A 228285-nucleotide genomic window follows, 5' to 3' on the forward strand; every position below is an offset into this window, starting at 1 on the left:
ACCTTCGGCGATGAGCCCGACTACTACGAGGGCATCGTCGGTGCCCCGGCGTGCCGCCGGAACCCGGGGCGATGCGACCTGACGGCGGGAATCGTCACCGACGACGCGGCGGGCACGGTCATCTTCCACCTCGACCGGGCCGACCCCGACTTCCCCTACAAGCTTGCCCTGCTCTGGGCGTCCCCGGCCCCGCTCGGCGCCGCCGGCCAGCTCATGGACCGAGCACCGTTCCTGCCCGGCACCGGTCCGTACATGATTTCGCAGTATCAGCCGGAAAAATCGCTGACCCTGGTACGCAACCCGAACTTCCGCCAGTGGTCGTACGCGGCACAGCCGGCCGGCTACCCCGACTTGATCCGGACGGAACAGATCGCCGACCCGCGCGCGCAGCAATCGGCGGTGGCGGCCGGGCGGGCGGACGTCGCCGACGTCACCGACGAGCGGTACGGTCCCCTCGCCCTCCGGTACCCGGCCCAGGTCCACTCCAGCCTCAAACTGGCCACCACCTTCCTGTTCCTCAACACCCGCCGGCCTCCGTTCAACAGCCTCCAGGCACGGCAGGCCGTCAACTACGCGATCGACCGCGGCCGGCTCATCCGGCTTCTCCACCTCAGTTCCCCCGACCAGGCCACCCCGACATGCCAGATCCTGCCCGCCGGGTTCCCGGGCCATCGGCCCTACTGTCCGTACACGGCCGACGCCGGCGATGGCCTATGGCACCGGCCCGACCTGGCCAAGGCCGTGCGGCTTGCACACCAGTCCGGAACCACGCACACACCGGTGACCATCTGGACCGTCAAAGGCGGATTCGTGAACGACGAGGTGAACTCCTACCTCGTCGGGCTTCTCGAGCAGCTCGGCTACCGGGCGACCCTGCGCACGCTCCCCGACGACCAGCTCCTGCCCACGGCCGGCGACTCCTCCCGCAAGATCCAGATTGGCCTCGCCGGCTGGGCGGCGGCCATCCCCGCGCCGTCGGACTTCTTCTTTCCGGCGCTGAGCTGCGCCTCCTTCGACCAACATCCAGCACACACCGTCAACTTCGCCGAATTCTGCGACCCCCGTGCCGACCGGCTGGCCGGCGACGCCCGGGCGGCGAAGCAGACCGACCCGGCAACCGCCCGCAAACTGTGGGAGCAGGTCGACCGCCTTGTCACCGACCAAGCCCCGTTGGTTCCGATCTTCAACCTGGGCGGGAGCGTGTTCGTCTCGGCCCGGGTGGGGAACTATCAGGACTTCCCGTATTACGGCGGTCCGCTGCTCGACCAGATGTGGGTCCAATAAAGCGGCGTGTGTGGCTCACAGATCGGCGGGGCATTCCGTCGTACGGGTATGGACGAGCGACGTCAGCTGATCAGCCTCGCGTATCGGATGCTCGGGTCGCTGGCCGAGGCCGAGGACGCGGTGCAGGAGGCGTATGCCCGCTGGTACGCCCTGGCGCCGGAGCAACGTGACGAGATCGAGAACCCGGCGGCCTGGCTCACCACCGTCACCAGCCGGATCTGTCTCAACGTGCTCGGTTCGGCCCGGTCCCGGCGGGAACACTACGTCGGGCCGTGGGTGCCCGAGCCGGTGCCGGGCGAGTGGCCGGGCGCCGATCCGGCCGACCGGGTCACGCTGGACGAGTCGATCAGCATGGCGTTCCTGGTCGTGCTGGAGAAGATGACGCCGGCCGAGCGGGTCGCGTTCATCCTGCACGACGTGTTCGGCTATCCGTTCCCGGAGGTCGCGGAGATCGTCGGGCGCACGCCGGCGGCCTGCCGGCAGCTGGCCACGTCGGCGCGCCGCCGGGTGCGGGAGTCGCATCGGGCGGCCGCCGCGACCCCGACGGCGCGGCAGGCCGGCATCGTCCGGGAGTTCCGGCGCGCATGGGAGGCTCAGGACGTCGAGGCGCTCGTCGCGCTGCTCGATCCGGACGCCACCTCGATCGGCGACGGCGGTGGCCGCGCCCGGGCCCACCGGCACCCGCTCGAGGGCGCCGACCGGATCGCGCGGGCGTACGCCGGTATCGCCGCGCACGCGTCGCCGGCCATCACGCTGCTGGAGCGCACGGTCAACGGCCGGCCGGGCCTGATCGTGCAGCAGGGCGGGGTCACCGTGACGGTCTACGCGTTCGACATCGCGGGCGACCGCATTCAGCGCATCTGGGCCGTCCGTAACCCCGACAAGCTGCGCTCATGGGAGCAAGAGACCTAGGTCACCATCACACTCGGGCGCGCTGGATTGTCGAGGAGGCAACGACAAGGAGATCAGCATGGAACCGCGTTTCGACCTTCGTGAGAGCCCGGCCGGCACCAAGGCCATCAAGTACCTGCTGGCGGCGAGCAAGGCCGTCGCGGACTCGGCGCTGCCGGAGTCGACCCGGCACCTCGTGGAGATCAGGGCCAGCCAGATCAACGGCTGTGCGTACTGCGTCGACATGCACACGAAGGACGCCGAGCACGCCGGGGAGACCTCGGTACGCCTTCACCTGATCGCGACCTGGCGGGAGGCGACCGTCTTCACCGACGCCGAGCGCGCCGCCCTCGAGCTCACCGAGCAGGGCACCCGGATCGCCGACGCGGCCGGGGGCGTCTCCGGCGACGCCTGGGCCGACGCCGCCAAGCACTTCGACGAGGACCAGATCGCGGCTCTGGTGGCGCAGATCGCCGTGATCAACGCCTGGAACCGCATGAACGTCATCGTCCAGCGCCCCGGCGGCGACTACCAGCCGGGCCAGTGGGGCTGAGAAAGGGTGGGTCAGCGCTGCTTGCCCACCGCCGGTCGGTCGATCCAGGAGCGCAGCATCGCCATCTCGGCCGAGCGGGCGTCCAGCGACCGCGTCCGGTGGTGGCCCTCGAGCTGCACCCACATCCCGAGGAAATGCTGGATCAGTTGGCCGCGCGGGTCCGAGATGACCAGCTCGCACATGGTCCGGGGCTCGCGTTCGTTCTCGTCGGTCTCGCACAGTTCCTGCAACTGCAGAATCAGCACCTTGCGATCGATGATGAGGAATTTGTAGGGAAAGCTCGTCGGCGTCACCCGCAGCGACACGTCACGGCCGGCCGAATTCATCTCACCCATCCGCACGCAGTGCCGGGCAAACGTGTTCTCCGAATGCGATTGCCCGGCCGCGAACGGGAACGGCGACGCGGTGTCCGGCACCTGGCAATAGCGGCGGTAGCGAATGCCGGCCTTCTCGACGCGGTCGAGTATGGCGTCCAGATGCCAGGCCATCACATTGGACTGCATGCCGGTGTCCGGCCGCACGCCGCTGTCGGTCACCCGGTCGAGCACGAGGATCTCGCGCTGCGCCTCCTGGAAGGCGCGCACCACCATGTCGTCGCTCGGCGAACGGTATCGGTTGGCGTCTTTGACCATCTGACAGCGCACGGTGATGTCCAGAACCTTGAACAGATCGTCGACCGACCGCTGCGTGCTGCGCGACATCGCCACCACCGCCGCCGCCAGGCCGATCACGGTGAGGCAGAGCAGCAGCACCACCATGTCCAGCAGACGCCGCGGGCCGGTGATCTCGTTCTGCACCACGGCACCGAGAATGGCGCCGGCGAACGCGCTCGACAGCGTCAGCACGACCAGCGCGGATTGTCCCGTCTTCTTCCCCGGCAACGCCCCTCCCCCCGATCATCGCCAGCGTAAGCGCTGGGTCACCCCAAGCGGGAAAGTCACGTTCCCTTTTGAGTACGGGTTGAGCAAGAGCGCCCGGATACGTGGGGCGGCCTGGCTGCCGTCCCCAGCCTTTGCCGCCGCTTCCGGGCTGAGCTGCAACTCAGGCCGGAACCCGGTACCGCTCGACCAGTCCGGCCAGGATGTCCCGCGTACGGTGAAGGCTGTCGATCTGGGTCTCGACCCGCTCCAGCTCGCTCCGCAGCCGGCCGGCCAGCCACGGCGTGCGCAGCGACTCGTCGCTGATGCAGGGCAGCACGTCGAGGATGGTCGCGCTGTTCAGCCCGGCCGCCAGCAGCGACTGGATGAGCCGGACCCGCTCGACCGCGTTCTCCGGATACACGCGCTGCCCGCCGGCCGTCCGGGTGCTGGCCAGCAGCCCCTGCTCCTCGTAGTAGCGCAGCGAACGCGCGCTCGCGCCGGTCGCCGCGGCAAGGTCCCCGATCTTCATCGATGTCTCCCGCGCCACAGAAGCTTGAACCTGACATCCGTGTGAGGTTCTAGCTTAGCCACATGACCGCCCTTGTCGAGCCCACCACTCTCGCCGGACTACGGCTGAACAGCCACTTCGTCATGGCGCCGATGACACGCAATCACTCGCCGGGCGGCGTCCCGACCGCCGAGGTGGCCGCCTACTACCGCCGCCGCGCCGAGGGCGGCGTCGGCCTGATCGTCACCGAGGGCACGTTGATCGGCCACCCGAGCGCGAGCCACGAGACCGACGTCCCGCGCCTGACCCCGGGCGCCGCCGAGGCGGGCTGGCGCGTGGTCACCGGGAGCGTGCACGAGGCCGGCGGACGGATCGCCGCCCAGCTCTGGCACCTCGGCAGCTTGCGCGAACCCGTGGACGGCTACCCCGCGTGGACCCCGGACACGATGGCGGGCCGCGATTTCGGGGAGCTCCTCGAGGCGTACGCGGAAAGTGCCCGCACCGCGGTGAGCGCGAATTTCGACGCCGTCGAGATCCACGCGGCGCACGGCTACCTCCTCGACGAGTTCCTCTGGCCGCACACCAACCACCGGACCGACCGGTACGGCGGCGGCCCGCGCGGCCGGGCCACCTTCCCGGCCGAGGTGATCCGGGCCGTGAAGGCCGAGCTGCCGCCCACGATGCCGCTGATCATGCGGTTCTCCCAGTTCAAGGAGCGCGACTACGCGGCCCGGATCGCCGAGACCCCGGCCGAGCTGGGCACGATTCTGACGACGTTCGCCGAGGCGGGCGCGGACGTGCTGCACGCCTCCCAGCGGCGCTTCTGGGAGCCGGTCTTCGCCGGTCACCGGGAGAACCTCGCCGGCTGGGCCAAGCGCCTCACCGGCCTCCCCACGATCACCGTCGGCTCGGTCGGCCTGACCGGCCGGCCGCTGGACGAGCTGGGCGAACGGCACGCGAGGGGCGAGTTCGACCTGGTCGCGCTCGGCCGCATCCTGCTCGGCAACCCGTGCTGGGTGCACCTCGCGGCGGCCGGGCGGACCGCGGAGATCCGCGACTACCGCAAGGCCGACGAGGACATCTATTACTGACGAGTCTTTCTCGCGAAAAGCCAGCGGATAGACCCCGTCATTGATGAAATCGGGATATGACGCCCGAAAACCCCACCGAGCCGGCGCACGCCGCCCTGCGCGCCTGGCGGGACGGCCTGGTCAACCTGGACGCCGGCAACCGGCTGATCAACTACCGGCGGTCGGAGACGGGCACGGTCGAGATCGCCGGGCCGCCGCCGCAGGTGATCGTGGGGGCGCTGCGGGCGGGCGGCGAGCACGGCTTCGCGGGCGAGGGCGAATTCTTCCGTACGGCGATGGCGGCGCAGCCCCTCGGAAGCGTGCTGCGACGGCTGATGCGCAAGTCCCGCCAGGATTTTCTCGACCGGGGCGTGGACGCGCTGCACCTGGCGATCGGCATGCTGCACTGGCGCGACGAGGACGACGCCGGGTACGCGAGCCCGCTGCTGCTGCTCCCGGTCGAGCTGACCGCGGCCGGCCCGGCCGACCTGCCCAAGCTGCGCGGGCGCGACGACGACCCGGCGGTCAACCCGGCGCTGACCCTGCGGCTGCGGCTGCTCGGCGTGGAGCTGCCGGCCGTGGACTCGCTGGCCGGGCTGGACCTGCCGGAGTTCCTCACCCGGGTACGCGCGGCGACGGCCGGCCGCGACGGCTGGCGGGTCGAGGAGACCGTGCTGCTGTCCACGTTCAGCTTCCACAAGGAGGCGATGTACCGGGACCTGCACGACAACGAGGAGCGCATCCTCGCCCATCCCATCGTCCGGGCCCTGGCCGCCCGCGACGGCGAGCCGGCCTTCGAGCCGATCGCCGCGAACGACGTCGACGTCCAGGCGCCGCCCGAGGACGTGCCGCTCGTGCTGGACGCGGACGCGTCGCAGCGCGCCTGCGTGGCCGCCGCGACCGCCGGCCGGAGCTTCGTGCTCGACGGCCCGCCGGGAACCGGCAAGTCGCAGACGATCGCCAACATGATCGGCTGCCTGCTGCACGCCGGGAAGCGCGTCCTGTTCGTGTCGGAGAAGGCGGCCGCGCTCGAGGTCGTGCGCAACCGGCTCGCCGCGGCCGGTCTCGACGGATACCTGCTCGAGCTGCACAGCCACAAGGCGACCCGCAAGGAGGTGGCGCGCGGTCTCGCGGCGGCCCTGGACGAGCCGCCGCCCACCCCCGCGTCCGAGAAATCCCACGGCGACGCGCGCGACTCCCGTCTGCGCCTTTCCGCGTACGCCGAGGCGATGAACGAGGTGCGCGAGCCGCTCGGCGCCAGCCTGCACGACATCCTCGGCCGGTGCGCGAGGCTCGCCGACGTGCCGGCCGCGCCCGCGCCCGCCCCGGTCACGCTCACCCCGGACGCGCTGCGCGAGGTGCGCGACGCCGCCGACCGGCTCGCCCGCTCGTGGCGGCCCGCCGCGCTCGGAGACGACTTTCCGTGGCGGGAGGTGACCGATCGGGACCCGCTCGACGGCCGGCTCGAGCGGGCCGAGCACGCGCTGCGCGAGCTGTCCGGCGCGACCGGCCGGCACGGCCCGCTCGCCGCCGCGTTCGGCCTGGCCCGGCCCTCGGGCGCGGCCGCCCTGGCCGCGCTGGCCGAGCACGCCGCGCACCGCCCGGACGGGGTCGCCGACGAGTGGCTGACCGCGCCGAGCCTGCGCCCGGTGCGGCACTCCGCCGCCGAGCGCGGCCGCCGGCTGGCCGGGGTGCGGCAGGCCCGCGACGCCGTGCGCGCCGCCGGCGCCGAGTGGGACGACCTGCCCGGCGACGAACTGCCCGAGGTGGCCGTGCCCGCGCTGCGCCCGGCGGCCGTCGACCTCGGGCCGCTCACCGCCGAGGCCGCCGCCGGGCTGGCCCGCCGCTTCGACGACGACGCGACGCTGCTCGAGGACCGGATGCGTGACCTCGCCCGGGTCACCACGTCGCTCACGCTGCCGGCCGCCACCACCTTCGCCGACGTCGCCCGGGTGGCCGCGATCGCCGAGCTGGGCGGGCGGCCGAACCGGCCCGAGCCGTTCTGGTTCGGCGCGGGCGCGCTCGCCAAGGCCACCGAGGCGGCGGCCACGCTCCGCCGGGGCGTCGAGGCGCTGACCGCCGCCGAGGGGCAGGCCCGCCGCTACTTCCACGAGGCGATCCTCGACCAGCCGGTCGAGCAGCTCGCCGACCGGCTCACCCGGGTGCACCGCGGCCTGCGCAAGCTGTTCGGGGCGTACCGCCGGGACTACGAGGCCGTCGCCTCGTTCGCGCTGCCGTCGATCTCGTCCGCCGAGGCCGTCGCCCACCTGAGCCTGGCCATCGCGTGGCGGGCAGCCCGGCAGGAGCTGGCCGGCCTGGAGCGCCGGCACGGGCCCGCCCTCGGCCGCTACTGGCGCGGCAAGACATCCGACTTCGCGGCGCTCGGCGACGCCCTGCAGGCCGCGAACGACCTGCTGCGCTGGACCCCGCCGCAGGCCGTCCCCGCGGTGATCGATCACGTCTGCGCGCCCTGCCCCGACGACGGTCTGCTGCGCGCCGCGGCCGGGGTGCAGGCGGCCGTCACCCGGTGGCAGGCGGCGCTGCGGCCCGCGCCCGAGCCGGCCGCGCGGCCCGAGCTGGCCCAGGGCGCGGTGCGCGACGCGATCGGCTGGCTGCGCGCGAACGTGACGCCGCTGCGCGCCGCCGCCCGGGTGGTGACGGCCTTCGACGAGGCGACCGGGCGGACGCTCGACCTGACCGGGACGCGGCGGCTGGCCGAGCTGCGGCAGGCCGTCGTCGCGGCCCGCCGCGACCTGCCGGACGGCGCCGACGAGGTGGACGAGCACGCCGAGGCGGTGGCGATCGACTGGGCCGAGCGGGCGCGCGAGCTGGCCGGCAAGGCGCTGACCCCCGCCCAGGCGACGGCGCTGGCCCGCGGGGCATCGGCCGCCGCCTCCGCCGACAAGACCGCGGCGAAGGCGGCGGCGTGGGCCCAGGCCCGGGACGCGGTCGCCTCGGCCTTCGCCGCCGCGCGCCGGGCCGGGCTCTGCGAGGCGCTCGACGACTACGAGCGCGGGCCGGTGCTGCTCCGCGAGCTGCGCGAGGACTCCAGCGGGCAGGAGGAGTGGTTCAGCCACGTCGCCGCGCGCGAGGTGCTTTCCGGGTACGGCCTCGACGCCGCCATCGCTTTCTGCGCCGACACCCGCGTACTGCCGTCGCAGCTGCGCGACGTCCTGGAGCGGGCCGTGCTGCGGGCCTGGGCCGACGACGTGCTGCATCGCGACGAGCGCCTGCACCCGCTGCGGGCCGAGGAGCGCAGCCACCTGGTCGGCGAGTTCCGGGCCCGGGACGAGGAGCTGGTCGCCACCGCGCCCGCACGCATCGCCGAGGCGCTCAACGCCCGGCGGCAGACCGGCGTGCCGCCCGAGGAGGCCGCGTTACTACGTCGCGAGGGCATGAAAGAAACAAGGCATCTGGCCGTACGGGAACTGATCGATCGCGGCCGGAACGCGGTGCTGGCGATGAAGCCCTGTTTCCTGATGTCGCCCCTGGCCGTGAGCCAGTTCCTGCCGCCCGACATCGGCTTCGACGTGGTGATCTTCGACGAGGCGTCGCAGGTGACGCCGGCCGACGCGATCAACTGCATCTACCGGGGTACGGCGCTGGTCGCGGCCGGGGACGACAAGCAGCTGCCGCCCACCTCGTTCTTCGAGACCGTGACCGACGGTGGCACCGACGTCAGCGACTTCCAGTCCATCCTGGAGCTCGCGAAGGCCTGCGGCGCGTTCCCCAGCCTCGGGCTCACCTGGCACTACCGCAGCCGGCACGAGGCGCTGATCGCCTTCGCCAACCGGGAGTTCTACCAGAACCGGCTGATCACCTTCCCGGCCGCGGACGAGGACCGGCCGGACACCGGCGTGCACCTGATCCCGGCCAAGGGTGTCTACCGGCGGGGCAGCACGCGGGACAACCCGGCCGAGGCGGCGATCGTCGCCGAGCGGGTCGTCGCCAGCCTCACCACCCGGCCCGACCTGTCGCTCGGCGTCGTCACGTTCTCGGTCGCGCAGGCCGAGGCGATCGAGTACGCGCTCTCCGAGGCCGTCGCCCACCATCCCGGGCTCGACCGGCTGCTCGACGGGGACCGGCTGCACGGCTTCTTCGTGAAGAGCCTGGAGACCGTGCAGGGTGACGAGCGCGACATCATGATCTTCTCGATCGGCTACGGGCACGACGAGCACGGCCGGATCAGCGCGAACTTCGGGGCCCTGAGCCGGCCCAACGGCTGGCGGCGGCTCAACGTGGCGATCACCCGCGCCCGGCAGCGGGTGGAGATCGTCTCGTCGATCCGCGCGCACGACATCCCCGAGAGCGCCGGCGAGAGCGTCCGGCACCTGGCCGCGTACCTGGAATTCTGTGAACGTGGCGGGACCCGGCGCAGCGAGGGTGACCAGACGCTCGGCCCGCTGGAGGAATCGGTGCGCGCGACCGTCGCGTCCTGGGGCTACGAGGTGCGCACCCGGATCGGCTCGGCCGGCTACCGCATCGACCTCGGCGTGCTGCGGCCCGGATCCACGTCGTTCCTGCTCGGCATCGAGTGCGACGGCGCGATGTACCACGGCTGCCCGGTCGCGCGCGATCGTGACCGGCTGCGGGCGCAGGTCCTCGGCGGGCTCGGCTGGAACCTGTACCGCGTCTGGGGCGCCGCCTGGTACCGCGACCGCGCCGAGGAGGAGGCCCGCCTGCGCGCGGCGCTGGAACGTGCCGATCTGCCCGCGCGACGCCCGGATTCGCCGGCGGCGCTTTACACCGGGGACGTTTCTGTCAAAGTGGCGTATTGACTCACGTTCCGTGGATGACCAGCATGGTTCCGGTGACGGTCGGATCGGGTGGACCGGCGCACACCGCGCCCATCAGCTGTGTCGCCTTCCGTGCCGACGGAGGGCGCTTGGCCAGCGGTTCACACGATCGCAGCGTGATCGTCTGGGACACGGCCGAGCCGACCCGGGCGGTCATGGTGACCGAGTTCGGTCATCACGATGCGGTGCTCTCGGTGGCCTTCAACCCGGCCGCCGCCGACCTGCTCGCCACCGGCTGCGCCGACGGCACGGCCGCGGTCTGGCGGGTCGTCGACGACCGCCCGCCGTCGCTCATGAAGGTCCTGGCCGGCCACCCCGGCCCGGTCACCTCGGTCGCCTGGATGCCCGACGGCCAGCACCTGCTCTGCCAGATCTCCTCGTCGCGCGCGGCGGTGTGGAACGCCTTCGCGGAGACGTACCTCGGTGAGATCGACGATTGCGTACGCCTGACCGTGAGCGCGTACGGCCTGGTGGCGACCGTCGGCGCGGACGGCCTGATCGCGGTCCGCGACCTGTGGCGCGACCCCGGCCGCATCACCTACCTGCCCGGCGCGGCGATCGAGGACTGCGCGTGGTCCCCGGACGGCTCGACGCTGGCCCTGGCCGGCGACGACGGCGCGCTCGAGCTGCTCAACCCGGGCCTGCTGCCGATCCGCTCGGTGCGCCTGGGCGACGCCCCGCTGCGCGGCATCACCTGGTCGGCCGACGGCGGCTCGCTGATCGCCGGCACCTACGACCCGGCGCTGGTCGCGCTGGACACGGCCGGGCGCCCGCAGTGGCGCAGCGCCGACGCGCGGCTGTGGCCCCGGTCCCTGGCCGTGGCCGGTTCGCTGGTGGCGGCCGCGACCTTCGCCGGCCGGCCGCACCTGGTCGACCTGGCCACCGGCGCGGGCATCACCGCGAGCGCCCCGCCCGCCGAGCCGTCGGCCGAGTTCCGGGGCGGCCTGCTCTCGGCCACCGGCCGCATCGTGACGGCCGGCCCGCCCGGCAATCGTCATCCGCTCTGGGAACACGACACGCGGGTCACGGCGGTGGCGGCGCTGGCCGACCGCGTCGTGGTCTCGGCCGCACACCGCTCGGTCCGGGTGATGCTGGTGACCGACGGCCCCGAGCTGGCCGTCGAGCGGGGCATCACCTTGCACTCGCCCGAGCCGGTCAAGGCGGTCGAGGTCCTCGGCTCGCCCGACGCCCCGGTCGTGGTGGCGGCGTCGTACGACTTCCGCCTCTACTCGTGGACCCTCGACTGGTCCGGGATCCCGGTGGGGCCGCGGCTGATCGGCGAGTTCGGGTACGGGATAGCCGCCCTCACCCGCCTGGACGACCATCGATTGACCGCGACCGACCATCACGGCGAGCTGGTGATCCTGGCGCTCGGCGCGGACGGCGCCCTCTCGGCCTAGCTACTTCCGCCGGCTCGCCGCGACGATCCCGGCCGAGATCGCGAGGACGACGACCACGAGAACCAGACAAACGAGCAGGTGCCACGGCTTGATCGCGCCCATGGCCGCACACCGTACCCGGTCATCGGTCGGTGAGCACCCTCGGCAGGGCGTGCAGTGTCAGGCCGATGCGGGCCAGGCTGGCGGGGATCGCCGGCAGCATCGGCCACACCGGCGCGGGGGCGAGCAGCAGCACGGCGGCCAGCGCGGCGGCGTCGAGCACGACCAGGCCGGCGCCACCGAGCGCGGCGAGCCGGGTGCGGCGGTAACTGCGCCGGCTGGTGGCCGCGACGGCCAGGGCCGCGACGACGATGAGCAGCGCCAGCCCGAAACCCGCCGCGACGGGGACCGGTGCGGGCCAGGTCCAGGCGCGCGAGACTCCGAGACCGGCACCCCAGCAGACGCCGACGAGCGGACCGGTCATCAGCAGCAGGCGTGCGGCCCGGCGGCCGGGGGACTGCCGCACGAACGCGGCGGTGATCTGGGCCGGGCTGCCGAACTCGGCGATCGCCGCCCGCGCCGCCTCGGCCGGAGGCAGCCCCGCGCTCCGGTGGCATTGCCAGGTTTCGAGCAGGCCGTCGGCGAGTTCGTCGACCGCGTCGGGTGGCAGACGGCGGGCGAGGTCGGCGAGGTGATCGTCGATCAGCTGGTGGCCGGCCATGGCCCGGGTTCCAGCAATGCGGTGACCGCGGCGGCGAACTCGTGCCAGGTGCCCCGCTCGGCGTGCAGGCGTCGCTCACCGGCGGCGGTGAGTGTGTAGGTGCGCCGCCGGCGGCCGTCGACCACCGACCACGACCCGGCGATCAGGCCGGCGCCCTCCAGGCGGTGCAGCGCGGGGTAGACCGTGCCCGTGGGCAGGTCGAACCGGCCGCCGCTGCCCTCCCGCAGGGCCTCCTTGACCGCATAGCCATGCCGTGGCCCGCCCTCCAGCGCGGCCAGCAGCAGCACATCGAGGTGACCTTTCAGGGCCTGTGCCTCCGCCTTCACGTACTCGACCCTACAGCCGGCATAGGTAGGTATGCTACTGTCGCGCCATAGGTAGTAAACCTAGCTATGGGCGGGTGGTCGAGGTGACCGAGCAGCCGGCGATCGAGACGCTTGGCCTGGTCAAGAGGTTCGGCGCGACAACCGCACTGTCCGGTGTCGACCTGCGAGTGCCGGCCGGCGCCGTGCTCGGCCTGCTCGGCCCGAACGGGGCGGGCAAGACCACGGCGGTGCGGATCCTGACCACGCTGATCCGGCCGGACGGTGGCCACGCCCGGGTCACGGGGCTGGACGTGGTGCGGCAGGCCGGGGCGGTGCGCCGGGCGATCGGGCTGTCCGGGCAGTTCGCCGCCGTCGACGGCTACCTGACCGGGCGGGAGAATCTCGTCATGATCGGCCGGCTCTCCGGCCTGCGCCGGGTGGCGGCCAAGCGGCGAGCCGCCGACCTGCTGGAGCTGTTCGACCTGACCGACCGGGCCGGCCGCACGGTTCGCACCTACTCCGGCGGGATGCGCCGCCGCCTCGACGTCGCGGCCGCCCTGGTCGCCGCGCCGGCCGTGCTGGTGCTGGACGAACCCACCACCGGGCTGGACCCGAGGGCCCGCCTCGGCCTGTGGCGGCTGCTCGGCGAACTGACCGCGCGGGGCACCACGGTGCTGCTGACCACCCAATATCTGGAGGAGGCCGACCGGCTCGCCGACCAGATCGTGGTCCTCGACCGCGGGCAGGTGATCGCGACCGGCACCGCCGAGCAACTCAAGAACCGGGTCGGCGGCGGCCGCCTCGAGCTGCGCACCCGGCCCGGCGACGACCCGGCACTCCTGGCCGCGGCGATGACCGGGCTCGGCTCGGCCACCCCGACCGTCGACGCCGACGCCGGCCTGGTGGTGGTGCCGGTCGCCGACGGGCCGGGCGTCCTGCCCGACGTCGCCGCCCGCCTGGCCGCGGCCGGGCTACGGGTGTCCGACCTGGCACTGCGCCGCCCCAGCCTCGACGACGTGTTCCTCGCCCTCACCGGCCGGCCCACGACCACGCCCTTCGTGGGGTCGAGCCGATGACAACCGGCGGTGCGGATCTCGTCCGGATGCCCGGGGCCGGCCGGCTGCCGGCCGACACCGCCACCGTCACCGGACGCAACCTGCGCCGCCTGGTCCGGGTACCGACGCTGATCGCGTTCGCCACGGCCCAGCCGGTCATGTTCGTGCTGCTGTTCACGTACGCCTGGGGCGGCGCGATCCACCCGCCCGGCGTGACCACGTACATCGACTACGCGTTGCCCGGCATCTGGGTCCTGGCGATCGCGTTCGGCGCCTCCCAGACGGGCGTCGCCATCGCCGACGACCTGACCACCGGCATGATCGACCGGTTCCGGGCGCTGCCAATGGCCCGCGCGGCGGTCCTCGCCGGCCGGGTCACCGCCGACGCCGTACGCAATCTGTTCGTCCTGGTCCTGATGACCGGCGTCGCGTACGCGATCGGATTCCGGTTCCACGCCGGACCCGCCGCCGCGCTGACCGCGATCGGGCTCGCCCTCGCGGTCGGGGTCGCCTTCTCGTGGATCTTCGCGCTGCTCGGGCTGCTGGTGCGCGACCCCGAGTCGGCCGGGATCGGCGGCCTGCTCGCCGTCATCCCGCTGATCTTCACGAGCTCCACCTTCGTCCCGGTCGCCACGTTTCCCGGCTGGCTGCAAGCCTTCGCGAAGGTCAACCCGATCACCGTCACCGTCGACGCGTTGCGGGCGCTGTGCCTGGGCGGCCCCACCTCCGCGTACGTGTGGCACGCCCTGGCTTGGATCGGCGTCCTGCTCGCCGTCGCCATCCCCGCCGCGGTCATCCGCTATCGCCCGGCGGTGGGCAGGCAGCGGCCGGCCTGACCGGGTCGTACCGGCACGTCCGCCAGGTTCGTGCCGGGCGCGGCCATCGGTGTGTGCGGCGTAGGGTCACGCTGTGCTGCGCGGGAGGGACGTCGAGCGGGCGCGTCTCGCCGGCGTCCTGCACGACGCCGGGGCGGGCCGGGCCGGGACGCTGCTCGTGCACGGCGAGCCCGGAGCCGGCAAGTCCGCGCTGCTCGACGACCTCGTCGCGACCGCCGGCGGCGACGTGCGCATCCTGCGGACCCAGGGCGTCGAGTCCGAGGCTCCCTTGGCGTTCGCCGCGCTGCACCGGCTGCTGCGCCCGATCCTGGACCTCCTCGACCGGATCCCGGCGCCACAGGCACGCTGCCTGCGCACAGCGTTCGGCCTGGAGTCCGAGCCTCAGGCGAGCGACGGGGAAACCGCCGTCCCACAGCCCTTCCTCGTCGCGCTCGGCACGCTGTCGATGCTGACGGAGGCGGCCGAGGCCGGCGTCGTCCTGTGCCTGGTCGACGACGCGCAATGGCTGGACCGGGCCACCGCCAACGCGCTGCTCGTCGCCGCGCGCCGGCTCGCCGCCGACCGGGTCGCCGTCGTGTTCGCCGCCCGGGACGGCGAGGGCGCTTTCCATCCCGACGGCGTCCCCCGCCTGGCGCTCGCGCCGCTGACCGGCGACGCCGCACGAGCCATCCTGACCGAGGCGGCCGGTGACGCGGTGCCCGGCGGGCCGGCCGACGACGTCGTCGACCAGCTCGTAGCTCAGGCGGCCGGGAATGCGCTGGCCCTGGTGGAGCTGCCCACCACCCTCAGTTCCGAGCAGCTCGGCGGCGCCGCACCGCTGCCCGCCCGGCCCCATCTGACCGCCGGAATGGAACGGGTCTTCCTCGACCGGTGCCGCCGGCTCCCCGCGTCCGTGCAGACACTCCTGCTCGTCGCGGCGGCCGACGACTCCGGGCGGGTCGCGACGGTTCGTCGCGCCGCGGCCCTCCTCGACGTCGACGAGCATGCCTTCGACCTCGCCGAACGCTCCGGCCTCGTCGTGGTCGAGAGCGACCAGGTACGGGTCAGGCATCCTCTTGTCCGGTCCGCTGTCTACCAGGCGGCCACGAGCGGCGAACGACGTCAGGCGCACCGGGCCATCGCCGACGTCCTCGACCCGGAGATGGACGCCGACCGGCACGCCTGGCACCGGGCGGCATCGGTCGACGGCCCGGACGCCGCCGTCGCGGCCGCGCTCGACGCGGCCGCGGCCCGCGCCGAGCAACGCGGCGGATACGCCGCAGCCGCCGCGGCCCATGCGCGGGCCGCCGACCTCACCGACGGCGAGCCGGCACGCGCCGCTCGTCTGTTCGCCGCCGGCCGCAACGCCTGGGCCGCCGGGCAGGCTTCCCTCGCCCGTACCTTGGCCGGCGCCGCGCGGGAGCACGCCCGCGACACGGTGCTACGGGCGGACATCGAGCGCCTCCGCGGCCGCATCGAGGTCAACGTCGGCTCCGCCGTCGACGCCCACCGCACCTTCACCGTGACCGCCCGCGGCGTGGCCGGCGTCGATCCGGCCCGTGCCCTCGAGCTGGCGGTCGCCGCGTCCCTGCTGCGCACCTACGGCGCCGACAGCGGCGCCGCCTACGACGTCCACGCCCTCGCTGCCTCCGCCGCGCGCGGCGACACCGCGCACGGCCGATGCCTGGGACACCTCCTGCTCAGCCTGACCCAGGCCGCCGGAGACGACTGGCCGGCGGCCCGGGCATCGCTGCAGAACGCCCTGCGCGAAGGCGCCGGCCTCGAGGACCCGGACGTGCTGGCGCATCTCGGCAACGCCGCCCTGCACCTCGGCGACGACCAGGCGCACCAGCGTTGCTTCACCCGGATGCTCACCGGCGCCCGCGACGCGGGAGCCGTCATGATCGTCCTGTACGCGCTGCCCCGGCTCGGGTTCACGCAGCTCAGCACGGGCCGCTGGGCCGACCTGCGCCGAGACGCCGAAGCGGCGCTCTCGCTCAGCGTGAGCACCGGGCAGCGGCCGCTCGGAGCCGTCCCGCTCGGCCTGCTCACCGTGCTCGCCGCCGTCCAAGGCCGCCCCGCCACCGAGCTCGACGGCCTCCTGTCCGACCTCGACGCGGCGGCCGGCCGGCCGCTGGGCGTCCTTGCCGAGCCCGTCCATGACCTCGGGCGCTGGGCACGCGGCACCCGCGCCGCGCACGACGGCGACGCGAGGACAGCGCTGCACCACTTCGCGGGCATCCGGGTGAGCTCACTTCGCCGGCTCGCGGCACTCGACCGGATCGAGGCCGCCGTCCACGCCGGTGACCGCCGGCAAGCCGCCGCCTGGATCGACGACCTCGCCGTTTTCGCGGACGGAACCGGCCGGCCGTGGGCGAGAGCCGTCGCCGACCACGGCCGGGCGCTGCTCGGCGCGCCCGCCGGCCCCGCGGAACTCTTCGAAAGCGCCCTCGCCCACCACGCCGGCGAAGCCCACCCGTACGAACACGCCCGCACCCACCTCGCGTACGGGGAATGGCTGCGCCGGACACAGCGACGCATCGACGCCCGCAGCCATCTGCGGGCCGCACTCGAGACGTTCGAGGACCTCCGCGCCGGCCCGTTGGCCGCCCGTGCCGCCCAGGAACTGCGCGCCTCCGGCGAGACCGCCCGCAAGCGGGACGTGTCCACCGTTCTCCAGCTCACCCCCATGGAACGGCAGGTCGCCGATCTCGCCCGCCAGGGCCTGTCGAACAAGGACATCGCCGCCCAGTGCTGGGTGTCGCACCGGACCGTCGCGTTCCACCTGCGCAACATCTTCACCAAGGCCGGTGTCGCCTCCCGCGGCGAGCTCGCCCGGCTCGATCTGTCGTAGGTCACCGGCGCGGACCCTGGCCACTTGACCGGGGCGACGGCACGCGGCGGCCGGGAGCGTGGAGCGCGTAACGCACCACTGCCCCCGGGCCCAAAGGAGATGGCCGTCATGACCAGCCCTGCCTTCACCCCTACGCCGTCGGCGATCCCGGCATCACGCGATCGCCTCGGCCGGATCGTCGCCGCCTCCCTCGCCACCGGACTCGTCGCCGCGCTGCTCCTGGTCGCTGCCCCCTTCGTCCCGGCGCGGGAGGACGTTCTCACGGGCGCCGTCCTGATCGGCTTCGCGGCCGGCTGGGCGATGCTGGTCCTGCTCTCGGCCCGGTTCACCGCGGCGCCGCAGCGCTGGGCGGCCGCACCCGCGGTGTTCATGGGCCTCGGCGGACTCCTGCTGGCGGCGTTCGGCCCGTCGGCGCGTACCGTGCTCGACTGGGTCTGGCCGCCCGCCCTGCTGCTGCTCACGGTGTGGGTGACCGCCCGGGTACGCCGGATGCCGAGCCGGGGCGGCCGCCGACTGCTCTACCCCGTCCTCGCCGTCCTGGCCCTCGCCTCGATCGGCGCCGGCTACGAGACCGCGGCCGAGGCAGTCGATGCCCACGCCCACCCCATGCCGGGACAGCTGGTGGACGTCGGCGGACACCGACTGCACCTCAGCTGCACCGGCTCGGGAGGTCCCACCGTCGTGCTCGAACCGGGAGGCGGCGAGATGGGCGCCAACCTGGGGTGGATCACACCCGCCGTCGCCGGCAGCACCCATGTCTGCGTGTACGACCGGGCCGGGCGTGGCTGGAGCGAGCCGGCCGACGCGCCCCAGGACGGCGCCCGGATCGCCGCCGACCTGCACACCCTGTTGCACCGGGCCGGCGTCCCCGGGCCCTACGTGCTGGCCGGACACTCCTTCGGCGGCCTCTACGTGCTCGCGTTCGCCAACCGCTATCCCGGCGAGGTCGCCGGCATGGTGCTGGTCGACTCCACAGCGCCGGCGGCATCGGCGACCGCGGACGGCCCCGGCGCCCTGCGGCGGATCTCCGCGCTCACCTCGGTCGCCGCGCGGTTCGGCCTGGGCCGCCTCTACGCCCAGACGTCCTACGGTGACCTTCCGGCACAGTCCCGCGACGAGGTCCGGGCCGGCATCGCCACCGCCAGCACCCTTCGTAGCACCATCGACGAGTACGTCCAGGCGTCCGCCTCGGTGCGGGAAGCCGCCGCGCTGCACGACCTGGGCAACAAGCCACTCGTCGTCCTGACCGCCGGTGCCGGAAGCGACGCCGCCTGGTCGGCCGCGCAGGATCGCCTGGCCAAGCTGTCGGGCAACGCCGTCCACCGGGTCGTCGACGGCGCCACCCATGAAGCACTCATGGCCGACCGCGGATACGCCGCCGTCACCTCCCAGGCGATCGTGGACGTGGTCATGTCGGTCCGGACCGCGCAGCCCCTGGCTCGTTGACGCCATGCGGCCAAATTCGCTGCGGATATGCGGGGGACCGATGACTTTCGGCGGGCGCGGCGGTCTACCCGTACATGAATCTGCCTGAGATTGTGTCGCGCGACGAGTGGGAGACCGCGCGCCGAGAGCTGCTGGCCAGTGAGAAAGAGGCGCTGCGGGCCAAGGACGCGCTGAACGCCAAGCGCCGGATGCTGCCGATGGTGCGGGTCGAGAAGGACTACCGGTTCGACGGGCCGGACGGCGAGGTCACGCTGACGGACCTGTTCGACGGCCGTCGGCAGCTGATCGTGCAGCACTTCATGTTCCATCCGGACTGGGAGGACGGCTGTCCCAGTTGCACCGCCGGCGTCGACGAGATCTCCGACGGCCTGCTGCGGCATCTCGGGGCCCGGGAGACCGTGTACGCGATCGTCGCGCGGGCGCCGCTCGCGAAGCTGGAGAAGTACCGGGCGAAACGCGGCTGGCGGATGCCGATGTACTCCTCGTACGGCTCCGACTTCAACTACGACTTCCACGTGACGATGGACGAGTCGGTGACGCCGGTCCAGTTCAACTACCGCGGACCGGACGAGCTGCGCGCGGCCGGCTTCGACTGGATCCTCAAGACCGAGGACCAGCCGATGGAGCAGCCGGGGATGAGCTGTTTCCTCCGGCAGGACGACGAGATCTTCCACACCTACTCGACGTTCGCCCGCGGCACCGAGCAGATGGGCGGCTCGTACGGCCTGCTCGACATGACCGCGCTCGGCCGCCAGGAGGAGTGGGAACTGCCCAAGGGCCGCGGCGCCAACGCGGCGATCCCCAGCTTCAGCTAGCGGCGGCCCGCGAAGTCAGCGGAGGAGCCGGACGAACACCTCGGCCAGGGCGGCGGCGGTCCCGGCCGAGGTGTCCCGCGGCAGCATGATGTGGCTGACGGTCAGCCGGATCACCGAGTCGACCGCGAGCGCCACCGTGGCCGGCGCCGGCGACGGCAGGTGGACCCGGGCCCACTCGGTGAGCACCGCGCCCGCCTCGGACAGCACGATCTCCGACCGGGTCGTCAGATAGGGCAGCAGTTCGTCGGCCCCGCCCCGCCCGCTGGTCACGATCGCCCTGACCAGCGGGTTACGGGCGGCTTCCTCCAGCGTCAGCAGGATCGCCGCGTAGGCGGCAGCCCGCACGTCGCCGCCGGTGCCGAACAGCGAGGCGCGGATCCGCTGGGCGAACCGGCGCACCTCGCTCACGGCGAGCGCCTCGGCCAGTCCCTCCCGGCCCCCGAACTCGTTGTAGACGGTCTGCCGGCTCACTCCGGCCCGGGCCCCCACGTCGGCCATCCGCACGCCGTCCCAGCCGCGCTCGACCGTGAGCTCGAGCGCGGCGCGGATCAGCGCCTCGCGCACCCGCGTGCGATGGGACTCCATGGGCCTGACAGGCTACACATCCCGCAGTCGAAGGGTGAGCGCCCCGATCCCGAGCGCGGCGACCGCCCAGGCGGCCGCCACCCCGAGCCCGGCCCACGGTCCGATCGGCAGGCCGGCGAGGTCCACCGTGGATTCGATGGTCTGGCCGGCCGTGGACGGCGACACCTTGTAGAGCCAGCGCTGCCAGTCCGGGTTGAGGAACATGGTCAGCACGGCCGGGGCCAGCAGCAGGCCGAGGACGACGCCGGTGCCGGCCACCGCGCTGCGGACCGTGGCCGCCGCGCCCAGCCCGATGAGCGCGATGAGGCACAGGTAGATCACGGCGCCACCGGCCGCGCGCAGCACCGTCCCGCTCGCGAGCGACGGATAGTCCGTGGCGAACCGGTGCCCGGCCACGACCGAGGCGACGATCGCCGGCACGCTCGCCGCGAGCACCCCGGCCAGCAGCAGCACGGCCTTGGCCGCCAGCACCTCCAGGCGGCGGGGGAGCGCGGTGAACGTCGTGCGGATCAGGCCGGTGCCGTACTCGCCGGCCAGGATCTGCACCGCCCAGACCGCGACCGCGGCCTGGCCCAGCTCGACGCCGAGCAGGCTCGAATGCACCACGTCGGCACTTTCCGCCGTGCTCGCGGCGACCGAGACGCCGGCGGTGAGCACGGCGATCAGCGGCACGGCCAGGTAGGCGTCGGGGACCGTGCGCAGCTTCGTCCACTCGGCGCGCAGCGCGGCCCTCACGCGTCGCTCCGCCGAGCACGCAGCACGGCCAGGCCGAGCATCGCGGCGCCCCAGGCGGCCAGCACCGCCAGCCCGGCCCACGGCGCGAGCGGGTAGTAGCCGTCGGCCGGCGTGTAGGGCTTCGCCACCTGGTGGTACGCGGGCAGGACCTGCTGGAACGCGAACCCGGCCGCGGGCGTCAACCGCAGCAGCCACTGGCCGGCCGCCGTCGGCAGCAGCGAGGTGGTGGCCAGCAGGTAGGGCAGGACGAGCAGGACGACGGCAAGGGCGATCGCGAGCACGCCCCGGCGAAGAGCGGCTCCCACCGCGTACGCGAAAATCGCCGCGAGCGAAAGCAGCAAGGCCGCCCCGACGATGACCCTGATCTGTGTGCCGGCGCTCGTCGGCAGCAGGTTGACGTGGTTCGACCGCACCACGTGTGCCCCGAGCGGCACGATGATCGCGGCGCCGATCAGCCCGCAGACGAACGTGATCGCGCCGATCACGGCCGCCTTGGCGGTCAGCACCCGGCCACGCCCCGGCATCGCGGCGAACGTGGTCCGGATCAGGCCGCGGCGGTACTCGCCGGTGATGAACAGGACGGCCACGATGATCACGGCCATGAGCGCCACGATCATCCCGGTGAGCGTGAAGGCGATGGTCGGGCCGCCCTCCTGGGCAGCGGGCGCGATGTCGCCGCTGCCCGAGACGGTGATCCGGCCCTGGTCCTGGGTGAAGCCGGCCGGCTGGTCGTTCTTCTCCCAGTCGGTCTGCATGCCGTTGTCGCCGACCTCGGTGAAGGCCCACTTACCGGTGCGGTCGACGCTGTCGAAGACGGCCGTGGCCTGGGTGAACCGCGCCTGTACAAGGCTGCCGCCGCGCGGGCTGGCGACCGACGTGACGTTCTGCGGCGAGGCCACGAACAGCCCGATGTCCACCGGCTTGGGAAGATCCTTCAGGGTCGCCGTGCCGACCGTCGACCAGGCGGCGCCGTCGGCGGAGGCGTACGCCGTGATCGTGTCACCGGCGCGGGCGAGGCGCAGCCAGGAGGCGTTGGCCGGGCCGGCCTTGTCCTCGGTGAAGTCGTGCTGGAGGCGTACCCCGTGCTCGCCGGTGAGCATGACCGCGGCGTAGGTGGCGCCCTCCTTCGTCCCGTCCTTCACCATGATCCCGGCCTTGGCCCACGGGACCAGCCCGTTCACGATCGTGTCGTGGTTGGGCGGGGGATAGGTGATGATCCCGGTGAAGGCGGCGACGTGCGCGGTCAGCTCGCCGTCGCCGTCGAGCGTCTGGTGCACGTACGAGAAATGGTCGTCCACGGCCTCCCCGCCCGGCCCGGTCGGCGTCGGCGGGCACGGCCGACCCATGCAGTCCTGCTGAATGCCGGACGCGCCGAGCAGGCCGAGCCCGACGATCGCCAGGAACGCCACCGCGATCCCCGCCACCCAGGCCCGTACGCTGCGGAACTTGGTGAGCTCGGCGCGGATCATCGCAGCACCCCCGTGCCCCGGGTGAGCTCGAGATACGCCGCCTCGAGCGACCCGTACCGCCCGGTGAGATCGGCCGTCGACGACGACTCGACCACCGTCCCGGCCCCGACCAGCACCACGTGCCCGGCGACGTCCTGCAGCTCGCTCATCAGGTGGCTGGAGACCAGCACGGCCCGGCCCTCGGCGGCGAGCGACCGCAGCAGCCCCCGCATCCAGACGATGCCCTCCGGGTCGAGCCCGTTGAACGGCTCGTCCAGCATCAGCACCGGCGGATCGCCGAGCAGCGCCGCCGCGATCCCCAGCCGCTGCCGCATGCCCAGCGAGTACCCGCCGGCCCGGCGCCGCGCCACCGGCCGCATCGCGGTCAGGTCGAGCACCTCGTCGACCCGCTTCGCACCCAGCCCCTGCGACTGGGCCAGCCACAGCAGGTGGTTGCGCCCCGAGCGGCCCGGCTGCAGCGCGCCCGGGTCGATCAGCGCGCCCAGGTGGGTGAGCGGGTTCCTCAGGCTCGCGTACGGCCGGCCGCCGACCAGGGCGGTCCCCGAGTCGGGCCGGTCCAGGCCGAGGATGACCCGCATGGTGGTGGACTTGCCGGCGCCGTTGGGCCCGACGAAGCCGGTGACCAGTCCCGGCCCGGCCGTGAACGTCATGCCGTCGAGCGCGACCGCGGCGCCGAACCGCTTGTGCAATTCGCTGACTTCGATGATGGCTTCCATGGCCGAAGTTCTACGGATCCGGGCCTAACGGGGGCGCGACAGTCAACGTCATGTGTTTGTTAGGCCGGGCACGGCATGCTTGGCCGATGGGTGTCCGGACGCGTTACACGATCCTGTACGGGGCGATGATCCTGGTGACCGGTCTCGGCCTCATCGCGATCATCGGGGCGTTCGGCAGCCGCAGGACCTCGCAGGCCCACGTCGGCAACACCCCGGCCCCGGCCGCCGAGCAGATCGAGCGCCTGCAGCAGCAGCTGGCCTCGGCCGACGAGGCGCACAGCCGGCAACTGCTGCTCGGCGTGGTCACCGGGCTGGTCGTCACGCTGCTGCTGTCGCTGCTGCTGGGCCGCTTGCTGGCCGGCCGGGTGCTGAAGCCGCTGCGGGTGCTCACGGCCGCGACCCGGCGCATCTCCGCCGACAACCTGCACGAGCGGCTCGCGGTGGGCGGCCCGGCCGACGAGGTGAAGGCCCTCGCCGACACGATCGACGAGCTGCTGGCCCGGCTGGAGGAGTCGTTCGCGGCGCAGCGCCGGTTCGTCGCCGACGCCTCGCACGAGCTGCGCACCCCGCTCGCCACGATGCGGGCGTCGCTGGACGTGGCGATGGCCAAGCCGGGCCCGGTGCCGGCCGAGACCACGGTGCTGTCCGACCGGATCCGGGCCGAGCTCGACCGGGTCGACCGGCTCCTCGAGGGCTTCCTGCTGCTGGCGCGGGCTCAGCACGGCGCGCTCGACGACCGCTCCGCGGTCTCTCTCGGCGCCCTGGCGGGTGATGCTCTGCGTGCTTCCGGTTCCGCCCTCCCCGTGTACGCCGATCTGGACGCCGACGTGGTGACCAGGGGAAATCCGGTCCTGCTCGCCCGGCTCGTCGAGAACGTCATCGACAACGCCGTGCGGCACAACGTCCCGGGCGGCTGGGTGCGGGTCTCGGTCGCCGCGGCCGATCCGTCGGAGGCGCGGCTCGTGGTCGAGTCGAGCGGGCCGGTGCTGGATCCCGCCCGGGTCGCCGAGCTGGGCCGGCCGTTCCAGCGGCTGGGGACGGAACGGACCGGCAGCGGCACCGGGCTCGGGCTGTCGATCGTCGCGGCCGTGGCGTCGGCGCACGGGGGCACGGTGTCCCTGTTCGCGCTCCCGGCCGGCGGGCTGCGGGTGACCGTGACGCTGCCGCTGGCCGTGGCGGTGCCGGCATGAGGGTGCTCGTCGTCGAGGACGCGCGGGCGCTGGCCGAGGTGGTCGCCGAGGGCCTGCGCGACCAGGGGATGGCGGTCGACATCGCGTACGACGGCCTCACCGCCGCCGAGAAGATCGACCTCAACGCGTACGACGTCGTGGTCCTCGACCGCGACCTGCCCGGCCTGCACGGCGACACGCTCTGCCAGATGATCACTTCACGGGACGAACGCTCGATGGTGCTCATGCTGACCGCGGCCGGCACGGCCGACGACCGGGTCCGCGGCCTGACCCTGGGTGCCGACGACTACCTGGCCAAGCCCTTCCACTTCCCCGAGCTGGTGCTGCGCGTGCGCGCCCTGGCCCGCCGCCAGCCGGCCGCCCGCCCCCGCACCCTGCGCGCCGGTGGCCTCGAGCTGGACCCGATCACCCGCACCGCCACCCGCAACGGCGTCCAGCTGCACCTCTCGGTCAAGGAGTTCGCCGTCCTGGAGGCCCTGATGCGCGCGGCGCCCGCCTTCCTGAGCAGCGAGGCCCTGCTCGAGGAGGTCTGGGACGAGAACGCCGACCCCTTCACCAACACGGTCACCGTCACCGTCGGCCGCCTGCGGCGCAAACTGGGCGACCCCCCGGTCATCACAACCACCCCAGGCGTCGGCTACCGCATCGCGGTCTAGGCGAGCGTGCTCCTCCGGCCATGCGCCCACCATTGGCCGGCCGGGACAAAAGAACACCGTTGTCAGCAACTGTCAACACCGACGCAGAACCAGACTCGATCGTTGGAGGAGAGGACGTACCGGTTGCCGCCCACGCGATACTGGACCCGTACCGATTTGAACTTGTACATGCCCGCCTTCGCGCCGCGCACCCCGAACAGCACCTCGTAGCCGGTGCCCGGCCGGCCGTTCCACGGCCCGACCGTGCTGCCTTTCGCCGGGACCGACTGCGCCGGCGAATCGAAGCCCTTGGCGCTGCCGATGATCGTCACTCCGCCGCCCTCAGGAATGGCGTACAGCCGGACGTCGACAACTTCCAGGCCCGTGGTGTCACCATCCGGGACCAGTCCGATGCTGTCGATCTTTGCCGGCCGCGCGCAACATCTCCGCCCGAGGCCTCGGGTCCGGACGGCGTCCAGATCTAGAATCCGCCGGCGCCCGGCGGGATCTTGGAGTCGGTGTTGACCTTGTCGCAGCGGGTGCACTGCTGGAACTGGCCGCCGTCCTCGGTGGAGCGAGTCCGCCACTTGTGCCAGCCCAGGCGACAGCTCATCGGCCTGCCCATGTCCCGCAGGCTACGCCGTTCCGGTGATCCCTCGCGTCGTCCGTCCGGTGTAGCGTCCGGCCATACCCAGGGGAGGTCGCGTGGCGGGCCGGGAACGCATCGAGCACATCGTCGTCCTCATGATGGAGAACCGGTCGTTCGACCATCTCATCGGATTCCTCGACCACGACAGTCCCGACTACCCGCGCCTCGACCGGATCGACGTCTCCTGCCCGGAGGACCCGAAGCGGCCCGGCAGTCCGCGGGTGCGCCCGACGCCGACCGCGTCACCGGTGCTCGGCACCGACCCCGACCACTCGCACCAGGCTGTCATGGACCAGATCGCCGGCGACCCGCCGATGTCCGGCTTCATCGCGTCCTATCTGCACAAGATCAAGCACGGCACGTCGCGGCCGATGTCCTGGTGGCAACGGGCCCTGAACGCGGTTCTCGGCTTCCTCAAGACGGCCTGGTCCCGGCTGACCCGCCGCCGCGGCCCGATCCCGGCCCAGGCCCGCGACATCATGCGCTGTTTCCCGCCGGCCGAGATCCCGGTGCTCGGCTTCCTCGCCAAGCAGTACGCCGTGCTGACCGGCTGGCACGCGTCCGTGCCCGGCGAGACCTGGCCCAACCGGCAGTACGCGCACGCCGCCACCTCCCACGGCACGGCCAACATCAAGGTGGACTTCTACACCGACACGACCGTCTTCGAGCGTCTCTCCGAGGCCGGTCGCACGTGGTCGATCTATGTGGACGGCGTGGCGCAGGTCTGGGCGTACCCGAAGCTCTGGATGAACGGCACCGACCATTTCCACGACATGGACCGTCTGCTGGACGACATCCGCCGCGGGACGCTGCCCGACTACGCCTTCATCGAGCCCAACCACGGTTTCGGCCCGGGCGAGGGCAACAGCCAGCACCCCGGCAACAACCTCGTCTCGGGCGACAGCTTCACGGCCGGCGAGGCGCTCATGGCCCGCGTCTACAACGCGCTGGTCGCCAGCCCGGAACTGTTCGCCTCGACGTTGCTGCTCATCACCTACGACGAGCACGGCGGCTTCTTCGACCACGTGGCGCCGCAGACCGTGACCCCACCCGACAAGCACCAGGACCACGGCTTCGACTTCTCTTTGAGCGGCGTACGGGTGCCGGCCGTCGCTGTCTCGCCGCTGATCCCGGCCGGGACCGTCAAGGGAATCTTCTACGAACACGCGTCGATCCCGGCCATGGTCCTGCACCAGTTCGCCCCCGGCACTCCCTCGCTGACCGAGCGCGACGCCCACTCCGCCGACCCGCTCGACGAGCTGCGCCTGCTGCCGGCCCCGCGCACCGACATCCGCCCGGTCCCGGAGCCGGCCCGTCGCCCGGCCGTCGCGCCACCGGCCCGCGTCCACCTCATGAACGACTTCCAGGGCAGCCTCGTCGACCTGGCCGGCGGCGTGCACAACGCCCTCGAGGAGAGGCGCACCCTCACCGCGGCCCGGACCGATGAGCCACCCCAGTTCCGGCACAAGACCAGCACGAAGACGGCGGCCGAGACCGGTGTCCTCATCCCGGGCTCGGAGGCGAGCGAGGTGGTCGACGAGGTCGTCAGCGCGTTCGTCGACTAGCGCCTGCGCCGGCGCAGGCGCTAGGGCGTCGTCGCGATCAGCACGTCGGCGACCGGCCGCCAGCCGAGCCTGCGGTAGAGGTGCTGGCCCTCCTCGCTGGCGATGAGCAGGCCGTGCTCGGCGCCGGCCTCCAGGGCGGCTCCGGCCAGCGCGCCCATCACCACCCCGCCCAGTCCGCGGCGGCGATGGGCCGGCATGGTCTCGATCCGGTCGGCGATCGCGTCGGCGCCGGTCAGCCCGATCGTGCCGCGCGCCGCCACCTCGCCCGGCCGCCCGTCGCCCCGGACCGTGGCGGTGATCGCGGCGCCGCCCTCGACCTCCAGGCGATACGGCTCGGCCGGTTTGCTCTCCGGGTGGTCGCGCAGCTCGATGACCATCAGCTGTTCCGCGCGCTTGAGCAGCACCAGCCCGGCCTCGGCGAGGGCGGCGGCGGCACGCTCCGGCGCGCTCGTCGGGACGGTCAGCCAGGTGATCTCGCGCTCCGCGTGCACCCGCTCGGCCAGCCGCCGTACCGACCCCAGATCGTCGCCGTCGAACGCCACGTACTCGACGTCCCGGCCGGGCTGCAGGCCCCGCACCCGCAGCCCGTCGCCGAGGTCGTCCGCGGCCGGCAGCCCCCGGGCGACGGTCCACCCCCGCTGCCACCGCATCACCAGCTCACGCATGGCGCGAGCGTACGTGGGCCCGGCGCCTCAGTTCCCGACGCCCAGGCTGGACATGAACGCGGCCGGGTAGCGATCGCCCCGGGCCGAGCCCACCGGGACGGCCTTCTCGATCTCGGCCAGGTCGTCGGCGGTGAGTGTCACGTCGAGGGCGGGCAGCGCCTCGGCCAGCCGCACGCGGGTGCGGGCGCCGGCCAGCGGCACGATGTCGTCGCCCTGTGCGGCCACCCAGGCGATGGCCAGCTGGGCGACCGTGCAGCCCTTCGCCTCCGCGATCCGGCGGAGGGCGTCGACGAGGGTGAGGTTGTGCTCGACGTTGCCGGCCGAGAAGCGGGGGCTCATGCCGCGCATGTCGCCGGGGCCGGCCGCCCGGTCGGCGTTCCAGTGCCCCGAGATCAAACCACGACCCAGCACGCCGTACGCCGTCAGTCCGATGCCCAGCTCGCGCAGTGCCGGCAGCACCGACGGCTCCACCGCGCGCGACAGCAGCGAGTACTCGATCTGCAGGTCGGCGATCGGGTGGACGGCGTGGGCGCGGCGAATCGTGTCGGCACCGACCTCGGAGAGGCCCACGTACCGGACGTACCCCTCATCGATCATGTCCTTGATCGCCCCGACCGTGTCCTCGATCGGGACCGCCGGGTCGAGCCGGGCGGGCCGGTAGATGTCGATGTGGTCAACACCCAGGCGATTCAGCGAGTACGCGAGGAAGTTCTTCACCGCGGCGGGCCGGCCGTCCTGACCGCCGTGCGCCCGGCCCGGCCCCCGCAGCTGGCCGAACTTCACGCTCAGCAGGTAGCTGTCCCGATCGCGGCCGCGCAGCGCCTCGCCGAGCAGCATCTCGTTGTGGCCCATGCCGTAGAAGTCGCCGGTGTCGATCAGCGTGACGCCCGCGTCCAGGGCGGCGTGCACGGTGGCGATCGCCTCGTCGCGGTCCGGTTCGCCGTACGCGCCGGCCGACATGCCCATCGCGCCCAGGCCCAGCGCGGAGACGGTGGGGCCGGTCCGGCCCAGAGTTCGTGTCTGCATGTCCCCACCGTGCGCCGGATTCCGGTCCGGCGGGAGCGGAGCGCTCATCGTGGGAGCGCCGCTCCCTGTCTCCCGCGCCGGGTAGGAGGGGACGATGGGGTCATGCAGCGTGACCAGCTCGCCGACTTCCTGCGCCGCCGCCGCGAGGCGATCCGCCCGGCCGAGGTCGGCATCGCCGCCGGCCCGCGCCGCCGCACCGCCGGCCTGCGCCGCGAGGAGGTGGCGATGCTGGCCGGCATGTCGGTCGACTACGTCGTGCGGCTCGAGCAGGGCCGCAGCAGCCAGCCGTCGACCCAGCTGCTCGGCGCGCTGGCCCGCGCGCTTCGGCTCTCCGACGACGAGCGCGACCACCTGTTCCACCTGGCCGGGCACCAGCCGCCGCCCGCCGACGGGGTGGCCCGGCTGGCCCGCGCGGGGTTGCTGCGCCTGCTCGACCTGCTCGGCGACACCCCGGCCATGGTCGTCTCCGACCTCGGCGAGGTTCTCGCGCAGAACCGGGCGGCGCGGCTGCTGATGAGCGACCTCACCGGCTACACCGGTTATCGGCGGTACCTCGCGTACCGCTGGTTCACCGAGAATTCCGTACGCGATGTGAACCCGCCCGAGGAGCGGGAGCGGCACGCTCGCAGCATGGTCGCCGACCTGCGCGCGGCGGCCGGCCGGCGCTCGGGCGACCCGGTGGTCACCGCGCTGATCGAGCGGCTGTGCGCCGACAGCGAGGACTTCCGGCGGCTGTGGGCCGAGCACGAGGTGGCGGTGCGACGGGCCGACCGCAAGACGTTCGTGCACCCGCGGGTCGGCCCGGTCGAGATGGACTGCGAGACCCTGCTGACCCCCGACCTGGGCCAGGAGCTGCTCGTGCTCACCCCGGCCGGCGACGAGTCCCGCGAGCGCCTCGACCTGCTGCTGGTGCTGGGCGTCGAGGAGTTCCCCGGTTCAGTGGTAGGAGGGCTGAGCCGTCCCGGGTTTGAGCGTTGACCCCAGCAGGGACAGGGCGTCGGCGCTCGGTGAGCCCGGCACGGCGTGGTAGACGACCAGCAGCTGCCCGTCGGCGCCGGTGACCGCGAACTTCTCGTACCGCAGCTCGAGATCGCCGACGACCGGGTGGCGCATCCGGTGCACGCCGCCGCCGGGGTGCGGTGCGGCGTCGTGGCGCGACCAGAGGCGGCGGAACAGGTCGCTCTTCACCGACAGCTCGCCGACCAGGTCGGTCAGCCGCGGATCGTCGACGTCGGGGCCGGTCATCAGGCGCAGCGCGGCGACCAGGCTGCCTATCCGCTGCTGCCAGCCGGGGAGGAACTCCTGCACGGCCGGGTCGAGCAGCACGGCCCGCAGGATGTTGCCGCCCGGCGTGAAGATCGGCGACAGCGCCACCGCCAGGTCGTTGGCCGCCAGCACGTCCTGGAACGGTCCCTGGACGTACGCGGGAGTGGTCTGCCAGGCATCGAGCAGAAGTTGTACGCCGGGCCGGACCCGCTCGGGTCTGCGGCGCCGCGGCGCCGACGGGGTGCCCAGCGCGTGCAGGTGCGCGGTGGCGTCCTCGTCGAGCCCCAGCGCCCGGGCGATCGCGTCGAGCACCTGCGGCGACGGACGGCGATCGCGGCCCTGCTCGAGGCGTGTGTAGTACTCGGTGCTGATCCCGGCGAGCATGGCCAGCTCGTCCCGCCGGAGCCCGGGCACCCGCCGATGCCCGTTGTCGCGCAGCCCGGCGTCCTCGGGGCGGATCAGCTCGCGCCGGGCACGCAGGTACTCCCCGATCAGGTTCACGCTCACGACGATAGGCCGCGCCGGGCCGGGAAGGGTGGCCCTGCCGGCACCCCCCTCAGCGGAGGAATGGCTGGTCACGCGGCAGCGGGCGACGCTACGAGGCATGACTGAACGAACGTGGCTCGTCACCGGCGCGAACAGCGGTTTCGGCCGGCACCTCAGCGAGCAGCTGCTGTCCCGCGGCGATCGTGTCCTCGGCACCTTCCGGGCGAAGGGCAGCGTCGACGACCTGGCCGAGCGCTGGCCGGCCACCTTCCACGCCGCCCACCTCGACATGACCGACCCGGACGAGATCACCGCGGTGGTCGATCAGGCGTGGGCCACGCTCGGGCGTGTCGACGTCGTGGTCAGCAACGCCGGGTACGGGCTCATGGGCGCGGCCGAGGAGCTCACCGACGAGCAGGTCGTGCACCAGATCGCGACCAACCTGACCGGCTCGATCCGGCTGATCCGGGCCGCGCTGCCGCACCTGCGCCGGCAGCGCGCCGGCCGGATCCTGCAGCTGTCGTCGGTCGGCGGGCAGGTGGCGTGGCCGGGCGGATCGCTCTACCACGCCACCAAGTGGGGCGTGGAGGGCTTCGCGGACGCGGTGGCCGGCGAGGTCGCCCCGTTCGGCATCGGCGTCACGATCGTCGAGCCGGGCAGCGCGCGCACGAACTTCCGCTACGGCAGCTCGGTGCTCGCCGACCGGATCGAGGCGTACGACGACACGCCGGCGAGCCGGATCCGCGGCATCCTCACCGAGCGCACCGCCCAGGGCATCGGCGACGCGGCCCGGATGGCGAGCGCGATGATCGCGAGCGTCGACGTGGAGCCGGCGCCGCGCCGCCTGGTGCTGGGCAGCGACGCGTACGAGGCCATGGAAAGCGCCCTGGCGGACCGGCTCGCCGACGTCCGCGGGCAGCGCGAATCGGCGGCGGCGACGGACGACCCGCGGACCTGACCGGCCCGGACCCGCTACGACAGGCTGGCCGCCAGCTGCTTCAGCGCCGCGCCCGCGCCCGCCGTCAGCGGGGTCCCGTGTCCACAGAGGATCGCCTTCACGTCGAGCTCGGCGAGCTTGCGCACGGAAGCGTTCGCCTGCGCCTCGTCCGCGGTGAACTCGGGGTTGGAGCCGGTCAGCCCCGCCTCCGTGCGCAGCGCGTCGCCGGCCACGAGGATTCCGGTGGCCGGCTCGAAGAGGGAGATGTGCCCGAGCGTGTGCCCCGGCGTGTTGACGATCCGCATCCCGAACAGCTCGTCGCCGTCCTTGAGCGGCTTCAGCTCCTTCTCCGCGATGATCGACGCGAGGTCGCCCTCCCCGGCGTAGATCGCGGCGTTCACCTTCGGACCGATCTCGGGGAGCCCGCCCACGTGGTCCTGGTGCTGGTGGGTGAGCACGATGTGCTTCACCGAGCGCCAATCCGCGCCGGCGGACTTGAGCCCTTCCTCGATCGCGTTGGCGGAGCCGGGGAGGCCGAGGTCGACGATCGCCACCTCGGCGCCGCGAACGAGGATGTACGCCGACACGGCCGCCATCGCGACCCGCCGCCAGTCACCCGCGACCGCCCCGCTGGCCGCCGGGACCGGCGAGGGCGGGGGAGTGGCGGGTGTGTCCGGATTGTCGGAGGTGCAGCCGGCCAGGACGGTGATGCCGAGAACGCCGGGCGCGGTCGTGAACAGCAACCGCCGGCGGGTCAGTCGAAGATCCCCCATGACCGTCGATTATGGCCTGTCAGGCGACGCTGTGGCGGGACAGCTCGTCGAGAACCTTGTTCAATGTCTCCCGGGACGACTCGGCCGCCTCGGCGTCCGGCCGGCCGGCGCGCAGCCGGAGCAGCCGTTCCCGCCGTGCCTCCAGCAGATCGGGCACGGCCTCGGCCACGTACTGCCGGGCCGCGCCCACTCGCCGGCGCAGCTCGCCGTCGAACGCCGACTTGGCCTCGGCGACCGCCGCCTCCACCCAGGTGGAAAGCCGGGTGCGCCGCTGCGCGCCGACCTCGCCGCGCAGCCGCCACCACCCGGCGCTGGCGGCCAGCGCGATGTCCGCGCCGACGACACCCGCGCCGGCCAGCAGCGACAGCACCATCGCCGAGCCCGTGACCAGGCCGGTGAGTGTGGGCAGCAGGTCACGGGCGCGGGCGGCCTCCTCGCTCTCCCCGGCCGTGCGGCGCGGGCCGAGCGGTTCGGGCGTGCGCAGCCGCGGGCCGAGCTCGGCGGCCGGCGGCAGCAGCACCTCGTCGCGGAGGCTGTCGCGCACCGCCTCGAGGATGCTGTCCTGCGTCTCGTCCAGCGCGGACACCCCGGCCACGGCCAGGCCGATCGCGAGCCGCGGCGCCAGCGTGTCCAGCTCGCCGGCGGGCCCCGAGTCGGCGGTGTCGCGATACCGGTTGCCGAGTCCGTCCGCGTACGCGGCGAACCGCTGGGTGGCCGTGTTCCGGGCCTCCTCGAAGCGCGCGCCGAGCAGCCCGCCGCCGTCGAGCAGGGTGGTTACGGTGGCGATCTCGGCGTCGATCAGCTCGTCCGGCCCGGCCAGCCGGTCGAGATGGGCGAGCAGCTCCCGGGTCACGGCCGTGGTGCGGTGGGCCTGCGCGGCGGACCGGCGCCGGCGCATCGCCGCCGTGGCCGAGTAGGTGAGCAGGTCGACCAGCTGCCGGGTGCCGGCCAGCTCGGTGAGACGGACCGAGACATGCTGCGGGGTGCCGGGCCGGCCCGCCTGCTCGGCGAGCCGGGCCGAGGTCGCGAAGACCGGGATCCGGGCCAGGTCGGGGTGGGAGGCCAGCCGGCGGCGGGTCTCGGCGAGCGCGCGGTCGTGCCCGATCACGTCGCTCTTGTTGACCGCCACCACGATCGTCTCGATGTGCTGGGTGGCGACGCTCAGGAAGCTGAGCTCGTTGTCGCCGATCGGCCCGGCGGCGTCGCTGACGAACAGCAGCGCGTCCGCGTGCCAGGCCGCGTGCGGGCCGCCCACCCCCGGGGTGTCGACCAGGACGAGGTCGCGCAGGATCGGCGCGTCGAGCCGAGCGTCGACGCCCAGCACCGATTCGGTGATTTCATTCAGCGACACGTACGCGTGCAGGTCGCCGAGCGCGATCGGCCGGCGGCGCGGCGAGCCGGGGTCGCGCGCGTCGGTGATCAGCGCGGTGAGGCCGTCCTCGGGACCGTACCGGAACTCGATCCAGCCGGCGGTCGTCGGCCGGCTCCCGACCGGGCTCAGGCCGGGCCGCCCGAGCAGGCTGTTGATCAGCCGGGACTTGCCGCGTCCCGGGGCACCGGAGACCACCACCCGCGGCGGGCGCGGCGTCTCGCGGCCGCCGGGCGCGGCGGGCAGCAGCGCGGCGAGGTCGTCCCGCCCGAGCCTGAGCGCCTCGGCACGCACGAGGGCGATCAGGTCGGCGAGTCCGGTGTGCGGGTCGGTCACGCGGCGCCTCCGGGGGATCGGCGGGGGAGTTCGGTCCGGGCTCCCCGGGCACGACGCCGGCCATGAACAGCGGTCAAGTATTACGTACCCATTGCAAGAAGCCTTTCCATGGTGGACCAGCGCCGCAAGAGCCACACGGTCGATGATCCGCTCCCGTCCGTCGGGTTTCCCCGATCGCCACGTCACCAAACGCCCATCACCCTTCCGGGCGGGGCGTTTCGGTCGCGCTTCATCCCTTCGCGTGGGCTGCGGTTCAGTCCTTCGCGCGGTCTGCGGTTCAGTCCTTCGCGCGGACTGTGGTTCAGTCCTTCGCGCGGGCCGGCCGTTAGCCCTTCGCGTCGGCGGGGGTTCAGTCCATCGCGCGGGTCGCGGTTCAGTCCTTTGCGCCGGCCGCGGTTCAGTCCTTCGCGCGTACGGGAAGGGAGATCTCGGACGGACGCAGACCCGGCGCCGACGCGGTCAGCGTGACCACTCCCGGGGTCTTCGCGGGCCGCAGGATCGCGAGCGCGCGGCCGTGCCAGGTGTGGCGCCGGGGCCGCCGGAAGCTGTCGGCGTTGTGCGGGTTGCCGTTACCCACCGCGGCCAGCGTGCCGGCGCCGCGCACGGCGAACTCGACCCGATGGACCGCGTCCGGGACCAGCCGCCCGTGCGCGTCGACGATGGTGACCAGGACGTGGGCGAGGTCGTCCCGGCTCGTGGTGAGCTTGCGCGTGTCGGGGACGAGCCGGATCGCGGCGGCCGGGCCGGTGGTGCGCAGCGTGCGGCGGCCGATCTCCCGGCCCTGCCGGCTCGCGATCGCGGTGAGCTCGCCCGGCCGGTAGCCGGCGGTCAGCGCGACGGCGCAGCGCTCGGGCACGCCCTCGGCGACCGGCTCGCCGTCGAGCAGCAGCCGCACGTGGTCGCCCGGGGTGTAGACGCGCGCCACCATCGGGTGCCCGTCCGGAACGTTCCAGGTCCAGCTCTCGAGCTCGTCGTAATAGCCCCACCAGACCGCGACCTGTTCGGTGCCGGGCTCGACCGGGCGCTCGACCAGCAGCTCGACCGGGCTCACGCCGGTGACGGCCGCCCGCCAGTGGTTCTGCGGCTTGCGCTGTCCGATCAGGTCGAGATCGCCGCAATTGCCTTGGAAGTAGGGATACGGGTAGCCGAAGCCGCCCCAGCCGTGGTGCAGCAGCCGCGCGATCGACCAGCCCGGCATCACGCTCTGGTCGCCGATCGAAGCGGCCGTGCCCGCGGGCGCCATGAGGGTCTTACCTATGCCCGACTCGCCGAGATAGTCCATTGCCGCCCAGATCCAGGTGCCGACCGCCCACGGGTTCGCGTCGACGAAGACCGCGTCCTGGTGGATCGTCGCCGGGAACCCCTCGCTGTGCGTCATCGGCTTGTCCGGATGCGCGGCGTGCATCTGCGCGTAGCCCTTGCCGTTCGCGTTGTAGTGCACGTCACCGATGTCGACGTAGGACCAGGACGGGTCGTCGGCGGTGAAGGTCGAACCGCCACCGAGTGTGATCGGCCGGGTCGCGTCGAGCGTCCGCAGTAGCTGCGCCATCTGCGCGCCGCGTACCCCGCCGGTGTTGTCGGTGATCTCGTTGCCGAGCGACCAGATCACGACGCTCGGGTGGTTGCGGTCGCGCCGGATCATGCTGGTCAGGTCGCGCTCCCACCACTGCGCGAAATGCACCGAGTAGTCCTGCGGCGTCTTGCCGGTGTCCCACATGTCCACGAACTCGTCCATGACCAGCATGCCGAGCCGGTCACAGGCGTCGAGCAGGGCGGTCGAGGGCGGGTCGTGCGCGGTGCGCAGCGCGGTGAAGCCGGCCGCCTGCAGCAGTTCGACCCGGCGCTCCTCGGACCGGCCGAGCGCGACCGCGCCCATCGGGCCGTTGTCGTGGTGGATGCAGCCGCCGACGACCTGGACCGGCCGGCCGTTGAGCCGCAGTTGCCCGTCCCAGGTCAGCTCGCGGATGCCGAAGGTGGTCTCGGTGGCGTCGCCGGGCCGGCCGTGGTGCAGCAGCTCGGCGTGCGCCGTGTAGAGGTGCGGGTGCCCGGTGTCCCACAGTGCCGGCCGGTCCACGCTGAAGTCGATCGGCGTGCCGGGTGCCGCCTCACGGCGAGCAACCGGATGATTCCAGGGGTCGCGCAGGGTGACCCGGACCAGGTCCGGGGGTGGTCCATCCAGGTCGATCTCCACACGTACGGTGGCACGCCGCTCCGTCACGACCGGCGTTGTCACGGTGAGGCCGGACAGCGGAATGCGCGTGGCGCCGGTGACGGTCAGCCACGTGTGGCGGTAGATGCCCGACCCCGAATACCACCGGCTCGTCTGGCCGCTGTTGTCGACCCGGACCGCGACAACGTTCGTCCCGCTTACCAGGTGCGGGGTGACGTCGAAGGCGAACGGCGTGTACCCGAACGGGTGGAAGCCGAGGTGGACGCCGTTGAGCCAGACGTCCGCGTTCTGATAGACGCCGTCGAACCGCAGCTCCACCCGGCTCCCCGGGTTGTCGAAGTGCTTGCGGTACCAGCCGATGCCCCCGACCGTGTACCCGGTCGAGCCGCCCCCGGTGCTGGCGGCCGGGTCGAACGGCCCGATCACCGCCGGGGGAGCGGGTTGCGCCGGCGGGATCTGGGTGGTGAGCACCGAGGCGTCCGCCGTGACTGCCCCGTCGTCGGAGATCGCGTACGGGAGATCCTCGATGCCCCAGTCGTGCGGCAGGTCGAGCCGGCGCCAGCCGTCGTCGTCCAGCCCCGGCAACTCGCCGCCCGCCACCTCGCCCCGGGCGAACAGCCACCCCTCGTCGAAGCTAGTCTCCCGCCGCGGCACCACCGGCCCGGCCGCGGGCAGCTTGGCGGCCACGGTCGCGCCCGCCGCCAGTTGCAGGGCCCGTCGCCGGCTGATCCCAGGCATGCCGCCTCCCCCTATCGCATTCAAGCGTATGAATATCCTCCGGCCCACTGAACCGGTCAACCTCCGCTGTTCCGATCCGTCCGCGGTGTACGGTCGGTGCCATGCGCGTTCCCACGGCGGCGATCACCGCCGGCTCCCTGATCGGCGGCTGGCAGCTGGCCCGCCGTACCGGCATCCGCCCGCTGGGCGGCGTAGTCCTGGCCGCCGGCGGCGTGCTGGCCGGCCGCGAGTGGGCCCGCCGCACCAACCCGGCCGTGACCGGCGCCCTGGTGGCGACCTACGTAGTGGCCTTCGGCCTGTCCCACCCCCTGGCCAAGCGCATCGGCTCCTGGCCATCGGTCCTGGCCGTCTCGGCCGTGACCGCCGCCGCCTCCTACGCGGCCGCCGACCGCCGCGCGGCACCCTGACGCCGCCCTTTGCTTGATCAACCATTTTTGTCGTACGCATGTTCGATACTTGACGCATGCTCGACGAGGTCACGCGCTGGGGTGAGGAAGCGGCCAAGGCCGCCGGCCGCCCGCTGTGGCCCCTGCCCGACGCCGAGCTGCTGGATCTGCTGCGAGCCGTCCATCGGTTGCAGCAGGCGAGCGCCACCCTGCAGATCCGCGTCATCCGCGAGACCACGGCCCGCAACCTGCCCGCTCAGTACGGCCACCGTACCGTCCCCAGCTGGCTGCGCGACCTTCTGCGCCTCGATCCGCAGCCGGCCCGTGAGTTGGCCGAAGCCGCGGCGGCCCTAAGTTCCCGACCGGCCGCCGAGCAGGCGCTGCTCGACGGCGTGATCGACCTGCGCCAGGCCACCGTGATCGCCAACGCGGTAAACGCTCTCCCCGCCACCCTCGCCGACCTACAGGCCGATGCGCACCCGGACACCGACCCAGACGCGAACCCGGACACCGGCGAGGACACCACCCCGATCGATGGCCACGCTTGTGGCCCGCACGATGCGCCCGATGCCCTCGCCGAGCAGGCGGAGGCCACGCTGATCGGCATGGCCACCCAGTTCCCCGCCCACCAGCTACGCAAGCTAGGCGACCGCATCCTGGCCCACCTCGCCCCGCAGATCGCCGACCAGGCCGACGAGTCAGCCCTGCGCCGAGCGGAGGCCCGCGCCCACCGTCAACGCTGCTTCACCCTGTCGATGCCCGTCGACGGCATGGTCCGCCTCTCCGGCGCGCTAGGCATTGAGGACGCCGCCATCGTCACCGCCGCCCTGCAGCCCTTGTCCGGCCCGGCTCCCGGCGACGACCGTTCCTTCCCCCAACGCCGCGCCGACGCCCTGGTAGATGTGTGCCGGCTGGCGCTACGCACCGCCGAACTCCCCCACGACGGCGGCGAACCACCCCAGCTAGCGCTGACCATCCGGTTCAACCCACTCGCCGCCGCGGTATGCGCGGTTCCGTCGGGCGCGGTTCCGTCGGTCGCGGTTCAGTCGGGTGCGGGTCGGCCGGGCACAGGTCGGTCGGGCGCGGGTCGGTCGGGCGCGGGTCCGGTGGGCTCGGGTCGGTCGGGCGCGGGTTCGCCGGGCGCGCAGGGTGTCGGTGCGCTGGGCCCGGGCATACTGCCCAACGGTGAGCGGATTTCCGCAGCGACCGTGCGACGGCTGGCGTGCGACGCTCGCATCCTGCCGCTGGTTCTCGGCGGCACCTCCCAAGTGCTCGACGCCGGGCGCGGTCGGCGCCTGGCCCACGGCGCGCTCCGCCGCGCCCTGACTGTCCGCGACGGCGGTTGCGCTTTCCCAGGCTGCGACCGCCCCGCCCGCTGGTGCGACGCCCATCATCTGCGCTCCTGGTCAGATGGCGGCCCCACCGACCTGGACAACCTCGTGCTGCTCTGCCGGCACCATCACCGCCTGCTGCACGCCCCCGACGGCGGCTGGCGCGCCGAACTCGGCACCGACCGGCTCCCGACCTTCGTGCCACCACCCTGGATCGACCTGCAACAACGACCGCGCCGCAATCTCTACCACCCGCGGACGTAAGCGCACCCCACACGCGACGAGACACGGCGCTCCCCGGCGCCGCCCATCAGCGCGGAACCCCGCCGCAGAACTCGACGGCCACCGTGTGGAGCTCAAGCGGCCACCGTGTGGAGCTCAAGCGGCCACCGTGTGGAGCTCAAGCGGCCACCGCGTGGAGCTCAAGCGGCCACCGCGTGGAGCTCAGGAAGCGGTGCGACTGGGACGGGATGCTTCCGCGGTCACCACGCGGGTGGGCGGATGCATCGACCAGTGGAGGCCGGAGACGCGGACGTCCGAGGCGCCGGCCGCCCGGAGCGCGTCCGCGTAGCCGGCTGTGGCCTCGAAGTCGAGGATCACGATGTGGCCGCCGGGGCGCACGACCCGGGCCAGCTCGGTGACCGCGCCGGCCCGGTCGGCGGGCGGCAGGTTGTGGATGGCGAGGCTGGCGAGGGCCAGGTCGAAGTCGTTGTCCGGGAACGGCAGTTGCCGCATGTCGCCGTCGTGCGCGTCGACTCGGTCGGCGACGCCGGCGGCGCGGGCGTTGGCCAGCAGCGCCTCGCGCCCGTTGCCGGACTGGTCCTGTGGTCGCCAGATGTCGACCCCGGCGAGCCGGCCGGACGGGATCCGGCGGGCGGCGGTCACCAGCACCGCCCCGCGCCCCGGGCCGACCTCGATGACCCGCTCGTCGCCGCGCAGGGGGAGGTCGGCGAGGGCACGCTCCCACACGCGCCGTTTGCCGACGAGGCTGCTGTAGACCATCCACAGCGACTGGGTCAGGAGGGTGAGAGCGGTGAGCAGCAGCACCGTGGCGATCACGTACGCCCACCAAGCATTCGCGAGCGCGTAGACGAAGCCGCTGACCACGGTCAGCACGACGCCCAGCGCGGCGAAGGTTCGCACGACCCCGGGCGCGTCGATTCCGTACTTCTCTCGCATCTTTACACCGTAAAGCGCGCTCCTTTACGGTGTAAAGATGCTGAGCCGTGCCGCAATCGTCGAGGCGGCGATCGCCATGGTCGACGGGGAGGGACTGGAAGCTCTGTCGATGCGCAAGCTGGGCCGCGCGCTGGGTGTCGAGGGCATGGCGCTCTATCACCACTTCGCGAGCAAGACCGAGCTGCTCGACGAGGTCCTGGCCACGATCGCGCCCGAGCCCCCGGCGCCGACCGGCGACTGGCGGGCCGACCTGACCGTCCTCAGCCACCAGTACCGCGACATGGTCAACGCCCACCCGCGCCTGCTGCCCGTGTTGCTGTCCCGCCCGAGCCGCCACGAGCGGGCCGCGGCGACCCTCGAGGCGCAGTACGGCGCGCTCAAACGGGCCGGCCTCAGCGGCTCCGCGCTGCTCGACGCCCACCGCACGTGGGGCGGCTACGTGATCGGCTACCTGGTCGTCGAGCAGCAGGGCCGCGCCGCCGGCGCCGAGTGGCGCCCACCGCTCGGCCCGCGCGCCCCGATCACCGCCGAGCTCGACCCCTACCAGGCCGCCCGCGACTGGGACGAGCAGTTCGCCATCGGCCTGAGCCTCCAGCTCGACGCGATAGCCGCCCTGGCCGGCATCGCGTAACGGAGCCGGCATCGCGTGACGGAACCGGCATCGCGTAACGGAGCCCGAAGTCAGTCGGCGAACCGACATGTCCGGCGTCCGCTCTTGATATTGCACGCGACCGCAGCCGAGAGACCCTATAGGTACGCCGGCGGGCCGGCGCAGAACGCATCCGAGAGGCGGACCGCCGTGAGCACAAAGCACCTGGTCGTGCACCGATGATGCCTTCGTTGACGTCCTGGTACCGATTGCGGAAGCGGGGCCGGTGGCGTCGCCGGGGACGGCGCGAGAAGACGGCGTTGCGCCGACTCGATCTTGCGCTACGGAACCCCTCAAAAGCCGCACCGCCGCTCACCACGGTGCCGTCGATCGAGCAGATCGCGTACGACCTCCGCCGCCTTGACCAGCAGCGCCGATCGCCAACCGTCGCGCAGTCCGACCGTTGGCTGGCCGCGGTCAAGCATGCCTACGACCAACGACTGACGCTGGCCTGCGCGGCGCTCGGCATCACCGAGCATCTTCATGCGCTGGAGGGCATGGATCGGGACCTCGAGCGGCTGCGTGTCGAATCCGAGCTGCGGGACAGTGGAATCCGCGTGTCGAACGACTGAGCTAGCCGGCCCAGTCGATCTGGGGTGAGTGGTAGAAGTTGACGTCCTGCGCGACCCAGCGCGAGCCGTACGCTCCGAGTCGCGCCCGGAACGAGTCCCAGTCGTGCGAGTGGGACCAGCCGAGCTCGGCGATCGCCGCGAGCCGGGGGAACGCCATGAACTGGATGTCGTCGAGCGAGCGCAGCGTCTCCGACCACAATGGCGCCTCGACGCCCAGCACCGCGCTCGCCGGCACGTCGCTGAGCAGGGTGCCGGGGTCCCAGTCGTACGCGGTCCGCACCTCGATGTAGCCCGCCCAGTCCAGGCCGAGCACGGTCGACGGGTCGTACTTCTGGTCGAGGTAGGCCTTGTTGGCCGGCGACATGACCACCTTCGTGCCCTTGGCCACGGCGGCCGCGAGCGTCGGGTTCGAGGTGTCCAGACCCCAGTACTGCGCGACGGCGGACGAGGCCGCCGGCGCCGCCGCGATCTCGTTCCAGCCGTACGCGGTCTTGCCGTACTTCGCGACCAGCGGCAGCACCCGCTGTTCGAAGGTCAAGTAGTCGGCGGGAGTGGTCGCCTGCGCCTCGTCCCCGCCGATGTGCAGGTACGGCCCGGGCGTCATCGCGGCCAGCTCGCGGATCACGTCCTCGACGAACTTGTACGTGACCTCCTTGCCGATGCAGAGCGAGCTGTAGCCGACGTCGGTGTCGGTACGCGGCGGCGGCGCGACCCCGTCGCAGGTCAGCTCGGGATACGCCACCTGGGCCGCGTTCACGTGCCCCGGCATGTCGATCTCCGGCACGATCGTCACGTACCGCGCGGCCGCGTAGCGCACCAGGTCCCGGTACTGGGCCTTGGTCAAGTATCCGCCGCCGACCCCGTCCACCCCGGTGCCGGGCGCGCCGCCGACCGTGGTCAGCCGCGGCCAGGAGTCGATCTGGATCCGCCAGCCCTGGTCGTCGGCGAGGTGCAGGTGCAGGTAGTTGACCTTGAATCGGCTGAGCTCGTCGATGTACGCCTTGATCTCGTCCGGCGTGTGGAAGTGCCGGGCCTCGTCGAGCATCGCCCCGCGATAGCCGAACCGGGGATAGTCCACGATGTCCCCGCCCGGCACCGTCCACCGGGCCCGCTGCGGTGTCGCGGCGTCGATCGCGGCCGGCAGCAGCTGCCGCAGGGTCTGCACGCCCGCGTAGAGCCCGGCGTTCTCGTTGGCCCGGAGCGTGACCCCCGACCGGCGCACACTCAGCCGGTAGCCCTCGGCGCCCAGCTGCCCGCCCGCGTGCCCAGGAACCAGCGCGATCGCCGGCACGCCCGCCGGGGCTTGAGCCATGATCGGCAGTCGATACCCGGTGGCCGGCCGCAGCGCCGAAGCGAGCCGATCGGCGACGTTCCGGGCCGACGACGGCGACTCGATGACCGTCCGGGCCGTCAGCGAGAACGTCGAGCCGTCGGCGTGCACCGAGACCGGCGCCGGAATCACGCTGCCGAGGGTCACCCGGGGAGGTGCGGCCGAGGCGGCGGCCGGAGCGGCGGTCAACGGCAGGGCGCAAGCGAGCAGAGCGGCGAGAGTGACGCGCATGACCCGACGCTACATAAAGCCGCGTCGATCTGTGAAGACACTTGCCGATAAGGATCAGAGGATGGGGATCAGAGCTTGACGACGCGCCCCACGCTCGGCGGCACCCGTCCCGCCCGCACGTCCGACCAGGCGTCGACGAGCCCGGCCGGCCCCGACCCGACCGAGACGTGCAGCCATCCGCTCACCTCGCCGGCGAACCCCCGCCAGGCGGCGGCGAAGCGCCGGTCCAGCTCGTCCCGCCCCCACTCCCGGCGGCGCTTGCTCATCTGCACCGGCGCGAAGAACAGCTCGTCGGCCGTGTCGATGTTGGAAGTTTGTCCGGTCAGGCCCACCGCGATGTCGCGCACGAGCGAGGCCCCGAGGCGATCACGCAGCGCCCGCCGTAAATCCGGCGAGCCCGACAGATCCAGATAGACCACGGGCGAAGGCGGCAAGGACTCGAGATCGGAATACGGCAGCACCGTGTCGTAGCAGCCCAGCGAGCGCGTGAAGCCGGCATTCCCCGCCGAGGTGAGCCCGATCAACTGCGGCCCGCGCCCGTACAGGGAGAGAGCGGCCCCGTACGCCGTCTTGCTCGAGGCCGACGACACGACCAGCGACGACGCCCCGAAGAACGCGTTGTCGATCAGGTAGTCCGCGAGCATGAACGACGTGAAGAACAACGGCCGCAGCAGGATCAGCAGGTCCTCCTGGTCGTGCCGGTAGGCGGGGTCCCCGGTGGTGATGCGGTACGAGTTGTACGGCGAGGGCAGGTCCGCCCGGTGCGGCGAGACGTCGTGGAACCCCGTGTCGTCGACCCGCCCGCCCCGCACGATCAGATGGGACGACGGCGGGAGGTACCCGTAGAAGCGCTGCCCCTCGAGCACGCCCGGCGCCCGCGAGGCCACCACGTCGGCGAACCCCCAGAGCGGCGGCAGCCCCCACTCCGCCCCGATCGGGGACGGGAAGAACTGCCAATACCGCATCGCCTCGCCGAGCACCGCGTACGTCACGTTGTTGGCGGTCATCCCCACCCGGTCGACCCGCAGCAGCGCCTCGCCGGGCCCGGGGGAGGGCGTGTCGTCGTCGGAGACCAGGGTCGTCTTGCCGAGATCGTCCCGTGCCACGGCAAAGGTCCACACAGCGAGCCCCCTCAGAAACTCAGAACAGCGACAGTTGACCGGGCGTCGGATCGCGGCGCGCCGACAGGCCGTTCCGGAAGACCCACGGCCGCAGCTCCGGCGTCTCGTCGACCGCCTGTGCGGACGGCGGCGGGGGCGCGCCACCCACCAGCGCCCACAGCGACGGCCCGAGATTGATCCCCCGTGCCCGCAGCGCCTGCCGCATGACCAGGTAGTCGAGCGGGAGCCGCGCCGACGCCAGCCCGGGCAGCTCGAGATCGCCGCGCATGCTCATGAGCCGCCGGTTCCGCGATACGATCTCCCGGGAGGCGGGCTCGGCGAAGAAGGCCGCTGCCTGCGCCCCGACGGCGGCCTCGAGTGAGGACGCCGGCGCTTCCCAGGCGGCCTCCACCGAACCGAATGCCGCCAGCAGCTTTTTCGCGGTTGTGGCGCCGAACTGGCGTACACCATGAAGGTTGTCCGAAGGATCTCCGCGCAGCGCCGCGAAATCCCGGTACTGCGCGGGCGTGACGCCGTAGAGCGCGGGCAGCGCCGCCTCGTCGATGAGCACGGCCTCGTCGAAGCCGCCGTTGCGCACCCGCAGCACCGAGGTGGTCTCGTCGATCAGCGCGAACGCGTCCCGGTCGCTGGTCATCAGCACCGACTGCCAGCCGGCCGCCCGCGCCGCCGCGGCCGCGCTGGCCAGCACATCGTCGGCCTCGTAGGCCGGCGGCACCACCGTGCACACCCCACAGTCGGCCAGCAGCAGCGGCGCCACCGCGAGCTGGGCCACGAGTGCGTCCGCTTTGTCCGGTCGATGAGCCTTGTACGCCGGATACCAGGATTTGCGCTCCGACGACACCGGGCAGTCGAACCCGACGATCACCGCGTCGGGGGAGAGGTGGGCGGCGGCACGCGCCAGGTATCCCACCAGGCCGTGCAGCGCCCAGACCGGCGAACCGTCCGGCGCCAGCAGCTCCCCGAAGGCCGCCGCATGGTAGGCACGATGCAGCAGGCTGTTCCCATCGAGGACCAGAAGCAGCGGCGGCGGCACCGGAACAGCTTACGCGCGACCCGGCCACATGGGACCCGCCGAGACCATCACTCCCCTGATGGCCCCGGCGGGGGATCCGCACGCATCGTTGTTCACGTTCACAAACAGGAAGTTTGCTGAACGGTTACGACGCTGTTTCAAGAAATGTTAACGATCACAGCAGCCGTGTCAAGACGCCGTCGTAGCCGCGTCTCAACGGACAATTCCGCGCGTACTGCCATCGACAAACATCAATCTAATATCGTACGCGCCGACGACTCCGTGCCGAAGTTCCACCCTGCCGGCGACAGCGGCGGGGCTCAGGCCGGCCCGGCCACCGAATCGCGCTCGATCAGCTCCGGCGCGATGGTGCGGCGCGCTCCGACGCCGGCCGGCCCGGACTCCACCTGGGCCATCAGCAGGTCCAGGGTCGCCATGGCCACCGCCGCGAAATCGGGTCGTACGGTCGTCAGCGGCGGCGTGAAGTAGGCCGCCTCCGGCACATCGTCGAAGCCGATGATGCTCACGTCGCCGGGCACCCGCCGGCCGTGCTCGTTGAGCGCCCGCAGCAGTCCCAGCGCGATGTGGTCGTTGGCCGTGAAGACCGCGGTCACGTCGGGCAGGCGCGCCAGCAGCTGGCCGTTGCGGTAGCCCGATGCCGCGCTCCAGTCCCCGGTCAGCAGCGGCGGGATCTCCACGCCGGCCTCGGTCAGCGTGTCCTCCCAGCCGCGTACCCGCCCGGCCGCGTCGAACCAGTCGGACGGCCCGGAGATGTGCCACACCGTGCGATGCCCCGCGTCGAGCAGCCGCTGGGTCGCGGCGCGCGCGCCGGCCACCTGGTCGACGGTCACCAGCGTGCTGGACCGCTCCGGATCGCCGTCGATCGTGACCAGCGGCACGTCGGCCGGCAGGTGCTCGAGGGCGGGCCCGGCGCTGGCCACCGGCGCGATCACGACGAGCCCGGCGACCCGCTGGTCGAGGTGGCGCTCGACGGCCTCGGTGATGGACCGCTCGTCGAGGCTGCGCACGCTGCCCACGTTGACCGCGAAGCCGGTCGCCTGGGCGGCCTCCTCGAACGCGGTCAGCATCGACGCCGGCCCGTACAGCGACGAGTTCTGCGCGACCACGCCGATCACCTTGGACGTGCCCGTGACCAGCGCACGAGCCGCTCGATCGGGCCGGTAGCCCAGCTCGGCTATGGCCGCCCGCACCTTCAGCCGGGTCTGCTCGCTCACGTTCTTGTGCTCGTTGAGCACACGCGAGACGGTCTGGTGCGACACCCCCGCCAGCCGGGCGACGTCCATCATGCCCGGCGGCCGTCCGCGTTTCACGTTCACCGACACCCCGCATCCGCCTGTTGCGGGCAGGATATATGGTCACCGCAGCCCGCCCGCCAGCAGCTGATACGCGGCGTTCCAGCGGAGTTCGCGGCGGATCGACGAGGGAGTGCTCGCCTCATCGATCATCACCAATTCCGTACGGGTGAGTTCGGCGAACTGGTCGACGACGGCGACACCGAGCGCGGTGCTCAGCACGGTGTGGTGCGGACCGCCCGCCATCAGCCAGCACTCGGCCGAGGTGGGCAGGTCGGGGGCCGGTTCCCAGACCGCGGAGGCGACCGGCAGCGCGGTCAGCTCGGCGTCCGGCGGCACCAGGGTCACGACGTTGCCGACGAGCCGGAAGCGGTCGCCCATGTCACACATCCCGACGACCACGCCCGGGCCCGGCGCGGCCGAGAACTTCAGGCGTACGGGATCCTCACGGCCACCGATCGACAGCGGGTGGATCTCCAGAGAGGGAGTGCCGGCGGTGATCGACGGGCAGACCTCGAGCATGTGCGCGCCGAGGATCCGCTGCGGCCCCGGCCCGAGGTGGTACGTGTAGTCCTCCATGAACGAGGTGCCGCCGGGCAGGCCGTACGCGGCGGCCTTGAAGGTGGCGAGCAGCATCGACGTCTTCCAGTCGCCCTCGCCGCCGAATCCGTACCCGTCGGCCATCAGCCGTTGCACCGCGAGCCCGGGCAGCTGCCGCAGCCCGCCGAGATCCTCGAAGTTCGTCGTGAACGCCCCGAAACCGCCGGCGGAAAGGAACTGGCGGAGCCCGGCCTCGATGCGTGCCCCGTAGCGCAGCGACTCGTGCCGGTCGCCGTCCTTGCGCAACGACGGCGCCAGCTCGTAGAGGTCCGAGTACTCCGCGACGAGCTCGTCGACGGCCGTGTCCGGCACCGCATCGACCACGGCGACCAGGTCGTTCACCCCGTACGTGTTGACCGAGACCCCGAAATGCCGCTCGGCCTCCACCTTGTCGCCCTCGGTGACCGCGACGTCGCGCATGTTGTCGCCGAAGCGGGCCAGCCGCAGCGACCGCATGGTCGCGACCGCGACGGACGCGCGCACCCATTCGCCGACGCGGGACGCCGTCCGCGGCTCGGACGCGTGCCCGGCCACCGTCGTGCGCGCCACCCCGAGCCGGGTCTGCACGTAGCCGAACTCCCGGTCGCCGTGCGCGGCCTGGTTGAGGTTCATGAAGTCCATGTCGATGGTCGACCAGGGCAGCTCCCGGTGCGCCTGGGTGTGCAGGTGCAGCAGCGGCTTGCGCAGCGCCTCCAGCCCGCTGATCCACATCTTGGCGGGCGAGAACGTGTGCATCCAGGCGATCACCCCGACGCAGCGGTCGTCGGCGTTCGCGGCGATCATCACGGCCTTGATGCCGGCCGAGTCGGTGAGCACGGGCCGCCACACGATCGGCGCCGGGATGTCGGCGGAACCGTCGAGCTGCGCGACCACCTGCTGCGACTGCGCCGCCACCTGGGCGAGCGTGTCCTCGCCGTAGAGGCCCTGGCTTCCGGTGAGGAACCAGATCTCGCGGCCGTCGAAAGGATTCATGCTCATCCTCGTTCCGAGAGGTTTCCGTAGTACGCGTCCGGGCCGTGCTTGCGGGTGTGGTGCCGGCGGATCAGGTGGGCCGGGGGAGCGGCGGACGGGTCGAGGCTGAGCGTGCGGAGGGCGATCTCGGCGACCGCCTCGCACACGATCGCCGTCTCCAGCGACGCCATGGCGGTGGCGCCCCAGGTGAACGGGCCGTGGCTGGCGGCGAGCACGGCCGGCACCGCGTCGCACTCGCCGTCCAGGGTGTCGAGGATGGCCACGCCGGTGTTGCGCTCGTAGTCGCGCTCGCACTCGGCCGGGGTGAGGTCGCGGGTGCAGCGGATCGGCCCGTCGAAGGTGTCGGCGTGCGTGGTGCCGAGCACCGGGATGTCCCGCCGGGCCTGGGCGAACGCGACCGCGGAGGTGGAGTGCGTGTGGGTGATCCCGCCGATCGACGGGAACGCCTGGTAGAGCACCCGGTGGGTCTCGCTGTCGACGGACGGCCGGAGCGAGCCGCCGACCACCCGCCCGGTCTCGATCTCCACGGTGACCAGGCTCTCCACGTCGAGCTCGTGGTACGGCACGCCCGACGGCTTGATCACGTACACCCCGGCTCCGCGGTCGACACCGGATACGTTTCCCCAGGTCAGCGTGGCCAGGCCGGCGGCGGGGATGCGGCGGTTGGCCTCCAGCACCTCGCGGAGCAGATCCCTCATGCCTTCTCCTGGTTGCCCGGCGGCGCCACCGTGGCCCGGGGGATGAGCACCGGCTCGACCAGCGCCGACTCCGCCGAGCTCGTCCCGGTGGCGAGCTGGTCGAGCAGCAGCCGCACCGCCTGCCGGCCCACCTCGGCGAACTCCTGCCGCACGGTGGACAGCCCCGGATGGAAGTACCCGGCCTCGGGCACGTCGTCGAAGCCGACCAGGCTGACGTCCTCGGGGATGCGGCGGCCCTGCTCGGCCATGGCCCGCATGATGCCCAGCGCCACGTGGTCGTTGGCCGCGAAGATCGCGGTGCAGTCCGGGATCCGGGCGAGCATCCGCCCGCACTGGTAGCCGGACGCGGCCGACCAGCCGGCCCGCGGCATGGGCGGCGCCACCGCGCCCACCTCGGCCAGCGCGGCCCGCCAGCCCTCCTCGCGGGCGCGGCTGCCGTGCCACGGCTCGGGACCGGCCACGTGCCACACCGTGCGGTGGCCGGCCTCGAGCAGGTGGCGGGTGGCGAGCAGCCCGCCGGTGTACTGGTCGACCGAGACGTTCGCGGACTGCCACTCGGGCAGCCCGTCCACGGTCACGATCGGCACCCCGCCCGGCACCAGGCGCATCGCCTCGGCGGCCGCGTCGACGGGGGCGATGAAGACCAGGCCGGCCGCGCCCTGCTGGACGAGCCGCTCGACGATCCGGCGGGACGCGGCGGTGGCGTCGTACCCCGCCACGTGCCCGACGGTCAGCGACAGGTCGGCGCCGAGCGCCGCCTCGCCGATGGCCTGCACCATGCTGGACGGTCCGTACAGCGTGGTGTTCTGGGCCACCACGCCGATCACGTTGGACCGGCCGGTCGCCAGCACCCGGGCCGACAGGTTGCGCCGGTAGCCGAGCTCGGCGATCGCGGCCAGCACACGGGTGCGGGTGGTGGCCGACACGTGCGGGTGCCCGTTGAGCACCCTCGAGACGGTCTGGTGCGAGACGCCGGCGCGGGCCGCGACATCGGACATCACCGGCCCGCGCTGGGGCGGGGGGCCAGGGATCATGTGTCGGCCGTGCCCGCTCGGCGGCTCAGTACCGCCTGGAGGATGACGACCACCAGCAGGAATCCGCCGGAGACGACCTGCTGCACGTACGAGTTGAGGTTGGCGCCCTGCACGATCAGGTTCTGGATCACGAACAGCAGCAGCACGCCGGCGAGGGTGCCGACCATCGAGCCGACGCCGCCGGAGAGCAGGGTCCCGCCGATCACCACGGCCGCGATGGCGGACAGTTCGTAAGCGTCACCGATCCGCGCCTCCTGGCCGCCGCCGGAGAGCGCCGTGGTGAGAATGCCGGAGAGGCCGGCACACAGGCCGCTCACGACATACACGATGGTCTGCGTGCGCTTGACGGGCAAGCCCATCAGCTCCGCGGCGCCCTGGTTGCCACCCACTGCCTGAACGGACTGTCCGAATGGGGTGCGATTGAGCACCCACCAGCCGATCGCGAACACCACCAGCATGATCCACACCGGGGTGCCGATGGTCGCCAGCGAGCCGGTGCCGAGCGTCTCGAAGGCCCGGAAGCCCTCGATCTGCGGGTGGTCGTTGCCCTCGTTGGTGATGTAGTAGACCAGGCCGCGGACGCCGGTGAGGCCGGCCAGCGTCACGATGAACGCGGGCAGCCGCAGCCGCGCGATGATCAGCCCCTGGATCAGGCCGACGAGCCCGGCCGCGAGCAGCGCGTACCCGACCGCTATGAACGAGCCGCGCGGGGCGTACATGGCGCTGATGATCGTCGCGAGGGCGTACGTCGAGCCGACCGACAGGTCGATGCCGCCGCAGATGATCACGAAGGTCATGCCGGCCGCGATGATCCCGATGAACGAGGCGGCGAGGGCCACGTTGCGCAGGTTGTCGGGCTTGCCGAAGCTCGGCACCAGCAGCGCGCCGAGCAGCACCACCAGCACGAGCACGGCCACCGCGCCGTTGCGCGAGATCAGCGAGGTCAGCGCCCGGGCCCGGGCGCGCGCGGCCTCCCGGCCACCGTGGTCGGCGGCGACCGCCACCGGTGGTTGCTTGGTCGCGGGGGCGGGGGCGGTCACCGTGAACTCCTTGCCGGTCGCTGAATGTAGACGGCCGCGATGATGATCAGTGCTTCGACCATGCGGGCCACCGAGTCGGGCGCGTTGTGCGAGACGAGCGTGGTCTCCAGCAGCTGGATGAGGATCGCGCCGGTGACCGTGCCGAGGATCCGCACCCGACCGCCGGTCAGCGACGTACCGCCGACGACCACCGCGGTGATCGCGGTCAGCTCCATCAGCAGGCCGATGTAGGAGGGGTCGCTGGCTCGCAGCCGGGCGGTCGCGATCACGCCGGCCACCGCGGCCAGCGTGCCCGAGATCGCGTAGACCACGACCAGCGTGCGGCGCACCGGCAGGCCGGCCAGCACGCTGGCCCGCCGGTTGCCGCCGACGGCGAGCAGCCGGTATCCGAAGGCGGTGCGGCGCACCAGGAACGACACCGCCACCGCGAGCAGGGCCGCCACGATCATCACGTACGGGATGCCGAGGAACTTGCCGAGCCGGATGTCCTTGAAGACCGGGACGAACAGCTCGACCAGGGCGCCACCGGTGATGACCAGGGCGATGCCCCGGCCGGCCACCAGCACGCCCAGCGTGGCGACGATCGGCTGCACCCGGGCGATCGCCACGACCAGGCCGTTGAAGACGCCGACCAGCAGGCCGGCGGCCACGGCCGCGAGCATCGCGACGCCGATCGGCGAGCCGCCGGTCACGAACTTCGCCAGCACCGCGCTGGCGATCGCCATGATCGAGCCGACCGACAGGTCGACGCCGCCGGTGCCGATGACCAGGGCCATTCCCAGCGACACGATGATCACCGGTGGCACCTGCGAGAACAGCAGCTGCACGGTGTCCACCGTGAGGAAGTTGGGGGTGGCGATCGCGTTGAACACGACCAGCACCAGCAGGGCCAGGTACACGCCGTGCTCGCGCGTCCAGGCGGCGATCGCCGTACGGTCGCGGAGGTTGGCGGCCAGGGTCGTCATTTCTCGGCCTCTATCTGCTCCGACGCCTCTATCTGCTCGGACGCGGCGTCCGCGATCAGGTCCATGATCTTGTCCTCGGTGATGTCGTCGCCGACGAGACGGCCGAGCTGGGCGCCGTCGCGCAGCACCACGACCGAGTCCGAGCCCTCCACCACCTCCTCGAGCTCGCTGGAGATGAGCACCACGGCCATCCCCTTCTCGGCCAGCTCCGCGACCAGGGCCTGCACCTCGGCCTTGGCCCCGACGTCGATGCCCCGGGTCGGCTCGTCCAGCAGCAGCACCCGCGGGTTCAGGCAGAGCAGGCGGGCCAGCAGCACCTTCTGCTGGTTGCCGCCGGACAGCTCGCTCACGCGCTGCAGCGGGCTCGCCGCCTTGATCCGCAGCCGGGTCATGAACGTCTTGACGATGTCGTCGACCCGCTTGCGGGAGACCAGGCCCGACCGGGTGAGCTGGGGAAGCGCGGCCAGGCCGATGTTGTCCCGGATGGACATGTCCGGGATGAGCCCCTCGGCCTTGCGGTCCTCGGGGAGCATCGCCACGCCCTGCCGGATCCGGGAGGCGGGCGTCTGGTGCGTGAGCGGCTTGCCGTCCACGCTGATGTCGCCCGAGTCCAGCGGCAGCGCGCCGAAGATCGCCTTCGCGGTCTCGCTGCGGCCCGAGCCGAGCAGGCCGGCCAGGCCGACCACCTCGCCCGGCCGCACGACCACCGACACGTCCTCGAGGATCAGCCGCCGGTTGAGGTGCTCGGCCCGCAGCACGGGCTCGCCGTCCTCCAGCTCGCGCCGGCCCAGGCGCGTACGGCCGCTCTCGTCGAGCTCGGCCGCGTCCCGGCCGAGCATCCGGGAGATCAGCTGCCGGCGGGTCAGCTCGCTGGTCGGTCCCGTCGAGACCAGCTTGCCGTCGCGCAGCACGGTGATCGTGTCGCAGGCCCGGAAGACCTCGTCCAGCTTGTGCGAGACGTACACGATCGCGACGTCCTTGGCCTTGAGCTGGGCGACCAGGTCGAGCAGCAGGTCGACCTCGCGCGGCTCCAGCGACGACGTCGGCTCGTCCATGATCACGACGCTGGCGTCGGTCTCGACCGCGCGGGCGATCGCGACCATCTGCTGGATGCCGAGGCCGAGCTCGCCGAGGGGGCGCTTGACGTCCGCGACGATCCCGTACCGCCGCAGCGCCTCCGCCGAGTTCCGGTTCATCCGCTTGAGGTCCAGCGAGCCGAACCGGGTCGGCTCGCGGCCGAGGAAGAAGTTCCGGGCCACGCTCAGCTGCGGCGCGAGATGCACCTCCTGGTAGATGGTGGCGATCCCGGCCCGTTGTGCGCTGCGGGGCGAGTCGAAGGCCACCTCCTCGCCCCGCAGCCGAACAGATCCGCTGTCCAGCTGATACACGCCGGTGATCAGCTTGATCAGCGTCGACTTACCGGCCCCGTTCTCGCCGACCAGCGCGTGCACCGAGCCCGCGTGCAACTCGATGGAGACATCCTCAAGCGCGCGTACTCCGGCGAACCGTTTACTGGCCGACGTGACAGCCAACACCGGCGTGGTCATCAGTAGGCCTTGCCCGAGCTCAGAGCCTCGGCGGCGTTGGAGCTGTCGTACTGGTTGTCGGTCGTGATGGTCACCGCCGGGGCGCCGTCGCCGTTCACGTACGCCTCGAGCGCGGCCTGCGAGGCCGGGCCGAACGCCGGGTTGGACTCGATCACGGCGTCGAAGTTGCCGTCGACGATGGCCTGCACGGCGCCCTTGGTGCCGTCGATCGAGACGATGTGGACGTTCTTGGTGCCGGACTTGCCGGCGTCGTCGAGCGCGGCCAGCGCGCCCAGGCCCATCTCGTCGTTCTCGGCGTAGATGGCGTTGACGTCCGGGTGGGCCCGCAGCATCGTCTCGGTGACGCTCTTGCCCTTCTCCCGGGTGAAGTCGCCGGTCTGCTGGAAGACGACCTCGATGCCGCTGGCGTTCTTGGCCTTGAGCTGGTCGAGGAAGCCCGCGGTGCGGTCGTCGGTGACGTTCACGCCGGTGGCGCCGAGCAGGATCGCCAGCTTGGCCTTGCCGCCGGTTGCCTTGATCATCGCGTCCGCGGCGCGGCGGCCCTGCTCCACGAAGTCCGAGCCGAGCTGCGGGCCGACGTCCTTGCAGCCCTGGACGCCGGTGATGTTCCGGTCGACCGGGATCATGGCAACCTTCTTCGACTTGGCGTACGCGATCGCGTCGCCGAGGCCGGTCGAGTTGATCGGCGAGAAGATGATCGCCTTGGCGCCCTTGTCGATCATGCCCTTGATGTCGGTGTTCTCCTGCTGCACGTTCGACTGGGCGTTCGTGGTGAGCAGCTTCCACCCCTTCGCCTTCGCCGCCTCGATCTGCGACTTCGTCGACGCGATGCGGAAGGGGTTCGCCTCCTTCTCGGACTGCGCCCAGCCGATCGTGTCCTTGGTGAAGTCGATCTTGGCGATGCCCAGGTCGGAGCCCTTGCACATCGGCCCGTACTGGGCCGAGACGCCGTCCGGCTTGGCCGTGGTGAGCAGCTCCGTGCCGCCGGCCGCGGTGATCGCCGCCGGGACGCCGCCGGCGTTGGCGGAGCCCAGGGCGGTGGCGACCGGCGCCGCCGAGCTGTCGTCACTGGTGGAGCCCGAGTTGGAGCCGGTGCTGCAGGCGGTGAGAGCAACCGCCGCCGCGGCGGCCGTGGCCGCAACGGTGATCCTGCGACGTGCCTTCATGCGAAATCGTCCTTTGCGCTGGGTGAGGGGAACCCGGGGGAGCGGGCGGCTGAACCGCCGCATACTGCGCTTGGCGAGCCGAAATTGTGAACGCAAACATGCGTGCGCCGCGCACGCGCTGTCAAGGCCCAGCTACACCGGCGTTACGGGTTCGTGACATTGATCCCCGGTCGCCCTGACGTGGAAAAACCGCACCTTGACAGCGTTTCCGGAGGTGGTGGATGGTGTCCAGGGTGTATCTGCCAGGTTTCGGCGGTCCGCCCGCCGATCAACCATCGAGCGGGAGCGTTGTTAACGGTCTCAGACGCGACAACCCATAGCCGGCCGTCACTGGGTCGCCCGCCGGCCGCCGCGACCATCGGCGGCCCTTCACCATGCGCGCGTCGCGCCGGTCCGAGGATGGCGCCGGCGACTGCGAAAATCGGAGTAAACATGGAGAAAGGGCGCCGGCGACAGCGGAGAGGAGCGCGGCCGCTGCTGATCGTCGATATTGTTCGTGGATGACGTTCCAGGTTGCGCCGGGAGTCCGACCGCCGATCGTCTTCGTCTCCGCCCTCGGCACCCGCAGCGAGAACTGGGACGGGGTGCGCGATCGGTTGAAGGATCTGGAGACGATCGCGTACGACCGGCCGGGCATCGGCGGTGTGCCGGCGCGGCCCGCCCCGAATCCGCCGCTGTCGTACCGCGGCTTCGCGGACGAGCTGGTGCGGCTGCTGGACGACAACGGGGTGACCGGCCCGGTGGTGCTGGTGGGCCACTCGTTCGGCGCGCTCATCGTGCGTGCGCTCGCGGGAGCCCATCCGCGGCGGGTGGCGGGGCTGGTCATTGTGGACGGTGCGCTTCCGCAGTTCCACCTGGAGCCGAGCGATGAGCCCATGCTGGACGGGGACGAGCCCGGCGCCACCGAGCTGGACATCGTCACGGGGAACGTGGAGGTGCTGTCGGCGTCCGTTCCGGCCGTGCCCGCCGCCGTGCTGGTGCGGACCCACGGCAAGAGGAACAGCGGCCCGCCGCCTCACCCCGCCGCGGAGGATCTGTGGCGGGTGAGCCAGCGCCGGCTCGCCGGGGAGATGGGCACGCCCCTGATCGTCGCCGACGACTCCGCGCACTTCCTGCAGCGCGAGGCCCCCGACCTGGTCGCCTACGCGGTCCGCCTGGTGCACGCCGCGGTCCGGGACAGTGGTGAGGTTCGCGTGCGGGCCGACGATCTTGCACCGCTGAAGGGGCACCTCGATCGATGACGAGTCGCCGCCACGCCCGGGGGGTGGACGCGGCGGCGACGGCCGGATGAGACGTCAGGAGGAGGTTCCGCACTCCTGGGTCGTCTCGACCTTGTCCAACTTACGGATCACGATCGTCGTCATCTCTGTTCACCTCCTCCGGGGGTGAGATCCGCGCCCGGCCGGCGAGTCGGCGCCGGGCGTACGAGCGGACGCGGCCTCCGTGACGCGCCCACCAGGATCGGCCCCAGACGATCCAGAAACCGCCGATCAGCGTGATCGTGATGGCGGCGTCCAGCCGGGCCGCCGCGGTGGCCGGGTGGGCCAGGCTCGTGACGGCATCGGCGATGAGGGTGACGGCGACCGGAACGGTGACCGTGAAGGCGACACCCAGGCTGATGGCGCTGCCCACCACGAGCAGCACGGTGTACCAGCGGACCGCCCGGCGTTCCCGCGCCGGAAGAGCGGGGCTCGGGTCCGGCCCGCGACGGAGACGGGCCCACCACAGCGCGTACGCCGACCCGTCCGCGAACAGGTTGCGGCAGCCGCTGAGGTCCTGCAGCACGAAATAGAGGTCGGTCCGCATGAAAACGAAGAACTGCGACACCAGCAGCACCAGCGCGGTCATGGTGGTCACCGCGGCCAGGCGGTCCGGCAGCGTCCCCGGCGCGGCCCACACCCGCACGAGCACGCCGGCCGCGGCCACCGCCAGGTTGACCGCGATTCCGGACAGGTAGACCACGATCCGGGTCCAGCGGGGCGCGGCCCAGATGCCGCTCACGTCGGTCTGCGCGGCCAGGAAGAGCAGCCGCGTGCTCAGCGACATCCGGCCGGGCACTCCCACCGCGCGGGCGGTCGCGAGGTGCCCCAGCTCGTGCAGCCCGATGATGAGCCAGGCGGTGATCGCCGAGGCGGCCAGCACGAAGCTGCCCCGCGAGGTCCAGAGCAGGTCGCCGTAGCGCGGCGCGAGCGAGGGCCGCCACGCGACGGCGACCACGGCCGCGAGCACGAGCACGGCCACGGCCACCGCCGTCGGCCACGTCAGCAGCCAGCGAACGTGGGCCGGCCGCAGCCACGGCAGGGTCGACCGCGGGGGCTCCGCGCCGTCGAGCCGTTCGTCGTCGACCTCCGCCACGAAGCCGAGCTCCATCAGCGAGCCCGCGAATCCCGCGACGTCCACGTCCTCACCGGTGGCCGCGCGCACCCGATCCCGTACGGAATCGATGGTCAGACCCTCGCCCAGCAGGCGCAGGATCTCGCAGGCCAGCGCCGGCACGGCGATGAAGTCGCCGGTCTCGACCCGCCCGACGATCCACTCGTCGCCGTCGGCCCGCATGCTCAGGTCGTGCAGGCGCACCCGGGTCCCACCCGCGATCAGCCCGGCCGTCACGACGGCTCACCGCAGGCGAAGCAGTGCGGGTCGCGGGCGCAGTGGGTGGTGCCGTCGTCGGCGTCCGTGAGCAGGCCCACCGCCTGCCGCTGGCCCGATTCGATCGCGGGGACGCCGGTGATGATGCCGAGTGCCAGGTGGGCCGCGAGGTGGCCGGAGAGCCCGGCGGTCGGCGCGATCACCGCGTTGAAGGCACCCCGCTCGAGGGTCTCGGCGGCCGCGGGCACGATCTCGCGCAGCGTCGCCCGGAGGCTGCTCTGGCGGCACTCGTAGCAGGCGCCCAGCCCTGGCCGGTAGGCCGTCGCCTTCGGCACCGGCCCGTGGTAGCCGGCGTCCACCCAGGGGGTCCCGGCGTCGAGGCAGGCCCGGTTCGCCCACGAGCGGATCTCCGGTGGCTGGTCGGCGCAGAGCACCAGCACGTCGTGCACCCGGGCGAGCCGTCGCAGGTCGCCCACGCCGCCGATCCGCGTGGTCTCGCCGGTGATCTCGATGTCCCGGTTGCGCTCGCGGAGCTGGCCGACCGCGGCTTCGGCCTTGGGGCGCCCGATGTCGGCCTCGCGGAAGACCAACTGGCGGTTGAGATTGGACAGCTCGACCGTGTCGCCGTCCACGAGGTGGAGCCGCCCGACTCCGCTGCCGGCGAGTGCCAGGGCCGCGCTGCCACCGGTGCCGCCGACGCCGACGACCACGACCCGGGCCCGCTTGAGCCGCAGTTGCGGGCCCCAGCCGTCGCCGCCAGGGCGCAGGTCGATCCAGCGGTAGAACATCCGCGCGCTGCCGTGGCGTTCGACGTCCCGCTCGGTCAGCTCCGGTGGCGGGGGTGCCGCCGCGTCATCGAGGTAGCCGGCGTCGGCGAACTGATCCAAGGCCGCGCGCACCGCGATCGCTTGCTCATCCGGGTGCGCCGCCAGCACGACGTCGGAGATCTCTTCGGGTGTACGGCTACCGTCCGCCGCGCGGAGCATGGTCCAGATCGCGCCCGTGGTGTCGGCGACCTCGGCCGCTATGCCGTGGACACTGCCGCCGAGCCGGATGCGGCCGTCGGCGGTGCGGAACGTCGCGTGCTCGGGCTTGACCCGCGGTCGGCGCATGCTCTAGTCCTCCAAGCACCGCCCCGCGGATCACCATAAGCGTCCACATTGGAGACGTCAATCCCGCAAGACCCGGGCCAGTTCCGTACGGGATCGCACGCCGAGCCGGGCGAAGACGTTGCGCAGGTGGTGGTCGACGGTGCGGGGACTCAGATGCAGTTGCTGGGCGACCTCGCGGTTGGTGGCGCCGTCGGCGACCAGCCCGGCGATGCGCTCCTGCTGCGCGGTCAGCGCCGGGATCGCCGGTGCGCCCGGTGACGGCTCGCGGCCCTCCGCCAGGCGGCCCGGCCCGCGGCCCTCCGCCAGGCGGCCTCGCTCGCGGCCTTCCGCCAGGCGGCCCGGCTGGCGGCCCGACGCCAGGCTGCCCGGCTGGCTGCCCGGCTGGCTGCCCCACGGCGGGCTGCCCCACGGCGGGCTGCCCCACGGCGGGCTGCCCCACGGCGGGCTGCCCCACGGCGCGCTGGTCAGGGCCGCGACGCGCTCCCCGGCGGCCCGCAGCTCGCGGACGGCCTGCGCGGCCCACGGCCCGGCGCCCAGGAGCTGGAATGTTCCAGCCGCCTGCCGCAGGTGGTCCCGGGCCTCCAGGTGACGGCGGCCCCGGCGCAGGTGGCGGCCGTAGAGGAGCTCGGTGTGCGCCCGCGCGAAGCCGGCGTCGTGCTGCCGCAGCGCCTCCCGGAAGTGGTCGTCGGCGGCCACCGCGTCGCCGGTCCGCAGCGCGCGGCACCGGGACCGCATGGCGAGCCAGGGCGCTTCCCCGGTGCGCGACGCCCACCGGTCGAACAGCAGGGCCGGCGCGTCGAGCGAGGACTCCGCGCCGGCGGGCTCGACGAGGCGCGGGACAGACGACGGCCCGCCGGCGGCCTCGACGAGGTGCGGGATGACGGCCACCCGCAAGACGGCCGACCCCCGGCCGGGCGGGGCAGCGACGATCGCGGCGAGGCGCGACGCGGCCCGGGCGGGCTGTCCCTCGACCAGATCGAGCAGGGCGTACGCCCAGTCCGTGAGGTCGCGGGCCTCCTGGTGGCGGGCCGTGGCCTCGCGGCAGCGCAGCTCCCCGGTCGGCCGGTCGCCGACCAGCCCTGCCAGCACCGCGAGCAGCGCCAGCAGGCTGTCGGCGAGGTCGAGGCGGCCGTACCGGCGGGCGGCGGCAGCGCCGTCGAGGGCGGCCGTGGTGGCGGCGTCGTACCGCCCGGCCGCGAGCTCGGCATACGCGGTCGCTTCCAGTGCCGCCGGCACCAGGGCGAACGCCCCACCGGCGGCGGCCAGGGCGGCGGCCCGGCCGGCCAGCGACGCTCCCCGGCGATCCTGGCCCACCATGATCCCGGCCATCGCGGCCGCCACCAGCAGCGCCGGGTCGTCGACCCGGGCCGCCAGCGCGAGGACGGCCCGGAACTGCGCGAACGCGGCCTCGTCGTCGCCCCGCAACAGCGCCGCGACGCCCACCACCTGCCGGTAGGCGAGGGCGGCGGCGGGCGAGGGCCCGGGCGCCTCGAGACGGCGCACGAGCGCGATGTACCGGCCGGGATCGCCCGCCCGGCAGCACGCCTCACCGGCCAGCAGCAGCGCCGACAGCGCGCCCGGGACGTCGACCGGCAACAGTTCGGCGGCCACGTCGAGCAGGGCGTCACGGGCCGGCAGCGGGTCACCACGCAGCCCGATCTCGGCGAGCAGCCCGCGAGCCCGCGCCCGCACCGCAGCCTGGGGCAGTGAGGGCGACTCGTCGGGCCATTGGCCGGGCGGGCCGTCGGCCGCGGCGTGGGTGGCGGCGCGGTGCAGTAGGGGGACGGCCTCGTCGGGGCGGCCGGCTAGCCAGAACGAGCGGGCGGCCGCGAGCAGTGGACCGGCCGGATCGTCGGCGAGCTCCGCGGCGTACCGGAAGGAAAGTGCGGCAAGCGGAGGCGCGGCAGTGGCGGCGGCCAGGACGAGCTCGCGGGAAAGCGCGGGATCTCGGGTGGGAAGAGCGGCGGCGGCGCGGTGCGTGAGGGAGGAGAGGCCGGTGGTGTGCCGGGCCAGGGTGAGGTGGGCCAGGCGGCGCTCCTCGAGCGTCGAGTCCGCGCAGATCACCGAGCGCAGGACGGGCGGGACGAATCGGACGCTTCCGCAGGGGGAGATCGAGACGAGACCGGCGGCCTCTGCGGGCGACAAATCCGATAAATCGGAAAAGTTGGTGGAGAGCGCCAGGGTGAGCAGCGCGGCGCGAGTGGGCGTGGGGAGGGCGGACAAACTCGCCCGGAGGCGCTGGCCGAGCAGGCTCGACGGCGGCAGGCCGACCGGCATGGGGGCGAATCCCCGCCGCTCGGGCAAGGTGAGTGCCGCGGCCAAATCGGTGAGCGCGGCCGGATTGCCGGCCGCCACGGCCATGATCCCGGCGGCCACCGCGTCGGAGAGATCGGGCGCCACGCGCAGCAGGAGCCGGTGCGCCGCGTGATCGTCGAGCGGCCGGAGCGGCAGGACCGGCAGCCCGCCCGGCGCCGGGAAGGACGCGGCGGCCAGGACGGCCACCTCGTTGCCGCCGATCCGCCGGGCGAACTGCCGGATCGCGTCCCAGGACGGCCGGTCGAGCAGGTGTGCGTCGTCCACCAGGCAGAGCACCGGCCGCTCGCGCGCCGCGGCCCGAACGGCCTCCCACGACGAGCCGCCCAGCAGGCGCCGCAAGCCCGCGAACGGGATCCCGGCCTCGTCGGCGTAGCCCGGCGCGGCCAGGACCGTCCATCCGCCGGCCAGCCGGGCCGCCGAGCGCAGGAGCTCCGACCGCCCCGACCCCGGCTCGCCGGTCACGACCAGCGCGCCGCCGTGCCCGCCGGCAGCCGAACGCAGTAGCTCGTCGACGACGGCCAGCTCCCGGGAGTGCCCCCAAGGTTCTTGCACTGCTTGTGCATCAACCATGGGCACGAGTCTCGCGTTCACGGGACCCGGGACGGAAGGGACTTTTCGCAACGTGCGATTTCGTCCGTGTTACAAGGCCGGTGATTTCGCCGATGCGCGGCCCGCGCGGCGCCGCTGACACTGACGGCCATCGATCCCCAACCCCCGGGAGGATCCCAGGTGACAACGAAGACCCGAAGGTTCCTGGCCGCTGCCGCCGCGGCCGCCGTGCTGACCGTGGCACCGGCCACGTCGGCCCATGCCGCCGACAACCCGTACCAGCGTGGCCCCGACCCGACTCTCGCCGCCCTCGACGCGAGCCGTGGCCCTTACGCGGTGGCGACGAGCAGCGTCTCCTCGTCGGTCAGCGGGTTCGGTGGCGGCACCATCTACTACCCGACGACCACCAGCGAGGGCACGTTCGGCGCGGTCGCCATCGTGCCCGGGTTCACCGCCCGGTGGTCGAGCATCTCGTGGCTCGGCCCGCGGATCGCGTCGCACGGCTTCGTCGTGATCGGCATCGAGACCGACAGCGTGTACGACCAGCCCGCCCAGCGCGGGGACGAGTTGCTGGCCGCGCTCAGCTACCTGACCACGCAGAGCTCGGTCCGCACCCGCGTCGACGCGAGCCGGCTCGCCGTGGCCGGCCACTCGATGGGCGGCGGCGGCTCGCTCGAGGCGGCGCGGGATCGTCCGTCGCTGCAGGCCGCCGTGCCGCTGGCGCCGTGGGACTCCACGAAATCGTGGTCCGACCTGCGGGTTCCGACCCTCATCGTGGGCGGCGAGTCGGACACGATCGCGCCCGTCGCCTCGCACTCGATCCCGTTCTACACGAGCATCCCGGCGTCCTCGGAGAAGGCGTTCCTGGAGCTCAACAACGCGAGCCACTTCTTCCCGCAGTCGGTCAACACGCTGACCGGCCGGATGGCGGTGGCCTGGCTGAAGCGCTTCGTCGACAACGACACCCGCTACGACCAGTTCATCTGCCCCGGACCTTCCGGGACGGATGTCGAGGATTACCGCAATACGTGCCCCTTGTCCTGACCGCAGTGGTCGCGCCCGGCGTATCCGTTACGCCGGGCGCGTCCGTGTCTCTCGTGATCGGCATCACCGGATACCTAGCCGGGCGACAGGCTAAATTGGCGCGGGTGCCGGCCGATGAGTACGCCGTCTACCGACACTTCGGCAGGTACGAGGACGAGAGAAGGTCAGACCATGGCGGAACCCGTCGCGCCGGACAGTCCGGTGCAGGAACGGGCGGGACTGGGCTTCAGTCACCGCGAGATCCTGGTGACGATGAGCGGCCTGGTGATCGCCATGCTGCTGGCCCAGCTCGACAACATGATCGTTGCCCCGGCGCTGCCGACGATCGTCGGTGACCTCGGCGGCCTCGAGCACCTGTCCTGGGTGACCACCGGCTACATCCTGGCCACCACGATCGCGACGCCGATCTGGGGCAAGCTCGGCGACCTCTACGGCCGCCGGATCAGCTTCGTCGCGGCGATCGCGCTGTTCCTGATCGGCTCCGCGCTCTGCGGCATGGCCCACAACATGGGCGAGCTGGTCGGCTTCCGCGCGCTGCAGGGCCTGGGCGCCGGCGGCCTGATCGTCGGCGTGCTCTCGATCATCGGCGACATGATCCCGCCCCGCGACCGCAGCAAGTACCAGGGCGTCATGATGGCCGTCATGCCGGTCGCGCTGATCGGCGGCCCGCTGATCGGCGGCTTCATCACCGACCACCTGTCGTGGCGCTGGGCCTTCTACGTGAACCTGCCGCTCGGCATCGTCGCGCTGGTCGTCGCCTGGATCACCCTGGCCAAGCTGCCCGGGGGCACCGGCAGGGCGCGCATCGACTGGCTCGGCACCGCGCTGCTCACCGTCTGGATCACCTCGCTCGTGCTGGTCACCAGCTGGGGCGGCACGCAGTACGACTGGGGCTCGCCGCAGATCCTCGGCCTGATCGCGCTGACGATCGTCGGCCTGGCCGCGTTCATCCTGGTGGAGCGCAACCGCCCCGAGCCGATCATGCCGCTGCGCGTCTTCCGGAACCGCAACTTCGCCCTGGCCGGCGGCATCGCGTTCATCTCCGGCTTCGCCCTGTTCGGCGCGATCGGCTACCTGCCGCAGTACCAGCAGTTCGTGCAGGGCTCGTCGGCCACCAACAGCGGCCTGCTGCTGATGCCCATGATGATCGCGGTGATGGTGGTCAGCATCCTGGTCGGCAACGTGATCAGCCGCACCGGGCGCTATCGCATCTTCCCGATCGCCGGCATGGTCCTGGTCGTCGGCGGCATGCTGCTGTTCAGCACGGTCGGCCTCGGCACCTCGAAGACTACGACCGCGATCTTCATGGTCGTGCTCGGCGCCGGCATGGGCGGCATCATGCAGACCAGCACGCTGATCGCCCAGAACAGCCTGGACCGCCGGGACATGGGCGCCGGCACCGGCGCGTCGACGTTCCTGCGCAACATGGGCAGCTCGCTCGGCGTCTCGATCCTCGGCGCGATCTACGCCCACCAGCTGACCGCGACCTTCACGCACGGCGGCGCGGCGACCGGCGGCGGCTCCTCGGTCTCCTCGATCACGCCGGCGGCGCTGCGTGCCATGCCCGAGGCGGCCCGGCACCTGTTCCAGCAGGCCGTCACGGACGGCATCTCGTCGCTGTTCCTCTGGGGCGGCGTGGTCTCGGTGATCGGCATCGTGGTGGCGCTGTTCGTGAAGCACGTCCCGCTGCGCACCGGCCAGGCGCCCGCCCCGCCGGCCCAGCCCGCCCAGCCGGCCTCGCCGGGCGAGAAGGCGGCCGCCGAGGTCGCCGAGGTCGCCGCGGTCTGATCCGCTCGACGCCCGCCGCGACCGGCATCTGCTGGTCGCGGCGGGCTTCTTCGCCCGCGTCGCTGCAGGCCCGCCCGCGTCGCTGCGGGTCTGCCCGCGTCGCTGCAGGCCCGCCCGCGTCGCTGCGGGCCCGCCCGCGTCACTGCAGGCCCGACCGCGTCGCTGCGGGCTCTTCGCCCGCGTCGCGGCGGGCCTTCGACTGCGGAGCGAGCCAGGTCAGCCGGCGAGGATCTCCAGGGCGATTGCGAGCGCCGCCTCCTGCAACGCGTCCCCGTCCCCGTCGTTGTCCCGTGCGGCCGTGACCGCCGCGATCTGGAACGCCGACAGCGCCGTGCGCACCCGCAACCGCTCCGCGGGCCCCGAGCCGGCCGGCGCCAGGGCGGCCACCAGCGACGCCATGACCTCCCGGACCTCCTCGCCGATCGGCAGGCTCTGGATCTCGGTGTAGTTCTGCCGCACCAGCAGGATCAGGTCGATTCCCCAGTGGGCCTGATGCTCGGCGAACCGGCGCACCAGTTCCTCCCGCATCGCGGCCGTCAGCGGCTGCCGGGCCGTGGCGTCCACCGCCAGCGCCGCGATGCCGTCGAGATACCCCCGCAGGATCGCGGTGAGGATCTCCTCCTTGGTGCGGAAATGGAAGTAGAGCGCCGCCTTGGTCACCCCGAGGTGTTCGGCGATCTCCCGCAACGACGTGACCGTGTACCCGTGCGTGGCGAACAGCTCGAGCGCCACGGCGAGCGCCCGCTCCCGCGTGTCGGTCCGCCGGTTGTCGACGCCCTCCCGTGCCGCCACTGTGCCCTCCCGAGCGACAAATACAGCGACAAACTAGCCATCCGACAGGCTAGCCGACGGGACCGGCCGGCCAGGGCCAGGCGCCACCGAGCCCGCCGGCCGCCCCGAAGGCGTCACCGATCCGCTCTCGCGAGACCTGGTGAATCAAGGTCAACTGCAACAACAAGCGGGCCTTGTACGCGTCGAGCGCACCGGCCGGTATCAGCCCGCGACCGACCAGATCCCGCTCCGAACCCGGAAACCCGTACGTCGAGGTCGCCACGAACCCGGCGCCGATCCGCGAGGCGAGTACCACGGGGATGCGCGCCGCGATCGCGTCCAGCACCGGCGGCCAGGGGTCCGGGACGTGCCCCACCCCGAACGCCGCCACCACCAGCCCGTCGAGCCCCGCCGCCAGGCCTTCCAGCAGCGCCCCGTCATCGCCGAGCGTCGCCGTGTACAGCCCGACCCGCGGCGCCACGAAGTCGTCGGGGAGGGGCGGCATCGTCCATCGCCCGACCGGCCGCTGCCCGATGTGCACCCGGCCCTCGGCGACGTATCCGAGCGCCCCGCCGGCCGGGGAGGCGAACGCGGCCACGCTGCTCGTGTGGGTCTTGCGCACCCGGGCCGCCGCGTGGATCTCGTCGGCCAGCACGACGACGCACCCGAGCCCTTGGGCCTCCGGCGCGGCCGCCACCCGTACGGCCGCCAGCAGGTTGGCCGGCCCGTCCGCGCCGGCCAGCGACGGGTTCCGCATCGCACCCGTGACGACGATCGGCTGCGGGCCCCGGTGCAACAGCTCCAGCGCGTACGCGGTCTCCTCTATGGTGTCGGTCCCCTGGGTGACCACCGCGCCATGCCTGCCCTCCACCTCGATGAGGCGAAGCAGCTCGCCGAGGTCGGCGAGCGTGAGCGAGGCGCCCGGCCGGTTCCGCAGCGTGCGCACCGTCAGCGGCGTGCCGTCGAGCCCCGGCACCGCGTCGACGAGCTGCCGCGCCGACAGCTGAGGCACGACCCCGCCGGACCCGGCCATGGCGATCGTCCCGCCCATCCCCACGACCAGCACCGGCCCCGGAAAACGCATTGCCTCAGTCTCGCACCTCGCGCTTAGGCTGCCCGACATGATCCATATCCGGGAGTTCGACTGGCCCGACTACGACGCCGTGGCCCGGGTGTGGGCGGTCGCCGGCCGCGAGGTCGTCCCGCGCGCCGAGCTCGAGGCGAAGCTCACCCGCGACCCCGAGCTGTTCCTCGTGGCCGAGTCGCAGAGCCGGCCGGAGTCGCAGAGCTTGCCGGAGTCGCGGAGCGTGGCCGGGTCGCCGGGCGAGGTGGTCGGCGTCGTGATGGGCACCTACGACGGCCGCCGCGGCTGGATCCTGCGCCTGGCCGTGGATCCCGCTCATCGGCGCGGCGGCATCGCCACCAGGCTGGTCGCCGAGCTCGAGTCCCGCCTCCGCGGCCTCGGCTGCCCCCGCGTCAATCTGCTGGTGCTGCCGGACAACGCCGGCGGCCTGAGCTTCTGGCAGGCGCTCGGCTACCTCCCGATGCCCGACGTCCTGTGCACCAAGCCGCTCTGAGCGGGTCGCGGCGCTGATCGGAAGCGGACACGGCACGTCGCCCCGGCCTTTACCGGCCGGGGCGACTGTGCTGGATCGGGCCGTTTGTCGCCCGCACGGCCCGATGGGGTAAATCGGGCAATCTTGCCGTCCTAAGGGGCAGAGTTCGGGCTTCCCGGCGGACGGTGCCGGGAAGCCCGGGTCCTAGATCTTCTCGACCTCGACCGGGGTGAGCAGCACCCGGTCGCGGCCGGTGGCGCGGATGGCGCCGGTGAGCACGACCTTGCCGCGGCACGGCAGGTCGTCGGCGGCGGAGCCGACCATGATCTCGAGCTCGCCGGGCTCGACGATGCGGCGGTAGTCGCGCCCGGTGAACGCCGTGCGGTCGGTGTGCACCCGGAAGCGCACGTCCTTGGCCTCGCCCGGCTCCAGCGGCACCCGGACGAACCCGGTGAGCTGCTTGACCGGACGGGTCACCTGGGCAACCACGTCGCGCAGGTAGAGCTGGACGACCTCGTCACCCGCCCGCGAGCCGGTGTTGCGCACCCGCACGGTCACCGTGAACTCGCCGTCGGTCGGCACCGACTCGTCGCTGACGCGCAGGTCGTCGACCGTGAACGTGGTGTACGACCGGCCGTGCCCGAACGCGAACAGCGGGGTCGGGTCGAGGTTGCTGACGCCGCTGTTCTCGGCGCCGAGCGGCGGCTGGAGGTAGGTGCCGGGCTGGCCGCCCGGGGTCCGCGGGATCTGCACCGGCAGCTTCGCGCCCGGCTGCACCCGGCCGGAGAGGACGCCCGCGATCGCGCCGCCGCCCTCCTCGCCGGGCATGAACGCCTGCACCAGCGCGGCGGCGCGGTCCGACACCTCGCCGAGCGCGTACGGCCGGCCGGAGACGACCACGACCACCACCGGCGTGCCGGTGCCGAGAAGCTCCTGCAGCAGCTCGCCCTGCAGGCCGGGCAGGCGCAGCTCGTCGGCGTCGCAGCCCTCGCCCGACGTGCCGTGGCCGAACAGGCCGGCCAGGTCGCCGACCATGGCCACGCAGACGTCCGCGTCGCGGGCCGCCGCCACAGCGGCCGCGAAGCCCGACCGGTCGTCGCCGATCACCGCGCAGCCGGCCTCGTGCACGACCTCGGCGTCCGGCAGCTCGGCCCGCAGCGCGTCGACCGCGGTCGGCACGTCGATGCCGAGCCCGAATCCGGGGTGGCGCGGCAGGACGTGGTTGGGGAAGGCGTAACAGCCCATGAACGTACGCGGGTCGGCGGCGCACGGGCCGACGACCGCGACCTTCCGCAGGGCCGGATCGAGCGGCAGCGTGGATCCGGCGTCCAGCAGGATCACCGACTTCTCGGCCATCTCGCGCGCGAGGGCCCGGTTGGCGGGCGAGTCGAGGTCGGCCCCGGCGGCCCGGGCGACCGACGCCTCCGGCGTCCAGTCCGCGTCCAGCAGGCCGAGCTCGGCCTTCTGGGTGAGCAGCCGGCGGGCGGCCCGGTCGATCAGCTCCTCGGGCGCCTTGCCGATCAGGCCCTGGCCGAAGCCGAGCGTGTCGGGCAGCTCCACGTCGATGCCGGCCGCGAGGGCCTGCACGCCCGCGTCGTCCATGTCGGCGGCGATCCGGTGCATGGTGGCCAGGAACGGCACCGCCCAGTAGTCGCTGACCACGGTGCCGGTGAAGCCCCACTGCTCGCGCAGCACCTCGTTGAGCAGCCACGGGTCGGCGCCGGCCGGCACGCCGTCGACGTCGGAGTACGAGTTCATCACCGAGCGGGCCCCGGCCTCGCGGACGGCGGTCTCGAAGGTCGGCAGGATGACGTCCATCAGCTCGCGCCGGCCCATCGGCACCGGGCCGTGGTTACGGGCGCCGCGTGAGGCGGAGTACCCCGCGAAGTGCTTGAGGGTGGCGATCACGCCGGCGCTCTGCAGGCCGCGCACGTAGCCGGCGCCGAGCAGGGCCACCAGGTACGGGTCCTCGCCGATGGTCTCCTCGACCCGGCCCCACCGGTAGTCGCGCACCACGTCGAGGACGGGGGACAGGCCCTGGTGGATGCCGAGGGCGGCCATGTCCCGGCCGATCGCGGCGGCCATCCGCTCGACCAGTCCGGGGTCGAAGGTGGCGCCCCAGGCGATCGCGGCGGGGTAGACGGTGGCGCCGAACGACGTGAACCCGGTCAGGCACTCCTCGTGCACGATCGCCGGCACGCCGAGGCGCGAATTGGCCAGAACCACGCGCTGCTGGCGGATCACCTCGGCGGCGCCCTCGGTGGCCGTGAGCGGGACACTTCCGTACACCCGGGTCAGGTGTCCGAGGCCGTTCCGGCTCGCCTCGGCGAGCGAAATCGTGCCCGACGCGGCGAAGACGTCCTGCATCGGAGCGACGTTCAGGGTCTCCTCGGGTTCGGTAAGTAGTTTGTCGTTGTCCGAATCGTTGCCGGACTCCTGCATGTCGTTGCCCACCCACCGGCTGCCCAGTTGGGCTACTTTCTCCTCGACGGTCATTGCGGCGAGCAGTCGCTCGACGCGCTCCGTCACGGGGAGCGCCGGGTCCTGCCATGGCTGGTTCGCCTGCACTGCGGTCACGGCGCAACTCCTCAACAAGTTCCGAAACTTTCAGTACTTTCACAGCACGAGTTATCGCTCGGACAGGCCTTGACCGAGGGGGTATCGCTCGGGTCCACTCTCGCGCTGGGAGCGCGACCAGAGCAAGACCCTTGACATGATCAAGCCGAAACCCTACGTTAACGAAACCTCACGTTAACTTGCGGCCGTCTCACGAAAGTTGCAGGCTTTTGTGACGGCGACAACCTCATCCCCACGACGATCCACTCGCCGCGGCAGGACGCGGCGCTCGAGTACGGAGATCAGCGTGACCAATAGCAATTTCTCTCGGCGGAACTTTCTGGGTCTAGCCGCGGGGGCCGCCGGTGCCGCGGCCCTAGCGGCATGTGGCAGCTCGGGCCCGTCCGACAAGGGCGGCAGCAGCGGTGGCGGTGGCGGTGGCGCCAGCTACTGGTCGCTTTCGGGCGAGCCCGGCCAGCCGATTCGTCAGGCGGCCATCGACCGCTTCAACAAGGCGAACTCGGGTACCAAGATCACTCCGACGTTCTTCCAGAACGACGCCTACAAGCAGAAGATCAAGACGGCGATCGGCGCCGGCCAGGCCCCGACGATGATCTGGGGCTGGGGCGGCGGCGGTCTCAAGTCGTACGTCGACGCCAGCCAGGTCGTCGACCTGACCGACTGGTTCGGCCAGAACGACGCGGTGAAGCAGAAGATCCTGCCGTCGTCGTTCGGCGCCGCCACGGTCAACGGCAAGATCTACGCGATGCCGATCGAGACCGTGCAGCCGATCGTGCTGTTCTACAACAAGAAGGTCTTCGAGAAGGTCGGCGTCGAGCCGCCGAAGACCTACGGCGACATCCTCAACCTGATCCCGAAGTTCAACGCCAAGGGCATCGCGCCGTTCTCGCTGGCCGGCCAGTCGCGGTGGACGAACATGATGTGGCTCGAGTTCATGCTCGACCGCAACGCCGGCTCGGACGTGTTCAACAACGTCTTCGCGGGCAAGGCGGGCGCCTGGTCCGACCCGGCCGTGCTGGACATGCTGACCAAGGTCCAGGACCTGGTGAAGGGCAACGCCTTCATCAAGGGCTTCTCGTCGATCACCGCCGACTCCAACGCCGACCAGGCCCTGCTCTACACGGGCAAGGCCGCGATGATGGTGCACGGCTCCTGGTCGTACGGCATCCAGAAGGCCAACGGCGGCGACTTCGTCAAGTCCGGCGGCCTGGGCTGGATGAACTTCCCGCCGATCGAGGGTGGCAAGGGCGACCCGAGCAACACGGTCGGCAACCCCGGCCAGTACCTCTCGATCTCGTCGAAGGCCAGCGCCGCCGAGCAGGACGTGGCGAAGAAGTTCTTCTCCACCACCCTGGTCGACGACGACGAAAAGGCCGGTTGGGTCAAGTCCGGGGGTGTTCCGGTCCTGACGAACAGCGATAGCCTGTTCACCGGGGACGACGCCCAGTTCCTCAAGGACATGTCGGCCATCGCGTCCGGCGCGAAGACCTTTGCCCAGTCGTGGGACCAGGCGTTGAGCCCGACTGCGGCCGAGACCCTGCTGGACAACATCGCCAAGTTGTTCCAGCTGCAGGTCACGCCGCAGCAGTGGGTCGACGCTATGAATGGGGTCATCGGCAAATGACGACGCTCGCTCCGCCCGCTGTCCGCGTGAAGGAGTCAAAGACCGCCAAAGGCGGGCGGGGCGGCTCCGTCTTGTGGATGGCAGCGCCCGCGGCCGTGTATTTCTTCGCGTTCGGGGTCATCCCGCTGCTCGGCGTGCTCTACCTCAGCTTCACCACGTGGGACGGTATCGGTGCCATCAAGTTCACCGGGCTGACCAGCTGGAAGGCGGAGCTCACCGACCCCGGGCTGCCCCACTCGCTGTGGGTGACGTTCGAGATCATGATCTTGTCGTGGCTGGTGCAGACGCCGATCAGCATTCTGCTCGGCGTCTTCACCGCCTCGTTCAAGCGGTACCGCGCGCTTCTCGCGGTGCTGTACTTCATCCCCTTGCTGCTGTCCGGCGTGGCCATCTCGATCACGTTCAAGGCGCTGCTCGACCCGAACTTCGGCCTCGGCGCGGGCTTCGGGATCGACGCGCTCAAGCAGGACTGGCTCGGCCAGCCGAGACTGGCCATGGCTACGCTGATCTTCGTGGTGTCGTGGCAGTGGATCCCGTTCCACTCCCTGATCTACCAAGGTGCGGTACGGCAGATCCCGGGTTCGCTGTACGAGGCCTCGCAGATCGACGGCGCGGGCCGGATGCGGCAGTTCTTCTCGATCACCCTGCCGCAGATCAAGTACACGATCATCACGTCCTCGACGCTGATGGTCGTGGGTTCGCTGACCTTCTTCGACCTGATCTATGTGCTCACCGGTGGTGGTCCGGGCGACTCGACCCGGGCGCTGGCGCTGGAGATGTACCAGAAGGGCTTCATGGCGAACCTCATGGGCCCGGCCAGCTGCATCGCGGTGATCCTGGTCCTTCTCGGTGTGATTCTCGCCCAGCTGCTGCGCCGCCTCGGCGGCCGCGGCGACGAGAGCATGATGGAAGGAGTCTGACGTGACGACGACGGTCAACGTCACCGGCACGCAGACGCCGGCACACCACCAACCACCGAAACGCAACCGCCGGACGGGCCACAAGCTGGCCAAGATGAACTGGATCGGCGGCGGGCTCGGCTGGGTCTGGCTGTTCATCGTGATGATCCCGATCTACTGGATCGTGATCACCAGCTTCAAGACCCAGGCGAACTACTTCATCACGAACACGTTCGCCCCGCCGAGAGACCCGACGTTCGAGAACTACAAGACGGTCATCGACAACGACGTCGCCTTGTACTTCTTCAACAGCGTCCTGGTCACCGTCGGCGCGATCATCCCCGCCGTCGCGATCAGCTTCATGGCCGCGTACGCGATCGTGCGGGGCAGCGGCCGGCTCATCCTGCGCCTCACCAACACGATGTTCCTGGCCGGCCTGGCGATCCCGCTGCAAGCGGTGATCATCCCGGTCTACCTGATCATCATCCGGCTCAAGCTGTACGACAGCCTGCTCGCCATCGTGCTGCCCTCGATCGCGTTCGCGATTCCGTTGTCCGTCCTGGTGCTGAGCAACTTCATCCGGGACGTGCCGAAGGAACTGTTCGAGTCGATGCGGATGGACGGCGCCACCGAGTGGGGCACGCTGTGGCGACTTGCGTTCCCGCTCACCCGCCCGGCGCTGGTCACCGTGACCATCTACAACGCGCTGGGCATCTGGAACGGGTTCCTGCTGCCGCTGGTGCTGACCCAGAGCCCGGACAAGCGGACAATGCCCTTGGCGCTTGTCAACTTCCAGGGTCAGTTCGGGGTGAACGTGCCGGCCATCGCGGCTTCAGTCACGCTGACCACCATCCCGATCGTCCTGCTGTACGCGATCGGGCGACGCCAGCTAGTCAGCGGCCTTACCGCCGGTATCGGCAAGTAGGGCCGTGCTCTCCCGGATCACGAGCTCTGTCGCCAGCTCCACCCGGGGAGTTTCGATGGGCTCGCCGCGCGACAGTCGCAAGACTGTCCGTGCGGCGAGCCCGCCCATGTCGGCGAGGGGCTGACGCACGGTGGTCAGCGGCGGCGCCGACCAGCGGGCCTCGGGCAGGTCGTCGAAGCCGACCACGCTCAGGTCGTCGGGGATCCGGATGCCGCGCAGGCGGGCCGCCTCGTAGAGGCCCAGCGCCATCTGATCGCTCGAGGCGAAGATCGCGGTGGGCGGGTCGTCCCGGTCGAGCAGCTGGATGCCGCCCTGGAAACCCGACTCGTGCCGGAAGTCGCCGGGCTCGATCAGCCGGCGGTCGACCCGCAGGCCGGCCTCCTCGAGCGCGGCGCGGTAACCGTCGAGCCGGGCCCGGGAGCACAGCAGGTTCTTCGGGCCCTCGACCAGGCCGATCCGGGTGTGACCCAGCGAGATCAGGTGTTCGGTGGCGCTGCGGCCGCCCGACCAGTTCGTCGCGCCGATCGTCGGCACGTCCGCGGCCACGCCGCCGGCCGGGTCGATTATCACCATCGGTACGTTCAGCCGGTGCAGCTCGGTGCTTATCGGGCCGGCGCCGTCGGAGATGACCAGGATGACGCCGTCGGACTGGCGGGCGCGAAGGTTCTGCAGCCACTGCCGGGTCGACGCGGTGCGCCGGTGTATGGCCGACACGACGGTTCCGACGCCCGCCGCGTGGGTGACTTCCTCGACGCCGCGGATCAACTCGACGGCCCACGGGCTGTCGAGGTCCTGGAAAACGAGGTCTATCAATCCCGCGCGAAGCGGTTGCCGAGAGTTACGAGGACGATAGTCGTGCTCTCGGAGAAGATGTTCGATACGATCCCGAGTCTCGGGAGACACATCCGTCCGCCCGTTGAGCACTCGCGACACCGTGGGGACGGACACTCCGGCCGCCTCCGCGATGGTCGCGATCGTCACTCGCCGTCCGCTCGCGGCCATCCGACTCTCCTAGCTCCGCGGGGCTCTCCATTGAAACTTTCGACCGCGGTGCCGGAAGTATTGCACATCCGCGACACGCCCGGCCTTAGACAGCTGCCGGGACCGCGAGAATGATGTTCTGCGGCCCGTCCCGCCGCCGGAATCAGCACGGAGGAACCACCCATGACGATCGACCTGCCGGCCCCGGTCGCCGCCGCGATCGACGCCGCCAACGCGAACGACACCGGCGCCTTCCTGGCCTGTTTCCCGCCGGACGGCGTCGTCGACGACTGGGGTCGCGAGTTCGTCGGCCATGACGAGATCAGAGGATGGTCCGACCGGGAGTTCATCGGTGTCAAGGTCAATCTTGCCGTCGTCCACGCCGACATCGACGACGTGAACGTCGTGGTGACCGCTCAGGTGGGCGGCGACGGCTTCAACGGCCCCTCGCATTTCACCTTCCAGGTCGAGGGCACCCACATCGTCCGCATGACCATCCGGGCCTGATGCCGGGTGCGCCTCCCTCGCCTCTGGCTGGCCGGCGCGCTGCTGCTGGTCGCGGTCTTCCTGCTCACCGGCCTGCTCGCCCAGCCGCCCTTCGACGCGGTCGGCCCGGTCGCCACCGCCGTCTTCGTCCCGCTGTGGCTGACCATCGCGGTGACCAACGCGGCCGTCGGCGTCTACTCCGCCGGCTACCGCCCCCAGGAGGAGGCCCCGGTCCTGCTGGCCGTCTTCGCCCTGCCCGCCGCCGTCGCCGGCGTCGGGTGGTGGCTGGTGTCCCTCGAGCCGATCGAGACCGCCCGCACCCCGGTCGTCCTCCTCGCGGGCGTGGCCCTGTGGCTCGCGCTGGCCCTGCTGGGCGACCTGCTCCTGCCGGGCGCCACCCGCGCGACGGCACTCGGATTCGCCGCCGCCGTGTTCCTGCCGGTCTGGCTGGCGCTGATGGTGGTGAACCTGCTGATCGGCGTCCTGGCGGCCGGCTACGGCGTCGGCGAGGAACTCGGCTTCCTTCTCCTCAACGTCCTGGTCCCCGGAGTGGTGGCCGGCGGAGCGGTTGCGCTGAGTGCTCGCCGCTCCGCCGAGCCGAGGCCGAACGAAAGCTCGGCGTAGGGCCGCTACGGCTCGAGCAGCAGCGTGGTGTCGACGCTGATCGGGAAGGGCTCGCTCGACACCATGGTCTCGCCCCACGCGGCGGTGGCGTGCTCGACGTAGCGCCGGCCGTCGCGGCGCAGCAGGCGCAAGGACACCGAGCTCAGGTCGGACATGTCGGGCTCGGCGAGCAGGTACCACGGGATGCGAGCCGCTGCGTACATCTCCCTTTTCGGTCCGCGGTCCCATCGGAAGTTGCTCGGCGACGTGACCTCCACGACGAGGACGGCGTCGGCCGCGTCGCCGACGCCGGCCTCCATGGTCAGCTTCCCGAAGACGATGTCCGGACACACGATCGTGCCGGGCCGCAGCCGGAGGTCGTTGGTATAGAACGTGCCGAGCCCGGCCTCCCGTGCGGCGGGTCGAAGGAAGAAGATCAGATTCGTAGCGATGACATTGTGCGGTCGGGTCGCTGAGGGGCTCACCGTGACTTTCCCGTCGATCAGCTCGTACCGGTCGTCGGTTTCGCCCAGAGCCAGATACTCGGCCTCGGTCCAGGTTCTGGACAGGTCAAGCGGCTGCTTGCTCATGGGCAGAGTGTCCCACATGGCCATGCTGCTCGTCTCCTGACTAGTTGTCTGGCGTCACCGGCGGGCATCGTCCCACGACCAGTTGGCGCGCGTCAACGTGGCACGGAGAGGGCGGGGGAGCGGGCGGCGTCGGCCAGGTGGGTGGCGACGGCGGCGTGGTCGGTGGTGATGAGGCCGGCCGTTATGCGCAGGTGCGGGGTGCCGCGGGACGGGGTGAAGGCGGCGCCGGCGGCGGCCGCGATGCCGTTGCTGGCCAGGGAGATCAGGGCGGACTGCTCGTCGGCCACCGGGAGCCAGATGTTGAGGCCGTCGCCGGGTGGGAGGGGGATGCCGGCCTTGGCCAGGGACTGGATGACCAGGTGGCGGCGCAGGGCGTACTGGGCCCGGGCGTGCCGGACGGCGGCGATCGACGGCGGGTCGGTCAGGAGGGTCAGCAGGAGTTGCTGGAGGAGGCGGCTCGTCCAGCCCTGGCCCAGCAGGCGGCGCTCCAGGACCGGGTCGAGGACGGTGGCGGGACCGCCCACGGCGGCCAGGCGCAGGTCGGGGCCGTGGGACTTGGAGAAGCTGCGGACGTGGATCGTCTGCCTCGGCAGGTGGGTGCCGAGGGAGTGGAGCGGGCTGGACGCCACATCGCCGGCGGAATCGTCCTCCACGACGTACAGCTGCGGATGAAGCGCGAGCACCGCGGCGAGTGCGGCGGCCCGGGAGAGCGACCACGACGCGCCGGTGGGGTTGAGGGCTCTCGGCTGAAGGAAGACGACGGCTGGGCGGCACGACAGCGCCTCGGTCAGGGCGGCGGGGAGCATGCCGAGCGCGTCCGTCTCGACGCCGACGGCCTCGACGCCGAGGGCCTCCAGGAGGTCGAGCAGCGGGGGGAAGCAGGGGTTCTCCACAATCGCGCGGTCACCCAGGCGTAACAGGGAGGCGGCAACCTGGTCGATGGCGTCCATGGCGCCGTCGAAAACGGCCAGGCGGTCGGGCGGGAACGGCCAGGTGTCGCGCAGGAGGGATGCGAGGGCGGGCAGGACCGGCTCGTCCAGATAGCTGCTGGGGGCGGGGGAGAGGCCGGACAGGGCCGGCAAGGAGGGCAGCAGCCGCGGGTCCGGGACGCCGGTGGACAAATCGAGGGCGAAGCCGGACCGGGCGCGCAGCGCCGCGCGGTAGCGGCCAGGGCCGGCCGTCCGGGAAACGGCTACGACCGTGCCGCGACGTCCGTCGGTCCGGATGGTTCCGGCCCGACGCAGGAGCTGCCAGGCTGCGCTGACCGTGGTGGGTGACATTCGCAGCTCGCGGGCGACGGTGCGGACGGGCGGGAGCTTCGCGCCGGGCTGTAACAAACCGTCGCCGGCGGCCCGGCCTACCGCCTCGGCCAAGCCCCGGGCGGTGGGCTCGCTTAGCAGGTCTCGGACCGCTTCAATCATTTTGTGACAGTACGATCCGAGCATTGTTCCGTCCAGAGGTGTTACGTAATCTCGGGCCATGAAACGTATCGCGCACTGGATCGGCGGCGCCGAGCACGCCGGCACCTCGGGCCGCACGAGCCCCGTCTTCAACCCCGCGACCGGCGAGCAGACCGGCGAGGTCGACCTGGCCTCGTCGGCCGAGGTGGCGAACGCGGTCGCGGTGGCGAAGGAGGCCGCCAAGGCGTGGCGGGAGGCGTCGCTGTCGCGCCGGGCCGCGGTCCTGTTCAAGTTCCGGGAACTGCTGGCCGACCGGGCCGGCGACCTCGCCGCGGTGATCACGAGCGAGCACGGCAAGGTGCTGTCCGACGCGGCCGGCGAGGTGGCCCGCGGGCTCGAGAACGCGGAGTTCGCCACCGGCATCCCGCACCTGATGAAGGGCTCGTACAGCGAGCAGGCGAGCACCGGCGTCGACGTGTACTCGATCCGCCAGCCGCTCGGTGTGGTCGCCGGCATCACGCCGTTCAACTTCCCGGCCATGGTGCCGCTGTGGATGTGCACGACGGCGATCGCGGCCGGCAACGCGTTCGTGCTCAAGCCGAGCGAGAAGGACCCGTCGTCGGCGCTCCTCCTGGCCAAGCTGTGGAAGGAGGCGGGGCTGCCGGAGGGCGTGTTCTCCGTGGTCAATGGCGATGTGGAGGCGGTAAACGCGCTGCTCACCCACCCGGACATCGCGGCGGTCAGCTTCGTCGGGTCGACGCCGGTGGCGAAGTACATCTACGAGACCGGCACCGCGCACGGCAAGCGGGTCCAGGCCCTCGGCGGCGCGAAGAACCACATGGTCGTCCTGCCCGACGCCGAGCTCGACGCGGCGGCGGACGCGGCCGTGAGCGCGGCCTACGGCTCGGCCGGCGAGCGCTGCATGGCCGTCTCGGTGGTCGTCGCGGTGGGCGACGTGGCCGATCCGCTGGTCGACGCGATCGCGGCGCGGCTGCCGAAGCTGACGATCGGCGCGGGGACCGACCCGTCGGCGCAGATGGGACCCCTGATCAGCGCCGTGCACCGGGACAAGGTCGCCGGGTACATCACGGCCGGCGCCGACGCCGGGGCCACGGTCGTCGCGGACGGGCGCGAGGCGGAGGTGCCCGGCGACGGTTACTACCTGGGCGTCACGCTGCTCGACAACGTCACGCCGGACATGGCCGTCTACACCGACGAGATCTTCGGGCCGGTGCTCTGCGTCGTGCGGGCCGGGACGTACGCCGAGGCCGTACAGCTGATCAACGAGAACGAGTACGGGAACGGGACCGCGATCTTCACGCGGGACGGCGGCGCCGCCCGGCAGTTCCAGTTCGACGTGAACGCCGGCATGGTCGGCGTGAACGTGCCGATCCCGGTGCCGGTGGCCTACTACTCGTTCGGCGGGTGGAAGGCCTCGCTCTTCGGCGACACCCACATGTACGGCCCGGACGGCATCCACTTCTTCACCCGGACCAAGGTCGTGACCTCGCGCTGGCCGGACCCCGGCACGTCGAGCGTCGACCTCGGCTTCCCGCAGACCCGATAGACCAGGACAAATCACAAGATGACCGACGCGACCGTACGCGCGGACGACCGCGCTCACGTCTTCCATAGCTGGTCGGCCCAGGGGTTGATCGATCCGCTGCCCATCGCGGGGGCCGAAGGCAGCTACTTCTGGGACTACCATGGGACGAAATATCTGGACTTCTCATCTCAATTGGTCAATGTCAACGTCGGCCACCAGCACCCGCGGCTGGTCGCGGCGATCCAGGAGCAGGCGGCCCGGCTCTGCACGATCCAGCCGGCCTTCGCCAACGACAAGCGCGGCGAGGCGGCCCGCCTGATCGCCGGCCTCGCCCCGGGCCCGCTCAACAAGGTGTTCTTCACCAACGGCGGCGCCGAGGCCACCGAGAACGCGATCCGCCTGGCCCGCGGCCACACCGGACGGCACAAGGTGCTCTCCACGTACCGCAGCTATCACGGCTCGACCGCGACGGCGATCGCCGCGACCGGGGACCCGCGCCGATGGGCGAACGAGCCCGCCGCGCTGGGCGTCGTGCACTTCTGGGGCCCGTACCCGTATCGATCTCCTTTTTATGCCGAAACGCCCGAGCAGGAGTCCGAGCGGGCGCTGAAGCACCTGCGGGACACGATCGTCTTCGAGGGCGCGGCGACGATCGCGGCCGTGCTGCTGGAGACCGTGGTCGGGACCAACGGCGTCCTGGTGCCGCCGCCGGGCTACCTGGCCGGGGTGCGCTCGATCTGCGACGAGTTCGGCATCGTCTTCATCGCCGACGAGGTGATGGCCGGCTTCGGGCGCTGCGGCGAATGGTTCGCCGTGGACCGCTGGGGCGTCACTCCCGACCTGATCACCTTCGCCAAGGGGGTCAACTCGGGCTATCTGCCGCTGGGTGGCGTGATCATCTCGGATGAGATCGCTTCCACCTATGAAACCCGGCCGTTCCCCGGCGGCCTCACCTATTCGGGACACCCGCTCGCCTGTGCCTCGGCCGTCGCCTCCATCGAGATCTTCAAGGAGGAGGGGATCGTCGAGCACGCCCGGGCGATCGGCGACGACGTCATCGCGCCGGGCCTGGCCGAACTCGCCGAAAAGCACCCGAGCATGGGCGAAGTGCGCGGCCTGGGCGTGTTCTGGGCGATCGAGCTCGTGCGCGACCGGGAGACTCGCGAGCCGCTGGTGCCGTTCAACGCGGCCGGCGCCGCCGCCGGGCCGATGAACGAGGTGGCCGCGGCCTGCAAACAGCGAGGCCTGTGGCCCTTCACCCACTTCAACCGGGTGCACGTGGTGCCGCCTTGCACGGTCACCGCCGACGAGGTCCGGGAAGGACTGTCGATCCTCGACGGGGCGCTCGCGGTGGCCGACAAGTATTACGCGGGCTGACGCCGGATTGCGTAGCTGCGAGGGGCGCTCTACGCCTGATTCCGTTTCAAGTTTGGAAAATTCCTCGGATTCCCTTGTTTAGAACACCTGCGTGTGACAAGGTCCCTCCAGTTGTCATGTGGGGGCTGTCACAAGCCTCAACTGGAGGGCCATTCAGTGATCGAGCTGCGGAACTTTGTCGGTGGCGAGTACACCGGCACCGTGGACGGCACCACCTCGGAAGTCGTCGACCCGAGCACCGGTGAGGCGTACGCCCTGGCGCCGGTCTCCAGCGCAGCCGACGTCGACCAGGCGATGACCGCCGCGGAGTCCGCGTTTGAGGTCTGGCGCGATACCACCCCGGCCGCCCGGCAGCGCGCCCTGCTGCGCATCGCCGATGCGATCGAGGACCGGGCCGAGGAGCTCATCGCCGCCGAGTGCCGCAACACCGGCAAGCCGGTCGAGGCCACCCGCCGCGAGGAGATCGGCCCGATGGTCGACGAGCTGCGCTTCTTCGCGGGCGCGGCGCGCATCCTCGAGGGCAAGTCCGCGGGGGAGTACCTTCCCAACCACACCTCCTACGTCCGGCGCGAGCCGCTGGGAGTGTGCGCGCAGGTCACGCCCTGGAACTACCCGATGGTCATGGCCGTCTGGAAGTTCGCGCCGGCCATCGCGGCCGGCAACGCGGTCGTGCTCAAGCCCTCCGACACCACCCCGGTGAGCACCCTGCTGCTCGCCGAGATCGCCGCCGAGTTCCTCCCGCCCGGCGTGCTCAACGTGGTCTGCGGCGACCGGGACACCGGCCGCGCCGTTGTCGCCCATCCGGCGCCGCAGCTCGTCTCGATCACCGGCTCCACCCGGGCCGGCATGGAGGTCGCCGTGGCGGCGGCGGCCGACCTGAAGCGGGCTCATCTGGAGCTCGGTGGCAAGGCGCCGGTGATCGTCTTCGACGACGTCGACCTCGAGTCGACCGCCGAGGCGATCGCCGGCGCGGGCTTCTTCAACGCGGGGCAGGACTGCACGGCGGCGACCCGGGTGCTGGTGCACGGCCGCGTCGCCGGCGACTTTACCGCCGCGCTCGCGGCGGCCGCCAAGAACACGAAGGTCGGCCCGCCGGCCGACACCGACGCCTACTTCGGGCCGGTCAACAACGCCAATCAGCTTTCGCGGGTACGCGGCTTCCTCGAGCGGACGCCGGAGCACGCCGAGATCGTCACCGGTGGCCAGCGGATCGGCGATCGGGGGTACTTCCTCGAGCCGACCGTCGTGGCCGGCCTCGACCAGCGCGACGAGATGATCCAGGACGAGGTGTTCGGCCCGGTCATCACCGTGCAGGCGTTCGACGACGAGGACAACGCGGTGCGCTGGGCCAACGACTCACGCTACGGCCTGAGCGCCAGCGTCTGGACGCAGAACCACGGCCGTGCCATGCGGGTCTCGCGGCGGCTCAACTTCGGCGCCGTCTGGATCAACACGCACCTCCCGTTCGTCTCGGAAATGCCGCACGGCGGCTACGGTCACTCCGGTTACGGCAAGGACCTTTCGATGTACGGGTTCGAGGAGTACACCCGGATCAAGCACGTGATGAGCAACCTCGGCTGACCGCCCTTCTGACCACCCGCGCGAAGAGGAACAACATGACCACCCCCCAGCACAGCGCCGTTCAGCAGCCACCCGGCGCGGTGGCGAACGGGACCCCGGCCATCAGGTTCGCCGGAGTCCTCAAGACCTACCAGTCGCACGGCGAGGCGGTCCCCGCCGTCAAGCGGATGGACCTGGCGATCGCGCAGGGGGAGTTCTTCTCGCTGCTCGGGCCCTCGGGCTGCGGCAAGACCACCACCATGCGCATGATCGCCGGCTTCGAGGAGCCGACCGCCGGGCAGGTCTATCTCGACGGCAAGGACGTCACCGGGGTCGCGCCCAACAAGCGCGACATCAACATGGTCTTCCAGTCGTACGCCCTCTTCCCGCACCTGAACACGTTCCAGAACGTGGCGTTCGGGCTCGAGCGCAAGAAGGTCGCCAAGGACGAGATCAAGCGGCGGGTGGCCGAGATTCTCGAGATCGTCTCGCTGACCGGGATGGAGAAGCGGGCGCCGCGCGAGATGTCGGGCGGCCAGCAGCAGCGGGTGGCCCTGGCCCGGGCGCTGGTCAACCGGCCGCGGGCGCTGCTGCTCGACGAGCCGCTCGGCGCGCTCGACCTCAAGCTGCGCCAGCAGATGCAGGTCGAGCTCAAGCGCATCCAGCGCGAGGTCGGCATCACCTTCGTCTACGTCACCCACGACCAGGGCGAGGCGCTGACGATGTCGGACCGGATCGCGGTCATGAACGCCGGCGTGATCGAGCAGCTCGGCACGCCGCGGCAGATCTACGAGCGGCCGGCGAGCCGCTTCGTGGCCGGCTTCATCGGTACGTCGAACATCGTCGAGGGGCACGTCGAGCGCGCCGAGAACGGTCTGGCGCTGCTCAGCTACACCACCCAGGACCGGGTCGTGGTGCCCTGCGGCAGCGCGTGCCGGCCCGGCGACAAGATCGAGGTGTCGGTGCGGCCCGAGAAGATCGACATGCACCGCGGGGTGCCGCCGGTGGCGGCGACCGGTGGGAGCGTGCTCTCGGGCGTTGTCAATGAGGTCGTTTATCACGGAACTTCGACGAACTACACGGTAGCCACGGCGGCGGGCGCCGACTTTACTGTCTTCGATCAAAATGCTTCGAACGCCGAGGATCTCGCTGATCGCGGCGATCGTGTCTTCCTGACCTGGGCCCCCCAGCACTCATACATGATCGGAGTCTGATGTCTGCCTCGACCCCCGACCCCACCTTTCTTCGTGGCATGACCCAGCGCCGGCTCGGCCGGCGGGACGCTTTGCGGATCTCCGGTCTCTCCGCCCTCGGCGCGGCCCTCGCGGCCTGCGGCGTGCAGGGCAAGGCGAAGGCGCCCGGCGCCGGCGCCAGCGCGGCCCCCGACGCCGTCGCGAAGTACTGGACGGGCAAGGCCAAGACCGGCCACGTCGACTTCGCCAACTGGCCGCTGTACATGGACCCGAAGCACCCCGAGCTCAAGCAGTTCACCAAGGAAACCGGCATCACGGTGAACTACCAGGAGGTCATCCAGGAGATGGGGCCCTGGTTCGCGAAGGTGCAGCCGCAGCTGTCCGCGGGCCAGTCCATCGGCTTCGACCTGATGGTCATCACCAACAGCGTGCAGTTCGCTCAGTTCCGCGACTCGGGCTTCCTCGCCCCGCTCGATCACTCCAAGCTGCCGAACTTCGCCAAGAACGCGGCCGCCTCGTACAGCAAGGAGGCGTTCGACCCGGGCAACGTCTACAGCGTGCCGTGGGCGTCCGGCATGACCGGCATCGCGTACGACGAGAACAAGACGAAGCGGCCGATCACCAAGCTCGCCGACCTGTGGGATCCGCAGTTCAAGGGCAAGGTCGGCATGTTCTCCGACACCCAGGAACTGGCGAACTTCGGCCTGCTCAAGGCCGGCCTCAATCCCGACAAGTCGACCTCGGCCGACTGGGACAAGGCCGCCGACGAGCTGAAGAAGCAGAAGGACCTCGGCATCGTCCGCAACTACTACGACCAGAGCTACGTGGACGCGCTCGGCAAGGGCGAGGTCTGGATCACGCAGGCCTGGTCGGGTGACATCTTCCAGAAGAACCTCTCCGACGGCACGAACTTCAAGTTCGTGATCCCGGAGGAGGGCGGCACGATCTGGACCGACAACATGACGATCCCGATCACCGCCAAGGCGCCGGTCGACGCGATCACGCTGATCGACTTCTTCTACGGCGTCGACATCGCGGCCTCGCTCGCCAACTACATCAACTACGTCTGCCCGGTGCCGGCGGCGCAGCAGCAGATGCGCACGAGCGCCGCCAAGCTGTCCGGCGAGGACAAGACCGCGGCGCTCCAGGTCGCGAACTCTCCGCTCGTGTTCCCCGGCCAGGACATCTACTCGAAGCTGCACTACTACGTGTCCTTCGACTCGGTCGCCGACCAGCAGACCTTCCAGAAGACCTTCGAGCCCATCGTCCTGAGCTGAGACACATGAACCGAGTCAAACGCCAGCTGGCGCCGTACTTCCTGGTCCTGCCGGGTGGTCTGTGGCTGCTGCTGTTCTTCGCGATCCCGATGATCGCCATGCTGTCGCTCTCGCTTCAGCAGGGCGACGTCGTCTACGGGTACCGCTTCACGTTCCACTGGCAGAACTACACCGACGCGATCGACGGGTACCACACCCAGCTGATCCGCTCGCTGATCTACGCGGCGGTCGGCACGATCCTGCTGATCGCGCTGGCGTTCCCGGTGGCGTACTGGATCGCCTTCTACGGCGGCCGGCGCAAGCCGACGTACCTGTTCCTGCTGCTCCTGCCGTTCTTCGTGTCGTTCGTGCTGCGCACCATCTCGTGGCGGCAGATCCTCACCGACGAGGGCCCGGTGCTGCACCCGCTGAAACAGCTCGGGCTGGTGCCCGACTCGTACCACCTGCTCGGCACGCCCGAGGCGGTGATCGGCGGGCTGGTCTACAACTTCCTGCCGTTCATGGTGCTGCCGATCTACGTGGCGCTCGAGCGGATCGACCCCCGGGTCGTCGAGGCGGCGCGGGACCTGTACGCGAACCCCGCGCTCGCCTTCCGCAAGGTGATCCTGCCGCTGGCCCTGCCCGGCGTCTTCGCCGGCGTGCTGATGTCGTTCGTGCCGATGGCCTCGGACTACGTCAACTCCGAGGTGCTGGGCAGTTCGTCGACCACGATGATCGGCCAGGTCATCCAGAGCAAGTACCTGGTGACCTCCGACTATCCGACGGCGGCGGCGCTGTCGTTCATCCTCATGGCGGTGCTGCTGATCGGCATCTTCGCCTACGCCCGGGCACTGGGCACCGAGGACGTGATGAAGGTGGCGGCCCGATGAGCGTCTCGACCCTGCAACGACCACCGGTGGAGCAGCCGGTCCGGACCGGGCGCCGGCGCCGGTTCACCGGCCAGTCGATGCTGTTCCTCTACACCTGGCTGGTCATCATCTGGCTGGTCATCCCGATCTTCGTGATGATCGCGTTCGCGTTCAACGACACGCACGGCCGGTACAACCAGTCGTGGGAGGGCTTCACCTTCAAGTGGTGGGGCAAGGTCTTCGAGATCGAGGACCTCACCAAGGCGCTGTGGACCTCGCTGATCATCGCGGTGATCTCCAGCCTGGTCTCGGCGGCGATGGGCACCGGCATCGGGTACGCGCTGGGCCGCTACCGCTTCCGCGGCTCGGGCACGCTGAACGTCGTCATGTTCTCGACGATCTCCTCGCCCGAGCTGATCATGGGCGCCTCGCTGCTCAGCCTGTTCGTCTCGGCGAACCTCGGCCTGGGCGCGGTGACGATCACGATCGCGCACATCATGTTCTCGATCTCGTTCGTCGCCGCGATCGTGCGGGCCCGGGTGGTCACGCTCGACCGCTCGATCGAGGAGGCGGCGGCCGACCTGGGCGCCACGCCGTGGACGACGTTCTGGAAGGTCACCTTCCCGCTCATCCTCCCGGCCGTGTTCTCCGGCATCCTGCTGGCGTTCGCCCTGTCCATCGACGACTTCGTCGTCACCAACTTCACCGCGGGCAGCGTCACGACCTTCCCGCTGTGGATCTGGGGCTCGACCCGCGTCGGCCTGCCGCCGCAGGTCAATGTCATGGGCACGATGATCTTCGCGGCCGGCGTGCTGATCGCGGTCGTCACCAACATCCGCTCGAGGCAAGGCAAGCGGGATCGATAACTCGTGGGTTCGCGCCTCAAGGACGCAATACCGGAGCCGTACTGGCTCACCCAGGCGGGGGCTCCGGCCGCCGCCGACCCGCTCGACGGCCCCACCACCGCGGATCTCGCGGTGGTGGGCGCCGGGTACAGCGGTCTCTGGACGGCCCTGATCGCGAAGGAACGCGATCCCTTGCTGGACGTGGTGGTCCTCGAGGCGGCCACGGCCGGGTGGGCGGCCTCGGGCCGCAACGGCGGGTTCTGCTCGTCGAGCATCACGCACGGCTTCGACAACGGCCTCGCCCGCTTTCCGGGCGAGCTGGACCAGCTGATACGGCTGGGCCGGGAGAACCTCGACGAGATCTCGTTCACGGTCGCCGGCTACGGGATCGACTGCGACTTCGAGCGCACCGGTGAGCTGCACGTGGCCACCGAGGACTGGCAGTGGCGCGATCTGGTCGCGGGGCACGCCGCCGAGGCGGCTCGCGGTCTCGACGTCGAGCTGCTGGATCGTGACGCCGTACGACAGGAGGTGCACTCACCGACGTACCGCGGCGCGGTCTGGGATCGTACCGGCTGCGCGATGGTCGACCCGGCCCGGCTGGCCTGGGGTCTCCGGGAGGCGTGCATCTCGCTGGGCGTCCGCTTCTACGAGAACACGAAGGTCGAGCGGATCACGGCATTCCCCGGTGGTCTGAACCTGCAGACCTGGCGCGGCCACGTCACCGCGCGGAAGGTCGCCCTGGCCACCGGCGCGCACGGGCGCCTGCTCAAGCGACTGCAGCAGTTCGTGATCCCGGTCTACGACTACGCGCTGATGACCGAGCCGCTGACCGAGGAGCAGCTCGACGCGATCGGCTGGAAGAACCGGCAGGGCATCGGCGACTCCGCCAACCAGTTCCACTACTACCGGCTCACCGCGGACAACCGGATCCTGTGGGGCGGCTACGACGCGGTCTACTTCAACGGCGGCCGGATCGTCCCGTCGCAGGACCAGCGCGACGCGACCTTCGAGATGCTCGCCGACCACTTCGCGGCGACGTTCCCGCAGCTGGAGGACCTCCGCTTCAGCCACAAGTGGGGCGGCGTCATCGACGCCTGCAGCCGGTTCAGCGCGTTCTTCGGCACCGCGCACGGCGGGCGGCTCGCGTACGCGGCCGGCTACACCGGTCTCGGGGTGGGCGCGACCCGCTTCGGCGCCAAGGTCATGCTCGACCTGCTCGGCGGCGTCCCGACCGAGCTGACCAAGCTGAAGATGGTGCGCAGCAAGCCGATGCCGTTCCCGCCCGAGCCGCTGCGCAGCGGCGTCATCCAGCTGACCCGCTGGTCGATGGCCCAGGCCGACCTCAACCAGGGCAAGCGCAACCTGTGGCTGCGCACGCTCGACGCGATGGGCATCGGCTTCGACTCCTGATCCCGCTCTCAGAGTGTCAGGCCGGTGAGGACCATGACGCGCGGCTCCGTGTAGTCGTCCATCGCGCTGGCCACGCCCTCGCGCCCGGACCCGCTCGCCTTCACCCCGCCGTACGGCATCTGGTCGGCCCGGAAGCTGGGGACGTCGCCGATGATGACGCCGCCGACGCGCAGCCGCCGGTGGGCGGCGAAGGCCAGGTCGATGCGGCGGGTGAAGACGCCCGCCTGCAGCCCGAACGCCGAGTCGTCGATCGCCGCGAACCCGGCCTCGTCCGAGTCGACGGCGGTCAGCACCAGCACCGGGCCGAACACCTCCTCGGCGCAGACCCTGGCGTCGGCCGGCACGTCGGTGAGCACGGTCGGCGCCACGGTCGTCCCGGAGCGCGTGCCGCCGGTCAGCACCCGGCCGCCCTTGGTGACCGCCTCGCCGATCCACTCCTCGATGCGCGCGGCCGCCCGTGAGTCGATCACCGGGCCGACGTCGGTCAGCGGGTCGCGGGGGTCCCCGGCCCGCAACGCCTCGACCGCCGCGACCAGCTTCGGCGTGAACGCGGCCAGGTGGGAGCGGTGCACGAACACCCGCTGGACGGCGATGCAGCTCTGCCCGGCCTGGTAGTTGGAGAACGTGGCGATCCGCTGAGCCGCGAAGTCGAGGTCGTCCCAGTCCTCGCAGACCAGCGCCGCGGCGTTCCCGCCCAGCTCCAGCGTGACGTGCTTGCCGGGAACGGCCGCCCGGATCTGGGCGCCGACCGGCCCCGAGCCGGTGAACGAGACCACCGGCAGCCGCGGGTCGGCGACCAGGGCGGCCATCCGCTCGTTCGGCACCGGCAGCACCGAGAACGTCCCGGCCGGCAGGTCGAGCCGGGACACGATCTCACCGAGCAGCAGCGCCGTGAGCGGCGTCGCGGGCGCCGGCTTCACGATGATCGGCGCGCCGACCGCGAGCGCCGGGGCCACCTTGTGCGCCACCAGGTTCAGCGGGAAGTTGAACGGCGCGATGCCCAGCACCGGCCCGCGCGGCACCCGGCGGACCAGCGCGATCCGGCCGGCCGCGGCCGGGTCGGTGTCGAGCCGCTGCAACTCGCCGGAGAAGCGCCGGGCCTCCTCGGCCGCCCAGCGGAACGTGCTGACCGCCCGGGCCACCTCGGCGCGCGCCCACTTGAGCGGCTTGCCGTTCTCGGCGGTGATCAGCTCGGAGAACTCCTCGGCGCGGCGCTTGATCCGGACACTGATCTCGTCGAGCGCGCCCGCGCGCGCGGAGGCCGGCAGCGCGGAGGCCGGTCCGGCGGCGGCCGCGGCGGCCGCGAGGGCCTCCTCGACCTGCGCGGGAGTGGCGTTGCTGGTCTCGCCGACGATCTCGGTGTCGAACGGGTGACGCACGGTCAGGGACTCGGTGCCGGAGGCCGGTCGCCCGGCGACGTAGAACGGGATCACGGCGAGACTGTACCTTCGTAAGCAGCGCGGAAATAGTTGTTCTGCCTCTTGCAAACGACGGATTCAGTGAAATGATCGGGTTCCGAGCCCCGAAGGAGTTGAGAGATGCCTACCTCCGCCGACCTGCATCGGCGCCGGAGCGCGGCCGTCGCGCGTGGGGTCAGCAGCATGATCCCGTCGTACGTGAGCAGCGCGAGCGGCGGCACCATGACCGATGTGGACGGGCGCGAGTGGATCGACTTCGCGGCCGGGATCGCGGTGACCAACGTCGGCAACGCGGCGCCCGCGGTCGTCGCCGCGGTGCGGGAGCAGGTCGCCCGGTTCACGCATACCTGCTTCATGATCGCGCCGTACGAGCAGTACGTCGCGGTCTGCGAGGAACTGGCCGCGCTCACCCCCGGGGACTTCGAGAAGCGCTCGGCGCTGTTCAACTCCGGCGCCGAGGCGGTGGAGAACGCCGTCAAGATCGCCCGGCACGCGACCGGCCGGCAGGCCATCGTCGTGTTCGACCACGCATACCACGGCCGGACCAACCTCACCATGGCGCTCACCGCCAAGGTCATGCCGTACAAGCAGGGCTTCGGGCCGTTCGCCGGCGAGATCTACCGCATGCCGATGTCCTATCCCCTGCGTGACGGCCGCTCGGGCGCCGACGCCGCGGCGTTCGCGATCGGGCAGATCGAGAAGTACGTGGGCGCGGTCAACGTCGCGGCCGTGCTGATCGAGCCCGTGCAGGGCGAGGGCGGCTTCGTCGTGCCCGCGCCCGGCTTTCTGCCGGCGCTGGCCGCGTGGTGCCGGCAGACCGGTGCGCTGTTCGTCGCCGACGAGATCCAGACCGGGTTCTGCCGCACCGGGGCCTGGTTCGCCAGCGAGCACGAGGGCGTCGAGCCCGACCTGATCACCACGGCCAAGGGCATCGCCGGCGGCCTTCCGCTCGCCGCGGTCACCGGCCGCGCCGAGATCATGGACGCGGTGCATCCGGGTGGCCTCGGTGGCACGTACGGCGGCAACCCGATCGCCTGCGCGGCGGCGCTGGCCAGCATCGGGATGATGCGCGAGCTCGACCTCGCGGCGGCGGCCCGGCACATCGAGGCGGTGGCCCGGCCCCGGCTCGAGGCGCTGGCCGCCAAGCACCCGCCGATCGGCGAGGTCCGCGGCCGCGGCGCGATGCTGGCGCTCGAGCTGGTCGTGCCGGGTTCGATCGAGCCCGATCCGCAGGCCACGGCCGCCGTGGCCAAGGCGGCCCACGAGAGTGGGCTGCTGCTGCTCACCTGCGGCACCTACGGCAACGTGATCCGGCTGCTGCCGCCGTTGGTCATCACCGACGACGAGCTCGACCGCGGCCTCTCCCTGCTCGAACAGGCTTTCGAGTCCCTCACCCGCTGAGATGGAGCCCCCCTTGTCCGACCTTCAGTCACCCGACTTCGAGAAGCTGTCCGGCGCCGCCCGTGACCATCTCTGGCTGCACTTCACCCGTATGTCGTCCTACCAGCACACCGACATCCCGCTGATCGTGCGCGGCGACGGCTGCTACGTGTGGGACGCCGCCGGCCGGCGCTACCTCGACGGCCTGTCCGCGCTGTTCGTCGTGCAGACCGGCCACGGGCGGCAGGAACTGGCCGAGGCGGCCGCCAAGCAGGCCGGCGAGCTCGCCTACTTCCCGCTCTGGTCGTACGCGCACCCCAAGGCGATCGAGCTGGCCGACCGGCTCGCCGATCTGACCCCGGGCGACCTCAACCGGGTCTTCTTCACCACCGGCGGCTCCGAGGCGGTCGAGTCGGCGTGGAAACTCGCCCGCTCCTACTTCAAGCGGGTGGGCAAGCCGCTCAAGACCAAGGTGCTGTCGCGGTCGATCGCGTACCACGGCACCTCGATGGGCGCCCTGTCGATCACCGGCATCCCCGGCCTCAAGCAGGACTTCGAGCCGCTGGTGCCGTCGACGTTCCGGGTGCCGAACACGAACTACTACCGCCGCCCCGACGAGTCGATGAGCCCCGAGCAGTTCGGCGTCTGGGCCGCCGACCGCATCGCCGAGGCGATCGAGTTCGAGGGGCCCGACACGGTCGCCGCGGTGTTCCTCGAGCCGGTGCAGAACTCGGGCGGCTGCTTCCCGCCGCCACCCGGGTACTTCCAGCGGGTCCGTGAGATCTGCGACCGGTACGACGTGCTGATGGTCTCCGACGACGTGATCTGCGGCTTCGGCCGGCTCGGCGAGTACTTCGGCGGCCTGAAGTACGACTACACGCCCGACATCATCACCGTTGCCAAGGGCCTGACCTCGGGCTACGTCCCGCTCGGCGCGATGATCGCGTCCGACCGGCTGGCCGAGCCGTTCCTGCACGGAACCAACTGGTTCGCGCACGGCATCACGTACGGCGGCCACCCGGTCGGCTCGGCGGTGGCGCTGGCCAACATGGACATCCTGGAGCGGGAAGACCTCAACGGCCACGTCCGGCAGAACAGCGACCTGTTCCGGTCCTACCTCGAGCGGCTCTACGACCTGCCGATCGTCGGCGACGTCCGCGGCGACGGGTACTTCTTCGGCATCGAGCTGGTGAAGGACAAGGCCACCAAGGAGACGTTCAACGACGACGAGTCCGAGCGCCTGCTGCGCGGCTTCCTCTCGCACGCGCTGTTCGAGGCCGGGCTCTACTGCCGCGCCGACGACCGCGGCGACCCGGTGATCCAGCTCGCGCCGCCGCTGATCGCGGGCGAGGAGCAGTTCATCGAGATCGAGCAGATCCTGCGCTCGGTTCTCACGGAGGCGTCGAACCAGATCTAAAGCGTTCATTTCCCAACGGCCCCGGCGATAACGCCGGGGCCGTTTTGTCGCTTGATGCCTACGTTCCGAAACGGGACGGTTACTTAACCGCATTGATCGGGGTGAGTATCGAGCGAGTGAGGTCAGGCAAGCCCCCTCTGTCACAGTGAGGAGAAATGGCGTGCGACCAATCAAAAAGCCCCTCATTTCGTACGCGGCGGGCATCTTCGCGTTGATTCTGCTGCCCATGCCGGCCTACGCCACGTCCACCGTGGACACGCGCGGCGCGGTGTATCTCGACTCCCACCGGCCGATCGACAAGCGGGTCGCGGACCTGATGCGACGGATGACGCTGGACGACAAGATCGGCCAGATGACGCAGGCCGAACGGGGCGCGGTCACCGGCGACCCCAGCCAGATCGCGACGCTGCGGCTGGGCTCGGTGCTCTCCGGCGGCGGGTCGGTGCCCACCCCGAACGAGCCCGCGGCCTGGGTCGACATGGTCAACACCTTCCAGTCGTACGCGCTGAGCACGCCCCTGAAGATTCCGATGATCTACGGGATCGACGCGGTGCACGGGCACGGCAACGTGTACGGCGCCACGGTCTTCCCGCACAACGTCGGGCTCGGCTCGACCCGCGACCCGGCCCTGGTCGAGGCCGCGTACCGGGCCACCGCGTCCGAGGTGCGGGCCACCGGCATCCCGTGGGACTTCGCGCCCTGCGTCTGCGTCTCCCGTGACGAGCGCTGGGGACGGGCGTACGAGAGCTTCTCGGAGGACCCGGGCCTGACGATCAAGATGGAGACCGCGATCGACGGGCTGCAGAAGGGCGGCATCCTCGCGACCGCCAAGCACTACGCGGGCGACGGCGACACGACGTACGGCACGGCCGTCGGCGATTACAAGATCGACCAGGGCATTACGATCACCAACCGGGCCGACTTCGCGCGGCTCGCGCTCTCGCCGTACGTGGCGGCGATCGACAAGCACGACGTCGGCAGCGTCATGCCCTCGTTCTCCAGCGTCGACTGGACCGAGGACGGCGTCGGCAACCCGATCAAGATGCACGCCAACCAGGAGCTGATCGCCGGCACGCTGAAGGGCAAGCTCGGCTTCGACGGCTTCGTGATCAGTGACTGGGAGGGCATCCACCAGATCCCCGACCCGTCCACCGACCCGCGGCCGACCGCGCTGCAGGTGCGCACCGGCGTGAACGCCGGCATCGACATGTTCATGGAGCCGAACACGGCCGGCCGGTTCGAGACGCTGCTCAAGGCCGAGGTCACGGCCGGGCGGGTCAGCATGTCCCGCATCGACGACGCCGTGCGCCGGATCCTGCGGACCAAGTTCGAGCTCGGGCTCTTCGAGCACCCGTACGCGTCGCCGGACCACGTGGCCGACGTCGGCAGCGCCGCGCACCGGGCCGTGGCGCGACAGGCCGCGGCCGAGTCGCAGGTGCTGCTGAAGAACTCCGGCGGGGTGCTGCCGCTGCGCAAGAACGCCTCGATCTACGTGGCCGGGCGCAACGCCGACAACATCGGCAACCAGGCCGGCGGCTGGACCATCGACTGGCAGGGCCGCTCGGGCGACGCCATCCCCGGCACGACGATCCTCGAGGGCATCCACCAGGTCGCCCCGTCGGCCAAGGTCACGTTCAGCGAGGACGGCACGGCGCCGGCCAACGGCGCGAGCGTCGGCGTCGTCGTCGTGGGCGAGACGCCGTACGCGGAAGGCTTCGGCGACGTCGGCGGCCCGCAATGCAACTTCTGCACCCCCGCTCAGAACGAGCCAAAGTTGATGACCCTGCAGCCCGGCGACAAGGCCGTGGTCGACCGGGTCTGTGCGGCCGTGCCGAAGTGCGTGGTGCTGCTGGTCTCCGGCCGCCCGCAGGTCGTCACCGACCAGCTGGGCGAGATCGACGCGCTGGTCGCCTCCTGGCTGCCCGGCAGCGAGGGCGCGGGCGTGGCCGACGTGCTGTTCGGCAAGCGGCCGTTCACCGGGCGGCTCTCGGTGAGTTGGCCGAGGTCCGTCGACCAGGTGCCGATCAACGTCGGCGACAAGAACTACCACCCGCTCTACCCGTTCGGCTGGGGCCTGCGCACCGGCGGCGGCCACTCCCAGCTGGACCAGCTGCGCGACGCGGCGCAGGCCCGCGTGATCGCCGGCCGAGGCGGCGCCGGCTGGGCGGCCAAGCTGGCCGCAGCCGACCAGGCCCAAACCGCCGGCGACAACCGGCGGGCGGCCGGCCTGTACAGCTCCGTGCTCCACTCCTGATAGAAGGGCCGCCGCGGTTGCCCCCCCCGGGCGCCGCGGCGGCTCACCTCACGACCTTGCCGCGCCGACCGATGTCGCCGAACCGCCCGGCGTCGCGCCGATCGGTGCCGGCGCGTCGCGCAGGGCCGCGCCGTGTTGATCGGGTCACCCGCGCCGGTCGACGGTCGCGCCGACGGGCGCCGTCTCGATCGGCGGCCGGGCCAGGCAGGGCCGTGCCGACCTGCGCCGTGTTGATCGGGTCACCCGCGCTGGTCGCCGGTCGCGCCGGCGGGCGCCGTCTCGATCCGCGGTCGGGCCAGGCAGGGCCGTGCCGACCTGCGCCGTGTCGATCAGGTCACCCGCGTCGGCCGGGGTTGCGCCGACCGTAACCGCCCCCGATCCGCGCCGCGTCGATCGGGGCCGCCGCGCCGCGCAGGTTTCGCGCCGGCCTGGGTCGCGTCGACCGGCGCCGCGCCGGTCGGGTCGCGATCGCCCATCAGGCCGGTCCAAAGGCGGTCGCGGAGAGCGTTGGCGCGTCGTTTCGGCAGGGCGCCGTGCAGGTCGCGCAGGACAACGCGGAGCAGGACGTTGGCCTCGTCGTCGCGCAGGGCCAGGCGGTCGCGGGAGGTGGGGGGCAGGGCGGCGGCCGGGGTCACCGAGAGGATCGTGACCTCCTCGACCAGGGTGGCGTCGGTGCCCAGCAGGTCGCGGACGCGGTCGCCCAGGTCCTCGGCGGTGACGTCGGCGGGGAGGGCTACCGAGAGGTCGCGGTGGGCGGCGGGGTGCGACGAGACCGGACGGTAGGGGGTCAGGTCGGCCATCTGGGATGCGACGCGGGGGTCGGGGGAGCGCAGCAGGCGGATGTCGTCGATGCCCTTGCGGAGCATGAGCAGGCGGTCCAGGCCCAGGCCCAGCGCGAGGCCGGTGACGCCGGGGCGGCGCAGGACGTGGGCGGCCGCGTAGCCGCACTCGCCGACCTCGACCCAGGTGCCGTCGTCGGCGCGGGCCTCGATCTCGAGGCCGCCGGTGGTGTAGGGATGATCGGCCGGGCTGGTGCGCCACGGAACGTGGGGGAGGGCGGCGTCCAGGGCGGTGCCGACCAGCTCGCGGAGGTCGGCCGGGCCGGTGGTCAGGCGCCACAGGTCCAGCTGGTGGGGTGTTCCGGTGTGCAGGCGGTCGATGGCGTCGCGGCGGTAGACGATGCCGGGGCAGGCGATCAGGGCGTCGCCGGTGTCGGGGAGGAGCCGCAGGGCGCCGGGGATCAGGGCCGAGGTCTGCGAGCGGAGCATCTGGTCGGCGTCGACATAGCGGGTGTAGCGGGCGTCGCGCGCCTTTGCCGACGGGGCGTAGCCGAGACGGTCGTAATTGTCAGACACCGATACCACGCGTTCACCACGATGGACCAACAGGCAGGCCATTGGCCATCGGGCCGTGGCGGCACGCAGGATCGAGGACACCAGCCGCGGCATGGCGTGTGGCGCCTGGGCCGGCTCGGTGAGGTCGGTGATCGCCAGCTCGCGGGCAAGGGCGTCGGGACTGAGGTGGGTCACGGTCTTCTCCTCGTTCGGGAAAATGAGCGGAAGCCGCCCACGGAGAAGGCCGAAACAAGAACGGCCGCCCCGGAGGGCGGCCGAAACGCGTAAAGGGTCAGGCCACCGTCGGGGGCCGGCCGAACTGCACGCGATTGGTCATACGGTCAGCGTGACACGGCGAACGCGGAGTTGTCGCCGGAATTTCCGCAGGCTTCTGCGCGACGGCGGCGGCTTGGGCTTGCGGGCGTCGCGCCCGATATCGCTTGCGGGCGAGGCGGCGCGACGCGCTACCGCTACGGTTGGCGGGCGACGCGGCGCGCTACCGCTGCGGCTGGCGGGCGAGGCGGCTTGCGAAGGCTCGCGGGGCGTCGCGGCGCGCTACCGCTACGGCTTGCGGGCGACGGCGGCCCAGCCGCTTACCTCGCGGGAGACGTCGGCGCCGGGCTCGGGGCGCCAGCGGTGGCACTGGACTACGCCGGGCTCCACGATCTCCAGGCCGTCGAGGAACGCGGCGGTCTGCTCGCGCGTGCGGCGGGTCTGCTTGGTGGCGACCTTGCTGTTGTACCGCTGGGCGCCGGCGGCGGCCTGTTCGGCGTTCACGTCGCTGGCCGGCTGGGTGATGGCCAGGTAGCTGCCGGCGGGCACGGCCGCCATCAGCTCGTCGATGATGGCCTTCGGGTTCTCCTCGTCGGCGATCAGGTGCAGGACGCCGATCAGCTGCACCGCGATCGGGCGGTCGAAGTCGAGCGTCCGGCGGGCCGTGGCCAGGATCGGGGCCGGGTCGCGCAGGTCGCCGTCGATGTACGCGGTCGCGCCGGCGTCGGTGCCGGTGAGCAGGGCGCGGGCGTGCACCAGCACGATCGGGTCGTTGTCGACGTAGACGATCCGGGCGGCGGGGTCGATCCGCTGCGCCACCTGGTGCGTGTTACCCGCCGCGGGGATGCCGGTGCCGATGTCGAGGAACTGCCGGATGCCGGCCACCGACGCCAGCCAGCTCACGGCCCGGCCGAGGAACTCCCGATTGGCCCGGATGTCATACAGGATGCTCGGGCGGACGGCGATGACCTCCTCGGCGGCCTTACGGTCAGCCTCGAAATTGTCCTTACCACCGAGCCAATAGTCGTAGACCCGGGCGGGATGGGCCACGCTGGTGTCGAAGTCGTACTGCGCCTCGCTCATCCGCGCAGCCTAGTCCACTGTCTACACTCGCGGGCGCTCGAGCGCGTCGCGCAGGTTCGTCGCGTGCAGGGCCGCGTTGATGCCGAGCCAGCGGATCGGTTCCGGCTCCCACCGCCGGGAGCGGTGACCGACCCACGGCAGGGTGGTCAGGTCACTCTTGGTGCCCGAGATCAAATCAGCGAGGGTACGCCCGGCGAGATTGGCGGCCGCCACTCCGTCGCCCACGTAGCCACCGGCCCACGCGATGCCGTCGGCCAGGCCCACGCTCGGCATCCAGTCGCGGGGGATGCCCAGCGGGCCGCCCCAGCGGTAGGCGATCTCCGGCCGGATGCCGAACATCTCGGTGAGGGTGTCCCGCAGGTTGTCGAAGACCGCGGGGACCCGGTCGTAGCCGGGCTCGATGCGCGAGCCGAAATGGTAGGGCGCGCCCCGGCCGCCGAACGCGAGCCGGTCGTCGGCCGTCCGCTGGCCGTAGATGATCATGTGGCGTTCGTCGCTGAACGTCTCGCGGCGGCGCAGGCCGATCCGGTCCCACTCCGCGGCGGACAGCGGCTCGGTGGCGATCATCAGGGAGTAGACCGGGGCGAGGTTGCGGCGGTGGCCGGCGAGGCGGGCCGTGTAGCCCTCGAGGGCGCGGACGACCGTGCCGGCCTTGACCGTGCCGTGGTCGGTCTCGACCAGGCCGCGGGCGATGCGGCGGACGCGGGTGCCCTCGTGGATCGCGACGCCGCGCCTCTCGACGGCGGCGGCCAGGCCGCGCACCAGCTTCGCCGGGTGCAGGGCGGCGCAGTCGGGGCTGTAGATGCCGCCGAGGACGTCGTTCGCGCCGCAGATCGCGCTCGCCTCGCCGGCGCCGATGAAGCCCTTGGCGCTCTGGGCCCGCTTCAACTGCGCGGGGGTACGCGCCAGCGTGATCGTTCCGCCCTTCGCGTAGTCGCAGTCGATGCCCTCGGCCGCGGCGGCCCGGCCGACCTCGTCGACCGCGCCCGCCAATGCCGCATGCATCGCCGACGCGCGCTCCGGGCCGTACCTCCGGGTCAGTTTTTCCTCGGAGACCGGAAAGAGGCCCGAGGCCCAGCCCCCGTTGCGGCCGGACGCGCCGAAGCCGCAATACTCGGCCTCGAGGACCGCGATCGACAGGTGCGGTGCCAGCCGGGAGAGGTAGTACGCCGTCCACAGGCCGGTGTAGCCACCCCCGACGACGGCCACGTCGGCGTCGCGGTCGCCGGCGAGCGGCGGGCGCGGCGTGACCGGGCCGAGGGTGTGCAGCCAGTAGGACGGTGCGCTCATCTGGTTCCCCACGCGTAGGTCTGTTTGGCCAGCTTCAGGTACATGAACGTCTCGCAGGAGGTGACACCCTTGATCGGCCGGACCTTCTCGTTGAGCAGGTCGAGCAGGTGCTCGTCGTCGGTGCAGACGAGCTCGACCAGCAGGTCGAAGCCGCCCGCGCAGATCACGACGTAGTCGACCTCGGGGACCGCGGCGAGCTCGTCCGCGATCTGGCGCAGGTCGCCGTTCACCTTGAGGCCGACCATCGCCTGCCGCGCGAAGCCGAGCGTGAGCGGGTCGGTCACCGCCACGATCTGCATGAGCCCGCCGTCGAGCAGGCGCTGCACCCGCTGGCGGACGGCGGCCTCGGACAGGCCGATCTCCTTGGCGAGTGTCGCGTACGACATCCGCCCGTCGCGCTGAAGGTGCTCGATGATCTGCTTGTTGATCTGATCCAGAGCCAGGTCCGCCGTCACTCCGCGATTCTTCCCCGGGTGGGGGTGCAGGGCAATCACATCACTCACTCGCGGATCCTTCCGCCGTCGCTGACTCCTGCGTTTATCGCAGAGTTGATCGCCCTTGACAAGCTTTTCGGTGGCGTCGAGGCTCTTGGGGCACGGTTTCAGTGATCGTGCATCCGTTTTGTGTGAAAGGTGTGTTTCTCATGCGCGTCCTGGTTGTCGGTGCGGGCGGTGTCGGATCCGCCGCGGCCGGCATAGCCGCACGCCGCTCGTTCTTCACCCTGTTCGTCGTCGCCGACTATTCGCTCGACCGGGCGGTGCGGGCGGTCGACGCCGTCGCCGACCCGCGCTTCGTCGCCGCTCAGGTCGACGCCTCGTCTTCCGCCGCCATCTCGGACCTGTGCCGGGAGCACGGCATCACGCACGTGCTGAACGCGGTCGACCCGCGCTTCGTGCTGCCGGTCTTCGAGGGGGCTCTGGCCGCCGGGGCCGACTACCTCGACATGGCGATGTCGCTGTCGCACCCCCACCCCACCGACCCGTACCGCCTGACCGGCGAGAAGCTGGGCGACGCGCAGTTCGCCGCGGCCCCGTCCTGGGAGGCCGCCGGCCGGCTCGCGCTCGTCGGCATCGGCGTCGAGCCCGGCCTCTCCGACATCTTCGCCCGCTACGCCGCCGACCACCTGTTCTCCCGGGTCGACGAGGTGGGCATCCGCGACGGCGGCAACCTGGTCGTCGAGGGCTACGACTTCGCGCCGTCCTTCTCGGTCTGGACCACCATCGAGGAATGCCTCAACCCGCCGGTGATCTGGGAGAAGGACCGCGGCTGGTACACCACGGTCCCGCTCAGCGAGCCCGAGGTCTTCGACTTCCCGGGCGGCATCGGCCCGGTCGAGTGCGTCCACGTGGAGCACGAGGAGGTCCTGCTCATCCCGCGCTGGGTCGACGCCGGCAAGGTCACCTTCAAGTACGGCCTGGGCTCCGAGTTCATCGAGGTCCTGCGCACCCTGCACAAGCTGGGCCTGGACAGCACCGACCCGGTCCACGTGGGAGCCGCGACGGTTTCCCCGCGTGACGTCGTGGCGGCCGTGCTTCCCGATCCCGCCACGCTCGGCGACAAAATGACCGGCAAAACCTGCGCCGGTACGGTGGTCACGGGGCTGGGCCTGGACGGCGAGCCGCGCGAGGTCTACCTCTACCACCTCGTCGACAACGAATGGTCCATGTCGGAGTACGGCGCCCAGGCCGTCGTCTGGCAGACCGCGGTCAACCCGATCGTCGCCCTCGAGCTGTTGTCCTCAGGGACCTGGCAGGGCAGCGGGGTGCTCGGCCCGGAAGCCTTCGACCCGGTCCCGTTCCTCGGCAAGCTCGTCGAGTACGGCACTCCCTGGGAGATCCGCGAACAGTGACAGGCCGGCGGGCGCGCTCGTCGCGCCCGCCCACCGGGGTGCCCGCGGCTCAGCCGATCTCGGCGGGATGGCGGCGGATCCGCAGGCCGGCCAGGCTGCCGGCGAGGAGCGTGACCCCGGCGACCAGCATGACGCCGCTGGCGCCGAGCGAGCCCTCGGTGACGTCGTAGAGAAACTCCGGCACCACCAGGGTCGCGCAGGCGACGCCGCCGGCCAGGAGGACCCAATCCCGGATCCGGGTGTACGCGGCGAAGCAGCCCGCGGCCACCAGCGCCGTGAGGACGTAGCCGAGCGGGTCGACGTCGTCGATGACCATCAACTGCGCGCCGAGCAGCCCGAACCCGGCCGCGATCGCCAGGCCCACGCGCCGCTCGGTGACCACCCGCCACCCGGCCAGCGCGGCCCAGCCGGCGCCGAGAGCCAGCGAACTCAGGCCGAGCGTCCAGGCGTGTGCGGCATCGCCGAGGTCCAGCAGGGCGGCGCAGACCGCGAACGCGGCCACCGCGGCGCCGATCTGGCCCAGCGCGCTGCGGGCCAGCAGGTAACCGGCGACCACCACGACCAGGCCGGCGACGGCGGCCGCGACCGGGATGCCGTCGTCCCGCGACGTCAGCACGTACACGGCGAACGAGGCGGCCGCCGCCCCGCCGGTCATCAGCGTGCTGGCCAGCCGCCGGCGTACGGAATCCGGCGAAGCCCACCGGAACCGGATCGCCAGGCCGCAGCCGAACAGGATCGCCGCCATGGCGGCGAGGATCGCGAAGCGACCGCCGCGACCCAGCTGATCCCACTGCTCGCCGAGGAAGAGCAGCGTCGCACCCACCACAAAGGAGGCACCCAGATAGCCGGCGATCTCCCCGAGCAGCCGCCGCGGACCGGCCGGCGCCGCCGCCGGAACAGCGACCTCGGCCCGCACCGCGCCCGCCTGTTCCGGGCTCAGCACCCCCCGCGCGACCAGGCGGTCCAAGGCTGCTTGTAACGCGTCGGCATCCACGTCCGTTCCCCTTCCCTGTGGGTCCCCCGGACCGTCTAGCATCCGCACTATGTTCCGCATCCGGCCCGTCCTGGCCCTGCTCGCCGCGCTCACCGCGCTCGCCGCGGTGACGTCGTGCACCAGCTCCGACGACAAGAAAGACGACTCCACCGCCAGCCTGCCCGACGGCGCCACGTTGCTGAAAGACTCCGCCACCGCGATGGGTGAGATCAAGACCGCGAAGTTCCTGATCACCGCGGACGGCGCGATCTCCGGGCTCAGCCTGCGCCGGGCCGAGGGCACGCTCACCCGGGAGGGCGACGCCGAGGGCACGGCCCAGATCGAGCAGGCCGGCACGAACGTCGACCTGACCTTCGTCATCGTCGGCGACAAGATCTACATCAAGGGCCCGACCGGCGGATACCAGGAACTGCCGCTCAGCCTGGCCGCCACTGTCTACGACCCGTCCGCCATCCTCGACCCGGACAAGGGCATCGCCAAGGTGCTGAGCACCGCCACCGGCGCGAAGACCGAGGCGGCCGAGGCGGTCGACGGGACGGACGCGTGGCGGGTGGCCATGACCGCGAACGGCGCCGACCTGGCCACGATCATCCCCGGGGTCAGCGGCGACGTACCCGGCAAGGTGTGGATCGGCCAGCAGGACAAACGGCTGCACAAGGCGGTCTTCACGCTGCCGGCAGAGGGCGGCGCGACGGGCACGGTGACCGTGACCTTCCAGGAGTTCGACGCGCCGGCCACCATCAAGGCCCCGTGACCGCCCGCCGGCGCCTGGCGATCGGCGCCGGGAGCGCCACCGTCCTGCTCGCGGCCCTCGACGCGTACGTCGTGGTCACCGTCCTCACCGACATCCTGCGCGACGTCCACATCCCGCTGACCCGGCTCGAGCGGGCCACCCCGATCGTGACCGGGTACCTCCTCGGCTACGTGGCCGGCATGCCGCTGCTCGGTTCGCTCTCCGACCGGCTCGGGCGCCGCACGGTCATCGTCGGCTGCCTGGCCGGCTTCGCCGTCGGCTCGGTCCTCACCGCCGCCTCCGGCGAGTCGCTGTCGCTGCTGGTCGCCGGGCGGGCGGTGCAGGGCCTGGCCGGGGGAGCGCTGCTGCCGGTCACCATGGCGCTGGCCGGCGACCTGTGGGCGAGCGGGCGGACGCGGGCGTCGGCGCTGGGTGCGGTGGGCGCCGCGCAGGAGCTGGGCAGCGTCCTCGGACCCCTGTACGGCGCCGCGATCGCCGCCCTGATCGGGTGGCGGGGCATCTTCTGGATCAACGTGCCACTGTCCGCGCTGGCGGCGGTCGCGGTCCTGGTCGCGCTGCCCCGGTCGGCGCCGCCCCGGCCCCGGCCCCGGGTCGACGTCGTCGGGGGCGCGCTGCTGGCGGCCGGATTGGGGCTGCTGGTCGTGGGCCTCTACAACCCCGATCCGCAGCACGCGGTCCTGCCGTCGTGGGGCCCGGTCACGCTCGGCGCGGCGGCCGTGCTGCTCGTGCTGTTCGGGGTGTGGGAGAGCCGGGCCCGCACCCGCCTCATCGACCGGCCGGGGCGGGTCTTCCTGGTCGCGCTGGCCGTCAGCTTCTGCGCCGGGGCCGCGCTCATGGTGACGCTGGTCGACGTCCAACTGGTGGCGCAGACGCTGCTCGGCCGGGACGCGCTCGGCGGCACCCTGGTGCTCTCCCGGTTCCTGATCGCGCTGCCGGTGGGCGCGATCGCCGGTGGCCTGCTCGCCGCCCGCCTGGGCGACCGGTGGGTCACGGCCGGCGGCCTGCTGATCGCCGCCGCCGGGTACGTGCTGATCGCCCGCTGGCCCCTCGACGTGCTGTCCATCCGGTACGCCGGCGTGCTGCCCCGCCTCGACACGGACCTGGTGCTGGCCGGTCTCGGCCTGGGCCTGGTGATCGCCCCGCTGGCCGCCGCCGCGTTGCGTGGCACTGCGCCGGCCCAGCACGGGGTCGCCTCGGCGGGCGTGGTCGTGGCCCGCATGGTCGGGATGCTCCTCGGCGTGGCCGCGCTGACCGCCTGGGGGCTGCACCGGTTCCAGGAGCTGACCGCGCGGCTGGACACGCCGCTGCCGTTCGGGGTCGACCCGGCCGTCTACAAGCAGCGGCTGGACGCGTACGAGCTGGCGGTGAAGGTCGCCCTCCAGACGGAGTACCGCGAGATCTTCTATGCCACCGCGGCGGTGTGTCTGCTCGGCGCCCTGCTGGGCCTGCTGCTCTCCGACGGCCGGCCGGCGGACGATCGATTGACTGCGGCCGCCGGGGCTCGCAGGCTGGACGGATGAGCTGGATCCGGATCCGCGATCGGCGAACCGCGCAACGGATCGCGGTCGTCGACGGCTACGGGTTCTCGGCGGGAGTCCGCTATCGATTCAGTCTGGTGCACGGCGAGCTCTCCCTCGTGGCGGAGGCGGCCCGCCAGTGGTTCCGGCTGGCCGCCCGCCACCCCCGGGCCGACCTGGCCATGCCGTCGGTCGTGGTCGACGACCTGTGGCGCGAGATGGTCCGCGATACCCGCGACTACTCCTCGTTCTGCGGCGCCGCGTTCGGGCGCCCGTTTCCGCGCCCTCCGGCACCCGAGGCGGATCGTCCGGCCCGGCTCGTCACCACCCTGCGTCTGGCCCAGGAGGACGAGGGCTGCCCGCCCGAGGCGCTGCCGTTGCTGTTCCGCATCGACCGGGAGCTGGGAGTGAAGGGCGGCGGCCACTATCTGGCCGACTGCGGCGGCCGGGACGACTGCCACGAGCTGCCGGGCGCGACCTGCCTGTGGCACATCACCGGCACCCGGGGCGGACGACGGTGGCCGGGCCGCCTGCTTCTACCACCCGGGGGCGACCTCGGCGGCGGGGGATTCGTCGCCTAGTGGCGCAGTCCGGCCGGCACCGGGTCAGAGGTTGTAGCCGCCGGACACCTCGATGTCCTGCGCGGTGATCCAGCGGCCCTCGTCGGCGAGCAGCGCCGCGATCGCCAGGCCGACGTCGTCGGGTTCACCGAGCCGTCCGAGGGCGGTCTTGGCCGCGAGCGCGGGGATCACCTCGGGATAGCGCTCGAACGCGTTGTCGGCGATGCGCGTACGGGTCGAACCGGGCGAGACCGAGTTGACACGGATGCCGCGGGGGCTGAACTCCTTGGCCATGTAGCGCGTCAGCACGACCAGGCCGCCCTTCATGGCGCCGTACGCGGAGTAGCCGGGCTCCAGGCCGGACCAGCGGGCCGCGTTGCTGGTGGTGTTGACGATCGCGCCGCCGTCGGCCAGCAGCGGCAGCAGCGTCTGGGTCAGGAAGTACGGGCCCTTGAGCAGTACCCGCATGAGCGTGTCGAACATTTCCTCGGTCGTGTCCCCGAACGCCGCCGCCTGGCCGAACCCGGCGTTGTTGACCAGGAAGTCGAACGTGGTCCGCTGCCAGGTGTCACGCAGCGCGGCGACGACTTCCTCGCGGAAGGCGCCGAAGGTATCCGAGCGGCCGACGTCGAGCGGTAGCGCGACGGCCGTGCCGCCCTCCTTCTCGATCGCCGCCACGGTGTCCCGCGCCCCGGACTCGTTCTCCTGGTACGTCAGGATCACCCCCGTTCCGCGCTTGGCGATCTGGACGGCGGTGCTCTGCCCGATGCCGGAGCTGGCCCCGGTGACGATGGCAACCTGCATGATTGACTCTCCGTTCATTGGTTGGTTGAGCGCGCCTGTGCGTCGAGGGCCGGGCTCAGCACCCGGGCCAGCCAGTCGTTGCGCGTCCGGCGGGCGGCGGCGGAGACCCGTGCGTGCGGGTACAGCGCGTCGAACCCGTGGAAGCCTCCGGCCCAGATGTGCAGCTCGGCCTGGCCGCCGGCGGCCCAGATCCGGGTGGCGTAGGCGACGTCCTCGTCGCGGAAGACCTCGGCCGTGCCGGCGTCGATGTAGGTGGTCGGCAGCCCCGAGAGGTCGTCGGCCAACGCTGGTGAGACGTAGGCGGGCACGTTCCCGCCGTTGGGGTCGCCGAGCACGGATCGCCATCCGAACTCGTTCATCTCGCGGGTCCAGACGCCGGGCTCGCCGGAGTACTGCCGGCTCGAGGTGGTGTCGTTGCGGTGGTCGAGCATCGGGTAGATCAGCATCTGAGCGGCGATCGCCGGGGTGCCGCGGTCGCGTGCCATCAGGGTGACCCCGGCGGTGAGGCCGCCGCCGGCACTGGCGCCCGCGACGACGATGCGGGACGGGTCGATGCCCAGCTCGGCGGCATGCGCGGCGGTCCACAGCAGACCCTGGTAGCAATCGTCGACCAGGGTCGTGCCGGTGGCCTCCGGTGCGAGCCGGTAGTCCACGGAGATCACCACGGCCCCGAACAGATCGAGCCACTCGAGGGGGATGTCGATCTGCGAGAAGCGATCGCCCATGACCATCCCGCCGCCGTGCATCCAGTAGACGCACGGTGCGGCTGTTAAGCGTTCGGCCCTTGTGGCCGAAAAGATCGACAACGGGATCTGTACGCCGTCCGCGCCTGGGATGGTGATCTCGCGCCGGGTGACGGCGCGACCCTCGAGAAGGGGCTCGACCGGCGCCGAGGCGAAGGGGCGGATCTGCGCGAGCGCCTCGGCGGTGAGCTCGGTCGCGAGCGGGACGTCGGCGAGGAGGGCGCGCAGCTCGGGGTCGATTCCGGGGCGGGCCATCAGAAGGCCGCCTTGCCGCCGACGGGGACCTCGTCGACGTACTGCGACTCGCCGGCGAGCAGCGGCTGGAGCTTCGCGACCAGCTCCTGCGCCTCGGGGGTCGCGAAGAACCGGCTGTGCGCCTCCGGGCTGGTCCAGCCCTCGGTGACGAAGACGGTGTCCGCGTCGCCGGCGGAGCGGCCGACCAGGAAGACGACGCAGTCCTTGTTCGGCAGGGACGGTGCGTCGAGCAGGAGCTGGACCAGCTCGTCGCCCTTTCCGGGCTGCGCGGTCATGGTGGCGTGGAAACCGTGGGTGACGCTCATGGGGGATTCTCCTCGTTCCTGGGATATCGGTCATTCCAGGAAATCACCTCCACCTGCGGAAACGTTAGAACGATGCTCTTGACCTCTTGCCTGATCCTCTCGTTGCGGCGAGCATCGGTGGGGTGCTTCAATCGGGGTCATGGCCCTTGACGAGTTGCGCGCCCTGCTCGCCCGTCACGCGCGGCCCGACCAGACCACCGCGATCGACGATGTCCTGATCTCGGCGGTCGAGCAGCCGGAACCGCCGTCGTCGTCGACGTCCGGCACGGTGCTGGCGCTCATCGCCCGCGGCGCGAAACGGCTGGCGCTCGGCGATCGCGTGTACGAGTACCGCGCCGGGCAGTACCTCATCGCCTCGGTCGACCTGCCGGTCACCGGCCACTTCACCGAGGTCCCGGCCATCGGGTTCGGTCTGATCCTGCGCCCCCGCATGATCGCCGAGCTGCTGCTGGAGGCCGCCCCCGGCGATCTCCCACCCGCCGCCGGCGGCACACCACCGGCCCTGGCCGTCAGCACCGCGTCCGGCGACCTGCTAGACGCCGTCATCCGGCTCCTGCGCCTGCTCGACCACCCACGCGACCACGCCGTGCTGGCACCGATGCTCAAACGCGAGATCCTCTGGCGGCTCATCACCGGCGACCAGGGTTCGGTCGTACGCCAACTGGGCCTGGCCGACAGCAGTCTCACCCACGTCGCCCGCGCGGTCGGCTGGATCCGCGACCACTACTCACAGGCCTTCCGCGTGGAGGAGGTGGCGCAGCTGTCCGGCATGAGCGTGTCCGCCTTCTACCGCAACTTCCAGGCCGTCACCGCGATGAGCCCCATCCAGTTCCAGAAACAGATCCGGCTCCAACAGGCCCGCCTGCTGCTGGCCACCCACCCCAACGACGTAGCCGGCGTCAGCCACCGAGTCGGCTACGACAGCCCCTCCCAGTTCAGCCGCGAATACCGCCGCCAGTTCGGCGCACCCCCAAGCCAGGACGCCACCCGCCTACGCGACCGACCGCCCGGAGCAGCCCTGGTGTAACGGCAACACTCGATCGCTGCCGCACCGTCGATTGTCGCCCCGGCCGTCCGCGTGGAACCGCTGATCGGTCCGACGCGAAGACCACGGCAATTCGCGCACCGCGATCCGATGTGAATGGAGGTGAGCTTTCTTCTTCCCTTCTCTATTTCCTCCTCAGGCAAGCGCACAAACCGTTTTCTCGAGGGTGGTTTGATGCGGCCGTGGGCGAGTCGGCTGGGGTGAGCCGCGGGATTGGTTTCGTCGGCCGGGCGAGCGCGGGGCGGCGACCGGAGCCCGGCCGGGTGACGGTATCGGGCAGGCGCGTGAGTTCGGTCTGAGCCGCGACTTCCGACCCGACCTGCGGGCGCGGTCCGGGCAGCGGCTTTCGCTCGGTGTGCGGGTCGGGCCTCAGCACTGGTTTTCACGTGGCGTGCGGGCCCGGTCCGAGCAGCGGCTTTCACCTGGCGTGCGGGTGCGGTCTGGGCAGCGGCTTTCACCTGGCGTGCGGGTGCGGTCTGGGCAGCGGCTTTCACCTGGCGTGCGGGTGCGGTCTGGGCAGCGGCTTTCGTCCGGCGTGCGGGCGGGGTCTGAGCAGCGGTTTCCGCCTGGCGTGTGGGATCGGTCCGAGCGGTGGCCTGTGCCCGGGGTGCGGGCTCGGCACGGGGTGCTGCCTGCGGGCGGTGCGTGCAGGTTGCCTCGTCCGGCCAGATCAGCGGCGGGACGGCCTCGGCCTCGTCGTGCAGGCCCAGGGCGGCGCATTCACGGGAGCAGCCGCGCGACCGGCACAGCTTCTGCGCGTGACGCCGGGCAAGACCCCACCGCCGGCGACGGGCGTGCTCGCGGCGGAATTCCTCTTTCGCCGGTGAATGGTTACGCCCTTTGGTGCGGTCACGGATGGCAGCGATTGCCGGCCGGGTGAACAACTGAAGCTGCTGGTACCGCATGAACTATTCTCGCGCGCCCGGCACCTCGTTCGCCAATGAAGGATCATGCCAATTACGGAAACCCGCCCGGAGTCGCACAACCAGTTGCTTGAACAATCACCAAAACAATTTTCGCTTGGAAAGCCGGAGCAATTCTCATGGCACGATCCATGCGAGTGGATTCGCTACAGGTTGGGGAAGACCACGACTCGGAACTGCCCGTCCACGGCCACGCCGTACTCGACCTCCGCGGGTACGTCGGTGGAGACGCCGACGGGGTACGCCAGTCGCACGAAGCAATACAGGCCGGGGGTAGCCGCGAGGTAGGACTCGATGTCGCGCCAGAGACCTCCCAGCGGCGAGAGCCGCCGGTTGACCCGCGGCGCCTGAGGGAAGTAGTTAGGTCCGCCTTCGCGGCCGCCCTGCGCGTGCGCCATGGCGTGCCCCTTGTCGAAGCCGGCTCTCGCCGGGAAACCTCGGTGGTAGTTGTTGTCCCTCGTGTTCGCTGGGGTCAACCGCGACAGGCCGTGCATCAGCACCGTCAGCTCGTGCGCAGCGTCGAACAGCACATCGAAGGCGCCGTCGCTGAACTCGAGTAGGTGTGTCGGTGGCTCCACCTCGGCTCGGTAGAGATCGGCCGAGACATCGACGATGACTTCTCGCAGCTGCTCCACGGTGGGCGGATCGCCGGCGTGGAATTCCCGAAGTCGACGGAGGTACGGCTCGGCGCCTGACCGGATTTCGGTGAGCTCGGCCAGTGCGCGATCGATGCGCTCTACGAGCCGTTCGCCGTTACCGGGACGACCGGATCTGGGCATGTGCCTTCACCAAGCCGGTCCCAGGTCGGACGAGAGCCAGTGCTCGGGTCGCATGTGGACGATTACCTGCTCGCCGATCTGCGTGCGCTCGAACTCGAGATACTCCTCTACTCGGGCCGGCGGAATGTAGCGCTGGGCCATCTCTCGGGAGCGTTCGGGTGAGCCGGGCTCGATGACCACCACCGGGCCTTGCACCGACACGTATCGGGCCGTTGGGGTGCTGCGCTCGACCATGATGCCGAAGCGGCCCGCCGCGCGGATCGCCTGCATCTTCCGGGCGCCCGGTTCCGTCGCAATCCACAGGTCGCCGCCGGGCTCGTACTGGTACCAGATGGGCACGGTCAGCGGGGCTCGGTCGGGTCGCTCGACCACCGACAGGGCGCCGATGTGGGGTTCGGCCAGGAATTGTTCGCGTTCTTCTCTCGACAACGCCATGACCCGGACGCTACCGCTGGGGTCCGACAAAACCCGGCCGGCGGTGGACGGGGGCGCCGGCTCGGATGGCCCGGGGGATCTCGGCCACGGTGTCGACCTCGGTCAGGAGGCGCGCCAGGTCGTCGGGGGACGCCGGCGAGTTCAGCTCCACGTGGTAGGCGATGCCGGTGGAGGTCCAGGTCGAGGTGTCGAAGTCGCCGGCCGCGGTCACCTGGACACCGTCGACGCGGATGTTCAGGGTGGCGGCCTCTCGGTAGACGTCGTTGAGCACGCAGCCGGCGGCGGCCAGATGCAGCAGGTGGGCGCCGGTGAAGTCGGCCTGGACCGTGACGCCCTCGGGGGTCCAGCGGTGGGGGAAACGTACGGCGCCGGGGGAGTCCGAGCGGAAGGAGCCGGCGCCGACGATCACTTCGAACTGGTTCATCGGAGCATTGTCACCCGACGTCCGCGGGCCTCAGCGGGCCGGAGAGGTACGGGGTGCTGCCGGGTGGGCGGCGGAAGGCGGGGTTCGGGCGGACCGCGACCAGGTTGGCCATGCGCTGGTGGCGGTCGGCGAACAGTTTGTCGCCCTTGGCGGGGTACAGCTTGTCGAGGAAGTCGCGGGCCTGCGCGTCGGTGGTCCGGCCGGCGTCCAGGGCTCGGTAGAGGATCAGCTCGGAGAAGTCGTTGCCGGTCATCCCGTCGTAGCGGCCGGCCTCGTCCAGCAGGTAGCAGGAGGTGAACTCCCAGGTCACCGCGCCGGAGGACAGGATCCACGGCAGGTGTACGGCGGCCTTGTCGGTGGTGGCCTCGCCGTCCCAGGCCAGCATGGTGTCCAGCGGTACGGGACTCACGTGGTAGCTGTCCAGCGCCAGCCAGCTCTCGTCGCGGGGCTCCCGGCGGCGCAGGCCCACGTTGGCGTCGTAGAAGACGCGGTTCAGCAGCTCGTCCCAGTCGGCGGCGGGCAGGTCGAAGAACCACGTCTTGGTGTGCGTGTCGGGAGTGTGGCCGGCCAGGTTGGCCAGCCGGTAGGCCAGGTCGACTCGGTACTGGCTGGGCGATGCGGATCCTATGGGCATCAGAGGCTCGCGTTCAGTGTCGTCACTAGGCGGTCGATGTCGGCCTGGTTGGTGTGCAGGTGCGGGGACACCCGGATGGCGTCGCCGCGGCGCGCCACGAAACAGTTCTCGGCCTTGAGGGCGGCGGCCACCCGGTCGGTCCTCCCACCGGGGACGCGTACGCCCAGCAGGTGCGGGCCGCGCGGTTCGGTGACCGTCACGCCGGTCAGCCGCGTGGCGATTTCGGTGGTGACCGCGGAGAGCTCGGCGGCGATGCGGGCCGGGCCCCAGGCGAGAATCTGCTCCAGCGCGGCGACGGCCATCGGGGTCACCTCGAACAACGTCCGCGCGCCCTGGTCGTACCGCCGCGCGCCGGGAGCGTACTCGTCGCGGTAGTCGACGAGCGCGGCGAAGTCGTCCGAGCCCGCGCGCACGATCCAGTTCTCCTCCAGCGGCCGGCCGTCGCGATGCTCCTCGGCGACCCAGAGGTAGCCGCGCCCGAACGGCCCCAGCAGCCATTTGTAGCTGACCGAGATGACGAAGTCGGGCCGCAGCGAGCGCACGTCGAGCGGCATCACGCCCAGGGACTGACTCGCGTCGATGACCAGGCGGGCGCCGGCGGCACGGGTCCGGGCGGCGACCTGCTCGAGGTCGACCAGGCCGCCGTCGGTCCAGTGCACGTTGGGCACGGAGACGATCCCGACCTGGTCGTCGATCGCCTCCAGCACCGCCTCGGTCCAGGACTGCCCGGGGGCCCGGGACACTGTGCGGATGCCCGCGCCGGTGCGTTCGGCCAGGCGGCGCCAGGTGTAGATGCCGGACGGGTATTCGTCGGCCAGGACGAGGATCTGCTGCCCGGCGTCGAGCGGGAGGTTGGCGGCGGCGACCGCGAAGCCGTAGCTGGTGGCCGGTACCAGCGCTACGCCCTCGGCGTCGTCGCCGAAAAGGCGGCCGGCCAGCGCCCGCAGCCGCTCCACGCCGGTGAACCAGTCAGCCTCGCCGATCTCCCACGGGCGGGCCCGTTGGCGCAGCGCCGACTCGCCCGCGGCGCGGACCGCGCGCAGCACCGGGGACAGGCTGGCCACATTGAAGTAGGCAACCTCATCCGGTACGTCGAACAGATCTCGCTGGGAACCGGCCACACCAGACCTTAACGCCTGGCCGCGGCACAGTCAGCGGCCTTCGACCAGCTCGTCGATCTCGGCCAGGACCTCGTCGCTGCGGTCGCCGGACTCCGCCTCGCCGGTGGGCTGGGTGGCGTCGGGCTCGTCGTCGTCGCGGGTGGGGCGCCGGGGCTTGGGTGGGGGCGGAGGCGGCTGGGTGAGGATGACCCGGTCGCGGTCACGTTTGTCCCGCTCCCGTTCGCGGCGGCGGGCGGCCGCGCCGGCAGCGGGGTCGGGCGGCCCCTGCTCCGCTTCCGGCGGCCGTGCTCCCGGCCACTGCGCCTGTGTCATGCGGCCAAGTCTGCTCCGCGCCATCGGCGGTCGCCAGCGGAATGTGTGCCGGGTTGAAGCGCGAGTGACGGGCCCGCCCGGCGCGGGCGGCACCGGGGGTGACCAGGCAGCCAGGTCGCCGTGCGCCACGGGACTTTTCGTCGATTCGTACGATCAAGGGAATGTGATTTTGAAGCCGTGGGTCTCGAGGAGCTGGCGCAGTCGTCCGGCCTCGGCCCGCAGGGAGATCTCGGTTTCGGCGGCGGACGCCAGGTCCTCGACCAGCAGGAGGTCGCGGGGCTCCCAGTCGAGGGGCTGGTCGTGGGCGACGCTGAAGGCGCCCAGCGGATAGCCCTCGGAATCGCGGACGGGGAAGCCCGCGTACGCGATCACGCCGTCGGCGATCGCGGGATGGCCCGAGACGCGGTCGTCGACGCGGGCGTCGCTGATCAGGAGCGGGGCGTCGGTGTCGACGACCATGCGGCAGAAGGAATGCGGCAGGGGCGGGCCCGCTTGACCGGCCACGACGCGACGGTCGGCGGTGATCAGGGAGACCTGGGCCCGGGCGGCGCGGACGTGGTGGGCGGCGGCGCGGGCCAGCCGATCGAGAGTGCCGCTGTGGACGCCGTCGAGCAGGCCGCAGTCGCGCAGCCGTCGTAGCCGCGCCGTGTCGGTCAGAGTTGCTCGCGAGCCCACTTCCCCCACCATCGGTGCGTTTCCGGCGGGACTGAGCCAAATCGCGGAAGTCGTCGGTTCACCCTCTTGTCAGCTACGGAATCAGTGGAAGGATGGCCACGAAAGTGTCCGATCCTGCGTCTGGAGATCGAGTGACCGCCAAGACCGTGCTGCACAACTTCATCGGCGGCGCCGCGGCCGCGCCGGCCGAGGGCCGATACGAGGACCTCATCGACCCGGCCACCGGCGAGGTTTTCGCGTCCGCGCCCGTCTCCGGCAAGCCGGACGTCGACCGGGCGATGGAGGCGGCGGCCTCGGCCTTCGAGACGTGGCGGAACACGACGCCCAGCGAGCGGCAGCAGGCGCTGCTCAAGTTCGCCGACGCGATCGAGGCGCGGGCCGACGAGCTGGTCGCGGCCGAGTCGCAGAACACGGGCAAGCCGATCGGCCTGACCCGCAGCGAGGAGCTGCCGCCGGCGATCGACCAGATCCGGTTCTTCGCGGGCGCGGCCCGGCTGCTGGAGGGCCGCTCGGCGGGGCAGTACCTGAACGGGTTCGAGTCCTACGTGCGGCGCGAGCCGGTGGGCGTGTGCGCGCAGGTCACGCCCTGGAACTACCCGCTCATGATGGCCGTCTGGAAGATCGCTCCGGCCCTCGCCGCGGGCAACGCGGTCGTGCTCAAGCCGTCCGACACCACGCCGGTCACCACGGTCATGCTGGCCGAGATCGCGGCCGAGTTCCTGCCGCCCGGCGTGCTGAACGTGGTCGTCGGCGACCGGGACACCGGCCGGCAGCTGGTCAGCCACCCGACGCCGCAGATGGTGTCGATCACCGGCTCGGTGCGCGCGGGCATGGAGGTGGCCACGGCGGCGTCGGCCGACCTCAAGCGCACCCACCTCGAGCTGGGCGGCAAGGCGCCGGTCGTGGTCTTCGACGACGCGGACGTGGCCGCGGCGGCCGAGGCGATCGCGATCGGCGGATACTTCAACGCCGGCCAGGACTGTACGGCCGCCACGCGCGTGCTGGCCGCCCCCGGCGTCTACAGCGACTTCGTGGCGGCGCTGGCCTCGCAGGCGCGGGCCACCAAGACGGGCGCGGCCGACGACGAGGATGTGCTGTTCGGGCCCCTGAACAACTCGCGCCAGCTCGACCGGGTGGCGGGCTTCGTCGACCGCCTGCCCGACCACGCGGTGCTCAACGCGGGCGGGGCGCGGGTGGGCGACCGCGGCTACTTCTACTCGCCGACCGTCGTCTCCGGCCTGCGCCAGACCGACGAGGTCATCCAGGACGAGATCTTCGGCCCGGTCATCACCGTCCAGCAGTTCACCGACGAGGACGAGGCCGTCCGGTGGGCGAACGGCGTCGAGTACGGGCTGGCGTCGAGCGTCTGGACGAAGGACCACGCGCGGGCGATGCGCATGACCCAGCGGCTGGACTTCGGCTGCGTCTGGGTGAACTGCCACATCCCGCTGGTCGCGGAGATGCCGCACGGCGGGTTCAAGCACTCCGGACACGGCAAGGACCTTTCCGTGTACGGCCTGGAGGACTACACGCGCATCAAGCACGTGATGCACGCACTGGACTGAATTCCCGGGGGTTGGAGAGGCCCGGACCGAGGGGGTCCGGGCCTTTTCTCTTTTCTCTTGCCGTGGTCGGCCGGGCCCGCGCCGGCAACGGGCGTGCCCCCGCCGCGGCTCTTCACCCGGCCGCTGACGTGGGCCGGCGTCAAAGTGTCTGGTCGAGCAGGGTGACCAATCGTTTGGCGAGGCGGCCGTCGGGGTCGAGGTCGGGGCGGAAGTCGGCGATGCTGACACCGAGCAGGTTCGGTGCGGCCGTGAGCGGGGTCAGCACGGCGGCGAGCTGGTCGATGTCCGGGCCGTCGCTCTGCGGGTAGGTCACCGCCGGCATGATCGACGGGTCGAGGACGTCGACGTCGACGTGGAGCCACATCGGCACGCGCAACCGTTCGGCCCAGGCCGCCGCCCGGCGTCCCGCGCCGTGCGGGTCGCCGATCACGGCGGGAGAGTCGATCGTGAGGAGGTCGGCGGGCACTCGGGCCAGCTCCGCCGCCGACGCGGGGTCGAGGCCGGCTGTGCGGTGCCCGATCAGGGCGGCGTGCCGGGCCGCAACCATCGGTCCCGCTTTTCCCAGGCCGGTCAGGCTCGGCGGCCCCACGCCGGTGAGCACGGCGAGTTCCAGGTCGGCGGTTTCGCCGGTGTCCGAGGCATGGGCATCGAAATAGTCGGGATGGCCGTCGACCAGCCACAGCCCGACGTCGCCGAGGGCCTGGCGGGTATGGGCGAAGACGCCGAGGAGGAGGCTGCAGTCGCCGCCGATGACAAGCGGCCGCCGCTCGGGATGCTCGCGCCTGCCGCTGCCCAACGCGGACGCGAGGGCGTGCGCGGCGGCGATGGTGTCGGGCAACGCCCGGACGCCCGTCTCCTCGTCGCGGCGGCGGCTGGAGATGACCGTGGCCGCGTCGCCCAGATCGACGCCGACGCGTGCGGCGAGGCCGGCCTCCCGCAGCGCTCGAGGTGCCCGCGCCTCGCCCCGGCCCGTGCCCGAGCAGTCCCACGGCGCACCGAGAAGAAACCAGTCGGAGCCCATCACGCCCCGAGCGTACGGCCGCGGGCCTCGGCGACGGCGGCCTGAGGCGTTGCCTATCGGCAGTCGACGTCCGGATTGTCGGTGGCGAGTACGCCGCTGGGGTTGGGCTGGTAGAGCCACACGTGCAGGTCGTAGTGGATGGGCATGGGCGGCTGGCCGGGCGGCAGCGGGTGGCCGTTCATCGGGCCGTTGAACGGCTGGCCGAACAGAGTGGGCCGGTCCTCGTCGGTCTTGAGGTTCTGGTCGGCGTCGGCCCGGAAGTACTCGAGCGCGGACAGGCGCATCGTCCCGCCGGGGGCTCGGTTGTAGACCAGCACTTCCGGCAGGGTCGGGTCGATGTTCGTGTCGGCGGCCAGCGCCGGCTTCGCGTAGTGGAAGCCCATTCCCGGCACGCACTCCTTGGTGGGCAGGTAGCCGGCCCTGATCGCCTGCTTGACGTCGCGGAACCGGCGGGTCGCGTCCAGCAGCACGGTTCGCTGGGCCGCCGTCAGGCCGGCCTTGTCCGGCGTACGGGCCACGGCCGCGCCGGCCGGAACGTTGACGGCGGCGATGGCGCAGGCCGTCAGAGCTGCGACCAGGTGCCGGCGCTTGGGCGTGATGGCCATGACGAAGTCTCCCCTCGGACACCCTGGATCTTGCTGCCGGGCCGTGGGGCGGGAGCCGATTTCCGAGGTCGTCACCCGGTCGGGTGACCGCGGTGTGGCGTTCTGCCCATCCGGTGGAGCAGCAGATCCTGTTCGGACGTCTAGCCGCCGGAAGCTTGGCCGGGCGCGTTTCTGGCGGTAATCGGACGCCTGGATGGAGCGGAACTCAGCCGTTCCGGTCGAGGTCGATGCGGATGGTCAGCGGGCTCGACGCCATCATCCTGCCCAGCGCCGCATCCCATTGGTAGGGCAGGGTTCGCGAGCGGGCGGCCGCGTCGTCATCGGGAAGCACCACCGCGGTGCCGGTACGCCACGTGGGGCCGACTTTCACGCGTACGGCGGGATGGGCCTGAATGTTGCGGACGAAGTCGGCCTGGGTTCCGTGTGCGGCGATCAACCAGAAGGTGTCGCCGGCGCTTCCGTTGCCGACCGGTGTGTGCCGCGGGAGCCCGGTGCGCCGGCCGGTCGTCTCCAGCAGGGCGAACGCCCGGGGAGCGATGCCCTTGCGCAGGGCGAAGCGGGTCAGGCGGTTGTTGAGCCGCTCGACCGTCGTGACGATGCGGTACTTCCGCGAGCGCATGGGTCAGGCCGGGGGTGGTGGGTCGAAATTCAAGGTCAAATTGCTGCTGTACGCCCCGCCGCCGCGCTCGGGCGCCTCGGGCGCGACGGGTTCGGCGTCCCAGGGCCAGACCCGCAGCGCTCGATGGGCGTAGCCGTCCTGGTCGGCCGCCTCCCACTCGAGCGCCACGGCCTGGCCCGGGCGCAGAGTGCGGTAGCCGGCGACGGCCACGTGGGCGAAGCTCGCCCAGCAACCGCCGGGCACCTCCGGCGCGTCGACGACGCCCCATCCCTCGTCGTCGTGCCATTCCCGCACCACGCCCTTGACCGCCATTACCGGCTCGGCCCCTCTCAGGAGAATTGCGGAATGAGGTCGGCCGCGAAACGGTGCAACGGTTCGTGGTCGTACGCCAGGCGTGGAATGTAGAAAATGACGTAGTCGCAGCCGGCCTCGACCACCTGCTCGACGCGGGACTGCGTTTCGGCCGTGGACCAGGCCGGATTCACCTCGATGGTCGTCGATTTGGCGATCGTGGAGTAATCGCGGCCGACGGTGTCGCAGTGGGCGCGGAGAACGGCCAGCTTCTGGCGGATCAGGGCGGCGTCGCCGTTGCCGATGTTGCTGCCGTCCGCGTATTTCGCGACCAGCTTGAGCGTCACCTTCTCGCCGCCCCCGCCCAGCCAGAACTGGGGCTTGCGCCGCGGCTGGTTGATGGGGGCGTCGATGTGGTAGTGCTTTCCGGAGAAGACCGGCTTGTCCTCGGTCCACATCTTGTGAACGATTTCCACCGCCTCGCGGAAGGCGCCCATCCGCTGCGGCACCTCGGGCCATTCGTAACCGTAGGCGCGCCACTCGTGCTCGTACCAGCCGGCTCCGAGGCCGGCGTAAAGACGGCCGTGACTGGCGACGTCCACCGTGGACGCGATTTTCGCGTACAGCGAGGGCTGCCGATAGCCGTTGCAGCCGACCATCTGCCCGATGTTGACGCGACTGGTGTCGCGGGCGAGCGTGGCCGACGCGGTCCAGCACTCGAAGGTCGTGTTCATCGTCGGTTTCGGGACGGTGTGGAAATGGTCGTAGAGCCAGATCGAGTCCCACGGGCCGGCGTCGGCGGCCCGGGCCACCTCGGTCATGGCCTCGTACTGCTCGACCGGGTCGGCGATCTCGTTCAGGTCCATCTTCCAGCCCTGCGGCACGAACACCCCGAAGCGCACACTCATGCCTCACAACTTAAGGGATCTCCGGCCGATCATGGCGGGGTCTCCGGGGAGACGGCGCGGACGATGCGGTTGTACGCTGCCGCCCGAGCGGCACAACTCGATCACCACGGGCCGCGATGAGACGGGGGAGCGGGCCGGATGTACTTCGTGAGCTGGGGCGCGGTGCGGCGCCGCACCACGCAGGCCGCGCTGCTCACCCTGCTCGCGACGCTGGCCGCGATCGCCGCGGCGTCCGGGCCCTGGTACGGCCTGACCGTCGCGTCCCGGGCCGCCGGGGCCGAGGTGGAGGCCCGCCCGGCCGCCGAGCGAGTGATCAACGTGCATCAGCCGCCGGCCGACACCGGCGGCGATCCCCGCAAGGCCCTGGACGCGCTGGCCGCGCGGGTGCAGGGGCTGCTGACGCTGCGGGGTTCGACCCCGATTCTCGGCCTGACCCAGAACACCGTCTACACCGACGTCCGGCACGGCAGCGCGCCGTCCGGCATGCCGATCGCCTACCGCGACGGCTTCTGCGCCAACGTGCACCTGACCGGCGCCTGCCCGTCGGCCCCGTCGACCGTGGCGATCAGCGCGGACGTCGCCAAGCGCCTGCAACTCAAGCCAGGCGACACATTTCCGGTACGCCCCGACGGCGCGTACGGGACGATGGAGCTGCACGTCGTCGGCGTCTACGTGGCCGCCGGCGACTACTGGACGGACAAGCTGTTCCAGTCCCAGGGGGACCTCGACCCCGTCTTCACCCCGCTCGACACGTTCCGGCTGCCCGAGCTGGGCAAGCCCACCCTGGCCGTCTCGCTGCCCGTGCCGTTCCCGCTGCTGCGCGGCGACAACCTGTACGACCTCAACGGCGTGCTCAACGCGGCCGCCCCGCGGTTCGCGGCGGCCCAGCTCGACCTGGAGAACCCGACCGGCGACCTGTCCGACGCGGTCATCGCCGACCGGCGCACGGTGCTCACCGGCGTCCTGGTCGCGCTCGCCCAGCTGCTGGTGCTGGCCTGGTTCGCGCTGGCCATGGCCGGCCGGCTCACCGGCCGCGACCGCCGGGAGGACGCGGGCCTGCTCAAGCTGCGCGGCGCCACCCGCGGCGGCCTGATGCGCCTGACCGCCGGCCAGCACGTGCCGCCGCTGCTGCTGGGCGCCGCGATCGGCCTGCCGATCGGCATCGCCGCCGCCTGGCTGGTCGCCGGCGACCTGCCGGTACGCGCCGAGTGGTGGATCGCGCTGGTGATGTCGGTCGGCGCGGTGCTGGCCGTGGCGGCGGGCGGCCTGCTCGTGCTGACCGGCACCGACGCGCTGGCCCACCGCGCGCCGGTCATCGCCCTGCTCCGCCGGGTGCCCAGCCTCCGCCGCGACTGGCGGTCCCGCTTCGTCGACCTGGCGTTCCTGCTGCTCGCCGCCGGCGCGGTCTATCAGGCCCGCACCGGCGGCCCGACCAGTGGCCTCGGCGTGGCCGCTCCCGCCCTGGTCGCGCTGGCCGTCGGCCTGCTGCTGGCCCGGCTGCTGCGCTGGGTCACCGACCGGGCCGGCGGCGCCGCGATCCGGGCCGGCCGGGTGCGGCTCGGCCTGACCGCGGTGCAGGTGTCCCGGCAGCCCGGCACCGACCGGGTGCTCGCGCTGCTGGTGGTGGCGGTCGCCCTGCTCGCCCTGACCGCCGGCGGCCTGTCCGCGGCTCGCCAGGAGCGGGTCGCCCGCGCCGACGTCGAGCTCGGCGCGGCCCGGGTGCTGACCGTCCGGGCCGACTCGCGCACCCACCTGCTGGCGGCGGTGAGAGAAGCGGATCCGGGTGGCCGCCAGGCGATGGCCGTGGTCGTCGACACGGCGGCCGACCCGCCGGTGCTGGCGGTCGACTCGTCGCGCCTGGCCGCCGTGGCCACCCACGGCTCCGATTTCGCCCCCCTCGCCGCGGCCGCCCGCGCGATCGGCGACACCCCGCTGATCACCGGGCGGACGCTGACCGTGCGGCTGACCCGGGACACCGCCGGGCCGGCCCTGCTCGGCGCGATCCTGCGGCACGAGGGCACCGGCGACGGGCTGCGGGTGGAGTTCCGCGGGCTGCGGCCGGGCGCCCAGGAGGTGACCGCCGCCGTGCCGGCCTGCGCGGTCGCGCCCGGCTGCCGGTTCGTCGGCTGGCAGCTGTTCCCGGCCGCGGGCGGGCTCACCATCACCTCGGTCGGTCAGCGGTCGCCGGCCGCGACCGTGCTGGACGCCGGCCTCCTCGGCGACGTGAGCCTCTGGCACGCCGACTACCTCGGGATCGCGCCCCGGTTCGCCACCTCGGCCCGCGGTCTCACGGTCGAGGCCGACGCGCGGTCCGGCAGCGAGGTGCGGGTCGCCGACGCGCCTGTGCCGTTGCCGATCGTGCTGGCCGGGAAACGCCCGGAACAGTGGCGTTTCGACGACGCCATGTCCGGCCGGTTCGGCGGCACGGCCACGCCGGTGCGCGTCGTCGCCACCGCCGGCGTGCTGCCCGTGCTGGGGCGTACGGGAATAGTCACCGACCTCGACGCGGCCCGGCGGCTCGCCGGCGACGCCGACCTGGGGGGAACGTTCCAGGTCTGGCTCGCCGACAATGCGCCCGCCTCGGTGCTCGCCGCCCTGCGCGCGGCCGGCCTGACCGTCACCGCCGACCGCACCGCCGCCGCCCGCGCCACCGCGCTCGGCGAGGAGGGCCGGTTCGTCACCGAGCCGTTCGGCATCCTCACCACCGCGATCGCCGTTCTGGTCGCGGCCGCGATGATCGGCGTCTCGGTGGCCGCCGAACGCGAGCCGAGGGAGGCGATGGTGGCCGCGCTGCGCATGCAGGGTCTCTCCCGCGGCACGGCCGCGTTCACCGGCCGGGCGGGCACGGCCGGGCTCGTACTGGCCGGGGTGGCCGGCGGCCTGATCGCGGCCCTGGTCGCCCGTCCGGTCGCCGCGATCACCGCCACGCCGTTCCCCGACCACTGGCGGATCCTCGAGCCGCCCGGCGTGCTCCCGCCCGGCGTCCTGGCCCTCACCGCCGGGGCCGGGCTCGTCGTCCTCGGCGCCACCGCGCTGGTCGCCACCCGGCGGCGGGTCCGATGATCGGTCTCGTTCTCGCGATGGTCTGGGCCCGGCGTGGCCAGGCCGTCACGCTCGCCCTGCTCACGCTGTTCGGGGTGGCCGCCGCCGTGGCCGCGCCCGCCTACCTGCGCGCCGCCGACCGGGCCGTCGCCGCCGGCGAGGTCGGCACGGCCGATCCCGCCTCGCGCAGCCTCACCCTCAACGCCCGCCAGCACGACCACCGCGAGGGCCGCTCCCGCCCCGACGTGCTCGCCGCCGACGTCGACCTCGGCAAGACCGGGTCGTCGCTGCTCGATCTGCCCGGCTTCGACTACACGTACGCGGGTGAATACCCGACCCTCGGGATCGAGCCCTCCGAGCTGATCCGCACCCGGCTCGTCTACCGCCAGGATGCCTGCGCCCACCTCACGATGGCCGCCGGCCGCTGCCTGATCGGCGAGTCCGACCTGGTCATCGGCGTGGCGACCGCACAGCGCCTGCACCTGGCGCCGGGCGACGAGATCCACCTGCGGTTCGCGTTCTGGAACAGCAAACTGCGCATCTTCGTCCCCGACGGCGCACCCAAACGGTTTCTGGTCTCCGGCGTCTACCGGCCGACCGACCCGGGTGAGCCGTACTGGGGGTCGCACAACTACTTCGGCGGCGACACCGGCGGGCGGCCCGGCGAACCGGCCTTCGTCACCAACGCCTCGATCAACGCCATGGACCACGGCCCCATCGCGCTCAGCGTCGACGGCACGGCCTCGCCCGGCGCGCTCGCGGTCGACAAGTTGCCCGCCGTGCGCGCCGGGCTGGCCACCCTGCAGCAGCGGGTCGCCGGGCTCGGCGCCGGCATCGACCTCGACACCGACCTGCCGGGCATGCTCGCCCGCATCGACGCCGGCCGCGACGCCGCCCACCGCATCGTGCCGGTGCTCGCCGTCTGCCTGGTGCTGCTCGCCTGCCTCACCATCTACCTGGCCGTCGGCTACGGCACCGAGGGACGCCGTCCCGAACTGGCCGTCGTGGCGCTGCGCGGCGCCCGCTGGGGTCAGCGCTGGTGGCTGGCCACCGGCGAGAACCTGGTCGCGATCCTGGCCGGCGCCCTCCTCGGCTGCGTCGCCGGTCAGCTGCTGGTCGATGCGTTCGCGGCCTGGCGTTTCCCCGGGGTGGGCGCCGATCCGGGCCTCGAGGCGCTGCGCTGGGCGCCCGCCGCGGCCGTCGCCGCCCTGGTCACCGCGCTGCTCGCCGAGCGTCGTCAGCTCGGCCGCCCGGTCGCCGAGCTGCTGCGCCGGGTGCCGCCCGCCCCGCGCGCCGCGACCGCGATCGCCGCCGAGGCCGTCGTGGTGCTGCTCGCGGCGGTCGCGGTGGCGCAGCTCGCGATCACCGACGGCGGCCTGACCGGAATCGGCACCTTCGCCACCGGTCTGGTGCTGGTCGCGGCCGCTCTGGTCGCGGCGCGGTTGCTGCTTCCGTGGGCGACCGTCTTCGCCCGCCGCCAGTTGCGTGACGGCCGGCTGGGTGCCGCGCTGGCCGCCTTCCAGATTTCCCGGCGTCCGGGTGGGGCACGCTTGTTCGCCCTTCTCACGGCCGCGGTCTCGGTCATCGCGTACGCGTCGAGCGCGGTCGATGTCGGCGACCGCGGGCGGGCCGTGCAGTCGGGCGTCGGCGTCGGCGCCGCCCGGGTCGTGTCGGTCGGCCCGGTCAGCCGGCAGGGCCTGCTCGCGGCCGTACGCGCCGCCGACCCGTCCGGGTCGTACGCGATGGCGGCCGTTCGGCTGCCCGCCGAGAAGGGCCGTCCCGGTGTGCTGGCCGTCGACTCGGCGCGGGCCGCCGCGGTCGCGGACTGGGGTGGCTTCGATCCCTCGAAGGTGGCCACCGCGCTGCGCCCGGCCGCCGGCTCGCCCGCCTCGGTGCGCGGCGCTCGGCTGTCGTTCGACATCACCGCCGAGAAGCTCGTCGCCGGCAAGTCGCTGCTGGTGTCGGCGGTGCTGTCGCCGTCGGCCGGTCCGGCCGACGAGACGGCCGAGCTGGGGGAGCTGGCTCCGGGCCGGCACAAGTACGTCGCCGACCTGCCCGCCTGCGCCGCGGGGTGCGATCTCAAGGCCGTCAACCTGGCCGGCCGCCAGGGTGCGTCGGGCGTGACCGGCGTGGTCACCCTGCACGCCGTCGGCGCGACCGCGGCCGATCCCGAATCGCCCGCCGGGCTGGCGGCCGGCGACCTGGCCACGGCCGCCCGCTGGCGGATCTCCGACGGCGGCACGCTGTCGGCCGGGGCCGGCGGCCTCCGCATGGAGGTCACGGCGATCGACGGCGATTCCGGTGGCGTGTTCGTGCAGCCGGCGGACGTCCCGACCCCGCTGCCGGTGGCGGTCGCCGGCCCGGTGGTCAGCTCGAACGTGGCCGGCCTCGACGGGCGCGCCCTGCCGGTGGCGGAGGTGCTGCGCCTGCCGGCGATCCCCGGCGTCGGCTCGCCGGCGGTGCTGGCCGATCTCGAGTACGCCGACCGGTTCGCCACCGACGCCGCGCCCAGCGCCGACCCTCAGGTGTGGCTCTCGCCGCGGGCGCCGGCCGGAATCCTCGAGCGCCTGCGGTCGGCCGGCCTGGTCGTCACCCGCGACACGCGGGCCGCCCAGGTGCGCGCCGGCCTCGACCGGCAGGGCCCGGCGCTGGCGCTGTGGTTCTACGCCCTGGTCGCGGTGCTGGCCGCCGCGCTCGCCGCGGGCGCCCTGGTGCTGGCGGCCGGGGTCGACCGGTCCCGCCGCATCGAGGACCTGTCCGCCCTGCGCGCCCAGGGGCTGCCCCGGGTGGCCGTGCTCCGGGCGACGCTGTGGACGTACCCGGTGCTGGTCGGCGCCGCGGTCGTGGCCGGGACCGCGATCGCGCTGCTCGGCTGGCGCCTGACCGGCTGGGCTCTGCCGCTGGCCGGGCTCGACCCGCCGGCCTTCCCGCTGCCCGGGCTGCCCCGGCCGCTGAGCCTGATCGGCACCGCGCTGCTGACGTTCGTCCTGCTCTCCGGGGTCGCGGTGCTGGCCGGTCGCCGCACGCTCCGGGGCATCCGCTGACGCTCTTGCGTGGCGCCGATCGGCACCGGGAGGATGAGGGGCGTGGCCGAGGTGCGTGCGAACGGGATCGACATCTGGTACGAGACCGTCGGCGACCCGGCCGATCCGCCGCTGCTGCTGGTCATGGGCCTCGGCGCGCAGCTGATCGACTGGCCGGCCGGGTTCGTCGAGCAGCTCGCCGGGCGCGGCTTCCACGTCATCCTCTTCGACAACCGCGACTCCGGGCTGTCCACGGCCCTCGACGATCTCGGCCTGCCCGACATCGGCGCCATCTTCGGCGGGGACGCGTCGTCCGTCGCGTACCTCCTCTCGGATCTGGCGGCGGATGCCGCAGACCTGCTCAAGGCCCTGGGAATCGATCGCGCCCACATCGTCGGCGCGTCGATGGGCGGCATGATCGCCCAGCAGCTCACGATCGACCACCCCGACGTGGTCGCCAGCCTCGCCTCGATCATGTCGACCCCCGGCCCCCGCGTGGGCCGGCCGACCCCCGAGGCGCAGGCCGTGCTGCTGCGCCCGCCGGCCGCCGACCGGGCCGGGGCGATCGCGGCCGGCGTCGACGCCGCGCGGGTGGTCGGCTCGCCGGCCTACCCGACGCCGCGCGCCGACATCGAGCGCCGCGTCGCCGCGAAGTACGACCGCGGCTACCGCCCGGCCGGCACCCTCCGGCAGTACGCGGCGATCGTCGCCTCGCCCGACCGCACCGAGCGGTTGCGCGACGTCGCTGTCCCGGTCGTGGTCATCCACGGCGAGGCCGACCCGCTGATCCCGATGGCCGGCGGCGAGGCCACCGCGGCGGCGATCCCCGGCTCCGAGCTCCTTCTGATCCCCGGCATGGGGCACGACCTGCCGATCCCGCTCTGGGGCCGGATCATCGACGCGATCGAGGTCAACGCCCGCGGCACGCGTCCGGACTGAGACCGCGACACATGCCACAGCCGGTGTGGAATGACCGGGGGCAGGTTATTGTTTGCCCAAGCAACTTTCCCCCGAGTAAGAACGGACTCCCTCCGTGAGTGACCTGAATCTGCTGGTCGTCGTCGCGAGCACCCGCCCCGGCCGTGTCGGCCTGCCCGTCTCGCAGTGGTTCGTCGAGGCCGCGAAGGCGCACGGCGGCTTCCAGGTGACCGTCGCCGACCTGGCCGAGGAGAACCTCCCGCTGCTCGACGAGCCGCACCACCCGCGGCTGAGCAACTACCAGCACGACCACACCAAGCGCTGGAGCGAGAAGGTCGCCGCCGCCGACGCCATCGTCTTCGTGATCCCCGAGTACAACTACTCGCTCGGTGCGGCGGTCAAGAACGCCCTCGACTACCTCCACCACGAGTGGCGCTACAAGCCCGCCAGCGTCGTCAGCTACGGCGGCGTCTCGGCCGGCACCCGCTCGGCGATGGCCCTGCACGCGGCCTCCTACGCGCTGAACCTGTTCACGATCAGCCAGCAGGTGAACATCCCGTTCGTGCACAGCCAGATCGTCGACGGCCGCTTCGACCCGTCCGAGACCACCCAGACGGCCGCGGACGCCATGCTCTCCGAGCTGCGCAAGGTCGCCGAGGCCCTCAAGCCCCTGCGCGCCTGACCCGTCGGACCCTCGAGCGGCCGACCACCCCCGCGGGTGGCCGGCCGTTTGCTATCGGGCGACCTCGAAGAGCCGGTTCAGTTGGTCGTTCAGGGTGGTCAGGGACGAGACGGGGGCGTCGCCGAGGTAGACGGCGTCCATTCTCGGGATCATCAGGGCCGTTATGTCGGCGGCGTTGGTGGTCACCGGGAACAGGAACGTCGTCTTCTGGGTGACCTGGTCGGTGAAGGGGGTCACGTCGAGCCGGCGGGAGTCGCGGTTGAAGTCGATCGCCAGCTGGGTGCCCTCGGGGCGGGCGGGGAAGACCACGCCGGAGCGGCCGATGATGTTCTGGCAGTCGGCGCCGGAGAGGAACCTGACCCAGTTGGCGGCGTTCTCGGGCTGCTTCGAGAGCGTGGTGATCGAGTCGGCCAGGCCGTTGAACATGGACGCGCGCTTGCCGGTGGGGCCGATCGGGGTGGGCGCAATGCCGATGTTCAGCTTCTTGCCGGCGGCGTCGGTGAGGTTGCTGAAGGTGGAGAGCATCCACGAGCCGCTCAGGGCCATGGCGGCCATGCCGGACTGGATCTGTTTGTCGGGGCCGATCGGGTTGTTGCCGCCGATCTCCTGGAACGTCGGCATGTAGCCCTTGCGGACCAGGCCGAAGTACCAGCTCAGGGTCTGCTGGAAGGCCGGCTGGTCCAGGTTGAAGTGCGTGCCCCACGGGTTCCGGTCGGTGGCCTGCCAGCCGGCACTGCCGGTGAAGGCGGACCACTGGGTCTGGCCCCAGCCGCCACCGCCGCCGTCCGAGCCGAAGCCGTACCGCTTGACGTGGGTCTTGTCGAAGCCGGGCTGGTCGCCGCGGACGCCGTTGACGTCGACGGTCAGGTGAGCGACGGTCTTCTCGAAGGTGCCGCCGTCGATCGGATTCCAGGTCAGGTCGGACAGGGTCGAGGGGTCGACGCCGGCGGCGGAGAGTGATGCCGGGTTGTAGAAGAGGGCGATCGTGTCCCAGTCCTTGGGGGAGCCATACCGATTGCCGTCCTGACCCTTCCACAGCTGGGCCAGTCCCGCCTGGTAGTCGCCGTCGTTCAGGTCGCTGGTCGGGCCGAGCGAGTCGAGCGGCCGGAGGACCTTCAGGTCGGCGAACTGAGCGAACTTGGCCAGGTGATCGGTGAAGACATCGGGCGCGGTGCCGGCGATGAAGCCGGCGGTCAGCTTCTGCCAGTAGACGTCCCAGCCGTACTGGGAGATGTGGATGGTGAGGCCGGGGTTCTGGGCGGCGAACGCGTCGGCGCACTTCTGGTAGCCGGGCTCCTGGGCGGAGTCCCACAGCCAGTACTCGATCGTTCCCTTGCCGCCGCGGCCGGTGGCGTCCGAGCCGCTCCAGCCGCAGCCGGCGACCAGGAAAATGGTCAGCAGGATTGCCAGGCGTTTCATTTGACACCACTGAATCCGATCGAGTTGACGATCCGGCGGGCGAAGAAGCAGAACAGGATGAGCATCGGCAGCGCGGCGACCAGGGTGGCGGCCATCAGGCCGGACCAGTCGGGGCCGGTCTGCGGGGTCTGCGACTTGAAGACGCCGAGCGCGACGGTGAGCACCCGCGATCGGTCTGTATAACTGACCATCAGCGGCCAGAAATAGTCATTCCATGACGTGATGTAGGTCAGGATCGACAGGGTCGCGATCGGCGCCGCCGACATCGGCAGGATCAGCCGGAAGAACACGCGGGTCTTGCTCGCGCCCTCGACCAGGGCGGCCTCCTCGACCTCGCGGGAGATCCCGAGGAAGAACTGCCGCAGGAAGAAGACGGCGAACGGCGTCATCAGCATGTTCGGCAGTGCGATCCCGAGCAGGGTGTCGACCAGGCCGAGCTGTTTGATCAGCACGAAGTTCGGCAGCAGCGTGAAGATCACCGGGATCATCAGGCCGGCCAGGAAGAACGCGAAGACCTTCTCCCGGTGCCGCCAGTGCAGCCGGGCGAAGGCGTAGGCGGCCATCGCCGAGAAGAACACCTGCCCGGCGGTGACCAGGGTCGAGACGATGACCGAGTTGAGCAGGTAATGCCAGAACTCGATCGGCTGACCGGCGCCGCCGGCGTCGATCGCCTCCTGGCCGGTCTGCAGGCCGAAGACGCGCGCGAAACCGCCCCACGAGAACTGCACCGGCAGCAGGCTGTCGCCGCCCGCGTAGAGAGCGTTGTTGCTGGACAGCGCCGTGCGCAGCATCCAGTAGAACGGGAACAGCGAAACCAGGATCACCAGGACCACAAAGACCCAGGCGACCGTACGGCCGAAGCTCAGCCGGCGGGCGGGCGCGGCAAGGGGCGCGGGGCTGCCGGCGTGCCCTGGGGCGGCGGCGTGCCCTGGGGCGGCGGCGGGCGCGGGCGTGCCGCCGGGCACGGGACGGCCGTCGCGCGCGGGCGTGCCGGCGGGCGCGGGGTTGCCGGCGGGCGCGGGGCTGCCGTTGGCCGCTGGGTTGGCGGCGGGCGCGGGGGTGCCGTCGGGTGCTGAGCGTCGCGGGCGATGACGGCGGGGAATCGGCACGCCGCCCCCTCAGGCCAGGTCCGACGACGAGGCGCGGGTGAGCCGGTACTGCACGAACGTGATCACGACTAGCACGATCAGCAGCGCGACCGACATGGCCGACGCGTAGCCGAACTGGAAGCGCCCGAACGCCATGTCGTAGATGTAGTACTGCAGCACCCGGGACGAGTCGACCGGGCCGCCGCGGGTGGTGATCGCGACGGTGTCGAAGACCTGGAACGATCCGACCACGGTGATGATCAGGACCAGCGCCATGATCGGCCGGAGCAGGGGGACGGTGATCCGCCGGAACATCGTGATCTCGCCGGCGCCGTCGACGCGCGCGGCCTCGTACAGCGTCTCGGGAATGGTTTGCAGGCCCGCGAAGATCAGCAGTGCCGTGTAGCCGACGTGCCGCCACACGTTGATGAGCGCGATGGTCGGAATCACCCAGGTGCTGTCGGTGAGGAACGCGATCCGGTCGAGTCCGGTCGCCGCGATCAGCTTGTTCGCGATGCCGAGCTGGTAGTCGAGGATCCACAGGAAGACGAGCGCCGCGACCACGTTCGACACCAGGTACGGCGTCAGCACGATGCCGCGCAGCCAGGTGCGCCTGGTCAGCCGCTGCATCAGCACCGCGATGACCAGGGCCACCACGGTCTGCACGGCGATGTTGACCGCGACGTAGTAGACGGTCACCTTGAGTGCGTTCCAGAACACCGGGTCCTGGACCATCCGTACGTAGTTGTCGAACCCGGTGAACGACGGGGGCGTGAGCAGGTTGAACTTCGTGAAGCTCAGGTAGATGCCGCGCAGCGCCGGCCAGATCATGAAGACCAGGAAGCCGAGCAGGGCGGGGGCGATGAACAGCAGCGCGAGCCTCGTGTCGTCCTTGGGCTTCGCCCGCCGGCGGGTGGGGATGTCGACGGCCATCGTGTCTCCTCAGCCGTGCGGGTCGGCGCGGTAGAGCACCACCTGGTCCGGATGCACGCGCGGGCAGGCGAGCCCGACGTGTTCGAGCGCGGCGCCGCTGAGGACCGCGCCGGTCTGCCACCAGCCCGGCGCCTTGCCGACCGGCCGCACGGGCCGGATCCGGTAGAGCCGATCCGGCGTCAGCCCGCGTAGCCGCAGCCGGACCGGCGGATCGGGATAGGGGCTGTCCAGGGTCACCATCGCGAACAGGGCCCGGGACCGGTCGGGAGTGACCACCCCGTGCACGAGGACGCGGTCGTCGTATCCGTCCATGCGCACGACGTCGCCGCCGAACAGCAGGCCGCGCTGCTCCTTGAAGAACGCCACCCATTCGCCCAGCTCCGCCAGCTGGGCGTCGGTGGCGTGGGTGAGATCCCATTCGATCCCGAGGTGCCCGAAGACCGCCGTGCCCGCCCGGAAGCCGACCGAGTGACGGCGACCGGTCGTGTGCGACCGGTCGGAGGCGATGTGCGAGCCCATCAGCTCGGGCGGGATCAGCTGGGTGGTCCAGCGCAGCATCGCCTGCCGGTCGTGCGGGTCGATGTTGTCGGAGACCCAGACCCGGTCGGCGCGTTCGAGCACGCCGAGGTCGACGCGGGCGCCGCCGGACGAGCAGGACTCGATCTCCAGTGCCGGGTGGGCCGCACGGATCTCGTCGAGCAGCCGGTAGAAGGCGAGGGTCTGCTCGTGCACGCCGGGCCGCCCGTGGTCGAGCTGGTTGCCGGCCTCGATCAGATCGCGGTTGTGGTCCCACTTGACGTAGTCGATGTCGTACTCGCCGAGCACCGCGAGGATCTGGCCCCGGACGTGCTCGAACGCCTCCGGGATCCCGAGGTTGAGCACCTGCTGGTGGCGGGACTCGATCGGCCACGACGCGCGCGCCGCCATGATCCAGTCGGGGTGTGCGCGGGCCAGGTCGGAGTCGGGGTTGACCATCTCGGGCTCGAACCACAGCCCGAACTGCATGCCGAGCCGCTTGACCCGGTCGACCAGCGGATGCAGCCCGTCCGGCCACACATCCGGCGAGACCACCCAGTCGCCGAGCCCGGAGGTGTCGTCGCGCCGTGAGCCGAACCAGCCGTCGTCGAGCACGAACCGTTCGACGCCGACGCTCGCGGCCCGCTCGGCCAGGGCGATCAGGCGGTCGAGGTCGTGATCGAAGTAGACCGCCTCCCAGACGTTGAGCGTGACCGGCCGCCGCGTGTCCACCGGGCGCGGCCGGGCCCGCAGATGCCGGTGGAAGCGCCGCGCTATCTCGTCCAGCCCTCGCCCGTACGCGGCGTAGATCCAGGGGCTCCGATAGGTCTCGCCCGGCCCGAGTCGCACCTCGCCCGGCAGGAGCAGTTCCCCGCCGCCGATCAGCTGCTCGCCGGTGAACACCCGCTCGGCGTAGTGGGTGTGATTGCCGCTCCAGGCCGTGTGCACCGCCCAGATGCTCCCGTCCGCGAAGCCGAACCCCGGCGTGCCCGCGTGCAGCACGTAGGCGCTGTCCGCACCGGTCCGTCCCTTCCGGTTCTCGCGCAGGTGGACGCCGGTTCCGAGCGTGGTGCGCTGCGGCACCCGTTCGAGGTTGTGCCGCCCGGCGAAGTCGAGCAGCTCGGTCGCCCCGGCCGGCACCGGGAAGGACAAAACAAGATCATTGATTTCGTACGCCCCGGGCACGAGGTTCTCGACGAGGGCGCGAGCGCGCAGCAGCCCGCTGTCGAGCAGTTCCAGTTCGAGCTCCAGCCCGAGCCGTTCTTCGTCGTCAACCGCCCTTACCAGAAGGCGCGCCGGCCCGCTCGAGACGAACGTGAGCTCGTCCCGGCCCGGGGACACATCGCGCTCTTCCCCGGCGTACAGGGAAAGGGTCTTGACTTGGAAGGAGGGTGACCACCCGATGCCCGACGCCGAACCGCTCAGCCCGGGACGCCCGGTCCAGCCGGTGGCGTGCGACGGGAGCGGCGAGACGCGCGGGCGGGCGGCGATGTTGTTGGTGCCCTGCACGAGATCGGTGGCCCGCAGCAGTTCGACCGCCTGGAACGCGTCGAGGCGCGGCAGCGCGGGACCCCAGTAGGCGATCACCGGGAGGCCGGGGGCGGTCGCGTCGGCGAGCACGGTGACCCCGGCCGCGGTCAGCGCGACGATGCTGCCGGTCGGCTCGTCCATGCGACGCTCCCTCGGTGGCGGAACCCGTGTGACGGGAGTGCTGAATCGGTATGCGTGAGCCTGCTGGCGGCGGGGCGGACTGTCAACATCATCAATTCGGAAGGTGCGAATACGGCAAAGCTGACCATGGGCCCATGCCGGAATCGTACGGTTGTTTGGGGTAAAGCGCGGCGGGCGGGGGAAACGGGATGAGCGCATACTTCGCCAACCTCGGCGTCCAGGTCAAGATCGCCATCATTGTCGTGGTCGGCGTCCTGGTGGCGCTGCTCATCGGGCTGCTCGGGCTGCACGCGCTCACCGGGGCGGCGGCCGCGGCCCACCGGATCTACGCGAACAACCTGTCCAGCTCGAACGCGATCGGGCTGATCTCGTCGGCGGTGGCGCACGCCCGGCTCAGCCTGGCCAACCAGATCCTCTCCGGCGATCCTGCGACCACGGCGAAGTACACCCAGGCGTTCCAGGGCGACCTGCAGGCGGTCGCGGCGGCGATGCAGGCGTACCGGGCGAGCGGGCCGGCCGCCGAGGAGAAGCTGATCGCGGGGCTGGAGGCCGACTGGGCCGCGTACGCCGAGATCGCGACCACCAAGCAGCTCCCGGCCGGCGCGGCGAAGGACATCGCGGCCTGGCAGCGGACCCGGGACGACGAGATCGCGCCGCTGATGGACCGGGTGAGCCGCACGATCAACGAGCTGCGCGAGGCGGAACACCGTGACGCCGCGGCCTCGGACGCCAAGGCCGCCGAGGAGCACGGCGAGAGCCGCACGCAGACCATGCTGCTGCTGGTGACCGGGACGCTGGTGGCCACGCTGCTCGGGCTGGTCATCGCCCGCTCGATCGTGCGCTCGCTGCGGCGGGTCCAGGAGGTCTGCGACGGGCTGGCGGCCGGCGACCTGACCCGCACCAGCGGCCTGACCTCGTCCGACGAGCCGGGGCAGATGGGCCGGGCGCTCGACGTGGCCATGCTGCGGCTGCGCGACACCGTCTCGACGATCGACGCCTCGGCGACCTCGCTCGCGGGCGCGACCGACCAGATGAGCGGGGCGTCCCGGCAGATCGCGCAGTCGGCGATGCGTACGTCGGAGCAGGCGCAGGCGGTGTCGGCGGCGGCCGAGGAGATCTCGCGCAGCGTGGACACGGTGTCGGCCGGCAGCGAGGAGATGGGCGCGTCGATCCGGGAGATCTCGCTGAACGCGACCGAGGCGGCCCAGGTGGCGGCGGAGGCCGTCGGGCTGGCCGGCCGCACGTCCACGACGATGAACCAGCTCGGCGCGTCGTCGTCCGAGATCGGCAACGTCATCATGACGATCACGTCGATCGCGGAGCAGACGAACCTGCTCGCTCTCAACGCCACGATCGAGGCCGCTCGCGCCGGGGAAGCGGGCAAGGGCTTCGCGGTCGTGGCCTCCGAAGTGAAGGACCTTGCGCAGGAAACGGCGCGGGCCACCGAGGACATCTCGCGGCGGGTCGCGGCGATCCAGTCGGACACCGACGGCGCGGTCACCGCGATCGAGGAGATCAGCCGGGTGATCGCGCGGATCAGCGACTACCAGACCACGATCGCCTCGGCCGTGGAGCAGCAGACCGCCACGACGGCCGAGATGAACCGCAGCGTCGGGGAGGCGGCGACCGGGTCGGGGGAGATCGCGCGCAACATCACCGGGGTCGCCGAGGCGGCCCGGCTCACCACCGAGGGCGTGGAGCAGTCGCAGCAGGCCACGGCCGAGCTGGCCCGGATGTCGTCGGAGCTGACCGGGCTGGTGTCGACGTTCCGGTACTGACGCAGTTGGATGAGGTCATGGGCGAACCTCAGCTGCTCTCCGCGTACGCGGGGCATTGGACCGGCGACGGCACCGGGGTGACCGTGATCGTGCCGCCGGCCGGGACGGTCGGCTCGGGGGAGGTGCGCGGGGGAGCGCCCGCGACCCGGGAGTTCGAGCTGCTCTCGCCGGTGCGGACGGTCACCGAGGTGTCCGCGGTCGTGCTCTCGGGCGGCTCGGCGTTCGGGCTGGCCGCGGGCGACGGGGTCGCGCGCTCGCTGCGGTCGCGCGGGCTGGGGTTCGCCACGCCGCTCGGGCCGGTGCCGATCGTCGTGGGCATGTCCCTCTTCGACTTCTCCGTGGCGGGGACGCCGCCTTCCTCTGTGGACGGCGTAGTGGCGCTGGAGGCCGCCCTGAGCGGTGAGCCCTTCGCGGTCGGTGCGGTCGGAGCGGGCACCGGTGCCACCACCGGAAAGTGGCGGGAGCGGCTCGACCCGGGCGGCCTGGGGATGGCGCGCGGGACGGCGGGTGCCGCCTCGGTGATCGCGGTCGTCGCGGTGAACGCCTGGGGCGATGTGATCGATCCTTCCGGCCGTCCGGTCTTCGACCCCGAGGCGCCGGTGGTCGCGTCGCCGGCCTTCGGGCAGAACACGACGGTCGGCGTGCTGCTGACCGACGCCCGGCTCGGCAAGAACGACTGCTTCCTGCTCGCGCAGAGCGGTCATACCGGTTACGCCCGGGCGATCCACCCCGCGCACTCGCGCTACGACGGGGACGCGGTGGTCGCGCTGGCCACCGGCGAGCTCGACGGCGCGAACCTCGACCTGCTGCGGGCGGTGGCCGCCGAGACCATGGCCGCCGCGATCCGGAACGCCGTATCTCAGGCGTGACTTATATAAGCCAAGTCTGATAACGTACGCGGCATGCACGCGTTCGACGTGCTCGGGGACCCGGTCCGCCGCCGCATCCTGGAGCTGCTCGCCGCCGGTGAGCGCTCCTCGGGCGAGGTCACCGAGGTCATCCGGGCCGAGTTCGGCATCTCCCAGCCGGCCGTCTCGCAGCACCTGAAGGTGTTGCGGGACAACGGCTTCGCCACCGTGCGCCCCGACGGCGCCCGCCGGCTGTACGCGGTGGACGACACCGCGCTGCGCGAGGCCGACGAGTGGCTGGGCCGGTTCCGCCGGTTCTGGGCGCCACGACTGGACGCGATGGCCACCGAGGTGGCCCGGGGCAAAAGACAACGCCGTCTGACCGACGAGGGGACTTCACGATGATCGACGTTCGGCAGCAAGTCAGCGCCGTGCGGCGCACGCTCGGCCGCCGCACCCTGGAGGCCGGCGAGGCCCGCGTCTCCAGCATCAGCCAGGTCTACGACACCGGCATCGACGACCTGTGGGAGGTGGTGACCGACCCCGAGCGCATCTCCCGCTGGTTCCTGCCGGTGAGCGGCGAGCTCAAGGAGGGCGGCCACTACCAGCTCGAGGGCAACGCCGGCGGCACCGTGACCAGCTGCGACAAACCCCGCGGCTACGTCGCCACCTGGGAGTACGGGGGCGACGTGAGCTGGATCGAGGTGCGGCTGACCGCGGAGGGCGGCGGCACCCGGTTCGAGCTGGAGCACGTGGCACACGTGAAGGACGAATGGTGGGACCAGTTCGGCCCGACCGCGACCGGCCTCGGCTGGGACTCGGGGCTCCTCGGCCTGGCGAACCACCTGGCCGACCCGGCCGCCTCGCGGCTCACGCCCGAGGAGCTGATGGCCTGGGTCGCCGACGGCGAGGGCAAACTGTTCTACCGCCTGGCCGCGGACGCCTGGCGCGACGTCGCGATCGCCGACGGCGAGGACCCGGCCGCGGCCGCGGCGCAGGCCGACCGGGGGTACGCCGCGTACACGGGTAGCTGACACTCCCGGCCTTCGGCCCGCCGGCCGTTGGCTGCCGCCCGTTGGCCGCCGGGCGAGGGCTCCACGCCAAGGCCGCCGTCGGGCGCGTCGCGCACCGTGCACGACGTGCCCGACGCGGGTCAGGGGCTCCAGACGACGGCTTCCGGGGCGGCCGTGGTCAGCTCGATGTCGCCGGTCCAGTCCAGGAGGGACGGTCCGGGCAGGTAGTCCGGGCCGAGCAGGAAGCCCCGGCCGAGCGAGGTCACGTGGACCGGGGCACCGGTGTCGGCACCGACCACGACACGGCGGGCGCTGACCGCGGCGATGTCGTCGAGGGTGGTGCCGGCCGGCAGCTCGATCGTGGTGGCGGCCGGGATGTCGCGTTGGATGGACCATGTCGGGTCCACGTGGTTCGACAGGTAGACGGCATTACCGTTCTTGAGGCGGACCCCGAGCGCGACGCCGACCCAGGAGCTGCCGGAGTTGTTGCCCTGCGTGGTCTTGCCGACCACCGCGTACAGGTAGTTGCGCTGATCGTTGACCTCGGGCGTGGCCGTGGTCGCCGGCCCGGGCGCCTCGATCTTGCCCTCGCGGATCATCTCCTTCGACATGATCTGGTACGTCCACGGGTTGGTGTCCATCAGGTGCTCGCGCGGCTGACCGGCCGGGAGCGTCTGGAGGGTGGACAGGAAGAACCGCATCGGGTCGTCGACGACGTCGCACATGTTGTTGTTCGAGGTGCACGTCTCCAGGCGGGGGTGGTCACCCTCGTACACGCCGGCGGAGTGCAGGGTTTCGTGGTTCGCGGCCTGGTAGGTATCGCTTCCGGGCACCCGGTCGCCGTGCTCGTCGAGCTCGAGGGCGTACGTCCACTCGATGTCGGTCGTGCGACCCCAGCGGGCCATCAGCGCCGGCGTGTTGGTTCCGCCGTCCTCGTTGCTCCAGATCAGCGAGTACGTGAGGACGGTGTGCCCCGGCGTCGCGGCCGGCGCGAACTCGTGCCAGGCGATGAGCGGGACATCGGTCGTGGCGCTCTGGAACCTGCTGCCGAGCTCGGCGATGTTCCGGCCGTACATGATCGGCGCGAAGCGCAGCACCTGGTACTCGGGGTCGCGCTTGTCGTAGGTGGTCACCTCGAGCCGGTCGATCCGCACCGTCGCGCCGGCGACCGGGGAGCGGTCGGTGGCGAGGTGCAGCCGCAGGACGTGGATTCCGGGCCGTACGCCGCCGAGGGCCAGCTGGCGGGCGAGCGGAGCCGCGCCGGAGACGACCAGGTCGGTGGCGTATTTCCCGTCGACGGAGATCGACACGACCGCCGACTCGGCGCCGGCCGTGGCCCAGTCGGTGCCGTTGGCGGCGGCCCGCAGGTCGAGGACCGCCTCGCCGTTCCGCTTGACCAGGAACGGCACGCGTACGTCGGGACGGTGCCGGTCGACCAGCAGCTCGCTCCCGGGGTGCGCGGGGTGCGCGGCGGCCGGGCCGGCGAGCCCGGTCACGGCGCAGGCGGCCACGACGGCGGCCGCGGCCAGCGTTCTTCCGATGCGCTTCACAAGATCCTCCCGTGTCGTGATCACATCGAAAGCTATCGCTTGTTGCTGGCCTCCCGGCCACGGTCGGGGAACCGTCCGATGAAGTCGGCGACGTCGCCCAGGGTGAGCAGACCGCTGCCGGCCCCGGCGTTCTCGCCCGCGGCGGAGCGCAGGGCGTCGCGGGCCCGGGCCAGGGAGGCGGCGTCGCCGACGGCCCGGGCGGCGTGGGCGAGCAGGCACCACATCGCCTCGGTGAGCAGGTCTCCCGGCGGGTCCGGCGCCGCTCGCAGGGCGCGACGTGCACCGGCGTTGTCGCCTGTGGACAGAAGCAGCAGGGGGCGGACCCAGGGCTGGTACGGACCGTAGTCGCCGTCCTGAGCGGGCCGGCCCCGGCGGAGGCGGAGAGTGAGCAGAGCGAGGTCGAGCAGGCCCTTCTCCAGGCCGGGCATGCCGGTGCCGTGCAGGAGGGCCGCGGCCCGGCGGTAGGCGTGCCCGGCCGCGACCGGGTCGGTCAGGGAGAGGCGCATTGCGCGGAACCAGTCGGTGAAGACCGCCACCAGGGGAAGGTCGTGGCGTGCCGCCAGGGTGTCGGCCGCCTCGGCGTGCCGGCCGGCGGCGTCGAAGTCGTTCCGCGCGCCGAGGGCCTGCATGCGGATCAGGTGGCCCAGGACCTCCGAGGTGGGCGCCGCGGCGAGCCCGATGAGCTCGGCGCCGATGCCGTCGCGCTCGCCGGCCAGGCCGGGCCGGTAGGTGGTCTGCAGGAAGAGCGCGTTCAGGGCGAAGGCCAGCAGCGCGGGGTCGTCCCGCTCACGCGCCAGGCGGACGGCCTCCTCGGCGCCGGCCCGAGTGGACGGGGTGCTGTCGGCGCCGCGGGACTCCATGGCGACGGTGGCGAGGAGGCGGGCTCTTGTCGCCGGGCCCGGGTCTCGCGCCAGCGCTCGCCGGGCGGCGGCCACGACCATGGCGGCCTGGGCCGGGTCGTCCGAGCGGGTCCAGATCGCGGGGACGTCGTACGCGCCGATCACGCGGGCGGTCAGCTCGGAGTCGCCCAACTCCTCGGCAGCGGCGATCGTGACCGTGCGGTGCCGGCGAGCCTCGGCCAGGCCGCCGGAGACGGCGAGGCTGCGCAGCAGGGTGACGGTGACGTCCAGGCGCGCCCGGGACGTGGCGGCGACGATCCGGTCGTAGTCGGCGGCGGCCTCGGCCCAGACACCGGCCGGGCCGTGCGGCGGGACCTGGCGGAGGATGTCGGCCGGGCCGTCCGGCGGGACCTGGTGGAGGATGTCGGACTCCAGGCGGCGCAGCGCCGGCGTGGGGTCGAGCCCCAGCTGGCCGGCCAACCTCCGGGCGCGGCGGAGGACGGCCAGGGCGTCGGCCTGGCGGTTGGCGCGGTAGAGGGCCAGCGCGAGTAGGTGCCAGGCGTTCTCGCGCCACGGATGGTCGGTGACGTGGGCGTCGAGGTCGGGGATCGCGTCGGCGGGCCGGCCGGCGTGGATGCGGGCCTCGGCCAGGCGCTCGACCGCCTGCAGGCGCAGCTCGGTGAGGCGGGAGCGGGCGCCGCGCGCCCACGGGTCGTCGGGGAAGTCGGCGTAGGCGGGGCCGCGCCACCAGGAGAGGGCCTCCGGCAGGACGTCGGGGTTCGCGTCGCGCGCGGCGGCTTCGAAGCGCCAGGCGTCCACATCGCCGGGGGCGGTGCGCAAGGCGTACCCGAGGCCGTCGGTGACCAAGAGCGTGGCCGGAGAGCGCGGCGGGCGGCCGGGCTCGATGGCTCGGCGCAGGGCGGCGACGAAGGTGCGTACCGCCGAAGTCGCCCCGGCCGGGGGCGCCACCCACAGGTCCGAGACCAGGCCGGCCACGGGGACCGCGCGGCCGTTCGCGGCGATCAGGCGGGCCAGCACGGCGCGATGGCGCGGGCCCTTGAGGGGGATCGGGGTGCCCCGCTCGTCCCAGGCGGCGACCGGGCCCAGCACGCCGAACGTCACCCGCACCCGATCACGGTACTGCGCGCTCATCGGTTGCTCATCCGGTCCCGCCACGCTGGGGACCATGAACATCAAGGGATTCACCAACCGGAGGGTGTACGTCGAGGACGGGGTATCGCTGAACGCGGCCGTCGGCGGGTCGGGGGCTCCGATCGTGCTGCTGCACGGCTTCCCGCAGACGCACCTGATGTGGCGGCACGTCGCGGCCGGCCTGGCCGCCGACCACACGGTGATCTGCCCCGACCTGCGGGGCTACGGCGCCAGCTCGAAGCCGGCCGCGGTGTCGCCGGACACCTACTCGAAGCGGACCATGGCGGCCGACATCGTGGCCCTGGCCCGGGAGCTCGGCCACGACCGGTTCGCGCTGGTGGGGCACGATCGGGGCGCGCTCGTGGCCTTCCGCGCGGCCATGGACCACCCGGCGGTCGTGACGCATCTGGGCTCGCTCGACGTGCTTCCGACCCTCGACATGTGGGACGTCATGCGCGGCACGAGCGCGGCGGTCGGCTTCCACCTCTACCTGATGGCCCAGCCGCCGGGGCTGCCGGAGCGGATGATCACCGTCAGTGCCGACGAGTTCTTCGGGTACTTCCTCGACCTGTGGGTGAACGACCCGGCGGCGATCCCGGGCGAGGTCCGTTCGGAGTATCTGGCCGCGTGCCGGGCGGCGGTGCCGTCGATCGTGGCCGACTACCGGGCCTCGCCCGGCATCGACGTCGAGCACGACCGGGCCGACCGGGACGCCGGGCGGACGCTCGCGATGCCGGTCACCGTGCTGCAGCAGGACTGGGGTGCGGCGCTCGGCTTCGACGCGGCCGGGCTGTGGCGGGCGTGGGCGCCGGACCTGCGGCACGTCCCGGTCAGCTGCGGTCATTTCATGGCCGAGGAGGCGCCGGCGGAGGTGGTCAAGGCGGTCCGAGAACTGGTGACCCGGCCCGCGACTCGCCCGGCGGCCCCTTAAAGCATGAAAAAACGGGTAAATCAGGCGGAGACCGCTAGCTTTGCGGTGCTGATCTCGCGGTACGGGGGTGTGTCTGATGCGTTCGTGGCGACAGTGTCTCGGGACGTCGGTGGTGGCCGGTGTGACGGCGGTGGGCGGGATGGTGGCCGTTCCCGCCGCGCTGGCCGGACCCGCGCCGGGCGACCTCCTGCGGCTCGGGTTTCAGCTGGTCAACCTGAACAGCCAGAAGTGCCTCACGGTCACCGCGGCCGGGCTGGACGACAACGCGATCCTGATCCAGCGGCGGTGCACGCGTGAGGCCGCCGACCGGTGGCGGTTCGTACGGGCCGGGGACACCGGGATGTACCTGGTCGAGAACGTCAACAGCGGGAAGTGCCTCACGATCGCCGGGGACAGCGTCGAGGAGAACGGCTTCGCGGTCCAGGGCGCGTGCGGCGGCGACCCGTCCGGGCAATGGCGGATCCGCCGGCAGGCCGGTGCGCTGCTGCCCGTCCCGGCCTCGGACGCGCGGTTGGAGAACGGCCGCAGCGGGCGCTGCCTGACGATCGCCGGCGGCAGCGACGCCGAGAACGGCGTGGCCGTGCAGTACACCTGCGACACCGAACTGTCGCGGCGCTGGTCGATGCGGCTGGTGGCGGGGCCGGCGGTCGAGGGGCGGTATCGTCCGCAGGCATGAGGATGCTGATCACCGGCGTCAGCGGCCACCTGGGCGGAACGACCGCCGCCCGGGCGGCCGCGGCGGGGTGGGACGTCGCGGGCACGTACTTCAGTAACCCGGCCGAGGGTGCTGAGTGGCTCGACGTCCGGGACCGGGCGGCGGTCGGAGAGTTCGTCATGCGCGTCCGGCCGGACGTGATCGTGCACACCGCGGCGGGGCGCGACGACTGGCCGTTGATCGCGGACGGGTCGGCCTATGTCGCGCTCGCGGCCGCGCGGGCCGGGGCGAGGCTCGTGCACGTGTCGACCGAGGCGGTGTTCTCCGGGCGGGACGTCCACTACGACGAGTCCGCGCAGCCCGACCCCGTCTATCCGTACGGGGCCGCGAAGGCGGCGGCCGAGACGGCGGTGCGGGCCATCGACCCGGCGGCGGCCGTGGTGCGGACCTCGCTCATCCTCGGGTACGGGCGGGGAGTCCACGAGAAGCTGACGCGGGACCTGGCCGCCGGCCGGGCGCCGGGGATGCTGTTCACCGACCAGATCCGCAAACCGATCCACGTGGACGACCTGGCCGACGCGTTGATCGAGCTGGCGTCGAACGGCTATGCGGGCGTGCTCAACGTGGCCGGCGCCGACGCGATCAGCCGGTACGAGCTGGGCGTGCTGGTCGCCGAGCGGGACGGGATCGACCCGGCGAGCATTCCGCACGGGCCGACCCCCGCGGGCGTCACGGCCCCGGCCGACCTCCGGCTGGCCATCGGCCGGGCCGCGGAGCTGCTGAAGACGCGGTTGCGGGGCTGCCGCGAGTTCGTGCCCCAGGACACGGTGGACCCGGTCGCGCGATAATCGGATCGACGGCCGCACCCGAGATCGATCGACTCGGGTGCACGCCGGGCACGCTCCTCTGCTTAGATCACCCGCACGGCCGCGCCGACAGGGCCGTGTACTCGAGGAGACACCATGCACGAGGGGCCCGAGATCTCGACCACCCCGGCCGTCCCACCCCAGCGGGTCCCCACCCACGACACCGCCCCGACTGCCGCAACCGGCCCGGCGCCAGATCCGGCACCCCCAGCAGAAGCGGCCGCCCCCACGGCGTCCGTGGCCGCGCCCACACCGCCCGCGCCCGCCGCCAGCTCAGCGCTTGCGCTCGACCCCGCGCTCGCGCCCGCGACCGATTCCGCGCTCGTGGCCGATCCCGCGCTCGCGCTTGCGGCCGACGCGCCGCCCGCGACCGATACCGCGCACGCGTCCCCGGCTGACGTGGCACCCGCCGAGGCCGCGCCCGACCCCGAGGCCGCGATTGCGCCGGAGGCGGCCGTTGCGGTTGGGGACGGCGGCATTCTGGCGTCCGCGGGCGGGCCGGTCGGAAACCCCGGGGAGGCGCTGCCGGTTGCTCCCGTCGCGGAATCGGATGGCGGAGTGGGGCCGCGGGCTGGGCACCGCATCCGTCACTGGGTTCTCGCGGGGGCCGTCGTCGTCGTACTCATCGGTGGATTTGTGGTTTTCAAGCCGGACGCCTCGCCGGAGGCCGCGGCAGTGACGGCGACCAGTGCGTTGCCGGCGGCCACCGTCACGTCGGTGGCGCCGGCCACCCCTTACGACAAGGCCGTCGCGGTGCTGGACGCGCAGACGGCGGCGCTGGTCAAGGGCGACGAGAACGGCTGGCTCGGTGCGGTGGACGCCAAGCTGAAGGTGAAATACAAGTCCCTTTACCAGAACCTGCGCGGGCTCGGCGTCACCGGACTGCATTACGAGCCGGGGATCGGGCAGCCGGTCAAGGGTGACGCGACGGCCGTGTCGATGAGGGTTGATCTCGTCTACTGCTTCAGCGATGACATGTGCCCGAAGGCGCCGTCGAACGAGTGGGAGAAGGCGCCCCGGATCGAGCAGAAGCTGACGATGAAGCCGGTCGGTGGCAAGTATGTGATCTCGGCGATCGGGGCGGCGCCCAAGCCCGACTTCCACCAGCCGACGCCGTGGGAGAGCGGCGATCTCACGTTCGCGCAGGGTAAGCGGGTCGTGGTCGCGGCCGGTGCGGGGGAGCAGAAGTACCTCCGGACCGTCCTGCCGGTGGCGGAGAAGGCGGCCGCGGTGGCCGATCACTACGCCGCGCTCAACGGGACGCCGCAGAAGCGGTACCGGATCTTCCTGGCCTCGGAGAAGCAGTGGAAGACCTGGTACGGCGGCGAGAACGACAAGTGGGCGATCGGGCTCGCGATGCCGCTGAACAAGCGGGGCATCGACGTCATTCTCCGGATGGCCGACATGGACGACTCGGTGACGCTCTCCACGACCGTGCAGCACGAGCTGGGCCACCTGGTGACGCTGACCGGAGCGTTCCGGTTCGACGCGGCCGAGGACACCTGGCTCAGCGAGGGCATCGCCGAATACATCGGGTGGAAGCCGAGGGCGGCGGCGCGGAGCCTGCGTCGTTACAGCGTGCAGTGGCAGCTGAGCCGGTCCGCGCTGAAGACGATGGTGCCGGTCGAGCCGTCCGCCTCGGCTCCGGCGCGGGCCGGTGACGCGTTCTACGGGCTGAGCCACCTGGCGGTGGACTGCATGGCGCACAAGTACGGCGAGCCCAAGCTGTTCGCGTTCGTGAAGCTGGTGCTGACCGAGGACAACGACCTCGACCAGGCCGCCCGCGACGCGTACGGGGTGCCGTTCAAGACGGTGGACAAGGCCTGTGTGCCTTGGATCAAGAACCAGGTTTGAGTACGGAGGAAAGCCGCCGCATGCCCTCGGTGATCTCGCCGGGGGTGTGCGTCGTGAACGACAGGCGCATCGTCGCGGTGTCGGGGCGGCCGGCGTAGAAGGGCGCGCCCGGCACGAACGCGACGTCCCGGGCCAGCGCGGCCGGGAGCAGCGTCGCGGTGTCGGTCCCGGACGGCAGACGCAGCCAGGTGAACATGCCGCCGTCGGGGTCGGTCCAGGTGCTTCCCGCGGGCGCCGTCGTGGGCATGGCCGCCATCATGGCGTCCCTTCTTTGCGCGTACGCGTGCCGCAGGCCCCGGACGTGCGCGTCCAGATCGGTCCGGGCCAGCCAGGCCGCGGCGGCCGCCTGGTCGATGGTGGACGTGTGCAGGTCGGCGGCCTGCTTGGCGACGGTCAGCGCGGGGCGCAGCGCGGCCGGGCTGCGCACCCAGCCCAGCCGGAGGCCCGGCGCGGCGATCTTGGAGAAGCTGCCGAGGTGCAGCACGTGGCCGTCGGCGGCCGGCTGGGCGGCGAGCGCGGGCACCGGCTCGCCCCGGTACCGCAGCTCGCCGTACGGGTCGTCCTCGACCACCCACACGCCGTGCGCGGCGGCCAGCGCGGCCACCTCGGCCCGGCGTTGCTCGGAGAGGGTGCGGCCGGTGGGGTTCGCGAACGTCGGGACCAGGTAGAGCAGCCGCGGCCGGTGCGTCTCGAGAACCTCGGCGAGCGCGGCCGGGTCGACGCCCTCGCGGTCGGAGCGGACCGGGACGATCCGGCAGCCGGCCAGCTGGAAGCACTGCAGCGCGGCCAGGTACGTCGGCTCCTCGACGGCGACGACGGCGCCCGGGTCGAGCAGCGCGGCGGCGATCAGCGTAAGCCCCTGCTGCGAGCCGGTGGTGACCAGCAGGTCGCCGGCGCCGGTGGGCAGGCCGCGGGCGGTCATCCGGGCGGCGACCAGCGCGCGCAGGTCGGGGTTGCCCTCGGTCGGCGCGTACTGCAGGTGCCGGCGGCCGGCCGGGGTGGACAGCACGCTGTCGAAGGCGGCGCGCAGTCCGTCGAGGTCGAACAGCTCGGGTGCGGGCAGGCCGCCGGCGAACGAGATGACCTCGGGCCGATCGATGAGCGCGAGCAGGTCGCGCACGGGCGAGCTGGCGACGCCGGCGAGGCGCTGGGCGGGCAGGGGCGGGCGAACCGCGGGCTGGGTCATGAAAAGGCTCCGGAAACGTGGCAGGCAGGCAAGAAAGGCGTCCGGGCGCGGGCGCGGCCGTTGGGCCGCCGGGCGGGCGCGGTGGGGCTGCCTGGTCGAGGAGCCGTTGCCCACCTTAGCGCTTGTTAAGGACTTAGTGAACGTTCAGGTGCATGTGACGCGCCGCTCTCCCGGATGGCGACGCCGGCCGTGAGGAGCTCGCGAGGTTCTGGGCGAAATGGCAGTACGTCTCATCACGCATCGACAAGCTGAGGAAGGGGGGCGACGACGTCGCCGCCTTCGCCGACGGCCTGATCAAAGACTCACCCACCTACGCGGACGCCTATCAGGAGTCCATCCGGGATCCACGCCCATAAACTGACCACCATGATGGATGGACGGTCGATCCTTTCGTACAAGTCGGAAAACTCGGTGCTGAGCCTCTGGTCGAAGGGGTCGGTGCTGTCCATCGGCTCGACCGGCTCGGCGCTGTCGATCGGGTCGGTCGGCTCCTTCGCGTCGATCGGGTCGATCGCGTGCTTCCTGTCGGTCGGGTCGATCCTGTCCGCGGCCTCGATCGGCTCGGTCATGGCCTGGCGGGCCCGGCGCGCCGTTCTCTCGGCAGGTTCTTGATGGTCTCGGGGCCCGAGAGCTATGAGCGCTGGCGGGCCACCTGGGTGCCCGTCGAACGGCGGTTCCTCGGGCTCGACCGGCGCACGCTGCTGCCGGCGGCCGTGGTCGTGGCGCTGTTCGCGCTAGCCGTCTGGCTGCTGCCGTACCTGAACGACCAGGTCAAGGTCGACGATCCGATCGTGGCCGGGGACGTCATCCAGGTCGGTCCGGACATCCAGTTCGTCCCGGCGGCCGGTGCCAACCTGCGCAGCGGCATCCGGCAGGGGCAGGCGGGCCCGACCGGGTACCCGGACACTGCGGTGGTCACGTTCGAGGGCATCGGCTTCGAGGTGATCGCCGACGCCTACAGCGGTACGCCCGCGCAGCTGCTCGAGCAGATCAAGAAGAACGACGAGGGCCTGCGCGACAACGGCGGCCTCCGGGTCACCAGCGACCCGGTCACCATCACCAACGACACCGGCGACGAGGGTGTGCTCGCCCGCTACGACGGCAACGGCTCGATCGGGGCGATCGCCGCGTTCGTGCTCGACGGCACCGGCGTGGAGATCGTCGTGCAGGGGCCGCCGACCGTGGACGACATCCTGTCCCCGGCCGTCGCCGACATGATCACGTCCGTGCGGAGGGTGTCGTGACCATGCCCGAGCTCACCGCCCGCGAGGCCGCCATCGAGGCCAGCGGCTGGGGCAACAAGGTCTACTTCTGGCAGCCGCGCAACGCCTGCCTCTGGGTGTACGCGCTGATCGTCGGGTACGGCCTGTGGAACGCGTTCGGCATCGTCAACGGCGAGGTCCGCGTCTACGGCCCGGCGCTGGCCGCCAGCACGGTCATCTTCGTCGTCTACGGCTCGCTGTTCTGGTGGTTCACCACCCGCATCGACCGGTACTCGCGCCAGCCGCTGTCGCTGATCGTCGCCGCCTTCGTCTGGGGCGGCTTCGGCGCGACCTGGACCATCGCGCTCTCCGGCAACACCGCATTGATCGGCCTGTACGCGAAGCTGGTCGATCAGAACTTCGCGCTCTCCTGGGGCGCCGGACTGTCCGCGCCGTTCTTCGAGGAGCTCGGCAAGGGCGCCGGCGTGCTGCTGCTGATGTTCATCGCCCCGCGGGTGATCCGCACCGCCTACGACGGGTTCATCATCGGCGCGTTCGCCGGCCTCGGTTTCGAGATCCTCGAGGACATCTTCTACGCGCTGAACTCGGCGCCGGAGCAGTTCGGCTCGCACCAGCTCGTGACCAGCCTCAACACGGTCGTGCTACGTCTGCTCACCGGCTTCTCGGCACACATCCTCTACACGGCGATCTTCGGGGCCGGCCTGGTCTATCTCGTCGGGACGGTCGCCCAGCCCCGCCGGGTGGGCCGCGGCCTGACCCTGATGGTCACCGCCATGTTGCTGCACGGCCTCTGGGACAGCGTCACGGCGCTGGCCGGCGGCGACGGCAAGGTCATCCTCCCCCTGCTGGCGGTCATCACGCTGCTGGCCTTCGCCGCGGTCATCACGGTCTTCAACCTCACCGTCGGGACGGAACGCGCGACGATGCGGGCGGTGATGACCCCCGAAATGGAGTCGGGCGTGCTCACCCCGGACGAACTTGACGCCCTTTCCGGCGGCTGGCGGCAGCGTCGCGCGTACCGCAGAGCGGGTCACGGCCGGCACGGGCGACGGCTGCGTCACCACCGGCTCGAGGCCGCGCACGACCTGGCCGACCAGATCGCCGCCTCGGCCGGCCGCGAGACCGACCGGGTGCGTTTCGCCCGCGCCGAGCTGGCCCGGCTCAACGCGCTGACGTAGGACCCAGAGCCGGCTTGACGTCGAGAATCGGCGTCCCGTCGAGGGCCTCCAGGTGTGCCACGTGCACCCGGTGGCCCTCGATCGCGAGGATCTCCACCGCGTGCAGGCCGATCGGGTTGGGCCGGTCGGGCGCGCGGGTGGCGAAGACACCGGTGAGCGGCCGGGTGGTGTCGCCGCGCGGGTGCACGGCCAGCGTCTCCCGGTCGGCCCGGTCCAGCCAGGTGAACAGCAGCACCTCGTCCCCGCGAGTGAGACCGTCGAGTGCTGGGGCGAGCTCCGGGTCGAGAACGAGCCACGCGTCGGGCGCGCCCTCGTCGGGCTGCCGCGGAGCGTCTCCGAGATCGGTGAGTGTGGACTCGACGCGCCCGATCGGACGCAGCTCAAACGCCGTCATGCTATTAGTTTCTGATGCTGGTTGACTTCGCGGCAGGGGTGTCGGCGTCGCCTCTCGAGGTTGAGGCCGCGGCCGTGCGGGCCGAGCGGGACGGATTCGACGGGTTCGGCGCGGCCGAGAGCAAGCACGACGTGTTCACGGCGCTCACCCTCGCCGCGCGGGCCACCGAGACGATCACGCTGCAGTCGGGGATCGCGGTGGCGTTCGCGCGCAACCCGATGAGCATGGCGGTGCTCGCCAACGACCTGCAGCTGATCTCGCGGGGGCGGTTCCAGCTGGGGCTCGGGTCGCAGGTGCAGGCGCACATCGAGCGGCGTTTCGCGATGCCGTGGGGGCGGCCGGCCGCGCGGATGGCCGAGTTCGTGGCCGCGGTGCGGGCGATCTGGGACGCCTGGCGCACGGGGGAGCGGCTCTCGTTCCGCGGCGAGTTCTACCGGCACACGCTGATGACCGACTTCTTCAACCCCGGCCCCAACCCGTACGGCAACCCGCCGATCCTGCTCGCGGCCGTCGGCGAGCGGATGACCGCGGTGGCCGCCCAGGTGGCCGACGGCCTCCTCGTGCACCCGCTGACCAGCGTCGACTACCTGCGCGAACGCACCCGGCCGATGCTGCGCGACGCCCGCGAGGGCTTCAGCGTGTCGCTGTCCGCCTTCGTGGTGCTGGGCGAGGACGACAAGGCGCGCTCCCGGGCCGAACAGGCGGTCAAGGCCCAGATCGCCTTCTACGCCTCGACCCCCTCCTACCGCCCGGTGCTCGAGCTGCACGGCTGGGGCGACCTCGCCGACCAGCTCAACCACCTCTCCCGCCGCCAGGCCTGGTCCGAGATGGCCGACCTGATCACCGACGACGTCCTCGACACCTTCGCGGTCGGCGGCGACGTGGCCCGCGGCCTCCGCGACCGCTTCACCGGCCTGGTCGACCGCATCTCGTTCTACACCCCCTACGAGGTCTCGCCCGACCAGCTCCGCTCCCTCCGCGAGTCCCTGGCCGCCTGACCCCCGCCGCGAGTCCCTGGCCGCCTGACTCCCGCCGCGCCGCCCCCAACCACCAGCCGCGCCCTTCCCGGTACCTGCCCCGCGCACCCTTTGCTCTGCGCACCTATACGCGCCCCGGCACCCCTCCGACCAGCGAGCCCGTCCAGGTAAGCAGAGCAGCGCGTCCTGGTGCGCAGAGCGGCGCGTCTTGGTGCGCAGAGCAGGGCGTATAGGTGCGCAGAGCAGGGCGTATGGGTGCGCAGAGCAGGGCGTATGGGTGCGCAGAGCAAAGGGAGCGGAACTGGCATCCGGATGCGGGTGCGTGTGGTGAGACGGGTGGATTCACAGGGGCGCGACAGGCTGCGGAGCTTTCGCGCACAGGGTGGCCGCCGATGCTTCCCTCATCGCGCATCACCCCGCATTAGCGAAATGTCCGGAAATAGCGTAATCCTCCCTTAAGGTGTGCGTCATGCTCACTGACCGCCCCATCTTCGTGGTCGGCTGTCCCCGGTCGGGGACGACGATGTTGCAGCTCATGCTGCACGCGCATCCGAGGATCGCGCTGCCGCCGGAGAACCGGTTCGTGTTGCCGGCGTATCACCGCCGGCACGAGTTCGGGGATCTGCGCGATCCGGCCAACCGGCGTGATCTGGCCCGCTGGATCGCGACCACGCCGCAGTTCGCCGACCTCGGCCTCGACGAGGAGCGGGTGGTCGACGCGGTGATCGGCGCGCCGCCCACGCTCGGCTCGGCGCTCGGCACGGTCTTCCGGCTGTACGCGGAGCGCTTCGGCAAGCCGCGCTGGGGCGACAAGCGCCCGGCCTACCTGCGGCACCTGCCCGAGCTGCTGCGGATGTTCCCGGACGCGCAGGTCGTCAACATCCTGCGGGACGGCCGGGACTGCGTGGCGTCGCTCAAGGAGGCGCCATGGAGCTCGCCCGACTTCACAAGCCACGTCGACGCGTGGGCCCGGTCGGCGGACGCGTCGCTGCGGGCCGCCCGCCGCTACGGCCCGGACACCTATCACGCGCTGCGCTACGAGGACCTGGTGGAGGACCCGGAGAACGAGTTGCGCACGCTGTGCCGCTTCCTGGGCGAGGAGTACGACGCGGCCATGGCGCATCCCCAGCAGGTCGCGGCGGTCGCGGTTCCGGATTACAAAACCTGGCACACGCGTACGCGTGAAAGCGTCACCACCACCCGAGTGCGCAGCTGGCGGCAGCGCCTGACCGCGGCCGAGATCGAGCGGTGCGAGGCGGTCTTCGGCGATCGGCTGGCCCAGTTCGGCTACGACCCGTCGACCGGTGCCCTGCCGACGGCCGCCGACCGGGTCGCCCGCGCCAGCCTCGCCGTGCGCGACCGGCTCGGCCCGATGCGCGGCGCGGTTCGCGATGCCCGGGCGGCTCTCCGTCACCGCCACCGCGGCCCGGCGATCGCGGCCCGCCTGACGAGCGGGCAACAGGCGCGCTGAGCCGGCTCGTTCTTCCCCCCTCGCGCCGCGGCACCCCCGCCGCGGCCCCGAAGAACAGGAGAACCTGTGTCAGCATCCGCCATCCTGCACCGCAATCGGCGTCTGGCGGCCGGCCTGCTCACGGCGGTCGCCGTGGCGTCGCTGGCCGCCTGCGGGTCCGACGACTCCAGCGGCTCCTCGACCGGCACCGGCACCGGCACCGGCACCGGCACCGGCGGCGGCGGCGGTCAGATGGCCGCGTACATCCAATGCCTCTCGCAGAACGGCGTGACGATCACGATGCCGTCGGGCGGACCGAACGGAACGCGCCGTCCGTCCGGCGGCGCCCGGCCCTCCGGCGCGCCCGAGGGGGCGCCCGACGGCGCGGGAATGCCCTCGGGCGCGCCCGGCGGCGGGGGCGGTCGAGAGCTGACCAAGCCGGACGGCGTGGACGACGCCACCTGGACTAAGGCGACCGCGGCCTGCGCGAGCCTGAAGCCATCCGGCGGCAACGGCGCGAACAACGCCGCGAACTGACCGTAGGCCGGGGCGGTCTCCGGCCGCTCCGGTCGTACGATCGTGCCGATCACCCACTAGTTTGACGAGGTGGTGGCGGCGCGATGAGCCTGTACGAGATCATCCGGTTCGCGTTGCGCGGCGTGGCGGTCAACAAGCTGCGCTCGGCGCTGACGATGCTGGGCATCCTGATCGGCGTCGCGGCGGTGATCCTGCTGGTCGCGGTGGGCAACGGCTCGGCCAAGGCGGTCGCCGACCGCATCTCCGCGCTGGGCACCAACACGCTCACGGTGATGAGCAGCAGCCGCGGGGCCGCGACCGGCGGGCTCACCCTCAAGACCGCCGACGCCCTGTCCGATCCGGTGCTCGCGCCCGACGTGAAATCGGTGTCGCCGGTGGTCAGCACCTCGTCGACCATCGCGTACGGCAGCACCTCGCACACCGTCAACTCGTTCGTCGGCACCACGCCCAGCTACTTCGCCGCCTCGAACACCCCGGTCGCGACCGGCTCGGCCTTCAGCGCCGACGACAACGCCCAGGGCCGCCGGGTCGTGGTGATCGGCCAGACCGTCGCCGAGGACCTGTTCCCCGGCGTCGACCCGGTCGGCGAGCAGGTGACCGTCGGCGGCGCGCTGTTCACCGTGGTCGGCGTGCTCGCCGAGAAGAGCTCGGCCGGCGGCTTCCAGGACGCCAACGACGTGGCGATCGCCCCGATCGTCGCGGTCCGGCAGGTGCTCACCGGGTACGGCACGCTCACCTCGATCCTGGTCGAGGCGGCCGACTCGAAGATGGTGACCACCGTCCAGTCGGAGATCGGCGTCATCCTGGACCAGCACGTGCCGCCCACCTCGAGCGGCAGCGCCGGCTACACCATCCGCAGCGCCTCGCAGCTGCTCGAGACGCAGACCGCGACGGCCGACACCTTCACCACGCTGCTCGGCGCCGTCGCCGCGATCAGCCTGCTGGTCGGCGGCATCGGCATCACCAACATCATGCTGGTCACGGTCACCGAGCGGACCCGGGAGATCGGCATCCGCAAGGCGCTCGGCGCGCCCCGGCGGACGATCCTCACCCAGTTCCTCATCGAGGCGACCATGCTCAGCTTCATCGGCGGCGGCCTGGGGGTGGCCGCCGCGCTGATCGGCGTCCACTTCACCATCGCCGGGGTCACGCCGGTGCTGGTGCCCAGCTCGGTGGCGCTCGCGCTGGGCGTCTCGATCGTCATCGGGCTGTTCTTCGGCGGGCTGCCGGCCGCCCGGGCCGCCCGGCTCCGGCCGATCGACGCGCTGCGCTACGAGTAGGAGAAACAGCGAGTACGAGAAACGGCCAGGAGCCGGCCGGCCCGTGCGGCCGGCCGGCCCCGACCGTCACGGCGCGGTGATCTCGATCGAGTCGACCCGGTTCGGGTAGAACGCGATGTGGTCCTTGATCTGCTCGACCGCCTCGCGCGGCTTGCGGTACTCCCAGATCGCGTCCACCGACTTCGGCCCGCCCACGGGGATCGAGTAGTAGCTCGCGTCCCCCTTGTACGGGCAGTAGCTCTGCGTGCCGGTCGGTTCGAGCAGCGACGTGTCGACGTCGGCGAGCGGGATGTACTGCACGGCCGGGTACGTCGACTCCTGCAGGGTCAGTGCCGCCCCGGTGTCGGCCACCACCTTCCCGGCCACCGTGACGACGACCCGCCCGTTCGTCGGGGTGATCGTGATCGGGTGGTCCGGTCCGGGGTAGAGAACGGGCCTGTCGGCCATGACGCCTCCTCATTCGGAAATGTCTTCGGGTTCCACGTTAGTGTCGATCTCATGCCGGGACCCGCTGAGACAGCAGCCATCGCGTTGGGCGTCCGTCACACCGTCGTGCGGCACGGCCCGGTGAACAGCGTTGCCGAGGCCGCGGCGGCGCAGGGTGTCGACGTACGGGATCTGGTGAAAACGATCGTGGTGCGGAGGGCCGCGGACGACTATGTCTTCGTGCTGGTCCCCGGCGACCGGCAGATCTCCTGGCCCAAGCTGCGCGCCCTGCTCGGGGTCAACCGGCTCTCGCTGCCCGACGCGGCCACCGCCAAGGACGCGACCGGCTACGAGCGCGGCACGATCACCCCGTTCGGCTCGGCCAAGCCGTGGCCGGTGATCGCCGACGAGCGCACCCGCGGGCGCACGATCAGCCTGGGCGGCGGCGAGCGCGGAGTGGGCCTGCAGGTGGCCGCGGACGAGGCGGTCACGGCGCTCGGCGGAAGCTTCGCAGATGTGACCGAGAAGGCGTGACGGAGGCGACACCTGCCTGAAAGTCCGGCAACGGGTACCTTCAGCGGTGTGACGACCGACAACCCGATCCAGCCCGACGTGCCCCCGTCCGGAACCGGCTGCGTGGAGTGCCTCGACGGCGGCGGCTGGTGGTTCCACCTGCGCCGGTGCGCGCAGTGCGGGCACATCGGCTGCTGCGACAGCTCACCGGCGCAGCACGCCACCGCGCACTGGAAGGCCACCGGCCACCCGGTCATCCAGTCCTTCGAGCCCGGCGAGGACTGGTTCTGGGACTACTCGCGCGACGAGGCCGGCTCCGGCCCGCGGCTCGCGCCGGCCGACAGCCACCCGGAGGACCAGCCCGCTCCCGGCCCGGCCGGTGCGGTGCCCGCCGACTGGCGCTCCCACCTGCACCGGTAATCCCCGGTTTCCGTCCGGCGCCCCGTCCGGCTGGCCTAGAGTCGGCACGGGGAGCCTGACACGGGGGTGTGTGGTGTCCGATCCGATGCTCGACTCGATCACGAGCCGCTCCGACTGGAGCGAGCCGGACAGCGTGCTCGGCACGTACGTGGCCCAGATGGACCGTCTGACCAAGCCGGTCGACCCCGGCGTGCCGCTGACCCTGTCCGTGCACGGTCTGCTGGTCAGCGGCGACCTGATCCCGCAGTGGCAGTGGTTCGCCGAGGTCAGCGAGCTCAACGACTACGAGGACGCCTTCTACACCGGCATGGCCGAGCACATGAAGGAACAGTCCGACCTCGCGCACGACGCGATCCGGGTGCGCGACATCGGCGGCGAGGTCACCCACCGTCAGATGAGCGCGCTGCTGGCCCCGACGAAGTACATCCACCTGCGCAACACGCGGATCTACTCGCCGGACAGCAAGCCGGGCGACGGCCGTCTGTGGCGGGGCCGGCTCTGCGACGTCTCCGGCTGGACCCCGGGCGGACCGGGCGCCTCCGCCGGCTGAGAGATTTCCTCCGGCTCAGGCGTTTCCTCGGGCATTTCCTCCCGTACGCCGGAAGCGGGGTTGTATTTGGTCGGGGACCAGGCGAACGCCAGCGCGCTCCCGACCAGCGCCAGCAGCAGCCCGATCACGAACCCGCCCAGGTTGGACGTGAGCCACGAGGCGAGCGCCAGCACGGCCGCGACCAGCGAGTAGAACAGCTTCTGCGCCGGGTTGAAGATCAGCAGCACGCCGAGCAGGCCGAGCAGGATCGGCAGCAGATAGCCGATGAAGCCCTGCATGCCGACGTGCACGACGACCGGCAGCGGCGCCTTGACGGTCAGGAAGATCTCGAGGCCGCCGAGGAAGACGAACAGCCCGCCCCAGAAGGGACGGGCGTGCCGCCAGTGCCAGAACGCGGACCGGGCCATCAGCACTCGCTGCCGCTGAACGCCATCCGCAGGTGCGGCAGGGTGAACCGGGCCGCGGTGGTGGCGTAGTTGTTCTGCCGCAGGTTGTCGATGTCCACGGTGTCGGCCTGCTGGCCGAAGACGCCCTCGCCGCCCTTGATGGTCTTGCCGGTCGCCGGATCGGTCACCTTGTCGAACGTGCTCGCGTCCTGGCCGACGTTGATGTTGCCGAAGTCGGCGTCGCCGGAGATCAGGTCGGAGTCGACGACCAGGGCCCGGGCCTGGACCTTCTTGTCCGCGTCGCCCGCGGTGATCTTCAGGTTGATGCCGCCGAGCGAGACGCTCTGGCACAGCTTGGTGAGCTCGGCCTGGTTGATGGCCGAGACGATCAGCACCATCTGACCGCCGGTGTCGCCCTCGTTGGGGCTGTTCGGGATCATGCTGTCCAGCGTCGCGTACTGCTCGAAGCCGTCGCCGTGCAGGTGGGTCGCGGTGACCGTGAACGGCATGCCCGAGATCGAGAAGTTCGCCGCGAGCACCCCGTTCGCGGTGAGCGCGACCAGTCCGGCGGTCACCGCCCCGGTGATGGCGAGCATGCCGCCGAAACGCTTCCAGCGGACGCCGCCTGCGGCGGGGACTTTGTCCGTCGTGGTCATCCGGGAACTCCTTTTGTGGGTCGAAAACAATCTGGCGGAATTGTTTTGTAGCTCGGCGACAATGGCCTTCGAAATCGTCGCGCGCCTATACAGCGGACCGAAGTTACCGCTCGGTATCCTTGCGGTCAAGGGGTTCGTACCAGGTATTTCACGGCCTGAAAGGTTCGGTCGCGATCGGGTTGACTCGCCAGTAGCAACGGGCATATACATCGACGGCATTAATCGTCATGTCGATCGGAAGCATTGTTTCCGGTCGATGTGAGAGGTAGGGAGGAGCACCATGCGTGCGTCCAGAACCGCACCGATCGCCGCCCTCGCGCTGGCCCTCGCGCTGGCCCTCGTGGCCTCGCCGGCCCGGGCCGACGACCCGGCGGCGGTCCTCACGACCGGCGCCGCCGGCATCGACGGCGCCAACGTGGCCGTCGGCGACGTGCTGAACGCCTCCGTGGCGGCCGGCACCACGGCCAACTTCGCCAACGCGGCCGGCGGCTCGACCGGCGTCAAGTGCGCCGTGTCGGCCTTCACCGCCACCGTCGTCGACAACCCGGCCGCGCCCGGCGTGGCCACCGAGTCGACCACCGGTCACACGTTCTCCTCGTGCACCGCCAACATCACCGGCGTGACCAAGGTGAACAGCGTGACCGTCGACAACCTGCCCTTCGGCACCACGGTGGACAGCGCCACGGGCGCGGTCACGGTCACCGGCACCGACACGGCGCCGATCCAGACCACACTGTCGCTGGGCACCATCCTGGGCTCGATCACCTGCGTCTACCGGGCCACCAACGGCTCGATCTCCGGCGTCGCGTCCAACACCGACAACTCGATCTCCTTCACCGACCAGGCGTTCAGCAAGTCGTCCGGCTCGTTCCTCTGCCCGGGCTCCGGGTTCTTCACCGCCACGTACGCCCCGGTGGTGGACACCACGGTCGAGGGTGGCCCGGTGGTCTTCACGAACTGATCGAACTGATCGAACCGATCGAACCGATCACTCCGGCTTGATTCTCCTATGGATGCCGTTCACGGCCGGGGTTTCCCCCGAGGCCCCGGCCGTGAACGCGCTGTTTCCGATGCGTTGACACTGCGTGAGACCACCATCAATATGTCTGCATGCCTCTATGGGAGCGCTCCCGAATAGTTTCCGTCCTCACCGCGGCCTCGCTGCTGACCCTCGGCGCCGCCGCACCCGCTCTGGCCGACGAGGTCGAGCAGGTCAAGAACGGCGGGTTCGACGGCACCACCGATCCCTTCTGGTCCACCGCGGGCATGCCGATGACCCTCACCGACGGGCAGGCCTGCGTGGATGTCCCCGGCGGCACGACCAACCGCTGGGACGCCGCGATCGGGCAGAACGACGTGCCCCTGGTCGCCGGCCAGTCCTACCGCTTCAGCTTCGACGCGTCCGGCGACGCGGGCCACGTGGTCCGCGCGATCGTCGGGCTCGCCGTGAGCCCCTACGACACGTACTTCGAGCAGTCGCCGATCCTCGGCGGGCTGACGCACTACTCGTACACCTTCACCGCGAGCACCGACACCGCCCAGGGCCAGGTCGCGTTCCAGGTCGGCGGCAGCGCCGACCCGTGGCACTTCTGCGTCGACAACGTGTCGCTGGTCGGCGGCGTGCCGCCCGAGGTGTACGTGCCGGACACCGGCCCGCGCGTGCGGGTCAACCAGGTCGCGTACCTGCCGTCGGGCCCGAAGACCGCGACGGTCGTGACCGAGACGACCACCGCCCTGCCCTGGCAGCTCAACGACGCCAAGGGCAAGGTCGTCGCCCGCGGTACGTCGGCACCGCGCGGCGTCGACGTCTCCTCCGGCCAGAACGTCCAGACGATCGACTTCGGCCGGTACACCCGCGCGGGCAGCGGGTTCACGATCACCGCGGACGGCGAGACGAGCCGGCCGTTCGACATCGGTGGGGCCGCGTACCAGAAACTGCGGGCCGACTCGCTGAAGTTCTACTACACCCAGCGCAGCGGCATCGCGATCGACGACGCGCTGCGGCCCGGTTACGGCCGCGCGGCCGGTCACGTCGACGTCGCGCCCAACCAGGGCGACGGCAACGTGCCCTGCCAGGCCGGCGTCTGCGACTACACGCTCGACGTGCGCGGCGGCTGGTACGACGCCGGCGACCACGGCAAGTACGTGGTGAACGGCGGCATCTCGACGTGGGAGCTGCTGAACGAATACGAGCGTTCGGCGAGCGTACGGAAAGTGTCTCTGTCGATCCCGGAAAGCGGGAACCGGACCCCGGACATCCTGGACGAGGCCCGCTGGGAGCTGAACTTCCTGCTCAGCATGCAGGTCCCGGCCGGCAAGCCGTACGCGGGGATGGCCCATCACAAGATCCACGACCAGAACTGGACCGGCCTGCCGCTGCTGCCTTCGCAGGACCCGCAGCCGCGCGAGCTGCACCCGGTCTCGACCGCCGCGACGCTCAACCTCGCCGCGGTGGCCGCCCAGGCCGCCCGCGTCTACTGCACATACGACCCGGCTTTCGCGGCGCGGGCTCTCAAGGCCGCCCGCACGGCCTACGCGGCGGCCAAGGCCAACCCCGCCCTCTACGCGCCCGAGTCGGACGGCAACGGCGGCGGCGCGTACAACGACAGCAACGTGACCGACGAGTTCTACTGGGCGGCCGCCGAGCTGTACCTCACCACCGGCGAGAAGTCGTTCGCGACCGACGTGCTCGCCTCGCCCCTGCACACGGCCGACATCTTCGGCGCGGGCGCCTTCGACTGGGCGGCCACCGCGGCGGCCGGCCGGCTCGACCTGGCCCTCATCCCGAACCACCTGCCCGGCCTGCCCGCGGTCAAGGCCTCGGTGGTCCAGGGAGCGGAGAAGTATCTGGCCGTTCAGAAGGCCCAGGCGTACGGGGTTCCGTACGCGCCCGCGAACAACATGTGGGACTGGGGCTCGAACAGCATCGTCCTCAACAACATGGTCGTGCTGGCCGGCGCGTACTCGCTGACCGGCAAGGCGAAGTACCGCGACGCGGTGCTGACCGGCGTCGACTACGTGCTGGGCCGCAACGCGCTCAACCAGTCGTACGTCACCGGCTACGGCGAGGTGAGCTCGCAGAACGAGCACAGCCGCTGGTACGCCCACGAGCTCGACCCGTCGCTGCCGCACCCGCCCGCGGGCACGCTCTCCGGCGGGGCGAACTCGTCCATCCAGGACCCGTACGCGCAGAGCAAGCTCACCGGCTGCGTGGCCCAGTTCTGCTACATCGACGACATCCAGTCCTGGTCGACGAACGAGGAGGCGATCAACTGGAACGCGGCCCTGTCCTGGGTCTCCGCGTTCGTCGCCGACCAGGCGTAGTTGTCAGGCCCGGTTATTTCGAATGCGCATGCCGTCACCCGGTGCCTAGGGTGGCGGCATGCCCGCTTCCGCCTCCGCCGACGCGGCCCGCGCCGCCGAGATCCTCGCCCAGCTCTGCGCCCCGCCCCGGCTCGCGGCCTTCGCCGAGCTGGTCCGCCGGGGCAAGGACGGCGCGACCCTGGCCGAGCTCGCCTACGCCCTCGACGTCCCGGTGCAGCAGGCGGGGGAGGCGTGCGCCCGGCTGACCGGCGCGGGCCTGGCCACCGGCACGGGCAACGGCGTCTACCGCGCCGACCTCGGGGCGGTCCGCGAGGCGGTCGCCGCCGTCGACCGGATGCAGCCGATCGCCCCGCTTCTGGGGGAGTACCCCAACCTACGCAGCTTCTTCGCGCACGGCCGGCTCACCGCGCTGCCGCCCACGCTGTCCGACCGCTATCAGCAGATCGGCGAGCTGTTCGCCCGCTTCCTCGCCCTCGACGGCCTGCACGACGAGGACGAGATCAACCGGCGTCTCTCCGCGGCGACCGACGACGTGGCCGGCGTACGCCGGATGCTCGTCGAGACCGGCTGGCTCGAGCGCGACCGGGCCGGCACCACCTACGGCCTGGCCCGCCCGCTCCCGGCGATGACCTCGTCGGCCAGCCACCGGGCGACCCCGGCCGGGTAGGGCGGAGCGAGCCCGAGCACGATGTGGCCGAAGCCGGCGCCGACCGCCTCGGCGATGGCGTGCCGCGTCTCCTGCGGCCGGTCGTAGAACGCGGGCAGGTAGATCGAGCGGACGATCTCCTTCGGATCCCTCCCGAGCTCGGCGCAGTACCGATCGAGCAGGGCGCTGCGCTCGGCCGCGTCGGCGATGTCACCACCGGGGATGTTCCAGATGTCGGCGTGCTCGGCGACCACCCGCAGCACCGCCTTCGACCGTCCCGCGATCAGCATCTTCGGCGGGGCGGCGGGCTTGGGATTGCCGAAGGCCCCGGTCAGGTCGATGTGCTCGCCGTGGAAGTCGAACGGCTCGTCCTCGGTCCACAGGCGCCGGATCACCGTGCAGGCCTCGGCCAGGCTCTCCACCGAGTGGGCGAAGTCGTGGAACGGCAGGCCGTGCGCCTCGTACTCCCGCCGGGCGATCGGATGCCCCGGCCGCGAGCCCGCGCCGATGCCGAACTCGAGCCGCCCGCCGGAGACCGCGTCGACCGTCGTCGCGATCTTCGCGAGCATGGCCGGCGGCCGGAACCGGTTGCTGGTCACCAGCACGCCCATCCGGAGCCGCCCGGTGAGCGCGGCGAGGGCCGCCAGCAGCGTCCAGCCCTCGTACGTCGGTCCATCGGGATCCCCGAAGATCGGCATGAGGTGGTCGTAGAGCCACGCGTGCTCGATCTCGGGTATCCCGTCCGCCTCGCGCCAGACGCGCACGATGTCCGCGTACGCAACCTGTGATTGTGCCGTCGCGATCCCAAAGCTGGTCCCGGGCATGTCAGCGCCTCCGCAGGGCCGGGTCGAGCAGGGCCGGCGGGGTGTCGAACTTCTCGTCCGGCGCCAGGTCGACGCCGGGCGCCACGATCTCGTCGATCGCGTCGAGGACGTCCGCCGGAAGAACGGTCTCGGCGGCCTCGAGCTGGGAACGCAGGTGCCCGACCGTGCGCGGGCCGATGATCGCACTGGTCACGCCGGGGTGCGCGGTGACGAAGCCGAGCGCGAGCTGGATCATCGTGAGGCCGGCCCGATCGGCGACTTTAGCGAGCCGCTCGACGGCGTCCATGCGCTGCCGGTTGGCCGGGATCGCCAGGTCGAAGCGCTGCGGCATGAGCGCCGAGCGGTGGGTCGTGACCTCGCGCCCCTCGCGGACCGCCCCACTCAGCCACCCCGACGCGAGCGGGCTCCAGGCCAGCACGCCCAGGCCGTACTCCTGCGCGACCGGCAGGACGTCCGCCTCGATCCCGCGCTGCAGGATCGAGTAGCTGGGCTGCTCGGTGACGAAACGACCGAGCCGGTTCTCGCGCGCCGCCCATTGGGCCTGCACGATCCGGTACGCCGGGTAGGTCGAGCTGCCGAAGTACCGGATCTTCCCGGCCCGCTGGAGGTCGGTCAGCGCGTACAGCGTCTCCTCGTCGCTCGTGCCGGGGTCCCATCGGTGGATCTGGTACAGGTCGACGTGGTCCACGCCGAGCCGGCGCAGGCTGTCGTCGAGGGCCGTGACCAGCCAGCGGCGCGAGCTGCCCCGCCGGTTGCGCTCGTCGCCCATCGGCATCCACGCCTTCGTCGCGAGCACGAGGTCGTCCCGGCGTCCGGCGATCGCCTTGCCGACCATCTCCTCCGACTCGCCCTGCCCGTACGCGTCGGCGGTGTCGATGACGTTGATCCCCGCCTCGAGGGCGGCGTCGACGATCGCGGTCGCCTCCTCCTGCGTGGTCCGCCCGATCGACCCGAAGTTCATGGCGCCGAGCACGAGGGTGCTGACCTGCACACCCGTGCGGCCCAAGGTGCGGTATCGCATGCTGGTCCTCCGTGGCATCCTGGAAAAGCGGAATCACGTTCCGCCTTCTCCTCCACGATACGGAACGACGTTCCGTTTCCCCTCGAGAGTGACGGAGGTAACACCCCGATGGCCGACGCTCCGCGGAAGCGGGCCGACGCCCGGCGCAACGAGAAGTCGCTGCTGGCGGCGGCCGCGTCGGCGTTCGTCACCTCCGGCGTCGACGTGCCGGTCCGCGAGATAGCCGCCCGCGCCGGCGTCGGCGTCGGCACGATCTACCGCCACTTCCCGACCCGCGCCGACCTGGTCGTGGCCGTCTATCGCCACCAGGTCGAGGAATGCGCGCTGGCCGGCCCCACCCTCCTGGCCTCCTGCGACTCGCCGCACGAGGCCCTGACCCGCTGGATCGACATGTTCGTCGACTTCCTCGTCACCAAGCACGGCCTGGCCCAGGCGCTGAAGTCCGACAACGGCTCGTTCGCCACCCTGCACGCGTACTTCCTGGACCGCCTCGTCCCGGTCTGCGGCCAGATCCTCACCGCCGCCGCTTCGGCCGGCGAGGTCCGCCCCGACATCGAGCCGCTCGAGCTCATGTTCGGCGTCGGCAACCTCTGCATCGGCGCCGGCTCCCAATACGACCCGCGCCGCATGGTTGCCCTCCTGATCGCCGGCCTGCGTCTGGCGTGAGTGGCGGTCCTGACGGTTACCGGTCTGTCCGGTCCCGTTCCGGCTCGGCCGGTGGTATTCATCAACGATGCCGCGGCACGATCAGACCAGGGAACGGGCGAGCGGGACGCCGGTGTCCGCCGATGCGGAGGGGCCTGCGCTCCGCCGCCGGCGGCTGGGCGCGGAGCTGAAGCGCTGCCGCGAGGTCGCCGGGCTCACCCAGGAACAGGTGTCACGCCGGTTCGAGTGGCACGCCGCCAAGGTGACTCGCATCGAGACCGCGCGGGTCGCGGTGACGCCGCGCGACGTCAAGGACCTGCTCGACCTTTACAAGGTGCGGGACGGAGAGTACCGGGAAGCCCTGACACAGCTCGCCCGCGCGGGACGCGAGCGGGCCTGGTGGTCGGAGTACCGGGACCTCGTCCCGGTCGGCGAGTTCACCCGGCTCGAGGCGGACGCCTCGGTGATGCGCAACTGGGAGCCCGTGGTCGTGCCCGGGTTGTTGCAGACCGAGGGCTACAAGCGTGCGCTGTTCTCCGCGTCGCCCGGCAATCCGCGTGCCCATGTCGACCGGATGGTGTCGTTCAGTCTCGCCCGGCAGCGCCGGTTGACCGACGACCGGCCGCTGATGTTGTCGGCACTGATGGACGAGTCGGTGATTCACCGGCGGATCGGCGGCGCCGGCGTGATGGCCGGACAACTGCGGCACCTGGTCGCCGTGTCCAGGCTGCCGACCGTGGACCTGCGCATCCTCCCCTACGACGCGGGCGAACACCCCCTGCTCGGAACGGCCGTGGCAATTCTCGAGTTCCAGGACGCCGCCGACCTGAATGTCGTCTATGTCGAGCAATACCGTGGCACGCACCACTTCGTGAAGGACCAGGCCGAAGTGGCGCGATGCCAGGAGCATTTCCGGCAACTGACCGAAAAATGTCTCGATGAGCGCCGGACGATCGAGCTCATCGAGCGCGCCCTCGGCGGGTGAGGCCCGCGGCGACATCGAGCCCCGCGCCGCATGGCCGCCCTCCTCCGCATCCCCTGATTCAAAAATGCCAGACCCTTCGCACGTACGACCCGGCATCTCCCCGCCAAAATTTCCCAGCCCCGCCGATCACCGCGACCTCGCTGCAACACCGGGCCGCAGCGCGCCTCTCGCGTGAGCGACCCCCACACCCAGACGCAAGGCCCGGCGGGCGTCGGACCCGCTTGTCAGCTATCCGGATGATCTACAGCGTTGCGCTGCAACTCCTGCGTGTACTCCAGCCACGTCGACCGCGCCTGTACGGTGGCCGGCGAAACCCCCAGGCTGTCACGGGCTGCCTGGTAGAACCTGGTACGGGCGTCGCGGTGGTCGGTGTACGCCTCCCGCCAGATCCGCCTGTCAACGTGCGCCTCTCCGCGGGCGAACGAATGCATGCGCCAGGTCTGCTGGGTGAGGTCCGCGGCAGCAGCGATCGTTTCCGTATCGCCGAGCAGGATGACCGCGTCGTACTTCAACGACCGGTCGCCTTCCGCGTCGGACAGCATGGCCAGCCCCTCCGACTCGGACAGGTGCCGATTTGCCGTGGTGACTCCTCGTGCGGCGAGGATCAGGACGACGATGTTCACGCTGTTCTTGATCGCATTCGCGTAGTCGACGTAGGCCTGGAGGCGTCGCTCGTCCCACCGGATCGACAAAGCCCGGCGCCACCGGTTCCGTTCGGCGAGCGAGGTGAACGCGTAGGAAAGAACCGCGCCGACAAGAACACCGGCGAGCGCGAGAAGCTGTCCACCGAGGATGGTCACCCGGTCAGACAAGCATCGAGAGGCATCGCTGACACCGAAGATTGGCGAGTTGTCGCAACACGAGCGGAACACGACCCGCCGGTCTGTGCGACGCCGCCGGCTAGCTCAGCTCGCCTTTCGGAACACGGATCTGCCGGACGTCCTCGTCGCCCGGGTCATGGATGGTCTTCCCAGCGCTGGCGATCATCGATACGACCCGGCATCTTCCCGCCGATCGACGCGCCCGCTGCAACACCAGGCCACAGAGCGATTCTCGCGTGACCGACCCCCGAGCACCCGGAACCTCCGGCCGGCCAAGCCCCGGAGGCATCGCCGCCCCGGCCCGTTCGGCTCCAACGCGGCAACCCGGCCTACGCGAGCGCCTGCCGCCCGCCCTGCCATCATGTGGGGCGAACCTCGGGTATCACTTGCGCGGATGCCGATCTACGATGTGGATCACTTGACGGGGACAGATGGGCAGGTCGTCGGCGGTGCGGACGGATCTCGTCGTGCCGGCTCGGCTGACAGCGGACATGCGGATGCCTTCGCTGTCGGGCACCACTGGCGGGACGGATGTGCGATGGGTCGAGATTCCGGTGGGACGCCGGCGATTCCCGCGGCGGCCGGTGCAGCGGCTTCCGCTGGATCCGCGTAGCGCACGCCTCGCCCGGCGTTACCTCCGGGTCGAGCCGTGGGCCTCGCCGGCGCGACTGGCCGCGCTCCTCACCCTGACGACCGTCGACATCGTCGACCGGTCAGCGCCCACCCTGCCGATCTGGATCGTTGTCTGGCTTGGCGTCATCGTGTCGTCAACCCCACGCCTCAATGGCGTATTGCCACGACAATCGCCGTACCGCACCGCGGCCGGTGACCTGCGCGTGCCGGACGTTCCGATCGAGGTCGCCAAGCAATGGGTCGAGCAGAACCCTGGAGTGATCCCCACCGTCGAGCCGGATCCGCGCCCCCGGTCCCGGCGCTGGTACGCCACCTCGTCGGCGGTTCTGCTCATCTCGGCGATCGTGCTGTTCACGGTGTTGGCGAACAACGGGCGGGAAGACTCCCTCCTGGTCCGGGCCGCGGTGCTGTCGTTGTTCTTCGTCGGCATTGCCACGGCGTCGAGGATGTTGCCGCGTGGCTACATCCGCGTCGGGCACGACGATTCGTGAACCCGAACGCGCACGAACGTCAGCCACCGGGGCGGCCGGCCGGGGTCCCCGAGGGAGCCGGCGGACTGCCAGGGGCGGGACTGTGCGGCGGCTTCCTGACCGGGTCGGGGCCGTACGCGAAACCGACCACCGCGCCGAGCACGGCGAACGCGGCCGCGGCGAGCAGGACGTCGTTGAGGCCGCCGGCGGTGCCGGCACGGGCGGCGTGGATCACCGCGGCGCGGACGGCGGGTGGGACCTCGGCGGCCACTCGGGTGCCGGCGCCGGAGGCCACGGCGGCGGCGAGCCGGTGGGCGGCGTCGGGCGGGATGGGCGAGCCGGCCAGGGCGTGGTGGGTCGCGGCGGTGACGCGGGAGGCGTAGAGCGCGCCGAGCACGGCCACGCCGGTGGCCGTGCCGACCTGGCGCAGCGTGTTCGTCAGGCCGGCGGCCATCCCGGCGCGGGCCGGCTCGACCGCCGAGAGCGCCGCCGAGGCCAGGCCGGTCGAGGTGATGCCCAGGCCGATCCCGGCCAGGATCAGGCCGGGCAGCAGCACCAGCCAGGTCGAGGTGGCGGTCAGGTGGGCCATCGAGGCCAGCCCGGCCGCGGCCGAGGCCATCGCCACGCCCAGCAGCACCCGCATCGGCACCCTGCCGATCAGCCGGCCGGTCAGCAGGGCGACCGCGAAGGACGCCAGGAACAGCGGCAGGAACCGCAGGCCGCCCTGGACGGGTGAGTAGCCGAGGGTGTTCTGCATGTACAGCGACAGGTAGCTGATCATTCCGATGACCGTCGCCGAGATCGCGAACGCCACGAAGCCGGTCGCGGCGAAGCTTCGCCGGCGGAACAGACGTAGGTCGGCCATCGGGGCGGCCGCGACGCGCAGCTCGTAGAACACGAACCCGGCGAAAGCCACGGCCGCGGTCGCGAACAGGGCCACGATCGCCGGGCTCGCCCAGCCCATCGCGTTGCCGCGGATCAGCGCGAACATCAGCGCGGTCAGTGCCACGGTGACCAGGACCGTGCCCAACCAGTCGGCTCGGCCACCGGTCGGGTCGCGGGACTCGCGCAGCCGGGCCAGGCCGCCCGCGAACGCCGCCACACCGATCGGCAGGTTGACGAAGAAGATGAACCGCCAGCCCAGGGTGTCGGTCAGCACCCCGCCGACCAGCGGGCCGACGGCGCTGGCGCCACCCAGCGTCGCGCCGAAGGCACCCAGCGCCCGGGCCAGGGCGGCACCGGAGAACTCGGCGCGCAGCAGCGGCGTGGCGGTGGCGAACAAGATCGCCCCGCCGACCCCCTGCAACGCGCGGAACAACTCGAGCGCCGGCGCGGTCGTGGCCAGCGCACAGGCCAGCGACCCGACGGTGAAGACGACCATGCCGGCCAGGAACAGCCGGCGCCGGCCGAGCCGGTCACCCAGGGTGGCCGCCGGCAGCAGCAGCACGGCCAGCACCAGGGCGTAGGCGGCGCTCACCCACTGCAGGTCGGCCAGGCTCGCCCCGAGGTCCCGCTGGATCGACGGCAGCGCCACGCCGACGACGGTGATGTCCAGCAACAACATGAACGCCGCCGTGCACACCAATGCGAGGGTCCATCGCTGCCGAGACGACGTCGCTGGGACTTCTGCCATCCACCTCACCACCCTGAACGGCAATGGTCGCGAATCGTCCCCCTGGTCGCGCCAGTGACACCCCTGGCCGACACACTGGCGCCTGGCCACCGAGACGGGGGGGCTAGGAGGCCGTCGCCGACAGAGTGCGGCGCCGCAGGCCGGCCAGACCGCCCGGCACGAAGGCGACGGCCAGCACGAACAGCGTGCCCAGGACGAACAACGGCTGGCCCAGCGGGCCGGGCAGGGAGCCGCCCACGTGGGTGAGCCGCTGGTCCAGGTAGGCGTAGACGATGCCGCCCAGGAGCGCACCCCAGCGCGTGCCGGCGCCGCCCAGGACGGCCATCACGATCAGGGAGAGCGTCAGGTCGGTGGAGGCCAGGTAGGGGGTGGCGCCGCCGGTGAGCAGGACGTAGACGACGCCGCCCAGGGCGGCCAGGGCGCCGGCCAGGACGAAGGTCGCGAGCTTGATCCGGTACGGGGAGAGGCCGAGCACGGCGATGCGGCGTTCGTCGTCACGCAGCCCGGTCAGCACCCGGCCGAGCGGCGCCCGTCGGATGCCGTGGACGATCGCGACCACGACGACCAGGAACGCCAGGGCCAGCCAGTACAGGTTGACCGTGTTGGCCACGCCGACCAGGAAGCCGGGCACGGCCGCCGGGCCGAGCGGGAGGCCCTCCTCGCCGCCGGTCAGGCCACCGGGGTCGCGGTTGACGACGATCCAGCCGACCTGGGCGAAGGCGAGCGTGACCATCGCGAGGGCGATGCCGGTGACCCGCAGGGCGACCGCGCCGAGCAGAAATGCGGCGATCGCGGCCCCGGCCACCGCCAGCAGCACCGCCGTCCACAGTGGCCAGTAGAAGTGGTTTACGAGGATGCCCACGCCGTAGGCGCCGAGGGCGATGAACAGCGCGTGCCCGAAGGAGAGCAGCCCCGCGTGGCCGAAGAGCAGGTCGTAGCCGAGGGCCAGGCCGCCGAAGACCAGGCACACGCCCAGCAGCTGGAGGGTGCCGGGCGAGTTGAGCGGGCCGTCGAACAGGAACGGGATGTCGAGTGTGGACCAGGGCAGCGCCACCGCCAGGACCAGCGGGATGAGGGCTTTCATGCGGTGACCTTTCCCGCGACGCCGCCGGGGCGCAGCAGCAGCACGACGGCCAGCAGGGCCACCACGCTCACGTCGCCGGCGCCGGACGTGCCGTAGTAGTTGACGAACTGCTGGAGGAGGCCGACCGCCACCGCCGCGACGGCGCAGCCGGTGACCGAGCCGAGGCCGCCGATGACCACGACGATGAAGGCGAAGATGAGCAGGCCGGCGCCCTGGCCCGGGGAGACCGATCCGAAGTACATGCCGCCGAGCACACCGGCCGCACCGGCCAGGGCGCCGCCGAGGGTGAAGACCAGGGTGAACGCGGCGCGCACGTCGATGCCGAGGGCACTGACCATCGCCCGGTTCTCGACGCCGGCCCGGATGATCAGGCCGTAGCGGGTCCAGCGAAGGAACGCCAGCAGCGCGGCCAGCACCAGCACGGCGGCGCCGATCAGCAGGAAGCGGTCGTCGGGCACCTGCGCGCCGAGCACGCCGGTGGTGTGGGCGGTCCACGCGGGACGCGGGTAGGAGCGCGGGTCGGCGCCCCAGATCGATTGGAGGAGCGCCACGCCGGCCAGCGACAGGCCGACCGTGGCGAGCACCTGCTCGGTGGGGCGGCGGTACAGCGGGCGGATCACGACGAGCTCGACCAGTGCGCCGGTGGCCGCGCCCGCCGCGACCCCCACCGGGATTGCCGGGCCGAGCGCCCAGTGGGTGGCCACGAACCAGCCGGCGTACGCCCCGACGGACAGGAACAGACCGTGCGCGAAGTTGAGTACTCCGGCCAGTCCGAACACCAGCGACAGGCCGGAGGCGATCAGGAAGTACAGCGCGGCCAGGCCGAGCCCGGTCAGCGTCAGCAGTACCACTGTGGACATCAGGGCCTCCGGACCGTGGAGCCGACGCCGAGCAGGTCCCGGGTGCGCGCGGGGTCGCCGAGCAGTTCCTCGGTGGGGCCGTGCCAGGCGACCCGGCCGGCGGCGAGCACGACGGCGTCGCGGGCCAGCCGGCGGACGACCGCGAGGTTCTGCTCGACCAGCAGCATCGGCACCCGCTCGGCCATCCGCTCGAGGGCGGCGGCGACCGCGGAGATGACGGCCGGGGCCAGGCCCTTGGTCGGTTCGTCGATCAGCAGGAGGCGCTGCGGGTTCAGCAGGACCCGGGCCAGCGCGAGCATCTGCTGCTGGCCGCCCGACAGCGTGCCGGCGGATTGGTCTGACCGTTGCTTCAGCTCCGGGAACAGTCCAAACACCGTACGGAAATCGGGGTCTTGGGAGCGGACCGCCAAGCGCAGGTTTTCCGCGACCGTGAGTCCCGCGAAGACGCAGCGGTCCTCGGGCACATAGCCGAGGCCGTCGCGGACCAGGCGGTGGGTCGGGCGGCCGAGGGCCGGCACGCCGCCGAAGTCGACCGAACCGGTGGCCGGGATCTCGCCGAGGACGGCGCGCAGCGTGGTGGTCTTACCTACGCCGTTGCGGCCGAGCAGCGCGGTGATCCCGGTCGGCGGCACGTCGAAGCTCACGCCCTGCAGGATGTGCGAGCCGCCGAGTGTTACCGACAGGTCGTGGACACTCAGGATCACAAGGCCTCCCCGAGGTACGCCCGCTGGACCGTCGCGTCGGCCATGACGGCGTCCGGCGTGTCGCAGCCGAGCAGCGAGCCGTGGTGCAGCACGGCCACCCGGTCGGCGAGGTCGAGCACCACCTCCATGTGGTGCTCGACCATGAGCACGCCGCGCCCGCCGGCGGTGAGCCCGCGGACCACCTCGGCCAGCGCCGGCACGTCCTCGGCGCTGACCCCGGCCATCGGTTCGTCGAGCAGCAGCATCCGGGGCTCGGCGGCGAGGAGCAGCGCGATCTCGAGCTTGCGTTTCTGACCGTGGGCGAGCGAGCCCGCCGCCTTCCGGCCGAGCTCGCCCAGTCCGACCTGGTCGAGGACCTCCCGGGCCGCCGCCGCGATCTGCCGGTCGGAGCGGCGGCGCCAGGGCCGCATGCTGCCGCCGCGGGCGGCCTGCACGGCGAGCGCGACGTTCTCGGCGACGCTCAGCGAGCCGAAGACGGCCGAGGTCTGGAACGTGCGGCCGAGACCGCGACGAGCCCGCTTGTGCGGGGCGAGCCGGGTCACGTCGGCCCCGCCCATCAGCACCCGCCCGGCGCTGGGCCGGCGGAGGCCGCTGACCACGTTGAACAGTGACGTCTTGCCGGCGCCGTTGGGCCCGATCAGCGCCACGAACTCGCCGGGCCCGACGGTCAGCGTCACCTCGTTGATGATCGGCACGGTGCCGGCGTGCCAGGAGACGCCGTCGACGGCCAGCGCCGGATGGGTCATACCGTCAGCCCTTCATGGCCGCGGCCGGCGGTGCGGCGGCATCGGCGCCGATCGTGTCGGTGAGCGTGGCGGTGTCGGCGCCGCTCATCTTCGCCTGGAACATCGGCTGCAGCAGCGCGTGGTCCTCGGCGCGGACGGTCAGCGTGCCCTTGACGGAGTCGAAGCTGTAGCCCTCGAGCGCCCCGATCATCTTGTCCACGTCGTCCCCGCTCGCCTGCAGCGCGTGCACCATCATCTGGGCCGCCGCGAAGCCGTCCGGCTGGAACAGGTCGGTCTTGCCGCCGGGCACCGCCTTGGCGAGCGCCTGCTCGGCCGGGTTGTCGGTGGCGCCGTCGAAGTAGTGCGCCAGCAGGTGCAGCCGCGAGCCGGCGGCGCCGAAGACCGGCCAGGTGGCGCGGATGTCGAGCCCGGTCACCACCGTGGTCGAGGCGAGCACGCCCTGCTGGTCGAGGGCCTGCCACATGGCGCTGGCGGTGGTGCCGGCCCAGGCCACGAAGACCAGGTCGGGCGCGGCCGCCTTGGCCTGCCGGGCGAACGGGGTGAAGTCGGTGGCAGTGGGCGGGACCGCGATGCTGTCGACGGTCGCGCCGCCCGAGCCGATGACCGCCTTCACGGCCTCCACGTTGGACTTGCCGAAGGCGGAGTCGGGCGCGAACACGAGCACCTTGTGGCCGCCGCCGAGGTACGCCTTCGCGGTCTGCACGTCCTGATAGGACTGCCGCCCGGAGCGGAACGTGTAGCGGTTGAGCCCGGTGAGCGCGTCGGTGGCGGCCGGGCCGGAGACGAACAGCACCTTGTTGGTGGCGGCGAGCGGCGCCAGCTGGGTCGCCACGCCGGAGCCGGTGGAGCCGCCGAGCACCTTGTAGCCCTTGCCGATCAGGTCCTTCGCGGCGGCCACGGCCTTGGCCGGGTCACCGGCGTCGTCCGTGTAGGTCACCTCGACCGTACGATCGCCGATCTTGCCGGTGCCCTGGGTGGCGTAGGCGAGGCCGGCCTTGAACCCGTCCGCGTACTGCTGGCCGTAGCTGGCCAGCGGTCCGGACTGCGAATAGATGATGCCCACCTTGAGCGGGCCGTCGCTGCCGCCGCCGGCGGCCTGCTGGGGGCTGCCGCAGGCCGCGGCTATGAGGACCGTCGCGAGAGCCGCGCGCCGGAATGTCGCCGATCCACTCATCGGACGCCTTTCGTTACCTCGATGTTTCGCGTGGGCTCACGCTAGGTCGGCGCCCGGGACGGAACCACGTGTGCGGCCGCCATCTGCCCGGCGCCCCGCATGGCCCATCGACACATAGAGAGCTGTCGCTGGGGTTTACCGACACAGAGACCGCTCTCAATGTGGGTCGCCGGTCCATGGGATCCGGTGTGGCGCGCGTCATACGGTCGCCCCCAACTCGTCGGCGGGGAGGTGCCCGATGAAGACAAAGTTCTGGTCGGCGGTGGTGGCAGCGGCGGTGGTGACCGCGCTCGCGGTGACTCCGGCGCGCGCCGCGGCCACCCTCACCGAGGTGACGGGCTTCGGCTCGAATCCCGGCGCTCTCAAGATGTACAGCTACGTGCCGGCGGGTCTGCCGGCCGGTTCCCCGCTCGTGGTGGCCCTGCACGGGTGCACGCAGAGCGCTTCCGACTACTACGGACACTCGGGCTGGCCGAAGTACGCCGACCTGTATCGCGCGGCACTGGTCTTTCCCGAGCAGACCTCGTCCAACAACGCGCTGTCCTGCTTCAACTGGTTCAACGCGGGCGACATCGCGCGCGGCGGCGGCGAGGCGCTCTCGATCAAGCAGATGGTCGACTACGCGGTCGCAAACTACGGCTCCGACTCGCACCGGGTCTACGTCACGGGCCTGTCGGCGGGCGGGGCGATGACGGCGGTCATGCTCGCCGCCTATCCCGACGTCTTCGCGGGCGGCGGGGTGGTGGCGGGGCTGCCGTACAACTGCGGGACGGTCTGCCAGTACCAGGCGCAGAGCAAGACGCCGGCGCAGTGGGGCGATCTGGTGCGGGCGGCCGATCCGGGCTACTCCGGGCCGCGTCCGCGGGTGGCGATCTGGTACGGCACGTCGGACACCACGGTCGTGCCGGCCAACGCGACCGAGCTGCGCGATCAGTGGACGAACGTGCTCGGCGTTCCGCAGACGCCGGCCGGGACCGACACGCTGTCCGGGGGAACGACACGGGAGACGTACGGCGGGGTTGTGCAGCTGTATCGGGTGCAGGGCATTGCCCACGGCACCCCGGTCGATCCCGGCGGCGCGGAGAACCAGTGCGGCACGACCGGCACGTACTACCTGGCGTCGATCTGCTCGTCGTACTACCTCGCCCAGTTCTGGGGGCTGACCGGTTCAACGCCTCCGACGACCACGCCGCCGACGACCACGCCGCCGACGAGCACGCCCCCGACGACCACGCCCACGACGGCCCCGACCTCCGCGCCGCCCACGGCCGGGCCCTGCTTCACGGCGAGCAACTACGCACAGACCGTGGCCGGCCGCGCCCATCAGAGCGGCGGATACACGTACGCGAACGGATCGAACCAGGCCATGGGCCTGTGGAACGTCGCCGTGACGCACACGCTGCGGCGCACCGGCGACAACTACTACGTGCTCGCCGACGGCCAGTGCTGACCCCTTGTTCCGCTCGGAGAGGAGCGATGTGTCCACATTAGAGAAGGTTGGGGCCCGGCGGGCCGGGATCGTGAAGGTGGTGTCCGCCTCGCTCGTCGGCACGGCGGTCGAATGGTATGACTTCTTCCTGTACGGCTCGGCGGCCGCGCTCGTCTTCGGCTCCCAGTTCTTCCCGAAGTCGGACCCGGTCACCGGCACCCTGCTGGCCTTCGGCACGTACGCGCTGGGCTTCGTCGCCCGGCCGCTCGGCGGGGTCGTGTTCGGCCACTTCGGCGATCGGGTCGGTCGCAAACGCATGCTGGTGGTCTCGCTGCTCACGATGGGGGTCGCCACCTTCGCCATCGGGCTCCTCCCGACGTACGCGTCGATCGGGGTTGCTGCGCCGTTGTTGTTGCTGCTCTGCCGGCTGGTGCAAGGCTTCGCGGTCGGCGGCGAGTGGGGCGGCGCGGTGCTGATGGCCGCCGAGCACGGCGACGACGCCCGGCGCGGCTTCTGGTCGTCGTGGCCGCAGGCCGGGGTGGCGCTGGGCAACCTGCTCGCCACGGCGGTGCTGTGGATCCTCGCGCTGATGCAGCCGGACAAGGCCTTCGACGCCTGGGGGTGGCGGATCCCGTTCCTGCTCAGCGCGGTGCTGGTGCTGATCGGGCTGTGGGTGCGGCTGTCGGTCGAGGAGTCGCCGCTGTTCCGCGAGGCGCTGGCCGCCCGCCCGACCGGCGAGCACCGGCCGCTGCTCGAGGTGGTCCGCCGCTATCCTCGCGAGATCGTGCTGGCGATGGGCATGCGGCTGGCCGAGAACATCGCCTACTACCTGTTCACGGTCATCTCGATCACTTTCCTGACGACGTACGCCGGCACGTCCGCCGACAAGGACACGATCCTCACCGCGCTGGTGGTGGCGTCGGCCGTCCAGTTCGTTCTGATCCCGGCGATCGGGGCCGTCTCCGACCGGATCGGCCGGCGCCCGCTCTATCTGGCCGGGGCGATCGGGGTGGCGCTCTGGATCTACCCGTTCCTGAAGCTGGTCGGCACGCGCCGGGCCGGCCCCATCACGCTGGCCGTGGTGGTCGGCCTGATCCTCCATGCGCTGATGTACGCCCCGCAGGCCGCCTTCTTCGCCGAGCTGTTCGGCACGACGGTCCGGTACACGGGCGCGTCGGTCGGCTACCAGCTGGCGTCGATCCTGGCCGGCGCGCCCGCCCCGATCATCGCCCTGAAACTCCTGGGCGACACCTCCGACCCGAACCTGGGCGCGGTGACGGTCTACATGGCGATCGCCTCGGCACTGACGGTGGTCGCCGTCCTGGCCGCGAAGGAGACCGCGCGCTCATCCCTGAACCACGACCGCTGAAGAGCGCCCCGGGCGGCCGCCTCTGGGCGGCCCGGATCGCCTCTGCGCGACCCCGGGCGGCCCTGCGCGACCCCGGGCGGCCCTGCGCGACCCCGAGCCGCCGCGCGCGGCCCGGATCGGCTTTGTGCGGCCCGGGCCGCTTGTGCGCGGCCCGGGCCGGTTCTGGTTACTTGTAGCGGTAGGCGCGGATGATGGTTTCCCGCACGGTGTTGCCGGCGGTGTCGACCGCCGATGCGCGCAGCGAGACGAATCCCGTGCCGCGCGGGTTCTGGACCACGGCGACCGCCTTCTCGCCGATGCGCACGGCTACCAGGCGGTGCCAGGTCTTGCCGTCGTCGAACGACGCCTCGACGATCAGGCTGCGGGTCTTGCCGGGCGCCGCGCCGACCTGCCGGTCCAGCGAGATCGGCAGGGCCAGCGGGCGCCCGGCCGGTGCGGTGTTGGTGATGTCGAGATCAGGGGAGAAGCGGATCGCGGTCATCGGCAAATGGACCAGCTTTCCATCCGGCACGTGGGCCGATTGGAATGTCCATTCGCCGTCGACGAGAGTGGACAGGGCGAACGCGGGATCGCTCGTGAACGTCGCGTGCACCCGGTAGTCGGCGGCCGCGGCCGGGACCTGGGTGGTCTGCGGCGTCTCCGCGGACTCGCTGATCTGCGTGCCGTTGCGGTAGACGCGCACATCGACGTTGCCGCCGCGCGGGAACCGGAAGCCCTCGTGCCCGCTGCCGTCGCCGTGCAGCGGACCCGGCCCGCCGAGCGTGTCACCCCAGTAGCGGGCCGCGAACTGCTGCGCGAACTCGGGCTGCGGGAAGACCGGGCCCTCGACTCCGTTCGCCCACATCACCGTGTACGCCCGGCCGGGCTGCCAGGCAGTCCAGTCCGACTCGTAATAGGTATAACCTCGCTGGCTGCTGGAGACGAGCCACTCGGTCCCCTGGTCCCGGTTGTAGTAGTCGGCGACCGTGCGCGGCACGTCGTAGGCGAAGCTCAGCGGCGTGGACCGGCCGTCCGAGCTGCGGTAGACCGCCGAGTTGCCCGGCGCCCGCGGCAGGGACAACCGCATCGCCGGTACGCCGGGGACGTCCGCGCCGACCTGCGAGCGCACGGCGGCGAAGTCCCGGTCCCGCAGCACCGCCGTCTTGCCGGGCATCATCCGGCTCCGGTCGTAGAAGTAGACGTGATAGACGGCCGGGCTGTTGAGCGGGGAGCCGTCGACGAGCCGCGCCCACGACCCGGACACGTACGACACGAACCGCTTGTCGGTCCCGGCGCCGGTGGCCGGGCCGCTCGCCAGCCGGGCGAAGTTCAAGTTCATGAGCGCGCCGTACGGGTCGTTGCTGCCCCAGATCTCCGGCGCCTGGGTGCGGATCGTCCAGCCGGCCTCGTTATAGGTCGGCACGGCCTGCTTGTCGGCGACCGAGATGGCGACCGGCTTGGCCGCCCTCGGATCCATCGTGACCGAACGATCGGAGTCGAGCATGAGCGCCGGGTCGGCGAGCGAGGTGATCTGCGGGTCCTCCTCCGAGCCGGTGAGCAGATAGGACTGAACGACATACCGTCCGGCCCTCAGACGGATCTGAGCGCTGTCGCCCATATGGCCGAACGCGCTGACCGTTTGCCGGTCGAGGTCGGTGAGCATGGTGACCCACCGCTGATCGGCGCCGGTCGCGTTCGGCGTACGAACGGTCAAGGTGTGCCGGGCGATGTCCATCGCGATCGGCGTCTCCACCCGCACGTCGCCCGCGGTCGCGACCAGCTCGCCGCCGTAGGGCTCGTCCGGCAGGCTCGCGCCCGGCCGCGCCGTCACGGTCACCCCGGCCGTCCCGTTCGCGGGCACGGTCACCGTCGTGGCGCTCAGCTCGAACAGGCCGTCCGGCGCGTTCGCGGTCAATCCCAGGTTCAACGTGATCGGTTCGGCGCCGCTGTTCGCGTACGTGATGGCCTTGGTCTGGGTTTGGTTCTGGCGCTCGAATCCGGCGCTCACCGGATCGGAGGTGATCGGTTGGGCGATCGCGCGCGCCACGTCGACCAGCCCGGCGCCCTGGTCGTAGGGGCCGAGGTCGTCGCCCGGGTTCGCCGAGGCGGTCAGCGTCGCCTTGAGCCGCGTCGCGCGCCAATCGGGATGCTGCTGCGCGAGCAGGGCGGCGGCCCCGGCCACGTGCGGCGTCGCCATCGAGGTGCCGGAGAGATTCGTGTACGCGTCGCTGCCGTCGATCGGAGCCAGGTCGCTCGCGCCCGATCGCGCCGCGACGATGGCGACGCCCGGCGCGGTGATGTCCGGCTTCACGGTCGCGTCGGCCGCGCGCGGCCCCCGGCTCGAGAACTCGGCCGGCGTCCTCGACTTGGTCACCGCGCCCACGGTCAACGCGTCCTCGGCGCTGCCCGGCGAGTTGATCGTGACCTCGCCCGCCTCGCCGCTGTTGCCGGCCGCGATCACGAAGAGCGTTCCGTATCGGCCGGTCAGGTCGTGCACGGCCGCCTCGATGGGATCGATCTCCGGCGTGTCGTCCCCGCCCAGGCTCATGTTCGCGACCGCCGCGCCCTGCTCGGCCGCCCAGGACATGCCGGCCAGGATCGCCGACTCCGGGCAGCCCTCGGGCAGGCACACCTTCGCGCTGAGCAGCTTCGCCCCCGGCGCGACGCCCTTGTACTTCCCGCCCGACGCCGCGCCCGTACCGGCGATCGTCGAGGCCACATGCGTGCCGTGCCCGACCGGGTCGGTGAGGTCGCCCGAGCCGGTGAAGTCGACCGCCTCGGCGACCTGTCCCGCGAGGTCAGGGTGGGTGAGGTCGACGCCGCTGTCGATCACGGCCACCTTCACGCCCGTGCCGGTGAGCCCTTGCTGCCAGGCCTGGGGCGCCCCGATCAGCGGAACGCTGACGTCGAGAGTGGGCTGCCGCAGCCCGTCCAGCCAGACCTTTGCCATGGTCTGTCGCTGCGTGCCCGGCTCGGTGAGGTTCTTCCACAACGTGGCCGGCTGCGAGCGGTCCTGCGCGTACGCGATCAGGCTTGTGTCTTGGATCGCCCGGCCGCCGGCCGGCGCGCCGCCCTGGATCAGCAGCGGCAGCGTCCGGCGGCTGTCGTCATAGCCGAACCGGATCAACGTGGACACGTCGAACAGCCGCTCGTCCAGCCGCCCGCCGGCCAGCAGCCCCACCGCGTCGGCCGGGATCACGCGCACGGCCCCGCCCGCGCTGTCGGTGATGAACGGAATCCTCTCCCGCCCGGGCGCCGGGTCGACGTCCACCGCGGTCTGTCCATCGACGCTCCGGACCCGGACCGTGTCACCGGTGATCAGGGTGACCGCCTTCGGTTGGGCGGCAAAGGCCGGCCCGGAGACCGCGGTGGCGGCCTCCGGCCCAGCGGTCTGCGCGGCGGCGAGGCCACCGGCGGTCTGCGCGGCGGCGAGGCCACCGGCGGTCTGCGCGGCGGCGAGGCCACCGGGCAGGCCGGCCCACGCCGCGACACCCGCCAGGGCCAGCACCGACGTGATGCGGACCAGTCGCATGCTTCTCCTTTGTCGATCGCGCCGGTCGGCGCGCTTTGGCGGGCAACCTATGCGAGCCGAAGCATCGAATCGACAAATGTGAAGATCTCAACAGCCGTGAACCCGGACCCCATCGATACGTAGCGCCCCGCGGCTCCGTTCCGCCGCTACGTGCGCAGCGGCCTGAACGCCGCCCTGATCTCCGTCGCGAGCAGCTCGGGCTCCTCCCAGGCGGCGAAGTGGCCGCCCCGGTCGACCTCGTTGAAGTAGGCGAGGCCGGGATAGACGGCCTCGACCCAGCTGCGCGGGGACGCCCAGATCTCGCCGGGGAACGTCGTGAAGCCGACCGGGACGGAGACCGCGGGAGGAGCCTGGCCGCTCGCCAGCGTCGCGGCCAGCGCCCGTCCGTCCTCCCAGTACGACCGGGCCGCCGACGCCGCGGTGCCGGTCAGCCAATACAGGGTGATGTTGTCGATGATGCTGTCCCGGGTGAGACCGCCCGTCGGATGCTTGTCGACGAAGGCGCGGGAAATCTTGACGTAGCTGTCCGTGTCGTGGTCGAGCAGCCAGGCCGCCAGCGCGATGGGTGAATCGAGCAGGGCGTAGCCGATCGTCTGCGGCCGCGTTGCCATCTCGAGGAAGTAGCCGAAGCCGTCCTGCCTGAAGAGCGCGAACGCCTCGGCCGCCGCGCGTTCCTGTGCGGATTCCTTCGGCAGATGATCGGCGATGGCGAGAGCCGCCGTGAGCAGGTTCAGGTGGTATCCGGCGAGACCCTCGACCGCTTGGCGGCCCATCAGGTCCGTGACGAGGGCACCCACGTCGCCGCCCTGGGCGACGTAGCGGGTGTAGCCGAGGCGGTGCATCAGCTCGCCCCACGCCCGTGCGGTGCGGCCGGAGTCCCAGCCGAGCTCGGCCGGCTCGCCGGAGAAGCCGTAGCCCGGCAGCGACGGCAGCACCAGGTGGAAGGCGTCCTCGGCCCGGCCGCCGTGCGCGGTCGGATCGGTGAGCGGGCCCACGATCCCGAGCAGCTCGACGACCGAGCCCGGCCAGCCGTGCGTCATGATCAGCGGCAGGGCGTCCTCGTGCCGCGACCGTACGTGAATGAAGTGGATCTCGACGCCATCGATGTCGGTCGTGAACTGCGGCACGGCGTTCAGCTTCGCCTCCAGCCCCCGCCAGTCGTATTCGGTCGTCCAGTAGCGTGCGAGCTCCTGCATCGTCGCCCGCTGCACACCCTGCGACCGGTCGTCGACCAGTTCGCTGGACGGCCACCGGGTCGCGGCGATGCGTTGCCGTAGGTCGGCCTTCGCCTCTTCGGACATCGTGAAACGGAATGGACGGATCTCAGCTGGGTCGGGCATTCGTCTCCACCTTCCGGGATGGGTGACGACGACGGACGGTGAGACCAGCCGGCCGTGGCATCTCCGTGAACGCTCCGACGGCTCACCGCCCGGACGGCGGCGAGCTTCCCGCTGACGATTCCTGAGCGTTGCGGCGATGCGCCCTGTCGGCCAACGATCTCGGCCCCAGCCTTCGAGGTCCACGTCCGTCATCGCTGTGGCCAGGGACCAGGGCAATGCCGTCACCCTAACCTCCAGCTGCGACCTGACGGACTCCCAGCGCGGCGTCATGTATGTCCGCCAGGAGCGAGAGCGACATATCGAGGCGGCTCCCATCGGCGCGGGCCTGGTGTTGCAGCGGTCGCGAGAGAAGACCATCCACGGCCCGGGCGACGAAGACGTCGACTCCCGCACGGAGAAGGCGGCGCAGGTGCCCGGATCCTTCGCCTTACGGGCGGGGTGGTCTGCGGATGACCTGGTCGTCAGCGGTTGGTAACGCTGAAATGCATGTAGTCCTTCAGGTTTCGCCACTGGCCGCCCCAGAAGTAGCCGTTGGCGGTGAAGGCTCTGGCGGCGCCCTCGGGGTGGACCATGCCGATCAGGTAGCGGGAGCGGTTGAGGTAGTAGCGGCCGGCGGCGGGGGAGACGGCGCCGTTGCGGATCATCGGGTTCTGCAGGGGGTTGATGTCGATCGCGGTGCCGAAGGCGTGTTCGGACCAGACGTCGGTGCCGCCGACGGGGCGGCAGTTGTAGCCGGCGGTGACGATGCTCATGTCGGAGGTGCCGGGCAGGTTGACCGACACGGGGGCCATGGCCATGATGCGGTAGCGCCAGCGGAACAGGGTCAGGAAGATGTTCTGGACCCGGGCGACCACGTCGCGGTGCACGATGATGCTGCCGTCGTGGTAGGCGCCCTGCAGGTCGATGTAGGACACCCAGACCTTTCGGAGCGCGGCCGGCGGGACGGGGCACTTGAGCGCGGGGTTCCAGTTGACCATCGCGGGGGTGACCGGCTCGACGCGGGTGCGCCACGGCGGGAGGGGCGACAGCGGCGGGGTCAGGCGGAGCGTCTCGTCGATGTGCACCGGGTAGGGGGCGACGATCTGGTTCCAGCGGGCCACGTCGGCCACCCGCAGGCCGAAGTCGCGGGCGATGCTCTGCATGGTCTCGCCGGGGGCGACCACATGCCAGACGGAGGCGGCGACGGCCGGTCGCCCCGGCAGAAGCAGCACCGCCGGGACGACCAGGCTCAGGAGGAGGGCGAAAAGTCTGCGCACGGTTATCGACCGTACGAACCGGTTTGTCCCTCCGGGGGCGAAACGCGAAATAAGTTATAAATCCAGCGCGACCGGGACCGGCGCCAGCGTCACGTCGACGGCGGTGCCGGGGGTGAGTGCGGGAACCAGGCCGCTGGCGACCTGGGCCACGACCAGCGTCTCGCCGACGGTGACCGTGACGCGGCTGGTCGGGCCGAGGAAGCTGCAGGTCAGCACCCGTCCCGCGCCGTCCTCGGCCGGGGTGACCGACACGGCCTCCGGCCGCACGAGAGCGGTAGCCGGCCCGGCCGGGGCCGGGGAGACCAGCGGCAGCGACGTCCCGAGCACGGTGATCGAGTCCCCGGAAGCGGAGACGGCACCGGGCAGGCGGTTGCTCACGCCCACGAAGTCGGCCACGAATGCGCTCGCCGGCCTCTGGTAGACGTCCGACGGGGAGGCCAGCTGCTCCAGTTTCCCGGCCCGCATGACACCGACCCGGTCGGCGACGGCGAGGGCCTCCTCCTGGTCGTGGGTGACGAACAGCGTGGTCGTGCCGACCGAGGACTGGATCCGCTTGATCTCGTCGCGCAGCTGCACGCGGACCTTCGCGTCCAGCGCGCTCAGCGGCTCGTCGAGCAGCAGCACGGCCGGCTCGATCGCCAGCGCGCGGGCCAGCGCCACCCGCTGCTGCTGCCCGCCCGACATCTGATGCGGGTAGCGGGCGGTGAACTTCGAGAGCCCGACCAGCTCGAGCATCTCGGCGGCGCGGCCGGGCTTGCGCCTGCGGCCGCGCAGCTTCAGTCCGAACTCGACGTTGTCGAGCGCGGTGAGGTGGGGGAACAGGCTGTATGCCTGAAAGACCATTCCCATGTCGCGCTTGTTGGCGGGCAGGGCGGTGACGTCCTTGCCGCCCACCAGCACCCGGCCGTCGTCGGCGTCCTCGAGGCCGGCGAGCACCCGCAGCGCCGTGGTCTTGCCGCAGCCGGACGGCCCGAGCAGGCAGATGAGCTCACCGGCCTCGATGGACAGGTCGAGGTTGTCGAGGGCGTGCACCGTGCCGAAGGTGCGGCGCAACCCGTTGAGGTGGACGGCCACGCCGGTCATGCGGGCTCCTTGGTGGACTTGCGGCGGTCGCCGAAGAGGGACAGCAGAAGCAGGAGGACGAACGCCAGCAGCAGCGCCGTCAGCGAGACGGCGACCGACATGGTGGCGCTGCTCTTGCCGAGCAGCGCGATCGAGACCTGCAGGTTGGTGCGGTTGAGCAGGGACGCGATCGTGTACTCGCCGAGCACGAGCGCCACCGACAGGAACGCCGCCGACAGCACGGCCGAGCGGATGTTCGGCAGCACCACCCGGACGATCACCGTGGTCCAGCCGGCGCCGAGGCTCCGGGCGGCCTCCGCGAGGGTCTTCACATCGATCGCGGCCAGGCCCGCGTCAATGGAACGATAGGCATAAGGCAAGACCAATATGGTGTACGCGAAGACCAGCGTGATCGACGAGCCGCCCAGGAAGTAGACGACCCACGCATAGACCGGGGCGAGCCCGACCACCAGCACGATCGCGGGGATGGTGAGCGGGAGCAGGCACAGGAACTCGACGAGTCGCCGGATCCTCGGCAGCCGCAGGCGCACCCAGATCGCGGTCGGCACCAGCAGCACCAGCATGAGCAGCGCGGTCAGGCCGGCCTGTTCGAGCGAGGCGACGATGCCCTCGGCCAGATCCGGATAGGTGCCGGACAGACGCGGCCAGTTCACCAGCAGCGGCCAGGTCTGCGAGTCGCGGGTGCTGAACTCGACCATCGCGGCCAGCGGGAGCAGGAAGAAGATGCCGAGCACGATCAGCACGACCCAGCGCAGGACGCGCTGCCGGCTCGCCCGGCGGGCGTTCACCCCAGCCATTTGGCGGTCCTCCTCTCCAGCAGGCTGTACATGCCCATCACCACGGCCACGACCAGGACCATGCCGAGCGCCATGGCCTTGCCGAGGTTCTGCTGGCCGAGGACGACCTCGCTGGTCAGCGCGCCGCGGATCTGCAGCGGGATGATCGGGCTGCCCTGGCTGACCAGGGCGGCGGCGGTCGCGTACGCGGAGAAGGCGTTGGCGAACAGCAGCAGCGTGGAGCCGAGGAACGCGGGCGCCAGCAGCGGCCCCGCGACCCGGGTCCAGTACTGCCAGGTCGTGCCGCCGAGGCTCTCGGTCGCCTCGCGCCACTGTGGACGGATGCCGTCCAGCGCGGGCAGGAACACGATCACCATGAGCGGTATCTGGAAGTACGTGTAGACGAGGATCAGGCCGGGCAGCTCGAACAGCCACACCCCGTTCGCGTACAGGTCAATGCTCAGATGGTCGTGCAGCCAGACTGTGAGGAAACCGGAAAGGCCGATCGTCGCGAGGAACGCGAACGCCAGCGTGACGCCGCCGAACTGGGCGAGCACGCCGGCCGCCGCGGTGACGATCCGCCGCAGCACGCCCCGCGGCTTCGCGGTGACCAGGGCATAGGCGAGCAGCCCGCCGAGGACCGCGCCGACCAGCGCGCTGACCGCCGATAGCAAGATGCTCCGGCCGAACGCGTCGAGGATGTAGCTATCGGTCAGCGCCTTCACATTGGCGAAGGTCATACCACCGCCGTCGCCGGCGAAGGCGCCGATCACCACGACCAGGGTCGGAATGATCAGGAAGATGGCCACGTACGCGAAGAAGGGCACCGTGCCGAGCAGGGCGGTGCCCCGCAGCCGCGGCCGGCGGGCCACGGTCTGCGGAGCGGTGGTGGCGATCTCAGCCAATGGTCTTGGCCCAGTTCGCGGTCAGGTACTGCTTGGCCGCGGTGTTCTGCGCCTCGGTCGGGATGACCGGGGTGCCGTCCACCTTCGGCAGCGCGGCGAACGCGGTCGCGTCGAGCGTGCCGGCCTTCTGCATGGCTTCGGCGCGCACCGGGCGGGCGCCGCCCTTGAGCCACAGGTTCTGGCCCTCGTCGGAGTACAGGTACTCCTCCCACAGCCGCGCGGCGGCCGGGTGCGGGGCGTCCTTGTTGATCGCCTGGACGTAGTACGAGCCGAGCACGGCGCCCGACGGCACGAACGTCTTCCAGGTCGAGAGCTTCTTCGTCTCGGCCGCGTTCAGGTAGTCCCAGTCGAAGACGACCGGGGTCTGGCCGCTCTCGATGGTGGCGCCGGTCGGGTCGACGGGCAGGAAGTTGCCGGCCTTCTTGAGCCGGCCGAAGAAGTCGACGCCCTTGGTGATGTCCTCGGCGGTGCCGCCGCCGGCGATCGAGGCCATCTGCACGCCGCCGAACGCCGAACCGGCCTGCGTCGGGTCGCCGTTGAGCGCGACCTTGCCCTTGTACGCCGGCTTGAGCAGGTCGGCGACCGTCGTCGGCGCGGGCACCTTGGCGCTGTCGTAGCCGATCGACATGTAGCCGCCGTAGTCGTTCGTCCAGGCCCCGGTCGTCTCCTTGAGCGAGTCGGGGATGTCCGACCAGGTCGCGACCTTGTACGGGGCGAACATGGCGGTGTTGGCGGTCGCCACGGCGCCGCCGAGGTCGAACACGTCGGGCGCCTTGTCCTGGCCCTTGAGCTGGTTGGCGGCGTTGATCTCGTCCTGCGAGGCGCCGTCCGGCTGGGCCGAGTTGACCTTGATGCCGTACTTGTCGCCGAACGCCTTGATGATCTCGCCGTAGTTCGCCCAGTCCGGCGGCAGCGCGATGACGTTGAGCTGGCCCTCCTTCTTGGCCGCGGCGACCAGCGCGTCCATGCCGCCGAGGTCGGCGGCGCCGGCGGCGGTGGCCGCGCTGCCGCCGGACGCCGCGGCGTCGTCCTTCTTCTCCGGGGGCGAGCAGGCCGCCATGGCGACGGCCGTGCCGGCGGCCAGGGTCAGGGCGACCGTACGGCCGAGGTGGTGCGCACTTGTGTTCCTCCTTCTACGGCACCGGTCCGGTGCTCGCTGAAGGTGGATCATGGGAGGGCTTCATGGCGGAGAGGTGTTCGCCAGGCGTCCTGATCAGATACAGATTTGAACTAAACCGAGGGCTGAACCCGGAACGAGTCGCTCGAATGGGTGTTCCGGCGCGTTCGACCGGCGTGGCAGCATGCCGTATTGATCGATGAGGCGCCCGCGGTCCGCGCGGTGTAGTCTCGCTCACTTCATCGACGAACGACTACCTGGGACGCCGCATGACGGATCATTCCGCCACCCTCGACTTCCTCGTCTCCGCCGAGGACGAGAAGACGGCCGGTACCAAGGGCATCTTCACCCGTGGTGAATACGACGTGGCCCGGTGCGAGATCAGCGTAGATGCGTTCCAGCAGAACCTTGAGGCGACCGTCGCGAAGCTGCGGCAGGCGTTCGCCGGTCTCGCCACCGCTGGGGATGACCTGCCGTTGAAGAAGGTCGAGGTGTCGTTCGAGGTCACCGCCTCGGGGAAGATCTGCATCCTCGGCACCGGGGTCGAAATGAGCGGAACCGGCGGGATCAAGCTGACGTTCGAACGCCAGTGATCCGGGCTGTGCTCAACCATCCGCGGAGGGCGCTGCTCATTGGCGTGACGGAGTATGACGATCCCGCGATCGACTCGCTCCCGTTCGTCGCAGACGACCTCGACGACCTGAGCAAGGCACTCCGGTCGGTGGGTTACGAGGTCGAACGCCACCCGGATCATCACGGCGACCGCGACCGTATCGACACCGCGATCGAGCAGTTCTGCCGCCACGCCGAACCCGGGCAGCAGCTGCTGATCTTCCTGAGCGGTCACGGCATCCACCGCGACGGACATGACTATCTGTTGCCGTCCAGCGCCGACACCACCAGCCGGAAATTCACGGAGCGATGCCTGGAGATCGACTTCGACGGGCACATCGAGGAAAGTCGGTGCGGGGACGTGCTCGTCGTGGTCGACGCCTGCCGCGAAGGCGTGCGGCTGCGGGAGAAGGCGGGCTACAGCTACGTCCACGCTTGGAGCGAACAGCAGCGCCGGCGATCCGCCGGACGGACGATCGCCTACCTGTACGCCTGCTCCAGCGGAGAGATGGCGCGGTGGAAGGAGACTCCCGACGGCACCTTCAGCCTGTTCACCCGCGCATTCAGCCGGGCGATCACCGATGACGCTGTTTCGGGCACCCTCACGGCTGTAAGGGAGGCGGTCCGCGTCCGCCTCGAGAACCTGAGCGCCGAGTGGAGCGTGCCGCTGCAGAAGCCGAACTTGGACGGCGACACCGCGGGCTGCGATCGGCTCGTCCTAGTGGACCGCCGGGTGCGGGCGATGGCCTCGCGGGGAGCGTCCGCTTGGCGGGACCGAGCCGCTGCGCACGCTGTGTGGGACCTCGTGCGTCCGGTCCCGGACTCCGGGCGACCCGGCGTCGACGGGCTGCCGGGTCTGGCCGTCCTCCTGCGCGATGCCGTGGCCGAATGCGCCGGGACGTGGTCGCGGCGTTACGAGGAACTTCGCCTGGACCTGTCGGACGACCCCTGGTGGGACGACGAGCACGCCATCCGGATGCACGACCGGCTCTCGTGGGTCGTCAAGAATGTGCTCAACCCGGGCAAACTGGCCGAGGACGACAAGCCGCCGCTCAGCCCGGCGGAGGCGGCAGTCCTTGTGCTGCTGCCGTTCGCGCAGCAACTGCACCGGGCGCAGTGCGCGGTGTCGTTTCGCTCGGTGCTCGACGACCAGGGCGACGAGGCCGCTGACTTCCGCCGGTTCGTGGGAGGAGAAGCGCGGATTCGTCGGCGGCTGGCGCGCCTGGACAAGCCTGATGATCAGCCATTTGCCCGCGCGGTGCGCTGGGGCGCCTATCACCGGTGGCTTTCGCAGCGCCCGCAGGTATTTCGGGCCCCGGTGGTCGCCGAATGCGTCCTGGGCGTTCTCGATGCGCCCGACGGTGATGCCGCTGAGCTGCTTCGCGAGGTAATCACCGACGCCCGGCTCGCTCGCCTGCTGCGAGCCCTGCGTACCGAGCCGGAGGCAGCGGGATCGTCCGCGTCGGCTGCCTCCGCGGCCGACGCGCTGGCCGGGACGGAGATTCCCGCCGGTATCCAGACCATCGCCGGCGGCTCACCGAACGAGCAGCACATCCGGGACCGGCTGATCGCGCTGATCCTGCGGGTCGCCGAGGAGTTCACGATCGACGTCACGGCGCTGCCGAACATCATGATCGACCACATCGGGGGTGCTGACGGCGTCGACCTCACCGAGGTCCTGCGAGCTGTGCAGACCGCGCGATGGTCGGCTCGCGGGCGTACCCGGGTGTTGGAGGTGGAGTGTCCGCACCAGGCGGTGCAGGTGGCGCTGGCCGACCACACCAGGGGAATCGCCGAGGTTCTGGAGCGCATCGACGTCGTGGCCTTGGCCGACCGGACCCTGGACGTGCTGCACGACCTCCCGACCCATGTCGCTTCGGACGGTCTTCGTCCGCTGAGTACTCCGGAGGGACGTCCGCGGTACGACAACGTGGGGTTCCGCTTCCGCCTCGACGACGATCGGGTCCAGGAACTGCTCATGGGGGAGCAGCTGTACGGGGACCCAGCGCTGGCGATTCGGGAGCTGTACCAGAACGCGCTGGACGCCTGCCGGTACCGCAAGGCGCGAACGGAGCACCTTCTGCACGGCGGGCGACCGGCTGCTCCGTGGAAGGGGAGAATCGCGTTCGCTCAGGGCGTCGACGATGACGGGCGTCCGTGGCTGGAGTGCCGGGACAACGGGGTGGGGATGTCCGAGCGGGAACTCAGCACGGTCTTCTCCAATGCCGGTGCCCGCTTCGCCGACCTGCCGGACTTCGGCGAGGAACAGGCTGCTTGGGAGCGAGAGCAGATCCACTTCTTCCCAAACAGCCGCTTCGGCATAGGCGTCCTGAGCTACTTCATGCTCGGCGACGAGATCGAGGTCTCCACAGCGCGCTTCTCGAGGGACGGTGAGCTTCAGCCCCGCCTCCAGGTCGGCATCGACGGCCCCGGCTCCCTGTGCCGCGTGCGTCATGTCGAAAGCAACGGCGAATCCGGTACGGCCGTTCGTATTTTCCTGCGGACCGGCATTTCCGTGTCGTGTGTGGACTTATTGACGCGCTTGCTCTGGGTGTCCGAGGTGGCCCTGACGGCAACTGACGGATCGAGCAGCGCCGAGTGGCTGCCCGGGGAGTTGTCTGCCAAAGCGCCGATCGGTGTTCGGGATCCGCTCGACAGACACGCCACCGAGACCATGTTGCGACGAGGGGAACCAAGGGTTCGGGCGGTGCCGTCTTCAGTCCGTAACGTCTCGTGGTGCGATGGCCAGGGTGGGATCTTGGCCGATGGACTCTGGGCCGGTTCGGCACCCTACGGGCGCATTGTGAACCTCACGGGCTCACTGTCTCCGCGCCTGACCATCGACCGCCGCCGCATTCTGGCGATGGATCGTGACGGTGTACGAGAGCTGCAATTTCGCGCCATTCCCGATCTGCTTGCTGAGAAGCAGGGGATCTTCACGCTGCTTTGGCTCGGGCAGCTCGCGGAGCAAGACAGCGACCTGGCGGACGCCATCGCACAGTCCGTGACCGATTCGGGAATGACGTTCCCCAGGGCGGGCGGCGTGACCATCGAGCCAGGTGCGGTCGGCGTCTTTCCGCTCGACGACGCGCTGTTCTCCATGTCCGACTTCCACCGCAGTCTCCACGATGACACCAATAGACGTCCCGCCTTGCGTCTTGGCGACTGGCGTTTGCGGTCCTATCTTCGGGCCGCCCTCGTCGGGGGTTTGCGAACAACTTCAGATTCGCCTGCTGTTTCACCGGCTCGGCCGTCCGACGCCGTTCTTCTCTCCGCACGTGCCGACGGAAGGGGAGGCTGGCTCGACATGTCGAAGCGGGTGCCGTCCAGGCACGTGCTTGTGGCCAGTATTGTGCTGGGATGGGCGCCGCTGCGGTCGTCGGAGCGTTTGCGTGAGCTGGGTGCCAGTCTGGCCGACGTCGCGTGGCCGCGTGAGCCGCTTACCAGCGACGACCAACGCCTGCTGAGGGCTGAGCTGAGTAGCGTCGCTGGTCATTGGTCCGACCTGTCGAATCCTGTTCCCGCCAGCCAGCCGATTGCGGCCGGCGTCGCGCTGGGGTGGTCGCCCCTTCGAGCGGCGGAGCGGTTGCGCGAGCTGGGGGCCAGGCTTCCCGACGTCGCGTGGCCGAACGCTCCGCTCACCGACGACGACCAGGGTCTGCTGACATCCGAATGGCACGGCCGGAGCCGATGGTTGGACCTGTCCGAACCAGTGCCGTTCGGACACGTGGTGGACGCTTGCGCGCGGCTGGGGTGGCCGCCGTTGCGGGCGGCGCGACGGTTGAGGGAACTTGGGGCTCAGCTTCCAGACTTCTCTTGGCCCGATGCTCCGCTCAACCAAGAGGACCAACTCCTCCTATCGCGCGATAGGCCCGGCCCGGATCGTTGGCTTGACATCGCAGGGCCGATTCGGGTCGGGCAGGTCGTCGCGGCCGCCGCGAGGCTGGGCTGGTCACCTGCCCGAGTGGCACAACGGTTGCGGGAGCTTGGGGCCGTGCCCCCCAACTTCCCGTGGCCGGAAGCACCTCTCGACACTGAGGATGGACGCCTCCTCTCGCGTGAATTTGGCCGGACTATCCACTGGCTGGACCTTTCCGACCCATTGCACGCCGGTGAGGTAATGAGTGCTGGTGCGCGGTTGGGGTGGTCACCGCTACGGGCGGCGGGACGGTTGCGCGAACTTGGGGCTGACCTTCCCGAGTTCCCCTGGCCGGAGGAGCCGCTCAATGTCGAAGATCAACTTTTCTTGAAATACGCACCGCACGGCCCGGATGATTGGCTTGACCTGTCGAAGACGGTCCCAGCGGCATATGTATTGGGTTGCTCTGTGGAACTGGGATGCTCTCCGCAACGACTATCCGATCGTCTGCGAGAGCTCGGCGCGATAGTTCCTGACGCCGCCTGGCCGAGTGCGCCGCTCTCTCGAGAAGATCAACAACTCCTGACGGCCGAGAGTAGTGGTCCGATCCGTTGGATCGATCTGTCGGAACCGGTCCTTCCGGGCAGCGTGATCGAAGGTTCCGTGGCGCTGGGATGGTCACCGCGGCGTACGGCGGATCGGCTACAAGCCCTGGGCGCAGTGCTTCCTGATATTTCGTGGTCGGATGCGCCGCTCTCCCGAGATGATCAAAACCTCCTGAGGGTGCGGATCACGGGCCGCCCGGGCTGGCTCAACTTGGCAGAGCCAGTGTCGGTCGGACACGTGATGGGTGCGGCCGCGACGCTTGGATGGCCACCACAGCAGTCAGCTGTTCGCCTGCGGGAGTTGGGCGCCGAGCTTCCCGAATTTACGTGGCAACGGACACGGCTCACGCGAAACGACCAGGTTCTGCTCTCGATGAGTTTGGATGGTCAAGCCCCTTGGCTCGATCTTGAAGAACCGATAGACGGTGGACGGCTTCTGCCCGGTCTGAACCACACCGGCCTTCCGGTGGCGCGCGCGGCCGAGAGACTTCAGCAACTCGGCGCCAAGCTTCCGGCGTACCTCACCATCGTTCCCGAGGAATTGCCCGATACATAGCTCGGATCCTTCGCGAGGCGCGAAAGGCGCGTGCCGCGCCGGCCATCCATGGCCGGCGCGGCACGCTGTGGGGGGAACATTCAGTACTTGAAGCCGCCGACGAGGTTGCGGAGCTCCTCGGCGGTGCGGGCCACCTCGTTCGAGGCCGTACGGGTCTGCTCGACGCCCTGGGCCGAGGTCGCGCCGGCCGCCGAGACGTCGGCGATGTTCAGCGCGATCCGGGTGGAGCCGTTGGCCACCTCGCCGATGCTGCGGCCCATCTCGCCGGTGGTGGCGGTCTGCTCCTCGATGGCCGAGGCGATCGTCAGCTGGAACTCGTTGATCTGCCCGATGACCTCGGAGATCCGGGAGATGACCTCGACCGCGCCGCTGGTGTCCTGCTGGATGGCCGCGACCCGGGCGCCGATGTCCTCGGTCGCCTTCGCCGTCTCCTGAGCCAGGTCCTTGACCTCGCTGGCGACGACCGCGAAGCCCTTGCCCATCTCGCCGGCCCGGGCCGCCTCGATGGTGGCGTTGAGCGCCAGCAGGTTGGTCTGCTCGGCGATCGCGGTGATCAGCTTGATCACGTTGCCGATCTCGGCGGACGACTCGCCGAGCTGGCGGATCGTCTCGGTGGCGCGCGCCGCCTCGCCCACGGCCACGCTCGCGACCTGGGCCGACTCGCTGGTGTTGCGGGAGATCTCGCGGATCGCCAGGCCCATCTCGTCGGCGCCGGCCGCGACCGACTGCACGTTGCGGGAGATCTCCTCGGCCTCGGCGGCGGCGGACGCGGTCTGCGCGTTGGTGTCGCCGGCCGCGTCGGCGATCGTGCCGGCCACCGCGGACAGCTCGGCGGAGGCGCTGGCCAGCATGTCGGCGTCGCCGGCGATGGTGCTCATCGACTCGCGCAGCCCGTCGAGCGAGCGGTCCAGGTCGGCGGCCATCACGCCCAGCTCGTCCCGGCTGGTGATCCCGCTGCGCACGGTGAGGTCGCCCCTGGCCAGCGCGTCGATCACCACGCCGAGGCGGAGCACCGGCTTGAGGATCGAGCGGACCAGCGGGATCGCGAACCCGATCATGAGGATCAGGCCGAAGCCGGCGACGATCAGCGCGAGCAGGCGGGAGAAGGCGACGGTGGAGTCCATGTCCTTCTGCTCCTGGACCGCGGCCGCCGTGGCCTGGTCGGTGAGCGCGCCCAGCTCGTCGTCCGTCTTGTGGTTACGGTCGGCGATCTCGGCGATCCGCTTCACCGCGGCGGCCCGGTTGCCCTTGGCGTCGTTCGCGAAGTCGGTGATGAACTGGCTGAAGTCCACGAAGTCCGGCCGGATCGAGGTGAACGTGGCCAGCATCTCCGGCGTCAGGCCGGAGGCGGCGACCGCGTCGGCGGCCTCGGTCGAGGACTGCACGTCGTCGGCGACGTCCTGGGTGACGTCCTGGCCGAGCAGCGAGCGGTAAGCGTCGACCTTCAGCTCGCTCTGCCGGGTGTCCAGGTGGTGCAGCGCGGCGAGGCCCTGTTGCAGCCCGGTGATCGTCCTGCTCTGCGCCGCGAGGCTGTTCTGGCTGTAGAGGTTGATGCAGGCCAATGCGGCGAGCAGCACGGACCCGGTGCCGACGATGAGCCCGAGCCGTTTCGCGACTCCGATGTTGTGCAGCTTCCGCATGGTCTGTCTGCCTTAAGGTCTTACCGCGCCGTCGCGGTGGTGGATTGCCCGCAGGATCGACGGGCGCGGCATGCACCTGAGCCGGGCAACCGCAAAGCACCAGAAAGACCTAAAGGTCCGATCGACTACCAGTTCGCCAGAATCTCCTCGACGCCGGCCGGAGTGGCCTCGGCCGGGGTGGCCGCCGGGGTGCGGCCGAAGCGTGGGGCCGGGGCCGGCTGGGGCACGCCGCCGACCGTGACGAACGCGTTGCGGGCCCGGTTGTGCGGGTGCCCGGGCGCCTCGGCGGGGGAGAGGACCGGCGCGACGCAGGCGTCGCTTCCGGCAAAGACAACAGACCATTCAGCACGCGTACGCGTGGCAAACGCGGCCGCGAACCGGGCGCGCAGCACCGGCCAGCCGGCCCGGTCGAGCTGGGCGGGCAGATCCTCCTCGGCGAGCCCGAGCCCGTCGAGCAGCGCCCCGTAGAAGGCCGGTTCGAGGGCGCCGACCGCCATGAAGCCGCCGTCCGCGGTCGCGTAGGTGTCGTAGAACGGCGCGCCGCCGTCGAGCATGTTCTCCCCGCGGCCGAAGGGCCAGCGGCCGGCGCCGATCATCCCGTGCAGGAACGCGGTGAGCAGCGCCGACCCGTCCACCATCGCCGCGTCGACCACCTGGCCGCGTCCCGAGGTCACCCGCTCCAGCAGCGCGGCGAGCACCCCGACGGCCAGCAGCATGCCGCCGCCCGCGAAGTCCCCGATCAGATTCAGCGGGGCGTGCGGCCGTTCGCCGGCCCGGCCGATCGGCTCGAGCGCTCCGGCCACCGCGATGTAGTCGATGTCGTGCCCGGCCCGATCGGCCAGTGGCCCTTCCTGCCCCCAGCCGGTCATCCGGGCGTACACAAGCCTGGGGTTGATCTTCTCGATGGTCTCGGGCCCGAAGCCCAGGCGCTCGGCGACCCCCGGCCGGTAGCCCTCGACCAGCACGTCGGCCCGCGCGGCCAGGCGCAGCAGATCGGCGACGCCGGCCTCGGTCTTGAGGTCCAGGGTGACCGTGCGGCGGCTGCGCTGCATGGGGGTGGGTGGAGCCCCGCTGCCGCCGGGACGATCGACCTGGATCACGTCGGCGCCGAGGTCGGCCAGGATCATGCAGCCGAACGGCGCCGGCGCGAGACCGGCCAGCTCGACGACCCGGACCCCGGCCAGCGGACCGCTCATGCCGGCACGAACCGCTCGCCGTAGCGCGCCGCCAGCTCCGTCGCCCGGCCCGGGAAGTCCGCGTGCTGACGGGCGAAGCGCAGCACACCGCCGGTCCAGGCCGGGAAGCCGATGCCGAGGATCGAGCCGACGTTGCCGTCCTCCTCGGTGCGCAGGACGCCCTCGTCCAGGCAGCGTTGCGCGTCCAGCGCCTCGGCGAACAGGAAACGGTCCTGCAGATCCGCGAAGGGCACGGCGCGACCTTCGCGGGTGGCAAGCTCGGCGAGGCCCTCCCACAATCCGGCGCGCTTCCCGTTCTCGTACGCGTAGAAGCCGCGCCCGGACGAGCGGCCCGGCCGGTCGTGCTTGTCGACCATCGCGTCGACCAGCTCGTGCGAGGGGAGCCGGACGAACGCGTCGCCCGCCGCCGCCTCGAACTGCCGCCGGATGCGCTGCATGAGCGCGATGCTCACCTCGTCGGCGAGCGCGAGCGGCCCGGTCGGGTACCCGGCCTGCAACGCGGCCTGCTCGATCGACGCGGCCGGGACCCCCTCGGCGAGCATGCCGACCGCCTCGTCCATGAACTTGCCGATCACCCGGCTGGTGAAGAAGCCGCGCCCGTCGTTGACCACGATCGGGGTCTTGCCGATCCGCCGGCCCAGGTCGAAGGCGCGGGCGACGGCCTCGTCCCGGGTCTTGTTCCCCACGACGATCTCGAGCAGGGGCATCCGGCCGACCGGGGAGAAGAAGTGCATGCCGATGAAGTCGGCGGGCCGGCTCACGCCCTCGGCCAGCCCGGTGATCGGCAGCGTCGACGTGTTCGACGCCAGCAGCGCGCCCGGCGCGAGCAGGGGTTCGACCTCGGCGAACACCTTCGCCTTGAGCGCCGGGTCCTCGAAGACGGCTTCGATCACCACGTCGCAGCCGCGCAGATCCTCGGCGTTCGCCGTGGTGACGATGCCGGGGCCCTGCGCGCGGGCCGCGAGCTCGGGCGTGACGTCCTTGACGACCACCGGGAGACCGGCGCGGGCGCAGGCCTGGGCGATGCCGGCGCCCATCATGCCGGCGCCGAGCACGGCGATCTTCGTGGCCGGGAGCACCTCGGCGCGGGGGCGGGCGAGGCCGCCGTTGACCGCGCGCATGTCGAAGAAGAGCGCGCCCATCATGTTCTTGGCGATCTGCCCGGTGAGCAGGGTGATCAGGTGCCGGGTCTCGATCAGCTGGGCGGTCTCGAAGTCGACCTGGGCGCCCTCGACGGCGGTCGCGAGGATCGCCTCGGGTGCCGGCAGCCGGTTGCCCTTGAGCTGCTTGCGCAGGGTGGCCGCGAAGGCGGGGAGCTGGGCGGCGAGCTTGGGCGTGGACGGGGTGCCGCCGGGCATCTTGTAGCCGGGTCTGTCCCAGGGCTGGGCGGCGTCCGGATTGGCGGCGATCCACTCCTTCGCCCGGGAGATCATCTCCTCGGGGGTGGGGGCCACCTCGTCGACCAGGCCGTTGTCGCGGGCATCCGCGGGCTTGAGCCGCTTGCCGCTGAGCAGCCAAGTCATCAGGGCGTCGGCAAGACCCAGCATGCGTACGGTGCGGGTCACGCCGCCCGCGCCCGGGAGCAGACCGAGCGTCACCTCGGGGAAGCCGAGGCGGGTCCCGGGGGCGTCGAGGGCGATCCGGTGGTGGCAGGCGAGGGCGATCTCGAGGCCGCCGCCGAGCGCGGCGCCGTTGACCGCGGCGACGACCGGGCGGCCGTACGTCTCGAGGCGGCGCAGGTCCCGCTTGATCGTGCCGAGCAGCTCGGCGAGGGCCGGCGCGTCCTTCGTGGTGGCGGTGCTCATCATCGGGACGTCGCCGCCGGCGAAGAAGGTGGTCTTGGCGCTGGTCACGATCACGCCGGTGACCTCGTCGCGCTCGGCCTCCAGGCGGTCGAGGGCCGCGGTCATGGCCGCCACGTACGCGGGGTTCATCGTGTTCGCCGACTGGCCGGGGTCGTCCATGGTGAGCGTGACGACGCCGTCCGCGGCGCGCTCGTAGCGGATCATGAGAGCCTCTCGATGACGGTCGCGACGCCCATGCCGCCGCCGATGCACAGGGTGATCACGGCCCGGCGCTGGTCGCGGCGCTCGAGCTCGTCGAGAACCGTGCCGAGGAGCATCGCGCCGGTCGCCCCGAGGGGGTGGCCCAGGGCGATCGCGCCGCCGTTGACATTGACCTTTTCAGGGTCGAGTCCGAGGTCGCGCTCGTACTTGAGCACGACGGCGGCGAAGGCCTCGTTGATCTCGAACAGGTCTATTTCGCCTATTTCGAGGTCTGCCCGTCCGAGTGCCTTTTTCGTGGCGGGAATCGGGCCGGTCAGCATGATCGTCGGCTCCTCGCCCGTGACGGCGGCCGAGACAATTCGGGCGCGAGGGGTCAGACCGGCTCGCTCGCCGGCCTCCTTCGAGCCGATCAGGACGAGGGCGGCGCCGTCGACGATGCCGGACGAGTTGCCGGCGTGGTGGACGTGGTCGATCCGCTCGATCCAGTGGTATTTCTGCAGCGCGACGGCGTCGAAGCCGGCCGCCTCGCCGATCCCGGCGAACGACGGGTTGAGCTTGGCGAGGCCCTCGCGGGTCGTCTCGGGGCGCGGGTGCTCGTCCTTCGCCAGCACGACGAGCCCGCTCGGGTCGCTCACCGGCACGATCGAGCGGTCGAAATGCCCGGCCGCCGCCGCCTTGGCCGCCCGTTCCTGGGAGCGCAGCGCGTACCCGTCCACGTCGTCACGCGTGAAGCCCTCGATCGTGGCGATCAGGTCGGCGCTGACGCCCTGCGGGACGAAGCTCGTGGCCAGGGCCGTCTCGGGGTCGAGGAACCAGGCGCCGCCGTCCGAGCCCATCGGGTTGCGCGACATCGACTCGACGCCGCCGGCCAGGATCAGGTCCTCCCAGCCCGACCGGATGCGCGCGGCGGCCTGGTTGACCGCCTCCAGGCCGGAGCCGCAGAAGCGGTTGAGCTGTACGCCGGCGGCCGTGTCGGGCAGGCCGGCCAGCAGCGCGGCGGCGCGGGGCAGGTCGCCGCCCTGCTCGCCGATCGGCGTGACGATGCCGAGCACGATGTCGTCGATCGCGGCCGGGTCGAGCCCGGGATTGCGCTCGCGCAGGGCGTCGATCAGGCCGGCGACCAGCGAGATCGGCTTGACGCCGTGCAACGAGCCGGTCGGCTTGCCCCGGCCGCGCGGGGTGCGGACCGCGTCGTACACAAATGCCTCGTTCGGTGTTTCAGAGGACACGGGCGATCAGCTCCTTCATGATCTCGTTCGTGCCGCCGTAGATCTTCTGGACCCGGGCGTCGGCGTACATGCGGGCGATCGGGTACTCGGTCGTGTACCCGTATCCTCCGAAGACCTGCAGGCATTTGTCGACCACTTCGCACTGGCCCTCGGTGAGCCACAGCTTGGCCATGGCCGCGGTCGGCACGTCGAGCTCGCCGCGGGAGTGCCGCGCGATGCAGTCGTCCAGGAAGATCCGCGAGGCGCGGGTGCGGGTCGCGCACTCCGCGAGGACCATCCGGGTGTTCTGGTGGCCGATCAGGGGCTTGCCGAAGGCGGTGCGTTCTTTGGCGTACGCGACGGTGAGCTCGACGGCCCGCTGCATGGCGGCGACGGCGCCGACGCCGATGACGAGGCGCTCCTGGGGCAGCTGCTCCATCATCTGGAAGAAGCCGCCGCCCTCGGTTCCCAGCAGGTTCCGCCTTTCCACGCGGAGATCGTCGAAGAACAGCTCGGCGGTGTCGTTGGCGTGCAGGCCGATCTTGTCGATCAGCCGGCCGCGCTTGAAGCCGGGCGTGTCGTCGCTCAGCTCGCACACCAGGAGGCTGATGCCGGCCGCGCCCTGGCTGGTGTCGGTCTTGACGGCCAGGATCACGAGGTCGGCCAGGGCGCCGTTGGTGATGAAGGTCTTGGAGCCGGTGACCAGGTAGTCGTCGCCGTCGGGCACGGCCTTCGTGCGGATCGCCTGGAGGTCGGAGCCGCCGCCGGGCTCGGTCATCGCGATCGCGCCGACCAGCTCACCGCTGCACAGGCCGGGCAGCCAGCGCCGTTTCTGTTCCTCGGTGCCGTAATGGCGCAGGTAGCCGGTGACGATGCCGCTGTGCACGGCCAGGCCCAGGCTGCCCTCGCCACACATGGTCTGCTCGTGCAGCAGCACCGCCTCGTGGGTGAAGTCGCCGCCACCGCCGCCGTACTCCTCGGGCACGCTCAGGCCCAGCAGGCCGAGCTCGCCGGCGCGCCGGTAGTGCTCGCGGTCGGGGTGGCCCTGCCGCTCGAGGCGCTCGGCGTGCGGCAGCACCTGCTCGGTGAAGAAGTCGCGGGCGAGCTCGGCGAGGTCGTCGTGCTCCGGCTTCAGCCACGGCGGGGCGTACCCGTCCAGTCCGGGGGTGGGCATGGCCCCACTCTCCCGGGATTGTTGGCACTGTGTCAACAAGGCGCGGCCGGTAAGGTCCACTTCGTGAGTCTCGATACCGGCCAGCGCCGCCGCCTCGAACCGGACGCCCGGCGCGAGCAGATCCTGTCGGTGGCCGTGCGCCTGTTCGGCGAGCGCGGCTACGCCGACGTGTCCACCGGTGACATCGCGGCCGGCGCGGGCGTGGCCCGGGGCCTGGTCAACCACTATTTCGGTACGAAGAAGGAGCTGTACCTCGACGTCATCCGCGTGATGCTGACCGTGCCCGAGGCGGCCCTGACCCTGCTGCCGGCCGGCGACCTGCCCACCCGGGCCGACGCGATCGCCACCTGGTTCCTCGACGTGGTCTCCCGGCACAGCACCTCCTGGCTCGGCGCGATCACCGCGGGCGGGATGGCCGGCGACGCCGACGTCGACCGGGCGATCGCCGAGGCCATCGACATCGCCGCCGACCGGGTGCTCACCGCGGTCGGCCTGCCCGGCGGCAACCGGGCCCGGCACGCGATGGCCCGCGCGTACGTGGGGCTGGCGACCTCGACCGCCCGGGAGTGGCTGCAGCGCGGCGAGCTCACCCGCGCCCAGGTCCACAAGCTCCTCACCGCGACCCTGCTGACGATGGTGGACCAGGTGTTCGCCGACGCGTGACCGTTCGGGTGAAGGTGTCCGGCTCGTCCGCTGGCCACGATGGGTATCTGCGCACCTCGTGCGGCCACCTCATCGGTGACCGAGACACGCCAGACCCGGAGGCGGACCCATGCGCATCATCGACAGCGAGGAACCACAGGAACACTTCAGCGACGACACGTTGCTGTTCTTCCCGAGCCCCAGCAAGCCCGTCGGCCACTTCAACGACCTGCTTCACGCCCACCACCACGTCCGGCCCCTCGGGACGCCCGTGCACATCAGCGGCGCGGTCCATGTCGTACCGATCGTGGACGGCTCCGCCGCCGAGGAGGTCCTCGGCCGGCTCGCGGCCCTGCACGAGGACGCGCAGTTCGCCCGCGAGCCCGCCTTCGCCGACGGCACGCTGGTGATGGTCGCCAGCAAGCCCGTCGGCCACGCCGGCCTCGCGTTCGCCGAGATCGACCCGCCCGCCAAGCTTCCCAGCCGGGAATTCCCGGCGCCGCCCGCCCCGCTGCGCCGGCCGGTGGTCGCCCTGCTCGACACGGGCGTGCAGACGACGCACACCTGGCTGCCCGACACGGTGCCCGGCGACCCGTTCCTCATCGACGCCGAACAGCTGACGCCGGCGTGGGAGCCGGACGAGGTGACCGGGCGGTTCGTCGTCCACCGCGAGGAGCCCGCCGTCCCGCTGGTGGGGCACGCCACCTTCATCGCGGGCCTCATCCGGCAGGGGGCGCCGACCGCGCAGGTGCTTTCCGTACGGGTGATGAACGAGAACGGCCGGGCCAACGAGGGCAAGGTGTGCAAGGCGTTGCGCTGGCTGCTCGGCTACATCGAGCGCGGCAACCCGGTCGACGTGGTGTGCATGGCGTTCGGCCGGGTGCCGGGCGACCACTCCGACCAGCGGCTGCTCGACGAGATGAAGTGGCTGCTCGGCGAGCTCGCCGGCCAGGGCGTGCAGCTGGTCGCCTCGGCCGGCAACGACCACCAGGACAGCCCGATCTACCCGGCGGCCTTCGACACGGTCACCGCCGTCGGCGCGGGCTTCGGCCACTACCACGCCGATTTCAGCAACTACGGTGACTGGGTGGACCGCTACCGGGACGGCGTAGACGTGTTCAGCATCCTGCCCGGCGAGAAGTGGGCCCGGTGGACCGGCACGTCCTTCGCCGCGGCGAACTTCGCCGCCGACATGGCCCGACCCCATGTCGTCCCCTGACGCGATCGACGCCGACGCCCACCTCGGCTCGCTGCTCGAACGGGCCCGCGACGGCGACCGGGAGTCGCTGCGCGAGCTCGTCCGGGTGCTCGACCCCGTGCTGTGGCGGGTCGCCCGCGGCCAGGGCCTCGGCGCCGAGGATGCGGCCGACGTGGTGCAGACGTCCTGGCTGGAGCTCATCCGGCGACTGCACGAGATCCGTACGCCCCGGGCGGTCACGGCCTGGCTGATCACCACGACCCGGCGGGAGGCCTGGCACCGGCAGCAGCGCTCCCGCCGCGACGTGCCGGACGGCGGGGCGGCGGTGCAGACGGCGGTCGATCCCGGGCCCGCGCCCGGGGAGCGGCTGATCGCCGACGAGCGGGACCGCGTGCTGTGGACCCATTTCGAGCGGCTCTCCGCACGCTGCCGCGACCTGCTGCGGATCGTCGCCCAGGTCGAGCGCCCCGACTACACGGTGATCGCCTCGGCCTTCGGCATGCCGCACGGGAGCATCGGGCCCACCCGCTCGCGCTGCCTGGCCAAACTGCGAGCGATGCTGCTGGCCGATCCCGCTTGGGGCACGCCATGACCGATCCCCGCGACAACTTCGACCCGTCCCTCGACCCGTCCCTCGACCCTTCCTTTGACCCTTCCTTTGACCCTTCCCTCGACTCTCCTGACGACTTCTCCGAGGACGAGATTCCCCTGGACGACCTCGACCTGGACATCCTCGCCCGGATCGGGCGCGACGACCCGCCGCCGGCCGACCTCGACGAGCGGGTGCTCTTCGCGCTGGCCCTCACCGACCTGGACGCCGAGGTGGCCCGGCTGGCGGCCGGCTCGCCGGCTCTCGCCCGGGCGGGCGAGCAGGCCCGCACGGTCACCTTCGACGCGGCCAGCCGCACCGTGATGATCACGATCGTGGAGCGGGGGGACAACCTCGTGCGGGTCGACGGCTGGCTCGCGCCCGGCGCCGCCCTCCTGGTCGAGCTGCGCCTGCCCGAACCGGCCGCGCCGCGCGTGGTGACGGCCGACGACACTGGCCGGTTCGTCCTCGACGAGGTCCCGCACGGCCTCGCGCAGCTGCTCATCCACCCGCCCGACGCCGGTACGCCCCGGGTGGTGACGCCATCGCTTCTGCTCTGACCCCGCCCGTTCTCGCGGGGCGCGCCGCCGACCTGTACGCCGCCGGCCTCGCCGCCAGCGAGGACGGGCGTCCCGCGCTCGCCGTGCGGCGGATGCGGGCGGCGCTGCGGCTGGCCGGCGACGCGGAACCGGAGGCGCGCGGGCGGGTGCTGGTCAGCCTGGCCTGGGCCGAGTCGGAGCGGGGGCAGGTCGCCCTCGGGTTCCGCCTGCTGGACGAGGCGGAGCCGCTGCTGTCGGCCGACCGGCGGGCGGTGCTGCACGCCCAGCGCGCGGTGCTGCTGTGGCGCAACGGGCGCAACGACCTGGCGCTGGCCGAGTACGACCGGGCCGTCGCCGGCCTCACCGAACGCGACCGGCCGCTCGACCTGGTCAAGGCCCTCAACAACCGGAGCATCCTGCGCCTGGAGGCCGGCCAGGTCGGCGCGTCCCGGGACGATCTGCAGCGCGGCTTGCGCATCGCCCTGCGGCAGGACCTCACGATGATGGCCGCCGTGATCCGGGTGAACATCGGCTGCCTCGACGTCGCGGCCGGCGACCTGCCGGCGGCACTGGGCGCGTTCGCGGCCGCCCGCCCGGCCTACGAGTCGATCACGCCCGGGCGGCTGCCCGCGCTCGCCATGGAACGAGCCCGCGCCCTGATCGCCGCGGGCCTGTTCCGGGAGGCCGACCGGGAGGTCGCGGGCGCGGTGGCGCAGATGGGCGAGCAGGGGCAGGACCACTACCGGGCCGAGGCGCTGCAGACCCGGGCCGAGGCCGCGCTGCTGGCAGGCCGGCCGGCGGCGGCGGCCGAGTGGGCGGCGGCGGCGCGTGCCGGTTTCCTGCGCCGGGGAAACAGGCGGCGGGCCGCGCTGGCCGAACTGCTCACGCTCCGCGCCGCCCTCGCCCTGCTCCCACCGCCCGGCGCGGAATCCTCGACCCGCTCCGCCGGCGCGACGGGATCGCAGGGCGCCGCCGGCGCGACGGGATCGCAGGGCGCCGCCGGCGCGACGGGATCGCAGGGCGCCGCCGGCGCGACGGGATCGCAGGGCGCCGCTGGTTCGGCGGGGGAGCGGGCGGAGGTGGCGCGGCGGGGGCGGCGGCTGGCGGGGCAGTTGCGGCGGTTCGGGCTTCTTGAGGACGCGCGGGTGGCGAGCCTGGTGGCGGCGCGGGCGGTGGCGGGGGAGACGCCGTGGGCGGCGGCTCGGCTCGTGGACGCGGCCGGGGCGCCGGGGCGGCTCGATCGGCTGGACACTCGACTGGTCTGGCGGCTGGCGCGGGCCGAGGTGCAGGCGGCGGCGGGACGAAGCCGGACGGCGTCGCGGGAGCTGGCGGCGGGGATGGAGACGCTGCATCGGTACCGGGGGCGGTTCGGGAGCCTCGACCTGCAGACGGGGGCGTCCGCGCATGGGCGGGACCTGGCCCGGGCGGGGCTGGCGGGGGCGATCGCGGCGGGGAAGGCGGGGGAGATCTTCCGGTGGGCGGAGCGGGGGCGGGCGCAGGCGCTGCGGCTGACGCCGGTGCGGCCGCCGGACGACCCGGGCGTGGCGTCGGCGCTGGAGGAGCTGCGGCAGACGCGGCAGTCCCTGCGGGCGGCGGAGGTGGCGGGGGCTCCGGCGGCGGGGCTGCGGGGGCGCGCCGAAAGCCTTCAGCGGCGGATCCGGGAGAGTGCCTGGGCGCTGCGCGGGTCGGCGGGCGGGGCAGCCGTGGCGCCGCTGTCGGCGGTGCGGGGTCGTCTCGGCGGGACGGTGCTCGTCGCGTACGTCTGCGATGGAAAGACCCTGCACGCGCTGGTGGTGGACGACAAAGCCGTGACGCTCCTGGCTCTCGGTCCGATGGCGGAAGCCGAGGAGGCGGTGCTGCGGGTGCGCGCCGACCTGGACACGGCGGCGGGGCGCGCGATGCCGGCCCGGCTGGCGGAGGCGGTCGGGTCGGCGACCCGGCGCGACGCGGCCGTGCTGCAGAACGCGGTGCTGACGCCGCTGCTTGGGCTGATCGGCGACCGCGAGGTGCTGGTGGTGCCGACGGGACTGCTGATGACGGCGCCGTGGGGGATGCTGCCGGCCTGCGCGGGACGGCCGGTGACGGTGGCGCCGTCGGCTACGGCCTGGCTCGCGGCCTCGTCGGCGCAGCGTCCGGCCGGGGCGTCGGTGCTGGTCGCGGGGCCCGACATCCGGGAAGAGGTGTCGGCGCTCGCGCGGATCCGGCCCGGTAGCACGGTCCTGACGGGTTCCTCGGCCACGCCGGCGGCCACACTCGCCGCGCTGGACGGAGCCGGGGTGGCGCATCTGGCGGCGCACGGGCGGCACGAGGCGGAGAACCCGCTGTTCTCGGCGCTCGATCTCTGGGGCGGGCCGTTGCTCGGCTATGACCTGCCGCGGCTGCGCCGGCCGCCCGGTCTGGTGGTGCTGGCCAGCTGCGAGCTCGGGCTGACCGAGGTACGGCCGGGGGACGAGTCGCTGGGCATGGCGTCCGCGCTGCTCGCGGCCGGGACCACGACCGTGGTGGCGAGCGTGGGCCGGGTGGCCGACGAGCCCGCCGCCGACGTCATGATCGGCTTCCATCGCGCGCTGGTCGCCGGCCGGTCGCCGGCCGTGGCGCTCGCCTCGGTGGCCGCGGGCACCGGATTTGTCTGCCTCGGTGCCTGATTCGTCCGCGCCGGTGCCTGACTCGTTCGCGTCGGTGCCTGATTCGTCCGCGCCGGGGCCCGATTCGTCTGCGTCGGTGCTCAGGAGTTCTCGAAGGCCCGGTTGATGTGGGCCTCGATCTGGCGCTGGGCCTCCGGCGAGACCTCGGTCAGCTCCAGGCCCAGCTCAACCTCGTCGCCGAGGTCGCGGCGGCGCGCGACGTGGGTGCCGACGGTGATCGACATGCCGTCGACCGTGGCGGCGGCGTGTGCCTTGTCGCCCACGGAGAGCGGGGTGCGGGACGGGACCGCGCAACCAAGACCGCCGGTGCTCAGGTCGGTGAGGCGGCCGGCCACGGGCTCGGCCCGCGACGGTACGCGCAGCAGCACCTCGCCGTTCGCGCCCAGCCGGTCGGAGCGGCGGCGCTCGAGGCGCTCGGCGACTTCGGACAGGTCATGGATCTGCGCCATCGTCGCGTCGACGGTGCTGTTCAGCCGCTCGACGATCTGGTGCTGGTCGTCGGCAATGCCGTCGAGCAGGCCCATCGCCTGTTCGATCTCCCCGACGTCCTGCACGATCGCGGCGAGCGTGCCGCCCATCTGCTGCACGTCCGCCTCGAGCGTCGCGATCGTGGTGGCGATCTGCTCGGTGGAGTTCGCGGTGGTGTCCGCGAGGTTCTTGACCTCGCCGGCGACGACGGCGAAGCCCTGGCCCGCCGCGCCCGCCCGCGCCGCCTCGATCGTCGCGTTCAGCGCGAGCATCCGGGTCTGCGAGGCGATCTCGGAGATCACGCTGGCGATGCCCGCGACCTGATGCAGGCTCTCGTTCAGCGCCGTCGCGGCCTCGTCGGCGCTGCGCGCGCGTCGCACCATCGTCGCGGCGGCCTGGCTGGTGTGCGCCACCCGTTCGTGGGTGGCCATGGCGGCCTGCCGCGCGGCGCCGACCTGCTCGACCACGTCCCGCAGGCGCTCGCCGATCACCGCGCCAGTGTCGTCGATGGCCTCCTTGGCCCGTCGCCGGAGTCGCCCGTTGACCTGCCGCTGCTCCTGCTCGGCGGTCCGGATCCGCTCCTCCCGGTCGGCACGCATCTGCTCGATCTCGGCGGCGCGCTCGCCCAGGAGCCCCGCCATGTCCTCCACCGACCCGTAGCCGGCAGCCTCGACCGCCGCCGCGAACTGCCGCTGGTCACGGCCGCGCTGGCGGCGAGCCCCCAGGACATACGCCACCCAGGCCACCGCCATCCCCAGAACGATCCAGAACCAGGCCAAGCGTCGGTTCTCCGTTCCGGCTGTCTGACGATGCCCCTACGAGATACTCATCGGCGCGTCAGCCGCCCGATTTAGCCGCGTTCGACGTGCGCCTCCGGCCCCGGGAAGATCAGCCCCGAATGCCCGTCGTCAAGCCACCGCACCTCATAAGGCGGCGTCCCGTCGGGATGCCGAAGCGCGGTGACAACACCGACCCGAGTCGCGTCGCCGACGTGGACCCCCTTCACCACGATCCGGTCGCCCACCTGTGCGTTCATGGTCACCTCCGGCGTGCGTTGGTTCCCCTCCTGGCAGCATGACCCCACCCCGCCGTGCGGTCCAGACAATGGCCTCATCGGTGCCGTGAGACCGGCGCACGGCCGAACGACACCAGCAGTCGACGCCGAGCAGCTGCCGGCGAGCAGTCGACGCCGAGCAGTCGACGCCGAGCAGTTCCGGCGCGTGCTGGCGGCGTGCTCCCGCCGCCCGGCAAATAGGTATCTACCCCGACCAAAGAATGACGAAAGCGTGACGCCGTTGGCAAAGATACTCGAATGCGTTAATTGTGCTCACGCCCGATATTGCTTGACGGGACGAAGAATGCAGTCTTTGCGCTGTGCCTCGGCCCGCTGCGCATTCCTGCCCTGCCGCCAGATCTACCGCCAGGGCGCCGCGGTCCACCGCGCATCTGGCCGACAAGCCTCGGCCCGGCTCGCTTCCGGTTGGCAGGGCTCGGCCTGGCTGGCTTCTGGTTGGCGGGGCTCGGCCTGGCTGGCTTCTGGTTGGCGGGGCTCGGCCTGGCTGGCTTCTGGCTTGCGCGGCTCCGGTGGGCTCGCGTGTGCCCGGCGTGTCTCGGGTTGGTCCGCGTCCGCTCCGAATCGCGCGAGATCGACTCGCGTCGTGCCGGCCCGCCCATGGCTGACGCGCTTGCGGTGCGCGAGCCTCGGACCGACGCGTTTTCGGTCCGTGCACCTCGGGTTGACGCGCCCCGGGCCGGAGCTCCCTGGGATGGCTCGGCCGTGCGTTGACCAGCGGAGACCTGGCCAATCGGGCTCTTCCTGACCAGGCGCGGCCCAGCGTGGAGCTGCTCCGTTCGCTCGTCTGCGGGCGCCCGCTCCACGAGCGGCCGGACTGCGTGCGGCCGATCCGCAACCGGCCGATCCGACCGTGGGCGATCATCGACCGGCGCAGGCGCAGGCGACGGGGCCTGACTTCGTTTCCGGGCGCGCCACCGGGCCGTGGCCTCGCCCAGCACCGGAGGGCCAAGGCCGTCGTCGTGTGCATGGTAGAGACGCTCGGCGTGTCTGCGGGCCAAACCCCAGGCGCGATGACGCTCGTGCTCCCGGCGGAACGCGTCGCGCTCGGGCGAATAGTTACGAGACTTGGAACGGTCGCGCATGGTGGCCAGTTGAGCGGTGGTGAAGAACTGCATCGGCGTCACGGAGAAATTGTCCTGCGGCGCGGAGCGGGGTGGTAAGTATTGGATCATGCCAAAACAATGTTTCCGAGCACGAAACAATCAACGATGTTGTCATTCCCATTTCTGGGACACGGAGGCGGCAAGCCGCGATCAAGGCGCAGATCTGGCCTCGGGGAACAGCGCCGCCGCCTACTCAGCCGCCGTCTTGGCGGCCCAGCTCCGGTAGTCCTCCTGCCCAGCCATGGCCGAAGTCTCCGCCGGATCAGGTTCGAACAGCCTTCCCGGTACGGGGGAGCTACCCGGCCGGTTGACCACGAGCGCGACGGCAAGCAGCAGGGTCGATCCGCGCGTGACCCAGCCGACCTTGATCGCACCGTGGCCCAGCGTGCCCGGAAGGCCCACCACCCACCCGCCCGCGGCCGGCGCCACGACCGCGCTCGGCCCGGCGATCATCGACCTGCGCCAGAGGGAGCTGCCCGATCGCCCCGGCGGCAGGCCGGCCACGGCGGCCACCACCACCGCGAGCGTTGGTCAGCGAGGCGAGCGCACACCGGCGATCGCGGAAGCGGACACCACGGCGAGCGCGGCGGGTAACCGGCCCAGAACCGAAAAACACGAGGCGAGGATCGCTTTGGCCGCCACATACCCCACGATGCCGATTGTCGCGGTCGCGAGACCGGAACCGACAATGGGCGCCCACGTCAAAAGCGGGCGTAAACCCGGAATGGCGTTCTCCCAACGCCGGTGCGCGGCGAATACCGGCATCCGGGGAAAGAGGATCAGATAACCCAGGGCGACCGTCGCGAGCAATACCGTGGTGATCCATGGGTGGTATCCGGCGTGGCTCACCGAGAGCACGAACTCGACGAGCCCGCGATCAGCCACGCCCCAACGGCGACCGGGCGCGTGGTCCGATACAGCCGCAGGAGCGACGCCAGAAGGACGGCGCCGCCGATGATCGTTGCCAGGAGCAGCGGAAGCGGTGATCCCCACTGCGCGGAGGCGACGATCGACAGGCAGGCCAGGACGGTCCGGCGGCGGCGCTCGGCCCCGCCCCGGATCAGCAGGAATCGTTCGTGCGAGCGGAAGTAGATGTCGATCGGTTCCAGAATGGCGTCGTCCGGGCAGCCTTTTCGCGGGCCGAGTTTCTCATTCGCGAGGCGCAGCCACCAAGAGTCCGGCGTTCCCGCGGCATCCGTCATGGGAATAGGCATACCGGTCTCCTGACTCAGCGGCCGCGTCAGGATTCGACTGCCGACACCGTACGCCCGCCGGCATTTGATCGTTGCTGTTTCCGAAGGCGCCGGAAAAGGATGCCGATTTGAAGCAACCCGGCGAGGCGGGCATCATGCGAGGATGCCGCTGCTCGCCGCCCTGCTCGCCACCGACGATCTCGAGGCCGCCCTCACCGCGCCGGAGGGGAGCTTCTCGCGGCACGACCTCCTCGGGTGGGCGGCGTCGATCGCCGGCGACCTGACCGGCGTGCCGATCGCCGCGGTGCATGCGGCTCCGGGCGCGCCGACCGTGGCCGCCGTCGCCGGAGCCCTGCTCGCCGGCGTGCCGATCGTTCCCGTACCCCCGGATGCCGGTCGGCTGGAGCGGGAGCACGTCCTGAAGGACTCGGGGGCGGCGCTGCTGCTCACGGACGATCCGGCGGCGGCCGGCGAGACCGGCCTGCCGACACTGCCGATCACTCGGACGGACCGGTCCACCACGATCCCCGGGGAGCCGCCCGGCCACGCCCCCGCGCTCGTCCTGTATACCAGCGGCACGACCGGAGCGCCCAAGGGCGTCGTGATCTCGCGGGCGGCGATCGCGGCCGACCTCGACGCCCTCGCCGGCGCCTGGGAGTGGACGCCGGCCGACACGCTCGTCCACGGCCTACCGCTCTACCACGTCCACGGCCTCGTTCTCGGGGCGCTCGGACCACTCCGGCTCGGCGGTCGCCTCATCCACACCGGAAAACCACATCCCGACGCGTACGCCCAGAGCGCCGGAACCATGTATTTCGGCGTGCCCACCGTCTGGTCGCGGATAGCCGCCCAGCCGGAGGCCGCGCGCCGCCTCGCGCCCGCCCGCCTGCTCGTCTCCGGCAGCGCCCCGCTCCCGGCGCCCGTCTTCTACGACCTGCGGGAGCTCACCGGCCAGGCGCCCGTGGAGCGGTACGGCATGACCGAAACGCTCATCACGATCAGCGCCCGGTCGGACGGCGAGCGCCGGCCCGGCCAGGTCGGCCTGCCGCTGACCGGGATCACGACGCGGATCGTCGACGAGTCCGGCGCGCCCTTGCCGTACGACGGCGTCACGATCGGGAATCTGCAGGTGCAGGGGCCGACCCTGTTCGACGGCTATCTGCGCGGCGGCGCCGTCCAATCCTGGGGCGAGGGCTGGTACGCGACCGGCGACGTCGCCACGATCGGCCCGGACGGCTGGCACCGGATCGTCGGCCGCGCCTCGACCGACCTCATCAAGACCGGCGGTTACCGGGTCGGCGCCGGTGAGGTGGAGGACGCGCTGCTGCTGCACCCGGCCGTGCACGAGGCCGCCGTGCTCGGCCTGCCCGATCCTGACCTCGGCGAGCGGATCACCGCCTTCGTGGTCGCCGACCCGATCGAGGAGATGGAGCTGATCGCCTTCGTCGCCGAGCGGCTCGCCGCGCACAAGCGGCCACGGGCCGTCCGGCTGGTCGAGGCGCTACCGCGCAACGCGATGGGCAAGGTCCAAAAATCGCGGCTCCGCGACGCTTGACCCTCCCCTTGGGGCAGACCCCAGGGTGGGTCGTGCCGGTCACCCGACCGGCACGAGGAGGATGACACCCGTGGAGCTGCTCACGATCGGCGTCTTCGCCCGGGCGACGCGGCTGACCCCCAAGGCCCTCCGGCTGTACGACGAGGTCGGGCTGCTGTCACCGGCGGCGGTCGACCCCGAGACGGGGTACCGGCTGTATTCGCCCGGCCAGGTCGGGGCGGCCCGGCTGATCGCGGAACTGCGCCGCATCGGGATGCCGATCGCCGAGATCCGGACCGTTCGCGACCTGCCACCGGGCAAGGCGGCCGAGGCCGTCGACGCCTACTGGCAGCGGGTCACGGCCGACACCGCGTCCCGGGCGCGGCAGGTCGCTCTCCTCGTCGGGCAACTGTCCAGAAGGGACTCCACCATGTCCGACACCCTGCAGGTCCGCTACGCCGTCCGCTGCGACCAGGGCGAGGGCCGCGACAGCAACGAGGACGCCGCCTACGCCGGTGACCGCCTGCTCGCCGTCGCCGACGGCATGCGCGGCCCGGCCGGCGCCACCGCCAGCGCGGCCGCGATCGAGGCCCTGAAACGCCTCGAGCCGGCCGGCGAGCCCGCGGTCGAGCTGCTCACCAAACTGGCCGCGGCGGTCGGCGAGATCGACAAACAGGTGCGCGGCACCGGCGGCGGAGCCGGGACCACGCTGACGGCGGTCGTGCGCCGCGGCTCGCAGCTGGCGCTCGTGCACATCGGCGACACCCGCGCCTACCTGCTGCGCGGCGGCGAGCTGTCCCTGCTCACCCAGGACCACACCTGGGTGCGAAGCGAGGTCGACCAGGGCCGGCTCGCCCCGGCCGAGGTGCGAAACCATCCGCAGCGGGCCCTGCTGACCCGGGCGCTCGGAGCCGGCCCGCAGCCGGTCGAGGCCGACCTGGCGCTGCGCACGGCCCTGCCCGGCGACCGCTATCTGCTCTGCTCGGACGGTCTTTCCGCCTTCGTCGAGCGCGACGAGCTGCGGGCCGCCCTGTCCGGCGAGCCCGATCCCGACCGCGCCGCGCAGCGCCTGGTCGACCTCGCCTACGCGGCCGGCGCCCCCGACAACATCGCCTGCGTAGTCGCCGACTTCGAGGACGGAGCGGCCCATGTGTCGTGAGGTGCAGGTGATGGCCGCGCTGCGCGAGCTCGCCCGCCGGGCGCAACCGCCGCCCGAGCGCCCGGGGGTGAGGCCGGCGCGCCCGCGGTGAGGCCGGGTGGGCGGGGTGCGTCGCCGGGCGTCGGCGGGTTGGGCCAGGGCGCCCGCGGTGAGGTCGGCGGTCGGGAGGGCCGAGTGGGTGCCGGTTGGTCAGGCGCGATCCTCCGCGCTGGGCCGGCGAGCGGGAGCGTCGTGGGCGGCGATTGGGTCGGGCGGGAGCCTCCGCGCTGAGGCCGGCGGTCGGGAGCCCCGCATGGCGCCAGGGGCTCAGGCGCGGGCGACCGCGATCAGGCCGTCGGCGAAGGTTCGGCGCCAGTTCACGTAGTCGTGGCCGCCCGAGTACTCCGCATAGGCCACCTCGTACCCGTGGCCGACCAGGGTGTCGCGCATCTCGCGGACCACCGAGAGCTGGGAAGGCGCGCCGCCCGGGCCCGGCATCGTCTCGCGGAGGCCTACGTCCAGGTAGAAGCGGACGTCGACGCGGGGGTACCGGGTCACCTGGCGGATCAGCCAGCGCGGGGCGCCCTCGGCGGGGCTGGGCCACCAGAAGCTGCCGGACTGGGCGATCACGCCGCCGAAGAGCTCGTGGGCGCACATGCCCACGTAGGCGGCGGCCAGGCCGCCTCGGGAGACGCCGGCGATCAGGTTGCCGCGGCGGTCCCGGCCGGCGCCGAGGGTGGTGCGGGCCCAGGGCATCAGCTCGTGCTCGACGAACTCGTGGATGGGGCGGGCGGGGGCCAGGTCGCGTTCGCGGCTCGTCTCGTAGGTGCCGACGAACAGGGCGGCCATCGGCGGGATCGCGCCGGCCGCGATCAGGTTGTCGAGCACCGTGGGGACGCGCAGGACGTGCCGGGCCAGGAAGCCGTCGAAGACGACCAGCACGGGCAGGCCGTCGGTGGGCGTGCCGGCGGGGCGGTAGAGCGCGACCGGGCGGGGGCGGCCGAGCGCGGCGCCGGGGAGCGTCAGCTCGGTGACCGTTCCGGCCGGGACGCCGGGGCGGGTGCGGCTCCACGGCTCGGGCGGGGCGGCCGGCAGCTCGAGCAGCGACAGCCAGCTGTCGCGGTCGTCGGGGTCGGCCGGGTCGGCGGGGAAGTAGAGCCGCTCCGGGTTGGCCGCGTCGACGTGGGTGTCGCCGGCGCCGGTCTCGTCGCGGGGTGCGTGCTCGGCGTCCTCGTGCGCGAGGCAGTAGATCGTGCGTACCGAGGCCGGCAAGCGCTCGGTGCCGTGCCACAGGTCGGTGCCGGGGGCGCGGCGCAGCGGCACGTCGACGCCCCACCACGCCCGGGTCGACGCGGCCTCGCCCCGCCACAGGAACGTGACCAGCACCGACTCGTCGTCGCAGGGCTCGATCAGCGGGGTGCCGCGGGCGCACGTCTCGGCCCAGAAGTCCTCGACGGACGATGGGGCAAGAGCGGACAGCAAGCGGCTGATGCGTGGACTCTGCAAGGCGTCGGCTCCCACCCGTCCGGTGCCCCATCGTGCGTTCCCGCAACCGAGCGTTCCAAGCCCCTCACGACGTGTCAAGTGACTGAAATCGATGAGTAAGACCCGGGAAAGCAACCCCTAAGATCTCTATCCCGCGTACGCGTGCAGCCCGCTGAGCAAGGCGGCAAGGCCGGCCTTGGCGTCCGCGAACAACATCGCCGTACGCGGATCGGTGTAGAGCTCGTTGTCGATGCCCGCGTAGCCGTGCCCGAGGGAGCGCTTGAGCACGATGACCGAGCGGGCCTTGTCGACGTCGAGGATCGGCATGCCCGAGACGGGGTTGCCGGGCCGTCGCGCCGCCGGGTTGGTCACATCGTTGGCGCCGACCACGAGCACCACGTCGGTGCGGGCGAACTCCGGGTTGCTCTCCTCCAGGTCGCGCAGCTGGTCGTAGGGGGCGTTGGCCTCGGCGAGCAGCACGTTCATGTGACCGGGCATCCGGCCGGCGACCGGGTGGATCGCATACGTGACCTCCACCCCGTGCGCGGTGAGCGCCTCGGCCAGGGCGACCGCCTCGTGCTGGGCCTGGGCGGCGGCCAGTCCGTAACCGGGGACGATCACGACCTTCCCGGCGTACGCGAGCTGGATCGCCGCATCGTCGGCGGTGATCTCCCGTACGGGAGCCGATGCGGAACCGGCGCTCACCGTGACGGCGTCGCCGGTGCCGTAACCACCCGCGATGATCGCGCTGATCGGCCTGTTCATGGCGTCGGCCATGAGCTTGGTGAGGATCGCGCCCGCCGCGCCGACGAGCCCGCCCGCGATGATCAGCGGGGTGCTCTCCAGGACGAAGCCGGCCATCGCGACGGCGGTGCCGGTGCAGGCGTTGAGCAGCGAGATCACCACCGGCATGTCGGCGCCGCCGATCGGCAGCGTGAGCAGCACGCCCGCGGCCAGCGCCGCGATCGCCACCACGGCCAGCAGCCAGTTCGAGCCGTCACCGACGAACCAGACGCTGAACAGGACCGCGATCGCGGCGAGCCCGGCCGAGATCAACCGGCCGAACGGCACGACGAGCGGGCGGCCGGGGATGCGGCCGGCCAGCTTGCCGGAGGCCACGAGCGAGCCGGTGAACGTCAGCGCCCCGATCGCCACGTCGAGCGCACCGGTCACGGCGGCCTGCGTGGTCGCGGTGTGATCGCCGAGCGCGATGAGGGCCGCCGCGCCGCCGCCGACCGCGTTGAACAGGCTCACCAGCTGCGGCATCGCGGTCATCTTGACCCGCCGCGCGGCGACCAGTCCGGCCGTGCCGCCGGCCACCGCGCCGATCACCAGGGCGACCACGGCGCCGGTGGTCACGACGCCGCCGTGGCCGAGCACGACGGCCGTGGTCAGGATCGCGACGGCCATGCCGGCGGCCGAGATGCGATTGCCGCGGCGGGCGGTCGCGGGCGCGTTCATCAGGTGCAGGCCGATCACGAAGCTGACCGCGCAGGCGAGATAGACCAGGTGGACGATCGTGTCGAAGGCGCTCATGACCGGCTCCGGAACATCGCCAGCATCCGGTCGGTGACCACGTAACCGCCGGTCACGTTCATGGCCGCGCAGAAGGCGGCGACCGCGAGCAGGACGTAGCCGCCGATGCCGGTCACCGTCGCGGCCAGCAGCATCACGCCGACGATCACGACGCCGTGGATCGCGTTCGCGCCGGACATCAGCGGCGTGTGCAGGGTCGCCGGCACCTTGCTGATCACCTCGAAGCCGACCAGGAGGGCGAGCGTGAACACCGTCAGGTCGGCCAGCAGCATCGGGCTCATGAGTGGATCTCCTTGCTGTCGTCGAGCAGGGCGCGGACCCGCGGGTGCACGACCCGCCCGCCGTGACTGACGGTCACCGCGCTCAGGATCTCGTCGTCGAGGTCGAGAACGACCTCTCCGTGCGGCATCAGCATTGCGAGCAGGGCCAGCACATTTCGCCCGTACGCGGTGGATGCGGCGCCCGGGACGGTGGAGGCGAGGTTCGCCGCGCCGATCACCGTGACGCCCTCGGTCGTGACCGTCCGGGTGTCCGGAATCGATCCCTCGACGTTGCCGCCCTCGGCCGTGGACGCCAGGTCGATGACGACCGAGCCCGGCCGCATCCCGGCCAGCGCGGCCGCCGTCACCAGCAGCGGCGGCCGCCCGCCCGGCACCTGGGCCGTGGTGATCACGACGTCGAACCGGGGGACCGCGCCGGCCATCCCGCGCAGCTGCGCCTCGGCCTCGCCGGCGGTGAGCTCGCGGGCGTAGCCGCCCTCGGCCTCGGCCCGGGGCGTGGACAGCTCGAGCACGGCCGCGCCGGTCGAGGCGAGATCGGCGCGGGCGGCGTCGCGTACGTCGTAGCCGGTGACCTGCGCGCCGAGCCGCCGCGCGGTGGCGATCGCCTGCAGCCCGGCGACACCGGCGCCGAGCACGAGGACCTGGGCGGGCCGGGTGGTGCCGGCCGCGGTCATCAGCATCGGGAAGAAGCCGGGGTACGCCTCGGCGGCCAGCAGCGCCGCCTTGTAGCCGGCCACGTTCGCCTGCGAGGTCAGCGCGTCCATCGACTGGGCCCGGCTCAGCGTGCGGGGCAGCAGGTCGAGGCTGATCGCGGTCAGACCGGCGGCGGCCAAGCTCTGCGCGAGGGCGGGGTCGCCCAGCGGCCCGAGCAGCCCGACCAGCACCTGGCCGGGGCGGGCGGACGCGAGATCGCCGGGCGGGCGCAGGCAGAGCAGGACGTCGCTGTCCGCGTACACCTGCCCGCGCGGGACCACCACGCAGCCGGCGTCCGCGTATCCCACGTCCTCGAACCAGGCCCGGCGCCCGGCGCCGGCCTCGACCAGCACCTCGACGTCCTGTTTGCGCAGCCGCGCGGCCCCGTCCGGGGTGAGCGCGACCCGCCGCTCCCGCCCCTCCGACTCCAGCAGCACCCCGACCGTCGTCATGTCCACCTCGTTGTAGATCCGACCCGTCCACCTCGACTCTGTCCCAACACGGCGCGATCAGCCACCCGTGTTATGACCAAGATGGAGAACGGAGGTGGGGTCGTGTACGGATGGCGCGTTGTTTCGCCCGGGGCTGACATCAAGAGTGCGCTCCGGCGTTCGGAGATGCCCGTGCCGCGGCCGGGTCCGGGGGAGTTGCTGGTGGCGGTGGACGCGTGCGGCGTGTGCCGGACCGATCTGCACGTCACGATGGGGGAGCTGCCGCCGCACCGGCCGTCGGTGGTGCCGGGGCACGAGGTGGTCGGGCACGTGGCGGCGCTCGGTGACGGGGTGGCCGAGTTCCGCGAGGGCGATCGGGTCGGCGTGGCGTGGCTGCGCTCGACCGACGGTGACTGCCGGTTCTGCCTCTCCGGTCGCGAGAACCTCTGCCCGAACTCGCTGTACACCGGATGGGACGCCGACGGTGGCTACGCCGAGTACACGACGGTGCGGGCCGACTTCGCGTACCGCCTGCCGACCGGGTACTCCGACGAGGAGCTGGCGCCGCTGCTGTGCGCCGGGATCATCGGTTACCGGGCGCTGACACTCGCGTCCCTGCCGCCGGGCGGGGTGCTCGGCATCTACGGGTTCGGGGCTTCGGCGCACCTGACGGCCCAGGTCGCGCTGGCCCAGGGCGCGCGGGTGCACGTGTTCACCCGGTCGCCGCGGGCGCAGAAGCTGGCGCTGGAGCTCGGCGCCGCGTCGGCCGGGAGCGCGTCGGAGCCCCCGCCCGAGCCGCTCGACTCGGCCGTGATCTTCGCGCCGAGCGGTGACCTTGTGCCGGTCGCGCTGCGTGCCCTCGACCGGGGCGGGACGCTCGCGGTGGCCGGCATCTACCTCACCGACATCCCGTCGCTGAACTACGACCGCGAGCTGTTCCAGGAGCGGACGCTGCGCAGCGTCACCTCGAACACCCGCGACGACGGGCGGCGGCTGCTCGACTTCGCGGCGGGCCATCATCTGAAGGTGTCCGTCGATCCGTACCCGATGAATCGGGCCGCCGATGCCCTCGCCGATCTCGCGGCCGGAAGGGACGACGGCGCCGCTGTTCTGCGGCCTTGAGGGACGCTAAGGTCGGGCGCATGGCCGAGCGGGTGGGTGCCGGGACCTGGTCGATACAGGGTGAGACGGTCACGCTGCCGGTGACGATCACCGACGCCCGGATCACCGCGGCCGTCTTCGCCGCGCCCGCCGCCGGCGCCCGCGAGGTGCTCTCCGGGGTGCCGCTCAAGCCGCTGACCTTCTTCGGCCGGGCGATCACGTTGCTCATGGCCATCCACTACGGTCCCTGGGCGCTCAAGTCCTACGACGAGGTCGGCGTCGGCCTGCTGGTGCGCGGGCCGCGCGGCCGGCCCGGTCTGCACATCGTCGACCTGCCGGTGACCGGGGCGTTCACCCGCGAGGCCGGGCAGGACTTCTGGGCGCTGCCGAAGTGGCTGATGGACGCCGATCTGTTCTTCGGCGCCCGGGCCACCGAGGTCACGGTGCGCACGAACGGCGCCGAGGTGCTGCACGCCGAGGTCCGGAACGGCAAGCTGCGCCTGCCGTTCCGGACCCGTCTGTCGCTGCCGGCCTGGTCCTACCTCGATCACGGCGCGCAGGCGGGACGCCTGCTGCGCGGCCGGCTTCCGATGCATCTGTCCGGCGCCCGGGTGGGTCGCGGTGGTTTCGACGTACGCCTCGGGGAGCACCCGATGACGCGCAGGATGCGCGCCCTCGGGATGCTCGGCCGGCCGTTCCTGACGGTGACCGGCGCCCGGCTGACCGGGCCGCTCGGCGAGTTCGCCTCATGGCAGGGTTAGCACCATGCCCGGCCTGATCTTGTTGGGATCGGGGCCGATGACCTGCTTGTTCTTCTGGTAGAGCGCGTTCCAGCCGCCGTTGACGCGCAGCCGGTTGGCGATGGCGGACAGGTTGTCGCCGCTGGCGACCGTGTACTTGCGGGACGTGATGTTCTTCGGCGGGATCGGCGTGGCCTTGGCGATCAGCTCGCTGCGCGCCTTGGCCAGCATGTCGTCGGCGTCGGCCGGGCCGCCCATGAACTCGAAATGCATCGGGTCCTTGTGGTCGTGGCGGTAATGGCCGCCCCAGGCGAAACCGTACCGATTCCACAGGGCCACGAACCAGCCCGGCAGATTCGTGTGCACCTCGCCGTGGAAGTTCTCCGGATTGCGATCCCAGTTCAGATCGACGGCCAGGCCCCAGGAATGGTTGCTGGCCTTTCTCGTGTTCTTGATCGGGCGGTTGACGTATCCGCCGCACGTCTTCGGGTTGAAGCGGTACCCGCGCCGCTCGCTCTCGTCGAGCAGGATGTCGACCAGCGGGGCGATCCTCTTGTTCACGTTGAGCCGGGTGCCGGAGCGGTCGGCCCGCACCCTGGCCTGGTCCTTCGTGCGGTCGGCCGGCCAGCCCTCGCCCCAGCCCTTGGCCCGGGGGCCGACGGAGTAGTCACTCATCGAGAACCGCATCGGGCACCTCCTCGGGCTCGGGCTGGTCGGAGGAGTCGACGTCGGCGTCGTGGTCGGGCGGCTCGGGCAGGGAATCGTCCCAGCCGGCGAGCCGGGAATCGTCGCCGGCTTTGATCGTGTCGCTCATTTCGTATCTCCTTTCTGGTTCCCCAGAATGGAAAACGAAATGGTCGCGGTCAACGATTGCGTCGTATCCGGGACGCAATGTATCTGGCCGTGGACTCGGGCCCCTTGTAGTCCTCAAATGGTGAAGCGGCGCACCACGCGGTCGAGGTCGTCGGCGAGCCGGGCGAGCTCCGCCACCGTGGCGTCGGCCTCGGCCAGCGTGGTGGTGGTGGACTGGGCGGCCGTGGCGACGCCGCCGATCGTGCCGGCGATGTTGGTGGTGCCGCCCGAGGCGTCGCCGACGCTGCGCGACATCTCGGTGGTGGTGGCGGTCTGCTGCTCGACCGCGCTGGCGATCGTGAGCTGGTAGTCGTTGATCCGGGCGATGATGTCGGCGATCCGGGTGATCGCGTCGACCGCGCTGGCCGTGTCGGCCTGGATCGTCTCGACCCGGCGGGAGATGTCCTCGGTGGCCCGGGCGGTCTCCTGCGCCAGGTCCTTGACCTCGCTGGCGACGACGGCGAAGCCCTTGCCCGCCTCGCCGGCCCGCGCGGCCTCGATCGTGGCGTTCAGCGCGAGCAGGTTGGTCTGCTCGGCGATCGCGGTGATCGCCTTGACCACGTTGCCGATCTCGGCGGAGCTGTCGCCCAGCTTCGCGACGGTGTGGTTGGTGGCCGCGGCCACGTCGACGGCCTCGGCGGCGACCTGCGCGGCGTCGTTGGCGTTGCGGGAGATCTCCCGGATCGACGCGCCCATCTGCTCGGACCCGGCCGCCACGGTGGTGACGTTCGCGGAGACCTCGCCGGCCGCGGTGGCGACGGCGTTGGCCTGCGACGCCGTCTCGTCGGCGCTCATGCCGATCCGCTGGGTGACCTCGGTGAGGCGGCGAGCGCTGGACCCCAGCGTGCGGGACCCGGTCGTCAGGTCCTCGACGGTCTCGCGCAAACCCGCGCGGGCCCGGTTCACGGCGGCGGCCATCACGCCGATCTCGTCGCGCGCCCGCACCTCGGCGGCCTTCGTGAGATCGCCCTCGGCGACCGCGTCGAGCGCTTCCCCCACCGTACGCAGCTGGGATTTGATGCTTTTGGAAAGCGGAAGCACCAGGCCCAGCGCGAGCAGGACGCCGACGACCAGCGCGGTGTACATCAGCGTGCGGGCGTTGCGGTACTGGGCGCGGGCGTCGGAGGCCAGGCGCGACGACTCGGCCCGCTCGACCGACTGCAGGTGGGTCAGCGCGTCGGTCATGTCCTTCTGGGCCTTCTGGAAGACGGGCCCCCGCTGCGCGACGGTCGGCGCGGTGAATCCGGCCGGGGCGGCCATGCCGAACGAGACGACGTCCCGCAGATTCTGGAAGTTCTGGTAGGCCGCCATGAACTGGTCGACGGCGGTGAGCCGGGCCTGCGAGGACTTCGCGGTCTGCTGGTACGAGGCGATCGCCGCGCTGACGGCGGCGTCGGCGGCCTGCCGAGTGGTGTCGGCCGACGCGTTCTTCACCTGGTGCAGCAGCATGGCCCGCCAGTCCAGCCCCACCCCGTCGCTGACCTTGCCGAGGTACAGCGCGCTCTCCACGTGCGTGGCCCGCATCTCGTCGAGCGTGTCGCTCAGCTTGGTCATCCGGGTGACCCCGAGGATTGCGATGATCAGCGCCACGACGGCCATGGTCAGCACGGCGGCGAGCAGCTTCGTACTGACCTTGAGGTCGGCGATCCACCCCAGGAACGCGTTACGCGGAACCGTCACCTCGACGGCGCTGATCCGGTCAACCATCTCGATCCACTTCCTTCACCTACGTTCTGTAGGACCCTTCGGCCCACTGCTCTGATGTGTGAGCGTTCAATGTCCGGCCCGGCGCCCGGCCCAGCCCGGCGCGATCACCGCTGCCGTCACGAGACCGGGGGCACGTCAGCCGATCGCCCGCGCCAGGCGTGCGGCCTCGCTCCGCAGGCGCGGATCACCCACCCGCTCGGCGGCCGCCGAGAGCCCGTCGAGCTCCCCCCGCGCACCGGTCGCCTCGGCCGCCTCCGCCGCGACTCCCACCAGCTCGGCGAGACCCACCGGCGCGGGATCGAGACGGAGCAGTCCCGGCACCGCGGCGTAGGCCAACGCCCACACCAGATGCCAGGCTCCCGCCCGCCCCGCGCCGGCCAGGCTGCCGGCCACGCGTGCGGCCGTGCCCACCAGCGCGGTCTCGCCCACGTCGTCGCCGATCAGCAGGCGCAGCTCTCGCCCGAGAAGCCCGGCGTCCAGCCCACCGTGCGCGGCCAGATGCACGAGAGCGTCGACCGCCGCGTCTCGCGCGCTCGCGTGCTCGGCGCCCAGCCCGCGCGCGAGAGCGATCGCCATCGCCGCCCCGAACGGTCCCTCCGCTCGCGCGAGCGCCGCCAGAACCTCGCCGTCCAGCCCGTCGGGGCCGGCCCACGCCAGGCAGTGCACCGTCGCGACCTCCCGGTGGCTGGGCAGCACCATCGGCCAGCACCGCGCGTCGTGCCCGCCCTCGTCGTCGCCCGGCCGCGCGGCGAGCAGGGGACGGAACACAGCGGATGCTCCGCCGCCGGCGTCCAGCCGCGCGGTGAGCGGTCGGTCGAGCGGCGCCGTTGCTCCGCCGGTGCCGTGAGGCTGCGCGGTGAGCGTGCCGGCAGGCTGTGCCGCCTCGTCGCCGGGGGCGTGCGGCTGCTCGGTCAGCAGGCGGTGGAGCACCGCCGATGCTCCGCCGATAGCGTCCGCGTGGACTCCGGCGTCGGGCGCCCAGGCCGATGGGACCAGGCGGCCGAGCGTGACCGTCCGGCGGGTGGGGTCGCCGGGGGTTGGCCTTGCGGCCGTCGCCGGGTCGGGGAGCCCGCCTGCCCGCAGCCAGGCCGCGTATCGCCGTCCCGCAGGCGACCGCAGGCGGGCCGAGGCGGCGACGACCGCCGGGTCCACGTGCCTGGGGAGGCGGAGCAGGGCCTGCGTCAGGTCGTGCGGAGCGGGCTGCCAGCCGTCGCGTTCGGCTTCCAGCAGACGGAACAGGACACGCGCGGGGTATACGTGACCGTCTGCCGTGGCCGGCGTGGCCAGCAGGGGCGGGGGCGCGCCGGCGGCCAGGTGCTCGGCCAGCTCACGAATGCGGCCCAGCACCATCGCCTGCGGGGGCGGGACCGCGGCACGCCGTCGCGGGTCGCCGAGGCGGCGCCGGTGGGCTATTCCGTTGTCTCGTAACGGGTGTGTGGTTGTCTCCCGGGAACCACCGTACCGATTCGGCCTCGCCGGCGCGTCAGACCGTGGTACGAAATCGCCCCGGCCGTGTGCCAACGCGCGGATCAGCACGTCGAGCGGCGATTCCGTCCCCCGCAGCAGCGGAGTCAGCGCGACGGCCAGGGCCGCCCGGTCGGATCGGGCGAGGGTGGCCAGCCCGGCCAGGATTCGTTCCAGCGCCACGGGTTCCCACGGGTCCGGGCGCCGTGCCGCCATCTCCTCCGCGAGCTCGGCGACCGAGGCGATCGGTGCCGGCATCGGGTCGGCCGTCATTCGGATGGGCGCGGCCGGAAACTCCCGTGGCCGCATCGGGGAGACCGCGCGCGCTTCGGCGACGGAAATCCCCGTCGCGAGCCGGTCGATGGCCGGACCCAGCACATCGGGGGTGACCGGATTCGGCGCGGCTGCCTCCGGCGCCCACGAGAGCAACGAAGCAGGTGAGGTCGAGGCGGCAGCGGAGAGCGGTTGCTGGCGCTCCGGAGGAGGCGCGGCCGGGTGGGCCGCAGGCGGCAAAGACGCCCGCTCCGGCGAGGAAGCGGCCGTTTCCGCGCGGAACTCGGGCAGAGCAGGCGTCGCCTCGCGCAGGACGACGGAGCCGCCAGGCAGCCTGTCCAGTGCCTCGCGAGCCAGCATGACCAGGTCCGGCGATTCGTTGGCCAGCCCGGCCGCCATCGCCTCGAGGATCGGGCGGCCACCCTCCGGGCGCCGCGCCGCGGCCTTGGACATCCAGCCCAGCTGCGTCCTGAAAAGCTTCTTCTCGGTACGGAGGAGCACCGCTCGACCCGCGGCCCCAACCGTCGCCAGGTCGAGGCGCCCCGCCTCGTCCAGGGCGATCAATGCCTCCTGGGCCAGCCCCGCCACCGCCGCCTCCGGCCCGGCGAGAAGGCGCACAAACTCGGCCCGATGCTTGGCCAGCTCGGAAGTGGCCGGCGCGAGCAGTCGATAGAGCGCAACGACCATGCGCAGCGAGCCGCCCGGGCCCGGCGAACCCATCCGGCGCAGCGCCAGCCGGATCAGCGCACCCCGCTCGAGCCGCCCCGACGAGGCGAGCCGCGCCAGCGCCCCCGCCCACCGGTTGTCGAGGACGACGTGATCGGGCGGGAAGAACACCCGCGGCAGCAGCCGATCGAGCCACGGATCCTCGGCAAGCCGGTCCGCCAGCCTCTCCCCGGCCGTACTCCGCTCCCGGATCCACCGAAGAGCCACCTCGTCCGTCCCCGGCGGCGGCACCTCCGCGGCCAGCAGCAGCGCCTCGGTGACCGCCCACTCGCCGGGCCAGGCCGCCCGCGCCCGCAGCTGCCGCGCCATCGCGCCCGCGACCGTGAGCATGCGCGGCCGCCCGTCGGCGGACAGCACCCGCACGATCGCCTCGAGCGTCGCGGCCGACGGGCAGTGCCGGAACCGCCGCGACCGCAGCCACTGGACCACCCGGTCGGCCCCGGCCAGGCATCCGGCCCCCGCCACCAGGAGCGTCGACTCGCGGCGCTCCCGGTCGGCGTGCCCACCGCGCCGGCGCGGCGGTGGCCCCGTTTCAGCCGCGAAAGTGGAGACCAGCCCGCCGAGCGCCCGCCGCGCGGGTTCGCCGACGGTGAGCAGCACGTCGGCCATGTCCTCGGCCGTGCCGTGGTCGACCAGCGCGCGCAGCTCGGTCTCGCCGAGCCGGCGTTCGGGCGGGCGTCCGCGACGGCGCGGCGGGGCCGGGCGTCCGGCGATGTTCGGCGCCAGCCGACCTTCGGGAGGGGAGGGGAGCTGGTAGCCGACGGTCTTGGAAACCGCAGCCATGATCGCGACCGTACCGCCCGCCTCGCCCGCTTCGCGGTGTTTCGCCCGAAGAGGCCGGGAGCGAGGACGGCAATGGCGCTACCAGGCCGAAAGCCGCATGAATCGGGCGTACCGGAAGGTCGGACCTTATCGGTGCCCGGCCGTCCAGATTCGGAACTTTGCCGCTGTTCCTCATCCCGGGGCGCTTCGGTGCCGATCTTCCCTAAGCGAAGGCGCGACAGGAGGACTGGGATGGGGCTGGCTAGGGCGTTCGACAACAGGTCGTTGCGAACAAAGATTGGTACGGCCGTCTTGACCGCCACGGTCAGCGGCCTGATCGTCGGTGGCGTCGCCATCGGCACGCTGCGCGCACAGAATTCCGACGCCGCCTCGGCGCAGCGCCGGACGATCGCGGTCGAGGCCGCGGCGGGCTCGTTCGCCAAGAACATCGAGGCGTACAGCGGCAGCTTGTCGGCATTGAAGCTGTACCCGACGCTGACCGATGTCATCCAGAAGGGCATCGACGCCGACAAGGCGGCGGTGACCGACGCTCTCGCGAGCCTGTCGGCGAGCCTGGCCGGCGACTCGGCCGGCGCCGCGGCGGTGGCGAAGGCCAACACCGACTGGCAGGCGTTCCTGGACTTCAACAGCAAGGACTACACCAAGCTCACGCCGGCCGAGCTGGGCAAGGTCGCCGAGGACTACAACAAGGTCTACGGCGCCCTGGTGGCGGACGAGTCGACGCTGCAGGCCCGGGCGCAGGCGCTGTCCGACGAGAGCATCGCCAGCGCGAAGAAGGCCGGACGAACGGCGACGTACACCGTGACCGGGCTGCTCGCGCTGGGTGTGCTGCTGAGCCTGACGCTCGGCTTCCGGGTGGCGGGCCGGGTGCGCGGCGACGTGCAGGGCGTCGCGCGCGTGGCCGAGGGACTCGCCGAGGGCGACCTGACCCGTACCTCGGGGGTCGACACGGCAGACGAGGTGGGCCGCATGGCCGCGTCCCTGGACAAGGGCCTCAGCCGCCTGCGCGAGGACCTCGTGCAGCTGGCCGGCAACGCCGGCACCCTGAACTCGGCGGCCAGCCAGCTGACCGCGGTCTCCGGCCAGGTCGACTCGGCCGCGACCGAGGCGTCGGCGCAGGCCGGCTCGGTGGCCGCCGCGGCCGACGTGGTCTCCAACAACCTGCAGGTCGTCAGCGCCGGCTCGGAGGAGATGGGCTCGGCGATCCGGGACATCAGCGTCTCCACGACCGAGGCGTCCGAGGTGGCCGTGCAGGCCGTCGAGGTGGCCGCGCAGACCAACGCGATCGTGGCCCGGCTCGGCGAGTCGTCCAGCGAGATCGCCACGGTGGTCAAGACGATCACCGCGATCGCCGAGCAGACCAACCTGCTGGCCCTGAACGCCACCATCGAGGCGGCCCGGGCCGGGGAGTCGGGCAAGGGCTTCGCGGTCGTCGCCGGCGAGGTCAAGGACCTGGCCCAGGAGACCGCGAAGGCGACCGAGGACATCTCCCGCCGGGTGCAGGCGATCCAGCTGGACACCGGCGGCGCGGTCACCGCGATCGGCGAGATCTCGGCGATCATCGAGCGGATCAACGGCATCCAGCTGGCGATCGCCTCGGCGGTGGAGGAGCAGACGGCCACCACGCAGGAGATGAACCGCACGCTGTCGGAGGCGGCGGCTGGCGCCGGCAACATCGCCCAGACGATCGGCACGGTCTCGGACGCGACCCGGCGCACGTCGGGCGCGGTCGGCGACACCCGCGCCGCGGCCGACGAGCTGGCCCTGACCGCGAACCAGCTGCAGACGCTGGTGGCGAGGTTCCGCTACTAGAACGGACGGGGCGGCGGCCCGAAGGCCGCCGCCCCAAAGATCCAAAAGCCCCAAAACCCCAGGAAGACTCAGCGCTCGAAGGCGTGGGCCATCGTGGCCTGCTCCTCGAGCACTTCACCGATCCGGGCCTGTACCGCGTCCATCTGCCCGATCGTGTCGCTGGTGGTGCGGATCCCGGCGGCCACCGACTCGGCCGTGGACTGCAGGGCGGCGATCTGCTCGCTGACCCGCTTGGTCGCCTCGGCGGTCTCCCGGGCCAGCTCCTTGACCTCCCCGGCGACGACCGCGAAGCCCTTGCCGATCTCGCCGGCCCGGGCCGCCTCGATGGTGGCGTTCAGGGCCAGCAGGTTGGTCTGGTCGGCGATCGAGGTGATCACCTTGATGACGTCGCCGATCGAGTTGGAGGCGTCGCCGAGGGCGGTCACGTCGCCGGTCATGTCGGAGGCGCGGCCGACCGCCTCGTCGGCGACCCGGGCCGCGTCGTTGGTGGCCGCGCGCAGCCGGTCGACGGTGTCGAGGAGGGCGCGGGCGTTGGTCGCGGAGATTTCGGCGCTGCGCACGATGTCCAAGCGCTGGGAGACGAGCTGCGCCACGTTGCGCAGGGCCGAGGCGCGGGACTCGCTGAGGTCGATGAACTCGGTGGTGAAGAAGTCCATCGTGCCGACGATGCGGTCCAGGCTGACGATCGGGAAGCAGACGCCGGAACGGACCCCGGCCCGAGTCGCGGCCGGCGCCCGCACGCAGTCGGTCAGGTCTCCGATGTTGCGTACGAAAACCAGATCCCGCTGCCGCCAGGCGCGCCCGGAAAGCCCGACCCCCTCGGCGAAGGTCGCCGCCAGCGTCACCTTGCGGAACTCGTCGCCCGCCGAGCCGGACTCGACCTTGAACCTCAGCACGTTGTCCTGCTCCTCGATCTCCCAGTAGGAGCCGTAGGCCCAGCCGAATGCCGTGCGGACCGCGTCGAGCGCCGACTTGAGCGCCTTGGCGGAGTCATTCGTGTGTCCGAGGGCGCCGACGACAGTGGTCACGGCGAGCCGGTCGTCGGCGAGCTGGCGGGTGATGAAGGCGGCGAGCGCGGCCTGCCGGGCCTGCTCGGCGACCCGCATGATCGCGCCCCACTTGCTGATCAGGGCATTGTCCACGGCGACCTCGGTGCGGCCGTAGAACTCCAGGACGGCGGTCACCGCGCCGTGGTTGCAGATCGGCATGGCCACCGCCGCGCGGCAGCCCGAGCGCAGGGCGGCGGCGAGACGCGCGTCGCCGTCCGCGGCCCGTTCGTCGGCGTAGACCGGCTCCCGCGAGCGGATCGCCCGCTGGACCAGGCCGGGCCGGTCGGCGGTGCCGGCGAGCGCCGGGACGAGCCGGCCGACCTCGTACTCCAGCCGGGCGGCGCCGTTCTCGACCAGCCACGCGGCGACGTACTCCATGTCGTAGAACTCGACGTACGTGGAGGCGAGGATGCGCCAGGTGCTGGCCTCGTCGGTCGCGTTCTCGAGGTTGGCCACGAATTCCTCGAGCGCCTCGATGTCGCGAGGATTGCGCTGCACCGCGGGCCGGTCAACGGTCCGGCTTCCGAACAGACCCATGAAATCAGACTACTGAGTGAAATCCCGCTTTTTTCGGTAATACGAAGGTTGCACCGGCCGGTTCGGCGCAAACGTCGCACCATTCGGCGCAACTTCCTGGACGCGGCGGGCGGAGAGGGTGCTGACTGATCGTATGGGCGAATACCGGCGGGCGTACGAGCGGAGCGTGACCGATCCCGAGGGCTTCTGGCGGGACGCGGCCACGATGATCGACTGGGTGACGCCGCCGGGCCGGATCCTCGACGACGACAACCCGCCGTTCGCCCGCTGGTTCCCGGGCGCCACGCTGAACACCTGCTACAACGCGCTCGACCGGCACGTCGAGGCGGGGTACGGAGCCCGGGTGGCCCTCGTGCACGACAGCCCCGTCACGGGCGTGCTCACGTCGTACACCTATGGGGGTCTGTGCGACGAAGTCGCGGTTTTCGCGGGCGCGCTGCGCCGGCTGGGAGTCGCGCAGGGTGACCGCGTCGTGATCTACATGGCGATGATCCCGGAGACCATGGTGGCCATGCTGGCCTGCGCGCGGCTCGGCGCGGTGCACTCGGTGGTGTTCGGCGGCTTCGGCGCCAAGGAGCTGGCGGCGCGCATCGACGACGCACGACCGAAAGTGATCGTGGCCGCCTCGTGCGGGGTGGAGGCCGGGCGGGTGGTGCCCTACCTGCCGATGCTCGACGCCGCCCTGGACGCGGCGAGCCACCAGCCCGCGAAATGCGTGATCTTCCAGCGGCACCAGCACCCCGGCTCGCTGCGGCACGGGCGCGACGTCAGCTGGGCGGAAGCGGTCGACGGCGCGTCACCGGCCGAGTGCGTGCCGGTCGAGGCCACCGATCCGCTGTACATCCTCTACACCAGCGGCACGACCGGGAAACCCAAGGGCGTGGTGCGCGACAACGGCGGGCATGCCGTCGCGCTGCGGTGGTCGATGAAGTCCATTTTCGACACCGGGCCGGGCGACGTGTTCTGGGCGGCGTCCGACGTCGGCTGGGTGGTCGGCCATTCCTACATCGTGTACGCGCCGCTGCTCACCGGCGCGACGACGGTCCTCTACGAGGGCAAGCCGGTCGGCACCCCCGACGCCGGCGCGTTCTGGCGGGTCGCGTCGCAACACAAGGTCAACACCATGTTCACCGCGCCCACCGCGATCCGTGCGATCAAGAAGGAGGACCCCGAGGGCGCCACGCTTCGCGGGCGCGACTTGAGCTCGCTGCGATTGCTTTTTCTGGCGGGGGAGAGGCTCGACCCGCAGACGTACGCCTGGGCCGGCGACCTTCTGCGCGTACCGGTGATCGACAACTGGTGGCAGACCGAGACCGGCTGGCCGATCGCCGCGAGTCCCCGGGGCATCGAGGAACTGCCGACCAAGCCGGGCTCGCCGTCGTTCCCGGTGCCCGGGTACCGGGTGCGGGTCGTGGACGCGACGGGCGCCGACGTGCCGGCCGGGGAGGACGGCTCGATCGTGCTGCGACTGCCGCTGCCGCCCGGCTGCCTGCCGACGCTGTGGGGCGACGACGAGCGGTACGTGCGCTCGTACCTGTCGGCGTACCCCGGGAACTATCTGACCGGCGACGGCGGCCGGTTCGATGAGGACGGCTACCTGTACGTCATGGGCCGCACCGACGACGTGATCAATGTGGCCGGTCACCGGCTCTCCACCGGCGCCATGGAGGAGGTGCTGGCCGGGCATCCCGCGGTCGCCGAGTGCGCCGTGATCGGCGTGGCCGACCCGCTCAAGGGGCAGCTGCCGCGCGGCTTCGTGGTGCTCAAGAGCGGCGTCGACGCCGACCCGATCGGCCTCGAGGAGGAGCTGGTCGCGCTGGTACGGGCGCAGATCGGCCCGGTCGCGTCGCTGCGCCGGGTGGACGTCGTCGCGGCGCTGCCCAAGACCCGCTCCGGCAAGATCCTGCGGCGGACCATGCGCGGCATCGCGGACGGCAACGAGGAGCCGCCACCGTCCACGATCGACGATCCCGCCGTCCTGGACAATTTGCGGCCGATCCTGCTGGACCAGCGGGGCCGGTAGGCCCTACCCTGCCGCGCATGACCCAGAGGGAATCAGCCCGCCGGTCGGGCCGCCCGGGCCGCCGGGCCGGGGACAAGATCCAGCGGGGCGTCATGATCATGGCGCTGACCATGCTCACCGGGATGGTCGTGGTGGCGATCCTGCTCACCCGGGCCGCCGACTCGTGGGGCGCCGGGGTCACCGTCTTCCTGCTCTTCGTGGCGGCGGCGGCGATCGGCGCGGCGCTCGGCTTCCTCTTCGGACTGCCGCGCGCCCGGGTCGCCGACCTCAGCAGCCCCGACGGCGCGCCCAGCACCCCGCCGCCGACCCGGGTGGCCACGTACTACCTGACCAACTCCAACCTGATCAAGGTCTCCGATTGGCTCACCACCATCGTCATCGGCCTCGGCCTGGTCAACCTCGGCAAGGTGGTGCCCGGGCTGCGCAGCCTCGGCCAGGCGTTGCACGAGCCGCTCGGCGCCACCCCGTACTCCAGCACCGTCGGCATCTCCGTGCTCATCGTCGGCGTGCTCGCCGGTTTCGTGCTGACCTATCTGTGGACCAGCATCCGCGTACGGGAACTGCTCGAGGAGGCCGAGCGGCAGAGCCAGCAGACGGTTCCTGAGCTGCGCAACCAGACGCTCGGCGAGGCGCGGGAGGCGGCCAGCCGCAGCAACGTGACGCTGCTGGTCCCCGACGACGCGCCGGACTCGTCGCTGGTCACCCGCCAGGCCGTGCCGGCCGGGACGACCGTGCCGAGCGGGACGTCGGTCGCGGTCAGCACGGTGGAGGCGCCGATCACCAAGTGAGCCGCTTGCGCAGCAGGCTTTGCTCGGCCGGGTTCGTGGTGAGGGCGAGGGCCCGCTCGTCGGCCGCGCGCGCCTCCTCGTCGTTTCCGAGATCGCGCAACAGCTCCGCCCGCGTGGCGTGCAGCAGGTGGTATCCGCCGAGCTCGGCGGCGAGCCGGTCGGTCTCGGCCAGCGCTTTGCCCGGGCCGTCGACGTACCGCACGGCGATGGCCCGCTGGAGCCTCGTCACCGGGGACGGCGATCAGGCGCCCGGCCTCCGCGATCGCCTCGTGGTCCCACGCCCGGCGATCCTGATCCGGTAGCCGGACGATCTCGCCGTCCGGGTCGAAACGGGCCGTGCGGCGGGCCCGGTGCAGTCGGATCAGCGCCAGCAGGCCGGCCACCTCGGCCTCGGCCGGCATCAGCGTGTGCAGCAGGCCGGCGAGGAACTCCGCGTCCTCGGCCAGCAGTTCCTCGCCCTGGTAGCCCTCGTTGAACAGCAGGTACACCACGGCCAGGACGTCGTCGAGCCGGGCCGCGAGCTCGTCCGGCTCCGGGATCTTGTACGGGATCCCGGCGTCCGCGATCTTGCGTTTGGCCCGGGTGAGCCGCTGCCCGACCGTGCTCTCCGGCACCAGGAACGCCTTGGCGATCTGCGCGGTCGTCAGCCCGCACACCACCCGGAGGGTGAGCGCCACCTGGGCGGCCCGCGGCAGGGCCGGATGGCAGCACGTGAAGATCAGCCGGAGGCGGTCGTCCCTCCTCGGCGGCTCGGGCACCGGCGGTTCGCGCCGCTGCTTGCGCAACGCGTCGATCCCCTTCCGGCGGGCCACGGTGTAGAGCCAGGCGTCCGGCCGGTCCGGGATGCCCTCGGCCGGCCAGTGCTTGAGCGCCGCCTCGACCGCGTCGGCGACCAGGTCCTCGGCCGCGCTGAAGTCCCCGATCAGCGGCACCAGCGACGCGGCGAGCCGGCCCGCGTGGTCGCGCACCACCCGGGCCAGCTCGTCGTTCTCCTCAGCCAAATGCCGGAATCTCCATGACCGGCCGGATCTCCACGATCGGGCAGCCCGGCCAGGAACGGGCCATCCGCAGCGCCTCGTCGAGGTCGGCCACGTCGACCTCCGCGATCCCGCTGACCACTTCCTTGCCCTCCACGTACGGACCGTCGGTGACCAGCGGCTCGTCCCGGTCGAGGCGGATCGTGGTCGCCGAATCGGGCGGCATCAGGCGTTCGTGGTAGGTGACCTTGTCCTCGTGCTCGGCGAACCACGCCATCACCCGCCCGGTCGACCGGGCGCGTTCGGCGTCGTCCATCGCCGCGAGCGTCGCCTCGAACTCCGGCGTGTCGGCGAACATCATCACGTACTTCATCGGTTCGTGCCCTCCAGCTGCGTGGCCATCACTTGCTCCTACCATTCAGACGCCCGGCACCCACCTTGATCCGACACCCGCGATGATTTTCTCGCCGAACGCCGGTAATGCGGGACGACCGCGCTCCCGGTGACGAGCTAGGCGTGGCTGACGATGCGGGTCCGCAGCCGGTCGAGCTCGCGGAGCCGGTCCGGCGGCCCGCCGGGTCCGTACGACTCGGCGGCGTCGCGGCCGTGCGCCGCGGCCGCCGCCGGGTCGTCGTCGGCCAGGGCCGCCCGGGCCAGCACCATCGACGCGTCGCCCGCGAGCAGCGAGTAGCCGCGGAGCCGGGCCGTCCGCGCCGCCTCCCCGGCCGCCTCCCGCGCGCCGGCCGTGTCACCGCCCGCGAGCGCCGCCTGGCCGACGCCGACACCGGCCTGCGCCTCCAGGTAGGCGTACCCGCGCTCGCGGCTCAGTCGCAGGGCGGCGTCGAAATGCGCCCGGGCGTCGCTGACCGCCCGCGCCTCGAGCCAGGCCAGCCCCAGGGTGTTCCGGACGCCCGCCTGCGCCTTCACGTCGTCGAGCCGTACCGCGATGCGCAGCGCCTCCGCGGCGGCGTCGAGGGCGGGGGCCAGCTCACCCAGCTGCCGGTGCAGGTGGCTCAGCTCGTCCAGGAGCGAAAGCTCGTTGCGGTGCGAGCCTGTTGCCCGGTAGTAGCCGAGGGCTTCTTCCAGGTGCTCGCGAGCCGGGCCGAACTCCTCCATCTGCCGGAGCACCATGCCCAGGTTGCCGCGGTTCGCCATCGCCGACGGGCGCCGCGCCGCGCCGCGGTTGATCGCCAGCGCCGCGCCGAAATGGTCCACCGCCTCGGCGAGCAGGCCCTGCTCGCTGCAGAGCGTACCCAGGTCGTTGAGGGTGACCGCGCGGATGTGGATGAACTCGTCGCCCTCGCCGAGAGCGAGCGCCTCGGCGTAGAGCCGCCGCGCCTCGGTCACATGCCCGAGCTCCGCGTGCACCAGACCGAGATTGTGCGTCAGGTACGCCTGCCCCACCGTCCACCCGCTGGCGGCCGCCGCGGTAGCGCCGTGCCGGTAGGCGCTCAGCGCGAGCTCGTGCCGGCCCGCGGACCAATGCGCCTGGCCGATGGTCTGCCGCATGGCCGCCTGTGCCCGCAGGTCACCCGCGTCCCGCGCCGCGGTCAGGCCCAGTTCGCCGGTCGCCAGCCAGCGGAGGACGTCGCGCCGCACGAAGAAGTAGCCGCGCAGCTGGTCGGCGAGCTGCCAGGCGCGGCCGCGCAGCTCGCCGTCCGCGGCCAGCTCGATCAGACCGGCCAGAGCGTCGACTTCCTCGTCCAGCCAGGCCAGAGCGGCGTCGATGTCCTCGAAGCACATCGGCCGGTCGTCCACGTCCGTCCGCAGCCGCACCATGGACGGGTACACCAGGCGCATCGCGGCCGCGGTGCGGGCCAGGTACCACTCGCAGAGCCTCGCCAGGCCGTCCCCGCGCTGCGCCGGGGTCCGCTCGAGCGCCAGGCGCCGGCTGCCGTAGGCGCGCAGCAGGTCGTGGTAGCGGTAGCGGCCGGCGCCGGCCGCCTGCACCAGGTTCTCCTCGGCCAGGTCCCGCAGCGCCCGCTCCACGTCGGCGACGCCCAGGCCGGTCAGCGCCGCAACGGCCGCGGCGGTGAACGTGTCGCCGGGCACCAGCGTGGCCTCGCGGAAGACCTCCGCGCACCGCCGGTCCAGCTGCCGGTAACTGAGGTCGAAGCTCGCGTCGACCGGGAGGATGCCGGGCCGCCCGTGCCCGGCCGGCGCCCGGCGCAGGTCGTCGAGCAGCTCGCGCACCGTCTGCGCGGGGTTGCCCGCCAGGTGCCCGTTGACGACCCGGAGCGCGATCGGCAGGCGCCCGCAGGCCTCGGCGAGCGCGGCGGTGGCGGCCGGATCGGACGTCGCCTGGCGCTCGCCGAGCCGGCGGGTCAGCAGCTCGATCGCCTCCGCCGGGCCGAGCGGCGGCAACGGCAGGTGAACGGTCGCGGGCAGCCCGGCACACCGGTTGCGGCTGGTCACCACGACGGCGGATCCCGCCTGCGGCGGCACCAGCGGACTGACCTGCTCGGCATCGCGAGCGTTGTCGAGCACGATCAGCAGCTGCCGGCCCGCCACCACCTCCTGGTAGAGGGCCGCGGTGCGTTCCGCGTCGTCGGGGATGCGCCGCCCGTCCACCCCGAGCGCGCGGAGCAGCCTGGTCAGCGTCTCCGCCGTACCGGCCGGGCGTTGGTCGGCGCCGCGCAGATCCAGGTAGACCGGCTTCTCGGGGAAATCCTGGCGTACCGCCTGGACGGCGCGCAGCGCCAGGCTCGTCTTTCCGACGCCGGGCATCCCGGAGATGACACACAGGGTGGCCGGCTGCGTGGCGGCGCGGTGCGGGGCGAATCGCAGGACCTGCTCCAGCCGGTGCAGCTCCTCGGCGCGGCCGGTGAAGTCGGCGGGCGGCGCGGGCGGGGATGCCGGCGCGCCCGGCGGTTCGGGCCCTGGACGCGGGGCGGGCTTCTCCTCCCAGCCGCGGGTGAGCACCGACCGGCGTGCCTCCTCGAGCTCGGTGCCGGGATCGATGCCCAGCTCCTCGGTCAGGCGGCGGCGGATCGCGTCGTACGCCTCCAGCGCCGCCGCCTGTTGCCCGGAGGCGGCCAGGGCGACGACCAGGCGGGCGTGCAGCCTCTCGTGCCACCCGTGCCGCGCGGCCAGCGGGCGTAGCCGGGGCAGGGTCTCCGGGAGCCGGCGCAGCGACTCGCCCAGCGAACCCCATCGCACGGCCATCTCCACGAGGTCGTCGCGAAGGCCGATGACCAGCGGATCCTCCTGAAGCTCGGGCACGTCCTCGGCGGCGCTGTGCCCGCGCCACAGCTCCAGCGCCTCGTTCAGCAGATCGAAGGCCCGCTGCGGATGCGTCACCGCGTCGCGCCGCCAGTCGGCCAGGCGCCGCCGGTACGCGAGGATGTCGACCTGCTCCTCCCCGGCGTGCAGGCAGTATCCGCTCGGCGTGCGGGTCAGCACCCGCGGCTCGTCGTCGTCGGCGCCCGCCTCGAGGACCTGGCGCAGGCGGCTGACGTGGGTCTGCAGGACGTTCGGCCCGGTCGCCGGCGCCCGGCCCGGCCACACCAGCCGGATCAGCTCCGCGGTGCTCACCGGCTGGTTGGGCGTCAGGGCCAGCCGGGCCAGCACCACCCGGCAATGACCGGACAGCGCCGCCAGCGGCACGTCCGACCGGCTCGCCACGAGCGGACCCAGGACCAGGATCCGCAGTGGTCCGGAGGGGTCCACCGGCCCGGACCGGGACTGCCGTACGCCGGCGTCCGGCCGGGCGAGATGCTCCAGGGTCATGCCGAGGACCTCGGCGAGCGCCCGGATCGAGGAGCCCCGCGGACGCCGTCTGCGGCCCTGCTCCAGGTCCCGCAGCGCTCCGACGCTGAGGCCGGCCCGCTCGGCGGCCTCGCGCTGGGTCAGTCCCAGCCCTTGGCGGGCGATGCGAATCCGGTCCCCGATATCACCTGCTGTGTCTGGTTCAGCCATCGCCATCTGTGATTCCCCCGTGACGTTGTGCGCGGAGTTTAGTACGGGATCGGTACGGGAGTTGTCCCTTGCGGAACGCGTCAGCGTCGATCCCGATGATCTATCTGAACTCCCCACCGGCGACGGGGACGGATCGACGGGAGACTCATGCGACTTCACAATGGACGGTCGGCGGCGCGCCGCCTTGCCGCCATCGTCACGGTGCCGTTGATGGCGGCCGCGGCGTTCGCCGCGCCCGGGCCGGCGCTCGGCTCGGTGGTGACCCATCCGTGGCGCTGCGACGACAACGGCGCGGATCTCAGCCCCACCCGGTCCGAGGTGCTGGCCCGGGCGAGCAGCTGGCTCGAGGTGGGCGGAGTGCCCTACGACCAGCACCAGTGCTACCGCAACCAGTACGGCGACTACCGCACCGACTGCTCCGGGTTCGTGTCGATGGCCTGGGGCCTCGGCGGGCTCGGCGACACGTGGGCGACCAGCAACCTGCTGGACCGGGCCACCACGATCTCGAGGACCGACCTGCGGCCGGGCGACGCCCTGTGGCGGTATGTCGGTCCC

General features: G+C 71.8%; 198 protein-coding genes and 2 pseudogenes (2 of these 200 only partly in view). 91 read left to right on the forward strand and 109 right to left on the reverse strand.

Annotation, left to right across the window (positions count from 1 at the left end; genetic code table 11):
• The 3 genes in view from A3CQ_RS0137650 to A3CQ_RS0137660 are tightly spaced (at most 58 nt apart) and all read left to right on the forward strand, a layout consistent with a single transcriptional unit that may run on beyond the window.
• Window positions 1–1284: the end of an ABC transporter substrate-binding protein gene (locus A3CQ_RS0137650; RefSeq protein ID WP_020516133.1), read on the forward strand. The gene continues 2154 nt to the left of window position 1, outside the view; only the last 1284 of its 3438 coding nucleotides appear in the window; the start codon falls outside the window, past its left edge; the stop codon is at window positions 1282–1284.
• 48 nt (window positions 1285–1332) lie between these two features.
• Window positions 1333–2196 (forward strand): RNA polymerase sigma factor SigJ, encoded by an 864-nt coding sequence (gene sigJ / locus A3CQ_RS0137655; protein ID WP_020516134.1) that lies wholly within the window; start codon window positions 1333–1335, stop codon window positions 2194–2196.
• Window positions 2197–2254: 58 nt separating this feature from the next.
• Window positions 2255–2728, forward strand: a complete 474-nt coding sequence (locus A3CQ_RS0137660) for a carboxymuconolactone decarboxylase family protein (protein WP_020516135.1) — start codon at window positions 2255–2257, stop codon at window positions 2726–2728.
• Window positions 2729–2739: 11 nt separating this feature from the next.
• On the opposite strand, the gene A3CQ_RS0137665 is transcribed toward A3CQ_RS0137660, so the two are convergent.
• Window positions 2740–3609, reverse strand: a complete 870-nt coding sequence (locus A3CQ_RS0137665) for a hypothetical protein (RefSeq protein WP_026206653.1) — start codon at window positions 3607–3609, stop codon at window positions 2740–2742.
• A 160-nt stretch (window positions 3610–3769) separates the two neighbouring features.
• Window positions 3770–4117: a MerR family transcriptional regulator gene (locus tag A3CQ_RS0137670; protein WP_020516137.1), complete on the reverse strand. Its 348-nt coding sequence runs from the start codon at window positions 4115–4117 to the stop codon at window positions 3770–3772.
• A 62-nt stretch (window positions 4118–4179) separates the two neighbouring features.
• Here A3CQ_RS0137670 and A3CQ_RS0137675 point away from each other — a divergent pair, with 62 nt between their 5' ends.
• Genes A3CQ_RS0137675 through A3CQ_RS0137685 form a run of 3 tightly spaced genes read left to right on the forward strand, consistent with a single transcriptional unit; the run spans window position 4180 to window position 11362 of the window.
• Window positions 4180–5187 (forward strand): oxidoreductase, encoded by a 1008-nt coding sequence (locus tag A3CQ_RS0137675; protein ID WP_020516138.1) that lies wholly within the window; start codon window positions 4180–4182, stop codon window positions 5185–5187.
• A gap of 56 nt (window positions 5188–5243) precedes the next feature.
• Window positions 5244–9944: a PDDEXK-like endonuclease domain-containing protein gene (locus tag A3CQ_RS55465; RefSeq protein WP_020516139.1), complete on the forward strand. Its 4701-nt coding sequence runs from the start codon at window positions 5244–5246 to the stop codon at window positions 9942–9944.
• A gap of 23 nt (window positions 9945–9967) precedes the next feature.
• Window positions 9968–11362 carry a WD40 repeat domain-containing protein gene (locus A3CQ_RS0137685; protein ID WP_281171532.1) on the forward strand — a complete coding sequence of 465 codons (1395 nt, stop codon included), beginning with the start codon at window positions 9968–9970 and terminating at the stop codon, window positions 11360–11362.
• A gap of 121 nt (window positions 11363–11483) precedes the next feature.
• Here A3CQ_RS0137685 and A3CQ_RS0137695 read toward each other — a convergent pair whose 3' ends face one another.
• Together A3CQ_RS0137695 and A3CQ_RS0137700 are read right to left on the reverse strand one after the other, a co-directional pair.
• Window positions 11484–12062 carry a hypothetical protein gene (locus tag A3CQ_RS0137695; protein WP_020516143.1) on the reverse strand — a complete coding sequence of 193 codons (579 nt, stop codon included), beginning with the start codon at window positions 12060–12062 and terminating at the stop codon, window positions 11484–11486.
• Complete coding sequence (locus tag A3CQ_RS0137700) at window positions 12044–12388, reverse strand: PadR family transcriptional regulator (RefSeq protein WP_020516144.1); 345 nt, start codon at window positions 12386–12388, stop codon at window positions 12044–12046. The genes A3CQ_RS0137695 and A3CQ_RS0137700 overlap by 19 nt, the downstream gene beginning before the upstream one ends.
• A gap of 74 nt (window positions 12389–12462) precedes the next feature.
• Here A3CQ_RS0137700 and A3CQ_RS0137705 point away from each other — a divergent pair, with 74 nt between their 5' ends.
• The 5 genes from A3CQ_RS0137705 to A3CQ_RS0137725 all read left to right on the forward strand — a co-directional run bounded on the left by A3CQ_RS0137705 (window position 12463) and on the right by A3CQ_RS0137725 (window position 19352).
• Complete coding sequence (locus A3CQ_RS0137705) at window positions 12463–13443, forward strand: daunorubicin resistance protein DrrA family ABC transporter ATP-binding protein (RefSeq protein ID WP_020516145.1); 981 nt, start codon at window positions 12463–12465, stop codon at window positions 13441–13443.
• Window positions 13440–14258 (forward strand): ABC transporter permease, encoded by an 819-nt coding sequence (locus A3CQ_RS0137710; RefSeq protein WP_020516146.1) that lies wholly within the window; start codon window positions 13440–13442, stop codon window positions 14256–14258. The genes A3CQ_RS0137705 and A3CQ_RS0137710 overlap by 4 nt, the downstream gene beginning before the upstream one ends.
• Before the next feature lie 73 nt (window positions 14259–14331).
• Window positions 14332–17091: an ATP-binding protein gene (locus tag A3CQ_RS0137715; protein ID WP_020516147.1), complete on the forward strand. Its 2760-nt coding sequence runs from the start codon at window positions 14332–14334 to the stop codon at window positions 17089–17091.
• Between the two features lie 108 nt (window positions 17092–17199).
• Window positions 17200–18537 carry an alpha/beta fold hydrolase gene (locus tag A3CQ_RS0137720; protein ID WP_211216751.1) on the forward strand — a complete coding sequence of 446 codons (1338 nt, stop codon included), beginning with the start codon at window positions 17200–17202 and terminating at the stop codon, window positions 18535–18537.
• A 74-nt stretch (window positions 18538–18611) separates the two neighbouring features.
• Entirely contained in the window at window positions 18612–19352 is a 741-nt protein-coding gene (locus tag A3CQ_RS0137725) for a DUF899 domain-containing protein (RefSeq protein ID WP_026206655.1), read from the forward strand.
• Between the two features lie 15 nt (window positions 19353–19367).
• Here the strand turns inward: A3CQ_RS0137725 and A3CQ_RS0137730 are convergent, their stop codons facing one another.
• The 4 genes and pseudogenes from A3CQ_RS0137730 to A3CQ_RS0137745 form a co-directional block, all read right to left on the reverse strand.
• Window positions 19368–19937, reverse strand: a complete 570-nt coding sequence (locus A3CQ_RS0137730; protein WP_026206656.1) for a TetR/AcrR family transcriptional regulator — start codon at window positions 19935–19937, stop codon at window positions 19368–19370.
• A gap of 12 nt (window positions 19938–19949) precedes the next feature.
• Window positions 19950–20672 (reverse strand): ABC transporter permease, encoded by a 723-nt coding sequence (locus A3CQ_RS0137735; protein ID WP_020516151.1) that lies wholly within the window; start codon window positions 20670–20672, stop codon window positions 19950–19952.
• The gene (locus A3CQ_RS0137740; protein ID WP_020516152.1) at window positions 20669–22141 is read right to left on the reverse strand and encodes a DUF1349 domain-containing protein; all 1473 of its coding nucleotides are present in this window, start codon (window positions 22139–22141) and stop codon (window positions 20669–20671) included. The genes A3CQ_RS0137735 and A3CQ_RS0137740 overlap by 4 nt, the downstream gene beginning before the upstream one ends.
• A gap of 56 nt (window positions 22142–22197) precedes the next feature.
• A pseudogene (locus tag A3CQ_RS0137745) lies at window positions 22198–22848 on the reverse strand (ABC transporter ATP-binding protein); the annotation flags it as partial.
• Between the two features lie 95 nt (window positions 22849–22943).
• On the opposite strand from A3CQ_RS0137745, the gene A3CQ_RS0137750 reads away from it, so the two are divergent.
• Window positions 22944–24047, forward strand: a complete 1104-nt coding sequence (locus A3CQ_RS0137750) for a sensor histidine kinase (RefSeq protein ID WP_020516154.1) — start codon at window positions 22944–22946, stop codon at window positions 24045–24047.
• Window positions 24044–24703: a response regulator transcription factor gene (locus A3CQ_RS0137755; protein ID WP_020516155.1), complete on the forward strand. Its 660-nt coding sequence runs from the start codon at window positions 24044–24046 to the stop codon at window positions 24701–24703. Before A3CQ_RS0137750 ends, A3CQ_RS0137755 begins: the two co-directional genes overlap by 4 nt.
• Window positions 24704–24765: 62 nt before the next feature.
• On the opposite strand, the gene A3CQ_RS0137760 is transcribed toward A3CQ_RS0137755, so the two are convergent.
• Entirely contained in the window at window positions 24766–25014 is a 249-nt protein-coding gene (locus A3CQ_RS0137760; protein ID WP_020516156.1) for a hypothetical protein, read from the reverse strand.
• Between the two features lie 149 nt (window positions 25015–25163).
• Window positions 25164–25307, reverse strand: coding sequence for a hypothetical protein (locus A3CQ_RS61310; protein WP_157296817.1), 144 nt, complete (start codon window positions 25305–25307; stop codon window positions 25164–25166).
• A gap of 80 nt (window positions 25308–25387) precedes the next feature.
• On the opposite strand from A3CQ_RS61310, the gene A3CQ_RS58110 reads away from it, so the two are divergent.
• Window positions 25388–26896, forward strand: a complete 1509-nt coding sequence (locus A3CQ_RS58110) for an alkaline phosphatase family protein (RefSeq protein WP_020516158.1) — start codon at window positions 25388–25390, stop codon at window positions 26894–26896.
• Between the two features lie 20 nt (window positions 26897–26916).
• On the opposite strand, the gene A3CQ_RS0137775 is transcribed toward A3CQ_RS58110, so the two are convergent.
• A complete protein-coding gene (locus A3CQ_RS0137775; protein WP_020516159.1) occupies window positions 26917–27561 on the reverse strand; it encodes a GNAT family N-acetyltransferase in 645 nt (214 codons plus the stop codon).
• Between the two features lie 27 nt (window positions 27562–27588).
• Entirely contained in the window at window positions 27589–28587 is a 999-nt protein-coding gene (locus A3CQ_RS0137780; protein ID WP_026206658.1) for an aldo/keto reductase, read from the reverse strand.
• A 102-nt stretch (window positions 28588–28689) separates the two neighbouring features.
• Here A3CQ_RS0137780 and A3CQ_RS0137785 point away from each other — a divergent pair, with 102 nt between their 5' ends.
• A complete protein-coding gene (locus A3CQ_RS0137785; RefSeq protein ID WP_020516161.1) occupies window positions 28690–29565 on the forward strand; it encodes a helix-turn-helix transcriptional regulator in 876 nt (291 codons plus the stop codon).
• Here the strand turns inward: A3CQ_RS0137785 and A3CQ_RS0137790 are convergent.
• Window positions 29524–30354 (reverse strand): MmyB family transcriptional regulator, encoded by an 831-nt coding sequence (locus A3CQ_RS0137790; RefSeq protein ID WP_020516162.1) that lies wholly within the window; start codon window positions 30352–30354, stop codon window positions 29524–29526. The genes A3CQ_RS0137785 and A3CQ_RS0137790 overlap by 42 nt on opposite strands.
• Before the next feature lie 103 nt (window positions 30355–30457).
• Between A3CQ_RS0137790 and A3CQ_RS0137795 the strand changes: the two genes are divergently transcribed.
• On the forward strand, window positions 30458–31297 hold the full coding sequence (locus A3CQ_RS0137795) for an SDR family oxidoreductase (RefSeq protein WP_020516163.1): 840 nt from the start codon (window positions 30458–30460) through the stop codon (window positions 31295–31297).
• A 14-nt stretch (window positions 31298–31311) separates the two neighbouring features.
• Here the strand turns inward: A3CQ_RS0137795 and A3CQ_RS0137800 are convergent, their stop codons facing one another.
• The 3 genes from A3CQ_RS0137800 to A3CQ_RS0137810 form a co-directional block, all read right to left on the reverse strand.
• Entirely contained in the window at window positions 31312–32049 is a 738-nt protein-coding gene (locus tag A3CQ_RS0137800; protein WP_026206659.1) for an MBL fold metallo-hydrolase, read from the reverse strand.
• Between the two features lie 19 nt (window positions 32050–32068).
• On the reverse strand, window positions 32069–33754 hold the full coding sequence (locus A3CQ_RS0137805; RefSeq protein ID WP_020516165.1) for a dynamin family protein: 1686 nt from the start codon (window positions 33752–33754) through the stop codon (window positions 32069–32071).
• A 397-nt stretch (window positions 33755–34151) separates the two neighbouring features.
• Window positions 34152–36662, reverse strand: coding sequence for a glycoside hydrolase family 2 TIM barrel-domain containing protein (locus A3CQ_RS0137810; RefSeq protein WP_020516166.1), 2511 nt, complete (start codon window positions 36660–36662; stop codon window positions 34152–34154).
• A 101-nt stretch (window positions 36663–36763) separates the two neighbouring features.
• Here A3CQ_RS0137810 and A3CQ_RS0137815 point away from each other — a divergent pair, with 101 nt between their 5' ends.
• Window positions 36764–37069: a hypothetical protein gene (locus A3CQ_RS0137815; protein ID WP_020516167.1), complete on the forward strand. Its 306-nt coding sequence runs from the start codon at window positions 36764–36766 to the stop codon at window positions 37067–37069.
• Between the two features lie 56 nt (window positions 37070–37125).
• On the forward strand, window positions 37126–38643 hold the full coding sequence (locus A3CQ_RS63280; protein WP_020516168.1) for an HNH endonuclease signature motif containing protein: 1518 nt from the start codon (window positions 37126–37128) through the stop codon (window positions 38641–38643).
• A 180-nt stretch (window positions 38644–38823) separates the two neighbouring features.
• Here the strand turns inward: A3CQ_RS63280 and A3CQ_RS55475 are convergent, their stop codons facing one another.
• Window positions 38824–39558, reverse strand: a complete 735-nt coding sequence (locus A3CQ_RS55475) for a class I SAM-dependent methyltransferase (protein ID WP_020516169.1) — start codon at window positions 39556–39558, stop codon at window positions 38824–38826.
• Window positions 39559–39595: 37 nt separating this feature from the next.
• Between A3CQ_RS55475 and A3CQ_RS58115 the strand changes: the two genes are divergently transcribed.
• Together A3CQ_RS58115 and A3CQ_RS55485 are read left to right on the forward strand one after the other, a co-directional pair.
• Window positions 39596–40189, forward strand: coding sequence for a TetR/AcrR family transcriptional regulator (locus tag A3CQ_RS58115; RefSeq protein ID WP_020516170.1), 594 nt, complete (start codon window positions 39596–39598; stop codon window positions 40187–40189).
• A 278-nt stretch (window positions 40190–40467) separates the two neighbouring features.
• Window positions 40468–40779 carry a hypothetical protein gene (locus A3CQ_RS55485; protein ID WP_157296819.1) on the forward strand — a complete coding sequence of 104 codons (312 nt, stop codon included), beginning with the start codon at window positions 40468–40470 and terminating at the stop codon, window positions 40777–40779.
• Between the two features lies 1 nt (window position 40780).
• Here the strand turns inward: A3CQ_RS55485 and A3CQ_RS0137840 are convergent, their stop codons facing one another.
• The 11 genes from A3CQ_RS0137840 to A3CQ_RS0137890 all read right to left on the reverse strand — a co-directional run bounded on the left by A3CQ_RS0137840 (window position 40781) and on the right by A3CQ_RS0137890 (window position 53808).
• Window positions 40781–42340: a beta-N-acetylhexosaminidase gene (locus A3CQ_RS0137840; protein ID WP_020516172.1), complete on the reverse strand. Its 1560-nt coding sequence runs from the start codon at window positions 42338–42340 to the stop codon at window positions 40781–40783.
• A 68-nt stretch (window positions 42341–42408) separates the two neighbouring features.
• Window positions 42409–43446, reverse strand: coding sequence for a DUF2855 family protein (locus tag A3CQ_RS0137845; RefSeq protein ID WP_245577522.1), 1038 nt, complete (start codon window positions 43444–43446; stop codon window positions 42409–42411).
• 34 nt (window positions 43447–43480) lie between these two features.
• On the reverse strand, window positions 43481–44494 hold the full coding sequence (locus A3CQ_RS0137850; RefSeq protein ID WP_020516174.1) for a 5'-3' exonuclease: 1014 nt from the start codon (window positions 44492–44494) through the stop codon (window positions 43481–43483).
• A 299-nt stretch (window positions 44495–44793) separates the two neighbouring features.
• On the reverse strand, window positions 44794–45780 hold the full coding sequence (locus A3CQ_RS0137855; RefSeq protein WP_020516175.1) for a LacI family DNA-binding transcriptional regulator: 987 nt from the start codon (window positions 45778–45780) through the stop codon (window positions 44794–44796).
• A 69-nt stretch (window positions 45781–45849) separates the two neighbouring features.
• On the reverse strand, window positions 45850–47364 hold the full coding sequence (araA, locus tag A3CQ_RS0137860) for an L-arabinose isomerase (RefSeq protein WP_020516176.1): 1515 nt from the start codon (window positions 47362–47364) through the stop codon (window positions 45850–45852).
• Window positions 47361–48056, reverse strand: a complete 696-nt coding sequence (araD, locus tag A3CQ_RS0137865) for an L-ribulose-5-phosphate 4-epimerase AraD (RefSeq protein WP_020516177.1) — start codon at window positions 48054–48056, stop codon at window positions 47361–47363. The genes araA and araD overlap by 4 nt, the downstream gene beginning before the upstream one ends.
• Window positions 48053–49054: a LacI family DNA-binding transcriptional regulator gene (locus A3CQ_RS0137870; protein WP_020516178.1), complete on the reverse strand. Its 1002-nt coding sequence runs from the start codon at window positions 49052–49054 to the stop codon at window positions 48053–48055. The genes araD and A3CQ_RS0137870 overlap by 4 nt, the downstream gene beginning before the upstream one ends.
• 32 nt (window positions 49055–49086) lie before the next feature.
• Window positions 49087–50130, reverse strand: coding sequence for an ABC transporter permease (locus A3CQ_RS55490; RefSeq protein ID WP_020516179.1), 1044 nt, complete (start codon window positions 50128–50130; stop codon window positions 49087–49089).
• Entirely contained in the window at window positions 50127–51095 is a 969-nt protein-coding gene (locus A3CQ_RS0137880; RefSeq protein WP_020516180.1) for an ABC transporter permease, read from the reverse strand. Before A3CQ_RS0137880 ends, A3CQ_RS55490 begins: the two co-directional genes overlap by 4 nt.
• Entirely contained in the window at window positions 51092–52642 is a 1551-nt protein-coding gene (locus A3CQ_RS0137885) for a sugar ABC transporter ATP-binding protein (RefSeq protein ID WP_020516181.1), read from the reverse strand. Before A3CQ_RS0137885 ends, A3CQ_RS0137880 begins: the two co-directional genes overlap by 4 nt.
• Window positions 52642–53808, reverse strand: coding sequence for a substrate-binding domain-containing protein (locus A3CQ_RS0137890; protein ID WP_020516182.1), 1167 nt, complete (start codon window positions 53806–53808; stop codon window positions 52642–52644). Before A3CQ_RS0137890 ends, A3CQ_RS0137885 begins: the two co-directional genes overlap by 1 nt.
• A gap of 500 nt (window positions 53809–54308) precedes the next feature.
• Here A3CQ_RS0137890 and A3CQ_RS0137895 point away from each other — a divergent pair, with 500 nt between their 5' ends.
• Window positions 54309–55049 carry an alpha/beta fold hydrolase gene (locus A3CQ_RS0137895; RefSeq protein ID WP_020516183.1) on the forward strand — a complete coding sequence of 247 codons (741 nt, stop codon included), beginning with the start codon at window positions 54309–54311 and terminating at the stop codon, window positions 55047–55049.
• 100 nt (window positions 55050–55149) lie between these two features.
• On the opposite strand, the gene A3CQ_RS55495 is transcribed toward A3CQ_RS0137895, so the two are convergent.
• Genes A3CQ_RS55495 through A3CQ_RS62315 form a run of 3 tightly spaced genes read right to left on the reverse strand, consistent with a single transcriptional unit; the run spans window position 55150 to window position 60377 of the window.
• Complete coding sequence (locus A3CQ_RS55495) at window positions 55150–56418, reverse strand: M50 family metallopeptidase (RefSeq protein WP_020516184.1); 1269 nt, start codon at window positions 56416–56418, stop codon at window positions 55150–55152.
• Window positions 56415–57509: a HesA/MoeB/ThiF family protein gene (locus A3CQ_RS0137905; RefSeq protein ID WP_020516185.1), complete on the reverse strand. Its 1095-nt coding sequence runs from the start codon at window positions 57507–57509 to the stop codon at window positions 56415–56417. The genes A3CQ_RS55495 and A3CQ_RS0137905 overlap by 4 nt, the downstream gene beginning before the upstream one ends.
• Window positions 57510–57566: 57 nt before the next feature.
• Window positions 57567–60377, reverse strand: coding sequence for a helix-turn-helix transcriptional regulator (locus A3CQ_RS62315; RefSeq protein WP_020516186.1), 2811 nt, complete (start codon window positions 60375–60377; stop codon window positions 57567–57569).
• 177 nt (window positions 60378–60554) lie between these two features.
• Between A3CQ_RS62315 and A3CQ_RS0137915 the strand changes: the two genes are divergently transcribed.
• Together A3CQ_RS0137915 and A3CQ_RS0137920 are read left to right on the forward strand one after the other, a co-directional pair.
• The gene (locus tag A3CQ_RS0137915; RefSeq protein ID WP_020516187.1) at window positions 60555–61418 is read left to right on the forward strand and encodes an alpha/beta hydrolase family protein; all 864 of its coding nucleotides are present in this window, start codon (window positions 60555–60557) and stop codon (window positions 61416–61418) included.
• Between the two features lie 252 nt (window positions 61419–61670).
• On the forward strand, window positions 61671–63206 hold the full coding sequence (locus tag A3CQ_RS0137920; protein ID WP_157296853.1) for an MDR family MFS transporter: 1536 nt from the start codon (window positions 61671–61673) through the stop codon (window positions 63204–63206).
• A gap of 216 nt (window positions 63207–63422) precedes the next feature.
• Here the strand turns inward: A3CQ_RS0137920 and A3CQ_RS0137925 are convergent, their stop codons facing one another.
• The gene (locus tag A3CQ_RS0137925; protein ID WP_020516189.1) at window positions 63423–63998 is read right to left on the reverse strand and encodes a TetR/AcrR family transcriptional regulator; all 576 of its coding nucleotides are present in this window, start codon (window positions 63996–63998) and stop codon (window positions 63423–63425) included.
• A gap of 49 nt (window positions 63999–64047) precedes the next feature.
• Window positions 64048–65061: an asparaginase gene (locus tag A3CQ_RS0137930; RefSeq protein ID WP_020516190.1), complete on the reverse strand. Its 1014-nt coding sequence runs from the start codon at window positions 65059–65061 to the stop codon at window positions 64048–64050.
• Window positions 65062–65098: 37 nt separating this feature from the next.
• Here A3CQ_RS0137930 and A3CQ_RS55500 point away from each other — a divergent pair, with 37 nt between their 5' ends.
• On the forward strand, window positions 65099–65554 hold the full coding sequence (locus A3CQ_RS55500; protein ID WP_020516191.1) for a GNAT family N-acetyltransferase: 456 nt from the start codon (window positions 65099–65101) through the stop codon (window positions 65552–65554).
• A gap of 183 nt (window positions 65555–65737) precedes the next feature.
• On the opposite strand, the gene A3CQ_RS0137940 is transcribed toward A3CQ_RS55500, so the two are convergent.
• Window positions 65738–68110, reverse strand: a complete 2373-nt coding sequence (locus tag A3CQ_RS0137940) for a beta-glucosidase family protein (RefSeq protein WP_026206662.1) — start codon at window positions 68108–68110, stop codon at window positions 65738–65740.
• A 286-nt stretch (window positions 68111–68396) separates the two neighbouring features.
• On the opposite strand from A3CQ_RS0137940, the gene A3CQ_RS0137945 reads away from it, so the two are divergent.
• The 3 genes from A3CQ_RS0137945 to A3CQ_RS0137955 all read left to right on the forward strand — a co-directional run bounded on the left by A3CQ_RS0137945 (window position 68397) and on the right by A3CQ_RS0137955 (window position 71558).
• Entirely contained in the window at window positions 68397–69734 is a 1338-nt protein-coding gene (locus tag A3CQ_RS0137945) for an extracellular solute-binding protein (RefSeq protein WP_020516193.1), read from the forward strand.
• Window positions 69735–69811: 77 nt separating this feature from the next.
• Window positions 69812–70654 (forward strand): carbohydrate ABC transporter permease, encoded by an 843-nt coding sequence (locus A3CQ_RS0137950; protein WP_051115484.1) that lies wholly within the window; start codon window positions 69812–69814, stop codon window positions 70652–70654.
• 1 nt (window position 70655) lies between these two features.
• Window positions 70656–71558 (forward strand): carbohydrate ABC transporter permease, encoded by a 903-nt coding sequence (locus A3CQ_RS0137955; protein ID WP_020516195.1) that lies wholly within the window; start codon window positions 70656–70658, stop codon window positions 71556–71558.
• Here the strand turns inward: A3CQ_RS0137955 and A3CQ_RS0137960 are convergent.
• Window positions 71523–72560, reverse strand: coding sequence for a LacI family DNA-binding transcriptional regulator (locus A3CQ_RS0137960; RefSeq protein ID WP_026206664.1), 1038 nt, complete (start codon window positions 72558–72560; stop codon window positions 71523–71525). The two genes, A3CQ_RS0137955 and A3CQ_RS0137960, sit on opposite strands and share 36 nt — an antisense overlap.
• A gap of 162 nt (window positions 72561–72722) precedes the next feature.
• On the opposite strand from A3CQ_RS0137960, the gene A3CQ_RS0137965 reads away from it, so the two are divergent.
• Window positions 72723–73046 (forward strand): nuclear transport factor 2 family protein, encoded by a 324-nt coding sequence (locus A3CQ_RS0137965; RefSeq protein ID WP_020516197.1) that lies wholly within the window; start codon window positions 72723–72725, stop codon window positions 73044–73046.
• A gap of 6 nt (window positions 73047–73052) precedes the next feature.
• Window positions 73053–73649: a hypothetical protein gene (locus A3CQ_RS62320; RefSeq protein ID WP_020516198.1), complete on the forward strand. Its 597-nt coding sequence runs from the start codon at window positions 73053–73055 to the stop codon at window positions 73647–73649.
• 5 nt (window positions 73650–73654) lie between these two features.
• Here the strand turns inward: A3CQ_RS62320 and A3CQ_RS0137975 are convergent, their stop codons facing one another.
• A complete protein-coding gene (locus tag A3CQ_RS0137975; RefSeq protein ID WP_026206665.1) occupies window positions 73655–74218 on the reverse strand; it encodes a Uma2 family endonuclease in 564 nt (187 codons plus the stop codon).
• Window positions 74219–74310: 92 nt separating this feature from the next.
• A complete protein-coding gene (locus A3CQ_RS0137980) occupies window positions 74311–75639 on the reverse strand; it encodes a GntR family transcriptional regulator (protein ID WP_020516200.1) in 1329 nt (442 codons plus the stop codon).
• Between the two features lie 58 nt (window positions 75640–75697).
• Between A3CQ_RS0137980 and A3CQ_RS0137985 the strand changes: the two genes are divergently transcribed.
• The 8 genes from A3CQ_RS0137985 (at window position 75698) to A3CQ_RS0138020 (ending at window position 85677) form a co-directional block, all read left to right on the forward strand.
• Window positions 75698–77185 (forward strand): CoA-acylating methylmalonate-semialdehyde dehydrogenase, encoded by a 1488-nt coding sequence (locus tag A3CQ_RS0137985; protein ID WP_020516201.1) that lies wholly within the window; start codon window positions 75698–75700, stop codon window positions 77183–77185.
• Window positions 77186–77203: 18 nt separating this feature from the next.
• Window positions 77204–78541 carry an aspartate aminotransferase family protein gene (locus A3CQ_RS0137990; protein WP_020516202.1) on the forward strand — a complete coding sequence of 446 codons (1338 nt, stop codon included), beginning with the start codon at window positions 77204–77206 and terminating at the stop codon, window positions 78539–78541.
• A 156-nt stretch (window positions 78542–78697) separates the two neighbouring features.
• On the forward strand, window positions 78698–80122 hold the full coding sequence (locus tag A3CQ_RS0137995; protein ID WP_020516203.1) for a gamma-aminobutyraldehyde dehydrogenase: 1425 nt from the start codon (window positions 78698–78700) through the stop codon (window positions 80120–80122).
• 35 nt (window positions 80123–80157) lie between these two features.
• Window positions 80158–81315, forward strand: coding sequence for an ABC transporter ATP-binding protein (locus tag A3CQ_RS0138000; RefSeq protein ID WP_020516204.1), 1158 nt, complete (start codon window positions 80158–80160; stop codon window positions 81313–81315).
• Window positions 81315–82571, forward strand: a complete 1257-nt coding sequence (locus A3CQ_RS0138005) for a polyamine ABC transporter substrate-binding protein (protein ID WP_245577525.1) — start codon at window positions 81315–81317, stop codon at window positions 82569–82571. Before A3CQ_RS0138000 ends, A3CQ_RS0138005 begins: the two co-directional genes overlap by 1 nt.
• A gap of 5 nt (window positions 82572–82576) precedes the next feature.
• A complete protein-coding gene (locus A3CQ_RS0138010; protein WP_020516206.1) occupies window positions 82577–83440 on the forward strand; it encodes an ABC transporter permease in 864 nt (287 codons plus the stop codon).
• On the forward strand, window positions 83437–84285 hold the full coding sequence (locus A3CQ_RS0138015) for an ABC transporter permease (protein WP_020516207.1): 849 nt from the start codon (window positions 83437–83439) through the stop codon (window positions 84283–84285). Before A3CQ_RS0138010 ends, A3CQ_RS0138015 begins: the two co-directional genes overlap by 4 nt.
• Window positions 84286–84288: 3 nt before the next feature.
• A complete protein-coding gene (locus tag A3CQ_RS0138020; RefSeq protein WP_020516208.1) occupies window positions 84289–85677 on the forward strand; it encodes an NAD(P)/FAD-dependent oxidoreductase in 1389 nt (462 codons plus the stop codon).
• Between the two features lie 8 nt (window positions 85678–85685).
• Here the strand turns inward: A3CQ_RS0138020 and A3CQ_RS0138025 are convergent, their stop codons facing one another.
• A complete protein-coding gene (locus tag A3CQ_RS0138025) occupies window positions 85686–87110 on the reverse strand; it encodes an aldehyde dehydrogenase family protein (protein WP_020516209.1) in 1425 nt (474 codons plus the stop codon).
• 105 nt (window positions 87111–87215) lie between these two features.
• On the opposite strand from A3CQ_RS0138025, the gene gabT reads away from it, so the two are divergent.
• From gabT to A3CQ_RS0138040, 3 genes are all read left to right on the forward strand, one after another.
• Entirely contained in the window at window positions 87216–88496 is a 1281-nt protein-coding gene (gene gabT / locus A3CQ_RS0138030) for a 4-aminobutyrate--2-oxoglutarate transaminase (RefSeq protein ID WP_020516210.1), read from the forward strand.
• Window position 88497: 1 nt separating this feature from the next.
• Window positions 88498–89892 carry an aspartate aminotransferase family protein gene (locus A3CQ_RS0138035; RefSeq protein WP_051115474.1) on the forward strand — a complete coding sequence of 465 codons (1395 nt, stop codon included), beginning with the start codon at window positions 88498–88500 and terminating at the stop codon, window positions 89890–89892.
• A 160-nt stretch (window positions 89893–90052) separates the two neighbouring features.
• Complete coding sequence (locus tag A3CQ_RS0138040; protein ID WP_020516212.1) at window positions 90053–92146, forward strand: glycoside hydrolase family 3 protein; 2094 nt, start codon at window positions 90053–90055, stop codon at window positions 92144–92146.
• 329 nt (window positions 92147–92475) lie between these two features.
• Here A3CQ_RS0138040 and srmL read toward each other — a convergent pair whose 3' ends face one another.
• From srmL to A3CQ_RS0138060, 4 genes are all read right to left on the reverse strand, one after another.
• On the reverse strand, window positions 92476–93675 hold the full coding sequence (gene srmL, locus A3CQ_RS0138045) for a PheS-related mystery ligase SrmL (RefSeq protein WP_020516213.1): 1200 nt from the start codon (window positions 93673–93675) through the stop codon (window positions 92476–92478).
• Window positions 93676–94041: 366 nt separating this feature from the next.
• Window positions 94042–94836: an SAM-dependent methyltransferase gene (locus A3CQ_RS0138050; protein WP_020516214.1), complete on the reverse strand. Its 795-nt coding sequence runs from the start codon at window positions 94834–94836 to the stop codon at window positions 94042–94044.
• A 21-nt stretch (window positions 94837–94857) separates the two neighbouring features.
• Window positions 94858–96126, reverse strand: a complete 1269-nt coding sequence (locus A3CQ_RS0138055; protein ID WP_020516215.1) for an NAD(P)/FAD-dependent oxidoreductase — start codon at window positions 96124–96126, stop codon at window positions 94858–94860.
• Complete coding sequence (locus A3CQ_RS0138060; protein ID WP_370657637.1) at window positions 96123–96620, reverse strand: Lrp/AsnC family transcriptional regulator; 498 nt, start codon at window positions 96618–96620, stop codon at window positions 96123–96125. Before A3CQ_RS0138060 ends, A3CQ_RS0138055 begins: the two co-directional genes overlap by 4 nt.
• A gap of 149 nt (window positions 96621–96769) precedes the next feature.
• Between A3CQ_RS0138060 and A3CQ_RS0138065 the strand changes: the two genes are divergently transcribed.
• Window positions 96770–97975 (forward strand): saccharopine dehydrogenase family protein, encoded by a 1206-nt coding sequence (locus tag A3CQ_RS0138065; protein ID WP_020516217.1) that lies wholly within the window; start codon window positions 96770–96772, stop codon window positions 97973–97975.
• Between the two features lie 49 nt (window positions 97976–98024).
• Here the strand turns inward: A3CQ_RS0138065 and A3CQ_RS0138070 are convergent, their stop codons facing one another.
• The gene (locus A3CQ_RS0138070; RefSeq protein WP_157296821.1) at window positions 98025–98969 is read right to left on the reverse strand and encodes a DUF2157 domain-containing protein; all 945 of its coding nucleotides are present in this window, start codon (window positions 98967–98969) and stop codon (window positions 98025–98027) included.
• Window positions 98970–99018: 49 nt separating this feature from the next.
• Between A3CQ_RS0138070 and A3CQ_RS0138075 the strand changes: the two genes are divergently transcribed.
• From A3CQ_RS0138075 to A3CQ_RS60285, 3 genes are read left to right on the forward strand one after another with little or no spacing between them, the layout of a single operon-like run.
• Window positions 99019–99723 (forward strand): LppX_LprAFG lipoprotein, encoded by a 705-nt coding sequence (locus tag A3CQ_RS0138075; protein ID WP_020516219.1) that lies wholly within the window; start codon window positions 99019–99021, stop codon window positions 99721–99723.
• Window positions 99720–101243 (forward strand): MFS transporter, encoded by a 1524-nt coding sequence (locus A3CQ_RS55515; RefSeq protein ID WP_020516220.1) that lies wholly within the window; start codon window positions 99720–99722, stop codon window positions 101241–101243. The genes A3CQ_RS0138075 and A3CQ_RS55515 overlap by 4 nt, the downstream gene beginning before the upstream one ends.
• Window positions 101240–101821, forward strand: a complete 582-nt coding sequence (locus tag A3CQ_RS60285) for a UCP032817 domain-containing protein (protein WP_020516221.1) — start codon at window positions 101240–101242, stop codon at window positions 101819–101821. The genes A3CQ_RS55515 and A3CQ_RS60285 overlap by 4 nt, the downstream gene beginning before the upstream one ends.
• A gap of 24 nt (window positions 101822–101845) precedes the next feature.
• On the opposite strand, the gene A3CQ_RS0138090 is transcribed toward A3CQ_RS60285, so the two are convergent.
• Genes A3CQ_RS0138090 through A3CQ_RS0138100 form a run of 3 tightly spaced genes read right to left on the reverse strand, consistent with a single transcriptional unit; the run spans window position 101846 to window position 103907 of the window.
• Window positions 101846–102604, reverse strand: coding sequence for an SDR family NAD(P)-dependent oxidoreductase (locus tag A3CQ_RS0138090; RefSeq protein ID WP_020516222.1), 759 nt, complete (start codon window positions 102602–102604; stop codon window positions 101846–101848).
• A gap of 14 nt (window positions 102605–102618) precedes the next feature.
• Entirely contained in the window at window positions 102619–103602 is a 984-nt protein-coding gene (locus A3CQ_RS0138095) for an alpha/beta hydrolase (protein ID WP_020516223.1), read from the reverse strand.
• Window positions 103602–103907, reverse strand: coding sequence for a putative quinol monooxygenase (locus tag A3CQ_RS0138100; RefSeq protein WP_020516224.1), 306 nt, complete (start codon window positions 103905–103907; stop codon window positions 103602–103604). Before A3CQ_RS0138100 ends, A3CQ_RS0138095 begins: the two co-directional genes overlap by 1 nt.
• 139 nt (window positions 103908–104046) lie before the next feature.
• Between A3CQ_RS0138100 and A3CQ_RS0138105 the strand changes: the two genes are divergently transcribed.
• Window positions 104047–104934, forward strand: a complete 888-nt coding sequence (locus A3CQ_RS0138105) for an AraC family transcriptional regulator (RefSeq protein ID WP_020516225.1) — start codon at window positions 104047–104049, stop codon at window positions 104932–104934.
• Between the two features lie 1087 nt (window positions 104935–106021).
• Here the strand turns inward: A3CQ_RS0138105 and A3CQ_RS55530 are convergent.
• From A3CQ_RS55530 to A3CQ_RS0138140, 7 genes are all read right to left on the reverse strand, one after another.
• Window positions 106022–106654 carry a hypothetical protein gene (locus A3CQ_RS55530; protein WP_020516226.1) on the reverse strand — a complete coding sequence of 211 codons (633 nt, stop codon included), beginning with the start codon at window positions 106652–106654 and terminating at the stop codon, window positions 106022–106024.
• Window positions 106655–106660: 6 nt separating this feature from the next.
• On the reverse strand, window positions 106661–107089 hold the full coding sequence (locus A3CQ_RS0138115) for a pyridoxamine 5'-phosphate oxidase family protein (protein WP_026206670.1): 429 nt from the start codon (window positions 107087–107089) through the stop codon (window positions 106661–106663).
• A gap of 10 nt (window positions 107090–107099) precedes the next feature.
• Window positions 107100–107513 carry an OsmC family protein gene (locus A3CQ_RS0138120; protein ID WP_020516228.1) on the reverse strand — a complete coding sequence of 138 codons (414 nt, stop codon included), beginning with the start codon at window positions 107511–107513 and terminating at the stop codon, window positions 107100–107102.
• A 10-nt stretch (window positions 107514–107523) separates the two neighbouring features.
• Entirely contained in the window at window positions 107524–108147 is a 624-nt protein-coding gene (locus tag A3CQ_RS0138125) for a hypothetical protein (protein WP_020516229.1), read from the reverse strand.
• Window positions 108147–109268 carry an aminotransferase class V-fold PLP-dependent enzyme gene (locus tag A3CQ_RS0138130; RefSeq protein WP_020516230.1) on the reverse strand — a complete coding sequence of 374 codons (1122 nt, stop codon included), beginning with the start codon at window positions 109266–109268 and terminating at the stop codon, window positions 108147–108149. Before A3CQ_RS0138130 ends, A3CQ_RS0138125 begins: the two co-directional genes overlap by 1 nt.
• 30 nt (window positions 109269–109298) lie before the next feature.
• The gene (locus A3CQ_RS0138135; RefSeq protein ID WP_020516231.1) at window positions 109299–109580 is read right to left on the reverse strand and encodes a hypothetical protein; all 282 of its coding nucleotides are present in this window, start codon (window positions 109578–109580) and stop codon (window positions 109299–109301) included.
• 153 nt (window positions 109581–109733) lie between these two features.
• Window positions 109734–110255, reverse strand: a complete 522-nt coding sequence (locus tag A3CQ_RS0138140; RefSeq protein WP_020516232.1) for a GAF domain-containing protein — start codon at window positions 110253–110255, stop codon at window positions 109734–109736.
• 92 nt (window positions 110256–110347) lie between these two features.
• Here A3CQ_RS0138140 and A3CQ_RS0138145 point away from each other — a divergent pair, with 92 nt between their 5' ends.
• A complete protein-coding gene (locus A3CQ_RS0138145) occupies window positions 110348–111820 on the forward strand; it encodes a gamma-aminobutyraldehyde dehydrogenase (protein ID WP_085944358.1) in 1473 nt (490 codons plus the stop codon).
• Between the two features lie 139 nt (window positions 111821–111959).
• Here the strand turns inward: A3CQ_RS0138145 and A3CQ_RS0138150 are convergent, their stop codons facing one another.
• The 5 genes from A3CQ_RS0138150 to A3CQ_RS0138170 form a co-directional block, all read right to left on the reverse strand.
• A complete protein-coding gene (locus A3CQ_RS0138150; RefSeq protein ID WP_020516234.1) occupies window positions 111960–112841 on the reverse strand; it encodes an arginase family protein in 882 nt (293 codons plus the stop codon).
• Between the two features lie 53 nt (window positions 112842–112894).
• Window positions 112895–113446: a hypothetical protein gene (locus A3CQ_RS0138155; RefSeq protein ID WP_020516235.1), complete on the reverse strand. Its 552-nt coding sequence runs from the start codon at window positions 113444–113446 to the stop codon at window positions 112895–112897.
• 205 nt (window positions 113447–113651) lie between these two features.
• The gene (locus A3CQ_RS0138160; RefSeq protein WP_020516236.1) at window positions 113652–114065 is read right to left on the reverse strand and encodes a nitroreductase/quinone reductase family protein; all 414 of its coding nucleotides are present in this window, start codon (window positions 114063–114065) and stop codon (window positions 113652–113654) included.
• 3 nt (window positions 114066–114068) lie between these two features.
• Window positions 114069–114377, reverse strand: a complete 309-nt coding sequence (locus A3CQ_RS0138165; RefSeq protein ID WP_020516237.1) for a hypothetical protein — start codon at window positions 114375–114377, stop codon at window positions 114069–114071.
• A gap of 17 nt (window positions 114378–114394) precedes the next feature.
• Window positions 114395–115264 (reverse strand): LLM class F420-dependent oxidoreductase, encoded by an 870-nt coding sequence (locus tag A3CQ_RS0138170; protein WP_020516238.1) that lies wholly within the window; start codon window positions 115262–115264, stop codon window positions 114395–114397.
• A 138-nt stretch (window positions 115265–115402) separates the two neighbouring features.
• Here A3CQ_RS0138170 and A3CQ_RS0138175 point away from each other — a divergent pair, with 138 nt between their 5' ends.
• The 4 genes from A3CQ_RS0138175 (at window position 115403) to A3CQ_RS0138190 (ending at window position 122929) form a co-directional block, all read left to right on the forward strand.
• Window positions 115403–118327: an FtsX-like permease family protein gene (locus A3CQ_RS0138175; RefSeq protein ID WP_020516239.1), complete on the forward strand. Its 2925-nt coding sequence runs from the start codon at window positions 115403–115405 to the stop codon at window positions 118325–118327.
• Window positions 118324–121350: an FtsX-like permease family protein gene (locus A3CQ_RS0138180; protein WP_020516240.1), complete on the forward strand. Its 3027-nt coding sequence runs from the start codon at window positions 118324–118326 to the stop codon at window positions 121348–121350. The genes A3CQ_RS0138175 and A3CQ_RS0138180 overlap by 4 nt, the downstream gene beginning before the upstream one ends.
• 33 nt (window positions 121351–121383) lie before the next feature.
• Window positions 121384–122268 (forward strand): alpha/beta fold hydrolase, encoded by an 885-nt coding sequence (locus A3CQ_RS0138185; RefSeq protein WP_211216754.1) that lies wholly within the window; start codon window positions 121384–121386, stop codon window positions 122266–122268.
• A gap of 94 nt (window positions 122269–122362) precedes the next feature.
• Window positions 122363–122929 carry an NADPH-dependent FMN reductase gene (locus tag A3CQ_RS0138190; RefSeq protein WP_020516242.1) on the forward strand — a complete coding sequence of 189 codons (567 nt, stop codon included), beginning with the start codon at window positions 122363–122365 and terminating at the stop codon, window positions 122927–122929.
• Between the two features lie 51 nt (window positions 122930–122980).
• On the opposite strand, the gene A3CQ_RS0138195 is transcribed toward A3CQ_RS0138190, so the two are convergent.
• From A3CQ_RS0138195 to A3CQ_RS0138210, 4 genes are read right to left on the reverse strand one after another with little or no spacing between them, the layout of a single operon-like run.
• On the reverse strand, window positions 122981–124348 hold the full coding sequence (locus tag A3CQ_RS0138195) for an ABC transporter substrate-binding protein (RefSeq protein WP_020516243.1): 1368 nt from the start codon (window positions 124346–124348) through the stop codon (window positions 122981–122983).
• Entirely contained in the window at window positions 124345–125457 is a 1113-nt protein-coding gene (locus A3CQ_RS0138200; RefSeq protein ID WP_211216755.1) for a carbohydrate ABC transporter permease, read from the reverse strand. The genes A3CQ_RS0138195 and A3CQ_RS0138200 overlap by 4 nt, the downstream gene beginning before the upstream one ends.
• A 9-nt stretch (window positions 125458–125466) precedes the next feature.
• Window positions 125467–126369 (reverse strand): carbohydrate ABC transporter permease, encoded by a 903-nt coding sequence (locus A3CQ_RS60290; protein WP_020516245.1) that lies wholly within the window; start codon window positions 126367–126369, stop codon window positions 125467–125469.
• A gap of 9 nt (window positions 126370–126378) precedes the next feature.
• The gene (locus A3CQ_RS0138210; protein ID WP_020516246.1) at window positions 126379–128556 is read right to left on the reverse strand and encodes an alpha-galactosidase; all 2178 of its coding nucleotides are present in this window, start codon (window positions 128554–128556) and stop codon (window positions 126379–126381) included.
• Window positions 128557–128744: 188 nt separating this feature from the next.
• Here A3CQ_RS0138210 and A3CQ_RS0138215 point away from each other — a divergent pair, with 188 nt between their 5' ends.
• From A3CQ_RS0138215 to A3CQ_RS0138230, 4 genes are read left to right on the forward strand one after another with little or no spacing between them, the layout of a single operon-like run.
• Entirely contained in the window at window positions 128745–130334 is a 1590-nt protein-coding gene (locus A3CQ_RS0138215; RefSeq protein ID WP_020516247.1) for a methyl-accepting chemotaxis protein, read from the forward strand.
• Window positions 130335–130351: 17 nt separating this feature from the next.
• On the forward strand, window positions 130352–131203 hold the full coding sequence (locus A3CQ_RS0138220) for a P1 family peptidase (RefSeq protein ID WP_020516248.1): 852 nt from the start codon (window positions 130352–130354) through the stop codon (window positions 131201–131203).
• A gap of 33 nt (window positions 131204–131236) precedes the next feature.
• Window positions 131237–131587 (forward strand): ArsR/SmtB family transcription factor, encoded by a 351-nt coding sequence (locus A3CQ_RS0138225; RefSeq protein ID WP_020516249.1) that lies wholly within the window; start codon window positions 131237–131239, stop codon window positions 131585–131587.
• Window positions 131584–132216: an SRPBCC family protein gene (locus tag A3CQ_RS0138230; protein ID WP_020516250.1), complete on the forward strand. Its 633-nt coding sequence runs from the start codon at window positions 131584–131586 to the stop codon at window positions 132214–132216. Before A3CQ_RS0138225 ends, A3CQ_RS0138230 begins: the two co-directional genes overlap by 4 nt.
• Before the next feature lie 119 nt (window positions 132217–132335).
• Here the strand turns inward: A3CQ_RS0138230 and A3CQ_RS0138235 are convergent, their stop codons facing one another.
• Window positions 132336–133745 (reverse strand): hypothetical protein, encoded by a 1410-nt coding sequence (locus A3CQ_RS0138235; protein ID WP_020516251.1) that lies wholly within the window; start codon window positions 133743–133745, stop codon window positions 132336–132338.
• A gap of 32 nt (window positions 133746–133777) precedes the next feature.
• Entirely contained in the window at window positions 133778–135736 is a 1959-nt protein-coding gene (locus tag A3CQ_RS63780) for an AfsR/SARP family transcriptional regulator (RefSeq protein ID WP_281171531.1), read from the reverse strand.
• A gap of 34 nt (window positions 135737–135770) precedes the next feature.
• Here A3CQ_RS63780 and A3CQ_RS0138245 point away from each other — a divergent pair, with 34 nt between their 5' ends.
• From A3CQ_RS0138245 to A3CQ_RS0138260, 4 genes are all read left to right on the forward strand, one after another.
• A complete protein-coding gene (locus tag A3CQ_RS0138245; protein ID WP_020516253.1) occupies window positions 135771–136667 on the forward strand; it encodes an alpha/beta fold hydrolase in 897 nt (298 codons plus the stop codon).
• A gap of 76 nt (window positions 136668–136743) precedes the next feature.
• Window positions 136744–137343 (forward strand): RICIN domain-containing protein, encoded by a 600-nt coding sequence (locus A3CQ_RS58130; RefSeq protein ID WP_084699408.1) that lies wholly within the window; start codon window positions 136744–136746, stop codon window positions 137341–137343.
• Complete coding sequence (locus A3CQ_RS0138255) at window positions 137340–138170, forward strand: sugar nucleotide-binding protein (protein WP_026206671.1); 831 nt, start codon at window positions 137340–137342, stop codon at window positions 138168–138170. Before A3CQ_RS58130 ends, A3CQ_RS0138255 begins: the two co-directional genes overlap by 4 nt.
• 114 nt (window positions 138171–138284) lie before the next feature.
• A complete protein-coding gene (locus tag A3CQ_RS0138260; RefSeq protein ID WP_157296825.1) occupies window positions 138285–140042 on the forward strand; it encodes a hypothetical protein in 1758 nt (585 codons plus the stop codon).
• Here the strand turns inward: A3CQ_RS0138260 and A3CQ_RS0138265 are convergent.
• Window positions 140026–141228: an aminotransferase-like domain-containing protein gene (locus A3CQ_RS0138265; protein WP_020516257.1), complete on the reverse strand. Its 1203-nt coding sequence runs from the start codon at window positions 141226–141228 to the stop codon at window positions 140026–140028. The genes A3CQ_RS0138260 and A3CQ_RS0138265 overlap by 17 nt on opposite strands.
• Window positions 141229–141594: 366 nt before the next feature.
• On the opposite strand from A3CQ_RS0138265, the gene A3CQ_RS59735 reads away from it, so the two are divergent.
• From A3CQ_RS59735 to A3CQ_RS0138280, 3 genes are read left to right on the forward strand one after another with little or no spacing between them, the layout of a single operon-like run.
• Entirely contained in the window at window positions 141595–141840 is a 246-nt protein-coding gene (locus A3CQ_RS59735; RefSeq protein WP_085944359.1) for a hypothetical protein, read from the forward strand.
• On the forward strand, window positions 141840–142472 hold the full coding sequence (locus tag A3CQ_RS0138275; RefSeq protein ID WP_020516259.1) for a hypothetical protein: 633 nt from the start codon (window positions 141840–141842) through the stop codon (window positions 142470–142472). Before A3CQ_RS59735 ends, A3CQ_RS0138275 begins: the two co-directional genes overlap by 1 nt.
• A gap of 2 nt (window positions 142473–142474) precedes the next feature.
• A complete protein-coding gene (locus tag A3CQ_RS0138280) occupies window positions 142475–143629 on the forward strand; it encodes a PrsW family intramembrane metalloprotease (RefSeq protein ID WP_040433783.1) in 1155 nt (384 codons plus the stop codon).
• Here A3CQ_RS0138280 and tsaA read toward each other — a convergent pair.
• Entirely contained in the window at window positions 143613–144023 is a 411-nt protein-coding gene (tsaA, locus tag A3CQ_RS0138285) for a tRNA (N6-threonylcarbamoyladenosine(37)-N6)-methyltransferase TrmO (protein WP_020516261.1), read from the reverse strand. The two genes, A3CQ_RS0138280 and tsaA, sit on opposite strands and share 17 nt — an antisense overlap.
• Before the next feature lie 14 nt (window positions 144024–144037).
• Here tsaA and A3CQ_RS0138290 point away from each other — a divergent pair, with 14 nt between their 5' ends.
• The 4 genes from A3CQ_RS0138290 to A3CQ_RS0138305 all read left to right on the forward strand — a co-directional run bounded on the left by A3CQ_RS0138290 (window position 144038) and on the right by A3CQ_RS0138305 (window position 148267).
• Window positions 144038–145021 carry a TIGR03617 family F420-dependent LLM class oxidoreductase gene (locus tag A3CQ_RS0138290; RefSeq protein ID WP_020516262.1) on the forward strand — a complete coding sequence of 328 codons (984 nt, stop codon included), beginning with the start codon at window positions 144038–144040 and terminating at the stop codon, window positions 145019–145021.
• 448 nt (window positions 145022–145469) lie between these two features.
• Window positions 145470–146471 carry a sulfotransferase family protein gene (locus A3CQ_RS0138295; protein ID WP_020516263.1) on the forward strand — a complete coding sequence of 334 codons (1002 nt, stop codon included), beginning with the start codon at window positions 145470–145472 and terminating at the stop codon, window positions 146469–146471.
• A gap of 66 nt (window positions 146472–146537) precedes the next feature.
• On the forward strand, window positions 146538–146987 hold the full coding sequence (locus tag A3CQ_RS55545) for a hypothetical protein (protein ID WP_020516264.1): 450 nt from the start codon (window positions 146538–146540) through the stop codon (window positions 146985–146987).
• Between the two features lie 83 nt (window positions 146988–147070).
• Window positions 147071–148267: an ABC transporter permease gene (locus tag A3CQ_RS0138305; RefSeq protein WP_020516265.1), complete on the forward strand. Its 1197-nt coding sequence runs from the start codon at window positions 147071–147073 to the stop codon at window positions 148265–148267.
• A gap of 66 nt (window positions 148268–148333) precedes the next feature.
• On the opposite strand, the gene A3CQ_RS0138310 is transcribed toward A3CQ_RS0138305, so the two are convergent.
• Window positions 148334–148714, reverse strand: coding sequence for a DUF427 domain-containing protein (locus tag A3CQ_RS0138310; RefSeq protein ID WP_020516266.1), 381 nt, complete (start codon window positions 148712–148714; stop codon window positions 148334–148336).
• 51 nt (window positions 148715–148765) lie between these two features.
• Between A3CQ_RS0138310 and A3CQ_RS0138315 the strand changes: the two genes are divergently transcribed.
• The 3 genes from A3CQ_RS0138315 (at window position 148766) to A3CQ_RS0138325 (ending at window position 150176) form a co-directional block, all read left to right on the forward strand.
• Window positions 148766–149227, forward strand: coding sequence for an aminoacyl-tRNA deacylase (locus A3CQ_RS0138315; RefSeq protein WP_026206672.1), 462 nt, complete (start codon window positions 148766–148768; stop codon window positions 149225–149227).
• Between the two features lie 48 nt (window positions 149228–149275).
• Complete coding sequence (locus A3CQ_RS0138320; RefSeq protein WP_020516268.1) at window positions 149276–149626, forward strand: UBP-type zinc finger domain-containing protein; 351 nt, start codon at window positions 149276–149278, stop codon at window positions 149624–149626.
• 73 nt (window positions 149627–149699) lie between these two features.
• On the forward strand, window positions 149700–150176 hold the full coding sequence (locus A3CQ_RS0138325; protein WP_020516269.1) for a GvpU-like protein: 477 nt from the start codon (window positions 149700–149702) through the stop codon (window positions 150174–150176).
• Here the strand turns inward: A3CQ_RS0138325 and A3CQ_RS61330 are convergent.
• Window positions 150074–150583: a DUF6114 domain-containing protein gene (locus A3CQ_RS61330; RefSeq protein WP_040433861.1), complete on the reverse strand. Its 510-nt coding sequence runs from the start codon at window positions 150581–150583 to the stop codon at window positions 150074–150076. The genes A3CQ_RS0138325 and A3CQ_RS61330 overlap by 103 nt on opposite strands.
• Window positions 150583–151218: a DUF6230 family protein gene (locus tag A3CQ_RS0138335; protein ID WP_020516271.1), complete on the reverse strand. Its 636-nt coding sequence runs from the start codon at window positions 151216–151218 to the stop codon at window positions 150583–150585. The genes A3CQ_RS61330 and A3CQ_RS0138335 overlap by 1 nt, the downstream gene beginning before the upstream one ends.
• Window positions 151219–151498: 280 nt before the next feature.
• Between A3CQ_RS0138335 and A3CQ_RS0138340 the strand changes: the two genes are divergently transcribed.
• The 3 genes from A3CQ_RS0138340 to A3CQ_RS58135 all read left to right on the forward strand — a co-directional run bounded on the left by A3CQ_RS0138340 (window position 151499) and on the right by A3CQ_RS58135 (window position 155209).
• A complete protein-coding gene (locus A3CQ_RS0138340) occupies window positions 151499–152179 on the forward strand; it encodes a hypothetical protein (protein ID WP_020516272.1) in 681 nt (226 codons plus the stop codon).
• A 149-nt stretch (window positions 152180–152328) separates the two neighbouring features.
• Window positions 152329–154542 carry a glycoside hydrolase family 9 protein gene (locus A3CQ_RS0138345; protein ID WP_020516273.1) on the forward strand — a complete coding sequence of 738 codons (2214 nt, stop codon included), beginning with the start codon at window positions 152329–152331 and terminating at the stop codon, window positions 154540–154542.
• Between the two features lie 58 nt (window positions 154543–154600).
• On the forward strand, window positions 154601–155209 hold the full coding sequence (locus A3CQ_RS58135) for a DUF2087 domain-containing protein (RefSeq protein ID WP_020516274.1): 609 nt from the start codon (window positions 154601–154603) through the stop codon (window positions 155207–155209).
• Here A3CQ_RS58135 and A3CQ_RS0138355 read toward each other — a convergent pair.
• Both A3CQ_RS0138355 and A3CQ_RS0138360 read right to left on the reverse strand, forming a co-directional pair.
• Complete coding sequence (locus A3CQ_RS0138355) at window positions 155140–156012, reverse strand: LLM class flavin-dependent oxidoreductase (RefSeq protein ID WP_026206675.1); 873 nt, start codon at window positions 156010–156012, stop codon at window positions 155140–155142. The two genes, A3CQ_RS58135 and A3CQ_RS0138355, sit on opposite strands and share 70 nt — an antisense overlap.
• Window position 156013: 1 nt before the next feature.
• Complete coding sequence (locus tag A3CQ_RS0138360) at window positions 156014–157033, reverse strand: aldo/keto reductase (RefSeq protein ID WP_020516276.1); 1020 nt, start codon at window positions 157031–157033, stop codon at window positions 156014–156016.
• A gap of 108 nt (window positions 157034–157141) precedes the next feature.
• Here A3CQ_RS0138360 and A3CQ_RS0138365 point away from each other — a divergent pair, with 108 nt between their 5' ends.
• Both A3CQ_RS0138365 and A3CQ_RS0138370 read left to right on the forward strand, forming a co-directional pair.
• On the forward strand, window positions 157142–157699 hold the full coding sequence (locus A3CQ_RS0138365; protein WP_020516277.1) for a TetR/AcrR family transcriptional regulator: 558 nt from the start codon (window positions 157142–157144) through the stop codon (window positions 157697–157699).
• A 67-nt stretch (window positions 157700–157766) separates the two neighbouring features.
• Window positions 157767–158663, forward strand: coding sequence for a helix-turn-helix domain-containing protein (locus A3CQ_RS0138370; protein ID WP_020516278.1), 897 nt, complete (start codon window positions 157767–157769; stop codon window positions 158661–158663).
• Between the two features lie 224 nt (window positions 158664–158887).
• Here the strand turns inward: A3CQ_RS0138370 and A3CQ_RS55555 are convergent, their stop codons facing one another.
• Window positions 158888–159463 (reverse strand): hypothetical protein, encoded by a 576-nt coding sequence (locus tag A3CQ_RS55555; protein WP_020516279.1) that lies wholly within the window; start codon window positions 159461–159463, stop codon window positions 158888–158890.
• Between the two features lie 518 nt (window positions 159464–159981).
• On the opposite strand from A3CQ_RS55555, the gene A3CQ_RS0138385 reads away from it, so the two are divergent.
• Window positions 159982–160608 (forward strand): hypothetical protein, encoded by a 627-nt coding sequence (locus tag A3CQ_RS0138385; protein ID WP_169516338.1) that lies wholly within the window; start codon window positions 159982–159984, stop codon window positions 160606–160608.
• Between the two features lie 19 nt (window positions 160609–160627).
• Here the strand turns inward: A3CQ_RS0138385 and A3CQ_RS55560 are convergent, their stop codons facing one another.
• From A3CQ_RS55560 to A3CQ_RS0138415, 6 genes are all read right to left on the reverse strand, one after another.
• The gene (locus tag A3CQ_RS55560; protein ID WP_084699410.1) at window positions 160628–162220 is read right to left on the reverse strand and encodes a DHA2 family efflux MFS transporter permease subunit; all 1593 of its coding nucleotides are present in this window, start codon (window positions 162218–162220) and stop codon (window positions 160628–160630) included.
• Between the two features lie 103 nt (window positions 162221–162323).
• A complete protein-coding gene (locus A3CQ_RS0138395) occupies window positions 162324–163304 on the reverse strand; it encodes a branched-chain amino acid ABC transporter permease (RefSeq protein WP_020516282.1) in 981 nt (326 codons plus the stop codon).
• Entirely contained in the window at window positions 163301–164164 is an 864-nt protein-coding gene (locus A3CQ_RS0138400) for a branched-chain amino acid ABC transporter permease (protein WP_020516283.1), read from the reverse strand. The genes A3CQ_RS0138395 and A3CQ_RS0138400 overlap by 4 nt, the downstream gene beginning before the upstream one ends.
• Entirely contained in the window at window positions 164164–164868 is a 705-nt protein-coding gene (locus A3CQ_RS0138405; protein WP_020516284.1) for an ABC transporter ATP-binding protein, read from the reverse strand. Before A3CQ_RS0138405 ends, A3CQ_RS0138400 begins: the two co-directional genes overlap by 1 nt.
• A complete protein-coding gene (locus tag A3CQ_RS0138410) occupies window positions 164865–165614 on the reverse strand; it encodes an ABC transporter ATP-binding protein (protein ID WP_020516285.1) in 750 nt (249 codons plus the stop codon). The genes A3CQ_RS0138405 and A3CQ_RS0138410 overlap by 4 nt, the downstream gene beginning before the upstream one ends.
• A 4-nt stretch (window positions 165615–165618) precedes the next feature.
• On the reverse strand, window positions 165619–166788 hold the full coding sequence (locus A3CQ_RS0138415; RefSeq protein WP_020516286.1) for a substrate-binding domain-containing protein: 1170 nt from the start codon (window positions 166786–166788) through the stop codon (window positions 165619–165621).
• A 238-nt stretch (window positions 166789–167026) separates the two neighbouring features.
• On the opposite strand from A3CQ_RS0138415, the gene A3CQ_RS0138420 reads away from it, so the two are divergent.
• Both A3CQ_RS0138420 and A3CQ_RS0138425 read left to right on the forward strand, forming a co-directional pair.
• Complete coding sequence (locus A3CQ_RS0138420; protein ID WP_026206676.1) at window positions 167027–168238, forward strand: extracellular catalytic domain type 1 short-chain-length polyhydroxyalkanoate depolymerase; 1212 nt, start codon at window positions 167027–167029, stop codon at window positions 168236–168238.
• A 28-nt stretch (window positions 168239–168266) separates the two neighbouring features.
• Window positions 168267–169586, forward strand: a complete 1320-nt coding sequence (locus tag A3CQ_RS0138425; protein ID WP_026206677.1) for an MFS transporter — start codon at window positions 168267–168269, stop codon at window positions 169584–169586.
• Window positions 169587–169752: 166 nt separating this feature from the next.
• On the opposite strand, the gene A3CQ_RS0138430 is transcribed toward A3CQ_RS0138425, so the two are convergent.
• The 7 genes from A3CQ_RS0138430 to A3CQ_RS0138465 form a co-directional block, all read right to left on the reverse strand.
• Window positions 169753–173097, reverse strand: a complete 3345-nt coding sequence (locus tag A3CQ_RS0138430; protein WP_020516290.1) for a S8 family serine peptidase — start codon at window positions 173095–173097, stop codon at window positions 169753–169755.
• Window positions 173098–173243: 146 nt separating this feature from the next.
• Complete coding sequence (locus A3CQ_RS55565; RefSeq protein WP_040433786.1) at window positions 173244–174437, reverse strand: epoxide hydrolase family protein; 1194 nt, start codon at window positions 174435–174437, stop codon at window positions 173244–173246.
• 461 nt (window positions 174438–174898) lie between these two features.
• Window positions 174899–175693 (reverse strand): M15 family metallopeptidase, encoded by a 795-nt coding sequence (locus A3CQ_RS0138445; RefSeq protein WP_020516293.1) that lies wholly within the window; start codon window positions 175691–175693, stop codon window positions 174899–174901.
• A gap of 54 nt (window positions 175694–175747) precedes the next feature.
• Window positions 175748–176776 (reverse strand): ABC transporter ATP-binding protein, encoded by a 1029-nt coding sequence (locus A3CQ_RS0138450; RefSeq protein ID WP_020516294.1) that lies wholly within the window; start codon window positions 176774–176776, stop codon window positions 175748–175750.
• Window positions 176773–177573, reverse strand: coding sequence for an ABC transporter permease (locus A3CQ_RS0138455; protein WP_051115476.1), 801 nt, complete (start codon window positions 177571–177573; stop codon window positions 176773–176775). Before A3CQ_RS0138455 ends, A3CQ_RS0138450 begins: the two co-directional genes overlap by 4 nt.
• Window positions 177561–178457: an ABC transporter permease gene (locus A3CQ_RS0138460; protein ID WP_020516296.1), complete on the reverse strand. Its 897-nt coding sequence runs from the start codon at window positions 178455–178457 to the stop codon at window positions 177561–177563. Before A3CQ_RS0138460 ends, A3CQ_RS0138455 begins: the two co-directional genes overlap by 13 nt.
• Entirely contained in the window at window positions 178450–179628 is a 1179-nt protein-coding gene (locus A3CQ_RS0138465) for an ABC transporter substrate-binding protein (protein WP_084699411.1), read from the reverse strand. Before A3CQ_RS0138465 ends, A3CQ_RS0138460 begins: the two co-directional genes overlap by 8 nt.
• 215 nt (window positions 179629–179843) lie before the next feature.
• On the opposite strand from A3CQ_RS0138465, the gene A3CQ_RS0138470 reads away from it, so the two are divergent.
• Window positions 179844–180167, forward strand: coding sequence for a Pepco domain-containing protein (locus tag A3CQ_RS0138470; RefSeq protein WP_020516298.1), 324 nt, complete (start codon window positions 179844–179846; stop codon window positions 180165–180167).
• 8 nt (window positions 180168–180175) lie between these two features.
• Window positions 180176–185206 carry a wHTH domain-containing protein gene (locus tag A3CQ_RS61835; protein WP_342663732.1) on the forward strand — a complete coding sequence of 1677 codons (5031 nt, stop codon included), beginning with the start codon at window positions 180176–180178 and terminating at the stop codon, window positions 185204–185206.
• Between the two features lie 80 nt (window positions 185207–185286).
• On the opposite strand, the gene A3CQ_RS0138480 is transcribed toward A3CQ_RS61835, so the two are convergent.
• The 5 genes from A3CQ_RS0138480 to A3CQ_RS0138500 all read right to left on the reverse strand — a co-directional run bounded on the left by A3CQ_RS0138480 (window position 185287) and on the right by A3CQ_RS0138500 (window position 192430).
• Window positions 185287–186846, reverse strand: coding sequence for a methyl-accepting chemotaxis protein (locus A3CQ_RS0138480; RefSeq protein ID WP_020516300.1), 1560 nt, complete (start codon window positions 186844–186846; stop codon window positions 185287–185289).
• A 125-nt stretch (window positions 186847–186971) separates the two neighbouring features.
• Window positions 186972–188042, reverse strand: a complete 1071-nt coding sequence (locus tag A3CQ_RS0138485) for a CaiB/BaiF CoA transferase family protein (RefSeq protein WP_020516301.1) — start codon at window positions 188040–188042, stop codon at window positions 186972–186974.
• Complete coding sequence (locus A3CQ_RS0138490) at window positions 188039–190051, reverse strand: 3-hydroxyacyl-CoA dehydrogenase NAD-binding domain-containing protein (protein ID WP_020516302.1); 2013 nt, start codon at window positions 190049–190051, stop codon at window positions 188039–188041. Before A3CQ_RS0138490 ends, A3CQ_RS0138485 begins: the two co-directional genes overlap by 4 nt.
• Entirely contained in the window at window positions 190048–191277 is a 1230-nt protein-coding gene (locus tag A3CQ_RS0138495; RefSeq protein WP_040433788.1) for an acetyl-CoA C-acetyltransferase, read from the reverse strand. The genes A3CQ_RS0138490 and A3CQ_RS0138495 overlap by 4 nt, the downstream gene beginning before the upstream one ends.
• Window positions 191267–192430: an acyl-CoA dehydrogenase family protein gene (locus A3CQ_RS0138500; RefSeq protein WP_020516304.1), complete on the reverse strand. Its 1164-nt coding sequence runs from the start codon at window positions 192428–192430 to the stop codon at window positions 191267–191269. Before A3CQ_RS0138500 ends, A3CQ_RS0138495 begins: the two co-directional genes overlap by 11 nt.
• A 63-nt stretch (window positions 192431–192493) precedes the next feature.
• On the opposite strand from A3CQ_RS0138500, the gene A3CQ_RS0138505 reads away from it, so the two are divergent.
• From A3CQ_RS0138505 to A3CQ_RS63785, 5 genes are all read left to right on the forward strand, one after another.
• Window positions 192494–193093: a TetR/AcrR family transcriptional regulator gene (locus A3CQ_RS0138505; protein ID WP_020516305.1), complete on the forward strand. Its 600-nt coding sequence runs from the start codon at window positions 192494–192496 to the stop codon at window positions 193091–193093.
• A 109-nt stretch (window positions 193094–193202) separates the two neighbouring features.
• Entirely contained in the window at window positions 193203–194291 is a 1089-nt protein-coding gene (locus A3CQ_RS55570) for a S8 family peptidase (RefSeq protein WP_020516306.1), read from the forward strand.
• Window positions 194278–194862, forward strand: coding sequence for an RNA polymerase sigma factor (locus A3CQ_RS0138515; RefSeq protein WP_020516307.1), 585 nt, complete (start codon window positions 194278–194280; stop codon window positions 194860–194862). The genes A3CQ_RS55570 and A3CQ_RS0138515 overlap by 14 nt, the downstream gene beginning before the upstream one ends.
• Window positions 194859–195419 carry a hypothetical protein gene (locus tag A3CQ_RS0138520; protein ID WP_020516308.1) on the forward strand — a complete coding sequence of 187 codons (561 nt, stop codon included), beginning with the start codon at window positions 194859–194861 and terminating at the stop codon, window positions 195417–195419. Before A3CQ_RS0138515 ends, A3CQ_RS0138520 begins: the two co-directional genes overlap by 4 nt.
• A gap of 92 nt (window positions 195420–195511) precedes the next feature.
• Window positions 195512–198043: a CHAT domain-containing protein gene (locus A3CQ_RS63785; RefSeq protein ID WP_020516309.1), complete on the forward strand. Its 2532-nt coding sequence runs from the start codon at window positions 195512–195514 to the stop codon at window positions 198041–198043.
• A gap of 80 nt (window positions 198044–198123) precedes the next feature.
• Here the strand turns inward: A3CQ_RS63785 and A3CQ_RS63790 are convergent, their stop codons facing one another.
• From A3CQ_RS63790 to A3CQ_RS0138550, 5 genes are all read right to left on the reverse strand, one after another.
• Entirely contained in the window at window positions 198124–199290 is a 1167-nt protein-coding gene (locus A3CQ_RS63790; protein ID WP_020516310.1) for a methyl-accepting chemotaxis protein, read from the reverse strand.
• Between the two features lie 71 nt (window positions 199291–199361).
• On the reverse strand, window positions 199362–199547 hold the full coding sequence (locus A3CQ_RS0138535) for a DUF1918 domain-containing protein (protein WP_020516311.1): 186 nt from the start codon (window positions 199545–199547) through the stop codon (window positions 199362–199364).
• Window positions 199548–200878: 1331 nt separating this feature from the next.
• Window positions 200879–201205, reverse strand: a complete 327-nt coding sequence (locus tag A3CQ_RS0138540) for a hypothetical protein (RefSeq protein WP_157296829.1) — start codon at window positions 201203–201205, stop codon at window positions 200879–200881.
• Between the two features lie 15 nt (window positions 201206–201220).
• Window positions 201221–201574, reverse strand: a complete 354-nt coding sequence (locus tag A3CQ_RS0138545) for a hypothetical protein (protein ID WP_157296831.1) — start codon at window positions 201572–201574, stop codon at window positions 201221–201223.
• On the reverse strand, window positions 201535–201891 hold the full coding sequence (locus A3CQ_RS0138550) for a hypothetical protein (protein WP_020516314.1): 357 nt from the start codon (window positions 201889–201891) through the stop codon (window positions 201535–201537). The genes A3CQ_RS0138545 and A3CQ_RS0138550 overlap by 40 nt, the downstream gene beginning before the upstream one ends.
• A 154-nt stretch (window positions 201892–202045) precedes the next feature.
• Between A3CQ_RS0138550 and A3CQ_RS0138555 the strand changes: the two genes are divergently transcribed.
• Window positions 202046–203437, forward strand: coding sequence for an AMP-binding protein (locus tag A3CQ_RS0138555; RefSeq protein WP_020516315.1), 1392 nt, complete (start codon window positions 202046–202048; stop codon window positions 203435–203437).
• A 70-nt stretch (window positions 203438–203507) separates the two neighbouring features.
• Complete coding sequence (locus tag A3CQ_RS0138560; RefSeq protein ID WP_020516316.1) at window positions 203508–204575, forward strand: MerR family transcriptional regulator; 1068 nt, start codon at window positions 203508–203510, stop codon at window positions 204573–204575.
• A 306-nt stretch (window positions 204576–204881) separates the two neighbouring features.
• Here the strand turns inward: A3CQ_RS0138560 and A3CQ_RS0138565 are convergent, their stop codons facing one another.
• The 4 genes from A3CQ_RS0138565 to A3CQ_RS0138580 all read right to left on the reverse strand — a co-directional run bounded on the left by A3CQ_RS0138565 (window position 204882) and on the right by A3CQ_RS0138580 (window position 209001).
• The gene (locus A3CQ_RS0138565) at window positions 204882–206060 is read right to left on the reverse strand and encodes an alpha/beta hydrolase (protein ID WP_245577533.1); all 1179 of its coding nucleotides are present in this window, start codon (window positions 206058–206060) and stop codon (window positions 204882–204884) included.
• A 126-nt stretch (window positions 206061–206186) separates the two neighbouring features.
• Entirely contained in the window at window positions 206187–207575 is a 1389-nt protein-coding gene (locus A3CQ_RS0138570; RefSeq protein ID WP_020516318.1) for an NAD(P)(+) transhydrogenase (Re/Si-specific) subunit beta, read from the reverse strand.
• The gene (locus tag A3CQ_RS0138575) at window positions 207572–207856 is read right to left on the reverse strand and encodes an NAD(P) transhydrogenase subunit alpha part 2 (RefSeq protein ID WP_020516319.1); all 285 of its coding nucleotides are present in this window, start codon (window positions 207854–207856) and stop codon (window positions 207572–207574) included. Before A3CQ_RS0138575 ends, A3CQ_RS0138570 begins: the two co-directional genes overlap by 4 nt.
• The gene (locus A3CQ_RS0138580) at window positions 207853–209001 is read right to left on the reverse strand and encodes an NAD(P) transhydrogenase subunit alpha (RefSeq protein ID WP_020516320.1); all 1149 of its coding nucleotides are present in this window, start codon (window positions 208999–209001) and stop codon (window positions 207853–207855) included. The genes A3CQ_RS0138575 and A3CQ_RS0138580 overlap by 4 nt, the downstream gene beginning before the upstream one ends.
• Before the next feature lie 81 nt (window positions 209002–209082).
• Here A3CQ_RS0138580 and A3CQ_RS0138585 point away from each other — a divergent pair, with 81 nt between their 5' ends.
• The gene (locus tag A3CQ_RS0138585) at window positions 209083–210102 is read left to right on the forward strand and encodes a zinc-binding alcohol dehydrogenase family protein (protein WP_026206680.1); all 1020 of its coding nucleotides are present in this window, start codon (window positions 209083–209085) and stop codon (window positions 210100–210102) included.
• Between the two features lie 20 nt (window positions 210103–210122).
• Window positions 210123–210842 carry an acetoacetate decarboxylase family protein gene (locus A3CQ_RS55580; protein ID WP_020516322.1) on the forward strand — a complete coding sequence of 240 codons (720 nt, stop codon included), beginning with the start codon at window positions 210123–210125 and terminating at the stop codon, window positions 210840–210842.
• On the opposite strand, the gene A3CQ_RS0138595 is transcribed toward A3CQ_RS55580, so the two are convergent.
• The 4 genes from A3CQ_RS0138595 to A3CQ_RS0138610 all read right to left on the reverse strand — a co-directional run bounded on the left by A3CQ_RS0138595 (window position 210828) and on the right by A3CQ_RS0138610 (window position 216626).
• Window positions 210828–211496: a M15 family metallopeptidase gene (locus A3CQ_RS0138595; RefSeq protein ID WP_040433790.1), complete on the reverse strand. Its 669-nt coding sequence runs from the start codon at window positions 211494–211496 to the stop codon at window positions 210828–210830. The two genes, A3CQ_RS55580 and A3CQ_RS0138595, sit on opposite strands and share 15 nt — an antisense overlap.
• Window positions 211489–211635, reverse strand: a complete 147-nt coding sequence (locus A3CQ_RS61340; protein WP_020516323.1) for a hypothetical protein — start codon at window positions 211633–211635, stop codon at window positions 211489–211491. The genes A3CQ_RS0138595 and A3CQ_RS61340 overlap by 8 nt, the downstream gene beginning before the upstream one ends.
• Before the next feature lie 113 nt (window positions 211636–211748).
• Complete coding sequence (locus tag A3CQ_RS0138605; RefSeq protein ID WP_020516324.1) at window positions 211749–213380, reverse strand: methyl-accepting chemotaxis protein; 1632 nt, start codon at window positions 213378–213380, stop codon at window positions 211749–211751.
• A 135-nt stretch (window positions 213381–213515) separates the two neighbouring features.
• Complete coding sequence (locus A3CQ_RS0138610; protein WP_020516325.1) at window positions 213516–216626, reverse strand: hypothetical protein; 3111 nt, start codon at window positions 216624–216626, stop codon at window positions 213516–213518.
• A gap of 291 nt (window positions 216627–216917) precedes the next feature.
• Here A3CQ_RS0138610 and A3CQ_RS0138615 point away from each other — a divergent pair, with 291 nt between their 5' ends.
• Complete coding sequence (locus tag A3CQ_RS0138615; RefSeq protein ID WP_020516326.1) at window positions 216918–218438, forward strand: methyl-accepting chemotaxis protein; 1521 nt, start codon at window positions 216918–216920, stop codon at window positions 218436–218438.
• Window positions 218439–218506: 68 nt separating this feature from the next.
• On the opposite strand, the gene A3CQ_RS0138620 is transcribed toward A3CQ_RS0138615, so the two are convergent.
• The gene (locus A3CQ_RS0138620) at window positions 218507–220024 is read right to left on the reverse strand and encodes a methyl-accepting chemotaxis protein (protein WP_020516327.1); all 1518 of its coding nucleotides are present in this window, start codon (window positions 220022–220024) and stop codon (window positions 218507–218509) included.
• Between the two features lie 133 nt (window positions 220025–220157).
• Between A3CQ_RS0138620 and A3CQ_RS0138625 the strand changes: the two genes are divergently transcribed.
• Together A3CQ_RS0138625 and A3CQ_RS0138630 are read left to right on the forward strand one after the other, a co-directional pair.
• On the forward strand, window positions 220158–222047 hold the full coding sequence (locus A3CQ_RS0138625; RefSeq protein ID WP_020516328.1) for a propionyl-CoA synthetase: 1890 nt from the start codon (window positions 220158–220160) through the stop codon (window positions 222045–222047).
• 17 nt (window positions 222048–222064) lie between these two features.
• Window positions 222065–222835, forward strand: coding sequence for a PASTA domain-containing protein (locus A3CQ_RS0138630; RefSeq protein WP_085944360.1), 771 nt, complete (start codon window positions 222065–222067; stop codon window positions 222833–222835).
• Here A3CQ_RS0138630 and A3CQ_RS64385 read toward each other — a convergent pair.
• From A3CQ_RS64385 to A3CQ_RS63310, 5 genes and pseudogenes are all read right to left on the reverse strand, one after another.
• A complete protein-coding gene (locus A3CQ_RS64385) occupies window positions 222825–223064 on the reverse strand; it encodes a hypothetical protein (protein ID WP_342663734.1) in 240 nt (79 codons plus the stop codon). The genes A3CQ_RS0138630 and A3CQ_RS64385 overlap by 11 nt on opposite strands.
• A 70-nt stretch (window positions 223065–223134) precedes the next feature.
• Window positions 223135–223806 (reverse strand): annotated as a pseudogene (locus A3CQ_RS55585) (RNA polymerase sigma factor); the annotation flags it as partial.
• A 22-nt stretch (window positions 223807–223828) separates the two neighbouring features.
• Window positions 223829–224185, reverse strand: a complete 357-nt coding sequence (locus A3CQ_RS0138650; RefSeq protein WP_020516333.1) for a YciI family protein — start codon at window positions 224183–224185, stop codon at window positions 223829–223831.
• A 137-nt stretch (window positions 224186–224322) separates the two neighbouring features.
• Window positions 224323–227730: a BTAD domain-containing putative transcriptional regulator gene (locus A3CQ_RS0138655; protein WP_169516341.1), complete on the reverse strand. Its 3408-nt coding sequence runs from the start codon at window positions 227728–227730 to the stop codon at window positions 224323–224325.
• A gap of 155 nt (window positions 227731–227885) precedes the next feature.
• A complete protein-coding gene (locus A3CQ_RS63310; RefSeq protein WP_245577535.1) occupies window positions 227886–228038 on the reverse strand; it encodes a hypothetical protein in 153 nt (50 codons plus the stop codon).
• A gap of 124 nt (window positions 228039–228162) precedes the next feature.
• Here A3CQ_RS63310 and A3CQ_RS0138660 point away from each other — a divergent pair, with 124 nt between their 5' ends.
• A protein-coding gene (locus A3CQ_RS0138660) for a DUF8189 domain-containing protein (protein ID WP_245577536.1) crosses the window boundary here: on the forward strand, window positions 228163–228285 show its 5' end (the start). 1197 nt of this gene lie beyond the right edge of the window; only the first 123 of its 1320 coding nucleotides appear in the window; its start codon is at window positions 228163–228165; its stop codon lies off the right edge, out of view.

The organism is Paractinoplanes globisporus DSM 43857 (assembly GCF_000379645.1).
GTDB lineage: Bacteria > Actinomycetota > Actinomycetes > Mycobacteriales > Micromonosporaceae > Actinoplanes > Actinoplanes globisporus.

Coding starts and splice junctions, on each gene's coding strand:
- sigJ (WP_020516134.1), top strand. CDS start 1,333: ATGGACGAGCGACGTCAGCTGATCAGCCTCGCGTATCGGATGCTCGGG.
- A3CQ_RS0137660 (WP_020516135.1), top strand. CDS start 2,255: ATGGAACCGCGTTTCGACCTTCGTGAGAGCCCGGCCGGCACCAAGGCC.
- A3CQ_RS0137670 (WP_020516137.1), bottom strand. CDS start 4,117: ATGAAGATCGGGGACCTTGCCGCGGCGACCGGCGCGAGCGCGCGTTCG.
- A3CQ_RS0137675 (WP_020516138.1), top strand. CDS start 4,180: ATGACCGCCCTTGTCGAGCCCACCACTCTCGCCGGACTACGGCTGAAC.
- A3CQ_RS55465 (WP_020516139.1), top strand. CDS start 5,244: ATGACGCCCGAAAACCCCACCGAGCCGGCGCACGCCGCCCTGCGCGCC.
- A3CQ_RS0137685 (WP_281171532.1), top strand. CDS start 9,968: ATGGTTCCGGTGACGGTCGGATCGGGTGGACCGGCGCACACCGCGCCC.
- A3CQ_RS0137695 (WP_020516143.1), bottom strand. CDS start 12,062: ATGGCCGGCCACCAGCTGATCGACGATCACCTCGCCGACCTCGCCCGC.
- A3CQ_RS0137710 (WP_020516146.1), top strand. CDS start 13,440: ATGACAACCGGCGGTGCGGATCTCGTCCGGATGCCCGGGGCCGGCCGG.
- A3CQ_RS0137720 (WP_211216751.1), top strand. CDS start 17,200: ATGACCAGCCCTGCCTTCACCCCTACGCCGTCGGCGATCCCGGCATCA.
- A3CQ_RS0137725 (WP_026206655.1), top strand. CDS start 18,612: ATGAATCTGCCTGAGATTGTGTCGCGCGACGAGTGGGAGACCGCGCGC.
- A3CQ_RS0137730 (WP_026206656.1), bottom strand. CDS start 19,937: ATGGAGTCCCATCGCACGCGGGTGCGCGAGGCGCTGATCCGCGCCGCG.
- A3CQ_RS0137740 (WP_020516152.1), bottom strand. CDS start 22,141: ATGATCCGCGCCGAGCTCACCAAGTTCCGCAGCGTACGGGCCTGGGTG.
- A3CQ_RS0137750 (WP_020516154.1), top strand. CDS start 22,944: ATGGGTGTCCGGACGCGTTACACGATCCTGTACGGGGCGATGATCCTG.
- A3CQ_RS0137755 (WP_020516155.1), top strand. CDS start 24,044: ATGAGGGTGCTCGTCGTCGAGGACGCGCGGGCGCTGGCCGAGGTGGTC.
- A3CQ_RS61310 (WP_157296817.1), bottom strand. CDS start 25,307: ATGGGCAGGCCGATGAGCTGTCGCCTGGGCTGGCACAAGTGGCGGACT.
- A3CQ_RS0137775 (WP_020516159.1), bottom strand. CDS start 27,561: ATGCGTGAGCTGGTGATGCGGTGGCAGCGGGGGTGGACCGTCGCCCGG.
- A3CQ_RS0137780 (WP_026206658.1), bottom strand. CDS start 28,587: ATGCAGACACGAACTCTGGGCCGGACCGGCCCCACCGTCTCCGCGCTG.
- A3CQ_RS0137785 (WP_020516161.1), top strand. CDS start 28,690: ATGCAGCGTGACCAGCTCGCCGACTTCCTGCGCCGCCGCCGCGAGGCG.
- A3CQ_RS0137795 (WP_020516163.1), top strand. CDS start 30,458: ATGACTGAACGAACGTGGCTCGTCACCGGCGCGAACAGCGGTTTCGGC.
- A3CQ_RS0137800 (WP_026206659.1), bottom strand. CDS start 32,049: ATGGGGGATCTTCGACTGACCCGCCGGCGGTTGCTGTTCACGACCGCG.
- A3CQ_RS0137810 (WP_020516166.1), bottom strand. CDS start 36,662: ATGCCTGGGATCAGCCGGCGACGGGCCCTGCAACTGGCGGCGGGCGCG.
- A3CQ_RS0137815 (WP_020516167.1), top strand. CDS start 36,764: ATGCGCGTTCCCACGGCGGCGATCACCGCCGGCTCCCTGATCGGCGGC.
- A3CQ_RS63280 (WP_020516168.1), top strand. CDS start 37,126: ATGCTCGACGAGGTCACGCGCTGGGGTGAGGAAGCGGCCAAGGCCGCC.
- A3CQ_RS55475 (WP_020516169.1), bottom strand. CDS start 39,558: ATGCGAGAGAAGTACGGAATCGACGCGCCCGGGGTCGTGCGAACCTTC.
- A3CQ_RS58115 (WP_020516170.1), top strand. CDS start 39,596: ATGCTGAGCCGTGCCGCAATCGTCGAGGCGGCGATCGCCATGGTCGAC.
- A3CQ_RS0137840 (WP_020516172.1), bottom strand. CDS start 42,340: ATGCGCGTCACTCTCGCCGCTCTGCTCGCTTGCGCCCTGCCGTTGACC.
- A3CQ_RS0137855 (WP_020516175.1), bottom strand. CDS start 45,780: ATGATGGACGTCGCCCGGCTGGCGGGGGTGTCGCACCAGACCGTCTCG.
- araA (WP_020516176.1), bottom strand. CDS start 47,364: ATGAGCATGAATCCTTTCGACGGCCGCGAGATCTGGTTCCTCACCGGA.
- araD (WP_020516177.1), bottom strand. CDS start 48,056: ATGAGGGATCTGCTCCGCGAGGTGCTGGAGGCCAACCGCCGCATCCCC.
- A3CQ_RS0137870 (WP_020516178.1), bottom strand. CDS start 49,054: ATGTCCGATGTCGCGGCCCGCGCCGGCGTCTCGCACCAGACCGTCTCG.
- A3CQ_RS0137880 (WP_020516180.1), bottom strand. CDS start 51,095: ATGACGACCCTGGCCGCCAACCTCCGCGACCGTACGGCGATCGCCGCC.
- A3CQ_RS0137885 (WP_020516181.1), bottom strand. CDS start 52,642: ATGACCACGCCGGTGTTGGCTGTCACGTCGGCCAGTAAACGGTTCGCC.
- A3CQ_RS0137890 (WP_020516182.1), bottom strand. CDS start 53,808: ATGAAGGCACGTCGCAGGATCACCGTTGCGGCCACGGCCGCCGCGGCG.
- A3CQ_RS0137895 (WP_020516183.1), top strand. CDS start 54,309: ATGACGTTCCAGGTTGCGCCGGGAGTCCGACCGCCGATCGTCTTCGTC.
- A3CQ_RS0137905 (WP_020516185.1), bottom strand. CDS start 57,509: ATGCGCCGACCGCGGGTCAAGCCCGAGCACGCGACGTTCCGCACCGCC.
- A3CQ_RS0137920 (WP_157296853.1), top strand. CDS start 61,671: ATGAGCGGCCTGGTGATCGCCATGCTGCTGGCCCAGCTCGACAACATG.
- A3CQ_RS0137930 (WP_020516190.1), bottom strand. CDS start 65,061: ATGCGTTTTCCGGGGCCGGTGCTGGTCGTGGGGATGGGCGGGACGATC.
- A3CQ_RS55500 (WP_020516191.1), top strand. CDS start 65,099: ATGATCCATATCCGGGAGTTCGACTGGCCCGACTACGACGCCGTGGCC.
- A3CQ_RS0137950 (WP_051115484.1), top strand. CDS start 69,812: ATGGCAGCGCCCGCGGCCGTGTATTTCTTCGCGTTCGGGGTCATCCCG.
- A3CQ_RS0137960 (WP_026206664.1), bottom strand. CDS start 72,560: ATGGCCGCGAGCGGACGGCGAGTGACGATCGCGACCATCGCGGAGGCG.
- A3CQ_RS0137965 (WP_020516197.1), top strand. CDS start 72,723: ATGACGATCGACCTGCCGGCCCCGGTCGCCGCCGCGATCGACGCCGCC.
- A3CQ_RS0137975 (WP_026206665.1), bottom strand. CDS start 74,218: ATGAGCAAGCAGCCGCTTGACCTGTCCAGAACCTGGACCGAGGCCGAG.
- A3CQ_RS0137980 (WP_020516200.1), bottom strand. CDS start 75,639: ATGATTGAAGCGGTCCGAGACCTGCTAAGCGAGCCCACCGCCCGGGGC.
- A3CQ_RS0137985 (WP_020516201.1), top strand. CDS start 75,698: ATGAAACGTATCGCGCACTGGATCGGCGGCGCCGAGCACGCCGGCACC.
- A3CQ_RS0137990 (WP_020516202.1), top strand. CDS start 77,204: ATGACCGACGCGACCGTACGCGCGGACGACCGCGCTCACGTCTTCCAT.
- A3CQ_RS0138000 (WP_020516204.1), top strand. CDS start 80,158: ATGACCACCCCCCAGCACAGCGCCGTTCAGCAGCCACCCGGCGCGGTG.
- A3CQ_RS0138005 (WP_245577525.1), top strand. CDS start 81,315: ATGTCTGCCTCGACCCCCGACCCCACCTTTCTTCGTGGCATGACCCAG.
- A3CQ_RS0138010 (WP_020516206.1), top strand. CDS start 82,577: ATGAACCGAGTCAAACGCCAGCTGGCGCCGTACTTCCTGGTCCTGCCG.
- A3CQ_RS0138015 (WP_020516207.1), top strand. CDS start 83,437: ATGAGCGTCTCGACCCTGCAACGACCACCGGTGGAGCAGCCGGTCCGG.
- gabT (WP_020516210.1), top strand. CDS start 87,216: ATGCCTACCTCCGCCGACCTGCATCGGCGCCGGAGCGCGGCCGTCGCG.
- A3CQ_RS0138035 (WP_051115474.1), top strand. CDS start 88,498: ATGGAGCCCCCCTTGTCCGACCTTCAGTCACCCGACTTCGAGAAGCTG.
- A3CQ_RS0138050 (WP_020516214.1), bottom strand. CDS start 94,836: ATGAGCGAGGCGCAGTACGACTTCGACACCAGCGTGGCCCATCCCGCC.
- A3CQ_RS0138055 (WP_020516215.1), bottom strand. CDS start 96,126: ATGAGCGCACCGTCCTACTGGCTGCACACCCTCGGCCCGGTCACGCCG.
- A3CQ_RS0138065 (WP_020516217.1), top strand. CDS start 96,770: ATGCGCGTCCTGGTTGTCGGTGCGGGCGGTGTCGGATCCGCCGCGGCC.
- A3CQ_RS0138075 (WP_020516219.1), top strand. CDS start 99,019: ATGTTCCGCATCCGGCCCGTCCTGGCCCTGCTCGCCGCGCTCACCGCG.
- A3CQ_RS60285 (WP_020516221.1), top strand. CDS start 101,240: ATGAGCTGGATCCGGATCCGCGATCGGCGAACCGCGCAACGGATCGCG.
- A3CQ_RS0138090 (WP_020516222.1), bottom strand. CDS start 102,604: ATGCAGGTTGCCATCGTCACCGGGGCCAGCTCCGGCATCGGGCAGAGC.
- A3CQ_RS0138095 (WP_020516223.1), bottom strand. CDS start 103,602: ATGGCCCGCCCCGGAATCGACCCCGAGCTGCGCGCCCTCCTCGCCGAC.
- A3CQ_RS0138100 (WP_020516224.1), bottom strand. CDS start 103,907: ATGAGCGTCACCCACGGTTTCCACGCCACCATGACCGCGCAGCCCGGA.
- A3CQ_RS0138105 (WP_020516225.1), top strand. CDS start 104,047: ATGGCCCTTGACGAGTTGCGCGCCCTGCTCGCCCGTCACGCGCGGCCC.
- A3CQ_RS55530 (WP_020516226.1), bottom strand. CDS start 106,654: ATGCCCAGATCCGGTCGTCCCGGTAACGGCGAACGGCTCGTAGAGCGC.
- A3CQ_RS0138115 (WP_026206670.1), bottom strand. CDS start 107,089: ATGGCGTTGTCGAGAGAAGAACGCGAACAATTCCTGGCCGAACCCCAC.
- A3CQ_RS0138120 (WP_020516228.1), bottom strand. CDS start 107,513: ATGAACCAGTTCGAAGTGATCGTCGGCGCCGGCTCCTTCCGCTCGGAC.
- A3CQ_RS0138125 (WP_020516229.1), bottom strand. CDS start 108,147: ATGCCCATAGGATCCGCATCGCCCAGCCAGTACCGAGTCGACCTGGCC.
- A3CQ_RS0138135 (WP_020516231.1), bottom strand. CDS start 109,580: ATGACACAGGCGCAGTGGCCGGGAGCACGGCCGCCGGAAGCGGAGCAG.
- A3CQ_RS0138145 (WP_085944358.1), top strand. CDS start 110,348: ATGGCCACGAAAGTGTCCGATCCTGCGTCTGGAGATCGAGTGACCGCC.
- A3CQ_RS0138150 (WP_020516234.1), bottom strand. CDS start 112,841: ATGGGCTCCGACTGGTTTCTTCTCGGTGCGCCGTGGGACTGCTCGGGC.
- A3CQ_RS0138155 (WP_020516235.1), bottom strand. CDS start 113,446: ATGGCCATCACGCCCAAGCGCCGGCACCTGGTCGCAGCTCTGACGGCC.
- A3CQ_RS0138160 (WP_020516236.1), bottom strand. CDS start 114,065: ATGCGCTCGCGGAAGTACCGCATCGTCACGACGGTCGAGCGGCTCAAC.
- A3CQ_RS0138165 (WP_020516237.1), bottom strand. CDS start 114,377: ATGGCGGTCAAGGGCGTGGTGCGGGAATGGCACGACGACGAGGGATGG.
- A3CQ_RS0138170 (WP_020516238.1), bottom strand. CDS start 115,264: ATGAGTGTGCGCTTCGGGGTGTTCGTGCCGCAGGGCTGGAAGATGGAC.
- A3CQ_RS0138175 (WP_020516239.1), top strand. CDS start 115,403: ATGTACTTCGTGAGCTGGGGCGCGGTGCGGCGCCGCACCACGCAGGCC.
- A3CQ_RS0138180 (WP_020516240.1), top strand. CDS start 118,324: ATGATCGGTCTCGTTCTCGCGATGGTCTGGGCCCGGCGTGGCCAGGCC.
- A3CQ_RS0138185 (WP_211216754.1), top strand. CDS start 121,384: ATGAGGGGCGTGGCCGAGGTGCGTGCGAACGGGATCGACATCTGGTAC.
- A3CQ_RS0138195 (WP_020516243.1), bottom strand. CDS start 124,348: ATGAAACGCCTGGCAATCCTGCTGACCATTTTCCTGGTCGCCGGCTGC.
- A3CQ_RS60290 (WP_020516245.1), bottom strand. CDS start 126,369: ATGGCCGTCGACATCCCCACCCGCCGGCGGGCGAAGCCCAAGGACGAC.
- A3CQ_RS0138210 (WP_020516246.1), bottom strand. CDS start 128,556: ATGGACGAGCCGACCGGCAGCATCGTCGCGCTGACCGCGGCCGGGGTC.
- A3CQ_RS0138215 (WP_020516247.1), top strand. CDS start 128,745: ATGAGCGCATACTTCGCCAACCTCGGCGTCCAGGTCAAGATCGCCATC.
- A3CQ_RS0138220 (WP_020516248.1), top strand. CDS start 130,352: ATGGGCGAACCTCAGCTGCTCTCCGCGTACGCGGGGCATTGGACCGGC.
- A3CQ_RS0138225 (WP_020516249.1), top strand. CDS start 131,237: ATGCACGCGTTCGACGTGCTCGGGGACCCGGTCCGCCGCCGCATCCTG.
- A3CQ_RS0138230 (WP_020516250.1), top strand. CDS start 131,584: ATGATCGACGTTCGGCAGCAAGTCAGCGCCGTGCGGCGCACGCTCGGC.
- A3CQ_RS63780 (WP_281171531.1), bottom strand. CDS start 135,736: ATGAGCGCGCAGTACCGTGATCGGGTGCGGGTGACGTTCGGCGTGCTG.
- A3CQ_RS0138245 (WP_020516253.1), top strand. CDS start 135,771: ATGAACATCAAGGGATTCACCAACCGGAGGGTGTACGTCGAGGACGGG.
- A3CQ_RS58130 (WP_084699408.1), top strand. CDS start 136,744: ATGCGTTCGTGGCGACAGTGTCTCGGGACGTCGGTGGTGGCCGGTGTG.
- A3CQ_RS0138255 (WP_026206671.1), top strand. CDS start 137,340: ATGAGGATGCTGATCACCGGCGTCAGCGGCCACCTGGGCGGAACGACC.
- A3CQ_RS0138260 (WP_157296825.1), top strand. CDS start 138,285: ATGCACGAGGGGCCCGAGATCTCGACCACCCCGGCCGTCCCACCCCAG.
- A3CQ_RS0138265 (WP_020516257.1), bottom strand. CDS start 141,228: ATGACCCAGCCCGCGGTTCGCCCGCCCCTGCCCGCCCAGCGCCTCGCC.
- A3CQ_RS59735 (WP_085944359.1), top strand. CDS start 141,595: ATGATGGATGGACGGTCGATCCTTTCGTACAAGTCGGAAAACTCGGTG.
- A3CQ_RS0138275 (WP_020516259.1), top strand. CDS start 141,840: ATGGTCTCGGGGCCCGAGAGCTATGAGCGCTGGCGGGCCACCTGGGTG.
- A3CQ_RS0138280 (WP_040433783.1), top strand. CDS start 142,475: ATGCCCGAGCTCACCGCCCGCGAGGCCGCCATCGAGGCCAGCGGCTGG.
- tsaA (WP_020516261.1), bottom strand. CDS start 144,023: ATGACGGCGTTTGAGCTGCGTCCGATCGGGCGCGTCGAGTCCACACTC.
- A3CQ_RS0138290 (WP_020516262.1), top strand. CDS start 144,038: ATGCTGGTTGACTTCGCGGCAGGGGTGTCGGCGTCGCCTCTCGAGGTT.
- A3CQ_RS0138295 (WP_020516263.1), top strand. CDS start 145,470: ATGCTCACTGACCGCCCCATCTTCGTGGTCGGCTGTCCCCGGTCGGGG.
- A3CQ_RS0138305 (WP_020516265.1), top strand. CDS start 147,071: ATGAGCCTGTACGAGATCATCCGGTTCGCGTTGCGCGGCGTGGCGGTC.
- A3CQ_RS0138310 (WP_020516266.1), bottom strand. CDS start 148,714: ATGGCCGACAGGCCCGTTCTCTACCCCGGACCGGACCACCCGATCACG.
- A3CQ_RS0138315 (WP_026206672.1), top strand. CDS start 148,766: ATGCCGGGACCCGCTGAGACAGCAGCCATCGCGTTGGGCGTCCGTCAC.
- A3CQ_RS61330 (WP_040433861.1), bottom strand. CDS start 150,583: ATGGCCCGGTCCGCGTTCTGGCACTGGCGGCACGCCCGTCCCTTCTGG.
- A3CQ_RS0138335 (WP_020516271.1), bottom strand. CDS start 151,218: ATGACCACGACGGACAAAGTCCCCGCCGCAGGCGGCGTCCGCTGGAAG.
- A3CQ_RS0138340 (WP_020516272.1), top strand. CDS start 151,499: ATGCGTGCGTCCAGAACCGCACCGATCGCCGCCCTCGCGCTGGCCCTC.
- A3CQ_RS0138345 (WP_020516273.1), top strand. CDS start 152,329: ATGCCTCTATGGGAGCGCTCCCGAATAGTTTCCGTCCTCACCGCGGCC.
- A3CQ_RS58135 (WP_020516274.1), top strand. CDS start 154,601: ATGCCCGCTTCCGCCTCCGCCGACGCGGCCCGCGCCGCCGAGATCCTC.
- A3CQ_RS0138355 (WP_026206675.1), bottom strand. CDS start 156,012: ATGCCCGGGACCAGCTTTGGGATCGCGACGGCACAATCACAGGTTGCG.
- A3CQ_RS0138360 (WP_020516276.1), bottom strand. CDS start 157,033: ATGCGATACCGCACCTTGGGCCGCACGGGTGTGCAGGTCAGCACCCTC.
- A3CQ_RS0138365 (WP_020516277.1), top strand. CDS start 157,142: ATGGCCGACGCTCCGCGGAAGCGGGCCGACGCCCGGCGCAACGAGAAG.
- A3CQ_RS0138370 (WP_020516278.1), top strand. CDS start 157,767: ATGCCGCGGCACGATCAGACCAGGGAACGGGCGAGCGGGACGCCGGTG.
- A3CQ_RS0138385 (WP_169516338.1), top strand. CDS start 159,982: ATGCCTTCGCTGTCGGGCACCACTGGCGGGACGGATGTGCGATGGGTC.
- A3CQ_RS55560 (WP_084699410.1), bottom strand. CDS start 162,220: ATGGCAGAAGTCCCAGCGACGTCGTCTCGGCAGCGATGGACCCTCGCA.
- A3CQ_RS0138395 (WP_020516282.1), bottom strand. CDS start 163,304: ATGAAAGCCCTCATCCCGCTGGTCCTGGCGGTGGCGCTGCCCTGGTCC.
- A3CQ_RS0138400 (WP_020516283.1), bottom strand. CDS start 164,164: ATGTCCACAGTGGTACTGCTGACGCTGACCGGGCTCGGCCTGGCCGCG.
- A3CQ_RS0138410 (WP_020516285.1), bottom strand. CDS start 165,614: ATGACCCATCCGGCGCTGGCCGTCGACGGCGTCTCCTGGCACGCCGGC.
- A3CQ_RS0138415 (WP_020516286.1), bottom strand. CDS start 166,788: ATGAGTGGATCGGCGACATTCCGGCGCGCGGCTCTCGCGACGGTCCTC.
- A3CQ_RS0138420 (WP_026206676.1), top strand. CDS start 167,027: ATGAAGACAAAGTTCTGGTCGGCGGTGGTGGCAGCGGCGGTGGTGACC.
- A3CQ_RS0138430 (WP_020516290.1), bottom strand. CDS start 173,097: ATGCGACTGGTCCGCATCACGTCGGTGCTGGCCCTGGCGGGTGTCGCG.
- A3CQ_RS55565 (WP_040433786.1), bottom strand. CDS start 174,437: ATGCCCGACCCAGCTGAGATCCGTCCATTCCGTTTCACGATGTCCGAA.
- A3CQ_RS0138450 (WP_020516294.1), bottom strand. CDS start 176,776: ATGACCGGCGTGGCCGTCCACCTCAACGGGTTGCGCCGCACCTTCGGC.
- A3CQ_RS0138455 (WP_051115476.1), bottom strand. CDS start 177,573: ATGGCTGGGGTGAACGCCCGCCGGGCGAGCCGGCAGCGCGTCCTGCGC.
- A3CQ_RS0138465 (WP_084699411.1), bottom strand. CDS start 179,628: ATGATCCACCTTCAGCGAGCACCGGACCGGTGCCGTAGAAGGAGGAAC.
- A3CQ_RS0138470 (WP_020516298.1), top strand. CDS start 179,844: ATGACGGATCATTCCGCCACCCTCGACTTCCTCGTCTCCGCCGAGGAC.
- A3CQ_RS0138480 (WP_020516300.1), bottom strand. CDS start 186,846: ATGCGGAAGCTGCACAACATCGGAGTCGCGAAACGGCTCGGGCTCATC.
- A3CQ_RS0138485 (WP_020516301.1), bottom strand. CDS start 188,042: ATGAGCGGTCCGCTGGCCGGGGTCCGGGTCGTCGAGCTGGCCGGTCTC.
- A3CQ_RS0138490 (WP_020516302.1), bottom strand. CDS start 190,051: ATGATCCGCTACGAGCGCGCCGCGGACGGCGTCGTCACGCTCACCATG.
- A3CQ_RS0138500 (WP_020516304.1), bottom strand. CDS start 192,430: ATGCCCACCCCCGGACTGGACGGGTACGCCCCGCCGTGGCTGAAGCCG.
- A3CQ_RS55570 (WP_020516306.1), top strand. CDS start 193,203: ATGCGCATCATCGACAGCGAGGAACCACAGGAACACTTCAGCGACGAC.
- A3CQ_RS0138515 (WP_020516307.1), top strand. CDS start 194,278: ATGTCGTCCCCTGACGCGATCGACGCCGACGCCCACCTCGGCTCGCTG.
- A3CQ_RS0138520 (WP_020516308.1), top strand. CDS start 194,859: ATGACCGATCCCCGCGACAACTTCGACCCGTCCCTCGACCCGTCCCTC.
- A3CQ_RS63785 (WP_020516309.1), top strand. CDS start 195,512: ATGCGGGCGGCGCTGCGGCTGGCCGGCGACGCGGAACCGGAGGCGCGC.
- A3CQ_RS0138535 (WP_020516311.1), bottom strand. CDS start 199,547: ATGAACGCACAGGTGGGCGACCGGATCGTGGTGAAGGGGGTCCACGTC.
- A3CQ_RS0138550 (WP_020516314.1), bottom strand. CDS start 201,891: ATGACGGATGCCGCGGGAACGCCGGACTCTTGGTGGCTGCGCCTCGCG.
- A3CQ_RS0138555 (WP_020516315.1), top strand. CDS start 202,046: ATGCCGCTGCTCGCCGCCCTGCTCGCCACCGACGATCTCGAGGCCGCC.
- A3CQ_RS0138570 (WP_020516318.1), bottom strand. CDS start 207,575: ATGAGCGCCTTCGACACGATCGTCCACCTGGTCTATCTCGCCTGCGCG.
- A3CQ_RS0138575 (WP_020516319.1), bottom strand. CDS start 207,856: ATGAGCCCGATGCTGCTGGCCGACCTGACGGTGTTCACGCTCGCCCTC.
- A3CQ_RS0138580 (WP_020516320.1), bottom strand. CDS start 209,001: ATGACGACGGTCGGGGTGCTGCTGGAGTCGGAGGGGCGGGAGCGGCGG.
- A3CQ_RS0138585 (WP_026206680.1), top strand. CDS start 209,083: ATGGAGAACGGAGGTGGGGTCGTGTACGGATGGCGCGTTGTTTCGCCC.
- A3CQ_RS55580 (WP_020516322.1), top strand. CDS start 210,123: ATGGCCGAGCGGGTGGGTGCCGGGACCTGGTCGATACAGGGTGAGACG.
- A3CQ_RS0138595 (WP_040433790.1), bottom strand. CDS start 211,496: ATGAGTGACTACTCCGTCGGCCCCCGGGCCAAGGGCTGGGGCGAGGGC.
- A3CQ_RS61340 (WP_020516323.1), bottom strand. CDS start 211,635: ATGAGCGACACGATCAAAGCCGGCGACGATTCCCGGCTCGCCGGCTGG.
- A3CQ_RS0138605 (WP_020516324.1), bottom strand. CDS start 213,380: ATGGTTGACCGGATCAGCGCCGTCGAGGTGACGGTTCCGCGTAACGCG.
- A3CQ_RS0138610 (WP_020516325.1), bottom strand. CDS start 216,626: ATGGCTGCGGTTTCCAAGACCGTCGGCTACCAGCTCCCCTCCCCTCCC.
- A3CQ_RS0138620 (WP_020516327.1), bottom strand. CDS start 220,024: ATGGGTCTGTTCGGAAGCCGGACCGTTGACCGGCCCGCGGTGCAGCGC.
- A3CQ_RS0138625 (WP_020516328.1), top strand. CDS start 220,158: ATGGGCGAATACCGGCGGGCGTACGAGCGGAGCGTGACCGATCCCGAG.
- A3CQ_RS0138630 (WP_085944360.1), top strand. CDS start 222,065: ATGACCCAGAGGGAATCAGCCCGCCGGTCGGGCCGCCCGGGCCGCCGG.
- A3CQ_RS0138650 (WP_020516333.1), bottom strand. CDS start 224,185: ATGAAGTACGTGATGATGTTCGCCGACACGCCGGAGTTCGAGGCGACG.
- A3CQ_RS0138655 (WP_169516341.1), bottom strand. CDS start 227,730: ATGGCTGAACCAGACACAGCAGGTGATATCGGGGACCGGATTCGCATC.